Annotated in this window: 203 protein-coding genes, 1 tRNA gene, 8 pseudogenes and 1 riboswitch (2 of these 213 cut by a window edge); of the genes and pseudogenes, 96 read left to right on the top strand and 116 right to left on the bottom strand. The window is 71.7% G+C overall.

Features of this window, described 5'->3' with window-relative positions:
• Together ligA and OG928_RS39160 are read right to left on the bottom strand one after the other, a co-directional pair.
• On the bottom strand, positions 1–1,259 hold the 5' portion of the coding sequence (gene ligA / locus OG928_RS39165) for an NAD-dependent DNA ligase LigA (RefSeq protein ID WP_331766762.1). Its footprint begins 838 nt before the window's first position; the window shows 1,259 of its 2,097 coding nt (coding positions 1–1,259); it begins with the start codon at positions 1,257–1,259; its stop codon lies beyond the left edge, outside the window.
• A 53-nt stretch (positions 1,260–1,312) separates the two neighbouring features.
• Entirely contained in the window at positions 1,313–2,572 is a 1,260-nt protein-coding gene (locus OG928_RS39160) for an MFS transporter (RefSeq protein ID WP_331766761.1), read from the bottom strand.
• Positions 2,573–2,631: 59 nt separating this feature from the next.
• Here OG928_RS39160 and OG928_RS39155 point away from each other — a divergent pair, with 59 nt between their 5' ends.
• Both OG928_RS39155 and OG928_RS39150 read left to right on the top strand, forming a co-directional pair.
• A complete protein-coding gene (locus tag OG928_RS39155) occupies positions 2,632–3,603 on the top strand; it encodes an ArsR family transcriptional regulator (protein ID WP_331766760.1) in 972 nt (323 codons plus the stop codon).
• 47 nt (positions 3,604–3,650) lie between these two features.
• On the top strand, positions 3,651–4,412 hold the full coding sequence (locus OG928_RS39150; protein ID WP_331766759.1) for a DUF2071 domain-containing protein: 762 nt from the start codon (positions 3,651–3,653) through the stop codon (positions 4,410–4,412).
• On the opposite strand, the gene OG928_RS39145 is transcribed toward OG928_RS39150, so the two are convergent.
• The 5 genes from OG928_RS39145 to OG928_RS39125 all read right to left on the bottom strand — a co-directional run bounded on the left by OG928_RS39145 (position 4,385) and on the right by OG928_RS39125 (position 9,095).
• Positions 4,385–5,038 carry a class I SAM-dependent methyltransferase gene (locus tag OG928_RS39145; RefSeq protein WP_331768272.1) on the bottom strand — a complete coding sequence of 218 codons (654 nt, stop codon included), beginning with the start codon at positions 5,036–5,038 and terminating at the stop codon, positions 4,385–4,387. The genes OG928_RS39150 and OG928_RS39145 overlap by 28 nt on opposite strands.
• 93 nt (positions 5,039–5,131) lie before the next feature.
• Complete coding sequence (locus tag OG928_RS39140; protein ID WP_331766758.1) at positions 5,132–5,659, bottom strand: nucleotidyltransferase domain-containing protein; 528 nt, start codon at positions 5,657–5,659, stop codon at positions 5,132–5,134.
• A 135-nt stretch (positions 5,660–5,794) separates the two neighbouring features.
• Positions 5,795–6,745, bottom strand: a complete 951-nt coding sequence (locus OG928_RS39135) for a carbohydrate kinase (protein WP_331766757.1) — start codon at positions 6,743–6,745, stop codon at positions 5,795–5,797.
• Entirely contained in the window at positions 6,742–7,773 is a 1,032-nt protein-coding gene (locus OG928_RS39130; RefSeq protein WP_406291589.1) for a LacI family DNA-binding transcriptional regulator, read from the bottom strand. The genes OG928_RS39135 and OG928_RS39130 overlap by 4 nt, the downstream gene beginning before the upstream one ends.
• Positions 7,773–9,095, bottom strand: a complete 1,323-nt coding sequence (locus tag OG928_RS39125; protein WP_331766755.1) for an AGE family epimerase/isomerase — start codon at positions 9,093–9,095, stop codon at positions 7,773–7,775. The genes OG928_RS39130 and OG928_RS39125 overlap by 1 nt, the downstream gene beginning before the upstream one ends.
• Before the next feature lie 339 nt (positions 9,096–9,434).
• Here OG928_RS39125 and OG928_RS39120 point away from each other — a divergent pair.
• The 8 genes and pseudogenes from OG928_RS39120 to thpD all read left to right on the top strand — a co-directional run.
• Positions 9,435–10,175, top strand: a pseudogene (locus tag OG928_RS39120) (ATP-binding cassette domain-containing protein); the annotation flags it as partial.
• 206 nt (positions 10,176–10,381) lie between these two features.
• Complete coding sequence (locus OG928_RS39115) at positions 10,382–11,494, top strand: ABC transporter permease (protein WP_406291588.1); 1,113 nt, start codon at positions 10,382–10,384, stop codon at positions 11,492–11,494.
• Between the two features lie 98 nt (positions 11,495–11,592).
• Positions 11,593–12,561 carry an ABC transporter substrate-binding protein gene (locus tag OG928_RS39110; RefSeq protein WP_331766754.1) on the top strand — a complete coding sequence of 323 codons (969 nt, stop codon included), beginning with the start codon at positions 11,593–11,595 and terminating at the stop codon, positions 12,559–12,561.
• A gap of 207 nt (positions 12,562–12,768) precedes the next feature.
• Positions 12,769–13,452: an HAD-IA family hydrolase gene (locus OG928_RS39105; RefSeq protein ID WP_331766753.1), complete on the top strand. Its 684-nt coding sequence runs from the start codon at positions 12,769–12,771 to the stop codon at positions 13,450–13,452.
• A gap of 337 nt (positions 13,453–13,789) precedes the next feature.
• A complete protein-coding gene (ectA, locus tag OG928_RS39100; RefSeq protein WP_331766752.1) occupies positions 13,790–14,320 on the top strand; it encodes a diaminobutyrate acetyltransferase in 531 nt (176 codons plus the stop codon).
• Between the two features lie 175 nt (positions 14,321–14,495).
• Positions 14,496–15,740 carry a diaminobutyrate--2-oxoglutarate transaminase gene (gene ectB, locus OG928_RS39095; protein ID WP_331766751.1) on the top strand — a complete coding sequence of 415 codons (1,245 nt, stop codon included), beginning with the start codon at positions 14,496–14,498 and terminating at the stop codon, positions 15,738–15,740.
• 49 nt (positions 15,741–15,789) lie between these two features.
• Positions 15,790–16,188, top strand: a complete 399-nt coding sequence (locus OG928_RS39090) for an ectoine synthase (protein WP_331766750.1) — start codon at positions 15,790–15,792, stop codon at positions 16,186–16,188.
• Complete coding sequence (gene thpD / locus OG928_RS39085; RefSeq protein WP_406291587.1) at positions 16,185–17,075, top strand: ectoine hydroxylase; 891 nt, start codon at positions 16,185–16,187, stop codon at positions 17,073–17,075. The genes OG928_RS39090 and thpD overlap by 4 nt, the downstream gene beginning before the upstream one ends.
• Positions 17,076–17,212: 137 nt before the next feature.
• On the opposite strand, the gene OG928_RS39080 is transcribed toward thpD, so the two are convergent.
• From OG928_RS39080 to OG928_RS39040, 9 genes are all read right to left on the bottom strand, one after another.
• Complete coding sequence (locus tag OG928_RS39080) at positions 17,213–17,773, bottom strand: septum formation family protein (RefSeq protein ID WP_331766749.1); 561 nt, start codon at positions 17,771–17,773, stop codon at positions 17,213–17,215.
• Between the two features lie 173 nt (positions 17,774–17,946).
• Positions 17,947–18,516: a S26 family signal peptidase gene (locus tag OG928_RS39075; protein WP_331766748.1), complete on the bottom strand. Its 570-nt coding sequence runs from the start codon at positions 18,514–18,516 to the stop codon at positions 17,947–17,949.
• Positions 18,513–20,330 (bottom strand): ABC transporter ATP-binding protein, encoded by a 1,818-nt coding sequence (locus tag OG928_RS39070; protein ID WP_331766747.1) that lies wholly within the window; start codon positions 20,328–20,330, stop codon positions 18,513–18,515. Before OG928_RS39070 ends, OG928_RS39075 begins: the two co-directional genes overlap by 4 nt.
• A complete protein-coding gene (locus tag OG928_RS39065; RefSeq protein ID WP_331766746.1) occupies positions 20,327–20,836 on the bottom strand; it encodes a TlpA disulfide reductase family protein in 510 nt (169 codons plus the stop codon). The genes OG928_RS39070 and OG928_RS39065 overlap by 4 nt, the downstream gene beginning before the upstream one ends.
• Positions 20,836–21,360: a MauE/DoxX family redox-associated membrane protein gene (locus OG928_RS39060; RefSeq protein WP_331766745.1), complete on the bottom strand. Its 525-nt coding sequence runs from the start codon at positions 21,358–21,360 to the stop codon at positions 20,836–20,838. The genes OG928_RS39065 and OG928_RS39060 overlap by 1 nt, the downstream gene beginning before the upstream one ends.
• Before the next feature lie 839 nt (positions 21,361–22,199).
• Positions 22,200–22,928, bottom strand: coding sequence for a class F sortase (locus OG928_RS39055; RefSeq protein ID WP_331766744.1), 729 nt, complete (start codon positions 22,926–22,928; stop codon positions 22,200–22,202).
• 3 nt (positions 22,929–22,931) lie between these two features.
• A complete protein-coding gene (locus OG928_RS39050; RefSeq protein ID WP_331766743.1) occupies positions 22,932–23,405 on the bottom strand; it encodes a hypothetical protein in 474 nt (157 codons plus the stop codon).
• A 159-nt stretch (positions 23,406–23,564) separates the two neighbouring features.
• Positions 23,565–25,319, bottom strand: a complete 1,755-nt coding sequence (locus OG928_RS39045) for a SpoIIE family protein phosphatase (RefSeq protein WP_331766742.1) — start codon at positions 25,317–25,319, stop codon at positions 23,565–23,567.
• A 101-nt stretch (positions 25,320–25,420) separates the two neighbouring features.
• Positions 25,421–26,440, bottom strand: a complete 1,020-nt coding sequence (locus tag OG928_RS39040; RefSeq protein ID WP_331766741.1) for an acyltransferase domain-containing protein — start codon at positions 26,438–26,440, stop codon at positions 25,421–25,423.
• Between the two features lie 453 nt (positions 26,441–26,893).
• On the opposite strand from OG928_RS39040, the gene OG928_RS39035 reads away from it, so the two are divergent.
• On the top strand, positions 26,894–27,172 hold the full coding sequence (locus OG928_RS39035) for a hypothetical protein (protein ID WP_331766740.1): 279 nt from the start codon (positions 26,894–26,896) through the stop codon (positions 27,170–27,172).
• Between the two features lie 269 nt (positions 27,173–27,441).
• Entirely contained in the window at positions 27,442–28,350 is a 909-nt protein-coding gene (locus OG928_RS39030) for a Gfo/Idh/MocA family oxidoreductase (protein WP_331766739.1), read from the top strand.
• 399 nt (positions 28,351–28,749) lie between these two features.
• On the opposite strand, the gene OG928_RS39025 is transcribed toward OG928_RS39030, so the two are convergent.
• A complete protein-coding gene (locus tag OG928_RS39025; RefSeq protein ID WP_331766738.1) occupies positions 28,750–29,187 on the bottom strand; it encodes an ester cyclase in 438 nt (145 codons plus the stop codon).
• A gap of 70 nt (positions 29,188–29,257) precedes the next feature.
• Here OG928_RS39025 and OG928_RS39020 point away from each other — a divergent pair, with 70 nt between their 5' ends.
• Positions 29,258–30,181 (top strand): LysR family transcriptional regulator, encoded by a 924-nt coding sequence (locus tag OG928_RS39020; RefSeq protein WP_331766737.1) that lies wholly within the window; start codon positions 29,258–29,260, stop codon positions 30,179–30,181.
• A 120-nt stretch (positions 30,182–30,301) separates the two neighbouring features.
• On the opposite strand, the gene OG928_RS39015 is transcribed toward OG928_RS39020, so the two are convergent.
• From OG928_RS39015 to OG928_RS39005, 3 genes are all read right to left on the bottom strand, one after another.
• Positions 30,302–30,574, bottom strand: coding sequence for a hypothetical protein (locus tag OG928_RS39015; RefSeq protein ID WP_331766736.1), 273 nt, complete (start codon positions 30,572–30,574; stop codon positions 30,302–30,304).
• Between the two features lie 507 nt (positions 30,575–31,081).
• Entirely contained in the window at positions 31,082–31,501 is a 420-nt protein-coding gene (locus OG928_RS39010; RefSeq protein WP_331766735.1) for an ankyrin repeat domain-containing protein, read from the bottom strand.
• Positions 31,502–31,680: 179 nt separating this feature from the next.
• On the bottom strand, positions 31,681–32,148 hold the full coding sequence (locus OG928_RS39005) for a hemerythrin domain-containing protein (RefSeq protein ID WP_331766734.1): 468 nt from the start codon (positions 32,146–32,148) through the stop codon (positions 31,681–31,683).
• Positions 32,149–32,470: 322 nt separating this feature from the next.
• On the opposite strand from OG928_RS39005, the gene OG928_RS39000 reads away from it, so the two are divergent.
• Together OG928_RS39000 and OG928_RS38995 are read left to right on the top strand one after the other, a co-directional pair.
• Positions 32,471–33,358 carry a SecDF P1 head subdomain-containing protein gene (locus OG928_RS39000; protein ID WP_331766733.1) on the top strand — a complete coding sequence of 296 codons (888 nt, stop codon included), beginning with the start codon at positions 32,471–32,473 and terminating at the stop codon, positions 33,356–33,358.
• 77 nt (positions 33,359–33,435) lie between these two features.
• Entirely contained in the window at positions 33,436–33,813 is a 378-nt protein-coding gene (locus OG928_RS38995) for a hypothetical protein (protein WP_331766732.1), read from the top strand.
• On the opposite strand, the gene OG928_RS38990 is transcribed toward OG928_RS38995, so the two are convergent.
• Positions 33,764–34,339, bottom strand: a complete 576-nt coding sequence (locus OG928_RS38990; protein WP_331766731.1) for a MarR family transcriptional regulator — start codon at positions 34,337–34,339, stop codon at positions 33,764–33,766. The genes OG928_RS38995 and OG928_RS38990 overlap by 50 nt on opposite strands.
• Before the next feature lie 139 nt (positions 34,340–34,478).
• On the opposite strand from OG928_RS38990, the gene pip reads away from it, so the two are divergent.
• The 9 genes and pseudogenes from pip (at position 34,479) to OG928_RS38945 (ending at position 40,116) form a co-directional block, all read left to right on the top strand.
• Positions 34,479–35,453 (top strand): prolyl aminopeptidase, encoded by a 975-nt coding sequence (gene pip, locus OG928_RS38985; RefSeq protein ID WP_331766730.1) that lies wholly within the window; start codon positions 34,479–34,481, stop codon positions 35,451–35,453.
• Between the two features lie 41 nt (positions 35,454–35,494).
• Positions 35,495–35,983, top strand: a complete 489-nt coding sequence (locus tag OG928_RS38980; protein WP_331766729.1) for a GNAT family N-acetyltransferase — start codon at positions 35,495–35,497, stop codon at positions 35,981–35,983.
• A 473-nt stretch (positions 35,984–36,456) separates the two neighbouring features.
• A complete protein-coding gene (locus OG928_RS38975; protein WP_406291586.1) occupies positions 36,457–36,834 on the top strand; it encodes an NAD(P)-binding domain-containing protein in 378 nt (125 codons plus the stop codon).
• A pseudogene (locus tag OG928_RS38970) lies at positions 36,792–36,884 on the top strand (NAD(P)-dependent oxidoreductase); the annotation flags it as partial. The gene OG928_RS38975 and the pseudogene OG928_RS38970, both read left to right, overlap by 43 nt.
• 252 nt (positions 36,885–37,136) lie before the next feature.
• A complete protein-coding gene (locus tag OG928_RS38965) occupies positions 37,137–37,538 on the top strand; it encodes a VOC family protein (RefSeq protein ID WP_331768269.1) in 402 nt (133 codons plus the stop codon).
• 251 nt (positions 37,539–37,789) lie between these two features.
• A complete protein-coding gene (locus OG928_RS38960; protein WP_331766727.1) occupies positions 37,790–38,284 on the top strand; it encodes a hypothetical protein in 495 nt (164 codons plus the stop codon).
• Positions 38,285–38,440: 156 nt separating this feature from the next.
• Entirely contained in the window at positions 38,441–39,001 is a 561-nt protein-coding gene (locus OG928_RS38955) for a GNAT family N-acetyltransferase (protein ID WP_331766726.1), read from the top strand.
• Positions 39,002–39,062: 61 nt separating this feature from the next.
• Positions 39,063–39,641, top strand: a complete 579-nt coding sequence (locus OG928_RS38950; RefSeq protein WP_331766725.1) for a DUF3093 family protein — start codon at positions 39,063–39,065, stop codon at positions 39,639–39,641.
• Positions 39,642–39,711: 70 nt separating this feature from the next.
• Positions 39,712–40,116 carry a DUF6924 domain-containing protein gene (locus OG928_RS38945; RefSeq protein ID WP_406291585.1) on the top strand — a complete coding sequence of 135 codons (405 nt, stop codon included), beginning with the start codon at positions 39,712–39,714 and terminating at the stop codon, positions 40,114–40,116.
• Positions 40,117–40,229: 113 nt separating this feature from the next.
• Here the strand turns inward: OG928_RS38945 and OG928_RS38940 are convergent, their stop codons facing one another.
• The gene (locus tag OG928_RS38940; RefSeq protein ID WP_331766723.1) at positions 40,230–41,450 is read right to left on the bottom strand and encodes an MFS transporter; all 1,221 of its coding nucleotides are present in this window, start codon (positions 41,448–41,450) and stop codon (positions 40,230–40,232) included.
• A gap of 65 nt (positions 41,451–41,515) precedes the next feature.
• Between OG928_RS38940 and OG928_RS38935 the strand changes: the two genes are divergently transcribed.
• Positions 41,516–41,914 carry a MerR family transcriptional regulator gene (locus OG928_RS38935; protein ID WP_331766722.1) on the top strand — a complete coding sequence of 133 codons (399 nt, stop codon included), beginning with the start codon at positions 41,516–41,518 and terminating at the stop codon, positions 41,912–41,914.
• 106 nt (positions 41,915–42,020) lie between these two features.
• On the opposite strand, the gene OG928_RS38930 is transcribed toward OG928_RS38935, so the two are convergent.
• Complete coding sequence (locus tag OG928_RS38930; protein WP_331766721.1) at positions 42,021–42,527, bottom strand: DinB family protein; 507 nt, start codon at positions 42,525–42,527, stop codon at positions 42,021–42,023.
• A gap of 510 nt (positions 42,528–43,037) precedes the next feature.
• On the opposite strand from OG928_RS38930, the gene OG928_RS38925 reads away from it, so the two are divergent.
• Positions 43,038–43,526 carry a GNAT family N-acetyltransferase gene (locus tag OG928_RS38925; protein ID WP_331766720.1) on the top strand — a complete coding sequence of 163 codons (489 nt, stop codon included), beginning with the start codon at positions 43,038–43,040 and terminating at the stop codon, positions 43,524–43,526.
• A gap of 77 nt (positions 43,527–43,603) precedes the next feature.
• Here OG928_RS38925 and OG928_RS38920 read toward each other — a convergent pair whose 3' ends face one another.
• Positions 43,604–44,134: a hypothetical protein gene (locus tag OG928_RS38920; RefSeq protein WP_331766719.1), complete on the bottom strand. Its 531-nt coding sequence runs from the start codon at positions 44,132–44,134 to the stop codon at positions 43,604–43,606.
• Between the two features lie 377 nt (positions 44,135–44,511).
• Here OG928_RS38920 and OG928_RS38915 point away from each other — a divergent pair, with 377 nt between their 5' ends.
• Positions 44,512–45,063 carry an HIT domain-containing protein gene (locus OG928_RS38915; RefSeq protein WP_331766718.1) on the top strand — a complete coding sequence of 184 codons (552 nt, stop codon included), beginning with the start codon at positions 44,512–44,514 and terminating at the stop codon, positions 45,061–45,063.
• A 136-nt stretch (positions 45,064–45,199) separates the two neighbouring features.
• Here the strand turns inward: OG928_RS38915 and OG928_RS38910 are convergent, their stop codons facing one another.
• Positions 45,200–46,525: a hypothetical protein gene (locus OG928_RS38910; protein WP_331766717.1), complete on the bottom strand. Its 1,326-nt coding sequence runs from the start codon at positions 46,523–46,525 to the stop codon at positions 45,200–45,202.
• Between the two features lie 78 nt (positions 46,526–46,603).
• Positions 46,604–47,932 carry a nucleotidyl transferase AbiEii/AbiGii toxin family protein gene (locus OG928_RS38905; protein WP_331766716.1) on the bottom strand — a complete coding sequence of 443 codons (1,329 nt, stop codon included), beginning with the start codon at positions 47,930–47,932 and terminating at the stop codon, positions 46,604–46,606.
• A 560-nt stretch (positions 47,933–48,492) separates the two neighbouring features.
• Here OG928_RS38905 and OG928_RS38900 point away from each other — a divergent pair.
• From OG928_RS38900 to OG928_RS38890, 3 genes are all read left to right on the top strand, one after another.
• On the top strand, positions 48,493–49,389 hold the full coding sequence (locus OG928_RS38900) for a hypothetical protein (protein WP_331766715.1): 897 nt from the start codon (positions 48,493–48,495) through the stop codon (positions 49,387–49,389).
• A 230-nt stretch (positions 49,390–49,619) separates the two neighbouring features.
• Complete coding sequence (gene bioB / locus OG928_RS38895) at positions 49,620–50,681, top strand: biotin synthase BioB (protein ID WP_331766714.1); 1,062 nt, start codon at positions 49,620–49,622, stop codon at positions 50,679–50,681.
• 516 nt (positions 50,682–51,197) lie between these two features.
• Positions 51,198–52,703: an IMP dehydrogenase gene (locus tag OG928_RS38890; protein WP_331766713.1), complete on the top strand. Its 1,506-nt coding sequence runs from the start codon at positions 51,198–51,200 to the stop codon at positions 52,701–52,703.
• Between the two features lie 195 nt (positions 52,704–52,898).
• Here the strand turns inward: OG928_RS38890 and OG928_RS38885 are convergent, their stop codons facing one another.
• Together OG928_RS38885 and OG928_RS38880 are read right to left on the bottom strand one after the other, a co-directional pair.
• Complete coding sequence (locus OG928_RS38885) at positions 52,899–53,342, bottom strand: hypothetical protein (protein WP_331766712.1); 444 nt, start codon at positions 53,340–53,342, stop codon at positions 52,899–52,901.
• A gap of 275 nt (positions 53,343–53,617) precedes the next feature.
• Complete coding sequence (locus OG928_RS38880) at positions 53,618–55,096, bottom strand: MDR family MFS transporter (RefSeq protein ID WP_331766711.1); 1,479 nt, start codon at positions 55,094–55,096, stop codon at positions 53,618–53,620.
• A gap of 74 nt (positions 55,097–55,170) precedes the next feature.
• Between OG928_RS38880 and OG928_RS38875 the strand changes: the two genes are divergently transcribed.
• Together OG928_RS38875 and OG928_RS38870 are read left to right on the top strand one after the other, a co-directional pair.
• A complete protein-coding gene (locus OG928_RS38875) occupies positions 55,171–55,812 on the top strand; it encodes a TetR/AcrR family transcriptional regulator (protein WP_331766710.1) in 642 nt (213 codons plus the stop codon).
• A 438-nt stretch (positions 55,813–56,250) separates the two neighbouring features.
• Positions 56,251–56,868, top strand: coding sequence for a hypothetical protein (locus OG928_RS38870; RefSeq protein WP_406291584.1), 618 nt, complete (start codon positions 56,251–56,253; stop codon positions 56,866–56,868).
• 106 nt (positions 56,869–56,974) lie between these two features.
• Here OG928_RS38870 and OG928_RS38865 read toward each other — a convergent pair whose 3' ends face one another.
• Positions 56,975–57,547, bottom strand: coding sequence for a CGNR zinc finger domain-containing protein (locus OG928_RS38865; RefSeq protein WP_331766708.1), 573 nt, complete (start codon positions 57,545–57,547; stop codon positions 56,975–56,977).
• Positions 57,548–57,585: 38 nt separating this feature from the next.
• Between OG928_RS38865 and OG928_RS38860 the strand changes: the two genes are divergently transcribed.
• Positions 57,586–58,869 carry an MFS transporter gene (locus OG928_RS38860; RefSeq protein ID WP_331766707.1) on the top strand — a complete coding sequence of 428 codons (1,284 nt, stop codon included), beginning with the start codon at positions 57,586–57,588 and terminating at the stop codon, positions 58,867–58,869.
• Here the strand turns inward: OG928_RS38860 and OG928_RS38855 are convergent.
• The gene (locus tag OG928_RS38855) at positions 58,857–64,139 is read right to left on the bottom strand and encodes a caspase, EACC1-associated type (protein WP_331766706.1); all 5,283 of its coding nucleotides are present in this window, start codon (positions 64,137–64,139) and stop codon (positions 58,857–58,859) included. The genes OG928_RS38860 and OG928_RS38855 overlap by 13 nt on opposite strands.
• A gap of 248 nt (positions 64,140–64,387) precedes the next feature.
• Between OG928_RS38855 and OG928_RS38850 the strand changes: the two genes are divergently transcribed.
• Positions 64,388–64,828, top strand: a complete 441-nt coding sequence (locus OG928_RS38850) for an NUDIX domain-containing protein (RefSeq protein WP_331766705.1) — start codon at positions 64,388–64,390, stop codon at positions 64,826–64,828.
• Between the two features lie 205 nt (positions 64,829–65,033).
• On the opposite strand, the gene OG928_RS38845 is transcribed toward OG928_RS38850, so the two are convergent.
• Positions 65,034–65,630, bottom strand: a complete 597-nt coding sequence (locus OG928_RS38845; RefSeq protein ID WP_331766704.1) for a TetR/AcrR family transcriptional regulator — start codon at positions 65,628–65,630, stop codon at positions 65,034–65,036.
• A gap of 118 nt (positions 65,631–65,748) precedes the next feature.
• Between OG928_RS38845 and OG928_RS38840 the strand changes: the two genes are divergently transcribed.
• From OG928_RS38840 to OG928_RS38830, 3 genes are all read left to right on the top strand, one after another.
• Positions 65,749–66,165, top strand: a complete 417-nt coding sequence (locus OG928_RS38840; RefSeq protein ID WP_331766703.1) for a VOC family protein — start codon at positions 65,749–65,751, stop codon at positions 66,163–66,165.
• Positions 66,166–66,626: 461 nt separating this feature from the next.
• The gene (ltrA, locus tag OG928_RS38835) at positions 66,627–68,120 is read left to right on the top strand and encodes a group II intron reverse transcriptase/maturase (RefSeq protein WP_331766702.1); all 1,494 of its coding nucleotides are present in this window, start codon (positions 66,627–66,629) and stop codon (positions 68,118–68,120) included.
• A gap of 108 nt (positions 68,121–68,228) precedes the next feature.
• Positions 68,229–68,663, top strand: coding sequence for a protein phosphatase (locus OG928_RS38830; RefSeq protein ID WP_331766701.1), 435 nt, complete (start codon positions 68,229–68,231; stop codon positions 68,661–68,663).
• Positions 68,664–68,747: 84 nt separating this feature from the next.
• Here the strand turns inward: OG928_RS38830 and OG928_RS38825 are convergent, their stop codons facing one another.
• Entirely contained in the window at positions 68,748–69,383 is a 636-nt protein-coding gene (locus OG928_RS38825) for a TIGR03086 family metal-binding protein (protein ID WP_331766700.1), read from the bottom strand.
• 52 nt (positions 69,384–69,435) lie between these two features.
• Between OG928_RS38825 and OG928_RS38820 the strand changes: the two genes are divergently transcribed.
• Positions 69,436–69,921 carry a MarR family transcriptional regulator gene (locus tag OG928_RS38820; protein ID WP_331768268.1) on the top strand — a complete coding sequence of 162 codons (486 nt, stop codon included), beginning with the start codon at positions 69,436–69,438 and terminating at the stop codon, positions 69,919–69,921.
• A 599-nt stretch (positions 69,922–70,520) separates the two neighbouring features.
• On the opposite strand, the pseudogene OG928_RS38815 reads toward OG928_RS38820, so the two are convergent.
• A pseudogene (locus OG928_RS38815) lies at positions 70,521–70,700 on the bottom strand (AraC family transcriptional regulator); the annotation flags it as partial.
• Between the two features lie 145 nt (positions 70,701–70,845).
• Positions 70,846–72,138 (bottom strand): DUF3533 domain-containing protein, encoded by a 1,293-nt coding sequence (locus OG928_RS38810; RefSeq protein WP_331766699.1) that lies wholly within the window; start codon positions 72,136–72,138, stop codon positions 70,846–70,848.
• A gap of 503 nt (positions 72,139–72,641) precedes the next feature.
• Between OG928_RS38810 and OG928_RS38805 the strand changes: the two genes are divergently transcribed.
• From OG928_RS38805 to ureB, 4 genes and pseudogenes are all read left to right on the top strand, one after another.
• A complete protein-coding gene (locus OG928_RS38805) occupies positions 72,642–72,998 on the top strand; it encodes a hypothetical protein (protein ID WP_331768358.1) in 357 nt (118 codons plus the stop codon).
• A pseudogene (locus tag OG928_RS38800) lies at positions 72,911–73,138 on the top strand (urea transporter); the annotation flags it as partial. The gene OG928_RS38805 and the pseudogene OG928_RS38800, both read left to right, overlap by 88 nt.
• A 48-nt stretch (positions 73,139–73,186) precedes the next feature.
• Positions 73,187–74,071: a cobalamin biosynthesis protein CbiX gene (locus OG928_RS38795; RefSeq protein ID WP_331766697.1), complete on the top strand. Its 885-nt coding sequence runs from the start codon at positions 73,187–73,189 to the stop codon at positions 74,069–74,071.
• Between the two features lie 13 nt (positions 74,072–74,084).
• Positions 74,085–74,564, top strand: a pseudogene (gene ureB / locus OG928_RS38790) (urease subunit beta); the annotation flags it as partial.
• Between the two features lie 171 nt (positions 74,565–74,735).
• Here the strand turns inward: ureB and OG928_RS38785 are convergent.
• Both OG928_RS38785 and OG928_RS38780 read right to left on the bottom strand, forming a co-directional pair.
• Entirely contained in the window at positions 74,736–75,215 is a 480-nt protein-coding gene (locus OG928_RS38785) for a DUF2867 domain-containing protein (protein WP_331766696.1), read from the bottom strand.
• Positions 75,216–75,327: 112 nt separating this feature from the next.
• Positions 75,328–76,548 (bottom strand): alpha/beta hydrolase, encoded by a 1,221-nt coding sequence (locus OG928_RS38780; RefSeq protein WP_331766695.1) that lies wholly within the window; start codon positions 76,546–76,548, stop codon positions 75,328–75,330.
• Between the two features lie 78 nt (positions 76,549–76,626).
• Between OG928_RS38780 and OG928_RS38775 the strand changes: the two genes are divergently transcribed.
• Positions 76,627–77,199 carry a TetR/AcrR family transcriptional regulator gene (locus OG928_RS38775; protein WP_331768267.1) on the top strand — a complete coding sequence of 191 codons (573 nt, stop codon included), beginning with the start codon at positions 76,627–76,629 and terminating at the stop codon, positions 77,197–77,199.
• Positions 77,200–77,324: 125 nt separating this feature from the next.
• Positions 77,325–78,254 carry a hypothetical protein gene (locus OG928_RS38770; RefSeq protein ID WP_331766694.1) on the top strand — a complete coding sequence of 310 codons (930 nt, stop codon included), beginning with the start codon at positions 77,325–77,327 and terminating at the stop codon, positions 78,252–78,254.
• Here the strand turns inward: OG928_RS38770 and OG928_RS38765 are convergent.
• The gene (locus tag OG928_RS38765) at positions 78,221–78,733 is read right to left on the bottom strand and encodes a GNAT family N-acetyltransferase (RefSeq protein WP_331766693.1); all 513 of its coding nucleotides are present in this window, start codon (positions 78,731–78,733) and stop codon (positions 78,221–78,223) included. The two genes, OG928_RS38770 and OG928_RS38765, sit on opposite strands and share 34 nt — an antisense overlap.
• Positions 78,734–78,931: 198 nt before the next feature.
• Here OG928_RS38765 and OG928_RS38760 point away from each other — a divergent pair, with 198 nt between their 5' ends.
• Positions 78,932–79,372, top strand: a complete 441-nt coding sequence (locus tag OG928_RS38760) for a response regulator (protein ID WP_331766692.1) — start codon at positions 78,932–78,934, stop codon at positions 79,370–79,372.
• A gap of 28 nt (positions 79,373–79,400) precedes the next feature.
• Here the strand turns inward: OG928_RS38760 and OG928_RS38755 are convergent, their stop codons facing one another.
• Complete coding sequence (locus tag OG928_RS38755; protein ID WP_331766691.1) at positions 79,401–79,757, bottom strand: metalloregulator ArsR/SmtB family transcription factor; 357 nt, start codon at positions 79,755–79,757, stop codon at positions 79,401–79,403.
• Positions 79,758–79,934: 177 nt separating this feature from the next.
• Here OG928_RS38755 and OG928_RS38750 point away from each other — a divergent pair, with 177 nt between their 5' ends.
• The 9 genes from OG928_RS38750 (at position 79,935) to OG928_RS38710 (ending at position 92,948) form a co-directional block, all read left to right on the top strand.
• Positions 79,935–80,411, top strand: a complete 477-nt coding sequence (locus OG928_RS38750) for an ArsI/CadI family heavy metal resistance metalloenzyme (protein ID WP_331766690.1) — start codon at positions 79,935–79,937, stop codon at positions 80,409–80,411.
• A gap of 288 nt (positions 80,412–80,699) precedes the next feature.
• Positions 80,700–81,854 (top strand): epoxide hydrolase family protein, encoded by a 1,155-nt coding sequence (locus OG928_RS38745; RefSeq protein WP_331766689.1) that lies wholly within the window; start codon positions 80,700–80,702, stop codon positions 81,852–81,854.
• A 370-nt stretch (positions 81,855–82,224) separates the two neighbouring features.
• A complete protein-coding gene (locus OG928_RS38740; RefSeq protein WP_331766688.1) occupies positions 82,225–83,661 on the top strand; it encodes a GuaB1 family IMP dehydrogenase-related protein in 1,437 nt (478 codons plus the stop codon).
• A gap of 173 nt (positions 83,662–83,834) precedes the next feature.
• Positions 83,835–84,449, top strand: a complete 615-nt coding sequence (locus OG928_RS38735) for a class I SAM-dependent methyltransferase (RefSeq protein ID WP_331768266.1) — start codon at positions 83,835–83,837, stop codon at positions 84,447–84,449.
• Positions 84,450–84,558: 109 nt separating this feature from the next.
• Complete coding sequence (locus tag OG928_RS38730; protein WP_331766687.1) at positions 84,559–85,086, top strand: GNAT family N-acetyltransferase; 528 nt, start codon at positions 84,559–84,561, stop codon at positions 85,084–85,086.
• A 247-nt stretch (positions 85,087–85,333) separates the two neighbouring features.
• On the top strand, positions 85,334–86,266 hold the full coding sequence (locus tag OG928_RS38725) for an NAD(P)-dependent oxidoreductase (protein WP_331766686.1): 933 nt from the start codon (positions 85,334–85,336) through the stop codon (positions 86,264–86,266).
• Positions 86,263–87,186 (top strand): RNA polymerase sigma-70 factor, encoded by a 924-nt coding sequence (locus tag OG928_RS38720; protein WP_331766685.1) that lies wholly within the window; start codon positions 86,263–86,265, stop codon positions 87,184–87,186. Before OG928_RS38725 ends, OG928_RS38720 begins: the two co-directional genes overlap by 4 nt.
• 453 nt (positions 87,187–87,639) lie before the next feature.
• On the top strand, positions 87,640–91,548 hold the full coding sequence (locus tag OG928_RS38715) for a Pls/PosA family non-ribosomal peptide synthetase (protein WP_331766684.1): 3,909 nt from the start codon (positions 87,640–87,642) through the stop codon (positions 91,546–91,548).
• Positions 91,536–92,948, top strand: coding sequence for a M1 family metallopeptidase (locus OG928_RS38710; protein WP_331766683.1), 1,413 nt, complete (start codon positions 91,536–91,538; stop codon positions 92,946–92,948). Before OG928_RS38715 ends, OG928_RS38710 begins: the two co-directional genes overlap by 13 nt.
• Positions 92,949–92,972: 24 nt before the next feature.
• On the opposite strand, the gene OG928_RS38705 is transcribed toward OG928_RS38710, so the two are convergent.
• Complete coding sequence (locus OG928_RS38705; RefSeq protein ID WP_331766682.1) at positions 92,973–93,635, bottom strand: class F sortase; 663 nt, start codon at positions 93,633–93,635, stop codon at positions 92,973–92,975.
• Positions 93,622–94,272, bottom strand: a complete 651-nt coding sequence (locus OG928_RS38700; RefSeq protein WP_331766681.1) for a hypothetical protein — start codon at positions 94,270–94,272, stop codon at positions 93,622–93,624. The genes OG928_RS38705 and OG928_RS38700 overlap by 14 nt, the downstream gene beginning before the upstream one ends.
• A 393-nt stretch (positions 94,273–94,665) precedes the next feature.
• On the opposite strand from OG928_RS38700, the gene OG928_RS38695 reads away from it, so the two are divergent.
• Both OG928_RS38695 and OG928_RS38690 read left to right on the top strand, forming a co-directional pair.
• A complete protein-coding gene (locus OG928_RS38695; protein ID WP_406291583.1) occupies positions 94,666–95,343 on the top strand; it encodes a response regulator in 678 nt (225 codons plus the stop codon).
• 194 nt (positions 95,344–95,537) lie between these two features.
• A complete protein-coding gene (locus OG928_RS38690; protein WP_331766680.1) occupies positions 95,538–97,616 on the top strand; it encodes a histidine kinase in 2,079 nt (692 codons plus the stop codon).
• A 372-nt stretch (positions 97,617–97,988) separates the two neighbouring features.
• Here the strand turns inward: OG928_RS38690 and OG928_RS38685 are convergent, their stop codons facing one another.
• The 8 genes and pseudogenes from OG928_RS38685 to OG928_RS38650 form a co-directional block, all read right to left on the bottom strand.
• The gene (locus tag OG928_RS38685; protein ID WP_331766678.1) at positions 97,989–98,621 is read right to left on the bottom strand and encodes an NAD(P)H-dependent oxidoreductase; all 633 of its coding nucleotides are present in this window, start codon (positions 98,619–98,621) and stop codon (positions 97,989–97,991) included.
• Between the two features lie 67 nt (positions 98,622–98,688).
• On the bottom strand, positions 98,689–100,050 hold the full coding sequence (locus tag OG928_RS38680) for a biotin carboxylase N-terminal domain-containing protein (RefSeq protein WP_331766677.1): 1,362 nt from the start codon (positions 100,048–100,050) through the stop codon (positions 98,689–98,691).
• Between the two features lie 6 nt (positions 100,051–100,056).
• On the bottom strand, positions 100,057–100,635 hold the full coding sequence (accB, locus tag OG928_RS38675; RefSeq protein WP_331768264.1) for an acetyl-CoA carboxylase biotin carboxyl carrier protein: 579 nt from the start codon (positions 100,633–100,635) through the stop codon (positions 100,057–100,059).
• Positions 100,632–101,537 carry a carboxyl transferase domain-containing protein gene (locus OG928_RS38670; RefSeq protein ID WP_331766676.1) on the bottom strand — a complete coding sequence of 302 codons (906 nt, stop codon included), beginning with the start codon at positions 101,535–101,537 and terminating at the stop codon, positions 100,632–100,634. The genes accB and OG928_RS38670 overlap by 4 nt, the downstream gene beginning before the upstream one ends.
• Before the next feature lie 265 nt (positions 101,538–101,802).
• Positions 101,803–102,456: pseudogene (locus OG928_RS38665) on the bottom strand (carboxyl transferase domain-containing protein); the annotation flags it as partial.
• On the bottom strand, positions 102,453–103,055 hold the full coding sequence (locus tag OG928_RS38660; protein WP_331766675.1) for a cupin domain-containing protein: 603 nt from the start codon (positions 103,053–103,055) through the stop codon (positions 102,453–102,455). The pseudogene OG928_RS38665 and the gene OG928_RS38660, both read right to left, overlap by 4 nt.
• Positions 103,040–104,149, bottom strand: coding sequence for a type III polyketide synthase (locus tag OG928_RS38655; RefSeq protein WP_331766674.1), 1,110 nt, complete (start codon positions 104,147–104,149; stop codon positions 103,040–103,042). The genes OG928_RS38660 and OG928_RS38655 overlap by 16 nt, the downstream gene beginning before the upstream one ends.
• Before the next feature lie 85 nt (positions 104,150–104,234).
• On the bottom strand, positions 104,235–104,453 hold the full coding sequence (locus OG928_RS38650; RefSeq protein ID WP_331766673.1) for a DUF5999 family protein: 219 nt from the start codon (positions 104,451–104,453) through the stop codon (positions 104,235–104,237).
• A 274-nt stretch (positions 104,454–104,727) separates the two neighbouring features.
• Here OG928_RS38650 and OG928_RS38645 point away from each other — a divergent pair, with 274 nt between their 5' ends.
• Both OG928_RS38645 and OG928_RS38640 read left to right on the top strand, forming a co-directional pair.
• Positions 104,728–105,090 carry a hypothetical protein gene (locus OG928_RS38645; protein WP_331766672.1) on the top strand — a complete coding sequence of 121 codons (363 nt, stop codon included), beginning with the start codon at positions 104,728–104,730 and terminating at the stop codon, positions 105,088–105,090.
• On the top strand, positions 105,087–105,362 hold the full coding sequence (locus OG928_RS38640) for a hypothetical protein (protein ID WP_331766671.1): 276 nt from the start codon (positions 105,087–105,089) through the stop codon (positions 105,360–105,362). Before OG928_RS38645 ends, OG928_RS38640 begins: the two co-directional genes overlap by 4 nt.
• A gap of 590 nt (positions 105,363–105,952) precedes the next feature.
• Here OG928_RS38640 and OG928_RS38635 read toward each other — a convergent pair.
• From OG928_RS38635 to OG928_RS38610, 6 genes are all read right to left on the bottom strand, one after another.
• Positions 105,953–107,104, bottom strand: a complete 1,152-nt coding sequence (locus OG928_RS38635; protein WP_331766670.1) for a hypothetical protein — start codon at positions 107,102–107,104, stop codon at positions 105,953–105,955.
• Positions 107,105–107,642: 538 nt separating this feature from the next.
• Positions 107,643–108,815, bottom strand: coding sequence for a hypothetical protein (locus OG928_RS38630; RefSeq protein ID WP_331766669.1), 1,173 nt, complete (start codon positions 108,813–108,815; stop codon positions 107,643–107,645).
• Positions 108,816–108,925: 110 nt separating this feature from the next.
• Positions 108,926–110,137 (bottom strand): hypothetical protein, encoded by a 1,212-nt coding sequence (locus OG928_RS38625; protein ID WP_331766668.1) that lies wholly within the window; start codon positions 110,135–110,137, stop codon positions 108,926–108,928.
• On the bottom strand, positions 110,134–113,604 hold the full coding sequence (locus tag OG928_RS38620) for a hypothetical protein (RefSeq protein WP_331766667.1): 3,471 nt from the start codon (positions 113,602–113,604) through the stop codon (positions 110,134–110,136). Before OG928_RS38620 ends, OG928_RS38625 begins: the two co-directional genes overlap by 4 nt.
• Positions 113,605–113,625: 21 nt before the next feature.
• A complete protein-coding gene (locus tag OG928_RS38615; protein WP_331766666.1) occupies positions 113,626–115,821 on the bottom strand; it encodes a hypothetical protein in 2,196 nt (731 codons plus the stop codon).
• Positions 115,822–115,832: 11 nt separating this feature from the next.
• Positions 115,833–118,658 (bottom strand): DUF6603 domain-containing protein, encoded by a 2,826-nt coding sequence (locus OG928_RS38610; protein WP_331766665.1) that lies wholly within the window; start codon positions 118,656–118,658, stop codon positions 115,833–115,835.
• 485 nt (positions 118,659–119,143) lie between these two features.
• Here OG928_RS38610 and OG928_RS38605 point away from each other — a divergent pair, with 485 nt between their 5' ends.
• Both OG928_RS38605 and OG928_RS38600 read left to right on the top strand, forming a co-directional pair.
• Complete coding sequence (locus tag OG928_RS38605; protein ID WP_331766664.1) at positions 119,144–119,569, top strand: cupin domain-containing protein; 426 nt, start codon at positions 119,144–119,146, stop codon at positions 119,567–119,569.
• Positions 119,570–119,984: 415 nt separating this feature from the next.
• Complete coding sequence (locus OG928_RS38600; protein WP_331766663.1) at positions 119,985–120,638, top strand: tetratricopeptide repeat protein; 654 nt, start codon at positions 119,985–119,987, stop codon at positions 120,636–120,638.
• A gap of 155 nt (positions 120,639–120,793) precedes the next feature.
• Here OG928_RS38600 and helR read toward each other — a convergent pair whose 3' ends face one another.
• From helR to OG928_RS38580, 4 genes are all read right to left on the bottom strand, one after another.
• Complete coding sequence (helR, locus tag OG928_RS38595; RefSeq protein ID WP_331766662.1) at positions 120,794–122,944, bottom strand: RNA polymerase recycling motor ATPase HelR; 2,151 nt, start codon at positions 122,942–122,944, stop codon at positions 120,794–120,796.
• A gap of 189 nt (positions 122,945–123,133) precedes the next feature.
• Positions 123,134–124,366, bottom strand: coding sequence for a glycosyltransferase (locus OG928_RS38590; protein WP_331768263.1), 1,233 nt, complete (start codon positions 124,364–124,366; stop codon positions 123,134–123,136).
• A 365-nt stretch (positions 124,367–124,731) separates the two neighbouring features.
• Entirely contained in the window at positions 124,732–125,394 is a 663-nt protein-coding gene (locus OG928_RS38585) for an ABC transporter ATP-binding protein (protein WP_331766661.1), read from the bottom strand.
• A 66-nt stretch (positions 125,395–125,460) separates the two neighbouring features.
• Complete coding sequence (locus OG928_RS38580; RefSeq protein ID WP_331766660.1) at positions 125,461–126,066, bottom strand: short chain dehydrogenase; 606 nt, start codon at positions 126,064–126,066, stop codon at positions 125,461–125,463.
• Between the two features lie 255 nt (positions 126,067–126,321).
• Between OG928_RS38580 and OG928_RS38575 the strand changes: the two genes are divergently transcribed.
• Complete coding sequence (locus tag OG928_RS38575) at positions 126,322–126,588, top strand: HPr family phosphocarrier protein (RefSeq protein WP_331766659.1); 267 nt, start codon at positions 126,322–126,324, stop codon at positions 126,586–126,588.
• Between the two features lie 166 nt (positions 126,589–126,754).
• Here the strand turns inward: OG928_RS38575 and OG928_RS38570 are convergent, their stop codons facing one another.
• Entirely contained in the window at positions 126,755–127,495 is a 741-nt protein-coding gene (locus OG928_RS38570) for a methyltransferase domain-containing protein (protein WP_406291582.1), read from the bottom strand.
• 124 nt (positions 127,496–127,619) lie between these two features.
• Between OG928_RS38570 and OG928_RS38565 the strand changes: the two genes are divergently transcribed.
• Positions 127,620–128,012: a MerR family transcriptional regulator gene (locus OG928_RS38565; RefSeq protein WP_406292099.1), complete on the top strand. Its 393-nt coding sequence runs from the start codon at positions 127,620–127,622 to the stop codon at positions 128,010–128,012.
• A gap of 32 nt (positions 128,013–128,044) precedes the next feature.
• Here OG928_RS38565 and OG928_RS38560 read toward each other — a convergent pair whose 3' ends face one another.
• The 7 genes from OG928_RS38560 to OG928_RS38530 form a co-directional block, all read right to left on the bottom strand.
• On the bottom strand, positions 128,045–128,494 hold the full coding sequence (locus OG928_RS38560) for a cytidine deaminase (protein WP_331766656.1): 450 nt from the start codon (positions 128,492–128,494) through the stop codon (positions 128,045–128,047).
• A 79-nt stretch (positions 128,495–128,573) separates the two neighbouring features.
• Positions 128,574–129,515, bottom strand: a complete 942-nt coding sequence (locus tag OG928_RS38555) for an aldo/keto reductase (RefSeq protein ID WP_331766655.1) — start codon at positions 129,513–129,515, stop codon at positions 128,574–128,576.
• A 206-nt stretch (positions 129,516–129,721) separates the two neighbouring features.
• Positions 129,722–130,486, bottom strand: a complete 765-nt coding sequence (locus OG928_RS38550) for an SDR family oxidoreductase (protein WP_331766654.1) — start codon at positions 130,484–130,486, stop codon at positions 129,722–129,724.
• Positions 130,483–131,886 (bottom strand): L-fuconate dehydratase, encoded by a 1,404-nt coding sequence (locus OG928_RS38545; protein ID WP_406291581.1) that lies wholly within the window; start codon positions 131,884–131,886, stop codon positions 130,483–130,485. Before OG928_RS38545 ends, OG928_RS38550 begins: the two co-directional genes overlap by 4 nt.
• A gap of 511 nt (positions 131,887–132,397) precedes the next feature.
• Positions 132,398–133,069, bottom strand: coding sequence for an FCD domain-containing protein (locus OG928_RS38540; RefSeq protein ID WP_331766653.1), 672 nt, complete (start codon positions 133,067–133,069; stop codon positions 132,398–132,400).
• Positions 133,070–133,575: 506 nt separating this feature from the next.
• Positions 133,576–133,896, bottom strand: coding sequence for a GntR family transcriptional regulator (locus OG928_RS38535; protein WP_406291580.1), 321 nt, complete (start codon positions 133,894–133,896; stop codon positions 133,576–133,578).
• The gene (locus OG928_RS38530; RefSeq protein ID WP_331766652.1) at positions 133,842–134,915 is read right to left on the bottom strand and encodes a pyridoxal-phosphate dependent enzyme; all 1,074 of its coding nucleotides are present in this window, start codon (positions 134,913–134,915) and stop codon (positions 133,842–133,844) included. The genes OG928_RS38535 and OG928_RS38530 overlap by 55 nt, the downstream gene beginning before the upstream one ends.
• An 84-nt stretch (positions 134,916–134,999) precedes the next feature.
• Between OG928_RS38530 and OG928_RS38525 the strand changes: the two genes are divergently transcribed.
• Entirely contained in the window at positions 135,000–135,923 is a 924-nt protein-coding gene (locus OG928_RS38525; protein ID WP_331766651.1) for a LysR family transcriptional regulator, read from the top strand.
• 30 nt (positions 135,924–135,953) lie between these two features.
• On the opposite strand, the gene OG928_RS38520 is transcribed toward OG928_RS38525, so the two are convergent.
• Together OG928_RS38520 and OG928_RS38515 are read right to left on the bottom strand one after the other, a co-directional pair.
• Positions 135,954–136,808: an SDR family NAD(P)-dependent oxidoreductase gene (locus OG928_RS38520; protein WP_406291579.1), complete on the bottom strand. Its 855-nt coding sequence runs from the start codon at positions 136,806–136,808 to the stop codon at positions 135,954–135,956.
• An 11-nt stretch (positions 136,809–136,819) separates the two neighbouring features.
• Positions 136,820–137,116, bottom strand: a complete 297-nt coding sequence (locus OG928_RS38515) for a hypothetical protein (protein WP_331766649.1) — start codon at positions 137,114–137,116, stop codon at positions 136,820–136,822.
• Positions 137,117–137,267: 151 nt separating this feature from the next.
• On the opposite strand from OG928_RS38515, the gene OG928_RS38510 reads away from it, so the two are divergent.
• The gene (locus OG928_RS38510; RefSeq protein WP_331766648.1) at positions 137,268–138,014 is read left to right on the top strand and encodes a Clp protease N-terminal domain-containing protein; all 747 of its coding nucleotides are present in this window, start codon (positions 137,268–137,270) and stop codon (positions 138,012–138,014) included.
• A gap of 66 nt (positions 138,015–138,080) precedes the next feature.
• Here OG928_RS38510 and OG928_RS38505 read toward each other — a convergent pair whose 3' ends face one another.
• Positions 138,081–139,223: a porin PorA family protein gene (locus OG928_RS38505; protein ID WP_331766647.1), complete on the bottom strand. Its 1,143-nt coding sequence runs from the start codon at positions 139,221–139,223 to the stop codon at positions 138,081–138,083.
• 188 nt (positions 139,224–139,411) lie between these two features.
• On the opposite strand from OG928_RS38505, the gene OG928_RS38500 reads away from it, so the two are divergent.
• Both OG928_RS38500 and OG928_RS38495 read left to right on the top strand, forming a co-directional pair.
• Positions 139,412–139,615, top strand: coding sequence for a hypothetical protein (locus tag OG928_RS38500; protein WP_331766646.1), 204 nt, complete (start codon positions 139,412–139,414; stop codon positions 139,613–139,615).
• Between the two features lie 475 nt (positions 139,616–140,090).
• Entirely contained in the window at positions 140,091–141,293 is a 1,203-nt protein-coding gene (locus tag OG928_RS38495) for a hypothetical protein (RefSeq protein ID WP_331766645.1), read from the top strand.
• A 318-nt stretch (positions 141,294–141,611) separates the two neighbouring features.
• Here OG928_RS38495 and OG928_RS38490 read toward each other — a convergent pair whose 3' ends face one another.
• Positions 141,612–143,543 (bottom strand): ABC transporter ATP-binding protein, encoded by a 1,932-nt coding sequence (locus OG928_RS38490; protein WP_331766644.1) that lies wholly within the window; start codon positions 143,541–143,543, stop codon positions 141,612–141,614.
• Between the two features lie 38 nt (positions 143,544–143,581).
• Entirely contained in the window at positions 143,582–144,226 is a 645-nt protein-coding gene (locus tag OG928_RS38485; RefSeq protein ID WP_331766643.1) for an NUDIX domain-containing protein, read from the bottom strand.
• A 318-nt stretch (positions 144,227–144,544) separates the two neighbouring features.
• Here OG928_RS38485 and OG928_RS38480 point away from each other — a divergent pair, with 318 nt between their 5' ends.
• Positions 144,545–144,847 (top strand): transposase, encoded by a 303-nt coding sequence (locus OG928_RS38480; RefSeq protein ID WP_331766642.1) that lies wholly within the window; start codon positions 144,545–144,547, stop codon positions 144,845–144,847.
• An 18-nt stretch (positions 144,848–144,865) separates the two neighbouring features.
• On the opposite strand, the gene OG928_RS38475 is transcribed toward OG928_RS38480, so the two are convergent.
• The 4 genes from OG928_RS38475 to OG928_RS38460 all read right to left on the bottom strand — a co-directional run bounded on the left by OG928_RS38475 (position 144,866) and on the right by OG928_RS38460 (position 149,100).
• Positions 144,866–145,111 carry a hypothetical protein gene (locus OG928_RS38475; protein ID WP_331766641.1) on the bottom strand — a complete coding sequence of 82 codons (246 nt, stop codon included), beginning with the start codon at positions 145,109–145,111 and terminating at the stop codon, positions 144,866–144,868.
• 306 nt (positions 145,112–145,417) lie between these two features.
• On the bottom strand, positions 145,418–145,909 hold the full coding sequence (locus OG928_RS38470; protein WP_331766640.1) for a peptidylprolyl isomerase: 492 nt from the start codon (positions 145,907–145,909) through the stop codon (positions 145,418–145,420).
• A 1,005-nt stretch (positions 145,910–146,914) separates the two neighbouring features.
• Entirely contained in the window at positions 146,915–147,439 is a 525-nt protein-coding gene (locus tag OG928_RS38465; RefSeq protein WP_331766639.1) for a tetratricopeptide repeat protein, read from the bottom strand.
• A 179-nt stretch (positions 147,440–147,618) separates the two neighbouring features.
• Positions 147,619–149,100: a pyridoxal phosphate-dependent decarboxylase family protein gene (locus OG928_RS38460; RefSeq protein WP_406291578.1), complete on the bottom strand. Its 1,482-nt coding sequence runs from the start codon at positions 149,098–149,100 to the stop codon at positions 147,619–147,621.
• 338 nt (positions 149,101–149,438) lie between these two features.
• On the opposite strand from OG928_RS38460, the gene OG928_RS38455 reads away from it, so the two are divergent.
• The 7 genes and pseudogenes from OG928_RS38455 (at position 149,439) to OG928_RS38425 (ending at position 155,061) form a co-directional block, all read left to right on the top strand.
• Positions 149,439–149,876: a response regulator gene (locus tag OG928_RS38455; RefSeq protein ID WP_331766637.1), complete on the top strand. Its 438-nt coding sequence runs from the start codon at positions 149,439–149,441 to the stop codon at positions 149,874–149,876.
• A 137-nt stretch (positions 149,877–150,013) separates the two neighbouring features.
• A pseudogene (locus OG928_RS38450) lies at positions 150,014–150,151 on the top strand (PPOX class F420-dependent oxidoreductase); the annotation flags it as partial.
• A gap of 79 nt (positions 150,152–150,230) precedes the next feature.
• Positions 150,231–150,923: a pyridoxamine 5'-phosphate oxidase family protein gene (locus tag OG928_RS38445; RefSeq protein WP_331766636.1), complete on the top strand. Its 693-nt coding sequence runs from the start codon at positions 150,231–150,233 to the stop codon at positions 150,921–150,923.
• A 36-nt stretch (positions 150,924–150,959) separates the two neighbouring features.
• On the top strand, positions 150,960–151,151 hold the full coding sequence (locus OG928_RS38440; RefSeq protein ID WP_406291577.1) for a hypothetical protein: 192 nt from the start codon (positions 150,960–150,962) through the stop codon (positions 151,149–151,151).
• A 111-nt stretch (positions 151,152–151,262) separates the two neighbouring features.
• Positions 151,263–152,669 carry a dihydrolipoyl dehydrogenase gene (lpdA, locus tag OG928_RS38435; RefSeq protein ID WP_331766634.1) on the top strand — a complete coding sequence of 469 codons (1,407 nt, stop codon included), beginning with the start codon at positions 151,263–151,265 and terminating at the stop codon, positions 152,667–152,669.
• Between the two features lie 186 nt (positions 152,670–152,855).
• A complete protein-coding gene (locus OG928_RS38430) occupies positions 152,856–153,746 on the top strand; it encodes a GNAT family N-acetyltransferase (protein ID WP_331766633.1) in 891 nt (296 codons plus the stop codon).
• A gap of 157 nt (positions 153,747–153,903) precedes the next feature.
• Positions 153,904–155,061, top strand: coding sequence for an amidohydrolase family protein (locus OG928_RS38425; RefSeq protein WP_331766632.1), 1,158 nt, complete (start codon positions 153,904–153,906; stop codon positions 155,059–155,061).
• Between the two features lie 30 nt (positions 155,062–155,091).
• Here the strand turns inward: OG928_RS38425 and OG928_RS38420 are convergent, their stop codons facing one another.
• Complete coding sequence (locus OG928_RS38420; protein ID WP_331766631.1) at positions 155,092–157,398, bottom strand: hypothetical protein; 2,307 nt, start codon at positions 157,396–157,398, stop codon at positions 155,092–155,094.
• 2 nt (positions 157,399–157,400) lie between these two features.
• A tRNA-Arg gene (locus OG928_RS38415) sits at positions 157,401–157,472 on the bottom strand.
• A 210-nt stretch (positions 157,473–157,682) separates the two neighbouring features.
• On the opposite strand from OG928_RS38415, the gene OG928_RS38410 reads away from it, so the two are divergent.
• Positions 157,683–158,408, top strand: coding sequence for a hypothetical protein (locus OG928_RS38410; RefSeq protein WP_331766630.1), 726 nt, complete (start codon positions 157,683–157,685; stop codon positions 158,406–158,408).
• A 28-nt stretch (positions 158,409–158,436) separates the two neighbouring features.
• On the opposite strand, the gene OG928_RS38405 is transcribed toward OG928_RS38410, so the two are convergent.
• The gene (locus OG928_RS38405; RefSeq protein WP_331766629.1) at positions 158,437–159,675 is read right to left on the bottom strand and encodes an MFS transporter; all 1,239 of its coding nucleotides are present in this window, start codon (positions 159,673–159,675) and stop codon (positions 158,437–158,439) included.
• 70 nt (positions 159,676–159,745) lie between these two features.
• Between OG928_RS38405 and OG928_RS38400 the strand changes: the two genes are divergently transcribed.
• Positions 159,746–160,354 carry a MarR family winged helix-turn-helix transcriptional regulator gene (locus OG928_RS38400; RefSeq protein WP_406291576.1) on the top strand — a complete coding sequence of 203 codons (609 nt, stop codon included), beginning with the start codon at positions 159,746–159,748 and terminating at the stop codon, positions 160,352–160,354.
• 97 nt (positions 160,355–160,451) lie between these two features.
• On the opposite strand, the gene OG928_RS38395 is transcribed toward OG928_RS38400, so the two are convergent.
• The 5 genes and pseudogenes from OG928_RS38395 to OG928_RS38375 all read right to left on the bottom strand — a co-directional run bounded on the left by OG928_RS38395 (position 160,452) and on the right by OG928_RS38375 (position 166,208).
• Complete coding sequence (locus tag OG928_RS38395; RefSeq protein ID WP_331766627.1) at positions 160,452–161,609, bottom strand: methyltransferase; 1,158 nt, start codon at positions 161,607–161,609, stop codon at positions 160,452–160,454.
• A 76-nt stretch (positions 161,610–161,685) separates the two neighbouring features.
• Positions 161,686–162,794 (bottom strand): annotated as a pseudogene (locus tag OG928_RS38390) (glycerate kinase).
• 90 nt (positions 162,795–162,884) lie between these two features.
• Complete coding sequence (locus tag OG928_RS38385; RefSeq protein ID WP_331766626.1) at positions 162,885–163,787, bottom strand: sugar phosphate isomerase/epimerase; 903 nt, start codon at positions 163,785–163,787, stop codon at positions 162,885–162,887.
• An 82-nt stretch (positions 163,788–163,869) separates the two neighbouring features.
• Positions 163,870–165,042, bottom strand: coding sequence for a dihydrodipicolinate synthase family protein (locus tag OG928_RS38380; protein ID WP_331766625.1), 1,173 nt, complete (start codon positions 165,040–165,042; stop codon positions 163,870–163,872).
• A complete protein-coding gene (locus OG928_RS38375; protein ID WP_331766624.1) occupies positions 165,039–166,208 on the bottom strand; it encodes a Gfo/Idh/MocA family oxidoreductase in 1,170 nt (389 codons plus the stop codon). The genes OG928_RS38380 and OG928_RS38375 overlap by 4 nt, the downstream gene beginning before the upstream one ends.
• A gap of 282 nt (positions 166,209–166,490) precedes the next feature.
• Here OG928_RS38375 and OG928_RS38370 point away from each other — a divergent pair, with 282 nt between their 5' ends.
• Complete coding sequence (locus tag OG928_RS38370) at positions 166,491–167,558, top strand: LacI family DNA-binding transcriptional regulator (RefSeq protein ID WP_331766623.1); 1,068 nt, start codon at positions 166,491–166,493, stop codon at positions 167,556–167,558.
• Between the two features lie 315 nt (positions 167,559–167,873).
• Here OG928_RS38370 and OG928_RS38365 read toward each other — a convergent pair whose 3' ends face one another.
• The 4 genes from OG928_RS38365 to OG928_RS38350 form a co-directional block, all read right to left on the bottom strand.
• Complete coding sequence (locus OG928_RS38365) at positions 167,874–168,536, bottom strand: phosphotransferase family protein (protein WP_406291575.1); 663 nt, start codon at positions 168,534–168,536, stop codon at positions 167,874–167,876.
• Positions 168,537–168,954: 418 nt separating this feature from the next.
• Positions 168,955–169,245, bottom strand: coding sequence for a hypothetical protein (locus OG928_RS38360; RefSeq protein WP_331766620.1), 291 nt, complete (start codon positions 169,243–169,245; stop codon positions 168,955–168,957).
• A gap of 397 nt (positions 169,246–169,642) precedes the next feature.
• On the bottom strand, positions 169,643–170,413 hold the full coding sequence (locus OG928_RS38355) for a GntR family transcriptional regulator (protein ID WP_331766619.1): 771 nt from the start codon (positions 170,411–170,413) through the stop codon (positions 169,643–169,645).
• A gap of 57 nt (positions 170,414–170,470) precedes the next feature.
• Entirely contained in the window at positions 170,471–170,890 is a 420-nt protein-coding gene (locus OG928_RS38350; RefSeq protein ID WP_331766618.1) for a TIGR03668 family PPOX class F420-dependent oxidoreductase, read from the bottom strand.
• A gap of 480 nt (positions 170,891–171,370) precedes the next feature.
• Here OG928_RS38350 and OG928_RS38345 point away from each other — a divergent pair, with 480 nt between their 5' ends.
• The gene (locus tag OG928_RS38345; protein WP_331766617.1) at positions 171,371–171,607 is read left to right on the top strand and encodes a hypothetical protein; all 237 of its coding nucleotides are present in this window, start codon (positions 171,371–171,373) and stop codon (positions 171,605–171,607) included.
• 201 nt (positions 171,608–171,808) lie between these two features.
• On the opposite strand, the gene OG928_RS38340 is transcribed toward OG928_RS38345, so the two are convergent.
• Together OG928_RS38340 and OG928_RS38335 are read right to left on the bottom strand one after the other, a co-directional pair.
• Positions 171,809–172,954 (bottom strand): serine hydrolase domain-containing protein, encoded by a 1,146-nt coding sequence (locus OG928_RS38340; RefSeq protein WP_331766616.1) that lies wholly within the window; start codon positions 172,952–172,954, stop codon positions 171,809–171,811.
• Positions 172,955–173,060: 106 nt separating this feature from the next.
• Complete coding sequence (locus OG928_RS38335; RefSeq protein WP_331766615.1) at positions 173,061–173,696, bottom strand: class I SAM-dependent methyltransferase; 636 nt, start codon at positions 173,694–173,696, stop codon at positions 173,061–173,063.
• Positions 173,697–174,010: 314 nt separating this feature from the next.
• On the opposite strand from OG928_RS38335, the gene OG928_RS38330 reads away from it, so the two are divergent.
• The gene (locus OG928_RS38330) at positions 174,011–174,874 is read left to right on the top strand and encodes a helix-turn-helix domain-containing protein (protein WP_331766614.1); all 864 of its coding nucleotides are present in this window, start codon (positions 174,011–174,013) and stop codon (positions 174,872–174,874) included.
• Positions 174,875–175,086: 212 nt separating this feature from the next.
• Here OG928_RS38330 and OG928_RS38325 read toward each other — a convergent pair whose 3' ends face one another.
• Together OG928_RS38325 and OG928_RS38320 are read right to left on the bottom strand one after the other, a co-directional pair.
• A complete protein-coding gene (locus OG928_RS38325) occupies positions 175,087–175,716 on the bottom strand; it encodes a response regulator transcription factor (protein WP_331766613.1) in 630 nt (209 codons plus the stop codon).
• Between the two features lie 59 nt (positions 175,717–175,775).
• Positions 175,776–176,984, bottom strand: coding sequence for a sensor histidine kinase (locus OG928_RS38320; protein WP_331766612.1), 1,209 nt, complete (start codon positions 176,982–176,984; stop codon positions 175,776–175,778).
• Between the two features lie 186 nt (positions 176,985–177,170).
• Here OG928_RS38320 and OG928_RS38315 point away from each other — a divergent pair, with 186 nt between their 5' ends.
• Entirely contained in the window at positions 177,171–178,256 is a 1,086-nt protein-coding gene (locus OG928_RS38315; RefSeq protein WP_331766611.1) for an ABC transporter permease, read from the top strand.
• Positions 178,253–178,945 carry an ABC transporter ATP-binding protein gene (locus OG928_RS38310; protein ID WP_331766610.1) on the top strand — a complete coding sequence of 231 codons (693 nt, stop codon included), beginning with the start codon at positions 178,253–178,255 and terminating at the stop codon, positions 178,943–178,945. Before OG928_RS38315 ends, OG928_RS38310 begins: the two co-directional genes overlap by 4 nt.
• A gap of 38 nt (positions 178,946–178,983) precedes the next feature.
• On the opposite strand, the gene OG928_RS38305 is transcribed toward OG928_RS38310, so the two are convergent.
• Complete coding sequence (locus OG928_RS38305; protein ID WP_331766609.1) at positions 178,984–179,793, bottom strand: sugar phosphate isomerase/epimerase family protein; 810 nt, start codon at positions 179,791–179,793, stop codon at positions 178,984–178,986.
• Positions 179,794–179,922: 129 nt separating this feature from the next.
• Positions 179,923–181,371 (bottom strand): MFS transporter, encoded by a 1,449-nt coding sequence (locus tag OG928_RS38300; RefSeq protein ID WP_331766608.1) that lies wholly within the window; start codon positions 181,369–181,371, stop codon positions 179,923–179,925.
• 124 nt (positions 181,372–181,495) lie between these two features.
• On the opposite strand from OG928_RS38300, the gene OG928_RS38295 reads away from it, so the two are divergent.
• Both OG928_RS38295 and OG928_RS38290 read left to right on the top strand, forming a co-directional pair.
• A complete protein-coding gene (locus tag OG928_RS38295) occupies positions 181,496–182,401 on the top strand; it encodes a LysR family transcriptional regulator (protein ID WP_331766607.1) in 906 nt (301 codons plus the stop codon).
• Between the two features lie 96 nt (positions 182,402–182,497).
• A complete protein-coding gene (locus OG928_RS38290) occupies positions 182,498–182,908 on the top strand; it encodes a hypothetical protein (protein WP_331766606.1) in 411 nt (136 codons plus the stop codon).
• Positions 182,909–182,988: 80 nt separating this feature from the next.
• Here the strand turns inward: OG928_RS38290 and OG928_RS38285 are convergent, their stop codons facing one another.
• On the bottom strand, positions 182,989–183,612 hold the full coding sequence (locus tag OG928_RS38285; protein WP_331766605.1) for a dihydrofolate reductase family protein: 624 nt from the start codon (positions 183,610–183,612) through the stop codon (positions 182,989–182,991).
• A 146-nt stretch (positions 183,613–183,758) separates the two neighbouring features.
• On the opposite strand from OG928_RS38285, the gene OG928_RS38280 reads away from it, so the two are divergent.
• A complete protein-coding gene (locus OG928_RS38280) occupies positions 183,759–184,268 on the top strand; it encodes a cupin domain-containing protein (protein WP_331766604.1) in 510 nt (169 codons plus the stop codon).
• Positions 184,269–184,325: 57 nt separating this feature from the next.
• On the opposite strand, the gene OG928_RS38275 is transcribed toward OG928_RS38280, so the two are convergent.
• Genes OG928_RS38275 through OG928_RS38240 form a run of 8 tightly spaced genes read right to left on the bottom strand, consistent with a single transcriptional unit; the run spans position 184,326 to position 201,747 of the window.
• Entirely contained in the window at positions 184,326–186,233 is a 1,908-nt protein-coding gene (locus tag OG928_RS38275; RefSeq protein ID WP_331766603.1) for a N,N-dimethylformamidase beta subunit family domain-containing protein, read from the bottom strand.
• The gene (locus tag OG928_RS38270) at positions 186,230–187,663 is read right to left on the bottom strand and encodes a condensation domain-containing protein (RefSeq protein ID WP_331766602.1); all 1,434 of its coding nucleotides are present in this window, start codon (positions 187,661–187,663) and stop codon (positions 186,230–186,232) included. Before OG928_RS38270 ends, OG928_RS38275 begins: the two co-directional genes overlap by 4 nt.
• On the bottom strand, positions 187,656–187,925 hold the full coding sequence (locus OG928_RS38265; RefSeq protein WP_331766601.1) for a phosphopantetheine-binding protein: 270 nt from the start codon (positions 187,923–187,925) through the stop codon (positions 187,656–187,658). The genes OG928_RS38270 and OG928_RS38265 overlap by 8 nt, the downstream gene beginning before the upstream one ends.
• Positions 187,922–188,185, bottom strand: coding sequence for an MbtH family protein (locus OG928_RS38260; RefSeq protein ID WP_331766600.1), 264 nt, complete (start codon positions 188,183–188,185; stop codon positions 187,922–187,924). The genes OG928_RS38265 and OG928_RS38260 overlap by 4 nt, the downstream gene beginning before the upstream one ends.
• Positions 188,182–191,409, bottom strand: coding sequence for an amino acid adenylation domain-containing protein (locus tag OG928_RS38255; protein WP_331766599.1), 3,228 nt, complete (start codon positions 191,407–191,409; stop codon positions 188,182–188,184). Before OG928_RS38255 ends, OG928_RS38260 begins: the two co-directional genes overlap by 4 nt.
• Positions 191,406–192,920, bottom strand: a complete 1,515-nt coding sequence (locus tag OG928_RS38250; RefSeq protein ID WP_331766598.1) for a class I adenylate-forming enzyme family protein — start codon at positions 192,918–192,920, stop codon at positions 191,406–191,408. Before OG928_RS38250 ends, OG928_RS38255 begins: the two co-directional genes overlap by 4 nt.
• Positions 192,917–198,472, bottom strand: a complete 5,556-nt coding sequence (locus OG928_RS38245; RefSeq protein WP_331766597.1) for an amino acid adenylation domain-containing protein — start codon at positions 198,470–198,472, stop codon at positions 192,917–192,919. Before OG928_RS38245 ends, OG928_RS38250 begins: the two co-directional genes overlap by 4 nt.
• A complete protein-coding gene (locus tag OG928_RS38240; protein ID WP_331766596.1) occupies positions 198,469–201,747 on the bottom strand; it encodes an amino acid adenylation domain-containing protein in 3,279 nt (1,092 codons plus the stop codon). Before OG928_RS38240 ends, OG928_RS38245 begins: the two co-directional genes overlap by 4 nt.
• Positions 201,748–201,942: 195 nt before the next feature.
• On the opposite strand from OG928_RS38240, the gene OG928_RS38235 reads away from it, so the two are divergent.
• Positions 201,943–202,503 (top strand): hypothetical protein, encoded by a 561-nt coding sequence (locus OG928_RS38235; RefSeq protein WP_331766595.1) that lies wholly within the window; start codon positions 201,943–201,945, stop codon positions 202,501–202,503.
• Positions 202,504–202,531: 28 nt separating this feature from the next.
• Here the strand turns inward: OG928_RS38235 and OG928_RS38230 are convergent, their stop codons facing one another.
• On the bottom strand, positions 202,532–203,839 hold the full coding sequence (locus OG928_RS38230; protein WP_331766594.1) for an ROK family transcriptional regulator: 1,308 nt from the start codon (positions 203,837–203,839) through the stop codon (positions 202,532–202,534).
• A gap of 269 nt (positions 203,840–204,108) precedes the next feature.
• On the opposite strand from OG928_RS38230, the gene OG928_RS38225 reads away from it, so the two are divergent.
• Positions 204,109–205,614, top strand: a complete 1,506-nt coding sequence (locus OG928_RS38225) for an APC family permease (protein ID WP_331766593.1) — start codon at positions 204,109–204,111, stop codon at positions 205,612–205,614.
• 86 nt (positions 205,615–205,700) lie between these two features.
• Positions 205,701–206,612 (top strand): ROK family protein, encoded by a 912-nt coding sequence (locus OG928_RS38220; RefSeq protein ID WP_331768261.1) that lies wholly within the window; start codon positions 205,701–205,703, stop codon positions 206,610–206,612.
• Positions 206,613–206,695: 83 nt separating this feature from the next.
• Here OG928_RS38220 and OG928_RS38215 read toward each other — a convergent pair whose 3' ends face one another.
• The 5 genes from OG928_RS38215 to OG928_RS38195 form a co-directional block, all read right to left on the bottom strand.
• A complete protein-coding gene (locus tag OG928_RS38215; protein ID WP_331766592.1) occupies positions 206,696–208,753 on the bottom strand; it encodes a serine/threonine-protein kinase in 2,058 nt (685 codons plus the stop codon).
• A gap of 165 nt (positions 208,754–208,918) precedes the next feature.
• The gene (locus tag OG928_RS38210) at positions 208,919–209,734 is read right to left on the bottom strand and encodes an MBL fold metallo-hydrolase (protein WP_331766591.1); all 816 of its coding nucleotides are present in this window, start codon (positions 209,732–209,734) and stop codon (positions 208,919–208,921) included.
• 103 nt (positions 209,735–209,837) lie between these two features.
• Positions 209,838–210,422 carry a TetR/AcrR family transcriptional regulator gene (locus OG928_RS38205; RefSeq protein WP_331766590.1) on the bottom strand — a complete coding sequence of 195 codons (585 nt, stop codon included), beginning with the start codon at positions 210,420–210,422 and terminating at the stop codon, positions 209,838–209,840.
• 99 nt (positions 210,423–210,521) lie between these two features.
• Positions 210,522–211,091: a GNAT family N-acetyltransferase gene (locus OG928_RS38200; RefSeq protein WP_331766589.1), complete on the bottom strand. Its 570-nt coding sequence runs from the start codon at positions 211,089–211,091 to the stop codon at positions 210,522–210,524.
• A 207-nt stretch (positions 211,092–211,298) separates the two neighbouring features.
• On the bottom strand, positions 211,299–211,682 hold the full coding sequence (locus OG928_RS38195; RefSeq protein WP_331766588.1) for an ACT domain-containing protein: 384 nt from the start codon (positions 211,680–211,682) through the stop codon (positions 211,299–211,301).
• A gap of 282 nt (positions 211,683–211,964) precedes the next feature.
• On the opposite strand from OG928_RS38195, the gene OG928_RS38190 reads away from it, so the two are divergent.
• Complete coding sequence (locus OG928_RS38190) at positions 211,965–214,316, top strand: PQQ-binding-like beta-propeller repeat protein (RefSeq protein WP_406291574.1); 2,352 nt, start codon at positions 211,965–211,967, stop codon at positions 214,314–214,316.
• Positions 214,317–214,451: 135 nt separating this feature from the next.
• Here OG928_RS38190 and OG928_RS38185 read toward each other — a convergent pair whose 3' ends face one another.
• The gene (locus OG928_RS38185; protein ID WP_331766586.1) at positions 214,452–215,411 is read right to left on the bottom strand and encodes an NlpC/P60 family protein; all 960 of its coding nucleotides are present in this window, start codon (positions 215,409–215,411) and stop codon (positions 214,452–214,454) included.
• A 6-nt stretch (positions 215,412–215,417) separates the two neighbouring features.
• Positions 215,418–215,576: riboswitch (cyclic di-AMP (ydaO/yuaA leader) on the bottom strand.
• A gap of 1,512 nt (positions 215,577–217,088) precedes the next feature.
• On the opposite strand from OG928_RS38185, the gene OG928_RS38180 reads away from it, so the two are divergent.
• Positions 217,089–217,862, top strand: coding sequence for a TIGR03084 family metal-binding protein (locus tag OG928_RS38180; RefSeq protein ID WP_331766585.1), 774 nt, complete (start codon positions 217,089–217,091; stop codon positions 217,860–217,862).
• Positions 217,863–217,919: 57 nt separating this feature from the next.
• Here OG928_RS38180 and OG928_RS38175 read toward each other — a convergent pair whose 3' ends face one another.
• The 3 genes from OG928_RS38175 to OG928_RS38165 all read right to left on the bottom strand — a co-directional run bounded on the left by OG928_RS38175 (position 217,920) and on the right by OG928_RS38165 (position 221,081).
• On the bottom strand, positions 217,920–218,762 hold the full coding sequence (locus OG928_RS38175) for a WD40 repeat domain-containing protein (RefSeq protein ID WP_406291573.1): 843 nt from the start codon (positions 218,760–218,762) through the stop codon (positions 217,920–217,922).
• Between the two features lie 15 nt (positions 218,763–218,777).
• Complete coding sequence (locus tag OG928_RS38170; RefSeq protein WP_331766583.1) at positions 218,778–220,391, bottom strand: MFS transporter; 1,614 nt, start codon at positions 220,389–220,391, stop codon at positions 218,778–218,780.
• A gap of 132 nt (positions 220,392–220,523) precedes the next feature.
• On the bottom strand, positions 220,524–221,081 hold the full coding sequence (locus OG928_RS38165; protein ID WP_331766582.1) for an ROK family protein: 558 nt from the start codon (positions 221,079–221,081) through the stop codon (positions 220,524–220,526).
• Between OG928_RS38165 and OG928_RS38160 the strand changes: the two genes are divergently transcribed.
• Positions 221,025–221,912, top strand: coding sequence for a carboxylesterase family protein (locus OG928_RS38160; protein WP_331766581.1), 888 nt, complete (start codon positions 221,025–221,027; stop codon positions 221,910–221,912). The genes OG928_RS38165 and OG928_RS38160 overlap by 57 nt on opposite strands.
• 94 nt (positions 221,913–222,006) lie before the next feature.
• Here OG928_RS38160 and OG928_RS38155 read toward each other — a convergent pair whose 3' ends face one another.
• From OG928_RS38155 to OG928_RS38145, 3 genes are all read right to left on the bottom strand, one after another.
• A complete protein-coding gene (locus OG928_RS38155) occupies positions 222,007–222,591 on the bottom strand; it encodes a TMEM165/GDT1 family protein (RefSeq protein ID WP_331766580.1) in 585 nt (194 codons plus the stop codon).
• A 308-nt stretch (positions 222,592–222,899) separates the two neighbouring features.
• Positions 222,900–223,415 carry a TetR family transcriptional regulator gene (locus OG928_RS38150; protein ID WP_331766579.1) on the bottom strand — a complete coding sequence of 172 codons (516 nt, stop codon included), beginning with the start codon at positions 223,413–223,415 and terminating at the stop codon, positions 222,900–222,902.
• Between the two features lie 38 nt (positions 223,416–223,453).
• Positions 223,454–223,774, bottom strand: coding sequence for a multidrug efflux SMR transporter (locus OG928_RS38145; RefSeq protein ID WP_331766578.1), 321 nt, complete (start codon positions 223,772–223,774; stop codon positions 223,454–223,456).
• 165 nt (positions 223,775–223,939) lie between these two features.
• Between OG928_RS38145 and OG928_RS38140 the strand changes: the two genes are divergently transcribed.
• Positions 223,940–224,572, top strand: a complete 633-nt coding sequence (locus OG928_RS38140; protein ID WP_331766577.1) for a hypothetical protein — start codon at positions 223,940–223,942, stop codon at positions 224,570–224,572.
• Positions 224,573–224,715: 143 nt separating this feature from the next.
• Here OG928_RS38140 and OG928_RS38135 read toward each other — a convergent pair whose 3' ends face one another.
• The gene (locus OG928_RS38135; protein ID WP_331766576.1) at positions 224,716–225,054 is read right to left on the bottom strand and encodes a helix-turn-helix transcriptional regulator; all 339 of its coding nucleotides are present in this window, start codon (positions 225,052–225,054) and stop codon (positions 224,716–224,718) included.
• 101 nt (positions 225,055–225,155) lie between these two features.
• Here OG928_RS38135 and OG928_RS38130 point away from each other — a divergent pair, with 101 nt between their 5' ends.
• The 5 genes from OG928_RS38130 to OG928_RS38110 all read left to right on the top strand — a co-directional run.
• Positions 225,156–226,049, top strand: coding sequence for an NAD(P)-dependent oxidoreductase (locus OG928_RS38130; RefSeq protein WP_331766575.1), 894 nt, complete (start codon positions 225,156–225,158; stop codon positions 226,047–226,049).
• Positions 226,050–226,568: 519 nt separating this feature from the next.
• Positions 226,569–227,534 (top strand): 3-oxoacyl-ACP synthase III family protein, encoded by a 966-nt coding sequence (locus tag OG928_RS38125; RefSeq protein ID WP_406291572.1) that lies wholly within the window; start codon positions 226,569–226,571, stop codon positions 227,532–227,534.
• Between the two features lie 183 nt (positions 227,535–227,717).
• Positions 227,718–228,383 carry a hypothetical protein gene (locus OG928_RS38120; protein ID WP_406291571.1) on the top strand — a complete coding sequence of 222 codons (666 nt, stop codon included), beginning with the start codon at positions 227,718–227,720 and terminating at the stop codon, positions 228,381–228,383.
• 88 nt (positions 228,384–228,471) lie between these two features.
• A complete protein-coding gene (locus OG928_RS38115) occupies positions 228,472–230,220 on the top strand; it encodes a thiamine pyrophosphate-binding protein (RefSeq protein WP_331766572.1) in 1,749 nt (582 codons plus the stop codon).
• Positions 230,217–230,686, top strand: partial view of a squalene/phytoene synthase family protein gene (locus OG928_RS38110; protein ID WP_331766571.1) — the start only. The gene runs 544 nt beyond the window's last position; only the first 470 of its 1,014 coding nucleotides appear in the window; the start codon lies at positions 230,217–230,219; its stop codon lies beyond the right edge, outside the window. The genes OG928_RS38115 and OG928_RS38110 overlap by 4 nt, the downstream gene beginning before the upstream one ends.

Genomic DNA, 230,686 nt, shown 5'->3' with positions numbered 1-230,686 from the left:
GCGGTCGGGAACTCGATCGGCGTCTCGGCGCCGGTGCGCACGTGCACGAGCGGGGCCTCGACGCGCGGGATGATGTCGCCCGCCTTGTACACGCTGACCTGGTCGCCGATCATCAGCCCGCGGCGCTCGATGTCGGCCGGGTTGTGCAGTGTCGCGAAGCCGACCAGGCTGCCGTCGATCTCGATGGGGTCCAGGATCGCGCGCGGCGCGATCACGCCGGTACGGCCGACCGCCCAGTCCACACCGATCAGCTTGGTGATCTTGTGCACCGCGGCGAGCTTGTAGGCGATCGCCCAGCGCGGCGCGCGCGAGCCGTTGCCCGCGTCGCGCTGGTCGGCGGCGGCGTCGGCCTTGATCACGATGCCGTCGATGCCGAACGGCAGCTCGGCCCGCAGCGCGGCGATCTCGTCGACGGCCGCCTGTACCTCCTCGACCGTCGCGCACACCCGCAGCCGCGCCGCCGTGCGGCCCGTGGTCAGCACGCCGAACTCCTCGACCCGGGCCATCACCGCGGAGTGGTCGGCGGTCCGCAGCTCTTCGGCGAAGGGGCTGTCGTCGTCGGGGAACGGCAGCGCGACGTAGCCGTAGAACGTCATCGGGACCACGTACGGGCGGTCCTTGGCGCGCAGCGTCCCGGCCGCGCCGCTGCGCGGATTGGAGAACACGGTCGCGCCGTACTCCCGGCGGATCTCGTTGGCGGCCTCGAACTGTTCGGTGGTGAGCAGCACCTCGCCGCGGATCTCGATCGAGACCGGCTCGGGGAGCCGTTCCGGCAGGCCCTCGATCGTGCCGATCGCATGCGACACGTCCTCACCCGCGATGCCGTCGCCGCGGGTCACCAGCCGGTCGAGCCGGCCGTCGCGGTAGCGCACGGCGACCGCGAGCCCGTCCATCTTGGGCTCGACCGTGAGCGCCGCCGGGGCCCGCTTGATCCGCCGCTCCAGCGACGCGACCCAGGCCACCAGGCCCTCGGGGTCGAAGACGTTGTCGATGCTCAGCATCGGCACCGTGTGCGGCACGTCGCCGGTCGGCAGCGCGCCCGCCGCGACCTTGCCCACGGGCGATTCGGCGAGCATCTGGTCGGGGTGCTCGCTCTCGTACACGCCGATCCCGCGCAGCAGCCGGTCGTACGTGTCGTCGTCGACACTCGAATCGGCGCCGCCGTAGTAGGCGCGCGCGGCGGCCGCCACGGTCTCCACGGCCTGGGCGTACGCGTCGAAATCGGCGAGAACGGCCGCCGGGGCCGGGGTTTCGGTCATGCGTACATACTCTCGAACGGCACCGACATCGGGGGTGGCGCGCGCCAGGCATTTCACACTTCCCGCGCGGCGGACCCGGGGGCGGGCCGCGGGGCCGGGAGCGGGCCCGACGGTGCGGCCGGGAGCGGGGTCTCGGCCGGGTTCGGGTCGGGGTCCGGGCTCGGCCGCAGCCCGCGGGCCAGGGCCGCCGTGACCGTGAGCGAGCCCGTCGCCAGCACGCCCATCGCCGTCGCCGGCGAGGTCAGCTCGGCGACCGTCCCCGCGACCAGCGCGCCCACGCCCTGCATGGTGAGCATCCCGGAGGCGTGCAGCCCCAGGGCGTGCCCGCTCAGCTCCTCCGGTGTCAGGGCCATCAGCCGCTCCTGGAGCAGCAGGCTCGCCGAGTAGCCGATCGAGGCGAGCGCGACCGCGGCCACCGCGAGCGGCAGTGCGGGCCGCACGACGAAGACCAGGTACGGCGTGGCCAGGAGCAGCAGCATCGGCACGCCGAGCCGGGTCCGCCACCGGGGGCGGACGAACCGGCCGGCGAGCGTGTCGCCGGCCAACATGCCCAGCGCGGCGAAGGCGAAGAACAGGCCCGCGTGCCGGGGCGAGTAGGAAACGAAGAGCGATTCGCAGCCGACGATCAGCCCGTTGGGCACCCAGAGGGCCAGGTAGACGTAGCGCCGGGGCGTGGCCGACCAAAGCCGCGCGTTGGTGCGCCGGGTCTCGGTGACCGAGGGCCTCCCCGTGGCCCGCGGCGGGCGCCTGCTCAGGCCGAACCGGGCGACGAGCGCGGCGGCGAGGTACAGGGTGGCGCCGGTGAGCAGGGTTCCGCGCGGGGACAGCGCGGTCACCAGGACGCCGCCGATCGCGAATCCGCAGATCTGCATGGTGCCGACGGCCATGTTCAGGACCGAGCGGCCGAGCAGGTAGCCCTCGCGCGCGAGGATCTCGTTGAGCAGGCCGTAGCGGACCCCGCCGCCGAGCGAGGCGAGCACGCCCAGGCCCAGGAGGACCGCGAAGACCGCCCACACCGGCAGCCCCGGGACCGCCTGCGCGGCGGTGCCCAGCGCGAAGAGCAGTGCCAGGCCGGTCGTGGCCGCGCGCGGCGGCAACCGGTCGGCCGCCGACAACACCGTCGTCGCGCCGATCACCTGGGCCAGGGCCGGCCCGAACATCGCGAGCGCGGACAGCAGCGGCGAGCCGGTCGCGTCGTAGATCAGCGTGCCCAGGGCCAGGCCGCTCACCGTCTGGGCGGCCACCTGCACCGCGGAGGTCAGGAAGAACGGGGTGAACTCCGGTGCGCGGAACAGCTCTCGATAGGTACGCATGGCCGGAGTCTCGGTCGCCTTCCGGCCGGGGCGTTACTGTTTCGCACGGAGGCGAAAGCATGGGCTGGTGGCAGGTCAGCACGGACACCCTCGCGGGCAGCCGGTTCGTCGTCTCGCCACTGGCCGAGGCCACCGCGAGTCTGAAGACGCTGGAGCGGGGGACGGCCGCGCACCCCGGCGAGCGCGCGTGGCTCGACGCGCACCTGCCGGCCTATCGGGAGCGGCTGGCCGAGGATCCGATCACCGCGCAGCTGGTGCGGGCCGCTCTCGGACGCACCTGGAACGCGGACTTCCTCACGCCCACCCCGACCGGCGAGGGCGACCCGACCTTCGAACAGGAACTGGAGCGGATCCGCGAGACGCCGCCCGAGGCCGCGCGCCAGCACCTGACCGTGTCCCTCGGCGGCCCGCTCCCGACCGGATTGCACCGGACCGACCCGGCGGCCCGCTGCGCCGAGCTGATGGAGTGGGTGTGGACGCGAACGGTCCGGCCCTGCTGGCCGCGCCGCCGCCGGATCATCGAGGCGGACATCGTCGCCCGGACCGGACAGCTGAGCCAGGGCGGCTGGGCCGCCGCCCTCGACGACATGCGCCCGGGGATGCGTTGGCTCGGATCCAGCCGACTCCAGATCAACGCCTACGACTATCCGCCTCGCGAACTCCGGGACGCCCGGCTGCTGTTCGTGCCGGTGACCCCGAAGCAAAGCTGGGTCTCCTGGCATGAGAGCAGCCGGTATGCCGTGGTGTACCCGTGCTCGGGCACGTTGGCCGAGACGAACGGGGCATCGGCTCCGGAGGCGCTGGGTCGGCTGCTCGGGCCCGCGCGGGCGGCGGTGCTGGTCCTGCTCGACGCGCCCAAGAGCACGACGCAGCTCGTGGCGCTGACCGGTCAGGGGCTGGGCTCGGTCGGTCGACACCTCAAGGTCCTGCTCGACGCCCGCCTGGTCAGCCGCCGACGGGCGGGCCGATCGGTCCTCTACTACCGATCCGGAGCCGGCGACGCGCTGATCGCGGCCCAGATCCCGGAGTGAGCACGCCCGCACCGGCCCGGTCGATGCTCCATCATGGTGACATGGAGATGGCGCCCGAACCCGTCACCCGGCTGGCCCCGCGCGGGATCCGGCGCGTCGTGCTCACCCAGCGATGGAGCGAACTGACCTTCGTACATTGGGCGGTGCCGCCGGAAGTGGTCGCGCCGCTGCTGCCGCCCCGGACCCGGCCGGACGTCCTCGACGGGATGACGTACGTCGGCCTCGTCCCGTTCCGGATGGTCGACGTCGGCCTCGCGCGACTGCCGGGTGTGCCCTGGCTGGGCACCTTCGCGGAGACCAACGTGCGGCTGTACTCGGTGGACACCGCCGGCCGCCGCGGCGTCGTCTTCCGTTCCCTCGAAGCCGCCCGGCTGCTCCCGGTCCTGACCGCCCGCGCGACGCTGCGCCTGCCGTACAGATGGGCCCGCATGCGGATCGACCGCACCGGCGACGGGGTCCGCTACACGACCCGGCGACACCGCCTCGAAGGCGCCCCGCGGCACGCGACCGCGCACGTGCGCGTCGGCGCCCCGATCACCGAACCCACCCCGCTGGAGCGCTTCGTGACGGCCCGCTGGGGGCTGCACACCCGTCTGGGCCACCGCACCCTCTACCTCCCCAACGCGCACCCGGAGTGGCCCCTGTACCGCGCCGAACTGCTGCACCTCGACGAGGATCTCGTCGCGGCCGCCGGCCTCCCGGACGTCGGCGGCGATCCGGCAAGCGTCCTGTACTCCCCGGGCGTCCCGGTCAGATTCGGCCCACCCCTCGTCGTCGCCCCTCAGCCCACCTCGGCGATCAACGCGTAGCGCTCGTCGTCGACGGCCCCACCCCACAGCTCCGGATCACCGTTGAGCGGCTCGATCCGCACCCCGGCCACCAACGGCCGCACGGCGGCGGCCAGATCGTCCGCGCCGACCCCACCCATCCAGGGCAACGCCTCGGCACCCGCGACATACGCGTCCCCCGCCTGCCCCGACTCCCGCCACCGCCCCTCGATCAGCACCAACCGCCCACCGGACCGCACCCGCCCGACCCACTCCCGCATCGCGCCGGGCGGATCCGGCAGCGTCCACACCAGATGCCGCGCCAACACGACATCGAAACGCTCACCCCCGGTGGGCGGCGCGGCGGCATCCCCGACCAGAAAGCGCGCGCCCGACCCGACGTGGGCGAGCTTCGTCCGCGCGCGCTCGATCATCCGCGGGGCGAGATCCACCCCCGTCACCCGATGTCCCGCTTCGGCCGCCAACAGGGCCAACGACCCGGTTCCGCACCCGACATCGAGCACATCCGCCGGCTCGGCCCCCACCCACCCCGCCAACCGGCGCGCCCAGGCGTCCCGAGTCCGCACGTCCCGAAGTCCGTGATCGGGCTCGTCGTCGAACGTGGGTGCGACGGTGTTCCAATAGCCGGTGATGTTCTCGATGGTCATGACCACGGACACTCGCACCTCGCACCGACGTCGGGACCGCACGATCCCGGCACCCGGCACCCGGCACGCGGTCCCCGGTTACCCAGCCCCCGGTTACCCGGCCAGGGCCGCGCGCAGGCGGTCGATGTCCTCGGCGTCCTTGGCGCGGCGGGGGCGGTTCGGCATCCAGCTCGGGGTCAGCAGCTTGATCTCGATCTGGGCTTCGGGGGAGATGATCGGGCAGGTCAGGTCGCGTAGTCGGCCGGCCGGGGTGTCGAGCATGCCGGTCGGCCAACGGGCGCCCGCCCAGGGGCCGCCGGCGACGAGGACGTGGCCGTCGGGGTCGCGGGCGAGGAAGGCGATGCTCAGTTCCACGTCGCCCGCCGAGTAGTCGAGTTGTTGGGCGGCCGGGGCCTTGGCCAGGCGAACGAAGTCGCGGGCGGTGAACGCGGCGGCAAGGGTGGGTGCGTCCTCGGCCCACGCGAACCAGTCGACGTCGCCGTGTTCGCGGCTGACCCGGCCCAGGAAGAAGTCCATCGCCCAACCACCACGCAGCCAGATCTCTATCCGCAACTCCCTTGCCATGTCCAGGACTTCGGCAATCAATTCGAGCTGTCGATCCGCATCCGTCGACGGGGTCATGGGGACAACCGTAGGGCCCCCGTGGCCTGATTGTGCCGTCATTCACCACTCCGTTCGCCGGCCGGCCGGAGGCCGCGCGAAGCCCGCCACGCCGACCGCGATCACGAGGGGCGCCGGTCGGCGGCCGACCCCGCGCTACCCGCCCGCCACGCCCTCGGCCGCACCGGCCCCGCGCCGCAGATACCAGTCGACCTCCGCCCGCGTCGGCGGGTTCGCGCCGGCCCGGGAGCAGGTGATCGCCGAGACCACGGACGCGTCCGCGAGCAGCGTCGCCAGGGTCGGGACATCGAGGCGCCGGATGCCGGCCCGGTCCCACCGGCCGAGCCGGCGCAGCGCGTCGAGCAGTCCGGCCGTGTACGCGTCCCCGGCGCCGACCGTGTCCACCACGGTCACCGGTTCCGCCGGCACGGTCGCACTCCCGGCCCGGCAGACGCCGTACGAGCCCTCCCCGCCGCGAGTGACCACGACCAGGCCCGGCCCCCGCGCCAGCCACGCGTCCGCCACCGCGGCGAAATCCCGGGCCGGATACAGCCATGCCAGGTCCTCGTCGCTGACCTTGACCACATCCGACAGGGCCACCAGCGACTCGATCCGATCCCGGGCCGCCCGCGGTTCGCCCATCAGGGTCGGCCGACAGTTGGGGTCGTACGACACCACCGAGCGGCCACGCGCGTGCTCGGCCGCGAGGAGCCCGCGCACGGCGTCCGCGCCCGGAGCCAGCATCGCCGCGATCGAACCGGTGTGCACACACCCGGAATCGGCCGGCACCCCGGTGCCCGGGGCCGGGTCCCACACGATGTCGAAGGCGTACGTCGCCACGCCCGCCGCGTCCACGTCCGCCCGCGCCACACTCGTGCGGCCGTCGTGCACGCTGCTCGGCGCGACCCGCACCTCACTCGCCGCGAGGTGCGCGGCGAGCAACTCGCCGTGCGGGTCCCGCCCGTACCGGGTGATCAGGTGCACGGGAGCGCCGAGCCGACCCAACCCCACCGCGACATTGGCCGGGCTGCCGCCCGGGCGGGCGACCGGGTCGCCACCCTCGACCCGCACCAGGTCGATCAACGCCTCGCCGACCACTGTGATCACGGGCGGGCCTCCCCGGAGCCGCGCGGGATGAGCCGCGTCCGCATGTGGATGTGCTGCACGGGCGTCACATCGCCCGCCAATCGACGGAACAGGAGCTGCGCGGCCGCCTGGCCGATCCCGAAGGGATCCTGCGCGACGACCGTCACGGCCGGGGAGAGCATGTCGGCCAGCTCGAAGTCGTCGAAGCCGACCAGTGCGGGCTGCACGGGCGAGCGCCGGATCTCGCGCACCGTCTCGACGGTGAACCGGCTGTTGCCGCAGAAGACCGCGGTCGCGGGATCGGTGCCGCCCAGCATCGTGCGCAGCCACACCCGCAACTCCTCGCCGTACGGGGGCCCGTTGTACACCAGCCGCGGCTCGATCTCGATGCCCGCCTCGGTCAACGCCTCGCGATAGCCGCGCAGCCGCTCGCGCGCGGTGAATATCTCCAGTCGGTCACCGATGAACGCGACCCGCCGATGGCCGTGCCGGACGAGGTGCTCGACGCCGTTCCGGGCCCCGCCGACGTTGTCCACCAGCACGGTGTCCGCCTCGATGTCACCCGGCGGGCGGTCGACGAACACGCAGGCCATTCCGGCCTCGATCTCCGGCAGCAGGTAGGTGTGGCTGCCGCTGGCGGGCACCACGATCAGCCCGTCCACGCGCCGTGCGCACAACGCAAGCACGAGATCACGCTCCTTGTCGGGGTCCTCCGCCGACGAGGCGCTGAACAACACCGTGCCGTGCTGGTGCGCCACGTCCTGGATGGAGCGGGTCAGCGCGGAGGAGAAGGGGTCCGCCGCGTCCTCCAGCACCAGCCCGATGCTCGACGTGTGCCCGGAACGCAACTGCGCCGCGCTGTCGTTGCGCCGGAAGCCGGTCTGCGCGACGGCCGCCCACACCGCCGCCTGCTTGGCGGGGCTGACGTTCGGCTCCCCGTTGATGACCCGCGAGACGGTCTTGATGCCCACGCCGGCGAGGGCGGCCACATCCTTCATGGTGGAGCGTCCGCGCCCGCGCGGTCGCTCCGGTGTCGTCGGGCCGGCCATCAGTGTCCTTTCGAGCGGCCGGGCGCAGGCCCGGCACCCATGCCGCGTGGCTCGTGGGCGAAACCGTCGGCGTCAACCGGCCGCGCGGCGCGGCGCAGCGCCTCGGCGATGGTCGGCGCGGCCGGCAGCCGAGGCAGCAGCGTCGCCTGCACCGCGTGGTAGGCGTCGGGTTTGCCCCGCCAGACGGTGGCCGCGGGCCGGCCGTCGGCGTCGAGTTCGTGATGCCAGCTGCCGTGCTCCCGGTCCAGGAAGACGGCGTCGGCATGCTCCCACCACGCTCGGTACCAGTCATCGTAGTCGGCCTCGCCGGTGGCCCGACGCAGTGCCGACGCGGCCGCGATCGCCTCGGCCAGGACCCAGTGCATCCGGGTCCGCACGACCGGCCGCCCGTCCCAGTCGAGGGTGTACACGAAGCCGGCGCGCCCGTCCGCGTGCCATCCCTCGCGGACCGCGGCGGCGAACAGCGCCGCCGCGTCCGTCCGGAGCCAGGCGGGCGGATCCGGCAGCGCCTCGGCCAGGCCGAGCAGCAGCCGCGACCACTCGAACCAGTGCCCGACGGTCGCGCCGTAGGGGCGGAACGGGTCGTCGGGACGCTCCCGGTTGTACCCGAACAGCGGAGTCCAGTCGGCGTCGAAGTGCTCGATCAGTCGCCAGTGGTTGGCGCGGGCGTGCTCGTGCACCACCCGGGTCGCGATCCGCAGCGCGCGCGTGCGCCACCGGTCCTCACCGGTGGCGTCGGCGGCGGCCAGGAACGCCTCGACGGTGTGCATGTTGCTGTTCGCGCCGCGGTACGCCTCGCCGGCGGTCCAGGCTCGGTCCCACGACTCGGCGCAGGCGCCCCGGTTCGGTTCCCAGAAGCGGCGCTCGATGGTGTCGAGGGCGTCCGCGAGCAGGGCGGGGGCGGCCGAGTGGCCCGCGGCGCAGGCGCTCGCGGCGGCCAGCACGACGAACGCGTGGTCGTACAGGCGCTTCCCGCCGGCCTGCTCGGCGCCGAGCAGCGGTCGGCCGGCCCGGTCCACGGCCGGATGCCAGCCGCCGTGCGCGGTGTCGCGCAGCGGGCCGGCCAGGGCGGCCAACCCGTGCTCGACGAGCGCGCCCGCCTCGGCGTCGCCGCGCAGCCGGGCGAGCGCGAACACGTGGGTCATCCGGGCGGTCACCCACGTGTGCACGGGTTCGTCGGGCATCGGGGTGCCGACCTCGTCGAGCCATCCGAAGCCACCGTCGGGGAGTCGGGCGCCGCGCGCGAACCGGACCAGGCGATCGCACTCCGCTTCGAGCCACGCCGCGTGCTCGGGTGAGTCCCCCCAGGGTGCAGCCGCCATCTGTCGCACACTCCTCTGACATCGTTGTCAACGGACCGTACATGCCACCTGCCGAACTGTCGACCTCCACCGCCTGTCGACCTGTCGTCGGCATCCGGCACCGCACGGTCTGTTGGCGCATTCGCCGAAATCTCCGACAGATCCGGGGCCACGGAAACCCTTGACACCCGGCATCGCGGCCAGCACTGTACTGACACCGTTGTCAGACGGTCAGCGACAGCAAGCCCCCTCGTACTCGTCCTGGGCTCTTTCTCGCACCCGTGCGAACCCGCGCCGCCTCGGCTCCCGTCGATCCGGCTCGCGGGCCGAACGACCCGACAACCCGAAGGAGTTGGGCACGTGCAACCCCTGATCGAAGGCAGCGGTCTGGTCAAGCGGTACGGACAGGTCCAGGCGTTGCGCGGGGCCGACTTCACCGTCTTCCCGGCCGAGGTCGTCGCGTTGATCGGCGACAACGGAGCCGGCAAGAGCACGCTGACCAAGACGCTCGCCGGCACCGAGCGGCCCGACGAGGGCCGGATCCTGTTCGAGGGCCGGCCGGTCACCATGGAACGCCCCACCGACGCCCGGAAGTTGGGCATCGAGACCGTGTACCAGGACCTTGCCCTGGCTCCCGATCTCGACGGCGCGGCCAACCTCTTCCTCGGCCGCGAACTGCTGCGCCGCGGCCTGGCGGGCCGACTCGGGGTGCTCGACAAGGCCACGATGCGCGAGCGGGCCGTCGAGGCGTTCGCCCGGCTCGGCGTCGAACTCCAGGACGTGGACGCCCCGATCGGAACGCTCTCGGGCGGCCAGCGACAGAGCGTCGCGATCGCCCGCGCGGTTGCCTGGGCCGACAAGGTCGTCTTCATGGACGAGCCGACCGCGGCCCTGGGCGTCCTCCAGCGCGGCCGGGTGATGGACGTGATCCGCCGGGTCCGCGACAACGGCATCGCGGTCGTGCTGATCAGCCACAACATGCCCGAGGTGTTGTCGGTCGCCGACCGGGTCGAGGTGCTGCGCCTGGGCCGGCGGGTGGCCCGCTTCGTCGCCGCCGACACGACGGTGGAGGAACTGGTGGGCGCCATGACCGGCGCGCTCGACGGCCTCGACGGACCCGACGCGAACGAACGCGACGGACCGGACCCGGCCGAGCACGGCCGGCTCGACCCGAGCAAGCGCACCGGGCGCACCGGACCCGATCCGGATGATCACGATGAGTCCGACAACCACGCCGGATCCCACGCGTCCCATGCATCCGACGGACCCGACGCACCCGACGCACCCGACACGGAAGGAGCGCCGTCATGACCCTCGACGAGGCGACCGCGCCATTGCGGCGCAAGGGACGCAAGGGACGCAAGGCGAGCAAGGGCCACGAGGGCGAGGACGCCGGATCCACGGGGTCCACGGGAATCACCGGATCCGCCGGATTCCTCCGCGGCGTGCTCTGGCGCCGGCTGGCCCGGACCAATTCCTGGTGGACCTTCCTGGTCCTGATGGTGCTGGTGACCGCGTTCTCCATCATGCGGCCCGAGCAGTTCGCGACCACCTTCAACCTGCGCAACGTGGCCACCGACGCGGCCGTGCTGTTGATTGTCGGCGTCGGCATGACCTTCGTGATCATCATGGCCGGAATCGACCTGTCGGTCGGATCGGTACTGGTGTTCGCGGGGGTCGTGGCGGCCAAGACGATGACCGCCGTCGCCGGCGCGGACGCCGGCTGGGGACCGATCCTCCTCGGCTGCCTGGCCGGCCTCGCCGCCGGTGCCGCGTGGGGCGCGCTCAACGGCTTCCTGATCGCGAAGGCCAAGGTGCCCGCGCTCATCGTCACCCTGGGCAGCCTGGGCATGGCGCTCGGCCTCGCCCAGGTCCTGACGGAGGGCCAGGACGTCCGGGGCGTGCCCACCCGCTTCACCGACACGATCGGCAACGGCCGCCTCCTGGGCGTGCCCTGGCTGGTGGTGATCGCCCTGGTGGTCACCGCGCTCGGCGCGCTGGCCCTGGCCACCACGCGATTCGGCCGGCGTACCTACGCGGTCGGCTCCAACGCCGAGGCGGCCCGCCGGTCCGGCATCTCCGTCGACCGGCACGTGATCAAGGTGTACGCCCTGTCGGGCACCCTCGCCGGCCTCGCGGGCATCCTCTCCCTGGCCCGCTTCACCACCACCACGATCGGCGGGCACGCCAACGACTCCCTCGGCGCCATCGCCGCCGTCGTGCTCGGCGGTACCAGCCTCTTCGGTGGGGTCGGCACGATCGTCGGCACGCTCATCGGCGTGTTCATCCCCGCCATCCTGCAGAACGGTTTCGTCATCCTCGGCGTGCAGCCGTTCTGGCAGAGCGTCGCCGTCGGCGCCGTGCTGATCGCCGCCGTGTACGCCGACCAATTGCGCCGCCGCGGACTCCAAAGACGCTGAAGGCGTCGAACAGCCCCCCGCCGACCCGCTCCACCGACCCGGTCCGCCGGTCCGCTCCGCCGTTCATCCGTCCCACCATCGCCAGGAGGCACAGCCCGATGAAGACACCGACGTACGTCGCCGTGACCATCGCCCTGACCGCGGCCGCCGCCCTCAGCGGATGCGGCAGCGACGGCGACTCCGGGGGCGGCGGGCGCAAGATCACCTTTATCCAGGGCGTCAAGGGCGACGAGTTCTACATCTCGATGGCCTGCGGCGCGCAGCAGAAGGCCAAGGAGCTCGGCGTCAAGCTCGACGTGACCGGCGCGGACAAGTGGGACGCGTCGCTCCAGACACCCGTGGTGAACGCGGTCGCGGCCAAGGGCCCGGACGCGGTCCTGATCGCCCCGACCGACACCCAGGCCCTGCGGCAGCCCGAACAGCAGCTCAAGTCCCGGGGTGCGAAGGTCATCGAGGTCGACACCAAGCTCGACGACGGCTCGATCCGGGAGACCTCGATCTCCTCCGACAACGAACGCGGCGGCATGCTCGCCGCCCAGACCCTGGCCAATCTCCTCCAGGACAGGGGCACGGTCGCGGCGATCAGCGTCAAGCCCGGCATCTCCACCACGGACGCTCGCGTTAAGGGCTTCGAGGCCGAGATCAAGAAGCACCCCGGGATCACCTACCTCGGCGTCCAGTACAACGACGACGACCCGGCCAAGGCGGCCTCCATCGTCACCTCGACGATCGCCTCGCACCGGGACCTCGCCGGAGTCTTCGCCGCCAACGTCTTCAGCGGCGAGGGCGCGGCCACCGGCATCGAACAGGCCGGCAAGGCCGGCCAGGTCAAACTGGTGGCCTTCGACGCCACGCCGAAGCAGGTCGAGGCGCTGCGCAAGGGCTCCATCCAGGGCCTCATCGCGCAGAAGCCGTTCGACATCGGTTCCCAGGGCGTGGAACAGGCCGTCAACGCCCTGGACAAGAAGCCCGTCCCCAAGTCCATCTCGACGGACCTCGTCGCCGTCACGAAGGAGAACGTGGACCAGCCCGACGTAAGCAAGTACCTGTACAAGGGCGCCTGTTGAGGTTCGGGCAACCGGCGCGGTGACGCCCGGCGCGGCGCCGCCGGCTCGTCGGCGACCCCGCCCGCGCCACCGTGCTCGCGTTCCCCGCGTTCCCCGCGTTCCCCGCGTTCCCCGCGTACCCGGGCCCGGTGGTGTCGATGTCCCGCCGGGCCCGGGTCCGGTTGCGTTCCCGCCCGGCGATTCCGCTCCGGCCGGCATGATCATCCGGTGTCGACCTCCCATGACCGGACCCCGCGCCCCGCCACCGCCCGCCACGTGCTCTTCGACGTCGACGGCACGCTGATCGACGCGCTCGCCAATCAGCGGCGGATGTGGGCGCAGTGGGCGCGGCGCCACGATCTGGACCCGGCGACGGTGTACGAGGTGGCGCTGCGCACCCGGCCCGTGGACACCTTCGCCGTCGTCGCGCCCGACCTGGATCCGGCCGACGGGCTTGCCCTGCTGCACGAGCTGGAGGACGCAGACGTTCGGCACGGCAAGTACGCGGCGTTCGCCGGCGCCGACGAGCTGCTGCGCGAACTGCCGCTCGGTGCCTGGGCGTTGGTCACCTCGAACTACGAACACCGGGTACGCGGCCGGTTCGCGCGCACCGGCCTGCCCGTGCCGGCGGTGATCGTCGACGCCGCCGCGGCCGAGCACGGCAAGCCCGCGCCCGACCCGTACCTGTTGGCCGCCCGGCTGCTGGGGACGACCCCGGAGCGCTGTCTGGTGATCGAGGACAGCCCGTCCGGGGTCGAGGCGGGCCTGCGCGCCGGCATGACGGTGTGGAGCGTGAACGCGGCGGCGTCCGTCACCGGGGCGCACCGCCACTTCCCGATCCTGGCCGACGCGGCGCGCGACATCGTCGAGTGGGTCGGGAGCGGGGCAACCGGTCGGGACGCGAAATTGTAAGGAGCGTCACAGGCGGTTACTCCGGCCGGCGTGATCATCGCGCTGCGCAATCGCCGATGCTGCCGGCCGAGATGGCTTTCTCCGAGCGCGTGCGGCCAGAATCCGAAAGATTCTTCGGATTCGGCGGTCGACACGGGAGATGCTCGCCGAAAGAAGCGGTTGGAGCGGGATTCCTCCCGCGTGGCGCGAGATGTGATCCCGTCCACTCGATCTTCGGGTTTCGATCGCCGGGATTTCGCAACGCGTGCGTGCGCGCTCGAAGACAAGCGTAGATCGCCGGATTGGGGAACCCCCACGGCTCCGGAGCCCGCCGCGGCGATCGGTAGGTTCATTCCGCATGTCCACCGAAACGAATCGCCGAGAAAGCGTCGTCACCCTGGACGCCCCGACCGTCCGAGACGGTGCGGCCCTGTGGCGGCTGGCCCGCGACAGCCGGACGCTGGACCTCAACTCCTCGTACAGCTACCTGCTTTGGTGCCGGGACTTCGCCGCGACCTCGGTCGTCGCACGAGACGAGGACGGCGAAGCGCTGGGGTTCGTCACCGGGTACGTGCGCCCGGATCTGCCGGACACCCTCATGGTGTGGCAGGTGGCGGTGGCCGAACCGGCCCGAGGCCGCGGCCTGGCCAAGCTGATGCTCGCCGAGCTGGTCCGGCGCCGGCAGCCGCACGGTCAGGTGTACGTGGAGACCACGATCACGAGCGACAACATCGCGTCGATCGCGCTGTTCACCGCCCTCGGCCGCGATCACGGTGCGGGTGTGGGCCGGACCGAACTGTTCGGCACGCCCCTGTTCCCGGACCGGCACGCGGAGGAAGTCCTTTACCGCATCGGTCCGTTCGGGCCATTCGGGCCGTTCGACGCGTAGCGGCGCCGCCCACCCGCGGCACCGCGCGGACCGCTCGCGGCGCGGTCCCCTCACGATGCGACACCCATGACAGGAGGAGCGACACGATGCCGGGCCCGTCCCGTCCCGTGTCGGCACCGTGGCCTGCCCGTTCTCGGACGCCCGGTGATCCTCGACCGACGACCTCTGGAGAAACGTGACTGTTTTCGAAACCCTCGAGTCCGAGGTCCGCAGCTACTGCCGGAGTTGGCCGACCGTGTTCACCCACGCGCGCGGCAGCCGGATGCACGACGAACAGGGCCGCAGCTACCTCGACTTCTTCGCCGGGGCCGGTGCACTGAACTACGGGCACAACAACCCGCTGCTCAAGCGCGCGCTCCTGGACTACCTGGAGAGTGACGGCGTCACGCACAGCCTGGACATGGCCACCGCGGCCAAGCGGGCCTTCCTGGAGCGCTTCGACGAGGTCGTGCTCAAACCGCGCGGCCTCGACTACAAGGTGCAGTTCCCCGGCCCCACCGGCGCCAACACGGTCGAGTCGGCCCTCAAACTGGCCCGCAAGGTGACCGGCCGCGAGGCGGTGATCGGGTTCACCAACGCCTTCCACGGCATGACGCTCGGCGCGCTCGCGGTGACCGGCAACGCGATGAAGCGCGCCGGCGCCGGCATCCCGCTGGTGCACGCCACGCCGATGCCCTACGACAACTACTTCGACGGGCGGATGCCCGACTTCATGTGGCTGGAACGCCTGCTCACCGACAACGGCAGCGGCCTGAACCTGCCCGCCGCGGTGATCGTGGAGACCGTACAGGGCGAGGGCGGCGTCAACGTCGCGCGCTTCGAGTGGCTGCGTGACCTGGCCGACCTGTGCCGCCGGCACGACATCCTGCTGATCGTCGACGACGTGCAGATGGGCTGCGGACGCACCGGGCCGTTCTTCAGCTTCGAGCCCGCCGGCATCACCCCGGACATCGTCTGCCTGTCCAAGTCCATCGGTGGCTATGGCATGCCGATGGCGCTGACCCTGTTCCGGCGCGACCTGGACGTGTGGGAGCCGGGCGAGCACAACGGCACCTTCCGCGGCCACAACCCCGCGTTCGTTACCGCGACCGCGGCGCTCGACCTGTGGGCCGACGGCTCGCTGGAGAAACAGACCATGCTCAAGGGCGAACTGATCGAGCGTCACCTCGGCGACATCGTCGCCGAGCACACCGCGCTCGGCGCGTCCCAGCGCGGTCGCGGCCTGATCCGCGGCCTGACCTTCGAGGACCCCGCGCTCGCCGAGGCGGTGTGCGCGCGGGCATTCGACGCCGGGCTGCTCGTGGAGACCTCCGGGCCCGAGTCCGAGGTGGTCAAGCTGATGCCCGCGCTGACCACCACCGATGCCGAACTCGACGAAGGCATGACCATCCTCGCCGCGTCGGTACGCGCCGCCGCCTGAACCGCCGCCGGCAACGACGACCAACGACCACCACCGGAAGGACCACACGATGATCGTGCGCTCGATCGACGAACTCGACGGCACCGACCGCGACGTCGTCGCGGACACCTGGCGCAGCCGCCGGATCGTCCTGGCGAAGGAGGGCGTCGGCTTCTCCCTCCACGAGACGGTGATGTACGCGGGGACCGAGACCTCGATGTGGTACGCCAACCACATCGAGGCGGTCTTCTGCACCTCGGGCGAGGGCGAACTCACCGACGACGAGACCGGGAAGACGTACCTGATCACGCCCGGCACGACCTACCTGCTCGACGGCAACGAGCGGCACACGATGCGGCCCAGGACGGACATCCGCATGGTGTGCGTGTTCAACCCGCCCTGCACCGGTCGGGAGACCCACGACGAGAACGGGGTCTATCCGCTGCTGCGCGAGGAGGCGAGCGCGTGACCGCCGCCACGACCCCGCTGTTCGACCCGTACCCCACCCGCGTGGTCGATCACGCGACCCACGTCGACCGCCGTGAACCCGTCGTGTGGCCGGGCCCGGCGGGCGGCCCGCTGCCCGAGGCCGACCTCGCGAGGTACGACCGGGACGGCTTCGTCACCGTCGACCAGCTCATCGAGCCGGACGAAGTGACGTTGCTGCGAGCCGAGTTGGACCGGCTGTGCGCGGATCCGCGGGTGCGCGCCGACGAGCGCACGATCGGCGAGCCGGATTCGGACGCGGTCCGGTCGATCTTCGAGATCCACCGGATCAGCGACCTGATGGCCGAACTGGTGGCCGATCCGCGGCTGGTGGGTCGGGCCCGACAGATCCTGGGCTCGGACGTGTACATCCACCAGAGCCGCGCCAACCTCAAGCCCGGCTTCAACGGGTCCGGGTTCTACTGGCACTCCGACTTCGAGACCTGGCACGCCGAGGACGGCATGCCCGCGATGCGCGCGGTCAGCGTCTCGATCGCACTGACGGACAACCACGTGCACAACGGGGCGCTGATGATCATGCCGGGCTCACACCGCACGTTCGTGGCGTGTCCGGGCGAGACGCCCGACGGGCACTACCGCACGTCGCTGCGGCGGCAGGAGATCGGCACGCCGGATCCGGCCACGCTGACCGGGTTCGCCGAACGGCACGGCATCTCGGTGGTCACCGGCGCGGCCGGTTCGGCGACCCTGTTCGACAGCAACTGCATGCATGGATCGGCGGACAACATCACGCCGTTCCCGCGGGCGAATCTGTTCGTGGTCTACAACAGCGTGGAGAACGCGCTGGGTGAGCCGTACGCGGCGCGGGGTCGACGGCCCGGATTCGTGGCCGCGCGAGAAGTGGGATAAAGGGAAGAAAAGCGTTCAGGCCCCCGCAGAGAGGTGCGGGGGCCTGAACGGCGTTCGGTGCATCACGTTCGTGCAACATGCGCTTCGTCGGACCCGCCGGGGGTCGGGGGCGCGAGCACGGCGTCGTGTGCGGAGGACTACTTGATGACCGTGGTGAGAGGCTTCTCGTCCTGGCGCTCGATGATGCACGCGGCTCCGTGCTCACCGGCGTTCCACGCGTCCATGTCCAGCGGGTACGTGTAGGAGAAGCTGAGCTGCGGGGACGCGGGCTGCCGCTTGATGATGGGGCTGAGGTACCCCTCGCACAGGTCGCCGACCTTGTCCGCGTAACCGGGCGTGTCCGGGGTCACGGTCGAAGGCAGGTCGAACGTCTTGCCGACCTGGCCGTCGTGCGGCTTGGTGCAGGAGACCTCATCGGTCTTGGTTCCGGTCATGTTGATGCACTGGCCGACCTTGTACTTGAAGGCGTCGATGACGTCCGCCGAGGCGCTGGCGCTGCCGGTGGGCTTCTTGGTGCCGCCGGGCTTGTCCGAGGGGGACGCGGACTTCGCCGGGGATGATGCGGTCGAAGAGACGGAAGGCGCCTTGGCGCCCTTGTCGTCCTTGTCGTCGCCGAGGCAGCCGGACAGCAGGGCGGTGGCGGCGATGACTCCGGCCACGGCCGGCGCGATGGCACGCAGGCGGTGGGACGTGGGCATGTGGGACACAACCTTTCGATGGAGGACGCCCAAGATCCTGTCGTGTTCCCTCACCCGGATGTTGAGGGAAACGGTGCTTGATTTTTGTGAAAGCGTCAGGTTCGGCGTTCCGCGCCGTTCACCTTCGCGTGCCCGGGCTGCCGCCGGTGTCCCACGTGCTGCCCATCCTCGTACTACGGGGCCTTTCGCACCAGCCTTTCGCCCGAGGAAGACGTGGTGTCGCGGGTCGGGACGATCCGGCGGACGGCGACGCCCACCAACTGGTGTCCGTGCACGAACCCGTACGCGCGCGAGTCCCAGCTGGCGCCCGGGTTGTCGCCCAGGACGACCAGCGCGCCCGGGGGGACCACGTGCTCGGGGACCGCGCGCAGGGCGGGGAAGCGCTCCCGCGGCACCCGGTCGCCGGCGACGGCCACGGCGCGTTTGATCATCAGCCGGCCGGTCGGCGCCGGGGCCAGATCGAGGCGTTCGGGAATCGTGGCCAGCGCGTCGGGGGTCAGTTCGGCCAGCTCCGGCGGCAGTCCGTCGAACAGGGGTGGGTTCGGAACGCGGACGACCACGATCTGGCCGGCGCGGGCCCGGGCGGCGCGGCGCACGAGCAGGCGGTCGCCCCGATGCAGGGTGGGTTCCATGCTCGGTCCGTCCACGGTGGCCACCAGGTAGCGCCGGTGCGTCCCCCACAGCGCCAGGGCGCCGACGCCGGTCGCGAACACCCCGGCGAGTACGGCTCGTTGGCCTCTCATGATGCCTCCTGGTAGCCGGCGGCCTGGAGCCGGAACAGGCCGGCGTAGTGGCCGTCGCGGGCGATCAGGGCCTCGTGCGGGCCCTGTTCGGTGATGCGGCCGCCTTCGAGCACGACGATCAGGTCGGCGTCGCGCACCGCGCCCAGGCGATGCGAGATGAGCAGGCTGGTGCGGCCCTCGCGGTGCTCGCGCATCCGGGTGTGGATTTCGTGCTCGGCCTGCGGATCCAGGCCGGAGCTGGGTTCGTCCAGGATCATCAGCTCGCGGCCGGCGCGGACGAACGCCCGGGCCAGGGCCAGGCGTTGCCACTGCCCGCCGGAGAGCACCACACCGGTGTCCGGGTCCTCCTTGTCGGCCTCGTCGAAGAACATCCGGGTCAGCAGCGTGTCGTAGCCGCGCGGCAGGCCGGCCAGCTTGTCGTGGATGCCCGCCCGTTCGGCGGCGGCCTCGATGCGTTGCGGGTCGTCCAGGCTGCCCGGGTCGCCGAGGGCGATGTTCTCGGCGGCGGTCATGTCGTAGTGCATGTGGTCCTGGAACACCGCGCTGATCCGGGCGCGCAGCTCGGCGGGCGCGATGTCGCGCAGATCGACGCCGTCCCAGGTGATCCGGCCCCTGGTCGGGTCGTACATCCGGCACAGCAGCTTGACCAGGGTGCTCTTGCCGGCGCCGTTGAGTCCGACGAGGGCGACGGCCCGACCGTGCGGGATGGTCAGATCGACGCCGCCGAGCACCCAGGGGTGGTCGTCGCTGTAGCGGAACCACACGTCGTGCAACTCGATGCCCACGCGCGGCCCGGTCGGTGCCGGACTCTCGGTCGCGGAGGGCAGATCGGGCTCGGCGCGGGCGACCGCGACGTAGTGGGTCAGACCCAGGAGCTGTCCGTGCGCGGCGGCGATCGAGGACACCAAGGTGTCCAGCGCCGCCTGGATCCCGCCGACCGCCGCCACGAACATCGCCACGTCCCCGACGCTGAGCGTGCCGTGCCGGGCCGCGGTGATCGCCCACCACAGGCCGCCGCCCGCCACCGCGGCGCCGATCGCGCCCAGGACCCCCTGGGTCGCGAGCTCACGCAGATCCATGCGGCGTTCGGCCTCGTTGGCGCGGCGCCGTTCGCCCATCATCCGGCCGCGGAGGAACGGCCCGATCCCGAACAGCCGGATCTCGGTGGCCGCCTGAACACCCGTCAGCAACCGGCTGTAGAAGAACTCGCGGCGATGGACCTGCTCGTTGTCCCACACCATCGTCGCCCGGAGCCTGGACAGCCGCAGCTCGGCGACCAGCACCGGGATCGCCGCGAGCAGCACGAGCGCGGTCATCGTGGGGCTCAGGATCAACAGCGAGCCGATGAAACCGACCAGGGTCAGCGTGCCCTGGAGGGTGCCGCCGGTGCCGTCGACCAGCACGCGGAAGTGCGCGGTGCTCTCCTGGGCGAGCCGCAGTCGGTCGAGGAAGGCCGGGTCCTCGAACCGCCGCAGCCCCACCTGTCGTTCGGCGGCTGCGAACAGGCGATCGGTGCCGACGACGCCCGTCATCCGACCGATCTGGGCGTTGAGGTAGCGACCGAGTCCCGGCAGCAGGGCCGCGACCAGTCCGGTCACGGCGAGCGCGACGGCCAGGCCGCCGATCGCGCCCTGATCGCCGGCCAACCGGTCGATGACCAGCTTGGTCAGCCAGGCGATCGTGATCGGCACGCCGGCGGCGCCCAGGGTGACGGCCAGCGATCCGGCGGTGTGGGCGGGCGCCGCCCGGACCGTGAGCGAGGCCGCGGTCCGGGCGGCGGCGAGCAGGTCGCGCGCGGGTATCCGCCGGCTCATGCGTGCGTTTCGCTGGGCAGATCCCCCATGCGATTGCCGCCGGCCACCACCCGGCCCGCGTCGTCGAGCAGGTACACGGCCGGGGTCCAGGAATTGTGGAACGCCGCCTGAACCGCGCCGTCGAAGTCCTCCAGGACCACGCGGGCCACCGGCGAGAGCAGGGCGACCAGTTCGGCGTCGTCGCCGGCGACCACGGCCAGGACGCCGTCGCGGTCGAGGGTGCTCGCCCGCTCCACGAACCGCGGCGCGAGCGTGTGGCACGGCGCGCAGCCCGCCGAGAAGAAGCCGACCAGGCCGCGCACGTCGGTGTCGGACACCTGCTTGCCCGCGGTGGTGGTCGCGGTGAACACGTCCGCCCGCATGCCGGGTCGCAGCTCCGGCTCCATGCCGCGGGCCTGCGGCGCGGCCGGTTGTTCACGCAGGCGCCGCATGACGCCGAAGGTGAGCAGCAGGTTCAACGCGCCCACGAGCCCGACGAGCACGACGGCGGCGACAAGAAAAGGCATCAGGCATTCCTCGCGAACAGATCGACGATGTCGTCCAGGGAGATGATCAAAAGTGCCGAGACCAGGCCCGCGACGCCGACGACGGCGCTGCCGGCGAGCGGGGGAAGGACGTCGCCGGAATCGCCGAGTCCGGCCGCCAGGGTGCCCGCGACGGCGGCGACCAACAGCACGCCGTTGCGGACCAGGTGGCGGGGGCCCAATGGGGCGTCGGACGCGCCGAAGCAGCGGCACGAGGAGCGCCGGCCACGCCGCAGCGCCGCGGCGATCGCGACGGTGAACGCGGCGAGCAGCACCCCGGCGAGCCCGAACCCGAGGCCGCGCAGCGGCGGGATCGCGACCAGCACGGGCACCGCCGTCTCGGCGGCGACCACGGCGAGGGCGACCGGTCGCGCCGACCCGGCGAGCATGGGCACCAGGCGCGGCACCGAGTCCACGAAGCCGTCGAGGTCGCGGAACTTGGAGACCGCCGACGCGGCGAATACGAGGCCGATGAGACAGGCACAGCCCACATATACATAACTCACGGCGAGCCCCTTTTTGGCGCACGGAAACGGCGGACGGCGAAATCGTCGCCGTCCGCCGTCGAATGGAGCAGGATCGTTCAACACACATCCGGTGTCACTCGCGCACGGAATTCGCCGAATAGGTGGCAGCGAATATGCGTGCGGTACTACGCCCGGAAGCAGTTGTCGATGCGATCCGCAGGACGGTGGCCTTGTGGGTCACCCGTCCGGCTTTGACGGCGTTATTTCCCGCTGCGTGATATTGCGCGGAGGAATTCTGACCGACGACCGCGACGGACGGAGCCGAGGCCCCGCCCGCCGACGGCTCACACGGCCCGGGTCAGCAAGTGCCGACTCGCACGGTTTGGCAACCCTCGTCCAGACAGCACTGACGGAGGTACTTCACGTGGTTCTGGCAGTAGTAGTAGTTGCTGCAGCCGGCTTCGACCGTGGCCTTTTGGGTCACCAGTGCGAGCAGGCGATCGGCGAGACGCATCATGACGTCCCCTCTCCCGGCCGTGTGGGCCGTTTCGATTGGTGATTGGATTATTGCCAGGCGCGGAATTTATTCGCAAGACCCCGATCGCCAACAATCCAAGTTGATCAAGAAAAGGGCGCGGATTATCCGAGGGCGACGTGTTGTCCGGAGTCGACACGACTCGTCGAAGCTGACAAATCAGCTGGATGCGGCATTTCGTGGTTACCGCTTCAACTCGTGACAACGCCCGGTAAAGGCCGGCAGGCACGAAAAAAACGCGAACGGGTCGGGTGCCGGCCGACGGGACGGCTCGGCACCCGACCCGGGAGCGCGGGATCGGCCGACAGTGGGGCGAGGCGGGCAGCTCGACGGCGCGTCGACGTCAGGGGGCGAGATGGGCGAACGCGACGACGTTGCCGGAGTAGTGGCTCTTCTTGGAGTAGCTGCCGCCGCAGGTGATCAACCGCAGTTCGGGGCGCTCCGCGTCGGCGAACACCCGGGCCACGGGGAAGTCGTCCTTGTCGAACGCCTCGACCCCGTCGACCACGAAGCTCGCGACGCTGCCGTCCGCGCGGTCGATCTCGATCCGCTCGCCGGGCGACAGCGCGCCGAGCGGGTAGAAGACGGCCGGGCCGTCGGCAGTGTCCACATGGCCCACGATCGAGGCGGTCCCTCGCTGGCCGGGCGTGACCCCGCCCCGATACCAACCGGCGAGGTTGCGCTCGCCCTCGGCGGGCACCTCGATGCCGCCGCCCTCGGTCAGGCCGACCTGGATGAGCGGGGCCGAGATCGCCAACGACGGAACGCGGATCCTGGTCGGGGTGGACGCGCGCATCGGGGCGGTGGACGGCGCGGCGGCGGGTGTCGAGCCGGCGGGTCCGGTCTCGGGCACGGGCGGCACGGGCGGCACGATCGGCGCGATCGGCACGGCCGCGCCGCGCGGCGGGCTCGGCGGGGGACGCACGCCGGAGTAGGCCGCGTACACCAGGACCATTCCGCAGACCGCCGGGACCGCGATGGCCGCCGCCCAGGAGAGGCGGCGGCCACGGCCGCGGTGCGGCCGATCCGCGGCACCGGAGGGCTCCGCGGGTTCGGGTTCTGGTTCGGTCATCGGTCAGGCGTTGTTCGAGGCCCGACGGCGGATCGCCACGACGCCGGTTCCGACCGCGCCGACCAGGAGCACGCTGCCCGCCGCGAGCAGCGCCACGTCGGCGCCCTGCGTGCCGCCGAGGCCGGCGGTGGACGCCGTGCTCGGCGTGTCGCCCATCACGTGCAGGCTGCCGACCAGTTCCTGGCCCTCGCCGCAGGTGACCGTGACCGCGTAGTCGCCGGTCGCCACGCCCTCCCCGATGATGGCCGAACCCTTGACCTCGTCACCCTCACGGGTGAGCGTGACGGTCGCGGCGAACGCGTCCGAGGACGCGGTCGCCGTATTCGCGGTGCAGTGCTTGTCGTCCGACAACAGCACGGTGTCGCCTGGGCGGCCGGACTCGGCGACCATCGGTGCCGCGGCGAACGCCGCTCCTGCCGAGCCGAACACGGTGACGCCGACGATGGTGCCGACAACTGCGAGACGGGCACAGCGCATTTCGTCCTCCAAGTGGACACGCGGAACCGAACCCGAGAGACCGGGATCACTGGAAGTTCCGTACAAGGAACGTAAAAAGGTCACTCGGGCGTCGCCACTGGTGTCGGCCGAACGGTGGAGCGGGCCGGTCACAGGAGTGGAGCCGGTCCCCGTGCGGGTTTACGGCCCGCCGACCACCCGTCGCGCCACGACCACCGCGACGTCGTCCTCCATCGGCGCCACCACCAGCCGGGCCACCAGCGTGTCGACCAGGCTCTCCAGCGGCGCGTCGGGCGCGAGCCGCACATCCACCAATCGGCGCAGCGACACGTCGATGTCCTCGTCGCGGCGCTCGACCAGGCCGTCGGTGTACAGCACCAGCACCGTGCCGGGGACGTTCGACCGCCGCAGCGACTCGTAGCCCCCGCACCCGGCGCCCAGCGGGGGACCGGTGGGCAGATCGAGCAGGCTGCTCTCGCCGCTCGGCGACACCAGCAGCGGCGGCAGATGCCCGGCGTTCGCGTACGTGGACGTGTTCGTCAGCGGATCCACCAGCACGAGCAGGCAGGTCGCGACCCGGTCCAGGCCCGCCTCCTCGCCCATCCGGTCGGCGGATCGCAGGATCTCCTCGGGGGACAGTTCGCCGGCCGCCAACACCCGCAGCAGCGCCCGATAGTGGCTCATGTCCACCGCCGCCTGGATGCCGTGCCCCATCACGTCACCGACCGCGAGCAGCGTGCGGCCGTGCGGGAGGGCGATCGCGTCGAACCAGTCCCCACCGACCTCCGCGCTGCGCCCGGCGGGCAGATAGCGGGTGGCCAGCTCGACGTCGGGGTGCGGGGCCTTGGGCCGGGACAGCAGCGCGCGCTGCAACGCGAGCGCGACGCCGTGCTCGCGCGAGAACCGGCGCGCGTTGTCGACGCACGTGGCCGCGCGGTACGCGAGGTCGCGGGCCATCTCGACGTCGTCCTCGGTGAACGGCGGCGAGTCGCCGGCGCGGACCAGGCTCAGCGTCCCGATCGTCTCGCCGCGGGCGATCAGCGGCACGAACAGCGCGGAGTGCATCGTCGCCGCGCGGTACACGGCCACCCGGGACGCGTCCGGCGCGGTGGCCCGCAGCGCCTCGTCGGTGGGCTGGTTGTCGACCACCGTGCAGCCGGTTTGCACGACCCGCGCCACGTCCGCGCCCGGCTGGTAGTCGATGTGTTCGCCGGCCCGGCCCAGGATGCCGCCCAGGTAGCGCAGTTCGGGGATCGCGGTCCACGCCGCCCGGCGCAGCCGCACGGTGCCCGGCGCGGGCCGGGACCGGCCGTTCTCCTGGTCCGAGTCGGCCGGTTCCAGGAGCTCGACGCCGACCACGTCCGCGAGCACCGGCACGAGCAGCTCGACGAGCTCGCGGCAGGTGATGTCGGTGTCGAGGGTCGTGCCGATCTCCAGCGCGGCGCGGTCCAGTAGCGCGAGTCGGCGATGCGCCTGGTCGAGCGCGAGCTGGGTGCGCCGGGACTCGGTGGTCTCCATGAGGATCCCGACCACGCCGAAGACGCCGTTCTCGTCGTCGAGCCGGTGGTAGGCGGCGCTCCACCACCGGCTCTGCGAGGAGCCGTCGACCGTGGTCACGCCGGTGACCGAGGCCTCGCGCGCGACGCCGTCGGCGAGCACCGCGCGCAGCACGTCCTCGGGCACCTCCAGTCCGGGGAACGCCTCGGCCGGGGACCGGCCGATGTGCTCGGTCCCCGGGCGACCGTCGATCCGGGCCATCGCCGGGTTGACGTACAGGTGTCGCAGGTCCGGGCCCAGGATGACGATCGGGGCCGACGTCTCCTCCAGGACCCGGTGGAACAGCCGCAGGCGCGCCGACACCGACAACCGCGAGTCGGCGCCGAGCAGTCCGCCCACGTCGAACTCCGGGTCCGATGGTCCGACGTCCTGGTGCAAGCCGCTGCCTCCTCGCCGTCGTCCCGGACCGGATCGACCCGGGACATCCCCCGCGCTTCGCCGCGCCCGCCGACTTTCGTGGCGGAGCGGAACGGGTGCCGTCAGCCGGTGGGCACGCCCGGGGGGTCCGTGAGCGTGGCCAGGTCGACGTCGAGCAGGCCGCACGCGCGCAGCGCGCCCGCGACGCGCGCGAGGCCGGCGCCGGCCGCGACCGGTACGGCGGTGCGCACCCGTGGGTCGGCGGCACGCGCGAACGCGCCGAGCACGTCGCGGGCGCCGGTCTCCACGAAGACCTCGATGCCGCGTTCGCGCAGCGTCGTCACCGCGTTGCGGTAGCGGACCGGGTGCCGCAGCTGGCCCACCACGCCGTCGCGCAGTTCGCGCTCGTCGGCGTAGTCGCGGCCCAGCAGCGGCGAGAGCACCGGGTAGCGCGGCGCCTGGAAGGCGATCTCGGTGCCGAGGCGGCGCCACTCGGTGGCCGCCGGTTCGCGCAACCTGTTGTGAAACAGGGTACGCACCCCCAGCGGCATCGAAGGTACCGATTTGCGATCGGCCAGGGCCGCGAAGGTGGCGAGGGATTCGTCCGGGCCGGAGACCACCGAGTGGTCGGTCGCGTTGTCGCACGCCAGGTCCAGGCCCGGGAGCTGCGCACCGCACATAAGTTCGAGCGTGCGGCCGGGGGCCAGCCGCAATGTCAACAGACCGCCCGGATCGTTGGTGTGGATCGTGCACGCCGCCGCGCGGGCGAGGTACAGGCGCGCGCCGTCGCCGGCCGTGTACACCCCGGCCGCGGCCAACGCCGCCATCTCGCCCAGGCTGTGCCCGAGCAGCACGTCGGGGCGGATCCCGAAGTCCTGTTCGAGCAGTCGGAACGCCGCCAGCGCGCCCGCGTAGATCGCGAGGTGCAGGGAGAGCTCGTGCCGGTCCATCAGTTCCCGGTCGTCCGGCGCCTTCGGGTCCACCAGCAGGCGGGACGGCGGCAGGGTGGCCCGATCGCCGACGGCGTCGTCGACCTCGGCCAGAGTGTCCCGAACGGCGGGACGATCCCGGAGGCGGCGCAGCGATCCCGGCACGTAAGAACCTACGCCGGGCATGATCACCGCAGTGCGTGGCACGCTCACGGAGTCTCTCCCTTGGCTCTCGGCGCCCCGAACGGATCGACACGTCGAGGGCCGCGGCGTGCGTGCCGCGCGACCTCGCGTACCGTCCCCGCTCATGGCGGCAACCCGGCCCGCGCGGGTCCTGCGCGTGTCGGGGGCGGATCGGGTCGGGGCGCGGCCCCGGTTACAGGAGAATCGAGCCGGCCGGGGCCCGCAACCGCGTTCGGGTCACGCTCGGTCACGGATTTGGCCGCGCCCGCCCCCGGGCGCTTGCCGACCGGGAGGGCAACTCTCGTCTCGCCGACCGTTCATGACGTTGCGTCAGGCACTCGGACGGGCGCCTCCCGGCGGGTGGCGGCGATCGGGTCGGTGTATTCCATTCGGGTGGGGGCCGGCGTTCAAACCCGATCGCCGGATCAGGTGGCCGGCGGCGCGGACCCGTCGCCTCCGCTCGGCGCGATCGTTGGACGGGGTGTGATCAAACCCAGCCGCGTCCTCGCCGCCGGAATCGTCTCGGCCGCCGCGCTCGTCCTGCCCGCCCACGGCGCCGGCGCTGCCGACGAACCGAACACCGGCGTCACCGTCGTCGTCTCCGGTGACGACCACTACGTGGCGGCCGACAGCGTCGTCGTCCGCCGGAACCCGACCGAGCACTCGGCCGTGGTCGAGATCGCCCGGCACGGCGACGTGCCGACCGTGCACCACACCCGCATCGCCGACGTCGACTCCGGCCGCCACGGCGCCCGCTGGTGACTGGAGACGACCAACCGCCGCACCGGCGCACCCGGCTACGTCCGACGCGAACACCTGCTCGTCGAACCTGGCCACGACGCGCCGGCCGACCTGCGCGATCGGCACGGAACCGACGACATTCTCCAAGATCCCGCAAACCCGCGCGAACGGAACGAACCGCGCCGGAGCCGACCCGGCGGGTCCGAACCGCCCCGAACGGGTGTGCCTATGCTGACCTGGCCGTGAACCGGACGTGTGGCCCGGCGGCACCAGGTGTGAGGAGTGGGCCCATGAAGGTCGGCGTCATCGGGTTGGGCGACATCGCGGAAAAGGGCTACCTGCCCGTGGTCACGACCCTGCCGGGCCTCGAACTTCGGCTGCACACGCGCACACCCGCCACGCTGCGCCGGGTCGCGGACGTGTACCGGATCCCCGCCGAGCACTGTCACACCGACCTGGACGGACTGCTCGCCGAGGGCCTGGACGCGGCCTTCGTGCACGCGGCGACCGCGGTACACCCCGAGATCGCGAGCCGGCTGATCGAGGCGGGCGTGCCCACCTTCGTCGACAAGCCGATCGCGTACAGCCTGGCCGACAGCACACGCGTGGTGGAACTCGCCCGGGCGCGCGGCGTCGGCCTGATGGTCGGCTTCAACCGCCGGCACGTACCCGCGTACGTCGAGTGCCTCGACCTGCCGCGCGACCTGATCACCATCCGCCGCAACCGCGTCGACACCGCGCGCGAATTGCGCACCGTCGCGTTCGACGACCTGATCCACGTGGTCGACACGCTGCGCTTCCTGGCCCCCGGCGAGATCGAGCACGTCGACATCCGGGCCCGGGTCGAGGACGGGATCGCCCAGCACTTCGTGCTGCACCTGTCCGGCGCCGACTTCAGCGCGATCGGCACGCTCAATCTCCGCAGCGGATCGAACGAGGAGATCCTGGAGGTCTCCGGCCGCGACAGCACACGCGAGGTGCACAACCTCGCCGACGTAGTCGACCACCACCAGGGCCGCCCGACCACCCACCGCCGCGGCGACTGGACCCCGATCGCCCGCCAACGCGGCATCGAACAACTCGTCCACTCCTTCCTGGACACGGTCCACACCGGCACCTTCCCCGACCTCGACGACGTCCTGCGCACCCACGAACTGTGCGAACGCGTGGTAACGGAAGCCGAGAAGCAGGCAGTCTGACCCATCGCCGACCCGACGCTTGCGGGCCCCTCGGCCGAGACCCGACGCTTGCGGGCCCCTCGGCCGAAGATCGAGCCAATCCGGCCCGTCCGGCGTTTGAGGACAACTCGGCCGAAGGCCGGCCCGAACCAGCCCGGCCGGCTTCAGCGACGCCGATCGCGGCCGACTCACGGATCTGCTCGCCCGCCTGGTGCACGACAACAAGGTGCCCGCGGTCTTCATGGAGGCGGACGAAGGAACCCCCGCCGCGCCCGGGCGCTGACCACGCGCCGGCGCTGCCGCGCGCGGCGGGGGATGCTCGTTGGGTGTGCGCGTTCCGTGTGCGCGTTGCGTGTGCTCGTGGGTGTGGGTCGGGTGGCCGTCGAAGGCGGACCGGGGCGGGCGGCGTTCGCCGTGGGATCAGAACATCGTGTTGTCGTTCGCGGAGGTCTCGGGGATCGGCTGGATCACGTCCCAGTGCTCGACGATCCGGCCGTCCCGGATTCGGACGATGTCCACGAGCGCGGTGCCCCGGTCGTCGGGCGACGTGCGCATCAGGCTGTGCAGGACCACGAGATCGTCCTCGGCGAGCACGCGCATGAAGTCCATGCTCAGCTCCGGGAACTCGGTGCCGAACTCGGTGACGAACCGGATGAACGCCTCCGATCCGTCCGGCGCCTGCGGATTGTGCTGGATGTAGGTCGAGCCGACGTACTTCGCGACCGCCTCGACCGGCAGTTTGTCGTTGAAGGCGAGGTCGAAGAAGCCCTGCGCGATCTGCTTGTTGCGGTGGATCCGGTCGATCCGGTCGCTCTGGTCGCTCTGGCTGCTCTGTTCGTTCTGCGCGATGTCGCTCATGGGACCAGTGGAACAGCCGGAGCGCGAGGCACGGAAACACCCGTTCGGACTCGTGTCATACCCTGCGGGTATGGCCGATGTCGACCTTCGCGACCTGCGCTACTTCCGAGCCGTGGCCGAGGAACTCAACTTCTCGCGCGCCGCGGAGCGGCTCGGGATGACCCAGCCGCCACTGTCCCGCGCGATCACCCTCCTGGAGCGACGTCTGGGCGCCCGCCTGCTCGAACGCACCAGCCACCACGTCGCGTTGACGCCGGCGGGCGAGGTCCTGTTCGCGGAGTCGCGGACCGTTCTGGACGCGCTCGACGGCGCGGTTCGGCGCACCCGCCTGGCGGCGTCGGGGATCCCCACCCTGACCGTCACGGCCAAGCCGTGCGTGGCGACGGACCTGCTGCGCCGGATCGTGGCGGCGTACGGCGTGTTGCCGGGCGCCCCGGCGGTCGAGATCGTGGTCAGCGGCTATGGCGAACAGTCGGCCATGGTGCGCGACGGCCGTGCGGATGTGGCCCTGCTGGGCTCACCGTACGACCGCCGAGGGCTCGACATCGAGCCGCTTGTCGAGGAACCGCGCGTGGCGGCGCTTCCTGCGGGGCACGCGCTCGCCGGTCGAAGTGTGTTGACCTGTCGCGACTTCGCCGGGCTGGCGATGCCCCGGTGGCCGGCGGCGGACGCGGCCGAGGGCGACTATTGGGCCGGGCGCGACCGGGAACCGGCCCGGGCCGGCGAGGCTGCTTCGGGGCCGGTGGTGCACGACAACGCGCAACTCTTGGAGTCGGTGGCGCTGGGGCAGGCCGTCGCACTGGTGCCGACGTCGCTCGCCGAGCGCAACTCCCGGGCGGATATCGCCTTTCGGCCGGTGTCGGACGCGAGTCCGTACACGATCGCCGTCGCCTGGCGGGAGGGTGCGCGCAGTCCGTGGATCGCGCGCATGGTCGAGGTCTCCGTCAAGGTGGCCTTCGAGATCGCCGGCGAGGACGCCGCCGGGCACGCGTGAGGCGTGGGCCGGTGGGCCGCGGGTGTGTGTCCGGTCCGCCGTGTGGCGTCCGCCGTGTTCGGTCCGCGGTGTCCGGTCACCGCTCCGCCGAGCGGTGACCGGACACGGCGGGAGGCGGTGTTACTGGACCCAGAGGGCCCAGCCGCGCGTGGGATCGAGCACGCAGTAATAACTCGAGTAGCCGTGGCGCAGGTAGATGTCGCCGCCGCCCTTGCACTGCTGCTGGCTCGAGTACCAGCCCTTGAACTCGTACCCCGAGGCCGAAGAGGCCGAGGCGGTCGTGGTGGTCGACGGTGCGGCGACGGCGGACGTCGCCCCCGCGGCGACACCCGTCAGGCCGAGAATTACCGCCGCGCCTGCCGTGGCTGCGAAGCGGATGGCTTTCGTGGTCATGCGTGCTCCTTCGGATCGACGAATCGTTCCTGGTCCTTCAGGCGGCCGAGCACCGCAATATTCACAGAGATCCACTCTTGATTCAATAGTCCAATGATTGGAATTGAGGACGCCGGCAAAGCATTCTTCGACAGCTATTTAATTGCATCGCGGATAATTGCTGCCGGCGTCTGCCGATCCTGCGCCGCTATCCGCGCTCGAACCGTCGGGGCTGCGTCGCAGCTCGCCCGGCATGTCTCGATCGATGTGAAATACCCTGCCCAACAAGGCAATTGGCTCACATCTCGTCGGTGCAGGACGACGCGGCGACCGCTCTGCCCGGACCCGCCGACCTCGAAACCTCGGACCGGGAAGCGAAATCTGCGCACAGCGGATCCGGCGGAAAGCAAACATCCGTGTCACCGAATACCAAGCAGGCATTCGACGGCATTTTGCCGGACGCGTCCCGCTCGTGAAACAACACATTCACGGCCATTGGGCGTTTGTGGGTAGTTCTTCAAGCCGGCATTAGATATTTTGCGCGCCCGCCGCCACGAGCACGGCGACGGTTTCCGGGTAGGGACCCCGGACGGCCCACTCGATCGGCGCGTAGCCGGTGCCGTGGTCCTCGCGGAGGTCGGGATCGGCGCCGTGCGCCAGCAGTTCGCGCACGGTCTCGGTGTGGCCCCAGCACGCCGCCGCGCACAACGGGGTCCCCTCGTAGCCGTGCCCGCTCTCGGTATCGGGCGCCGCGCCTGCCCGCAGCAGTACCCGGACCACATCCGCCGCCCCATGCACCGACGCCGCGTACAACGGCGTGGTCCCGTCCTGATTCGGCCGCTCGGGATCCGCCCCGGCCCGCAACGCCCGCGACGCCTCCACAAGCCGCCCCGACTGCGCCGCGGCCACCAACACCTTCGACAACCTCTTACGCTCACGACGATTCACGCCGCCGAGGGTATCCAGGCACCCACGACAAACGCTCGGCATTACCCGGTCGACCGAACCCCGCTCGGTGGCGGCCGTGTGGATTCTCGGCGGCCGGTTCCATGGCTCGAGCATAGGTGCCCGGGTCGGTAGGCCACATGCGGATTTCGACGCGGCGCCCGCGTGCTTTCGGTGTGGTGTCAGTGGCCCGTGTCCGCCGGGTCGATTCGGGGGGTGTGTGAGGTGTGGGCGGCGGTGAGTTTTGTGGAGGCGGCCACCCAGGCCGTGCGGTAGTTGTCGTCGATGTGGTCCCGGTCGTCCTGGGAGAGGTGGTCCAGGCCGGGGAGGATGTCGCGTTGTTCGTGGACGATGAGGCCGTCCATCGCCGACGCGGCGTCCTGGGCCTCGTCCTGGAAGCCCGAGCTGTTCGGTCCGAGCTGCTCGGCCGAGGTCAGGAAGCCCTCGATCCGGCGGGACTGCGCGATCGCGGCGTCGATGTTCGCGCCGCGCTGCGGATCCGCGGCGCGCACGGCCGGGTACAGTACGCGCTCCTTGGCCGCGATCGTCGCCCGGATCGCGTCGGCGGCCTCGCCGAAGAGCGCGGCCGTGCTCTGCGGAGTGGCCCGCCACCGGCGGATCAGGTCACGAAGGTTGCGGTTGTCCAACACGGCGGTCTCCTCGCACGTCGACACGGGCACGCGGTCGCTCGCGGCCGACCCGGCCGCGAGCGACACTCGTTGCCACTGCCCCTTTCGGGGCCGGATCATCCCTGGTCACGCCTGGGCGACCACGCAGAACGCGACCGCGCGCGGCAGGTCCGTCGTGGTGAGCACCGTGGATCCGATCCGAAGGGTCATGTGCGGCCTCTTCCCGTCCCGCCCGATTCGACCCGGCCATTCGCACATGATTCGGGCGGTCGGCCTCCGACGTCCGGCGTCTCGCGTCGGCAAGCCCACCCGGCGTGATCGCCGAGCCGGCATGGTGAGGCGGGTGATTCAGCTTTCGCGCATACGACCCGCCAACGCCCTCGCCGCCACAGCCGTCGCCGCCGTCCTGCTCGCGGCGGGCTGTTCGTCCGGCGACCCGATTGGCATCGAGGACGACAAGACCGCCGACACGAAGCTCGACGGCGACTTGGCCGACATCACGCTCACCCCGGAATCCCCGCTGAACGCCCAGCAGTTGGCCGCGACAGCGGATATCGTCCGCAAGCGCGCGACGGCGATCGAGCTGCCGGTGAAGACGGTCACGGTCGGCGACGGAACCCTCGTCGTGCGGGCCTCGCGCACGAAGTTCGGCGCCGACACCAAGCAGCGCGTCGCCGGCGCGGCTCGGCGCGGCCAGTTGACGCTGCGCCCGGTCACGAGCGCGACGCCCGTCGGGGTCCCGGCCGTGCCCGCGCCGCCCGGCAGTGCCCCTCCGTCCGACGGCTCGGCCGCGGCCGAGTGCGGCGGCCCGAACCAACCACGCGTCGACACGCCGACCGAGCCGCTGACCGCCTGCGACGTCAAGCGGCAGGAGAAGCTCGTCCTGGCCCCCGCCGTGATGACCGGTGCCGACGTCGACACCGCCACGGTCGCCAAGCCCGACGGGACCACCACAAGTTGGCAGATCAACCTCAAATGGACGGCACAGGGCCAGGACGCCTTCACCAAGCTTACGGCCCGCGCGTCCGGGGGCGAACTGCCCACCAATCGCGTGGCGATCGTGTCGGACGGCGTCGTTCTGACCGCGCCGTCGGTGATGTCGGTGATCCCCGGCAACGCTGTCATCACCGGCGAATACACCCAGGACGCCGCGCGTGAGCTCGCCGCGATCATCGACGCCGGCGCGCTCCCGACCGGGTTCACGGTGAGTGCGGTCGTGGACGTCCCCTGACGGCGGCCGAGGTCAGTCGCCCGAGTCGGCGCGGCTCGGCGACAGGCCGAGCAGCGCCGCCGGCGGAGTTCCGGAGTGTGCTGGAGACGGTCCGGGCCCGGGGTTACACGATCGAGCGCAGCACGCCGGCCACCGCGCGACTGCGGGACCTGCTCGGTGAGTTGGACTCGCTGTCCGAGCGCTCGCGGCCGACCGTCACCGCGCTGCTGCACGAGATCGCGGCCATCGAGTACCTCGACGAGGACCTGGTCGCGGGCCGTCGCTACCCGGTCGGGGTGATGTCCGCGCCCGCGTTCGGCCGCGACTCCGAGGCGGCGCTCAACATCAGCGTGTACGTGTGGGCGGATCTCGACCGCGCCGCGATTCGGCGGGTGGGGGACCGGTTGTCGGCCGCCGCGATCACGATCACCGAGGCCATCGGGGGGACGCTGCCCGCGGCGTTCCCGCGGCCGTGACGGGCGGGGATGGCGCCGCCTGCGCCGCCGCGTCGGTGATCCGTTGGCGCATCGGGCGGCGCTCCAGGGCGGCGAACGCCTCGTTGAGCAACCGGCTGAGCGGGTAGGGCAGTTCGGCTTCGAACTCGCGTGCCGCGGCGGTGGTGGCCGCCCATTCGGCGTCCAGGATCGGCAGCAGGCGTTCGGCCTTCGGGGTGGCCGCGACGATCCGCTGCCGCGCGTCCGCGCCCGGGGCGAGGGTGACCAGGTCGGCCTTCACCATGTGCGCCACGGTCTGACTCGCGGCGGAGTGGGTCACCCCGATCGCGGCGGCGAGGTCGCGGATGGGGCTCGGGCCGCGCGCGGCCAGTACGCGGATCACCGGGGTGTAGCGCGGCCGGAACCCCGGGAGGCCCAGGTCGGCGTATACCGCGGCGACGTCGGCGTCCAGCACGTCGAGCAGGTGCCGCAGGCGGGTTCCGAGTAGTTCGGGGCCGGGACTGGTACCGGGGCCGGGGCCGGAAGTCGCGGGGGTGGGGGAGGTCATGGGCGACAATGTAACAGCGCTGTTGTATTTTGGGCGGGCGGCAGCCCCACGCATCCCGGACCCGATCCCCGACCCGACCCCCGATCCGACCTGCGATCCCCGATCCCCGATCCCCGACCCCCGACCCGAAGGGCCATCTATGTCCGCGTCGTATCCGCCGATCGAGCCGTACGACCACGGGATGCTCGACGTGGGCGACGGCAACCACGTGTACTGGGAGACCTGCGGCAACCCGGCCGGCAAGGCCGCCCTCGTCGTGCACGGCGGGCCGGGTTCGGGATGTTCGACGCGGGCGCGGCAGTCCTTCGATCCGACGCGCTACCGGGCCGTCCTGTTCGACCAGCGCGGCTGCGGGCGCAGCACCCCGCATGCGAGCGATCCCACGACCGACATGCGGTACAACACCACCGACCACCTGATCGCGGACATCGAGCGGTTGCGTGAACACCTGGGCGTGGAGCGGTGGTTGCTGTTCGGCGGCTCGTGGGGATCCACCCTGATCCTCGCCTACGCGCAGCGGTATCCGCATCGCGTGTCGGAGATCGTCATCCCCGCCGTCACCACGACCCGGCGCTCCGAGATCGACTGGTTGTACCGCGGCGTCGGCCGCTTTCTGCCCGCCGAGTGGGAGCGATTTCGAGCCGGTGTCCCCGAGGCCGATCCCGCCGGCGGCGACCTGGTCGCGGCCTACGCGCGCCGGATGGCGGACCCGGACCCGGCGGTTCGGGAACGGGCCGCGGACCACTGGTGCGCGTGGGAGGACGCGGTGGTCGCGGGCGAACCGCACGGCGGCCCGAATCCGTACGGCGGCCGGCCCTCGGCGGCCCGCCTCGCCCTGGTTCGGATCGTCACGCACTACTTCGCACACGGCGCGTGGCTGGAAGAGGGCGTGTTGCTGCGCGACGCCGGCCGGCTCGCGGGCATCCCGGGCGTACTGATCCACGGCCGACTCGATCTCAGCTCTCCCTTGGACACCGCGTGGCAGCTCGCCCGCGCCTGGCCGGACGCCGAGTTGACGGTCATCGCCGACGCGGGCCACCTGGGCAGCGACGCGATGCGCGCCCGGATCCTGGCCGCGCTCGACGGGTTCGCCCGGACCCGCGTCGGCGGCTGAAAAGGGTTGTCGGCCCGGAGCCGGCCCGTCATCCTGTTCTGATGTTGCTCAGGGAAGCCACCACGGACGACTGGTCCGCCATCTGGCCGTTCTTCCACAAGATCGTCGCCGCAGGCGAGACCTTCACCTACCCGCTCGACCTGGCCGAGGACGACGCCCGCGACTGGTGGATCCTGCCCGCCCCGAGCCGCACGGTGGTCGCCGTCGACGACGCCGGCACGGTCCTGGGCACGGCGAAGATGAACCGCAACCACATGGGCAACGCCTCGCACATCGCGAGCGCCAGCTACATGGTCGACCCGGCGCATGCCGGCCGGGGCGTCGGGCGCGCGCTGTGCGAGTACACGATCGAGTGGGCCCGTACGGCGGGCTACCGCGCGATGCAGTTCAACGCGGTCGTCGAGACCAACGTGCACGCGGTGCGGCTGTACCGGGCCCTGGGCTTCGATGTCATCGGCACCCTTCCCGAGGGCTTCGCCCACCCGAAGCGGGGCTACGTCGGCCTGCACATCATGCACCGCGCGCTCTGAGCGATTCCCGCGACGTTCCGGCGCCTGCTCGAAGTCGCCCGTGAGCAGCGCGATCCGACCCAGGCCGGTCAGCCGGTCGGCGGCCTCGGTCCAAAAGCCCAACTCCTCGGCGGAGCGCCGCCCATCCGGGTGCAACCGGCGCGCGGCCGGATAGTCGCCGGTCACCCTCGCCAACGCCGCGCGCGGGTACGCGGTCTGCAACCGGCCCCACCCGTCGCCGAGTTGGTCGAACACGGCCCCGGCTGCGGTCGCCGTCCCCGCGCAGCGCCACCGCGTCGCCACGCACCTCGCCGGGGTTCGTAGTCGGCCCGGACGCCGCCGCCCGGCGAGTACACCCAACTCATCGGCGAGGTCACCGAGTTGGAGGCCAGGTTTTCCAAGCCCGTCCGGCGCTTGAGGACGCCCCGCTCCCGACGCCGGCCCGCCACCCGCCGGCGCACCGACAGAATCCCGCCGGCCCCTTCGGCACGGTGATGCCCAGCCGAAGGCCCCACCCCCGAAAGCCGTCCCAGCAAACCCGCCGACGCGCTCCGCGGCCGCGTGCTGGTCAACCTGACCTCGGGTACGCAGCAAACCGCCCGCGAGACGGCTGCGTGGGCGGACCGGATCGTTCGGCCGGCCTCGGCCGCATGGGCAGCTCCATCGCCGCCGTGTTCCTTGCGGCCGGATACCGCACGACGGTGTGGAACCGGCCCGCCGCAAAGGCCGAACCCCTGGTCGCACAGGGCGCGCTGCGCGCCGAGACCGCCGCCGGGGCGATCGCCGCGAGCCCACTGGCTACTTGGGCCCCGACGCCGGCCTCGCCGAGATCCAGGACCTGGCCCTGCTGGGCACCGGCTACGCGGCGCTGACCGGTTTCCTGCACGCCGCCGCACTGCTGGACGCGGTCGGCGTGGCACCGGAGAAATTCGCCCCGTCGGCCGCGTCGTGGTTGCGCGGGATGGCCGACTTCCTCGGAACTTGCGGCGGAGGTCGAGTCCGGCCGGTATGCGAACGGCGTCTCGACGGCCGCCATGAACCGCGTCGGCGGGGGTCGCGAGGGCGGTTGACAACCGGGGGATCGGCTGTCCATGCTCATCGTCGGCATCGAACGTCGGCACCGATCGGGTGCGGCGCACGAGGTGCCCGGGTGATGCCTTGGAGGCATTCCACCATGTCGGTTAAGTTGAATCACACCATTGTCCTGTCGCGTGACCGGCGGATCTCCGCCGAGTTCATGGCGGGCATCCTGGGGCTCGAAGTCGGTGAGCCCAGCGGTGTCTTCCTTCCCGTCTCGACCGCCAACGGCGTGACGTTGGACTTCGCGACCGTCGAGCCCGAGACGATCTCGGCGCAGCACTACGCGTTCCTGGTCTCCGAAGAGGAGTTCGACGCGATCTTCGCGCGACTGTCGGATGCCGGGGTCAGGCACTACGCCGACCCGGGACTGCGCGTGCCGGACGAGATCAACCGGCAAGACGGCGGCCGCGGCGCGTACTTCCTGGATCCGAGCGGCCATTACCTCGAGATCCTCACGCGACCGTACGGCAGCGGGGACCAGTACCCGCAGGCGTGATCCCGTCCGCCCGGCGCCGCCGCCCGCCGGTTCCGGGATCGGCCGGGAGCGCTCGCGGTATCCGCCCACCCGTTCGGCGTAGTCGTGAGGACGTACATCCCTGAGATCGGGTGCGTCGCCGGGAGTACTACCCCTAGGGCACACTCCTCCCAAAGCAGTAACACCACTACCTACACACGACGGATTCGCTGCCACTGGCGTGTCCCTAGATTTAAGGAGTCGAGAACGAGGACCTAGCCGAAGAAGGAAACATGAGCGCCGTAACCGAGCCGGGCACAGCAGCCGCCTTCACGCGCTTCGTCATCTTCGGCGGCGGCACCGGCCTCGCGTCGAGCGCCTCGCTCACGGCACTCTCCGGTCACCTGCCCATCGCGGTGGCCAACGCCGCGGTGACGGTGGTCTTCACGGTCCTCGCGACCGAACTGCACAGCCGCTTCACCTTCGGTGCTGGCCGGGCCCGGGGCAAGCTGCACGTACAGGCCGCCCTGTCGGCGCTGGTCTGCTACCTGTTCACCACCGGCGCGATGCTCGCGCTCTACGCGGTGCAGAGCGCGCCCGGGGTGCTCAAGGAGCAGGCGGTCTACCTGACGGCCTCCGGCCTCGCGGGCATAGCCCGCTTCGTGTTCCTGCGCCTGGTCGTTCGGCCGGCGGCGAGCCCGGTGACGGCGGTCACGATTCCCGCCGCTCGCACGGCCGTCGCCGGTCGCCCGGCGCTCACCCGCACGGCGCTCGTGGCAACGGCGTAAGGGTCGCCTACCCGGGGATACCCCGAGACCGTGTCAGGGTCACCGAAGCGCCCCGCGGGACCCGGCAGTCGGGGCCGAGACGGGACCTCGGCGCGGCGAGCGGGCGGCGGGTTAATCGAGTGCACGTCGCGTGTGCGGCGTGATACCCAACCGCTCATGGACGATCTTGTGACGGCACGACTGGTTCTGCATCCGATGAGCGTCTCCGAGGCGGAGCGCGTGGTGGCCGGCGAACCGGCCGAAGGCGAGCGCTGGGCGCCCGGATACCCCACCGCGGGGGACGTAGCCGGGAGCCGGCGATTCGTGCGTGCATGCGCGAGCACCGGCCACCCGCATCCGTTCGGCGCCTACGAGATCCGCCGCCGCGAGGACGGGTACGCGATAGGCGGCGTCGGTTTCCACGGGGCGCCGGACGAGACCGGGACCGTCACGATCGGGTACGGCCTGGTCGCGTCGGCCCAGGGCAAGGGCTACGCCACCGAGTCCCTCCGCGAACTGCTGCGCCTGGCCCGCGAGCTCGGCATCGCCCGCGTGATCGGCGATACGCACCACGACAACATCGCGTCCCAGCGGGTCATGACGGCGGCCGGTATGCGGCTGCTCGAAGAGGACGACGAACTCAAGCACTACGGCGTCAGCTGGCCGGAGCCGGAGCCGGAGCCGGAGCCGGAGCCGGGGCCGGGGCCGGGTGCGGATTCGTCGTCGTCGCCGAGCTGACCCACCCGCGGCCCGAACGCCGCTCGGCCCGGGCCGGGGCGGTCATGCGAGGATCGAGGCCATGTACCGCGAAAGATCACCGAAGACCTGGTCCCTGACCTGTATAGGCATCTACCTCGTCGGCGTCGTCTGGATGCGGATCGACACACCGGCCGAGGACACGGGCGTGTGGCTCGGGGTGTCGGCGCTGTTCCTGCTGCTCCTGCTGCCCTGTCTGGCCGTTCCGGTGTCGAAGTTCGTCTACCACCGCATCGAACTCACTCCGGAGACCTTGCGGGTCGGCCGCGAACGCATTCCGGTCGCCGCTCTGGACCCGGCGTCCGTACAGGCCGCCGCGCAGGGAGCCCCGCCGACGTTCGCCCAGCAGTTGGCCACCTCCGCCGGCACCGTCGACGCGCCGTTCCCCGGGCTGCGGGCCGCCGATTTCGGCGCACCGCGCCTCGTGGGCGGCGCCTGGGGCGTGCCGATGGGCATGGACACCGTCGTCATCCGAACCCGCGACAACCAAGCACTGACCATCGCCACCCGCGACCGCGCGGCCTTCCTGCACGCCCTCGTCGCGGCCACGAGCGCACCGCCGCACGGCGGCGGCTGGGGCCCCGGCCCGGGTGCGGGTGCGGGTTCGGGCTACGTGTCGTGAGGCAGGCCGTGCCCATCTCCGTGTCGCAGGGTCGAAGGCACGTCCGTCTGTGAAGATGCTGCCGCAGACCATGGCAACTCCGGTGCTCCGTACCGATTTCTCGGCCTCGGAACGATGGGAGGCCGTCCGCACGGCGATCGATTCCCCGAGCATGGACGCCTATGGCTTCGTGCCGGACGTCGAGTTCGTCGACGACCCGGACTACCGAGATCTGTCGACGGAGCAGATCCTCGCGCTCGTCCCGGGATCCTGGGCTCACCCGATCCTCGTCGTGTTCGACCGGATCGCCGTTGCCTCGGCCGAGTTCCCACTGCTCGTCATCGACCTGATGGCCGAGCGCGGGCGCGAGATGCGCGTGATCGCGGCCGAGCTCTGGAGCATCGAGGCCAACCTCTCGATCTCCAACATGGACTTCCACGAATTCGCCGACGGCGCCGACGAGGACGGCGTCTTTCGCGGCTTTCCGGAGGAGTAGGGCGGGTCGCGCTTCGCGATCCACGAAAGCGGCCGGACCGTCGGCGGTGGCCGTGGCCGTGGCCGCGGCCGTGACCGTGACTTCGGCATGGGTGGGGAAGTGGCTGTGGGCGTTCATGAGTTCGTGCTTTCGCGCTTGGCGGGGAAGCCGTGTACCCGAGCGGCGATCACGACGAGCAGCACCGGGACCAGGAGCACGAGGATGGTCCACGGGAAGGACGTGGCGCCGAGGTGGTCGAGGACGAGTCCGCCGGTGACCGCGCCGCCGGCCATGGCCACGTTCCACAGGGTGACGAGCATGGCCTGCGCGGCGTCCGCCGACTCGCCGCCCGCGTCGCCGACGGCGGTTTGCAGGAGGGTGGGCGCACCGCCCCATCCGAGCCCCCACAGCGTCACCGCGACGTAGACGAGGGCCTGACTGTCCGTCGACACCGCCAGGATGGTGGCCGCGGCGGCGACCAGAAGGGTGCCGGCGATGGTGAGGGTCCGCAGCCGATGGTTGATGTGCGCGCCGACGATCCAGATGCTCAGCATGGAGGCGGCGCCGAAGACCAACAACACGACATCGGTCGAGCCGCCCATGCCGATCTCGTCGAGGAACGCGGCGATGTAGGTGTAGAGGATGGTGTGCGCCAGTACGAAGACCAGGGTGACGAAGAGAACCGGGGTCACGCCGGGGATGGTGAGGCTGCGCAGGATCGGGGTTCGGCTGTCCGCCCGCTGCCCCGGGTGGTCCGGGACGGTCGCCGTGATCCAGGCGATGACGGTGAGGGCGAGCAGGGTCATGATGCCGAACGTCACGCGCCAGCCGAGTGCTTCGCCGAGGAAGGTTCCCGCGGGTACGCCCAGCGCCAGGGCGACGGGGATGCCGGCCATGACGATCGCGATGGCCTTGCCCTGCAGGTGGACGGGTGCCATACGGCGGGCGTATCCGGCCAGGAGGGCCCAGGCGAGACCGGCGGCGACGCCTGCGACGAAGCGGGCGGTCATGGTGAGCGGGTAGTTCGACGAGATCGCGGTGACGGTGTTGGCGGCGGCGAACGCGGCCATGGCGGTCAGGAGCAGGCGCTTGCGTCGCCATCCTGCGGTGGCGGCGGAGAGTGGGATGGCGGTGAGGGCGGTTCCGACGGCGTAGATCGTGACCGACTGTCCCATCGCGGATTCGCCGACCCCGAGGCCGGCGCTCATCGAGGGGAGCAGTCCCGCGGGCAGGGTCTCGGTCAGGCTGGTGATGAACACGGCCGTGGCCAGCGCCAACAACGCTGCCAGGGGGAGCTTTTGGTCGTTGGTCGCGGTGGCCTGGGACTCGACTGGTTGTACGGTCTGGGTTCGCATGCCGAGTATGCTCGAACCATCACATTGATGTGAGGGTCAACGCGACGAGATGTGAGGCCGATCACATGCGCATCGGAGAGTTGTCGGACCGTACCGATACCCCTCGGCGGCTGCTGCGCTACTACGAGGAGCAGGGGTTGATCGTGCCCGCCCGCTCCCCGAACGGGTACCGCGACTACGACGAGTACAACGTGGATCGCGTGATGCAGATCAGGGGGCTGCTCGACGCGGGGCTGCCGACCCGGATCATCAAGCAGATCCTCCCGTGCCTCAACCAGCCGCGGATCATCCACTTCCCGGACGCGACACCGGAGATGCTCGCCACCCTGGAACACGAACGCGACCGCATGACCCAGCGCGTCGAGTGCCTGGCCCGCAACCGGGACGCCATCGCGGAGTATCTCGACGCGGTGCGCGCCAAGATGCACACGGACACCTCGGCAGAACCGGCGATGAGCGGGTGAGGTAACGGGCGACAGGTGACGGGCGACGGGTGAGGCGCGACGCGGGGTGGTTCGGCCGCGGCTCGGCGCCGGGTTGGCGAGGCTCGGAGTTCCCGCGTCCCGTCCGTCAGGGGCCGACGGTGCCGTCGATGCCTTCGCGGAGGAAGTCGGCGTGGCCGTTGTGCCGGGCGTACTCGTGGATCAGGTGCAGCATCACCAGGCGCAGGGACACGAGATCGCCCGACTTGGCGTGTACACCCGTCACATCGAGGGATTCGGCCGCGGCCTCGATCCGGCGGGCGTGCTCGACCTCCGTTCGCCAGGCGGTGAAGGCTTCCGAACGGGTGGACGCGCTCGCGTCGTAGGCCACCTGGAAGTCGCCCTTGTCCGACCATACGAGCGGGATGTCCTCGGCATTGATCACCCGGCGGAACCACGCCCGTTCCACCTCGGCCATGTGCCGGACCAGGCCGAGCAGCGACAGCGTCGAGGGCGGCATCGACTGCCGGCGCAGGTCCTCGTCGGAGAGGCCGTCGCACTTCATGGCGAGCGTCGCGCGGTGGAAGTCGAGGTAGGCGCGCATCATCTCGCGCTCATCCGCGATCAGTGGCGGGTCGATGCGTTCGGTGCTCACTGCCGAGTCCGTTCCGTGGTCGGTGGTTCGTCGGTGCGGGGGAGGGCCCGCTAGCGCTGCCAAGCGGCTTCGCAAGTTCTACCAGTGTGTCGTCGTTCCGAAACGACGGTGCGTCCGGCGGGGATCGGCGACCGGTGCGTGTGTGGTCGGTGCCGGGCCAACCACCCTCGTGGACACGGTAGTTACCTCCCGAAGCGGGCACGCGACCCCCACCCGCTCCGCTCCCCACGCAAGGTCGCGACCGCTCCTTGATATGCTCCGCGTACACGTGAGACGCGTGGCTGCCGCTGCGACAAGGGAGGTTGATGAATATGGCTCGCCCGAAGCTTCATCGGCATGCCCCAATCCGGGTCGCGCGAGCCTAGAACGCGACCCGGTCGTTCAACCGACCAGGAGTTTCGCGTGTCTTCATCCTTCTCACCTTTCTCATCCTTTTCGGCTTCCCCCTCTTCCGCGTCCGCATCCGGAAAGGGGACAGGGACCGGTATCGACCTGACCACCGAGCGCCTTGTGCTGCGGCCGTGGTCCGGCGCGGAGATCGCCGCCGTCGTCGACGACGCGCGGTCGCCGCACTGGGCCGAGGACTTCCCTGCCGAGGGTGACCGGGTCATCGCCGGCTTCATCGCCGAGGAGACGGGCGCCCCGAGCGAGTACGGCCACCGCCTGATCGTCGAGCGGGCCACCGGCCTGGTGGTCGGCAGCATCAGCCTGCTCTGGCCGCCGACCGACGGCGCCCTGGAAGTCGGCTACGGCATCGTGCCTTCGCGCCGCGGCCGTGGCTACGCCTCCGAGGCCACTCGGGCCCTCGTCGAGTACGCCCTGACCTCGCCCGAGGTACACACGGTGTACGCCGACGTGGAACTCACCAACCCGGCCTCGGTCCGCGTACTGGAGAAGGCCGGCCTGCACCGCTGGGCGGGCGACACCACCACGGCGCGCTTCCGTACGACGGCGCCGGACCCGGCCTTGGGCTCGGACTCGGACCCGTTCCGGGCGTAATCCCGTAGGGGGCGGCAGTGGCAGATACCTTGCCACTGCCGCTCGTGCCGTTGGGTGGTCCTATATCGGCCTGTGCGTCATCCGGAGTTGCGGCGGTTTCCGTTCGGCCGGATGCGCGGCGAGCGGACCGAGAGGTACACGTCCCCTCGGTCATAACCCTTGAGCGTGACCCGGAAGCCGGAGCCCCGCTGCTCCATGACGAGCGAAGGGTCGCTGCGATCGCGGAAGTCCCGCACGACGTCGAAGCCGCGGCTGCTCCAGTGCGCCGACAGCACCTCGAACGGCATCGGCAACGTCGGCGCCGTCACGCCGACGAGCTCGACCTCGTGCTCGATGACCACGTGGCCCGTCGCCCGGCGGCTCAACGATTCGTAGCACGGGTCGCTACGGGTGGCGCGCCGTATGACGGTGATGTCGGCGGGTAGCCGGGAGGCGGCTTCGGCGATCAGATCGTCGATGATGGCGTGGGCCTGTTCGGCGGTAATGGTCGACCGCAGGCCCGAGATCCGGGTCTGGATCCTGATCACCAGATCCAACGCGAGGATCGGCCACACCTTCGGGCTCACGGCGAGCCGTGCCGTCCGCGCCGACTCCCTGAGTCGCCCCATGACCCTCCCCGTCGTCCCTGTCGTCCCCGTCGCGGGAAAGGAAGAACGATCCCTGTCCGGGCCGTTCGTGACTTCGGGCCGCCGCAATCCGAAGCCGCACTGTTCAGAGTCTCACGGGCGGACGCCGAGCGGGTCGCGGAGACGGCCACCGGGTCACTCGTGCGGGTGGTCTCTACGGCCGGGACCAGGGCTCTCTCGGCGCACGGATACCGAAGCGAGGACACCGATCCGGGCCGACGTCGAGGGCTGTTCGGGCGTTATGTCCCTCCGCCGGCGGTTGTTGGTTCCGACATACATTTGCAGCTGGAAGCGTGCCCTTGTCCCCCCTGGAGGCCGTCATCCCTGGATCCCACGTGCCACAGCCCAGATCGCCCGGATTGCCCAAGTCACCTCGCCCGCACGGACCGCCCGTACCGACCGCGGCCGCGACGTGGCCCCAGCGGTTCGCCGACCACCACACCGGCGACGAATGCCCGATGTGCCACAAGGACTTCGCGGCCCCCGACATCGGCTGGGGCCTACTGGTCAAGCGCGGCGTGTACGGCAACGCCTATCTGTGGCGGTCGGGCAACGTCCGCGGTTACATCGTCGTGGTCTGGACCGGCGGCCACGTCGCCCAGCTCACCGCGCTCTCGGCGCGCGAACTGTCGGGCTTCATGGCCGAGGTCTCGGCGGCCGGCCGCGCGATCGAGGCCCACTACCGCCCGGTACCCAGGCTCAACGTGTCCCTGCTCGGCAACGACATCCCACACCTGCACGCGCACCTGATCCCCCGCCACCCCGACGCCCCGACACCGGACCGCCCACTCCCATTCGCGCACCTGGACCACGGCCCCCAGGACGAATCCCACATCCAATCCGACGCGATGGCCCTACGCGCCCTACTCACCTACACAGCCGCCTCCCACCCAGCGAACTCCGCCACCTGAACGCCGCCCGCCGAGTCGCCGGCCCCGAGCCTCCTGACGGCCCTGGGCCGGTCGGCGGCCCGGAGAACGGCGCCCCAAAGCAGACTTCTCGACGCCCGGGTGAAGTTGGTCGGCGAGGCCGACGAACGTTCTCGGGTCACTCGGGTGTGGGAGAGTCGGTCATCGCGCTTGCCGTGGCCAGGAGTTCCGGGATGGTCCCGGTGAACTCCGGGAACAGGCGCAGCGCCACGATCCACGCCTCGCTGTTCGTGCCCAGGCGGTCGTCGACGAGGGCCTTCGCCTCGGTGCGGGGTGGGCCCGATGCCCACTGGTCGGGGGAGGTGCGGTCGTTGGTGGCCGCGAGTATCGACAGGGCCAGTGCGGCCGGGCGGGCGTTGTGCAGTACGTCGGCGCCGGACAGGCTGCCGCGCACCAGAGCCTCGTGCAGCCACGGACCGTCGCCGCAGGCCTTGGCGGACAGATCGCCCGACAGCATGGAGATGAGCAACTCGCGTGGGCAGTCGGGTTGTTCGGTGAGCGTGCGGAGTAGGCCGCGGGCGAGCGCGGAGGCGTTGTGGGAGCGGATCAGGTGCGGCCAGGGCAGGGAGCCGCCGTCGTCGAGGATCCAGGTGACGCGCTTGGACTGCTCGCCGTGGATGTCCCGCAGGTAGTCCACGATGTGCTCGGGTGCCTCCTCGGTGGCGAGCCGTTCGCGAAGCACGGCCAGGCCGTCGGGGGCCGCGAGGGCGTTCGTGATCAACTCGCGGGTGGCGGCGGCGTAGTCGCTCTCGGACAACACTTGGTGGGCCTCGTCGGGACCGTACCGTTCCCACACCGCGACGATGACGCGCAGCCGTCCGGCCTCGGTATGCAGCCTGAGGCGGTTGACGATGACGCGGGCCACCTCGGGGTCGCCCGAGGCCATGCCTCCGGCGAGCCACTGGGCGCACCGGCGGAGTTCGCTGTCCCACAGGACCGCGGTCAGCGCGTCGGGCACGCGGCCTCGGGTGCCGTCGCGGCGGATGCCGGAGAGGAGGCGGGCGCGCTCCTCGACCCCGAGCCGCCGACCGGTGAACAGGCGGGCGTCCACGCGAGGGTCGTCGAGGTCGAGCAGGGCATCCACCTCACGGGCCGTCAGGTCGTCGCGTCCGGCCTGATCGACAGGATCGTTCGTCGCGGTGGGTTCGTCGGGCGAGAGGAACTCGACGAACGAGGGCGCGGCCGGCGGCGGAGTCGGGCCCGTCTTGTGTGTACCCTCGTCGTCGTCGTCGTCGTCGGTGGTGCGGGCGGCAGCGAGCGCGGCGCGCAGGGTGGCGTCGCCGGAGACCCGGATCGCCTCGGTCAGTGCCGCGGGAAGGCGCGGCATCTGCCGTAGGACCGGGGCGAGTTCGCCACCGAGACGGGCGACCAGGGCGGGTAGGACGGCGGAATCGGCCAGGGTGAACGCCGCTTTGACGATGGCCGGGTCGATGGTGTCGCTCATGCGTTTGCTTCCTGTTGTCGTGGCCCGGTCGGTGCGGCGGCGGCCGGCGGGGTTGCCGGCTCGGGGGCGGGGAGCGGATCAGACTTGCTTGCGGATCGCGGCGAGTGCCCGCTCGATCGCTTCGGGCCCGCGGCTGTAGAAGCCGCGATCGTGGGGCTTGAAGGGGCGGTGGTTCACGTACGCCGCGGCCGCCTCCTCCAGGGTGCAGCGGTCCGGGCCGACGATCTCGCGGATGATCACGATCCCCTCGGCCAGGCCGACGGTGCCGGTTTGCAGCCACTCCAGTACCGCCCCCATGCCCCCGCTCGCGGCCAGGCGTCGACCGGCCCGCACGTGTGAGGCGAGGTGGCGGACCCGCCATACGTAGCCGTCGACGGGAGGGCCGACCTCCTCGGCGAAGACCGGTTCCAGGGCCGCGACCAGGCGGGTCACCAGGGCCTCTGGCGTGCCGGTGGCGATGTCCGGGTATTCCTTGGCGAACTCCTCCCAGTCGACGTCCACCGCGGTGATGGCGCCGGGGGTGATCCGGTGCCCGGCCCAGTGGGGTTCGGCCGCCACGAGCGTCTCGTGCAACACCTGGGCGCGGAGCGGGGTCGCCTCGGCCAGTAGGACGGCGTCGTAGAGGTCCTTGCCCTGGGGGTAGGAGTCGGAGAGCAGCCACAGGAGCTTCCACGCCAGCGACTGCTCGGGAGTCGCGCCCAGGATCCGGTGCGCCGTCGGTCCGTCCCAGCGGGGTACGTCGGTGAACTCGGGTGGGGAGGGCAGCGTTTCGTTGAACACGAAGTCGAGCTGGACGGTGCCCGACGGCAGTCCGTCCGCCTGCCACGGCAGGATCATGCGGCGGCCGGGCACCCGGTCGTATGTCCAGATCTCGTCGCTGATCGCGCCCGCCGCGTCGATCCGCACGTCTCCGGCCGCGCGTGACAGGGCGTCGGCGCCGCGCGCGATGGCCTCGAACAGTCGCTCCGTACGCGGCTCGTCCATCTCCCACGTCGCCGGGGTGACGACGAAGTCGAGGTCGCCCGGTTCGCGCGCGGCCGAGCCGTACCAGGCCTGAAGCAGCACGCTGCCGCGCAGGACGAGGTGTCCGGCCCACCGGGACGTGGCGACGGCCGCGAGTACGTGGTCGACCGCGTGCCGACGGGCCGAGTGCCAGCGCTGGGCGACATCGGGGGTCACGAACTGCGGCTCACCGGCCCGCATCGCGCTGCCGTATTGCTTCAAAGCCGGTTCGAAGACCGGCCGTTGCACCACACCCTCGCCGACGATGGCTGTGAGTGAACGCGGATACCCACGCACCGAGCGGGTCTGCTCGTCCAGCGGCCCCTGCGGGACCACGGAGTCGTCGGTCCACGGCCCCCACCCGAACTGCTGCCATGTCGTTGTCACTTGGTCGTCGGCGGTCATGCGGCGCCCTCCTGTCCGTCGATCCGGCTGTGGTGCGTCGTCGCGTTGTGGTTCCGGTGCGGCACGGGCTCACGCCCGCTTGCCCGTGTGGCCGGGTGCCTGCGCGCCCGGGTAGGCACGGCATCCCCTTCGAGCCACGACCGCATCCGGCTTCGCCATGCGCCCCCTCCCGGGGACATCCAGTGCCGGCGCCCCCGAGTCCGCCATAGGTGTATCGAACCGGCCGGCGACACGTACCAGGGATCGGGACGTGGATTCGGCACTGTCGGGCACAGGCTGATGATCTCAGGTCGCCCCGCCATCGACGCAAAGGAGTATTCCGAGGGGGCCGTCAGAGCCCCGTGGATCTTCCCAACCGGTCGGTCGTGGCCGGCGGCACCGGGGATCCGATGCGCAGGCGTCGGGCAGGTCGCAGGCGTCAGGGCGCCCCCTGTGGCGTCGATCGTCCGGCGTCCAGGTACCCCGCGCCGCAGTCGCCGGAGTGGGGGCGGCAGGATGTCCGTGCGTCATTTGCGCAGTTGCCGTAGCGGCCGTAGCCGCCGTAGCCAGGATGAGGAACGTTGTCCTTCCAGCCACCACCGGGCCCCGACCAGCCTTCGCCCTACGGCAACAATCCCGTTCCGCCGCCGCCCCCGTCGTACGGTGCCCAGCCCTATGGGCAGCCGCCGTACGGCTCCCGGCCCTACGAGGCTCCGGGGCAGGGCCAATGGGCGTACGGGTCGCCGCAGGGATACGGCGGCCCGCCGCCGCCCGGACGCCGCCCGCGGACGGGGTTGATCGCCGCAGCCGTGGTCGGGACCCTGGCGGTGGTCGGCGTCGTCGTGTTGGCCGCGACCGGCGTGCTGTTCTCCGACGACGACAAGGACACGACGGCCGGCCCCACCACGTCCGCCTCGGCCTCCGCCACGGCCTCGCGCGGGCCGACCTCGCCGCCGGAGTCCACGGCCGCCGCGCCGCCGGTGCCGCCGTCCCGGCCCGCGCCCGAGTCGTCGGGGCCCCGGCGGACGATCGATACCCCCGACCGGGTGGGCGGTCTCGAGCGCCTCAGCGATGACGTCTACGCCCCGCAGGTGTCGATCCGCGAGAAGGCGGCGCGGGGCGCGAAGGTCGCCGCGTACGGCAAGCCCGGCGAGAAGTCCGCGACCGTGCTGGTCATGGTCATGGCGAACCCCACGCCGTGGATGGAGCCGACGCGGGTGATGGACCAGTTCATCGGCGGGATGCAGGACGGCGCCGAGGGCAGCTCGTCGGCGGACATGGGGGCCGTTCGCGAGATGGACGCCGGAGCGCTGGGCGGCGTCATGCGCTGCACCGCCATTTCGACGGCCGGCAAGTCCCTGCCGACGTGCGTGTGGATCGACCGGGACAGCTTGGGCATCGTGTACGGAATCACCCAGAAGGACCTGGACGGCACGGCGGCGCTGACCTTGCGCGTGCGCCCCGACCTGGAGAAGTGACGGCTCTACCTGGAGAAGTGACGACCCGAACGGAACTCGCGGGCTCGGCGGCGGCCGGCGGTGGTGTCGCCCTCCACCGAGCCCGGCCGACCAACCGCCTCGCCGCCCGATCGCCCGCCCATAACATCCCGTGCCGCTTCCGCTTCGTAGGGTCCGGAACAAACGCGCGCGTGTGATCTTGTGGGAGGTCGCGGTGGTACGTGTTCTCGCAGTCGGTGAGGCTGTTGGGCATGACGACACTGTTGGATGGTTTGGTGAACAAGGCGCTCCGTCGCGAAACCCCCTCCCGTCAGGAGGCGTTGGCGATCCTGACGGGCGAAGACGAACTGCTGGACGTGGTCACCGCAGGCTCTCGGGTACGCCGGCACTTCTTCGGTCGCCGAGTGAAGCTGAACACCATCATCAACATGAAGAGCGGCCTGTGCCCGGAGGACTGCTCGTACTGCTCGCAACGCCTGGGCTCGGACGCGGAGATCCTCAAGTACTCCTGGATCACCCCGGAGGAGGCCGCGACCACCGCTGATCAGGCGGTCCGTGCGGGCGCAAAGCGGGTCTGCCTGGTGGCGAGCGGCCGAGGCCCGGGAAACCGGGACATCACCCGGATCGAGGACACGATCTCGGCGGTCAAGGCCGGGAACCCGGACGTCGAGGTCTGCGTATGCCTGGGCCTGCTCACCGACGGCCAGGCCGAACGGCTCGCCGAGGCCGGCGCGCACGCGTACAGCCACAACCTCAACACCAGCGAGGCCCGCTACGCCGACATCTGCTCCACGCACACCTTCACCGACCGCACCGACACGCTCCGTCGCGCGACGAAGGCCGGCCTCTCGCCGTGCTCCGGGGCGATCATGGGCATGGGTGAATCGGACGAGGACATCGTCGATCTCGCCTTCGCGCTGAAGGAGTTGGACCCCGACTCGGTGCCGGTCAACTTCCTGATCCCGTTCAAGGGCACTCCGCTGGCGGACAACTGGGAGCTGACTCCGGACCGGTGCCTGCGCATCCTCGCGCTGTTCCGCTTCGTCTTCCCGGACGTGGAGGTCCGCCTGGCCGGTGGTCGGGAGATCCACCTCCGCAGTCTCCAGCCCTTGGCCCTGCACCTGGCCAACTCCATGTTCCTGGGCGACTACCTGACGAGTGAGGGCCAACCGGGCGCGGACGACCGGCAGATGATCGCCGACGCCGGCTTCGTGATCGAAGGTGCCGACGAACAGACCCTTCCCGATGCCCGCCACGACCTGGTCGCCATTCGCCGCCGAGGCGCGGGCAGCGACCGACCGGCGAACGCCTGACGCCCGTCCTGCCGGTCGACTCGTGGGCGAGGTGGGCAAGATGGGCGAGTCGGTAGCACGCCGTATCGTCCTGCCGCGCTGTCGGCGTCGAGCAAGCGGGCCCTGAACGCGGTCAGGCCGGACCCGTGTCGATCGGGTCCGGCCTGATACCCGGTGCTGCGGTCGTCGAACTCTCTTATGACAAGCGGCTTTTCGCACTTGTTCCCCCAATGCGTCGATGTGCGAGAGCGCCGTTCGCATGCGCTAGGATCGCGCAACCGTAGTCACCTTCCGCACGCACGCGGCTCCGAAGCGCTGCCTCGACCGCGAGTGCGGCCCTCGGAAACGCCCGCCGATCGAAGACCGATCCTTTGTGCTCCCCACTCGGAAACCGGAAACCGGAAACCGAGTACCGGGCATCGGCAGCCGTGTATCGGCAGCCGGGTATCGGTGGGCGCACGAGGTGCCGTGCCCTCGCCCGGAATCCGGACGCCGTCTCCGGCCCGCGCGTGTGGACAGGACGGAAGGACGCACGCCTTGAAGATCCTCTCCGAAGTCTCGCGCACGCTGGGGGAGTACCTCCTCCTCCCGAACCTGACCACCACCGATTGCACACCCGACCGGGTCGACCTCACCACCGGGCTGGTGCGTCACGCGGTCGGCACCCGCTCGCCGATCGAGATCGCGACGCCGCTGCTCAGCGCCGTCATGGAGGCGGTGTCCTCGCCGCGACTGGCGGTGGCGCTGGCGCAGTGCGGCGGATTGTCGTTCGTCCACCAGAACCAGGCGATCGACGCCCAGGCCGCGGACGTCGCCGCGGTCAAGCGCCACAAGGCGGGCTTTCGACCCGGCGAGATCCATGTCAAGCCGAACACCACGCTCGGCGAGGTCGCCCGGCTCGCCCGCGCGAGCGGCCAGGACTTCGTCGCCGTCACCGAGGACGGCACCGCGCACGGCCGCCTCCTGGGCCTGATCGGCCTGGAGGATTTCCACCCGGACCGCCACGCCGGAACCGACATGGTCACCACCCGGATGCGCCGTACCGAGGACCTGGTCACCGCGCCGGTGGGGGTCTCCCTGTCGGAGGCCAACACGGTGCTGTGGGACGCGCGCCTGGACGTACTGCCCGTCCTCACCGCCGAGGGGCGCCTGGAATCGCTGGTACTGCGCCGCGACTACGACACGCACAAGCGGTTCCGACACGAGAGCATCGACACGCACAAGCGTCTGCGGGTAGCCGCCGGGATCAACACCCGCGACCACGCCGACCGCGTCCCGGCACTGGTGGACGCGGGCGCCGACCTGCTGTGCATCGACTCCTCCGACGGATTCAGCGCGTACCAGGCGCAGACCCTGGACCACATCCGCTCCACGTACGGGGACGGTGTGTACGTCGGCGCGGGCAACGTCGTCGACGGCCGCGGTTTCGACTATCTCGCCGACGCGGGCGCCGCGTTCGTCAAGGTGGGCATCGGCGGGGGCAGTATCTGCACCACGCGCGCCCAGAAGGGCATCGGCCGCGGCCAGGCCTCCGCGATGATCGCCGTCGCCGAGGCCCGCGAAGCGTACGCGCAACGCACCGGCGTGTACGTGCCGTTGGTCTGCGACGGGGGCGTCCTGGAGGACAGCCACATGGCCGTGGCCCTGGCCATGGGCGCGGACGCGATCATGCTCGGCCGCTACTTCGTGCGCACCACGGAGAGTCCGACCCGGCGGGTACGCATCGGCGGCCAGGAGTTCAAGGAGTACTGGGGCGAGGGTTCCGCGCGAGCGCGCAACGTCGCCCGCTACGAATCCGACGCGAACGTGGACGCGGTCGCGTTCGAGGAGGGCGTCGACGGCTACGTGCCCTACGCGGGCAGCCTGTACGACACGGTCGCGATGACGGTCGCCAAGGTCAAGGCCACGATGGTCAGTTGCGGATCCACCTCCCTACCCGCGTTCCGCGACTCGGCCACGCTGGTCGTGGTGTCCGAACAGAGCTTCCGCCAAACCGGCGCCGAGGTCCTGGTCCGCGAACAGACCCATGAAATCCGAACCTGAACCGACACCACCGCTTCCTCCTGAAGCCTGTATCCCGCAGGTATAGGCACCGCGGAGGTACCCCGGGGAGAGGGCTGGGCAGGCCGCAGCGTCGGTCGGAGACTGGGCTCGGGCCGGACGGCCCGGGGGCTTCCCACGGGCGTACGCTCCCGTGGACGGGTCGTGAGCGCGCGCCCCGGATGCGCTGCCGGGTGGTCAGGCCTGGGTGGCGGTGCCGTCTTCGGCGACCCTGATGCGGGCCACGTAGTCGGTTCCGCAGTGGGGTCCGTTGGGATGGGTGGCTTCCGGGATCAGGGTGAGACGCGCGGGTGGCGGTGAATCGCCCGAGGTGGTGGTCATGCGCACCGACGCCTGGACGGGCTGTGCCGTCAAAGGGGAGACGAAGATCATCGCGGACCAGGGCGTCGCCACGCGGGTCGGGTCCAGAGAGACGGTCTTCACCTCGCATTCGCCGTCGCGACACAGCTCCACCGACATCGTTTCGACCTGCTTGAGCAAGCCCGGCGCGAGGTCGACGGAGAGGGGGACGGACGCTATCAGCGTGCACTTGGGCGCGGGATCCGACCCCGAACACGCGCCGAGCGCCGTTGCCAGGCCCATGACACCCGCGAACCGAATCCATCCACGAGCCGGTTTCACGCGCATCTCCCTTGTCTGCAAGGCTTGTTGGCGGAGTCGTCGATTGACGCGGCCCCGGGGCGGAGTCTCTCGTACGGCCGCCGCCGAGGGGAGACGGGCTCGACCCGATGTCGGGTCAACCGGTCGAGAACGCTGCCCGGATCGGCACCTCTGGGCTATGACGTTCATCCGTCGCGGTGCGTTCCATCGCTCGGCGAGCCGTCGTTCACGCTCGGACGATCCGCGACGCGTCGTCGCAACCACCGACCGGCCGGGCTCGGTTCGCCCGTCACGCCTCACGACCGGAGCGGGGCATCCGAGGGCGCGCGGCGACCGGTGCGTGCCTTGCGGCGGTGCAGCGGCAGTACCAGCGCGGGGATCACGGTGAGCGCGGTGAAGCCCAGGATCCACCAGAAGGTGTCCGCGAACGCGGCGGCGGGCGTGCCCGGGTGACGGGTGGTCCGGTCCTGGAGGATGGCCGCGAGCACGGCCGCGCCGACGGACGCGCCGATCGTCTGGACGGTGGTGATCGCGGCGGTCGCACCGGGGATCGAGGTCGGCGCCAGACCCTGGTACGCGGCGACGGAGACCGGGACCACGACGGCGGCCACGCCCATGCCCCAGACCAGGAGCGACGCGGCGAGGACGAAGTCGTCGGTGTGCGCGCCGACTTGGGTGAACGCGACGGTGCCGAGCGTGCCGACGGCGATCCCGGCCAGGACGACCGGACGGGCGCCGATCCGGTCGGTGAGGCGGCCGACCAGTGGCAGCGCGAGCATCGTACCCAGGCTCTGCGGCGCGAGCAGTAGGCCGGCCGTGAGCGCGCCGTGGCCGCGTACCTGCTGGTAGTACAGCGGCATCAGGATCATCGCGCCGAAGATCGACAGGCGGGACAGGAAGCTCAGCGCGGACGCGGCGGCGAATGCCCGATGGGCGAACAGGCGCGGGTCCAGGAGCGGGGTGGCGCTCGTGCGCAGGGCGTGCGCGACGTAGCCGACGAGCAGGGCGACGCCGCAGCCTAGCGGGAGCAGGCCGCCGGGGTCGGTGTTCAGGCGGGACAGGCCGTACACGAGGAGGGCGAGGGCGGGGGAGAGCAGGGCCAGGCCGACGAAGTCGAGGCGGGTGCTCGTCCGGTCGCCGCGGTCGTCTCGCGGCAGGCCGCGCCACGCGAGGACGAGGGCGAGCGCGCAGACCGGCACGTTGACGTGGAAGATCCAGCGCCAGCTGCCGGCCTGCACGATCGCGCCGCCGAGCAGCGGGCCGAGGATCGGCGCCACCTGGGCGGGTACCGCGACGATGCCGAGTACCCGGCCGCGCCGCTCGGGGCCGGCCGCGGTCGCCAGGATCATCATGCTCAGCGGCACGATCATGCCGCCGCCGATGCCCTGGAGGGCGCGGAAGGCGATCAGGCTGCCGAGCGACCACGCCGCGCCGCACAGGACGGAACCGAGCAGGAAGACCGTGAGCGCGAACAGCCACATCCGGCGCGCGCCGAACCGCTCGACCAGGCGGGCGGTCGGCGGGATGGTCGTCGCGATGGCCAGGAGGTAGGCGGTGCCGACCCATTGCACGGTGCCGACCGGGGCGTGGAACGAGTGGGTCAGATCGGCCAGGGCCACGGTGACCATGGTCATGTCGAGCATCGCGGTGATCGAGCCGACCACGACGACGAGCGCGAGCTTGAGCAGGGCTGGATCCAGGCGAGGGTCGGATGCGGTGGCGACATCAGCCGCACCCGAGGAGGGCGAGGAGGGCGAGAACGGTGCTGACGGCATGATTCGATACTACACCGTGTAGTGCATTTCCTGCACTGTACAGTGTAGTAAACTCGAATCCGGGGAGTCAGCCAGTGCCGAACAGTCCCACCCCGCTTCGCCAGGGCTCGCCGACCAAGCGCGCGGCCATCGTGCGCGCGGCGCTCGACGTCTTCCTGCGCGAGGGGTACGCGCGGGCGAGCGTCGACGCGATCGCCGATCTGGCCGGGGTCTCCAAGCGCACGATCTACGACTACTACGGCGGCAAGGAACGACTGTTCGTGTCGGTGGTCGACGAGACCCGGGCCGGCCAGGAGGCGGCGTTCCGCGAGCTGCTCGACCGTACGCTCGGCACTGCCGACGCGGTAGAGGACATCGGCGGCGCGCTCACCGCGTTCGGCCGGGCGTTCGCCGGCGAGATCGCGCGCTCGGCCGAACGGGCCGCCGTCCTGCGCCTGATGATCGCCGAAGCCACCCACTTCCCGGCCCTGATCGAGGTCGCGCCCGAGGCCCGGCCTGCCCAGAACGCGCTGGCCGACCGGCTGGCCGAACTCGGCGCGCGCGGACTGCTGGCGGTCCCCGACCCGAGTGAAGCCGCCGAGTTCCTGGGCCTGTTGGTGACCGGTCGGGTCAACCACCGTTCGTGGTACGGCGCCGTCACGCTCGACGATGCCGAGATCGACCGCCTCGTCGACGGCGGTGTGCGGGTGTTCCTGCGCGCCTACGGAGCCGGCTGAGCGTCGCCCGTCGCCCGTCGTCACGACGTACTCGAACGCGGCGATGCCGGCCGGCGTCGCCCGCTACCGACGCAGGACGACGGGCTTACGGGCGGTGGTCACGGCGGGCTGTTCCATGGCCCCGATCAGGGGCAACCGACGGTCGCGAACACGAGGAGTGCGCGGCATCGGGCACGGCGCGGTCGGTTCATCGGGAACCGTCATGACCGCGAACACGTCCAAGGGCCGCAGGGGAGAGCGGTCCGCGAACCCGGCGCGCGGCAGCGCGCCGCCGGTCACACCTGCCGATTCCAGGGGGGAACGTCTTACATGCGTCGTCGTCTCGCGTTGTCCGCATCCGTCGTGGTCCTGGCGGCTTCCGTCGTCGGCTGTGCCGACGACTCGCCGGACAGGAAGACCGGGAGCCCCGCCGAGAACGTCTCGCACACGGGCAAGCCCGTGGAGCAGCTCGTCGACGAGGTGAACGCCTACACGAAGGCCAACGGCTTCCGGGCCGTTTTCCGCAACACGTCGAAGCCCGGGACGATGGAAATCGTCACGACCCATGACCGGCGGACGTCGGTGAAGCAGAAGCTGGGTTCGGTGACCGTCGAAGTGATCCGCGCGAACGGACGCAAATTCACTCCGGTATCGACCTACGAAGCCAAATGGCGCGATCGCGGGGAGAAGGTCGGGATCCCGGCCGAGATCCGCGGCTGGTATGTCGTCGAGGAGGACAGGGCGGAAGACCTGGAGACAAGCGTGCCCGGGATCGAGCCGTTCATCGACCTCGAGGAGGCGAAGCCCACGCTCGGCGCCCCGACGAAGTTCCGGGGCAAGGACGTGCTGGCCATCGAGCAGAAGTCCGACTCGCAACGCGTCATCACGTATGTGGCGAAGGAGGGTCCACTGTGCCCCCTGGGTCGCCATGTCTGGAGCGCTCCGGATAACCACAAGCTGGAACTTGTCATCGAGAAGTGCGGCACCGACGTGAGCGTCGCGATACCCCCGGACTCGAAGACGCTTACCGCAGCCCAACTGAACGAACGCGTCGGCCTGCCGTCGTCCGCGAAGTGACCGCGCCGGCGGTCGGCTCGGCCGTCATCGCGGAGCCGGAGTCCCGCTGCGGCCCGCGATGTCGGCGTGCGACGAGGGCGGGTCGGCCAGGGTGCGGGTGGGTGCGTCAGTGGTGGGTGCGTCGGTGGGCGGCCACTCGTTCCCGGGTGGCGCAGCGGCGGGAGCAGTAGCGGCGGGGCCGGCCGTTGGGCTGGGGGATGTAGACGTTCGGGCAGGTGGGGGAGGCGCACAGGCCGCCCGGTGGGCGTTGGTGGGTCCAGACGAGGATGGTCAGGGCCAGGCAGGACGAGGCGAGGAACCACTCGGCCCACGGGGCGTTGTCGTCGCTGTCGAGGTGTGGGTGCCAGGGGGCCTGGCCGTCGTGTGAGGTGAGGCGGAGGGTTCCGACGCCGCGCCGGAGGAGGCGGTTCAGCATGGACGCGGCGGTGTCGACGTGGTCCGTGGCGAAGACCGCGCGCAGGAGTAGGGCGGCGGCGCGCAGGTCCTCGACGTCGTTCGCGGTCACCTCGACGGGGTCGGCCTCGCCGTGCTCGCGCAGCACGTCGGCGATCGTGTCGGGGGTCGGGGTGTCCGCGGTCAGCGCGTTGACGAGGGCGACGGTGCGTTCGGCGGTGGCCTGGACCGAGTGTCGGGTCGACCATTCGGCGTTGGAGGGCGGCATGCCGCGAATGTAACGCATCTGGTGGATGTTTGAGTTACCTGCGTAACGTCTCGGGAATGAGAGAGCGTTACGCGATGTGGTCCTATGCCGCCGGGGCTTCCGCGGCCCGCGCCGGGGACGAGATGTCGGGGCCGGCCCTGCTGCTGGTGGGGCTCGCGGTCACCGGGTCGGCCTCCGCGGCGTCGTCGGTGCTTGCGGGGATCACGGTCTCGGCGGCGCTCGGCGGCCCCTTCTTCGGCGTACTGCTCGACCGGTCGGCGAGACCGGGGCGGTTGCTGGCCGGCGCGCTCGCCGCCTACGCCTTGGCGCTCGTCGTCATCCTGGTGGGCCTGGGGCACGTCCCGGTCGCCGTCGCGGTCCTGGTCGCGGCGGGCGCCGGGCTGCTGGGGCCGGCCCTGTCCGGCGGCTGGACCTCGCAGTTGCCCCGCGTCGTCTCGCCCGCCCGCCTGCCTCGCGCCAACGCGCTCGACGCGATGACGTTCAACCTGGCGAGCCTGGTGGGGCCGGCCCTGGCAGGTGTCGTCGCGGGACTGTTCGGCGCGTCGGCCGCCGTGGTGGTCTCCGTCGCGTTGATCTGTCTCGCGCTGCCCGCGGCGCGGACGCTGCCCGCGATCCCGGAGGGGGTACGGACGGCGCCGCCCACGTCGGTCGTCGCCGACCTCGCCGCCGGGTTCCGGGGCATCGTCCGGAACCGGCTCCTTGCGCGGGCGACGACGGTCTCGGTGATCTCCTGTATGGGCCAGGGCATTCTGCTCGCGTGTAGCCCGCTGCTCGGTGAGCGGGCATTCGGCGCGGCGGGCCACGGGGTGGTCCTGCTGTCCGGTATCGCCGCCTCGGCGCTCGCGGCCAACGCGGTGCTCTCCCGCCATCCCCGCCTGCTGCGGCCGGACACCATCATCTGGTGCAGCACCGTCGTCCTCGCGATCGCCCTCCTGCTCGCGGCCGCCGACCGACCGGCGTTGCTCGTCGTCGCGATGCCGCTCGCCGGACTCGGCGAAGGCCCGCAGCTCGCCGCCCTGTTCGCGGTACGCCATCGCGAAGCCCCCGAGCAGCTGCGCGGCCGGATCTTCACCACGGGCGCGAGCCTGAAGATCACCGGATTCGGCCTCGGCGCGGGCATCGCCGGACCGATCGCCACGTGGTCGCTACCCGGAGCGCTGCTGATCGCGGCCGGGATTCAGGTGCTCGCCGCGCTGAGCTTCGCCTGGTGGTCTCGGGGCCGTCGAGGGGACGGCACGAACACGAACACGAACTCGAACACGCACGAGGACACGCACGAGAACAAGAGCACGAAGCTGTCGAACGAAGATCCGGAAGCGACTTGCGCTCAGAGTACGTAGCCGTGCCCGAGCCCGTACAGCACCCGCACCCTGGCCCGACGGCCGTACGTGCTTGGGGACTTCGCCGAAGGACGGCCCCCGAGCACCTCTGCGGCCTCAACGCGGAAGCGCGGACTGAGCCGCCCGAGTGCCGCCGCCGCGCGCCGTGTCGCGAGCGGGCTCGCGGCCGGCGAGGTCATCAACTCGCCCAACCGGCCCGCCGCTTCGTCGAGATATCGCGGCCCGAGTTCGGCCAGGGCCCGTGCCGCGCGGGTGCGGGTGTGCATGCTGCCGGCGGGGTCGGCCAGGACCGCTCTGATGACTTCGGCCGCTTCGCTGCGGAAATCCGGCCCGAGTTCGACGATGCTGCGCGCGGCCGTGATCCGATCGTGGGGCGCCGCGCTGGGCGAGGTGAGTAGGGAGCGGAACGCCTCGGTGGCCTCCGCGGTGAAGCCGAGCCCCAACTCGGCGAGCGCACGGGCGGCACCATTGCGGTCCGCGGCCCGGCTGTCGGGCGACGTGAGGGTGGCGCGCAGCATCGCGGCGGCGTCAGCGACGTATCCCTGCCCGAGGCAACCGAGGGCGCGGGCCGCGGCGTTCCGGGCGCGGGCGGTCAGGGTGGCGGATGTCCCCATGTCCCGGAGCACATCGGCGGCTTCGGCGGACCAGCCGAGGGCGGCCAACATCGCGGCGGCATCCACGCGGGCCAGGTCTTCGGTGTCGGCGGCGGCGAGGATGGCCCGGAGAGCCTCCGCGGCTTCGCGCCGGTACGCCGGTTCGAGCCGGGCCAACATGTACGCGGCCTCCACGCGCGCATTCGCGGCGCAATCGGGGTCGGCGATGACGGCCCGGATGACGCCGGTGGCTTCGGCGACGCGGAGGTGGTCCAGGGGCATCAGAAGCACAGCGGCCGAGGCCCGGTCGGCACAGCTGATGTCGGGTTCGTCGAGAAGGCCGCGGAGAGCCTCTGCGGCCTCGGCTCGATAGCGATTGCCCAGGTTGGCGAGGGCGCGTGCGGCCTCGGTGCGGTCGGCGACCGATACCTCGCGTGCGGTGAGTGTCGCGCGGTGCACGTCGGCGAGTTCGGGGACGTGGCTCGGGCTGCACTCGGCGAGGACTTCGGCGGCTTCGGTGCGATCCCGGACGGCGCAACCGACCGCGAGGATGTCGGCGTGGAGGGTGTGCACGGCTTCGGCGGTACGTTCGGGGTGGAGATGGGCCAAGGTTCTTGCGGCGATGGTGCGTTCGGGGATGGTGCTTTCCGGCGCGGCGAGGATGGCGCGGAGCGCGGTCGTGAGCTCGGGGGTATGGTCCGCGCTGATGTCGGCGTACACGTCGGCGGCGTAGCCGCGTTCCCGCGCGTCGCTGTCGACCGCGGTGAGTTGCGTGCGGAGGACGCGCACGGCCGGCTCGACGTATTCGGGCCCTGTCTCCGCCAGCATCCGTGCCATCTGGATCCGGTCATTTGCGTCGATGTGCGGCGATTCGAGCTTGGTCCGAATGGCGCGGGCGGCCTCGGCGATGTAGCTCGGGCCGAGTCGGGCCAATCCGGCGGCCGCGCGGATGTACCGGCCGGTATCACAGGAGGGGGCCATGAGGTCGGCGCGGAGGATGCTCGCGGCCTCCGGGATGAACGGGGAGCCGAGGTTCGCCAGGTGCCCGGCGGTGTCCGTGCGCACATGGGCGCTGATATCGGGCATGGCGAGATTTGCGCGGTGGATGTCGGCTGCCTCGAGGCCGTACTCCGGGCCGAGTTCGGCGATCAGCCGAGCGGCATGGTCGCGTTCGATGGCGGTGCAGTCGGGCGCGGCGAGATTCGCGCGTAGGGCCTCTGCCGCCGCGGTGATGTGACCGGGACCGAGCTCGGCCAGCTCACCGGCCGCCGTGATGCGCGAGCGGATGGGCACGTCCGGCGCTGTGACCTCGGCGCGCAGGATGTTCGCAGCCTCCTCGACGTATTCCGGACCGAACCCGGCCAGCACGCGCGCGGCGCTCCGACGCTCCGACGGATCGATCTCGGCGCCGGCGACGTTCGCGCGGACGATGCCGGCGGCTTCGGTGACGTGCTCCGGGCCGAGGTCCGCGAGCACGCCGGCGATGCGGTTGCGTTCCCCGGCGTCGGACCCGGTGAGGTTGGTCCGCAGGCCGCGTGCCGCCTCGGCGAGAAATTCCCGGCCGAGCTCGGCCAGTGCCCGGGCCGCGTTGGTGCGAACGTAGGGCCGGGTGTCGGAAGCGGTGAGACTGCCGCGTAGGAAGTCCGCGGCTTCGACGACGTACTCCGGCCCGAGTCCGGCCAATTCTTCCGCGATCCAGACGTGGTCGTCGGTGTCGGTGTCGGGCGCGGTGACGTTGGCTCGACACAGCTCCGCGGCTTCGGCGACGTACTCCGGCCCGAGTTCGGCGATCGCCTGTGTGATGAAGGAACGCCGGGTGGAGTCGATCCGGAATGTGGTCAGCAGGTCGCGCAGGGCCGACGCCGCTTCGCGGGAATTCGCCGGATCGAGGGCGGCCAACGCCTGCGCGTGGTCTCGTCGGTCGTGGAACGACCGCGGCACCGGCCGGTCCCGGAGGATGTCCGTCGCGCCGGCGGTGTACTCCGGGCCGAGCCCGGCCAACGCCTCAGCGGCGTAGAGCAGTTCGGATGCCTTGGTGTCGGGGGCGGCCAACACGGCCCGGATGGTCTCGGCGGCCTCGATGATGTGTGCCGGGCCCAGTTCGGCGAGGCGCACGGCGGCCTTGGTGCGGCTCATGGCCCAGACATCGGGGGCGGCCATGACATCCCTGAGCGTGCCGAGGACGGCATTCGGTGCGTGCACCATCAGTGCCTCCGCGATCTGGAGGCGTTGCTCGACGCTGCGATAGAGCTTGTCCATGTAGGTGGTCAACGCCTGGTGCACGGTGGGTTGTTGGATGAGCGCCGCGGCGTCGCGGCAGGCCCGCTCGACCGGAGAGCCGGTGGAGTCCGCCGCCAGGGTCCGCAGGAGTCGGGCCACGAAGGACTGGACGTGCACGTCCGAAGCGGGGATACCCAGCGCCAGCAGGGTGCCGTAGGCGCCGGTGCCGCCGTCGAGCCACTCGAGGAGTGCGTCGCCGTTGCCCTGGAGGTGTGCGTGGTGTGCCAGCACCGCGTGGGCGAACAGATCGTCGTTCAGGGCCTGGTGGAGTGTGCGGGCCCACGCGGGGTGCTCCGGATCGAAATGCGCGGGCAGTTGCTCGGCGCGTACGTTCGCGGCGATGTGTTCGGCGAAGCTGTAGTGGGTGAAGCGCAGGAAGTCGCGGTGGTGGGTGAAGACGCCGACGGTCTCCAGGACCGAGCCGACGAGCTTTTGCCACTCGGGGACGTTGCGCCGGGTCGTCCGGCATCCGTTGTCGTCTAGCCAGTCCAGGGCGATGTCGAGCAGGCCCTGCGCCGCTGATCCGGTGGTGGTGACGGCGGTCACGGCCAAGTGCTCGACGAGTTCGGCGCGGTGCTCGAACAGGAAGGCGGCGCTGTTGCGTTGGGCCGAGGGGCGCAGGGCCCAGCGCTGGAGGATCGTCTGCTGTTGGCGGTGGACCTCTTCGAGGCGGGCGTCCGCCAGGAGCGTGAAGTAGTCGGTGTAGAGCGTGAATCGGCTGCTCGGCAGTGGGGTTGCCGGGGCCTTCTGGTATACGAGGGCCGCGACGGTGGCCAGGAGCGGGACCCGGACCAGGTCGCGGACGCCGGCCGCCTCCGCCTGTCGGAGGAATCCCTCGGTGAGGGCCGGGCCGTCGACGCGGTCGCGGAACCACCGGTGCGCGAACTCGCGGAGCTGGTCGCGGTCGAAGGGTTCCAGAGTGTAGGTGCCGGTGGCCGCGTGGGTGAGTGGCGTCAACTCGTCGTTGGGCAGCGGGCGGGTGGTGACGAGCAGTCGGAAGCGGCTGTCCGGGTTCTGGGTTCGGCCCGCGAGTTCGGAGATCAGGGCGCGGCGGCGGTCCGGGTCGGTGATCTCGTCGAGGCCGTCGACGATCAGCAGGCATGTCGTGCCCTCGGGGAGCCGGTCCAGGAGGTCCTCGGGCAGGGGCTGGTCCAGTTGCGGTGCCAGTTCCTCGGACAGGATGCGGATCAGTCGGGGGACGAGCGCGCTGCGGTCGGCGGCCAGGCGCGTCGCGATGACCCGTAGGGGGAGCAGGCGGGTCGCGGCGGGATCGGTCGATGTGCCGAACTCGGTGGCGAGAGTGGCGGCGAGTTGAAGGCTGAGCGTGGACTTGCCGTGGCCGGCGCCGCCGGTGATCACCAGGTGCCGGTGCGATGCGAGGGCGTCCTCGACGGCGCGCGGAGGAGCCGGCGAGCGGGCCACCTCGTCGGGAACGAAGTGCCGGCGGCGTGGGTCGCCGGGGTCGAATTCTTCACGGGGTTCGGCCTTCGCGGGCGGCGCGCTGCGGGCTTGTTGGCGTACGTAGACCGTGGCGAGGCCGTCGACCGGTGCCTCGTACAGCCGGTAGGTGAAGTTGCGTGCCGCGTCACGCTGGGCGCGCAGGAACTCCCGGAGATCGGACGGCAGTTGTAGGACGGCGGGCAGCGTCGCGGCCGACGCGTGCCGGTTGTGGCCGAGTACGATCCGCGCGCCGTGGTCGTCGTTGCGCTGGTGTGGCTCGGGGTGGCCGAGCGCGGGCAGGACCCGGTGCAGGTGGTCGTGCACGGTCGCCAGGTCCAGGAGTGCCGGTCCGTCGGCGATGCCGTGTTCGAGGACGTCGATCAGGTGACCGGTGAAGGCGGTGTACGTCTCGCCCGGTGGCGCCGACGCCTGGCGGGTCGCGGAGGACGCGGTCAGCACGTACGTGCCCTCCACCCGGGACAGCTCCGCCAATTGCGCCTCGGCCGGACCCATCGCGCCGTCGAGGGCGCGGCCGGCGAAGCAGCAGTCGAGGAGCACGGCCTTGGCCGGGACCCGGCGCGCGCCTCGCAGCACGTTGCGAACGCTCTGGAACGGCAGGGAGGTGTAGCCGCGGTCGGGACGACAGTCGGGCAGGGACAGGAGCAGGTCCTCGTTGTCCATCGAGACCAGGCCGTGCCCGGCGTAGTACAGGAGCAGCAGGTCCGTCGCGGCGCTCGCCGCGTCGTGCAGGGCGTCGAGGACCTGGGTCTGACTTGCGGGCTGCTCGATGGTGACGCAGTTCTGCGGCGGCAGGCCCCACACCTGGGGGTCCGTCAGCAACTCCCGCAACCGGGACAGGTTCCGGGCCACCGCCGGCAGCGGATCGAGGCGGTCGAAGGTGTGCGCGCCGATCAGGACGACGCGCGAGTTCTGCGGATCGTGCAACGAACCGTTCACGATCCCGCCCTGTCCCCTCGCCCGGTCCGCTCCGGTCGACCAGCGTAGGACAGCGTCGAACATTCGGCGCCTCTCGCGGGCCGATTGCGTACGGTTGTGGGCTGGAACGGGCAGTGCGGGAACCCCGGCCGCCTTGATCGCGGGTGTGCGTGACGTCCGTCCGTGGGTGGTCGTTGGTCCGGGTGTACGCGTGCTGCGGTCGGCCGGTCATCGGCGCCGCCCCGACCATTTCGGAGAGAGACCGACACTTGAGCGACCACCGCCACAACGCCATCGCCTACGCCGCCATCATCCTCGAACGCGCGGATGGGGCGGTGCTGTTCATGGAACGCAAGGACACCGGGTTCGCCGACGGTCTGCTGGCGCTCCCGGGTGGGCTGGCCGATCCGGGCGAGATGCTCGTCGAGGCGTGCGCCCGGGAGACCAAGGAGGAGGTCGGCGCGGATGTGGCGGCGGCGGACCTGCGCACGGCGTTCGTCAGCCAGGTGCTGAGCGAGACGGGCACGCCCGTGATCGGGTGGTACTTCCACGCCACCCGCTGGGCCGGCGACCCCGTCAACGCCGAGCCCGACCAATGCGCCCGCTTGACCTGGCTCGACCCGACCGCCCTCCCGACCGACGTCGAATCGACCGACGCGGCAGCGGTACGCGCTTGGCACACCAAGTCCCGCCCGACCTTGTGGGCCTGAGGTTCGCCGGGACACATCGCTCCTCGACCGCCACTCGGGTATCTGGGTGCGGCGGCGGATGTGGTCGAGGTCGGGGAGGCCGTCACGGTCGAGGTCCTCGGGACGGACCTGGAGCGTGAAGTGGTGGACGTGTCGCTCCTCAAGGAGGCTTGCGGGCGGTAGCGGTGGGGAGAGACGTCGGTGGGCCTGTCCTTTCCTTGTTTCGCTACTTCGTTTTCAGGGCCTCCAGCATTCGGGACAGGGCCGCTCGGGTGTCGGGGAGGTCGGTGGGGTTGGTGGAACGGGCCAACCACAGGGCCGCCTCGTTCATGGCGCCCGAGAGGAGGTGGGTGAGCGGGGCGACCGGCTGGGCGGGGATGGTGCCGGCGTCGATCAGGGCGGTGAGCGCCTCGGACAGGTGGCGTGCCGAGCCGGCGGCGTCCAGGGCACGCCATTCGGTCCAGCCCAGCACGGCGGGGCCGTCGACGAGCATGATCCGTTGGATGTCCGGGGCGGTGCAGGCGGTAAGGAACGCCTGGCATCCGGCGGTGAGTTGCGTCCACGGGTCCGCATGGGTCCCGGCGGTCGCGGCCACGGTCTCGCCCACCTCTTCCTGTACCTCCGTCAGGACCGCGCGGAACAGGTCGGTCTTGCTCGTGAAGTGGTGATAGAGCGCGCCCTTCGTGACGCCCGCGGCGGCGACGATCTCGGACAGGCCGACCTCGCCGTAGCCCAGGGTCGCGAACAGCCGCCTGCTCTCGCGCACGAGGGTCCGCCGGGTCTGCTCCCGCTGCTGTGCCCTGCCGCCGGCGGCGCCCGTCATGTCGCTCCCACTTCCCGCTGGCCGTTGTCCAGGTCCAGGTCCAGGTCCAGGTCCATTGACATACCGATGGTACGTCAATACTTTACTTCACATACCGACGGTATGTGAAGGAGTTCCCATGACGCTGACCAGCTTCTATCCTGTGATCTGCACCTCTCGGCTCGAGGAGTCCCTCGACTTCTACACCCGACTGATGGGCTTCGAGACCACGTTCGAGGCCGACTGGTACGTGAGCCTGCGGCGCACAGGCGCGCTACCGTACGAGCTCGCGCTGCTCGACCACACGCACCCGACGCTGCCCGAGGCGTACCGCTTTCCCGTGCGCGGGCTGGTGCTCAACTTCGAGGTCGAGGACGTCGACGCGGAGTGGGACCGGCTCGTCATCCGCGAGGGCCTGAAGGCCGAACTGGAAATCCGCAGCGAGGACTTCGGCCAGCGGCACTTCATCGTGGCCGACCCCAGCGGGGTCCTGGTCGACGTCATCACGCCGATCGAGCCCGCCGCGAACTTCGCGGAGCAGTACCTGACCTCGTGACCGGCATCGGCATCGGCATCGGCAACGGTGGCTCCGGTGCCCCTCGGGGATTGAAGCCTGCCGCGAAGCTGGGACTACGGTGCGTCCATGGTGCGTCCTGAAAGCTCCATCAGACCAGCGGGTGCAAGTCCCGCCCGGGTAGGCACCGGAGCGCCCGGTAGCAGGCCCCAGTTCGTCGGAGAGATCCGGCGGGCCGAGCGGGGTGTCAAGAGCCTCTTCGGAGGGAGCAAGAACGCGGGCCGCAGCATCAAGCGAATCTTGCAGCCTCGTCACACTTACGACGGAGAAGCCGAGCCGCTCATGTCACGGCGAAGGCCACGTCCGGCGGGCTCCGTTCCGGGGTCGGCTCGTCGGGTTCTCCCGGGGTATGGAGAGTGGCACGCGTTCACGGCCTGGTGGGGAACAGGAGAGACCCGTCCGCGCACGCCCTTCGTCGGGGCAGAGACCGGGGATATAAGCCGATGGTGAAGTTCTCCGGAGCGCGGCGGGAGTCCGAGGGGGTCGTAGTACCGCCGATCGGCGTGCAACACAACGCGCCGGGAGGGAAGGGCCCTCACTTTGATCACGCCTGTGAAGAAGGTAAGCGCAAGGGCATGACCGGGACCGCCCGGTCCAACCACCCCGACGACGGGCACCCGCATTCTGCACGAGGGCCCGTCCGAGACAACGTGCGAGAACTTCAACGCGGGCTATGGGCTGCGGCCAAGCAGTCGCCGGGCAGGCGCTTCCATGCCTTGTACGACCGTATCGGCAGGCGTGACGTCCTGCTGAGGGCGTGGGTGCGCGTGCGTGAGAACCGTGGTGCCGCCGGGGTGGATCGGGTCACCCTGGAGGAGGTGGAGCGGTACGGAGTGGACCGGTTTCTCGATGAGCTCCGTGTGGTTTTGCTGGACGGCACGTATCGTCCCGCGCCGGCCAGGCGCGTGGAGATTCCCAAATCCGATGGTGGCAGGCGCCCTCTTTCGATTCCTGCTGTTCGGGATCGGGTGGCTCAGCAGGCGGCTCGTTTGGTGATCGAGCCCATTTTCGAGGCGGATTTTCTGGATGTCTCGTATGGGTTCCGGCCGAAGCGGTCCGCGACGCAGGCGATGGAGTGTGTCCGCGTGCATTTTCCGCGTGGGTACACGCATGTCGCCGAGGCCGATATCCGTGATTTCTTCGGGCAGATCGATCACGCGCTGTTGATGCGCGAGGTCGAGCGGAGGATTTCGGACCGGCGGGTGCTCAAGTTGATCCGTAAGTGGTTGCGGGCCGGGGTGTTGGACGGAGGGGAGTTCCGTCGCACGCTGGCCGGGACGCCCCAGGGCGGGGTGATCTCGCCCTTGCTGGCCAACATCTATCTGCACGCTTTCGACCGCGAGATGGTCGCGCGAGATGTCGGGGTACTGGTGAGGTACTGCGACGACTTCGTGGTGCTGTGCCGCTCCGCGCGGCAGGCCGAGGCGGCGCTGGAGACGAGTCGGCGGATCCTGGGCGGGCTCGGGTTGCAACTGCATCCGGGCAAGACCCGGGTGATCGACCTCGGGGACGGCCGGGAGGGTTTCGACTTTCTCGGGTGCCACTTCCGCGCTCGCATGTCGGGAAAGCTGTGGGAGCAGAAGCGTATTAGGCGCTATTACCTGCACCGATGGCCGTCCCAGCGGGCGATGAAGCGGATACGCGAGAAAGTGCGGGAGCGGACCGGTCGTAATCGTGCGGGAGCGGATATTCGCGATGTGATCGCGAGTGTGAATCCGATCCTGCGCGGCTGGGGTGGCTACTTTCGGACCGGCAATGCCGCGATCAAGTTCCGCCAGATCGACCATTACGTGGAGCGTCGGCTTTGTGGCCTGATGGTCAAGAAACGGGGCCGCAATCTACGTGCCGGTCAGGTCGATCGGTGGGATGGGGACTGGTTCCACGGGCACGGGCTGTACCGCCTTCGCGGCACGGTCCGGTACCCGAAGACTGCGTAATCCAGCAAAGAAGATCATCGGTAAGCCGTGTGCGGGAAAACCGCACGCACGGATTGAAAGGGGACGGAGGAAACGGGCCCGCAAGGAGCACCGCGCCTCCAACTACCAATGACCGAAACCTGGACACCCGCCGACCCCGGCGTCCTGAGTCTTCCCTCGGGACGCCTGCTCCGCGGGCGCGGCCTCAGGCGGCCGCTCCCGACCGGCCCGACGCCCACGTACGCCGTCTATCTCCTTGGTAAACAGCCCCCCGAAGTCCCCTGGGAATCACGGTGGTTGCGGTGGCCCGACTTTCGGCTGCCGAGCGATCGCGCGGACGCGCGAGCCGCGCTCGGGGAGGCATGGGAGCGGGCCGCCGGCGAACGGATCGAACTGGCCTGCGGCGGCGGGCGCGGGCGGACCGGCACCGCGCTGGCCTGCATCGCGATCCTGGACGGGGTGCCGGCCGACCGGGCGGTCGAGTTCGTTCGACGTGAGTACGATTCCCACGCCGTCGAAACACCCTGGCAGAAGCGCTACGTGCGGCATTTCGGGGACGGATAGCGGCGCGTCGTCGTCGGGCGGATGCGACCTCGGCGCGCCGCCCACCGCCCACCGCGCCTCGGCGCCCCGGTGCTCCGGCCCCGACTACGCCGGCCACCTCGGCGAGCGGCCGAGCGTGCCGAGGATGCGGTCGAGGGTGGTCGCCGGGACCGGCTCCGCGGCCGGATCCGGGAGTTCGGGGCGGAAGGCCGCGCCCGGTTCGAGGCGTCGCTCGCCGCCCGGGACGGCCAGCGCGACCGGGAGCGCGGCCGGGAGCAGCTCGGGGTCGGGCTCGAAGGGGATGCCCAGCGCGCGGGCCACGTCCCAGCCGTGCACGACGTAGTCGATGAAGTGGAAGCCCATCGACCGGTCCGCCGGGAACGACGGGCCCTCGGTGAACTCGGGCAGGACGAACTGCTGCTCCGGCGTCCCGACTTGGGCAAAGGCGTCGATCACCAGATCGGCCGCGATGGCGTACTCCCCGATCGCGATCGCGCTCGACGCCTCGCCCGGGCCGACCGGACGCACCTCCCACTTCGTCGGATCGCCGCCGTCCCCGGCCGCGGCCGCCGCGAAGCCTCGGTGCTGCGCCGTCATGTGGGCGAGCAGCTCGGCCAGGTTCCAGTCCGAGCACGGAGTGGGGCGGTCGAGATCGGCGGCGGTCACCCGGCGGACGATCTCGACGCTGTAGCGCACGGCGCGGGCGTCGAAGGCTCGGATGTCGATCCAATTAGTAGGCATGAGCTTATCGTGTGCTCATGCTTATCATCTGTCAAGGAGTATCTTCTTGGCCATGACCGAGCGCACGACAGAGGACGACACGGCGTCCCACGGGCGGCCCGCCCGCCGGGATCTGGCAGCGATGCTCGTGCCGTTGACGCGCGCGCTCACCGCCGCCGAGCTGCCGGTCCTGGACGCGCACGGCCTCGCGATGTGGGCCTACGCGGTCCTGCTCAGACTCGACGACACCCCGGTGCGCACACAGGCCGCGCTGGCGCAGGCCATCGGCGCGGACAAGACCCGCATCATCGGCATCCTCGACGACCTGGAGCGGCGCGGCCTGATCCGCCGCGAACCCGACCCCGCCGACCGCCGGGTCCGACTGCTCTCGCTCACCGACGAAGGCCGCCGGCTGCGCGACGCCGTCCAGTCGGCCATCCAACTCCGCGAGGAGAAGCTGCTCTCCCGCCTCCCGGCAGCGGATCGGGACGGGTTCGTCAGGGCCCTCCAGACCCTGTCCGCACTGCCACCGGACGAGTTCGACGAGATCATCGGGTAGTCGAGCCCCCGCCGGGTACCCGGGCATGGACTGCAAATCGCACGGCGGCCGGCGTGTGGGCGAGGACGCGCGTGCTCGCCACCCGAGTATGTTCGTCGGTGCGGCCTTGTGGGTGGGGTTCGGGATCGATCGTCGCGACACGAGTGGATATTCGCTGCGTGGCGGGTCGGATCCGGCATAGAGTGAAGGTGGCTCAGGTGCGTAGGCCGTGGTTACTTCTCTCCAAAAGAAACCCTCCACGGCCGTTTTGATCTCTGGGCCGCCTACCTTCATTCGCACCTTCCGGTGCGTAGTCGATGCCATCGCCGCCCCCGGATCTCGGGAGGGCGGCGTCGGGGCGTCCGAGTGAGCTTCGCTCGATCTCGGACGCCCTTTGGCGTGCCGTTTCTTCCGGTGCCGTCGTTGCCGATGCGCGTGCGTGTCCCCGTGTGGGTTTCCGTGCGTACTCCCGAGCGGGTTCCCGAACGGCTCACGTTGCGGGTCGCCGCCCACATCGCTGTACATGTTCCCGCGTATGTTGCCGCACATATCCCGTTGCATCTGGCCATGCGGCTCGCCATGCAACTCGCCATGCAAGTACCAGGTCAGAGGCCCTTTTACAGCGTCGCCGGGCTGACCGCCGCGCGGGCCGCCAGATCGCCGATCGTGAGCGGCCGGTCGAGTCGTTCCTGCGCCCAGGCGAGCACGGGCGCCGGCGACTCGTCCCGCATCGTCGGTACCGGGCGTTCGATGAACTGCCGTTGCCCGCCGTCCCGATGGGCCGCGAACACCAGCCGTCGGCACCGTCCCGGACGGCTACCCGCCTACTGCGCCCACGGCGGCGGGAACGTGGTGTCGCCGACCGTGGCCCGCATGGCAAACCGGTGAATCGCCGAACGAGTGAACCGTCGCGTCGTTGCGTCGCCGAACCGGTGGGCTCTCGCGCTACGTGGTCGTCGGGACGATCCGATGCAGTTGCTTGCGGTCGTAGTACGACGTCATCCCGAACCCGAAGGCCAACGCGGCGACCATGCCGATGCCGATCCAGATCCAGGCCCTGGTGAGACCCGCGTCCGCGCGGGCGTCGAAGTACAGGATCGCCCGGACGCCGCCGCTGAGTTGGCGCATCGGCTCGAACTCGGACAGCACCCGGAAGAAGCGCGGCAGCGCCTCCAGCGGAATGGTCGCCCCGGAGGACGGCAGGGCCAGCGCGACGAACACGAACATGCTGACCAGCTGTCCGATGCCGCCGAAGGCCGCGTTGATCGCCTGGACGCCCAGCCCGACGGCGGTGGCCGCGCAGACGGAGAAGAACCACAGCAGCGGGAGGTGGGTGGCGGACATGTCCAGGATCCCGACCGACGCGAACATGATCAGGCTCGCGGTCAGCAGCGAGAGCACCGTCGACATGGCGCAGGTGACCGCGAGTGTGTTGGTGCGGTTGATGTGGATCAGCGGCCGCTGTGTGCGCCAGGGCCCGATCTCGCTCGCCGCGTAGCCGAGGCCGACGTCGACGCCGTTGCTGATGATGTTGGCGCCGAGGAAGCCGGAGAGGACCAGCAACAGCGTGTAGTAGAAGGCGGTCAGCCCCAACCCGCTGCGTGGGCCGATCGCATGCCCGACCCTGATTTCGGTCGTGATCGGATCCGCGAGCAGCAACCCGGCGGCGGCGCTGGCCTCGCCCGCCGCCGCCGATGGGCCGCCGGTCAGGGTCGCGCCGAGCCGGATCGAGGATTCGTGGGCGGCCTGTTGCGCGATGGCGGTGGCCAGGGACGATTCCAGGCTGCCCGCGCCGGGGTTGGTCAGCACCGTCATGGTCGGCGGGACCGGCGCGCCGCCCCGGGGTGGGTCGTCCAGCGCCGCGACCGAGGCGGTGAAGCCGTCGGGCACCAGGAGTACGCCGGAGAGCCGGTCCGAGGCCAGCCGGTCCCGGGCGGTGGCCTCGTCGAGCACGCGCCAGGAGACCCGCCGACCGGGGTCGGGCGCGGCGGCGATGGCGGCGGTGATCCGCGCGCCCAGGTTCTCCTGGCGGCCGTCCACCGGGGCGCCTCGGTCCGCGTTGACCAGTCCGATCGGCAGGCGGCTCAGGTCCGTTCGCGGGCTGAGGATGCCACCCATGTACAGCATGGTCAGCAGGAAGGCCACCAGCCCGACGATGACCGTGGGGGTCAGCCAGATCCTGGGGTTGCGCAGCACCTGCCACGCGCCGACCCAGGGGACCGGCTGGTTCGAGCTCATGACTCTCCAGGAGAACGCGGACCGAGCGAACCCGGACCGAGCGAACCGGGGCCGAGCGAACCCGGGCGAGCGAACCGGGGCCGAGCGACGCCCACATGGTCGCCCTGTCGGTGGGCGGCTAAACCAGCCGCCGTCGCGCGCCGGCGGCGACGGCGGGCGGCCATCCCGGGAACCACCCACCACCCGCGCCCGGTTGGCGCACACGTGGCCCGAACAACCCGTCACCCCACCGTTGGGCCGACCTCGCGGCCGACCCACCGCCGAACACGCGATAGACCCAACGGCCGAACACGCGAAGACCCATCGACCGAGCACGCGCACCCCCACGAATGCACGCCCGCGCCGACGACGTCCGCACCCCCGCCCGATCACCACCCGGGGCCGCCGCCCATTGCGGCGGATCATCGTATTTCACTCCAATGCGGGAGGTTGGCGGCCCGGTTCGGTGGATACCCGGGACAAGACGACCGTCGACCGAATGTTCATGGGTACGAGGAGCAGCTGTGTCCGTCGCGACTCCGAGGCCTGGCCCCGGCACGGCCGCGCATGCCTCGGCGGCGGCTCTGCCCCGGCTGCGCGGGGTCGCGCAGGTCGATCTCCGGCCGGATCCGCTGACCGGCGCGATCCTGTGCACGCTGCCGACCGCGGCGCTGACGACGTTCCTCATGCCGTACGGACTGACCCCGCCGACTCCGCCGACCGCGCTGTTCTCCCGCCACGCTCCCGGCCGCCGCGAACGCCATCACCCGAAGCCCCGCTACGGCCGGGCCGCGCCGTGCTCCTGCCGCGGACCGTGTGGTGCGGGGCGTACGCGCTGTTCGGCGCGGCGGCGACGACGACCGGGTCTACCGCGTCGATGACGTCGTTCTTCAAGCCCTTCGGCGGCCACACGTTCACGTGGCCGTTCGTCCTCACCACGTGGGTGCTGATGGCCGCCGGCCGGCAGTTGCCCCGGTTCGGCTCCGAGAAAGGTCCGCACGATGAATCTGGCCCCTTGTGAGATCGACAAGCTGCTTGTGTCCTGCCACGACCCGATCGGCGGCTGACCATGCTTGGTGAGGTCGCAGTCGGTGGGATCGCGGTCGGCGAGGTCGCGGTGGTCGCGGTCGGCGGACACGAGAGCGCGAACGGCGCGGCGTTGCCGGGTCTGCTGGGTCCCGGGGTGACCTCGGTGGCGTGCGGGCGGCAGTTGCAGCGCGCGGTGACGGCCCTGTCGCGGTCCGGGGCCGGGCGGGTGTGCGTGGTGCCGATGACATTGGGGCGCGATGGCGAGCTGGCCGCGCACACCGCGCGTACGCTGCTCGCGCTGCCGGCGGCGGAACGGGCCCGGGTGGTGCTGACCGAGGGGTTCGGCACGGCGCGGCACCTGACGGGGTGGCTGCGCGCGGCGGCGGCACGAGTGCCTGCGGAGGCCGCGTTGTTGGTCACCGCGCCCGCCGGGGACCCGTACGACGACGCGGAGTTGTACCGGATCGCGCGCCTGGTGTGGCAGTACGGGCAGCATCGGATCGTGGAGGTGGCCCTGGTCGGCGGCGACCCGGACCTGGATCACGGCCTGGCCCGCTGCCGGGTGCTCGGCGCCGCGCGCACGGTGGCGCTGCCCGCGTCGTTCGTGTTGCCGCCCGTGCCGGGGGTGACCCCGCTGTTGTCGGCGCCGGCGGCGGCCGGCGTGCTGGCCGCGCGGATCGGTACGGCCCTGGAGCGGCTGCGGACCCACGGCGACGACGGGTTGGCGACGGGTCTCACGGCGGCCGACGAGCACGGGACCGCGCACAGTCACGCCGACGGCCACCCGCACGGGCGGAGCCACGGTCATGGCCATAGCCGCAGCCACGGCCACGCCCCGGCACAGGTCCACGCCCCGGCACCGGCACCGACTCCTTCCCCCGCCGCCGCCCCCGCCCCTGCTCCCTCTCCTTCCCCTGTCTCGTAGGAGTCCGGATCCCATGGTGTTTCGACAGCAGTACATCTACGGCGAGGATCCGATCGAGCTCGACGCGGGGCGGCGTACCTTGACCGTCTCGGTGGACAACACCGGCGACCGCGCGATCCAGGTCGGCTCGCATTACCACTTCTTCGAGGTCGACTCGGCGCTCTCGTTCGAGCGGCCTGCGACGATCGGCATGCGGCTGAACATCGCGGCGGGCACTTCGGTGCGGTTCGAGCCGGGCGGCACGCGCGAGGTCGAACTGTGCGAATTCGGCGGTACGGGCCGCCTCGTCGGTTTCAGCGGCCTGCTCAACGGCAGGGTCATCTCGCATCCGGCCCGTCTGGAGGCGGTACGGCGCGCGATCGAGCGCGGCTTCCGGGGCGCGCGGGACGTCACCTCCCCGAAGCCCGGCGCCGGGTCCACTGGCGGATCCGGCGCCGAGTCCCCCGGCACGTCCACCGCGAAATCGCCGAAGCCCACCCCCAAAGCCGCCAGGTCCGTGGCCAAGCCCGCGTCGAGGAAGTCCGTGCCCAAACCCGGTGGCAAGCCCGGTTCGAAGCCGGGTTCGAAGCCCGGATCGAAACCCGGATCGAAGTCCGCCAAGAGGAAGGGGCCGCGCTGATGCCGATCCTGCCCCCCGCGAGCCGTACACGGACGTGTCTCGTTCCTATCCGCCCGCGCGTGATCGGTGCGCGCGCCTGAGGAGGTAGGGGATCGTCAGGTGGTGGACCGGCGCGACCACGGCCCACACCGGGCGGGCGATTCGTCGGTCGAAGCGCACGAACGTGACCCACACGACGCTCGAATCGCGCACCACCACGACGTTGTGCGCGGTGATCAGTCGCGAGCGCGATGTGAGGGTGATCGAGCCGGCGCCGGAGTCTGCGATCCGCCAACCCAGGATGTGCTCCGGCGACCGCCTCGGGCCCAGGCGAAGGCGCAGGACGACGGTCCAGCCCAGGGTCACCATCCACCGCAGGACGAGCGGAGCGCCCTCGAACACGGCTCGTGCCCATTGCTCGGGTGTGCGGAACCCGGCCTCCGGAACGGCCAGTTCGAACGCCGAGGCGTAATCGGAACCCGCGAACTCCTCGTCTGCTCCGATCGCCGGCGGCACTTCGACCCGGCGGGCGTGCGCGCTGCTCATCGAAGAAGCCCCTTTCGACATCGACAGACGTGCATCGATCCTAATCAGGCCGGACATTCGATCGGCGGCGCGGGACGGCTGTTCGACGGCCCGGCCGCCGCGTCACCCGAGGTCACGTTCGCGAAGTGGCCGGCACCGACGGGGGCGCCCCGTCCGAAGGCGTGCGCTCGGTCCGGTGCTCCTTCTCGCGCGTTCGCACCCAGGCGGCGAAGGATTCGGCCCCGTCGACGACCGCCTCGAAGCGGAAGGAGTGGAACAGGTCGAACGCGTGCTGTGAGCCCGGGAGTTCGGCATAGACGACCGGGCCGGTCGAGGCACTGCGCAGCGTGTCGGCGAAGACCCGCGCGATCTGCACGGGCACCACGGTGTCCCGATCGCCGTGCGCCAGGAAGAACGGCGGCGCGTCCGATCGCACGTATCCCAGCGGGGAGGAGTCCTTCCCCTGGTCGTAGTAGTTGCCGTAGTAGCCGTTCAACGAGATGACGGCGGTGACCGAGGTGTCCACGTCCTCGAAACCGGGCTGGAACGCGGGGTCGTTGGGCGTGAGCGCGGCCAGCGCCGCCATGTGCCCGCCCGCGGAAGTGCCCGACGCGAACAGCACCGCCGGATCGGCGCCGTACTCGTGGCCGTGTTCGCGCACCCAGGCGATCACCCGCTTGTAGTCGATCAGATGATCCGGGTGCCGCACGGCGGGCCGCAGGCGGTAGTTCGCGCTGACGCACACCCAACCCTGGCTCGCGAGCCGGTAGATCAGCGGAAGCGACTGGCTGTTCTTGCGCCCGCCGGTGTAGCCGCCGCCGTGCAGGTGGATCAGTACGGGCGCGCCGGACGGGCGGGCGCGGTGGTGGTAGACGTCGAGCAGGTTCCGCCGGCCGGCGTCGCCGTAGCTGATGTTCGCCACGCGCTTGACGTCGTGGCGACGGCGCAGGAACGGCCTGAGCAGGATGCGGGCGAGGGGACGACGGCGGCGCAGCCCCGCCCCCGTCTCGGCGTCTATCGTGGTGCGCCAATCGGTGCCCAAGCCCTTGGTCAAGGCGTACTCGATGGTCGGCCCGGCCCGCATCCCGCGCCGGGCGACGATCGCGAGCCCGGGTACGACCAGGACGGCCACGCCGACCACCGCCCAGGCTGCCGGTGAATCGACGTCGCCCTGGCCGATCGCCAGCCAGGTCGAGGCGGCGAGCCAGTAGAAGGCGATGAACGGCAGTTCGTTGACCGCGACGCCGAGCCGAAAGCTCAGATTCGCGAGCGGCCTCGGCCGGCGCACGGGCGCCAGGGCCGACAGCGTGCTCAGCGCGACGGAGGTCACGGTCACCAGATAGCCGACAGGCACAGGACACTCCAAATCGTTACCGCGTCGCCGATGGAATCACCACAACCGTGGTACCACGGCTGGGGTAGTATCGACAAGGTGAACAAGGAGCGACGAGACCGCCTTCGGGACGCGGCGATCGAGGTGCTGGCGGAATCCGGCGGGCGCGGCCTGACCCACCGGGCCGTCGACGCCGTTGCCGAGGTGCCGCCGGGCACCGCCAAGAACTACTTCCCGACCCGGGACACGCTGCTGCGGGCGGTCGCCGAGCGATGCGTCGAGCAGTACCGCGAGGTGCCCAGGGAGGCGCCCACGGATCGGGAGAGCCTGGAGGCCATGCTCCGCGCCCTCCTGGCGAACGTCGCCGGGCCGGGGCGACCCCGCCTGCTCGCCTACCTGGAACTGCAGACGGAGGCGGCCCGCAAACCGTGGCTGGCGGAGATCCTCGATGCCATCGCGGCCGCCGACTTCGCCGGCTTCGAGCACGCCCAGCGCGCCGCCGGACTGCCCGTCACCGCACCCCGCGCCGCTACCGTCACGCTGGCCCTGCACGCGGCTATCCCACACCTGCTGGCGGGCGGCCCCGACACCCTGGCCGCCACCGAACTGGACGACCTCGACCGATTCGTCCGCAACCTCCTGGACACGGTCTACCCCCGCGACCGGCCCTGACCGGCCCGCCGCGCCCCGACGCCGGGCGGACGGGGACGAGACGGCCGCGTGTGGGCGCCGACCGATCTGGTTAGGGTGATCGGCGATGGGGACTACCGAACAGTGTCGTAGGGGAGTACGGGGCGATGGCGATAAAGGATCAACTGCGGGGTATCGGTGGGGCGGTCGGGTCGGCCGCCGCGTCGGGGCGGGCGGCGGTCGGGAGCCGGATCGGGGCCGGACGGGCCCGGATCGCGTCGGGGGACTGGGTGCACTCGACGCTGGACGCGCTGCCCGCGCCGGCGGCGCCCACCGCGGTGCAATGGGAGTTCTCACTGGGCGCGTTGGTGTCCCGGCACCCGAAGGTCCCGGCGATCACCGCCCGACCGCTGCGGCTCCTCGACGGGCTCGGCGCGGTGCGGTTCGGGCCCAAGACGGTCGGGTTCGACGGCGAGGACATCGAGTGGGAGAAGGTCGTCCGGCTGACCCTGCACGACGCGTTCGCGTCGATGACCACGGCCGCCCTCGACGCCGAGATCGACCGGGTCCGCGACGTGCTGCCGCCGCTGCCGGGCCGCAAGTGGGCGGTCACGAAGGTGGTGGAGGGCCTGGTCACCGTGGTCCTCGCGTCACTCGAACAGGCCGACGACCGGCGCCTCGACAGCGCCGAGGTGGCCTGTGAGATCACCTACCGCGGACGGTTCGGCCGGGAGAAGACGCTGCGCGCGAGCCTGTTCGCGACCGCGCTGCTGGCCCGGCAGACCGCCGTCGCGGACAGCCTGGTGGCCACCGCGCGGGCCAACGGCGTCGAGGTCGTGACGGCGACGCCCGCGGCCGCCGCCGACCCCGCCGCGGCGGCGGAGCGTACCCGCGCGCTGCGCGCCCGCACGGACGCGATCGCCGAGAAGCTGCGCGCCCGGCGGGAGGCGGACGCGGACGTACCGGCGATCGCGGACGTACCGGCAGGCGCGCCCGCCTCGGAGGACACCTCGGGCACCGCGGCCGTCGAGCCGACGGATCCCGGGAGTTCGGCGCTTTCCGGTCAGTCCTCGGAGTCGTCGAACTCGGTGCGGTAGGGGCGCAGACCCCGACTCTGGTAGTTGATCAGGGCGTTCGGGTGGTCGCGGCTGGACGTGTGCAGCCACACCCGGCGCACGGTGTCCGTATCCACGGGCGGGCCGGTCCAGGCCTGGCGGATGACCAGGGCCAAGGCGCTGCCGCCGAGGCCCTTGCCGACGAATTCGGGGACCAGGCCGAACGTGGTGATCTCCACGTCGCCACCGGGCTGCGGCTCCAGGTAGCCGGCGCCGGCCGTGTCGCCGTCGTGGGTGATGAGCCAGAACTGGCGCAGCGGGTGGGCGAGTACGATCTCCCGCCACTCCTGGTCGGATCGGGTCGAGCTGCGCCAGCCGTACGCGTTGCCGATGCGTTTGGGGGTGCTCCGTACCAGGGGCGAGTCGGCGTCGATCCGGCGCAGCCCGAGCGCCGGGACGGGGCGGGCGGGCCGGAGTTGGTCGGGGGAGGTCATCTCCAGGTACGTGATGGTCGTTCCCATGCGGCCAGGCTACCTTCGCGCCGGCACGGGCCGGCGAGACCCCGGTCTCGCCGGGCGATCGCCCCGATCCGCACGCCCATCCCCACGGCCGCAAGTCGACTCGATCCCCCCGACGTTCCGCGATCCGACACCGTTCGACCGGGCCGGGGCGCGATCCGGGTTTTGCGTCGAGCGACTCCCGGGATCGAGAATTCCCGCATGGACACGACTGCCCGGCCCATCGAGGTATTGCTGGTCGAGGACGATCCCGGGGATGTGCTGCTCACCCGCGAGGCCTTCGAGGGGAAGATCGGCAACACCCTGCACGTCGTCGGGGACGGGGTCGAGGCCCTGGACTTCCTGTACCGGCGGGGCGGGCACGGCGACGCCCCGCGACCCGACCTGATCCTGCTCGACCTCAACCTGCCCCGGTGCGACGGCCGAGAGGTGCTGGAGTCGATCAAGTCCGACCCCGAACTGCGCCGGATTCCCGTGGTGGTGTTGACGACGTCGTCGGCCGAGGAGGACATCCTGCGCAGCTACGACCTGCACGCCAACGCCTACATCACCAAGCCCGTGGATGTGGACGGGTTCGTGGCCGCCATCCGGCGGATCGACGAGTTCTACCTGACCATCGTCAAGCTCCCCGGGCAGCTCTGAGGCCCGCCCGCGCGCCGGGAACGGCGGCTCAGGCGTCCACGTCCAGCAGCGCGGACAACGACGCGGACGCCGAGGGGACGGCCCGGTAGTACACCCACGTCCCGCGGCGCTCGCCGGTGATCAGGCCGGCCTCGCGCAGCTTCTTCAGGTGGTGGCTCACGGTCGGCTGGGAGACTCCCACGTCCTGGATGTCGCACACGCAGACCTCCTCGCCGCCGCGCGCGGCGATCATCGAGTACAGCCGCAGCCGGATCGGGTCGCCCAGCGCCTTGAACATCCCCGCCAGGCGCTCGGCGTCCGAGACGCCCAGGGCTTCGCGGGCCACCGGCGGGCAGCACCGCGCCTCGTCGGTCGCGGTCACATCGAACGGCACGAGCTTCTGCATGCCCCCATATTGACAGATGTCGAATCAAGAGCAAAGCTTTCTGTATCGACAACCATCAATATAGGGAGTCGGTACGGCGGGCCGCACCCAAGGCACCGTGCTCGTGGAACCGCCCTCATGGAACCGCGCTCGCGACCGCGCCCGCCGATCCGTGCGCCACCACCCGAAGGAATCGCCATGTCCCGAGTCCAACTGGCCCTGCGCGTCGCCGACCTCGACGCCTCGATCGCCTTCTACACCAAGCTGTTCGGCACCGAGCCCGCGAAGATCCGGGACGGGTACGCCAACTTCGCCGTCGCCTCCCCGCCGCTCAAGCTGGTCCTCATCCAGGGCGAGCCGGGTCGGGACACCGTCATGGACCACCTCGGCGTCGAGGTCGCCACCACCGAGGAGGTCACCGCCGCGACCACCCGGCTCGCCGCGTCCGGCCTGGTCACCCTGGAGGAGAACGACACGTCCTGTTGCTACGCCGTCCAGGACAAGGTGTGGGTGCAGGGCCCCGGCCGGGAGCCGTGGGAGGTCTACGTCGTCAAGGGTGAGGCCGACACCCTGGCCAAGCACACCGACAGCGCCTGCTGCCTGCCCGCCGACGACGCGGGCGTGCCCCTCGCCGTGACCGGCGCGGCCGAGCCCGCGACCGGCTGCTGCGGCTGACCGCCGCGCCGGGCCCGTCCGGCGTTCGAGGACAGTGGGGCTCCCCGCCGGCGGCGCGTCTCGGGCGCGTTACACGCCCGTCCCGCGCCCACCCGGCGGGGAGCCCGCACCGCGCCCATGGGTGTGTAGAGTGACCCGCGACGCACGACACACCAGGAGGTGAGCCCGATGACAATCCCCATGGCACATGCCCGTGTTCGTTTCATCAGGGCCCTCCCGGTCGCCGCGTCCGGCTGACCGGCGGTTCGGGAGCGCCCGCTCGCAAGAGCATTCCCGCGTGAAGGAATCATGACCGCCACACCCTTCCGGATCTCCGTGTCCGACGACGTCCTGAACGACCTGCGGACCCGCCTGCGCCGCACCCTCTTCACCGCCGCCTCCGACCCCACCCACTGGGCCGCCGGCGTCGATCCCACTTACCTGCGCGAACTCGTCGCCTACTGGGCCGACGGGTTCGACTGGCGCGCGGCCGAGACGGCGCTCAACGCGTATCCGCACTACCTCGCCGAAGTGGGCGGCAGTCGCGTGCACTTCGTGCACATCCGCGGCAAGCGGGCCGAGGGCACACCCGCGCCGCTGCCGCTGGTCCTCACGCACGGCTGGCCGAGCAGCTTCGTGGAGATGCTCCGGGTCGCCGGGCGACTGGCCGACCCGGCCGCCCACGGCGGCGATCCGGTCGACGCCTTCGACGTGGTCGTCCCCTCGCTGCCCGGATTCCTGTACTCCGAGTTGCCCAAGGGGCCGTTCACCCGCAGAGGAGTCGCCGAGACCTGGCACGAGCTGATGACCGAGACCCTGGGCCACCGGCGCTTCGGCGCCTTCGGCGGGGACATCGGCGGTGGCGTGACGCAGTGGCTCGGCGCCCTGTACCCGGGCGAGGTCGCCGGCGTGCACATCACCTCCGCGGTCTTGGCCGGCGACTTCCGGGCGCAGCCGCCGACCGCCGAGGAACAGACCTACCTCGACGCCCTCGCCGCGTACGACGCCGAGGACCAGGGCTACAGCGAGATCATGTGCACCCGGCCGGACACGATCGCCGCCGCGCTGGCGGACTCCCCGGCGGGGCTCGTCGCCTGGATCGCCGACAAGTATCGGGACTGGAGCGACTGCGCCGGCGATCTGGAGACCCGCTGGGACAAGGACACGCTCCTGACGATCGCGACCCTGTACTGGGCCACCGGCAGCATCGGTTCGTCCTTCCGTCAGTACTACGACTACCCGCGGAACGAGCCGGTCCCGCCCATCACCGTGCCCGGGGCGATCACCTTGAGCAACGAACCGGCCTACCGCGGCTACCCCCGCAGCCTGGCCGAACGCATGTTCATCGACCTGCGGCACTGGAGCACCCCGGAACGCGGCGGGCACTTCATGGCGCACGAGGAACCCGATCGGGTCGCGGCCGAACTACGGGCGTTCTTCCGCCCGTTGCGCGCCGAGAGCTGACCCGACCAGCCTTCCCGGCACGGAAGTCCCCCGCGACCGCTCGCCGGCCGCGGGGGACTCGCCGCCACGTCGACTCGGCGCATGCGGTGCTCGTCCGGCGATTCGTCAGTCTGCGGCGACCCACAGGTCCATATCGAGGTAGGCGGGGCGCCAGGCGTTCCGGTACGCCGGGCGGACGGCTTCCGGGAGTCGGCCCATTCGCGCGGCAGGGCTTCGCCGTCCGCGACGGCGACCTCGTCACCGGGCAGCAGCACTTCGGCGGCGGGGACCCGGCCGACCTGATCGTCAGGACGCCGGGACGCTGTGACTTGCCCTGGCGAGCGAGGGCAACGAGTCGGTAGTCGGGCCTTGGGTGGGTACGTTCCGCGGCATGAGATTCCTCCACGAGCAGGTACCGCCGCACGACCTGACGTACAGCGACGTCTTCCTCGTACCGTCGCGTTCCAACGTGGGTTCCCGCCTCGAGGTGGACCTCACCACCTCCGACGGGACGGGCACCACGATCCCCGTGGTGGTGGCGAACATGACCGCCGTGGCCGGGCGACGGATGGCCGAGACCATCGCCCGGCGCGGCGGCCTCGCCGTCATCCCGCAGGACATCCCGGTCGACGTGGTCGCCGAGGTGACCTCCTGGGTCAAGCAGCGCCACCTGGTCTACGACACGCCGATCACGATGGCGCCGACCGACACCGTCGGCGAGGCGATGAACCTGCTGCCCAAGCGGGCGCACGGCGGGGTCGTGGTGACCGAGGGCGGGCGTCCGATCGGGATCGTGGCCGAGGCGGACTGCCTGGGCGTCGACCGCTTCGCGCAGCTCGCGCGGGTGATGTCCACGGAGTTGCTCACGCTGCCGGACGGGGTGGACCCGCGCGAGGCGTTCGACCGGCTGTACGAGGGGCGGCACAAGCTCGCGCCGATCGTGGACGGCGAGGGTCGGCTGGTCGCCGTCTTCACCCGGACGGGCGCGCTGCGTTCGACGCTGTACACGCCGGCCGTCGACGCCGAGGGCCGGCTGCGGGTGGCCGCCGCGATCGGCATCGGCGCCGACGCGGCGCACAAGGCGGAGGGGCTGATCGAGGCGGGCGTCGACACCCTCGTCCTGGACACCGCGCACGGCCATCAGGAGCAGATGCTCGCGGCGCTGCGCGCGGTCCGGGCGCTCGACCCGCCCATTCCGGTGGTGGCCGGCAACGTGGTGACCGTGGAGGGCGTGCGCGACCTGGTGGAGGCGGGGGCCGACATCGTGAAGGTCGGCGTGGGGCCGGGCGCGATGTGCACGACCCGGATGATGACCGGTGTCGGCCGGCCGCAGTTCTCGGCGGTCGCCGAGTGTGCGGCCGAGGCGGCCCGGTTGGGCAGGCACGTGTGGGCGGACGGCGGGGTACGGCATCCGCGCGACGTCGCGCTCGCGCTGGCCGCGGGGGCGTCGAACGTGATGGTCGGCTCGTGGTTCGCGGCCACGTACGAGTCGCCGGGCGACGCGTATCGCGACAGCGACGGCCGGTTGTACAAGGAGAGCTTCGGGATGGCCTCGGCGCGGGCGGTCCGGCTGCGCACGGCCTCCGAGTCGGCCTTCGACCGGGCCCGCAAGTCGCTGTTCGAGGAGGGCATCTCGTCCTCGCGGATGTATCTGGACCCGGCCCGCCCCGGCGTCGAGGACCTGGTGGACTCGATCGGCGCGGGGGTGCGCAGCGCGTGCACGTACGCGGGGGCGCGCAGCCTGGCCGAGTTCCACGAACGCGCGGTCCTGGGCATCCAGAGCCCGGCCGGCTACGCGGAGGGCAAACCGCTGCCGGAGAGCTGGTAGCGCGAACCGCGGCGCGGGTCCGTGGTCCGGACCCGCGCTGCGGGGTGGATGATCTCGCACACGCGAAGTCTCGCGCCGCGCCGCCCCGGAGGTTCGTGGACCGCTCACGGGGCTTGCCGCCGGCGGCCGGGCAGGGCGCGTCACAGCACTAGGCTGAACGCGTGACCGATCCGATGATGCTCGCCAGTACCGCCGGATACGGCGAAGCCGCCGCCGACCTCGTCGAGCAGTACGAGAGCGTGTCCTTCGCCGATGTCCATCGCGATGTGCTGCACCTGTTCCCCACGCACCCGTCCGCGATCCTGGACATAGGCGCCGGCAGCGGCCGCGACGCCGCCGCGCTGGTGGCCCTCGGCCATCGGGTGGTCGCGGCCGAGCCCACCGCGGAACTTCGGTCCCTGGGACGGTGGACGCACGCCGGCACGGACATCGAGTGGGTCGACGACGCGCTGCCCGAGCTGGCGGTGCTGCGTGATCACGGTGGGCACTTCGACCTGATCCTGCTGACGGCGGTGTGGATGCACCTCGACGAGCGGCAGCGGGCCCGGTCCATGGGGACCGTCGCCGGCCTGCTCGCCCCCGAGGGGTGCGTGGTCCTGTCGCTGCGGCACGGCCCGGTGCCGGCGGGACGGCGGATGTTCGACGTCACGGCACACGAGACCGTCGAACTCGCCCGCGAGCACGGCCTGACCGCCACGCACCTCAGTGCCCGTCAGGATCCGCACGGCCGGCAGGGCGTGAGTTGGAGCTACGTGGGTCTGCGGCGGGAGCCGTCCGCCACTTCCTGACGGTCGCCGCGACATCCGCGGTATCCGCAGTCGTCGGCGCCGGCGCCGGCGTTGCGTCCGTCCCACCCCGCTCGCCCGGCGTCGAGACGGGTGCGGAACAATGCCGGCCATGTCCACTGCCACCCGGACCCACCAGACCTGGACGATCGCGCCGGCGCCCGTCGGTTCGGCCGACGCGCTCGCCCTGCTGCGCGCGTACTTCGTCGAGGTGAGCGACCGGTACTACCGGCTGCACGAGGGTCGCGACTCCACGCCGGCCGAGATCGAGGACGGTCTGGCCGCCGCGCCGAGCGACGATCTCGCCGCGCCCACGGGCGCGTTCCTGATCGGGACGTACGGCGGCGAGCCGGCGGCCTGCGCGGGGCTGCGGGTGCTGGACGCGCGGACGGCCGAGCTGTGCCGCGTGTTCGTCCGCCCCGACCTGCGCGGTACCGGTGGCGGCCGGCAGCTGATGGCCGCCGTGGACGAGGCAGCCCGCGCACTGGGCGCGGAGCGCATCGTGCTCGACACGCGCCTGGACCTGGTCGAGGCCCGTGCGCTGTACACGCGCAACGGCTATGCCGAGATCCCCGCCTACAACACGGGCGCGTACGCCGAGATCTGGTACGCGAAGGACCTCACCGCCCCGGCGAACTGAGCATCGACCCGCGGCAACGAGCAGCCCACGTCGATCAGCAGGGGGCAACCCGACACCCGGCTCGACCTCGCGCCCGGCGCGGTCGACCGCGACGCGTACATGGGCCGCGTGCCGAGCGGTTGCACCGCGCCGTGAACCGGCGGCAAGTGTCCGCCCCGTCCAACCACCGGTGCTCCGATGTCACAGGCGGCGGGGCTGTCTCGTCTCATTCTCGGACACTGACTCCGGAATCGGGATGGTGATGGTCATGCGGGTGTTCGTGGCAGGTGGGACCGGGGTTCTCGGGCGGCGGCTGGTGCCGCAGCTGGTGGCCCGTGGCCACCAGGTGACGGCTACGACGACGAGCGCGGCCAAGCTCGGTGTGGTGGCGCAACTGGGCGCGGACGGCGTCGTGATGGACGGGCTGGACGCGGCATCGGTCGGTGAGGCGGTGGCCTCGGCCCGGCCGGATGTGATCGTGCACCAGATGACCGGGATCAGCATGGCGCACGCCGGCAAGCCCGACCTGAAGCACTTCGACCGGTGGTCCGTGCCGACCATCCGGCTGCGCACCGAGGGGACGGATCACCTGCTGGCCGCGGCCGAGGCGACCGGCGTATCGCACTTCGTCGCGCAGGGTTACGCCAACTGGAACGGCATCCGCGAGGGCGGATGGGTGAAGACGGAGGAGGACCCGCTCGACCTGCACGAGGGGACGGCGGCGCACCCGGCGATGGAGGCGCTCCGCCACGTCGAGGACGTGGTCTCGGCGGCCGGCGGCGCGGTGATGCGGTACGGCGCGTTCTACGGTCCGGGCGCCACCGACGACCAACTCGTGCTCGTGCGCAAGCGGCAGTTCCCGTTGGTCGGGGGCGGCACCGGCTACGCGTCGTGGGTGCATCTCGACGACGCGGCGAGCGCCACCGTCCTGGCCGTCGAGCAGAAGTCGACGGGCGTGTTCAACATCGTCGACGACGAACCGGCCCCGGAGAGCGAGTGGTTGCCCTATCTGGCGGCGTGCGCGGGGGCGAAGCGGCCGATGCGGGTCCCGGTGTGGCTGGCCCGGCTGCTGGCCGGGGATGTGGTGGTGACGATGATGACCGAGGGGCGCGGCTTCGCCAACGCCAAGGCCAAGCGGGAACTCGGCTGGGAGCTGCGCTATCCGTCGTGGCGCCAGGGCTTCAAGGAGGGGCTGGCGTGACCCGGGTCGAGGAGTTCGAACAACTGCGGCCGCTGCTGTTCTCGATCGCGTACCGCATCCTCGGCAGTGTGAGCGAGGCCGAGGACGCGGTCCAGGACACCTGGCTGCGCTACGAGCTCTCCTCGGCCCGGCCCGCGTCGACCAGGGCGTTCCTGTCGGCCGTGGTGACCCGGGTCTCGATCGACGTGCTGCGGTCGGGTCGCGTGCGGCGGGAGGAGTACGTCGGGCCGTGGTTTCCCGAGCCGCTGCTGACCGACCCCTACGAGGACCCGGAGCAATCGGCGGAGCTGGCCGACTCGCTGTCGATGGCATCTCTGTTGCTGCTGGAGCGGCTCAGCCCGCTGGAGCGGGCGGTCTTCGTGCTGCGGGAGGTGTTCGCCTTCGGCTTCCCGGAGATCGCCTCGGCGGTGGGCAGGTCGGAGGCGGCGTGCCGCCAGCTCGCGGTGCGGGCGCGCCGCCACATGGATGCCGGCCGGCCCCGGTTCGAGGCCGACCGGAAGGAGCGCGAGGAGCTCGCCGAGCGATTCTTCGACGCCTTCCGGGAGGGGAACGTCGACGGGCTGCGGGAACTCCTCGCCGCCGACGTGTCGATGATCGCGGACAGCGGCGGCAAGGCCCCGCAGTGGGCCAGGGGCTTCTTCGGCGCCGAGCACGTGTCCCTGGTGCTCGCCGCCTTCCTCCCGCCGTTCGTCCGGATCGGCGGCGTCGTGGAGCCGCGGCAAATGAACGGCCAACCGGGCGCGATCTTCCGCGACCGGGACGGCAAGGTCGTCAACACCTGGACACTCGACATCCTCGACGGGCGGATCCAGGCGATCCGCACGGTGAGCAACCCCGACAAGCTCGGGCACGTGGGCCCCGTGGCGGACGCCTGGGCGGTCCTTCGCGAAACGCAGCAGGTTCGTCCGGACGCGGAGTGACCGAAGAGCTCACCGCGCGGCCCGCACGATCGTGGCGCCATACGGTGCCGTCCGGGATGCGCCCGAACGGGTGTGGGGTCGCCCTTTCGGGCGTCATCCGTGCGGCGGAGCATGTCGGGCGGGGGATTCGGGAGGGGTCTACGGTGTTGCGTGGGTCACAGTGGCGTGGGTGGCTCGCGTAATCGTGGTTCTGGACTGACGGTCCGTCAAGAGCCGTTGTTTCAGGGGCTCGTCAGAACTGACGGGGCGTCAAATATAATCTGACGGAGCATCAGATCCCGTTATTCCAGAGCCAGTTGATCGAATCGTCGGTCGTCGAAGTGGGTCGAACGGAGTTACTGTCGATCGGGTTGCCCCGCTTGAGAAGCGACCCACCGGAATGGAGCGGGGCCACGTGACACTTCCCCCGGAGCCCCCCGACAGCGGAGGGAGGGGGCCAGGGATGAGGACTGTATGGCCATCACGACACCGTTCCGCGCCGCGGAGGACCCGCTCGGAACCGCGGCGACACCGACCGCGGCCCGCGCCGTCTATCCGGGCCGCCAGGCCCCCGCACCCCGCACGCTCGTGGACATCCTGGACGCCACCGTCCGGGCCCACCCCAACGAGCCCGCCCTCGACGACGGCCGCCGGACGCTGACCTACCGCGCGCTGGCCGCCGAGGTCGAGACCCTGCGCCGCAGGCTCGCCGCGGCCGGCATCGGCGTCGGGGACCGCGTCGGCATCCGGGTGCCCTCCGGCAGCAACGACCTCTACGTCTGCATCCTCGCCGTGCTGGCCGCCGGCGCCGCCTACGTCCCGGTGGACGCCGAGGACCCGGACGAGCGCGCGGACCTGGTGTTCGGCGAGGCCGGGGTGCGCGCCGTCCTGGGCGCCGACCGCGACCTGCGCGGCATGGGCGGTACGGACGGTACGGGCGCCGCCGCGCCGATCCCGCCCGGCCGCCCGGGCCCGAGCGACGACGCCTGGATCATCTTCACCTCCGGCTCCACCGGCAAGCCCAAGGGCGTCGCCGTCACCCACCGCAACGCCGCCGCCTTCGTGGACGCCGAAGCCGGCCTGTTCCTCCAGGACGAGCCGATCGGCCCCGGCGACCGGGTGATGGCGGGCCTGTCCGTCGCCTTCGACGCGTCGTGCGAGGAGATGTGGCTCGCGTGGCGATACGGCGCGTGCCTGGTCACCGTCCCGCGCTCGCGGGTGCGCTCCGGCGCCGACCTCGGGCCCTGGCTCGCGGAGCAGGAGATCACCGTGGTGTCCACGGTGCCCACCCTGGCCGCGCTGTGGCCGACCGAGGCGCTGCTCGACGTCCGGCTGTTGATCTTCGGCGGCGAGGCATGCCCGCCCGAGCTGGTCGAGCGCGTGGTTGCCGAGGGCCGCGAGGTCTGGAACACGTACGGCCCGACCGAGGCCACCGTGGTCGCCTGCGGGTCCCTGCTCACCGGGGCCGGCCCGGTCCGGATCGGCCTGCCGCTCGACGGCTGGGAACTGGCCGTGGTCGACCCCGAAGGCCGCCCCGTCGCGATGGGCGAGAGCGGCGAGCTGGTGATCGGCGGCGTCGGCCTGGCCCGGTACCTCGACCCGGCCAAGGACGCCGAGAAGTACGCCCCGCTGGAGTCCATGGGCTGGCCGCGCGCCTACCGCAGCGGCGACGTCGTGCGCGCCGACGCCGAGGGCCTGGTGTTCGTCGGCCGCGGCGACGAGCAGATCAAGCTCGGCGGCCGACGGATCGAACTCGGCGAGATCGACGCCGCCCTCCAGGCCCTGCCGGGCGTCGCGGGCGCCGCGGCCGCCGTGCGCACGGTCAAGGGCGGCAACCAGCTCCTCGTCGGCTACCTGGTGACCGCCGACGGCTGGGACCGCGACGAGGCGGTCCGCCGACTGCGCGCCGAGCTGCCCGCGGCCCTGGTGCCCCGACTCGCCCCCGTCGCCGAGCTGCCCACCCGCACCTCCGGCAAGGTCGACCGCGACGCGCTGCCCTGGCCGCTCGCGGACAGCGAGGACACCGGCCCCACCGAGCAGCTGTACGGCACCGAGGCCTGGCTCGCCGAGCAGTGGACCGAGGTCCTGGGCCTGGCGCCGGACACCGCCCGCGACGACTTCTTCGCGATCGGCGGCAACAGCCTCGCCGCCGCCCGGCTGACCACGCTGCTGCGCGAGCGCTACCCCGCCGCCGCGGTCGCCGACATCTACCAGCACCCCACGCTGCGCAAGCTGGCCCGCCGCCTGGAGCGCTCCGCCCAGGACGCGGGCGCGGTCCGCGTGGTGGCCCCCACCCCCGCCCGGGCCCGGCTCGCCCAGCTGCTCCTGCTCGTCCCGTTGTTCACCCTGACCGGGCTGCGCTGGACGGTCGGCCTGCTCGCCCTCGGCAACGCGGCGGCCTGGTTCGGCACCTACCCGTGGGCGCCGACCGTCTCGTGGTGGTGGGTCGCGGCCGGCTGGGTGGCCCTGTTCAGCCCGCCCGGCCGGGTCGCGATCGCCGCCGGCGGTGCCCGACTGCTCCTGCGCGGCCTGCGCCCGGGCAGCTATCCACGCGGCGGCGGCGTACACATCCGCCTGTGGGCCGCCGAGCTGCTCGCCGACGCCAGCGGCGCCACCGCGCTGTCCGGCGCCTGGCTGATCCGCTACGCCCGCGCGCTCGGCGTCAAGGTCGGCCCCGACGTCGACCTGCACACCCTCCCGCCCGTCACCGGGATGCTCAAGCTCGGCCGAGGCTGCGCCGTCGAGGCCGAGGTGGACCTGTCCGGCCACTGGCTCGACGGCGACCGACTGGAGATCGGCGCGCTCAAGGTCGGCGCCGGCGCGATCGTCGGCACCCGCAGCACGCTGTTCCCCGGCGCCCGGATCGGCCGCTCCGCCGAGGTGGTCGCGGGCTCCGCGGTCACCGGCAACGTGTCGCCGCGCCGCCGCTGGGGCGGGGTGCCGGCGGTCCGGCTCGGCAAGGTCGACCCCGCCCGGCTCGGCGAACGTCCGCCGCGCAAGGCGCGCTGGGCCGTGTTGTACGGCGCGAGCGGCCTGCTCCCGCACGCGCTCACGATCGTTGCGGCGCTGCCCGCGCTGCCGATCCTGGCCGCCTTCGTGCACCCCGGCGACGGCCTCGGCGCGGCCCTCGGCGGCGCCCTGAGCGCGCTCGTGCCCGCGGTGGCCGCCTTCGCCCTCGCGTACGCGCTGTCGATCGTGCTCGCCGTCCGGCTGCTCAGCCTGGGCCTGCGCCCGGGCTACCACCCGCTGCACGGCCGGACCGGCTGGCAGGCGTGGACCGTCGCCCAGCTCATGGACCTGGCCCGCGAGAGGTTGTTCCCGCTGTACGCCAGCCTGTTCACGCCGATCTGGCTGCGTGCGCTCGGCATGAAGGTCGGCAAGGGTGTCGAGGCGTCCACGGTGCTCGCGCTGCCGAGCCTGACCACGGTCGGCGACGGGGCCTTCCTGGCCGACGACACGCTGATCGCATCCTACGAACTCGGCGGCGGGTGGATCCGGATCGGCGAGGCGGAGATCGGCGAGCGGGCCTTCCTGGGCAACTCGGGGATGACCGCGCCGGGCCGCTCGGTGCCCGCCCGGGGCCTGGTGGGGGTGCTGTCGGCGACGCCGAAGAAGACCAAGAAGGGTGGCTCGTACCTGGGCATGCCGCCGATGCGGCTGCCTCGCTCGGCGGACGTGGCCGACCAGGGTCTGACCTACGACCCGCCGGCCCGGCTGCGCTGGGCGCGCGGCCTGGTCGAGCTGTGCCGGGGCGTCCCGGTCCTGTGCTCCGCCGCCCTGACCGTCCTCACCCTGGCCGCCCTCGCGTGGCTCGCGGCGCACTCGCTCGCCCTGGCCGCACTGCTCTCCGGGATCGTGCTGTTGGGTGCCGGCGCGCTCGCGTGCGTGGTGTCCATCGCCGCCAAGTGGATCCTGGTCGGCCGCTTCCGCCCGGTGGAGCACCCGCTGTGGAGCGGATTCGTCTGGCGCAACGAGCTCGCGGACACCTTCGTCGAGGTGCTGGCCGTCCCGTGGCTGATCGGCGCCGTACCGGGCACGTCGCTGATGAACCTGTGGCTGCGCGGACTCGGGGCGCGGATCGGTCGCGGCGTGTGGTGCGAGAGCTACTGGCTGCCCGAGGCCGACCTGGTCACGCTCGGCGACGCGGTCAGCGTGGGCCGCGGCTGCGTGTTGCAGACGCATCTCTTCCACGACCGGATCATGCGCATGGATACTGTGATCCTTCGCGAGGGCGCCACCCTGGGCCCGCGCGGGATCGTGCTGCCCGGCAGCACCGTCGGGGCGCGCAGCACGCTGGGCCCCGGCTCGCTCGTGATGCGCGGCGAGTCGGTGCCGGAGGACACCAGCTGGCTGGGCAATCCGATCGAGGCATGGCGACGGTGACGCGGCCCGAGCCGGACGCGCAGGACTCGGCCCGTCTCGCGACGGTGGCCGAGACGGGGACGGAGTACGCATCGGTGGCCGACAACGGAACACGCCCGCTCGGCGTCGACACCTACTTCGGGACGCACGGCGACCCGCGCTACCACGCCCACCGCTACGAACTCGCCCTGGACTACCGTCCCGGCCCCAACCGGCTCGCCGGTTCCGCCCGGATCGGCGCGGTCGCCGGACCCCGGACGCTGTCCGAGTTCACCCTGGACCTCGCGGACTTCCGGATCGGCCGGGTGCTGGTGGCCGGCCGGCCCGCGCGCTACACCCACCGGGCCGGCAAGCTGCGCGTGCGCCCGAGTACCCCGATCGACGCCAACGCGGCGTTCACGGTCGAGGTGTACTACGCCGGCAACCCCAAGCCGGTACGCAGCCCGTGGGGCGGGGTCGGCTGGGAGGAGTTGACCGACGGCTCGCTGGTGGCCAGCCAGCCGATCGGCGCGCCCTCGTGGTACCCGTGCAACGACCGGCTCGACGACAAGGCGGCCTACCAGATATCGGTGACCGCCCCCGCCGACTACACCGTGGTGGTGAGCGGCCGGTTGCTGACCCACAGCGGCCGGGGAACCAGCGCCACATGGGTGTATGAGCAGCCGGCGCCGACCCCGAGCTACCTGGTCAGCGTGTCGATCGGGCACTACGAAACGGTCCGGGTGGCCGCGAGGGACGCCGGTGTGCCGCAACTCGCGCACGTGCCGGGCCCGTTGCTGCCCCGGTTCCGGGCGGACTTCGCGCGCCAGCCGGAGATGATGGCGCTGTTCCAGGAGTTGTTCGGCCCGTACCCGTTCGACGAGTACACCGTGGTGGTGACCGAGGACGACCTGGACGTCCCGATCGAGGCGCAGGGCATGGCCACCTTCGGCGCGAACCACGTCGACGGCGCCGGCGGCTTCGAGCGGCTCGTGGCCCACGAGTTGGCGCACCAGTGGTTCGGCAACAGCGTCGGCCTGGCCGGCTGGCGGCACATCTGGCTGAACGAGGGCTTCGCCCGGTACGCGGAGTGGCTGTGGTCGGAGCGCTCCGGCGGGCGCTCGGCGGCCGACCTCGCGCGCGCCGAATACGCGGTACTGGCCGCGCTGCCCCAGGACCTGATCCTGTCCCGACCCCGGCAGAAGCTGCTCTTCGACGACCGCGTGTACGGCCGCGGTGCCCTTACGGCGCACGCGGTGCGCCGCGCCCTCGGCGACGCCGCGTTCTTCGCGATGCTGCGGGACTGGACCACGGCGCACCGCCACCGGGTGGTCACCACGAACGTGTTCACGGCGCACGCCGCCCGGTACGCGTCCCGTCCGGTGGACGCCCTGCTCGACGCCTGGCTCCACCGGGGACCGCTGCCGGCGTTTCCGGTGTAGGAGCGCAGGCAGCGGGTCCCCGCCTCAGCGGGTGGCCGTCAGGTGGGCGAAGACGACCACGTTCGCGGCGTAGCCGGTGTGCTTGTCGTAGTGCCCGCCGCAGGTGATCACGCGCAACTCGGCGGCGTCGGTGGGTCCGTAGACGAGTGCGTCGGGGAAATCGTCCTTCGGATAGGACCGGACGGCGTCGACGGTGAAGATCGCCTTGCGTCGGTCCTTCCGGAGCACCTCGATGTTGTCTCCCGGGCGCAGCAGGCCGAGTCTGAAGAACACCGCGGGGCCCGAGCGGGTGTCCGCGTGCCCGACCATGACGGCGTTGCCCGCGGCTCCCGGGGCGATGCCGGCGCGGTACCAGCCGACGAGGTTCTTGTTGTTCACCGGCGGGGAGCTCAAGCGCCTGTCCGGGCCCATGGTGAGGGCCCCCATCGGCGCGTCGACCCCGATGTCCGGGATCTTGATCCGGGTCGGTTCCGACGGCGGCAGCGGGGCGGCGTCGACCCGAGGCCGCGTGTCCGAGGGGAGGCGGAGCGGTTCGGCGGCGGGAGCGGGGGGGCGCTCGATCGGGCCGTCGTCGGATCCGTAGTACGCGAGCCACAGTCCCGCGACGAGGGTCAGCGCGGTGGCCCCAGCCGCGATCGGGCTGGGGCCACGCTTGCGGTGCGAGGACCGCGGGTCAGGACGACCCATCGTCCGCGGCACGGCGACGACGGACGATGTAGTAGCCGAAGCCTCCGGCGGCCGCCGCCGCCACGACCACGCCGGTGGTCATCTCGGTGGTGTTGGACTGCGAGATGCCGCCTCCGCCGCCGGCTTCGACGCTGCCGTCGGGCTGCGTGCCGTTCCCGCCGTTCGTGCCGCCGCCGGTGGTGCCGCCGGTGGTGCCCGGGCCGGTGTCGGGGCAGTCGACGTTGAAGACCTTCTGCTTGCCGGCGCCGCTCGCGCCTTCGAAGGTCCACACGAGCTTGTACTGCCCGTCGGGCAGCGACAGGTTCTCGGTATGCCCGTTCCCGTCGACGAGGGTGATCTTGCCGCCCAACACGGGGCCGCTGCCGTTCGGCGGCTGCGTGGCGATCGTGTAGGTGACCTCCTGGAGCGGGTCGAAGTCGAACGCGGCCAGGTAGAACTTGCAGACCTTGGGCTCGTTGACCGGGTTCGTCGGGTCTGTGGTGGTTTTGTGCACCTTCACGTCGCCGTTGTCGCCCGGCGCCATGGGCAGGGCGAAAGCGGATCCGCCGGCGGCGATGGTGCCGGCGCCGACCGCGATCGCGGCGACCGTCAGACGCTGGGTCCAGGTGGATGGTGTGCGGCTTGGGGCTGGGAACACGGGGAGACTCCACGGAGACGGTGGACGACGTTCGGCATATCGAACGAATATCGGTAATTCGGAACATTGCCTTTCGCCGACACCATCGGGCGGCCGAGACGCGCCGAATCGGAGCGTTTTCACCCGTATGCCGGGTCGAACGAATCCGCACCACGGGTCGCCACGGGTCGCCACGGGTCGCAACGGGTCTCCATGGGTCTCCGTGGGGCTCTCCACGAGGCGGTCGGCGCTCGCGCAGATCATCCTTTTTGGAAACCGGCCGGAAGATGGCCTATTCGGCTTCCAGGATGGCGTCGCGGCGGAACGGGCCGGTGTGCCGGTCGGCGGGGCGGCGTGCCCGGGGGCGGGCCGAGCCGTTGGATCACCCAAAGTGATACAAGAACTACGCGTAGTATGTGCCGCGTGGTTCGGGATAGCGTTTCCGCAGCGTTGTGTGTCGTGATCGTCGATGACCATCCACTGTTTCGGGCGGGGTTGCGGGCGGCTCTGGAGAGCGCCGGTGACATCACCGTGGTGGCCGAGGCCGAGACCGCCGCGGCGGCCCCCGAAGTGGTCGCCGCGCACCGACCCGACCTGGTCATCATGGACCTCACCCTGCCCGACGGATCCGGGATCGAGGCGACCCGCAGGATCGTCGCCGAGACGACCGGCGTCCCGGTCCTGGTGCTGACGATGTCCGACGACGACGGCAGCCTCCTCGCCGCGATGCGGGCCGGGGCCGGTGGCTACCTGGTCAAGGGAGCGGCCCGCGACGAGGTGCTGCACGCGGTGCGCACGGTCGCCGCCGGCGGGGCGGTGTTCGGCGCGCAGACCGCGGTACGGCTGACCGCGCTGCTCGCGGGCAGCGCACAGCGCGACGACGAGCGGTTGTTCCCCGAGTTGACCGCGCGCGAGTGCGAAGTGCTCGACCTGCTCGCCCGCGGCCTGGACAACCGGCACATCGCCCGCCGCTTGTTCCTCGCGGAGAAGACCGTGCGCAACCACATCACGCACATCTTCGAGAAGCTGCACGTGGGCTCCCGCGCCGAGGCGGTCGCCCGCGCCCGCGACTTCGGCCTCGGTGCCGACTGATCCACCCGGGCGCGGCCGGGGACGTCGATGGGACCGCCGCCTCGTGCGCCCGGGACGTCGGTGAGCGCATCATCGGGTGTTCCGGACATCGGCGACACCTCCGCACGGACCGCCGAGGCGGCTCGGCCCTCCACGGGGCTCGGGTCCCACCCGTGCGAGGCGGTGTCCCCCGACGACGTCCGTGAGGAGGCTCCATGAGCACAGCCGAGCCACGCGTCGGCCATACCCGGGCATACGTGGTGTGCGGTTGCACCCTGCTCGGCGGCCTCGTCGTGCTGGTACTGCTGGTGACCCACCTGGGCGACGAGCGACTGGGGCCGGATCCCGCCAGAGGCGGCATCCCGGCGCTCCTGGGCGTCGGACTGGCACTGTCCGGCCTGTTCGTGATCGCACACCGGTCGGCACCGGGCCTGGGGTGGCTGCTGCTGTGGACCGGCCTGTCCCAGACCGTCGGACGCGCCGTGATCCTGGCGGCGGCCTTCGCCGGCGTCGGGCCGGCCCTGGGCGCGGTCGCCATCTCGATCCTGCTGCTGTGCGACGTGGTGTACCTCTTCGCGATGTACGCCCTGCCGCTGTGGCTGCCGCAGGGATACCTGCCGCGGGGACCGATCCGGATCTACGCGGTGGTCGTGGCGTTGTGGAGCGTCATCCACACCTTCTACGACCTCGCCGTGTCCACCTTCTACGGGGTGCCGAGCTTCCTGCAGCACGGTTTCTGGCTCGACGCGCGCCAATGGGTGGGGAGCTGGCTCGCCCCGCGGCTGGACCTCGTCCCGCCGCTCGTCATCCTGACCAGTCTGGTCGTCATGGCCGTGCACTGGGCGCGTTCCCCCGGACCGCACCCGATGCGGATCATCCCGTTGCTGCCCTATCTGGTGTGGCTCTTCGTAGTCTTCGGCGGCTACCACCTCAAGCTCTCGCCCGACACCTACGAGATCCTGCTCTACGCGAGTTCGGTGGTGTGGCCGGGGACCTTCGCCTACGCCTTCGCGCGGGACCGACAGTGGCACCTCGACCGGTCGACGCGCCGGATGCTGGCCGCGTTCGCCCTGGCCTCGGCGCTGATGGCGGGCTATTTCGCGATCGTGGTGGGACTCTCCCGGTTCCTGCCCGGCGCCCGGTCCACGGGCGCGGTGGTGATGGCCGTCGGCTCGCTGGCGATCGGCCTGCTGCTGCGCCCGGCCATCACACAGGCGATGTACGTCGTCGACCGCTTCTACTACGGCGAGCGGGCCCGGCCCTACCAGGTGGTCCGGGACCTGGCCGAACGGCTGAGTCGCGCCGTCGTGCCGGGCGTCGCCCCCGCACTCCTGTGCGAGACCGTCGTGCGCACGCTCAACCTGCCGGGCGCCGGTGTCGTGGTCGATACCCGTCGCGGACCCCGCGAGCTGGCCCGGGTGGGCACGGTCGGACCCGGTGGCATGGACTTCCCGCTGACCTACGAGGGCGTCGTCATCGGCCGGCTGTCGGCGCCGCCGCGCCCGGGCCAGGTCGTGCTCGACCGCCAGGACGTCGAGGTGCTGGGCTTCCTGGCCGATCAGGCGGCTCCCGCCATCGCCTCGCTGCGCCTGTACGAGGACCTCCAGGAGAGCCGTGAGCGCATCGTGCTGGCGCGCGAGGAGGAGCGCCGGCGCCTGCGCCACGATCTGCACGACGGGCTCGGACCGGCGCTGTCCGGCACCCGGCTCCAGGTCGACACCGCCAGGACCTGCGTTCCGGCGGGATCGCCGGCGGAGGGGACGCTCATGGTCGCGTCCGAGGGCATCGGCGAGGCGATCACCGAACTGCGCCGGATCACCGAGGGACTGGCCCCTGCCGCGCTGGACCGGATGGGGCTGGCGTGCGCGCTGCGCGAGTCGGCGAGCCGGCTCGACAATCGATCCGCCGGCCGGCCCTGCATCCTGGTCGAACTCGACCCCGATCCGTTGCCGCCGCTGCCGGCCGCGGTGGAGGTGGCGGTGTACCGCATCTCCGGCGAGGCACTGAACAACGTCGTGCGCCACTCGGGGGCCGAGCGGGCCGCGCTGCGGGTACGGGTGCGGGCGGCCGAGGTCACCGTCGAGATCGTCGACGACGGCCACGGGCACCCCGCCGGGGGAGACGGGGACGGGTCCGGGGCCGGTGACGGGATCGGCATGCGGTCGATGGCCGAACGGGCCGAGGAACTGGGCGGCACGTTCACGGTCGACAACGGCGAGCGCGGCACCGTCGTGCGGGCCGTCCTGCCGTGTCCCGGGACCGACCTCCGGGACGGACCCGGGACCACCCCGTGACCGTGGTCGGATGCGCCCGGGGCCGAGGTGGGGTCAGATTGATGGAGCGGTGACCGACTCGATCACCGCATTCCACCCCCTCCGACGGAGGCAGAAGATGACATCCGAACAGCGCCGCTTCAAGCCCGCGAGCATAGCCCTGGCGGCCCTCACCGCCACGGTCGTGGCTATCCCCTGGGTCCGGCGGCGACGCAAGCCGGACGACCCCCCGCCCGTTCCGGACGGGGCCAGGCAACATGCCGGCGGGTGTACGCCGCCGCACGTCGTCTGTTGATCGACGCGGCCCCGGCACTCCCGGGGCATCCGCAGGATCCCGCAGACACGGAAAACGTCTCCGCCTCCACCGGCCCGAGCCGGTGGAGGCGGAGACATTCACGTGCGCACATGTGGCGGCGAGTGCGGGCCGGGAGCCGTCCGGTGCCGGCGCGCCGGCGCGGCCCGGGCGGTACTAGTGCGGACGAGGTCGTGCAGCGTCGCCAGTTGGGTCCGGATCAGGTCCGCCACCCGCGGATCCGCCGGTCGCACCACCCCGTCCGGTGCGGACACCAGCGCCTCGGGCGCCCCGCCGACCACCACCTCCGGATGCGGAACCACGAGATTACCCAGGCCGGTCAGGATCCGTACGGTGTCGCTCAGGCCGCGGAATCCGTGCAGTCGGCTGGCCGTCACGACCATCACGGCGACGCCTTTCCCGCTCAGGGCGGCACCGCCGCGCGGACGCGACGCCCAGTCGAAGGCGTTCTTCAGGACTCCGGGGATGGAGTGGTTGTACTCGGGGGTGGCGATGACCAGGCCGTCGGCCGCCCGGATGGCCGCGCGCAGCCGGCGGACCGAGGGAAGTTCGGGGTGGACGTCCAAGTCCTGGTTGTACAACGGCAGTTCGCCCAGCGTCGGGAACACCTCGAAGCGCATGCCGGGTGGTGCGAGGGCGGGTAGCGCGGTCAGCAGTCGGCTGTTGTCCGAGTTCCTGCGCAGCGAGCCGGAGATGGCCAGTACACGTGACATGAGAGGGTCCCGATTCGTGAGTGGGGGAGTGGAGTGCGGTGGACCGGGTCGAGGCCGGTGCGAGTGGTCAGGGTTCGGCTCGTCCGGGTTCGGCCCGGCGGTCGAGGAGCGTCGTGTCGTGGGTGCCGGCCACGAAGTCCGGCTCGTCCAGGACTTCGGCGAGCAGCGGTGCGGTGGTGTGCATCCCCGGGCCCTCGACCCGCAGTTCGCGTAGCGCGCGCCGCATGCGGGCCAGTGCCTGGTCCCGGTCCTGGCCCCAGGTGACGACCTTGGCGAGCAACGAGTCGTACTCCGGCCGAGCCTGGGAGCCGGGGAAAGCGTGCGTGTCCACGCGTACGAACGGGCCGGCCGGTGCGGTGAACTCGGTCAGCCTGCCCGGACAGGGCACGAACGCGCGGTTGGGGTCCTCGGCGTTGATCCGGCACTCCACCGCGGCGCCTCGACGCGCCCATCCGTGGCTGCTCGGGCCCAGCGGTTCCCCCGCTGCGACGAGCAGTTGCTCGCGGACGATGTCCACGCCGGTCACCATCTCGGTCACCGGATGCTCGACCTGGATGCGGGAGTTCACCTCGATGAAGGCCGCGTCCTCCCCGCGCACCAGGAACTCGAAGGTGCCGGCGCCCCGATAGCCCACGGCGCGAGCACCGGCCACCGCGTGCGCGGCCAGCCGGTCGGCCAGATCGGCGGGCAGCCGGGGCGCCGGGGACTCCTCGATCAGCTTTTGGTGTCGTCGTTGCACCGAGCAGTCGCGCTCGCCGAGGTGGACGACGTTGCCGTGGGCGTCGGCGAGGATCTGGATCTCGATGTGTCGGGCGCCGTACAGATACTGCTCCAGGTAGACGCGGTTGTCGCCGAACGCCACCTGGGCGGCGGCGCGCGTCGCCCGGAAGGTGGGCAGCAGCGCGCCGATGTCGCGCACCACCGACATGCCCCGGCCGCCGCCGCCGGCGACGGCCTTGACGATCAGCGGGAATCCGATCCGCTGCGCCACCTCCGCGGCCTCGTCGGCCGTCGAGACGGGCCGGTCCGAACCGGGCACCACCGGCAGCCCGGCTTCCGCCATGATCCGCCGGGCCGTCGACTTGTCGCCGAGGCGTGCCATGACGTCGGGATCGGGGCCGATGAAGACCAGCCCGTTCTCGGCGCAGATCGTGGCGAAGTCGGGGTCCTCGGAGAGGAATCCGTACCCGGGGTGGATGGCCTGGGCGCCGGTCTGCAGCGCGGCCTCGATGATCGCCGGCGGGTAGAGGTAGCTGCGGTGCGGATCGGCGGGGCCGATGTTGACGCGGTGGTCGGCCGCCCGCACGGCGGCGGAGTCCCGGTCGACGCCGGAGTGCACCACCACGGTGGTGATGCCCATGTCCCGGCAGGTGCGCACTATCCGCAGGGCGATCTCGCCCCGGTTGGCGATCAGCACGGTGTCGAACACGGCCGGTCACCTCCCGACGTTCGGCTCGGGCGCGACGGGCGTGACGGGCGTGACGGGCGCGGTGGCCGCGGATTCGGGCGAGGGGTCGGGGTGGGTGCCGCCGTCGTACTCGGGGTCGAGTTCGAAGAGCGGCTGATCGAACTCGACACCCTGGGCGTTGTCGATCAGGACGGCGGTCACCCGGCCGTCGCGGTCGGCCTCGATCGCGTTCATCAGCTTCATCGCCTCGATGACGGCCAGTTGTTGGCCGACCCGGACGACGTCCCCGACCTCGGCGAACGGTGGCGCCCCGGGCTCCGGGGAGCGGTAGAACGTGCCCACCAGCGGGGCCCGAACGGTATGCCCCGCGGCCGGCGGAGGAGTGGCGGGCGACGGAAGCGGAGCGGGGGAGGCCGGTGCCGACGGCGCGGACCGCGTGGCCGGCCGCGCGCCCGCCGCGGCGGGCCACGCCACCTCGATGCTCGATCCGCCGGAACGCACCACCACGCGTGTGGGCGGTTCCGGGGTATCGCTCAGGATCCTGCCCAGCGCGTCGCGCAGCGCGGCCAGCGTCGCGGCCTGGGTCGTGTGGTCGGCGTCGTTCATGCCGATGCCTCCTCGTCGTCCTCGTTCTCGTTCTCGTTCGGTCGCAGGTCGTCGGCCCGACCCGCGTACACGTGCGCGGCGGTCGTGGGCAATCCGAAGGCGCGGAACCGCCTTCGGCGCAGCGCGACCCGCTCGGCCGGTTCGGCGGCGGCGAGTTCGTCCAGGGCGGCCAGTACCGCGTCGCGCAGCGCGAGGCTCGCGGCGGCGGGATCGGCCTGCGCGCCGCCCTCGGGCTCGGCGACGACGCCGTCCACCACCCCGAGTTCGAGCAGCGATCGGGCATCCAGGCCCAGCGCGCGGGCCGCCGCCGCGCCCGCCTCCCGGCTCTTCCACAAGATCGCGGCGCAGCCTTCGGGGCTGATCACCGAGTAGAGCGCGTTGGCGCTGATCAGCACCCGGTCGGCGACGCCGAGCGCGAGCGCGCCGCCGCTGCCGCCCTCGCCGGTGACCACGGCCACCACCGGCACCCGCAGGCCGGCGAGGACTCCCAGGCAGGCGGCGATGGCACCGGCCTGGCCCTGCTGTTCGGCCTCGATCCCGGGATGGGCGCCGGGCGTGTCGATCAAGGTCACGAGCGGCACACCGACCTTCTCCGCCAGGCGCGCCAGGCGGATCACCTTGCGGTAGCCGGCGGGCGAGGCCATGGCGAAGTTGGCGCGCACCAGGTCGGCCGTCGTGTGGCCCTTCTGGTGCCCGATCACCATCACCGCGCGGCCGTCCACCACACCCAGGCCGCCCACGAGCGCCGGGCAGTCGGCGCCCGCGCGGTCGCCGCGCAGTTCCACGAACGCGTCCATCCAGTACGCGAGGTGGTCGCGCGTGGTCGGCCGGCGGACGTCGCGGGCGGCCGCGACGACCTCGTGCGCGGGGCGGACGGGCAGGTCGTCGGGATCGCGCAGCACGGACGCGGCGCCGGTGTGCGGCAGCTCCGCGACCGGGCCGCGGGGTCTTGCGCCGACCCTCCGCTCGGGGCGCGCGAGGTGCGGCCGGCGGGCGGGCCGCGGCCAGCAGTACCGCGAGCGTCTGCCGCAGCTCGCCGCGCGGGCGCACTCCGTCGACCAGCCCGTGGCGCAGCAGGAACTCCGCCGTCTGGAAGCCGTCGGGCAGGCGCTGCCCGATCGTCTGCTCGATCACGCGGGGGCCGGCGAAGCCCATGCGTGCGCCCGGCTCGCACAGCACCACGTCGGCCGACGTGGCGAACGAGGCGGCGACTCCTCCGTACGTCGGATCGGCGACCACGGTGACGGTGAGGATGCCGGCCTCGTCCAGTTCGGCCATCGCGGCCGCGGTCTTGGCCATCTGCATGAGGGCGAGCGCCCCCTCCTGCATCCGCGCGCCTCCGGACGCGGTGATCAGGACCAGTGGCGCGCGGCGGGCGAGGGCCGCGTCGGCGGCCATCGAGATCGCCTCGCCGGCGGCCACTCCGAGGCTGCCGCCCATGAAGGCGAAGTCCATGGCGGCCATGACCACCGGATGCCCGGCCAGGGTGCCGGCGGCCACCCGTACCGCGTCGTCGTGCCCGGTGGCCGCGCGGGCGGCGGACAGCCGGTCGCGGTAGCGCTTGAGGTCCTCGAAGCCCAACGGGTCGTCGACGGTCGTGCGCGCGGTCAACGGCTCGATGCCGTCGGGGTCGAGCAGCGAGTCGAGCCGCCGGCCGGCGGCCAGGGGACTGTGGCCGCCACAGCCCGGACACACGCCGTCGGCACGGTCGAAGCGCCTGCGGTAGACGAGGGCACGACAGCGCGCGCAGATCAGCCAGTCCGGCGGCCGGCGCGGGTCGGTGGAGCCGGAGGCGGTGGCGGAGGTCGATGGGGTGGTCATCGCGTGCTCCCGGGCTGTGGGGTGTGCGGGCCGGGTGTGGTGTGTGGGGTGTGTGCGGTATGTGGGGTGCGTGGGTTGGTCGGCGCCTCGTGTCGCAGTGGGGTGATCTGGTGGATGTCGTACTCCTCGCGGAGCCTGGCCACCGCCGCCGCGTCCACGCGGTCGCCGGCGCCGAAGATCTCGAAGAGCTGCTCGAAGTAGCGTTCGTGATCGGGGGCCGGGGACGCCTGGAACAGCATCCGTGCCGGTTTGGCCGTGGGATTGGTGAAGGCGTGCGGGCAGCCCGGCGGGACGAACATGCAGCTCCCGGGGCCGGCCCGGACGGGGCCGCGGCCGGTGTCCGATCGCCAGGTCCGCCAGTCGTCGGTGGTCCTGGCCCGCGGTTCGAAGGCGAGGACGTCGAGTTGGCCCTCCAGTACGTAGAAGAACTCCTCGCCGTGTGCGTGGACGTGCGCGCCGACGTCGAAGCCGGGCGGCACCAGGACCTCGAACGTCGAGGTGTCGCGGGCATGCGCCCCGGTGACCTTGAACGTGACCTCCTGCGCGGCGGTGATCAGGGTGCGGCCCACGCCGGGAGGGATGATCAGACCGTCGACCATGACGCCGCCTCCCGATGTGCGGACCGGTTCCCGGGCGCCTTCGCGGCGTCGGCGATCCAGGTGCCGACCGCCATCTCGGCGGTGATGCCGGGACCGAAGCCGGCGATGATGCCGTGTCCGCCCACGCCGGGCCCACCTTCGGCGAACAGCCGGTCCAGGGCGTCGAACACGACCGCGCTGGCGATGTTCCCGTACTCGGTGAGGGTGGCTCGGCTGTGCCGGAACGCCTGCGCGTCGACGCCGAGGAACCGGCTCAGGTCGTCCAGGATCCGCGGGCCGCCGGCGTGGACCACGTAGAAGTCCAACGCCGAGGCGTCCCAGTGGTGCCGGCGCACGAGGTCGCGCATGACGGGGGCCAGCGGCTCCATCGTCGTGGGGACGCGCTTGTCCAGCCGGAAATGGAAGCCGGTGTCCTTCACCGCGTAGGAGATCCAGTCCTGCGTGTGCGGTATGAGGTAGGAGCCGTTGCGTTCGAGCCGCATGCCCGTGCCGCCCGAGCCGCGCACCACGGCCGCCGCGACCGCGTCGCCGAAGAGTCCGTCGGACAGCAGCGACCCGATGTCGTCGTCGCCCGGCTGGTAGCACAGCGAGCAGAACTCGCAGGAGACGATCAGTACGTTGGCGTCGGGGTAGGCCGCACAGAAGTCGTGCGCCCGATTGATCGCGGCGCCGCCGGCCGCGCAGCCGAGTTGGGCGATCGGCAGTTGGCGCGTGTCCGAGCGCATGCCCAGGGCGTTGACCAGCCACGCCGTCAGCGACGGCATCGTGAACCCGGTGCACGAGACGTAGACGATGAGGTCGATGTCGCGCACACCGAGGTCCGCGTTGGCCAGCGCCTGGTAGACCACGGGCGGCACGCGCTTCTTGGCCTGCTGTTGATACAGGAGGTTGCGGGCCTCGAAGCCCGGGTGCCGCAGGGTCTGCTCGATCGGCTGGACGAGGTGGCGCTTGCGTACGCCGGTGTTCTCGATCAGCCGCAGGGCCAGCGGCAGCCGCGGGTTGTCCGCCTGGAGGCGGCGTGCGAGGTCGAGCGATTCGGCCATGGTGATGACGTGTTCGGGGACGGCGACCGAGGGTCGGCACAGGGTGCTCATGAGGTACTGCCTTTCGTACTGCGGGAGTTCGTGAGACTCCCGCAGTTTGGGGCGGGTTTGGGCGGGTTTGGGGGCGGTCGCGGCCTCAGGCCGAGACGCGGTCCGCCGCCTGTGGAGTCCGCGGCGCCGGCGGCCGATGCGGTGGCTCGACGACGCCGTCGGGCAACAGCGCACCGGTGTCCTCGAAGACCACGACGCCGTTGCACAGCAGGCTCCACCCCTGCTCGGGATGACTGTTCACGACGTGAGCGGCCAGGTGATCGGAGGCCGAAGCGGCGGGACATTGGGGAATGTGCCGGCACATGATCCTGATCCTTCCGGGAGCGCCTTCGGGTGGCAGCGCGTCCGTGGATTCCCACGTTGTGTGTCACCTGAGGATTGACACGATCAGCGTGGACCGCCCGATATCCCGGGCGGATGAGTCTGCGGCCCCGAATCGGTGGCCCTGTGGGCCCGGGATCACGATGGCGTGGGCTCGGTCGAGGAGGTTGCGGGGGCGCGTTGTTGACGTGGCGGACCCCTCAGGGTGCGCCGCAGTAGGGTGGGGCGGGGTTGCTGCGAGGGATGAGGAGGCGGTCGTGGTGGGCGAGCCGAACGTCGAGACGTCGGGGGACGCGCCGCTGTTTCCGATGCCGCCGGTGACCGAGCAGGCGCTGCGGGTGGCGGTGCTCTCGCTCGACCCGGCCGCGGCCGTGCGCTTCGAACAGGAATTCCACGCCGCCTGGCAGGAAGCCGTCCAAACGGACAGCACCGTGCCCATGCACACGTTCCTGCGCCGATGGGCGGTGTTCGTCGCGCTACGGCGTGTGCCCGCCCGCGCGAGGCGGCTGCGCGAACTCGAGCAGGTCATCGCGGACGCCGACACCCTCGCCGCCGCCCGGCCCGCCGCCGCCGAGATCGCCGCCATGTTGGACGAGGCCGCCCGCGAAGCCGCCGCGTGAGCGACTGGACTTGGGAGTACGAACCCGACGCCGACCACGTCGTCGGCGGCTTGGCGCCGCGCATCCGCGCTGACGTCGACGCCCTGGCACAGCGCCTGGCCGACGCCGCCGCCGTCCGATACTCGGGGGAACCGTCCGACCACGAATCCGGCGTGTCGGGTATCCGCGACCACGCCGAGGGCCGCCTGATCGTCTGGTACATGGAACACCGACGCCTCGCGGTCCTGCTGGTGCTCCGCGTCCAACACTGGCCCGACCCGGACCAGGACTGACACCCACCACGAAGGAACACCATTGTGACCCCCGCAACCGGCCAGTGATCAATGAGGCCGACATCGCCCAGCATGCCGGCGTCCCGTTGTGGCGGCGACGCGATGGCCGGGGGCCGGGCGTGGACGGGGTGTGTCCGGCCCGGCCGCTGGAGCGGAGCGGGGCATGCCGCCCAGTCGGTGTCGTGAGTCGGAGGTTCGTGACCGGTTCGGGTGGTGGCTTGGGCCGGTGGACGGTCACCTCGACGGAAGCGATGTCAGTGCTGGTCAGCGGCCTCTTGTCGTCGGTACGACGGTTCCATGTGTGGTGGCGGGAGATGCCCGCCTTGGCGATTCCGAGGCTGAAGCGTGCCCTTCGCGGCGGAAGCATCCCGGCCAGGACGGCCGTTCCGATGTGTCCGATCAAGTCCACTCTGCTGCCTGCGTCGGGTGCGAGAATGCCGGTGGCGGTGGTGACCGTGGCCCGGGCGGCTTCGAGCGCGACGGTGAACGAAGCGCGGTCGGGATCGACACCCGAACGAGTCTCCACAGTCGTGACCATCGTGTGTCTGATCGCCTGGTAGAGCACTTCGTGCCACACCGGTGGGCCCGGCTCATGGCTCCTTGCTGTGCTCCGCGCCGTGCGCTCGCGGCGGCTGGGCCCCTCGTGGGCGGTAGCCGCGCGTGAACTGCCGCGCCATGGTGCTGCTGTAGGTCCGGTCGTCCGGAAGTCCGCTGGTGTTGAGCGCGGCGGCGGGCAGCCGTCCCGGCGTCTTGCCTGCTTCGCCGGGTCGGAGGAACGCCCGCGCGCTTTCGGGGACCGGGCTCCTGGTCTCCTGGGTCTGGTCCGGCAGGGCGTGCAGGCCGATCCCTGCGACCTGCGCGCCTTGCCGGACTGTGGCGAGGCCGCGTTGGGGGGCGCGAGTGGAGGCGGTCAGAGCGCGCGGGGTGGCACCGGAGAAGGCTCGTACGTACCAGGGGCCGTGCTCGGCGGCGCTGGTCTCCGCCTCCTGCTCGGCGAAGTCGCGGTACTTCTCGCCCAGTTCGTTGATCTTTGTTCTTGCCCTCTGGTTGGCCCCCGACCCCGCTCTCCAGGACTTACGCTCATCGGCGTTGGCGGTCCTCTCGGCCGCCTCGGCCTGCCGCGCGGCCCACACGTCCTTGTCGGCGGCCTTGCCGTCCTGGTCGACGGCCCGATTCTCGGCCTCCCACTGCCTGTCGGTCATCATGGCCGGTCGGCCGGGCAGGCTCACCAGCTCGTCGACTCGCGCCGCGGCCCAGCCCCCGCCCGGGCGTGCGGCGGCCTCGGGCCGCGACGCCGGCTCGCGCGGGGCCGTGACGACCCACTCCATGCGCAGCTCGGACGCGACCGCCACCGACTCCTTGAGCGCCTCCGCGTCCTCCGACGCGAGGTTCCGGAATCCGCGCCCCGTGTACCGGTGGACGGCGACCCGGTACGCGGCGGCGTCACCCACCGCGTGCCACTCCCGCGCAAGGTCGTCGCGGTGCTCGCCCATGAGTTCGGACGCGTCGGCACCGGGAGGCAGAGTGCCGCGCAAGGTGTCCGGCAGCCCGTGCTCGCGCAGGTGGTCTTCGAGGACAGTGGCGACGGCCAGCCGTTCGCCCAGCAGACGTGGATCCGGCGAGTTCTCGGGTGCCAGTTCCAGGGGGAAGCGCCCCAGCACCCACGATGTCGTGGTGCGTTGGAACCGGGTGTTGCTCGACAACCGCGGTTCGGTGGCTGTGTCGCTCCCGCGCGTGCTCAAGGTGCCGCTCCATTTCCAGGCGCTGGTCAGGGGAGATTATTCTCTGACATTGGTGACGCACCGCCTCCGGACATGGTTCTTCCTCAGCCGAGTCGCGCGGGACCGTGAATCCCCTCGCGGGCACCGGTGCCCGGGGTGCCGGGGTACGGGGTACGGGGTCGAGTAGGAACGGAGCAGAGACTGCAGTTGGTGTCACATGACTTGACGCTTGCTGCGGCGGGGGAAGTTGTCGATCGTCACGCCCTGTTCAACGACGCCCGCGCAGGCCACCGGCCCGGCCATCCCAGTGTTGAGGCGCGCCGCAATGATCGGCCAGAGCCGTACCACCGCCGGTCGTGTCAACTCATGTGACACCAAACTGCAGTCTCTGGTGAGGTGCTCAGTCGAGGCCGGCTCGCAGGGCCGTCGCCGACCCGATGCGAAGAGCCGTCCGCGTTCTTGCGTTCGGACGGGAACAACGGGGCACCCGACCGGGTGTGGTCGTCGCCGAACCGGCTTCGATCACGGCGTTCATCGGGAGATTTACGGCTATGACCTTTCAGGGGGCCGGGGTGGGGTCGGCCGGCGGTGATTCGGCGGCGCCGTTCGTCGCGTCGGGTGTGTCGGCGGGGGATGACGTGGTGACGAAGCGGGTCGCAGTGACCTGGCCGCGAGTCGAGATGCCCCCGGAGACCGACTGGTCGATGGAACTGATCACGTCGATCACGCCACCGTCGCCGTGGCCGAGCCGCTTCGTGAGCAGGAGTCCCGTACCAGAGACCTTGACGATTCCTTGCGTCGTGACCTCGCCGTCGACGCCGAGAGTGCCACGGAGTGTGGTGTTCCTGCCGACGGTCGCGCTTCCGGTGACAGCGAGGTCCCTCTTGGCCGTGACCTGCCCGTTCGCGACGAGCTCGCCGTTGGCGGTGGTGATGCCGTTGATCGTGAGGTTGTTGACGACCAGGTCGGGCTCGTTGACCACGAGCGTGGTGCTGATCGTGCGTTCGACGGTGTTGTTGCCGGATTGGGCGATGCCTCGGACGTAGAACACCGTCGTATGACGGACGTTGGTGACCGGGTATGTGCGGCGACTGGTCACGTCGACCTCGGCGAGGTCGTAGAGGAGTTTGTAGGTGGCGCCTTCGGACGCCTCCCAGGTCAGCGTCGCCGATCCGCCGTTGTCGACGATCAGCGGCCGGACGATGAGGTTCCGCAGGTAGAAGCCGGCCGGGAACTTGCCGATCCCGAGCGTCGTCGTGTCCGTCCGCCACGCCGACGTGCCGACCGCGCGGTACTCCAATTCGATCGGGATCGGCACACTCCCGACCTGCCGGTTGACCCGGATGCCGCCGAGCTGGATGGTGACGCCCGCACCCGCCTCGATCCGGGTCGCGTCGGATGGCGGGGCGAACACGATCCGCTGGTTGGTCGGGTCGCTTGTCGGGGTCCAGCCGGGCAGGCTGATCTGTGCGGCGATCCCGGTGAGGTCCAGGGCGAGTTCGGCCGACGCGGTGCCGGTGGGGATGTACACGGTGAGCTTGCGGGCCTCGATCGCCGTGCCGGCCTGGCGGGAGCCGACGATGACGAGGTCGGCGAGTTCCACCGTGCCGGTCGCGGGGGAGACTCGGATCGGGTCGGGGTCGGTGGTGAGTTCGTACGACAGGACCGTGCCCTCGGCGAGGGCGTCGGGGTCGTCCGAGGTCGGGGCGATGGTGTGGGCGACGAGGCTCATGGTGGGTGTCCCATCTCTGCGATCGCGGCGTAGGGATGCCGAGCCCGGCCCTGCCGCGACGACCGACGGAGGTCGTGCGGAGGGCCGGGACGGTGCGGAAGCCTGTGGGATCAGTCCGTAGGCGTTTCGGACGGTGCGTCGGGGGATGCAGAAGGCTCGTCGGGGGTTGGTGCGTCCGCCGCGGTCGGCCTCACCGGGGTGTTCGGTCCCAGGGCCACCCATTGGAAGTTCGGGACGAGGCCTCCGGCGGGGGTGTCGTAGTAGTAGTCGCATCTGGCCCCTTTGGGCGCCGGCAGGATCGCCGAATTGCCCATGACGCCCATTCCCGTGCCGGGGTTGCTGGTCGCGGTCGCGTGGTAGTTCACGTCGCCCACTACCACTTGGAGACCGGCCTTGGTTTCCTTTCCGTCAGAACGGGTGGTGTTCGCGATCAGGAAGCCCGCAGTGGGGGCGATGAACCAGCGTCCCCACATGGATTCGGGTGGAGTCGGCAGGGTCTGCGGGTTCATGGCGAGGTTCGCGGTGCCCTGAACGGTCAGATTGCGGACGACCAGGTCGGGTTCGTTGACCGTGACGGTGGTGCTGAGGGTGCGTTCGACGGTGTCGTTGCCGGATTGGGCGATGGCGCGCAGGTAGAACACCGTGGTGTGCGCGACGTTGGTGACGTCGTATTCGCGCCGGTTCGTGACGTCGATCTCGGCCCTGTCGTACAGGAGCTTGTACGTGGCGCCGGTGGACGCCTCCCAGGTGAGGGTGGCCGTTCCGCCGTTCTCGATCACGAGCGGCTTGGCGATCAGGTTGCGCAGGAAGAAGCCGGCGGGGAACTTGCCGACGCCGAGTGTGGTCCTGTCGGTCTTCCAGGCCGAGGTGCCGGCCTCCCGGTATTCGAGTTCGATGACGACGGGGGCGCTGCCCACCACCCGATTGATCCGGATGCCGTCGAGTTGGATCGTGACCCCCTGTCCGGCGCCGATCGTCGCCACCCCCGACGGTGGGGCGAACACGATGCGCTGGTTGGTGGGGTCACTGGCCGGGGTCCAGCCGGGAAGGCTCGTCTGCGCCGTGATTCCGGTGAGATCCAGGGCCAGTTCGGCCGATGCGTTGCCCGTGGGGATGTACACGGTGAGCTTGCGCGCGTCGATCCCCGACCCAAGGTGTCGGCTGCCCACGATGACCAGGTCGGCGCGTTCGACGGTGCCCGTGGCGGGCGACACCCGAACCGGATCCGGGCTGGTGCTCAGCTCGTACACCAAGACCGTCCCGACGCCGGCCGCGTCCGGGTCGTCCGAGGGCCCGGCCACGGACTGGATGATCAGGCTCATGCGCCATCCCCATTTGCTCGCGTCGCCTCGACGGCGTCGTCCAACACCCAGAAACCCGACCGGAGTTCCGCCTTTCCCACCGGCATCCCCGTCGGGTCCGGCGCCGTGATCGGCAGCGACTGCCACTCGTCGCCCGCCGACTCCGCCCACGACCAAGAACCGATGGCGGTCGCCGGATGCGGCATGATCGCGGCCCCCTCGACGACCGATGCCAGCATCGGCCCGGCCCGGAAGCTCACCGCCATCCGCGCCAGCGCCTGCGCCGTGAACTGCTGTGGTACGTACAGCGATCCGACCGGCAGGATGTCGGTGACCGCGTGTACCGCCACCCGCGGATCCACCAGCAGCGTCGCGATCGCGCTGCTGTCCCCGCCGAACGCGAGCTTCAGCCGGTCGCCGGTGTCGACCCAGCGCAGATATCCATCCGACTCGCCCTCCGGCTCGACGACCGTCTCGAAGTGGTCGTAGTCGTCGTCGAGCACATAGCCGACCAGGCCGTCGTCGGTTTGCTTGGCCTCGCCCAGCCGGATCGTCCACTCGTATCCCGGCAGTTCCGGCGGCGTCGGCTCCTCGGCCAACACCTGCGACCAGCCGAGCGACGTGCGCGCCGCCCCGTACAACTCCAGGTCCAGCCGTGCCCGCACGAGCGCCAGCGGCCGGCCCAGCAGGAACCCGAGCCCCGGGTCCTCCGGTCCGTCCGGGTCGATCGCCGCCAACGCCTCGTCCAGCGTCGCCCGCACCGCGTCCAGCACGGCCGGGCCGCGCTGCCGAATCGCCGTCAGCAGGCGCGCGGTGTGCGGGGACACCACCGCCAGCTCCGCCAACGTCGTGACCGTGGACCCGGGCAGCGCGGCCCAGTGCACGATCGGCCCCTCCGGCGACATCACCGTCCGCAGCTCGCCCAGCGCGTCGCCCGCCGGGTCGAAGCACACCAGCGAACGGTCCAGCCGGTTGTGCAGCAGCCACGCGCACACCGGGTTCGCTCCCGGCGTCGCCTCGACTTCCTCGTCGCGTGCGGCGTCGAGGAAGTCGAAGCGCAGGCGGGCCGGTTGCAGCAGTCGCGGGCCCAACTCGACGAAGCGCGCCTCGGCCAGCTCCTCGATCGGGTGGTCGGGGACCATCGTGACCGGGAGCACCGGCTCGAAGTGCAGCGGATCCGAGATCAGGTTCACCGCGCGCCCGAACCGGTCGACGACCGACAGGCCGGTGAACGCGAGCTGCCCGGCCCGCAGTTCGTGGAACCGCGAGTCCTCCGGCTCCTGCCACGGGAACAGCGGCGGCTTCCCCGGCACCGGCGGCAGGCCGGTGGCGTCGCCGACCAACTCGCCGAGGACCCCGTCCGGGGTCGGCGCGACGCTCGGGTCGCGCTGATTCAGCGCGGCGCCGAGGCCGTCGAGCCGCTGGGACAGGAAGTCCTCCGTCCGGGCCTGCTCGCGCAGGGATCGGATGATCTCCTCGGGCAGATCGCCTCGGTGCGCCGCGTACGACGCGAGCCGGCCCTCGGCCTCGTGGCCCGCCGTCGGCGCGAGCATCTGCCGGCCCTGGACGGTGATCGCCTCGGGGATCTCGGCGTCCTCTTCGCGCTTCCAGCGGTAGCGCGTGCCGTCGAAGTGCCATCGCTCGGTGTCGCCCTGCCGATACGCCAGCGGCGTGAACTCGGCCTCCCACAGCAGGAACAGCGGCAGCCACGGCTGCTCCCACAGTCCCGTCCCGTACTCCGGCAGCGCACCGGTCACGGTGCCGATCGGGCCGGCACCGGCCGCCGCCCGAGCCCGCGCGAGCAGGAAGAACTCGGTCAGCAGCGCCGGGAACGGGAGCCCGGCCGGCAGCCCGGCCGTGTTCACCTGCGCCACGTCGGTGGTCACCGACGCCGAGTTGCTCGACCCGATCGCGCTGACCAGCCGGTCCGGGGTGCGGCACGGCAGCCGCGTACCGCGCGTGAGGGGCGCGTTGAGGTTGGCCCCCTGGAGCAGGACCACCGGGTCGGCGCTCTGCTGGTACGGGTCGACCGGGACCCGCGACAGCGTGCGGGAGCGGGCCATCCCATTCTCGGCCGCGTGCTCGGCGGCCCTGCGGGCCAGCTCCTCGGGCGTCGTTCCCCAGGGAATGTCGGCCCGCAAATCCCGGAGCTGGTCACTCAGTTCGCGCACCTTGCCGGCCGCGCCGGCGCTGTTCGCCGGGTCCAGCTCCGCCTCGATCGCCGCCGCGAACGCCGCCGGCTGCTTGGGTTCGAGCGACAACGCCCACAGGGCGTACAGCCGCTCCTGCGCGGCGGCCAACTCGCGCTCCGCCGCGTCGTGTTCGGCCTGGGCCTTGTTGAGGTCGGCCACCACGGCCTGTTCGGCGGCCCGCTGGTCGGCCGTCAACGCCACCCGGCTCGCGGGCTCGCCGTGCTCGACCACGCGCCAGGTGAACCCACCGCCGGCCGGGCCGAATCCGCCTTGGTGGGCCGCCTGGTCGGTCAGCTCCTCGCCGAGCCCGTCCGAGCGATCCAGCGCGTCGAGTGTGCCGAGCGCGAACGCCCGGAACATCAGGGCCTCGTCGGCGTCGAGCGCGCTCGCCCCCGCGTTCTGCTCCTGGAACCCGGACATCGCCTCGCTTGCGCTGTTGCCGATCGAGACCGCGACGTCGTCGGGGCCGGGGCACTTGGAGGGCGGTACGCCGCCGTCCGGCACCCAGTCGATGTGCAGCGCGCTGCCGGTGTAGATCGACCGGTCGATGGTGCCGGTCGCGGTGGGTGCCGACCATTCCAGCCGATCGAGCAGATCGGTGAGCGTTTCGCCGCCGGGGGCGAGGATGTCGGCAGTGGGGTCGGAATACCAGCCGATGACGTGGTAGCTCAGCCGGTCGGCGCCCTCGACGTCGTCGAGCGTGTCATGGATCGAGAACACGTTCTCGTTGTACGGCTGGAATGCCGAGAACGTGGGGATGCCGGGGCCGACCGCGGTCAGGAACGGGTCGCCGGGGTTGCTCGGTTCGCGCCATGGTTGCGCCGCCGTGAGGTCGTGTCGCAGCCCGATCAGGGTGGCCCGCAGCCGGCCGGCGTGCGGGTCGGCGAAGGACACCGTCCCCTCCACGGTGCCCTCGCCGTCCTCCGCCGTGCCCAGGTGGTCGCTCTGGACCACCCACGCGCGCACCTGTCGCCCGGTCGGCCGATAGCGGATCACCAGCCATCGGTTGGGCACGAACGGGAACCCGCCGACGCCGTCGGTCTCGTCGTGCGCGCCCCGGGCGAGCGCCTCGGGGAGTTGCCATTGCAGATAGACCCCGCGCTGCTCCACCTCGGGGTTGGGCCACAGTTCGGTGTCGAAGGGGGCGGGTTCGGGCGCCAGGTTCTCCTCTTCCAGCATCCGGAAGTTGGTCTGCCAGCGCTGGAAGACGTAGGTGCCGTCGGTGTCGCGCGTCTGGGTGTTCACGGCCAGCGCGGAGACTTCGACGGGCACCACGAGCGTGGTGATCGTGGACATGTGATGGGCTCCCGGGTGAGGTCAGGACCGGTCGAAGGTCTGCAACTGGGGCGCTTTGATCATCTGGAGCGCGAACTGCGCGGACGAGAGCGTCGCGCCGCCGAAGGTGGCGGAGAGCGCGGGCAGCAGTGGGTCGCCGGGACCGGTGAGGTTGATGACGTCGTGACCGCCGGGCCGCAGGAACCGCCCGAACCGGTCGTCGCCGGGGTTGCTCGGGAACTCGCCGTCGGGGTAGCCGATCTGTGTCCCGCTGATCTTGCGCCGCTCGATCGTGCCGTTGTCGCCGAACCCGAAGTGCAGGCCCTGCGGCGGCTCGGCGAGCGTGAACGCGGCCACCAGGCTTGGGTACAGGAACAGCTTGACCTCGGTCCCGTACACCGCCTCGCGTACCGGCGTGAGCACCGCGCCCGCGGCGTTGTAGGCGGTGATGATCGTCTTGGGCCAGTTGGGGATCAGCGCCGAGTGGATCAGTACGCCCGCCGTCGGCGGCGCCGCGACCTCGGCCGCCAGCGCGTTGAGGTCCGCGTCGAGCGTGTGTCCGACGCCGACGCTCAACGCGCCGTCGACGGCCGCGCGCACCCACCCCGCGTCGATGTGGAAGAACCGGATGCTCTCGACCGGCAACATCCCCGCGTGCGGCACCAGGTGCTCCATGGGAATCATGTCCAGCACCCGCAGCCGTTCCAACCACGCCGCGACCGGCTGGAGTTCGGTCGCGGTGGCGGTGCGCAGCAGGCCGCGCACCGATTCGCTCGCGAGCGTGGCGCGGATGTCGGCCGCGCGTGGGGCCGGCTGCCGGGCGGTGCGGGGCGCCGCCCGCCGCCGGCCGGCGGCGACCTCGCCGCCGGCCCGCCCCAGCGCGCGGGCGAATCGCGCGCCGCCCTCGTCGAGCAGCAACCGGTCGAACGCGTCGCGGGTGGGATTGCCGGTCAGTTCGGCCGCGGTGACGGCGCGGCCGACCAGTCGCGGATGGCTGAGCATGCGCCGCGCGGCGGACCGGGCGGCCTTGCGGAACGCGAGCAGCGAGGTGCGGAAGTCGGCGTCGGCCAGCGCGAGCGAGCGGCCCAGGGTGAAGGCCGCGGCGTAGCCGGCGTCGAAGACCCCGTGCCGCTCCAGGTAGATCAGCGCCTCGCCGGCGGACTCCAGCCGGGTCCTGGGCGCGGGCACGGCCGGCAGCCGCTGCGCCGGGGCGGCGATGAACGGCCCGCGATGGAAGGCAACCGTGCGCTCGCCGGTCTCCAGGCGCTGTGGCAGCGCGGTCGAGCCGGTCGCGAACCGGTCGATCACCTCGCGCTGCGCCGGCGTGGGCGAGCCCGGCGGGGTGCCCGTGGGCAGTCGCAACAGCAGGTCGGGCGGGCCCTGTGCGGGCGTTCGGCCCTCGGTCGCCAGGTGCTGGACCAGGTCGCCGAAGCCGACGCCCGAGTCGGGCTCGGTCTCGAAGGTCCAGGACCACAGCGACACCATGCGCGCGTCACCGGGGAAGCTGCGGTTGCCGCCGAGGTAGGCCTCGAACCCGTCCAGCGAGACCACATGCGCGACGTGCAGGCCGCCGTCCACGTCCGGGAAGCGGTTGCCGACCACGACCGCGTTCAGTTCTCCCTCGACCGGCTCCGGGTCACTGCCCGCGGCCCGGGTCGCGTCGGGAGGGCCGCCCTCGCGGACGTGCGCCAACAGGCCCAGTTCGTCGGGGCGTGGGACGAGCGCGGTGAACAGCGCGCCCGGCACCAGGATCGTGTTGCAGGACAGGTCCCACTCGTCGTCGAAGATCGCGCCGGCCGGGATCTCGGGTGCCCGCCCGCCGAGTTTGTCGTCCAGGAGGTCGCGCACGGTCGCCACCTTGACCTTGCCCAACGCCTGTGGGTCCTCGGGCAGTTCGTTCTCGCGGAAGACCATCACCGCCATCCACGGCACGCTCTTGTCGTGTCCGTGCAGCGGCCGGAACCACGGCACGGCCGGGGTGTCCATCGTGATGTGCGGCAGGATCTGGCTGTAGAGGCCGATCGATCCGGGTGCGGGGTAACAGGCGAGCACGTCGGTTGGCGCGATCGAGAAGCGCAACTCCCTGACGTCGAAGGGCTGTTGCCGTTTGGGCAGGCGGTCGGCGGTGTTGATGCCGGTGATCGTCTGGTCGATGGTGAGGTCGTACTTGCCCGCGTACAGGGACGGGATGCGGTGGTCGAACAGCCGCATGCGGTGTTGCGCGTTCGGCGCGGTCACGGGGATTCCTCTCAGCCGACCGGCACGAGCATGGGCTCGGCGGTGAAGGCGGTCGCGGCGGCGGCGGCGAACGCGGGCAGGTTGGTGTCGAGCGCGCCGAGGTCGTGGCCGATCCCGGTCAGCGCGGCGGCGAGTGCGGTCCGGGCGGTGCGCTGCGCGGACGCGTCGACGGTGTCGCGGATGCGGCCGATCACGCTCGTCGTCGGCCGGGTCGGGATCGGGCCGGTCGGTCCGGTGGCCGGGTCCAGCGGGACCGGCCCGTCGGGGTTGACGGGGTCGAACGCGATGGCCTTTTCGGAGATGTAGCCGGTGGAGACGCCGTACTCGGCGGGCGGCGACCCGAACTTGGCGCCGATGAGCTGATTGCCGATCAACTGCTGGCCGGGCAGCGGGAGATGGTTGGGCTTGCCCGCGCCCCACAGCGCCTGCGGCACGGCGGTGGTGATCCGGGTCCGTCCCCACGCGTGCAGGTCTGCGGGCCTGGTGTCGTAGGCGAGCGAGACCCGCTGGACGCTCGTGCGCCCGCTCTGGCCCATCGGGCGGATGTTCAGCGGGCTGCCGGTCTCGACCGCGGTGGTGCCGGTGCCCAGGTACAGCGCGGTGACCGGGACCGCCGAGTCCGTCGAGAACTCGAACCCGGCCGTCGAGGTCTGCCACGCGTCCACGCGGCGCGCGCCGCGGGTCGCGACCACGCGGTCGCTGATCAGCCCGGCGCCGGGAATCGCGCGGACCGTGTTGTCCGCCGGCGGCAGCATGTCCTTGAAACGGTCCCAGTCCAACTCGTTGCCGGTGCCCTGGCGGTCGGCGCCGAAGCCGATCGTGAACGAGATGAACCACAGGTGGATGGTCGCCTCGCCGCCGGTCGGCGGGCCCCAGACACGCAGGCTCACCCCGACCTCGATGGTGATGGTGATCTTGATGAACCAGATCTTGATCCGGGCCTGCACCCCGACCCGGACGCTGATCCCGATGTCGAAGTAGAACGGCTTCCACTGCACGAGCGCGTCGACCTTGGCGGTCAGCCACGCGCGTAGCGCGCCGGACTGGAAGCGCACGTCCAGGCCGCCGCCGGCCATCACGGCGGCCGGGGTGATCGCGAAGTAGGCGCTGCCGGAGATCGTGACGTTGCCGGACAGGTCCCAGTCGAAGCCGAGCCGTGCGGGCGCGTTGTAGTGCGTGGGCCGCTGGTAGCTCGGGTGGTAGCCGCCCATCGAGAACACGAAGTCGCCGGCATTGGGGCTGTTGCCGTACCAGATGGTGAGCGAGACCGCGCCGCGCAGCCGGCAGTTCGGGTCCAGGACGTACGAGCTCGGGGCGATCGCGGCGCCCAGGCTCAGTTCGCCCTTGTTCGGCTTGATCACGGCCTGGATCGCGAGCTCGGCCTTGGCGTACTTGAAGTCGGCGTCCCGGGGGAAGGAGGTCCCGCCGATCCCCAGGAGCGCGACCGTGAAGTCGGCGCCGGTCTGCACGATCACCATCGCGTTGCCCTGGATCAGCTCGAACGCGCTGAACGCGAGGCCGGCGGCGACCCAGACCTCGCCCTGGGCCGGGCGTACCCACGGATTGCCGCCACCGACGAGGTTGCCGAGGATCGCTACCGGGTCCTCGCTCTCGGCGCCGATCGCGCCCGGGTTGCTCAGCGCCAGCACGAACGGGAACGAGTCGACGTCCTCCACGCGCGGGATCCGGATCCGACTGTTCCAACCGATGCCGAGCGCGATCCCGCGGATCTGGAACGGCGGCGGGCCGATGCCCTTCTCGCTGCCGAGCGAGCCGAACCCGAAGAATGACGGGTCCACGGAGGAGTTCGCGGGGAAGACGTAGGCGCCCATCGCGGTGCCGTACAGGCCGCCGGTGTCGACGAGCAGGACTCCGCCGAGGATGGCCTTGTACGGGTCCACCGCCTTGATCGCGGTCAGCGCGCCGGCGATACGCAGCGGTGAGTTCTCGTAATCGATCGAGACCGCCTGATCGCCGGTCGGCATGCCGATGTCCGACCAGCCGCGCGTGTTGCGAGTTGCGCCGGGCGCGAGCACGGTGAAGCCGTCGGGGCCGGCGATCGCCTTCGGCGGCGGGCGCAAGCTCGAACGGGCTCGCGTGGTGCCGGATTTGGCGGTACGCACCGGCAGGGCGCGGCCGAGGCCGTCGCGGCGGTCCGGGTCGCGCGGGGCCGATGCCCGGTCCGGGCGGATCGGGACCAGGCGCGGGCCGGGGAGAACGAGCCAGGCGCCGGCGGGCAGGTCGGTGGCGACGGCGGGGGTGGGGGAGTGCGCGGCGGCAGTCAGCAGGCCGGCCGCCTGGGCGAGTTGATCGGCCGTCAGGTCCCGTGCGGTGCTCAGCACTTGCCAGCCCTGGGCCTCGACGATCAGGAGCGGCAGAGCGCCGCCGAGGACGGCGAGCCGGTTGCCGGGGCCGTGCGCGGACAGGATCGGGCCGGCCCCGTTGTGGATCGTGGTCACGGAGGTCGCGGCGGCGGCGTCGGGCAGCGTGGGGCAGGTGCCGCCAAGGCGCTCGGCGAGGACGTGCGCGGGGACGCCGGGCGCGGGGTACTCGGCGGTGATGGCGACACCGGTCAGCAGGTCGGCGTCGAGCGTGAAGTCCACGCGCACGGAGACCGGTTCCTCGCCCAGGACGGTTGCCGCCCGGCCGGTACACCACAGCTCGGCGGCGCCGTCGTCGCTGCCGTCCGTGCGATCGAGGCGGAGCACCCCGTCGGGGAACCAGACCCCGAACGGGTCGGGGGACAACCCCAGCGTCTTCCCCGCCACCTCGATGCGCCGGGCGCTGTCACCGTCTCCGGTGAGCAACGCCCGCAACTCTTCCACCTGAATCGCCACGTGGGGCCCCTTCTGTGTGCGTCGGGATTCTGCGTGCGTCGGGCGGTGTGTTCGCTCGTCCTCGGGACGTGCGGAGACACCGGGACGGGTCGGACTCGCCCCGGCCGAGAGTGCGTTCGGATGCGGCACACCGGAAAAGTGCTGTGACCGGAAGATCACGTTGCGTAGCTCGACCGTAGGGCCGGAATTCTCGATTCAGTAGGGGTTGATCAAGCCAAAGCGGGGGATCCGGGCAGAATTGCGTGAAACGGGCATACGTGTGGGTTGCACTGGGCCCCCGACCAGGGAATCCTTGTCGATGATCGCTCAATGTAGCGGAGTCATTACCTGGTGTATTCGATGTCCGGAAAGCGTGCCTGGCGCGGCGCCACGGGTGGCGACCGGGGGTGGCGGGCGGCGGTGGTGTGGATCCACTGCGAGGATCCGCGCGGAATGTGCGATTCCCGGCACTCGCCGGCGGGTGCGCGGCGCGGCAGGCTGCTCTCATGATCAACAACGGCCACGAGCCGATCGACCTGCGGGCGGCCCTGGACAGCTTCGACGCGCTGTGGAGTCCGCGGATCGCGGCGCGCGTGAACGACTACGACGTACGGGTGGCCAAGGTCGCCGGCGAGCACATCTGGCACGCGCACGACGACACGGACGAGTTCTTCCTGGTCCTGGACGGGGAGTTGGCGATCGCCCTGCGCGACGGCGAGCCGGCTGCGGCCGGTGGCCCCGGCGCCGAGCGGGTCGTGACGCTGCCCAAGGGCTCCGTGTTCGTCGTGCCGCGCGGCGTCGAGCACAAGCCGTCGTCGTCGGCGGGCGCCTCGATCCTGATGTTCGAACCCGCAGGCACCCTGACCGTGGGCGACCGCCACGACCCGATCCCGGCCCACGTGGACGCCACCACGGGGCACGGGCTGGGCTGAGCGGCGACGGGCGGCCGGCGATCGGGCCGCGAGGTCGCGAGGTCGCGAGGCGGAAAGTGTCACGTTCGGCGTTGCCCACTTGTCCCATGCCCGACAGCGCTTCCGCACCGGAACAGGACGACCCCCGTGAACATCGCCTTATGGACCGCCGCGCAGATCGTCGTGGCCGTGCTCGTCCTCGACTCGGACCCGGTGAAAGGCATGTGGTCACGGGCGGACCGTTCGGCATCGGACCCCACCTCCGCCCCCGGCCCGTCGTCCGAACCGTCACCGCCGCCACGCCTGCTCGCGCCACGGCCGCGGGACTCCGCGCCGTCATCGGCCCGGCCCGAGGCCCGATCGATGCCTGACGAAGACCCGAGGCGGGGCGTTAGGCTCTCGGGTTCACGAGTGTGAGTGGCCGAGGGGGCGAGCGATGAGTTCGGACGACCGCATCGAGCGAGCCGATCTGACCTACCAGCGCAGTGTGTTCACCGGAGACGTCGACGAACTGGAGGCCGCGGAGCGCGGGTTGGACGGGGTCGACGCGGACTCGGCGTTGGCGCGCGGCCGACTCCTGCACGCGCGATTCCTGGCCCGACGCGACCGGGACGCGACCGAGGATCCGCGTGAACTTCCCTTGTTCCAACGTGCGTTGGAGCTGTACCGGACACTCGGCGACCGTCGCGGGGAGGGCGAGTCGCTGTTCTGGGTGGGCATCGTCCATCAGGTCGTGCGAGGCGATCACGACCTGGCCGTGCCGATCTACGAGCAGTCCCGCGACCTGGCGACGAAGGCCGGCGACAAGTGGACCCTGTCCGAGGTGCTTCGCCACCTGGGCATCGCGGCCCATGCCGCCGGCCGGCTGCGGGAGGCGCGCGAACACCTGACGGAGTCGTCGCGGCTCCGCCGGGAGATCGGTCACCTGCCCGGGGTCGCCTCGAACATGATCGGACTGGCCTACATCACCTCCGCCGAGGGCCGCCGGGCCGAGGCCATGGCGGTCCTGGCGGAGGCCCACGTACTCGCCGAGGCCCACGGCGCCCGCAACATCGCACGCCAGGTCGAGGAGGCCCGCGGGCGGATATGAGGCGGGGGCGCGTGGGCGGGGCCACGCGGTGTGGGAGCCGGGCCGCCCGTGTCCGCTGTCGGGGATGACCACGTCGTAGCCGGGTCGTGCCGGGCTTGATCGGCGTCCGGGAACGCCGGCAACCCGGCCGACGGCGGGCGTTCGTCCGGCCGACGTCAGGAGCTCGTGAGGATGACGAGTTGCTGGGTCGCTCGGGTCATCGCGACGTAGCGGTCGACCGCTCCTTCGACGCCCTTGCCGAACGTCTCCGGGTCGATGAGGACGACCAGGTCGAACTCGAGCCCCTTCGACAGCTCCGGGGTCAGCGACCGGACGCGGGACGTCGTCCGGAACGTGGGATCGCCGATGACGCAGGCGATCCCGTCGGCGTGTGCGGCGAGCCAGGTGTCGAGGATCGAGCTCAGATCCGAAGTGGATCCGTGTACGACGGGGACGCCGCCGCTGCGGATGGAGGTCGGCACGTTGGCGTCCGGGAGCACGGCCCGGATGACCGGCTCGGCTTCCGCCATGATTTCTTCCGGCGTCCGATAGTTGATGCTCAGGGAGGCCAGGTTGATCCGGTCGAGCCCGACCCGCTCGAGCCGTTCCTGCCACGACTCCGTGAACCCGTGCCTGGCCTGGGCACGATCCCCGACGATGGTGAAGCTCCGGGACGGGCAGCGGAGCAGCAGCATCTGCCATTCCGCGTCGGTCAGTTCCTGAGCCTCGTCCACGACGATGTGCGCGAACGGGCCGGCGAGCAGGTCCGGTTCGATGCCGGGCGACGCGCTCTCGTCGACCAGGGTGTCCCGGATGTCCTGTCCGCGCAGCATCGTCACCACACCTTCACCGTCGTCGTCGGCCTCGAGCAGGGCGTCGACGACGTTGGTCATGTGCTCGCGTTCGGCGGCGACAGCGGCCTTGTGCCGACGCTTGCGTCGCGACGCCTCCGGGTCGCCGAGTCGCTGCTGTGCCGCGTCCAGGAGCGGCAGGTCGGACACCGTCCAGGCCTGGGCGTTCTCGCGCCGCAGCTTCCGAACGTCATCGGGGCCGAGCCAGGGAGCGCACATCCGCAGGTAGGCGGGTACCGACCACAGGTCTCCGACGATGTCGGCCGCTTCGAGCAGCGGCCAGGCGCGGTTGAAGGCCGTGAGCAGTTCCTCGTTCCGCTGGAGCGACCTGCGGAGCAGGTCGGCGGAGGCGTCGTCGTCGTGCTTGTCCACCAGGATCGTGAGCAGTTCCTCCCAGATCCGGTCGCGCGCGTCGTTGTGCGGGGTACCGGGTTCCGCCGCTTCGAACGCCTCGGCCCAGTCGGCGGCGGTCAGCCGGATGTCGGACCAGTGGGTCGTGATCGTCATCCCCTTGGTGGGCGGCTCCTCGTAGAACCTGACGGCCGTCTCGATCGCCTTCACCAGGTTCGCGGACGACTTCAGGAGGGCCACGTTCGGGTCGGCCTCGATCGTTGCCGCGGCTCCCTCGGCGACGAGGTCTCGCAGGGTGCAGGTCTGCACGCCCTCCTCTCCGAGGCTGGGGAGGACGTCGGCGACGTAGCCCAGGTAGGGCTGGTGCGGACCGACGAACAGCACGCCGCCCCGGCGGTGACCGAGGCGAGGGTCGGAGTAGAGGAGGTAGGCGGAGCGGTGCAGAGCGACGACGGTCTTCCCCGTACCCGGACCGCCGTCGACGACGAGAGCGCCGTGGGATCCCGCGCGGATGATGGCGTCCTGGTCGGCCTGGATGGTGCCGAGCACGTCGCGCATCCGGGTCGACCGGTTGCTGCCCAGGGTGGCGATGAAGGCGGACTGGTCGTCGAGCGCGGCGTGCCCGACAAATCCGTCCGAGGTGAACACCTCGTCCCAGTAGTCGCTGATCCGGCCGCGGGTCCAGCGGTACCTGCGGCGGCTTGCCAGACCCATCGGGTTGGCGTGGGTGGCTCCGAAGAATGGCTCGGCCGCGGGGGTGCGCCAGTCGATCAGCAGCCGACGACCCGCGCTGTCCGTAAGGCCGAGTCGTCCGACGTACACGGGCTCGGGGCTGTCCGCACCGACCATGTGTCCCAGGCACAGGTCCAAACCGAAGCGACGCAGCGCGCGCAGGCGAGTGGTCAGCCGGTGGATCTCGATGTCCCGGTCCATCGCCTGCCGGCCTTTGCCGCCGGGCGCCCTGCGCTCGGCGTCGAGACGCTCGGACAGGTCGGCGATCGACTCCTCGAGGCACTCCGCGATGGCCGCGAAGTGCTGCTCGTCGCCGGCGATCAGCGTCGGGTCGGCCTTGGGGGAGAGGTGGTCGGGAAGGTCGAACGCGCTGGTGGTGGTCAGGGGGTTCACGGCATGAGCTCCGATCTGGGTCGCTTGCGACCATTGCGCGCAGCAGGGGATTGGGACCGGCGGGACGAACCCGGTGGCCGGGACGGGCAAGGCTCCGCCCGACGTGGACCCGGGGGCCGTTGTCGGTTCAGGCCGCCCGGGTCTGCGGGTTCTCGTGTTCCGGGTCCCGGCTCGACGAGTCCGCGTGGCTCACGCGGACACTGCCGGCCTTTCTCGGCTGACGGCGTCGAGCAGCAGTTTCGCGGCCACCGTCGCCCCGTCGGTGCGGAACGTGTCGGCCGCGGCCCTCGCTCGTGCGTGGGTCTCGGGGGTCAGGGCCGTCTTGAGCGCGGCCGACAGGGACTCGACGGTCGGAGTCGGACCGTCGTGTGCCGCGCCGATGCCCAGGTCGGCCACCCGGCCCGCGAAATATGGCTGGTCCGCCCCCTGGGGCACGACCACCTGGGGCGCGCCGGCTCGGGCGGCCGTCGTCGTGGTACCCGCGCTGCCGTGGTGCACGGCGGCGGCCACCCGGCGGAACAGTGCCTGATGGTTGACCTCGCCGACGACGAAGCAGTCGTCCCGGTCGTCGATCGGGGCCAGGTCGGCCCAGCCGCGGGAGATGACCACGCGGCAGCCCTGCGCGCGGATCGCCTCGATGGTCACCCGGGCGACGTCCTTCGGATCGCGCATGGGCGTGCTGCCGAAGCCCACGTACACCGGTGGTGTGCCGGCGTCCAGGAACGCCGCCAACTCGGCGGGGAGCGGGCGTTCGTCCGGCAGGACCCACGCGCCGGTCTGCACCACGTCGAGGTCCGTCGGCTGCCACGGGGCCAGGATCGGGTCCGCGGCCAGCCACGGGTGGCCGGTGAAGGCGTAGTCGCGGACGTTGTCCACCGGCGGCAGGCCGATCGCCGCCCGGTGGGTGTTGAGTTCCTCGCCGAACATCTCGTTCGCGATCCGGGCGTCCAGGTCCCACAGCGCCCGGTTGTCGGTCACGTCCGATGGCAACGGCCGGCCCCGCCGCGCGGGCGGTCGGCGGTACGGCGACGGCAGGCTGACCGGCTGGTGGCTCACGTGCACGTAGCGGATGCCCAGTTTCTCGGCCACCGACCGCGCGCCGGCCGTGGCCGGCAACGGGCCGGTCGCCACCAGCACGTCACATCCCTCGGCCGCCGCGGCGACCGTGTCGAACTGCGCGGCCATCAACTCGGCCGCACGCTGCGGCAGGCCCACCGCCGACCCCGGCGTGACCGAGGTGACCAGCGGGTGCACCGGCCGGCCGGTGGGGACCAGCGGCATACCGACCTCGGCCAGCCGCTTCGCGAACTCCTCGTCCGGCGGCGCGCACACCCGCGCCTCCGCGCCGAGTTCCCGCAACCGCACCGCGAGTCCCGCCATCGGTTCGACGCTCCCGCGCGACCCGTACGTCGACAACAACACACGCACTTCGTGGCTCTCCTATTTCCGCAGATTCCGGCCCGGATTCCGGCTCAGGTCGACGATTCTGCGGCACGACGGGGGCCTTGCCGCAAGGCCCCCAGTGCGCTATAAGTTGTACATGGCGAGGAGCGGATGTTCCTCGCCTTTGTCGTCCCCGTGGGCGGACGACCTCCTCGCGAAGCGGCGCCGCGCCGCGTACGGCCGTACCGTCGCGCCGCGTACGGCACAGCTTCGCCCAGGAGGACAAGGCGCAGCCCGGCGGGAGGGCGGCGTCGTGCACGGCCCCGTTGTCTGGCCGTCGCCATTGACGTGCGACCGCGACCGCGCCACGCCCGCACCGGGGTTCGCGTCGCGTGCCGACTCGGTTACGCCGGGGATCGGGTCGACGTCGGCGATTCGTCGTCGAGATCGAGGATCCGGTCGGCCACGGCGCGGGCCAGGGCCTCGTGGTGCGTGGTCAACAGGATCGCCGCGCCGCGTCGCTTGTGCGCGACGAGCCGCTCGATCAGTTCCTTGCGGGCCCGCGCGTCCAACCGCCGCTCGGGCTCGTCGAGCACCAACAGGGCGTGCGGGCGCACGAACGCGGCGGCCAGGAGCATCGCCTGCACCTGACCCGCGGACACCAGGTCGGGGAACGCGTCCGCGCGGTCGGTGAGCCGATGCTCGGCCAGGACGTCGTCCACGGCCTCGTCGGCATCCGCCCCGAGACCGTGCGCGACGGCGGCGAGCAGCACGTGTTCACGGACCGTCAGGTCCGGGTCGTACGCGCCCGCGTCCATCACCGTGGCGATCCGCGCCCGGGTGGCCAAGTCAGCCGCGTCCACCGGCGCGCCCTGGAACCACACGGCACCCGACGTGGGCTGCTCGCGCCCGACGGCCAACCGCAGCAGCGTCGACTTGCCACTCCCGTTGTCGCCCGTCACCGCGACACATCGCCCGGCCGCCACGGACACGCTGACCGAGTCCAACACGGGCCGGTCGCCGTAGTGCCGACCGACCCCCTCCATGCGCAGCAGTGCGGGGAGCACACCGCTTCCTTCCATCGTCTTCCCTGCCTGACCTGTCCTGGTGGTGCGGCTCTTCGAGCGGGACGCCTACCAGCCGACGCGGAAGGTCTGTCCCGTCTGGGCGCCCTCGACGGAGCGGCGGTAGGCCATGGCGGCGGCCGCGGCGTCGGCCGGGGGGAAACCCGGGAAGAACGTGTCGTAGGCCGCGAGGGACTCGGTGAGCATGGTCGGGCTGATCGAGTTGATCCGCTGCCCGCGCGGGAGTTCGACCGAGACGCCGCGCACGAACGCGTCCACGCCGCCGTTGGCCATCGAGGCCATCGAGCCGGTCGGGATGCCCTCGCTCGAGAGGATGCCGCTGATCAGCGTGAAGGAGCCCCGGTCCGCGACGAAGTCGACGCCGCGCCGGACGAGTTCGACCTGGCCGACGAGCTTGTCCAGGGCCGCGCCCTTGACGTCGTCGTACGCGAGGTCCCCGATCGCCTTGAACGGCACGCCGCCGGCCGCGCAGGCCACCGCGTCCACCCGGCCGACCTGCTCGTACATCGCCGCGATCGACGCCGGGTCGGTGATGTCCACCACGAGGTCGGTCTTCCCACTGCGCGAGGCGGTGACCACGTCGTGCCGCGTCGACAGCAGCGCGTTGACCGCCGCCCCCAGCGTGCCGGTGGCGCCGACCAAGAGGACCTTCACAACAACCTCCGTCGAATGACCGATTCAGTTCCTGATCCTTACGCGTCCGCGCGGGATGAGCAAGCATTCGGACGGCCCACTCCATGCCATGCGGGCTTGTGGGAAATGCGGAGGGTATTGGATGCGCCACCTCGCGCCACCCTCGGGCGCATTGACGGTGGGCGGGGCGGCTCACTTGAATCGGAGCATCGACCCGGGCGTTACACGAGGCGCCTCGGCGCCGTTCGTCTCGCTTGTCATCGGAAGAGGCCGTCCATGCCCGAGTCCCAACAGAACGTCGTCGTCGAGTCGATCAATGGGCTGCACACACGGCCGCTGTCCATGGTCGTGAAGGAGGCCAAGGGCTACGGCTCCGACATCACGTTCACCGTCGACGGTCGGACCGCGGACGCGAAGAGCCTGCTCAAGCTTCAGACACTGGGGCTGACGCTGGGCAAGGAGATCGTGATCGACGCCCGAGGCGAGGACTCCGCCACGGCCGTCCAAGCCCTCGTGTCCTTGATTCGGAGCATCAAGGAGTAGCGACCACCGCGCTCGATCGCGGCCCGGCCCCGCCCTGGCCTCCCTGCCGGCCGTCTGATCATGCGTCGAGTCGAGCAGGACGAGCGTCGACCGGCTGTGGCGGAGGTCACAACTTCGGCAACAGTCACGTCACGGACCGCGTGAGCGTTGCCGGGCGCGGTACTGGCTAGGCGGCCCGGCCGGCCGCGGCGACGAACATCGGGATGGCGACGAACGACCGGTCCTCGGCGGCTCGTTCACGCTGATCGGTGGTCCAGCGGTGGGCCTCGGCGGCCGTGACGGCTCCGGTGGAACGGGCCGCCTCGGCGAGGTCGAGCAGCATGGGGAGCGGGGATCCGTCGACGAGTACCCAGGTGTGGACCTCCACCCGGACATCGTCGAAGCCCGTGGACCGGAGCAGCGCGTGGTAGCGGCGGGCCGCGTGGGGGGACGTGACGAGATCCGCCCGGGCGTGCACCATCCGGCGGGTGAGGGCCGGGTCGTCGGCGTCGATGACGAGGGTGTCCCAGTCCTGACCGGCCAACACGATTCGCCCGCCCGGTGCGAGGATTCGCCGCGCTTCGACCAACGCCGCTTCCGGATGGGCCAGTTCGTGGAAGACCTTGTCCGCCCGATACCCGGCACACGACCCGTCGGCGAAAGGCAGCGCGAAGGCGTCGCCGCGCCGGAACGCCGCGCCGGGGTGCCGATGGCGAGCCAGAGCCAGCGCGTTCTCGTCCGGGTCCACGCCCACCGCGCGCCGACCGCGGGCCGTGAGTTCGGCGACCGCGCGACCGGCACCGCAGCCGACGTCCAGAATCGGCCCGGGGGCGCCGGACGAGAGCAAATCGTAGGTGCGCAGGCGGAGTCGGACGGCGTCCGGCATCGCGTCCACGGCGTCGAGGCGGGCAATGAGGGATGCGCTCACGCGATCACTTGTCATGGGCTCCACCGTGCGGCTTGATGTCGACATGAAGTCAACCCGCGACCGCGCCCACGACATCGAGCCCGATGCCGGTGCCACCCCCGCTCCGACCCGCGCCATCGGCGACATGGCCGCCCGCTTCGGACTGGCCACGCACGTGCTCCGGCACTGGGAACACGTGGGCCTGCTGCGCCCGCACCGCGACGCCGCCGGCCGCCGCCGCTACGGGGACGCGGACGCGATCCGGATCGCGGTGATCCTGCGCGCCAAGGAAGCCGGCCTCGCCCTCGAAGACATCGGCGCCATGTTCACCACCGCCGACCCGCACCTCCGCCGCGAGGCACTCCACCGGCAACGCGCGGCCCTCGAAACCCGCATCGCCCAGGCCCGAGCCTCCCTGGCCATGGTCGAATGCGCGCTCGCCTGCACCCACGACGACCTGGCCGACTGCCCCACCTTCCGCGGCGAACTCACCGGCATGGGCGCTCGCGAGAACACGAGCGCGACCACTACCCGATAGGCCCGCCCTCGCTCGGGGACCGATCCCGCGTTCTAGCCCTCGTCGCCCTGATTGTCGGCCCATACGTAGCTCGCCGGCAGCAGTTCGCCGATGGCCACGGTGCGCAGCCGGCCGCCGTCGCTCACGATCACTTTGACCTTCGGGTAGTAGTCGAGCAGCACCTGGCGACAGCGCCCGCACGGGGAAACCACGCCGCGGCCCCGGTCGCCGACCGCGACGATGGTGTCCAGGGCGGACGTGCCCTGCGCGGCGGCCGTGCCGATCACGACCAGTTCGGCACACGGGCCGCCGGTGAAGTGGTAGACGTTCACGGCGGTGAAGATCAGGCCGTCCCGAGTGCGCGCCGCCGCGGCCATGGTGTGGTCGTCGCCGCGGCACGCGGTGCTCGCGACCTGGGCCGCGGCCTCGACGAGTTCGTGGTCGAGAGTGCCGATGTGCGGGTCCGCGTTGTTCACGTCGTCTCTTCCCTCACGGTTGTCCACGTCGCTTTCCTCCACGTCGTCGAACCCACCCCATCCAACCAGTGCAGGGCGACGCCCGGACCCCCGCGGGGCCGGTGGGTCAGACCGCGTCCAAGCGGGCCCACAGGTCCGGTGGGATGTCGTACGCGGCCATCGCCGCCGCGTCGTGGGCCTGTTGCGGGTCGCGTGCGCCGACCAGTACGGCGGCCACCGCCGGGTGTCGGGTCACGAAGTGCAACGCCGCGGCGCGCAGGGGGACGCCGCGCTGCTCGCACAGGGCCTTGAGCCGCAGTGCGCGATCGAGCAGCGCCGGGTCGGCCGGGGCGTAGTCGTAGGTCGCGCCGGGCCGAGGGTCCGCGAGCAGGCCGCTGTTGTACACGCCGGCGCCCAGGACGGACACGCCGCGTTCCGCGCACAGGTCGAGCAGGTCCGTGCCGGTGCGGTCGAGGAGGGTGTACCGCCCGGCGAGCATCACGCAGTCCAGGTCGGTCTCGGCGACGAACCGGGCCGGCATCGCGCTCTGGTTCATCCCGACGCCGATCGCCCCGATCACGCCTTGGTCGCGCAGCTCGGCGAGCGCGGGGTAGGCCTCGCCGACGGCCTGTGCCCAGTGCGCGTCCGGGTCGTGGATGAGCGCGATGTCGATCCGGTCCAGGCCGAGCCGGGTCAGGCTGGACTCCAGGCTGCGGCGGACGCCGTCGGCGGAGTAGTCGCGCACGCGGCGCCGGGACGGCGTGCCGACGAAACCCTCGGCGGAGGTGGGGGCGGTCTCGTCGTCGACCAGGAGGCGGCCGACCTTGGTGGAGATCGTGTACTCGGCGCGCGGATGCGTTCGCAGGGCGTGGCCCAGTCGGGTCTCCGACAGGCCCACGCCGTAATGCGGCGCGGTGTCGAACCAGCGAACGCCGGTGTCCCACGCGGCCTGGACGGTGGCGGCGGCCCGATCGTCGGACACCTCGGCGAAGAGGTTGCCCAGGGTCGCGGCGCCGAGGCCGAGACGAGTAACGGTGACTTTGGTGGAGCCAATGGTGTTGCGATCCAAGGGACTTGGCCTTTCTGCTCAAGTAGGTGCGCCGGCGTACGGCCGACTCGGCCTCAATGGCGGGCGGAGGTACCGACAACCCGGCCGACGTACGAACAACCCGGCCGAGGTATCGACAGCCCGGCCGGCGTTTGAGGCCGAATCGGCCGCAGGCCGGCACGACCAGCCCGTCCGGCGCTTGAGGACAAGCATGGCCGCAGTCCTGCTCACCCCCGGCGCACGCGCAGCCCATGCATGCCGCCGTCCACGGCGATGGCCGTGCCGGTCGTGGAGGCGGCCAGTGGGCTCGCCAGCGCGCAGATCGCGTGGGCGACCTCGTCCGCGCTGACGAGCCGGCCCAGGGGCTGGCGGGCGTTGAGGGCGGCCCGCTCCTCGTCGGGGTCCGCGGCGGCCGCCAGGAGCCGGCCGACCCACGGGGTGTCGGCCGTACCCGGATTGACGCAGTTGACGCGGATGCCCTCACGGACGTGGTCGGCCGCCATCGCGAGCGTCAGCGATTGCACCGCGCCCTTGGACGCCGAGTACAGCGCGCGCTGCGGCAGGCCCGCCGTCGCGGCGATCGAGCAGGTGTTGACGATCGCCGCGTGCGCGGAGCCGCGCAGGTGCGGAAGGCAGGCGCGGGTGACTCGGACCAGGCCGAGCACGTTGACGTCGAGCACGCGGTGCCATTCGGCGTCGTCGTTGTCCGCGACCGTGCCGGTGGCGCCGATCCCCGCGTTGTTGACGAGGATGTCCAGGCCGCCGAGGGCCGCGGTGGCGGCCCGCACGGCTTGGACCACCGACGGGTCGTCGGTGACGTCGGCGGTGACGCCGAGCAGGCCCGGGTGTTCGGCCAGGCCGGTGATGTCGCGGTCGAGCACGGCCACGGCCGCGCCGCGCGCGGCGAGCATGCGGGCGGTCGCGAGGCCGATGCCGGACGCGCCGCCGGTGACCAGGGCGCGCAGGTCGGTGAATTCCTGAGGGGTGCTCATGAGGCGGCTCCGATACGGGAATCGGTGTCGGTGTCGGTGTCGGATGCGGCGAGGGCGGCGGCCCGATCGGCGGTCCAGAAGTAGCCGTTCGGGAAGCCGTAGGTCGCGATCGACTCGGGGTGCATCGTCGCGGAGAAGCCGGGCAGGGTGGGCGCGAGGTAGTTGCCGCGCTCGATCACCACCGGGTCGACGAAGTGCTCGTGCAGGTGGTCGACGTACTCGATCACCCGGTCCTGGACGGTGCCGCTGACCGCGACGTAGTCGAACATCGAGAGGTGCCGGACCAGTTCGCACAGGCCCACGCCGCCGGCGTGCGGGCAGACCGGGACGCCGAACTTGGCGGCGAGCAACAGGATCGCGATGTTCTCGTTGACCCCGCCGACGCGGCACGCGTCGATTTGCAGGAAGTCGATCGCCTCGGCCTGGAGCAGCTGCTTGAAGACCACCCGGTTCTGCACGTGCTCGCCGGTGGCGACCTTGACCGGGGCGATCGCGCCGCGGATGGCCGCATGGCCCAGCACCTCGTCCGGGCTGGTGGGCTCCTCGATCCAATGTGGGTCGAACTCGGCCAGCCGGCCCATCCATTCGATCGCCTCGTCCACCTCCCAGCGCTGGTTGGCGTCCACGGCGATCCGGATGTCCGGGCCGACCGTTTCGCGGGCGATCCGCAGTCGGCGGACGTCGTCCTCGACGTCGGCGCCGACCTTGAGCTTGATCTGGGTGAAGCCGTCGGCGACCGCCTCGCGGCACAGCCGGGCGAGCTTGGCGTCGTCGTAGCCGAGCCAGCCGGGCGAGGTGGTGTACGCGGGGTAGCCGTCGGCGAGCAGCAGTCCGATGCGCTCGGCCCGACCCGGTTCGGCGCGGCGCAGGATGTCCAGCGCCTCGTCGCGGGTGAGCGCGTCGCCGAGGTAGCGGAAGTCGACGAGCTCGACGATCTGCTCGGGGGTCAGCTCGGCCAGCAGCCGCCACAGCGGCTTGCCCTCGCGCTTGGCCTTGAGGTCCCACGCGGCGTTGACCACGGCCGAGATGGCCATGTGCATGACGCCCTTCTCGGGGCCGAGCCAGCGCAGTTGGCTGTCCCCGACCAGGGTGCGCGCGAACGCGCCCAGGTCGCCGAGGAGTTCGTCCAGGGGGCGGCCGACCAGGTAGGGGCGCAGGGTCTCGATCGCGGCGACCTGTACGTCGTTGCCGCGCCCGATCGTGAACGCGAATCCGTGTCCCTCGTGCCCGTCGCCGGCGTCGGTGCGCAGCACCACGTACGCGGCCGAGTAGTCCGGGTCGGGGTTCATCGCGTCCGAACCGTCCAGCTCCCGCGAGGTGGGGAAGCGGATGTCCGTGGTGACGAACTCGATGACGCGGGCGACGGTCCGGAGGGGGCCATCGGGATGGTGCGGGATCACGTGTTGCTCCTCGGTTCTCAGCCGTGGGACTCGATCGCCAGGCACGGGATCAGGTGTCCGAGACAGGGCGAACGGCGATCAGACATCCGATGTATATCTCGTTTCCGGTCGCACGTCCATGATTCATCGGAGGAATGACAGTGATCTATGGCATTTATTGGGCTCTAGAGGTTCAATACAATGCTATACGTCGGAGCAATCCTCAATGAGGGTGGCCTTGTGCGGCGCGGCGCGCGGCGTGGCGGGTGTGAGGGTGGGTCCCCAGGCGATACCGCGCGGCGGGGTCCGCCGGTCCGGTGTCGTCACGGACGGGGCGCCTGATCGCGGCGCGCGCGACTTGGCGGCGGTGCGGGGTCGGACGGCTGGCAAGCCACCAAGGCCATCGGTACGGTCGGCGCGGTCGGAAGTCCTCGAAGTCCTCGAAGTCCTCGAAGTCCTCGGAGGGGTCGGGTCGGTGGGCGAGACCCCGCCGGGAGGCGGACGCCCTCCCGGGACCCGGGACCCGGCGACCTCAGACCATCCGCCGCAGCCATCGCTCGACACCGCTGGTGTGCACGGTCGACCACGCGTGCGCCGCAGCGGCGTCGTGCGCCTCCAGGGCGTCCACGATCGCGTGGTGCTCGGCGATCGTGCGTTGCCACGAGTCGTCCTCGGTCAGGCCGCGCCAGATCCGCGCGCGCATGGTCGGGCTCGACAGCGTCTCCAGGAGCGAACACAGCACCACGTTGCCGCTGAAGACGGCGATCTCGTGGTGGAAGCGCAGGTCCCGCTCGATCAGCTGCTCGAAGCCCGCGTCGGGGGTCGGCGCGTCGGCGAGCTCGCGCAGCTTCGCGATCCCGTCGGCGTCGATCCGCTCCGCGGCCAGCGCGGTGGCTGCGGGCTCCAGGATCCGGCGCACCTGAAGGAAGTCGAGGACGCTCTTGTCGTGATGGAAGTCGACGACGAAAGAGATCGCGCCGAGCAGCAGATGCGGCTCCAGGCTGGTGACGTACGTGCCGTCGCCCTGGCGCACGTCCAGGATCTGGATCAGTGACAGTGCCTTGACCGCCTCGCGCAGCGAGTTTCGGGACAGGCCGAGCTTCGCGGCCAGGTCGGCTTCCTTGGGCAGTTTCTCGCCCGGCTGAAGCTCCCCGGACACGATCATGCCTTTGATCTTGTCGATGGCTTCGTCTGTGACCGCCACGCCGATGACCCTTCCAGAGATCCGATGACTACCCAGTATGGCGGGTTGGCGCGCGCATGGACAGGTCCGCGCCGTGAGACCCGCGCGACCCCGTCCGAATGGGCTCGCATCGGCTGGGGCGCCGGGCTGATCCGGCGCAGGAGACGCGTGGGCAGACCCTCCGTCGGGGGCGGCAACGGCAGCGATCTTGCTGCCCCGTACAGGTGTGCGGACTCGTGGGCGCCCAGTCGGGCGTACCCGCTGTCGGGCCCGCCGGGATGCCCGTGAGAGCGAGCATGCCGGCCGCCGGCCGCTTCGGGCAGGTCGCGTACAGGTCGCCGTCGCGCGTCGTGCAGCGCAGCGGAACGCCGCCAGCCGTCCGACCTTCCGGCGTGGAAGCGCGCGTGACCACGCCGTCCGGGACGGCCGCGTAGTAGTCCTCGAACAGCTTGGCCGACTCGAACGCCGGCCGGGCATATCAAGCCCGTCCGGCGTTCGAGGAAACGCGGTCCGCGGGCCGCCCGGCGCTACCGAGGCCCGTAACGTTCGGCCACGACCGAGGACACCAGCGCGGCGACGTCCTCCCGCTGTAGCCCCGCCCGATGCGCCCGCTCCATCCACTCCCGCAACTCGATCCGCAGCGGCGAGTCGTCCGCCCCGGCCGGCTTCGCGAGCGTATGCAGTACGAAGGTGCCCTGGCCCGGCCGGGGTTCGACCAGCCCCTCGCGTTCGAGTTCGCGGTAGGCCTTGAGCGTCGTGTTCGGGTTGACCGCGGTCGCCGCGGAGCCGGTGCTCAGGCCTCGCCCAGGCTCGCGATCTCGGCGGGGGAGGCGTTGCCGCCGGAACACACCACGGCCACGCGCAGACCCGCGAACTCCCCGGGTCGAGCCAGGACGGCCGCCAGCGCGGCGGCCCCGGCACCCTCGGCGAGGGTGTGCGCGTGGCTCGCCAGCAACCGCCGTGCCGCCGCGATCTGCGGGTCGGAGACCAGGTGGAAGTCGGCCAGGCCGGCGCGCATCAGGCGCTGCGGCAGCTCGAAGCCCCGGCCGGTGGCCAGGCCGTCGGCGGTGGTCAGGTTGGCACGGCGGACGCACTCGCCGGCCCGCCACGAGTCGTGTGCGGCCGGCGCGGCGGCGGACTGTACCGCGATCACCCGGCAGCTCGGGGCCAACTCGGCGGCCACCAGGGCGGCCGCGGCCGCGCCGGTACCGCTGCCCACCGGGACCACCAGCGCGTCGAGGTCGGGCCGCGCCTCCAGGATCTCCAGGTACGCCGTACCGACCCCGGCCACCAGGGCGGGCGTGTCCCCGGGGCTGACCAGGTGCCGACCCTCGCGGGACGCCGTCCGCTCGGCCCACTCCTGCGCCGCGCCCACGTCGGCGCCGTGCAGCTCGACGGTCGCGCCGAGCGCGCGCACGGCCCGGACCTTGGCCGGGTTCGCCGCCGCCGGCATCACCACCGTGCACGCCGTGTCGAACGCCGCGCACGCGTACGCCAGCGACTGCGCGTGGTTGCCGGTCGAGTACGTGACGACGCCGCGGGCCCGCTGCGCCGGCGTCATCCCGGCCAGCAGGGTCAGCCCGCCGCGCACCTTGAACGCGCCGACCGGCTGCACGTTCTCGTGCTTGACGAAGAGGGTGGCGCCGGCCACCGCGTCGAGCGCGGGGTAGGACCACATCGGGGTCCGGGGGAGGTGCTCCGTCAGGAGGTCGCGGGCGGCGAGGACGTCGGCGAAGGTGGGATCGGGCGCGGTGGCCAGGGGATCGGCCGGGGTGGACGGGAGGGGGGACGGCGGGGACAGGGGGGACAGAGGGGACGGCGATGACAGAGGGGACGAGTTGGGCCCGGTGGCGTCTGCGGTGTCCATGTCGTCATCGTCCGTGTCGGATGTCCCATCGGTCCAATGCCAGTTTTCGCGGTCACCCATCAATCCGATTGATAGGTTGTGGTCATGCTCGACGTGACACGCCTGCGCGTGCTCGCCTCGGTCGCCCGGCACGGCTCGGTCACCGCCGCGGCCCAGGCGTTGGGATACGCGCAACCCTCGATCAGCCACCATCTGTCCCGCCTGGAGGCGGAGACCGGCAGCCGGCTCGTCCAGCGGGTCGGCCGCGGCATCCGGCTCACCGACGCGGGCCGGACGCTCGCCGAACGCGCCGAGGAGATCCTGGGCCGGCTCGACGCGGCCGAGGCGGAACTGGCCGCGCACACCGGGCTGCGCGCGGGCCGGGTCCGGCTGGCCGCGTTCCCGTCCGCCCTCGGCACCTTCGTCCCGGTCGCCGCGGCCTCGTTCACGGCGGCTCATCCCGACGTCCAACTGCACTTCACCGAGGCCGAACCAGCGGACGCGGCACGGCTGTTGCGCTCCGGCGAGGTCGACGTCGCGCTGCTGTTCGACCATCCGGACGCGCCGGCGGACCGGGACGACGGGCTGCGCCGGATCCGGTTGCTCACCGAGCCGATCCATCTCGTGACGCCGGCCGACCTGTCCGGCGACACGCTCGCCGACCACGCCGCGCGGCGCTGGATCGCCGGCTGCGAGCGCTGCCGGATCCACCTGATGCGCGCGTGCGCGGCGGCCGGCTTCACCCCCGACATCGGGTTCACCACCGACGACTACGTCGCGGTGCAGGCCCTCGTCGCCGCGGGTCTCGGCGTCACCACGCTCCCCGGCCTCGCCCTCGCGGCGCACCGCAACGCGGCGGTACGGGTGGTGCCGCTGCTCGACCACGAGCGGGTGGTCGGCGCCGCGGTACACGGCGCCGCGCCGGACCCCCCGGCCACGGCGGCCTTGCTGACCCACCTCACGACGGCCGCGGCAACGGCACTGACGCGCCCACAAACGCAAGCAACCTCAAGCCCGTCCGGCGTTTGAGGACAAAGCGGGCCGCAGGCCGCCCCGGTGCTAACCGGCCTCCCCATGGATGCGGGCCAGGATCTGCGGGTTGGTCACATGAATCGGCACGTTCTCGTCATCGAACAGGCCGAGCCTGTTCAACGCACCACCCTCGACCGGAACGACCGCCCCGGTCGTATAGGCGGCGAGATCGGAGATCAGGAACAGCACGGCCGCCGCGACATCGGCCGGCGTACCGCGCCGGCGCAACGGCACTCCCCGGCCGGCGAGCGTCGGATCCTGCCCGGTGGCGGTCGCGCGCGGCGTGGTGATCGAGCCGGCCGCGACGCCGTTGACGCGGATGCCGTAACGGCCCCATTCGAGCGAGAGGGTGCGGGTCAGGCCCAGTACGGCGGCCTTCGCCGTGCCGTAGCCCACGTGGTACGGGGCCGCGACCACGCCGCCGGTGGAGTTGATCGTCACGATCGAACCCGGCAGGCCGCGCTCGACCAGGTGCCTGGCCACGCCCTGGGACAGGAACATCACGTGGTGCAGGTTCAGGTCGAGCGACTGCTCCCACTGCGCGCGGTCGAAGTCGAGCGCGGGTGCCCAGTGCGGGAGCAGGCTGCCGCCGACCACGTTGACCAGCCCGTACAGGTCGCCGGGCGCGGCGGCGGCCCGCTCGACCACGGTCGCGATGCCCTCGGCGGTGGAGATGTCCGCGCACACCGTGACGAGCGTGCCGGCGGGGCCTCCCACGCCTGCCGCGTCGGCGAGTTCGGCCTCGATCGCGGTCAGCCGATCGGCGTCCCGGTCCACGCCCACGACGGTGGCGCCGGCTTCGAGCAGCCCGCGCGCGCAGGTCGTACCGATCCCGCCGCCCCCGGCGCCGGAGACGATCACCGTCCGGCCGGCCAACCTCATCCGATCCGCTATCACCGCTGTGCTCCCTCTGTAGTGCGGGTGGTTCCGGTGGTTCCGGCGGTCCCAGTGGTGGTGCCGGCGCCGGTGCCGCCCGAGCCGCCGTACGCGCCGGCGCGCGGCCGGGGCAGGACCTCGCCACCCAGCGCCTCGATCTGTTCGCGGGCCGCCTCGGCGGCCACCCCGGGGACGTGGATCCGCAGGTTCACGCAGGTCGCGCCCACATCCCGGGCCACGTCCGCGAGTTCGTCGGCGAGCGCGGCGGGGTCCGCGTGACACACGAACCCCGGGTCGATCCGCCGCTCCGCCACGTCCTCACATCCCTCGCCCGCAGGTGCCGGCGATCATGACAGAGGACTTCGACGGAAGAAACACCCGCGGCCTGTGCTAGGGGCGTGCACGTTCCGCAAGATCGTCAACTCGGGGTTGACGATTCTCCATGCGTCAACCTACGGTTGACGCATGGAGAATCCAGTGCGCATGACGAATCCGGTGCGGCTCGACGATCTGATCGAGGCCATCAAGAAGGTCCACACCAACGCGCTCGACCAGTTGTCCGACGCGGTCATCGCCGCGGATCACCTCGGCGACGTGGCCGACCACCTGATCGGCCACTTCGTGGATCAGGCCCGGCGTTCGGGCGCGTCCTGGACGGACATCGGCAAGAGCATGGGCGTCACCAAGCAGGCGGCGCAGAAGCGCTTCGTCGCGAAGGCGCCCGCCGAATCGTCGGACCTCGACCCCAGTCAGGGATTCGGCCGGTTCACCCCGCGGGCCCGGAACGTCGCGATGGCGTCGCAGAACGAGGCCCGTGCCGCGGGCAACGACCAGGTCCGCCCGGAACACCTGATGCTGGGCCTGCTCAGCGAGCCGAACGCGATCGCCGCGCGGGTGATCGTCGGACGAGGCGTGTCGTTGGCGGCCGTTCGCGCGGCGGCGACCGCGACGCTGCCGCCGGCGGTGGACCAGGTGCCCGACCTCACCCCGTACGACGCGCGGGCCCGCAAGACGCTCGAACTCACCTTCCGGGAGGCCCTGCGGCTGGGCCACAACTACGTCGGGACCGAGCACATCCTGCTCGCGCTGCTCGAACTCGAGGACGGTTCGGGCGTGCTCACCGACCTGGGCGTGGACAAGGCCACTGCCGAAGCCGACATCGTCGCGGCCCTGACCGCCGCCCAGGCCGCCCACGAGGAGCAGCAGCCGTAGGGGGCGTCCGCTCGGACGCCCGCGAACGACCTGCGGCTCGCGGTGGGCGGCTTCGGGGCGACGGTCCTACGGGGTCGGCGCGTTGCGCTCGGAATCCGCGGGTCCCGACGCGGTTTCGGCCCCGGACGCGGGTCCCGATCCGGACCCCGATTCGGATCCCGCTCCGGAACTCGCTTCGGACCGCGAACCGGATTCCGCTTCGACGCGGGGGCTCGGCACGGCCGGGTCGGGCTGCTGCCGGCGGGCCCGGCGTTCGAGGTACAGGGCCAGTCCGATCAGGGCCAGGGCCAGTGCGAAGCAGGCCAGGGGAGCCACGTCGCCGAGCAGCCACAGGGCGCGCGCGCCGTCTTCCGCGGTGTCGGCCAGTTCGGCCCGGGAGGCCGGCGTCGTGGTCATCGTCAGGGCCATTACCGGGAAGAGCTCGGCCCGGTCGCCGGTGGTGGTCGCGGTCACCGATTGGACGGACTTCAGGTCGACGGTCACCCCCGTCTCGCTGTCGACCCACCCGGTGAGGTCCGTCGTCGAGGTGTAGGCAAGCGGGGTGGGGTCGGCCTGGGCGCCCAGGTCCGGCGCCCGGCCCGGGTTCGCGACGCCGGCGAGACCCTGTACGGCCGCCTTCGGCATGGCCGGCGGCAGCGCGCCCAGGGCCTCCGGGTCGACGAGCGGGGCGGTGTACCGGATCGAGAAGACGTAGGTGTCCCGGCCGGCGCGCTGCTCCGAACGCACGTACGTGGCCGGGATCGTGGTCCTGGTCGGCGCGTCCCAGTAGGGGTAGTTCTTCTTCTTCGGCTCCAGTGGGAAGCCCGCAGTCAGGCCCTTGTGCGGCTCGGCCGCGACGCCCTTGGGGGCCTGTCGGTCCAGGAGCGTCTTGCGGTCCACCGCCCACCGCTTCTCGGCGGCGGTCAGCGTCTGTTTCTGCGGTCCGGACACCACGGTGCGGTCGCTCAACACGACGGTGGACCCGGACGCCTTCACCGCGTACACCCGCCGGTCGGCGGTCACCGGCAGGTCGCGCACGATGGCCCCGGGCAGGTTGCCGGCCTGCAGCGCCGCCGGGTCGAGCATCGTCATGCTGCCCGCGAAATGCATGGTGAAGTCGGTGTCGTCGGGCACCTGGTGTACGGCGGGCAGCACGGCGAAGTGGGTCACCGCGCTCGTGGCGACCAGCAGTGTGGCGGCGGCGCCGAGGTACCAGGACGTCTTTCTCATTCAGACCAGCCCTTCCGCAGGTCGCCACATGGCCCCGGGAGGGCCGGATGTCCTCCCGGTCGCGCGGCGCACGCGACCTGTGGCCCGAACCCCACCAGGGTCCGGAAAGGAATGCAGCAGATACCACGATTCCCATCACAGGCCAAGGGTTTGGTGGTATATCGGGCAGACGGATTAGCCTGGCGTACATGGCTGCGGTGGAGGTTCCCGAGCGACTGCGCTGGACCGTCCGGTTGGCAGGTGTGCGGCCCGACGACCAGGTGTTGGAGATCGGTTGCGGGCGTGGTGTCGCGATCGCGCTGGTCTGTGAACTGCTGGGCGCGCAGGGGCGCGTCGTCGGCCTCGACCGGTCGCCGAACTGGCCGCGATCGACCGGGTGTTCACCGCCATGAGCGGCGCGGCGAAGGCCGACGCCTGGACCAGGGACGCGCTTGCCTCGGATCCGGGCTGGATCGAGGTGCGAACGCGTGCTCGGGTTGTCCTTGTTCGCCTCGTGGGCGAGTGGAGGTTGCCGATGCCGGTGGTCCGGGTCGTGCGTTGAGGGTTGCCGGGATCCGGGGTCCGGCTGATCCGGGTTGCCGTTGTGCGGTCGCAGTCCCCGGACCCGGGCTGTCGCCCCGCGCCCCACCGGCCCGGAGGTTGACGCACGCTTACTCTAAGGCAATTCGCGAACACCTTGAAGGCGCCTTTCGCCCGGTACGGTGCCGCGACAACGAGCCGCCGGGGATCGGGTGCGGCATCGGATGTCGTACCTGTCATGCCACTTCGAGCCGCCGGGGAGTCCGGCGGTTCGAGACGTGCGTGCGCGGACCTCCGGGGCGCGTTGTGGCGTCGCGCCGTTCGGCGCGACGGGACACGGATTCAGGGGTGCATGTGGCGAATGCCGATGTAGTGGCCCGCGCGCGGGTCATGTTGTTCGACGTCGACCGGGTCTCGGAGGAGCGATTGGTCGGGATCTACCGCGTCCTGGGGGAGGTCGACGCGCCGGAGCACTACGCGCGGCGGTTGGCCGAGGCGTTGCACACGACCGGGTACATCTTCGGCCGGCACGGGGCCGACGCGGCCCTCACGCTCGGTCGGCTGGAGGAGGCCATCGAGCTGTCGCGCGGACTCGACTCGGCCGAACACCGGGATCGGGACGCGCTGTTGAAGGGAATCCTCGCGACCTACCAGTGGGCGCTGTACCGCTACGGCCGCCGAGCCGACGGTCTCGCGACCCGGCGCGAGATCCTCGCGCTGACCCGGGCCGGGACCGGCGACCGGTGGGCACTGGCCGCCGCGATCCTGGAGGTCGCCGTCGGCCTGGCCGAGGACGGCCACGACGACGACGCGGAAGCGCTGTTCGCGGAGGCCGCGGCCGGCACGGTCGGCCTCGCCCGCGGCTACCGCCCGGTCGCCGACCGGCACTGGTACCTCACCGCCCACGCGGCCCACCTCGCCGCGCGCGGTCGGCACACCGAGGCCGCCGACGCCTATCGACCGCTGCTCGACACCACCCACGAGGACCGCCAGGTACCGATCCTGCTGTACGGCGCGCGCCTGCTCGCCGCCGCGAAACTGCCCGCCGAGAGCCGAGACGTGCAAGAGCGCGCCGTCGAGACCTACCGGCGCCAAGCCGTGCGGCAGCCCACCCGCGTACTGCGGCACGACCACCTCGCCTTCCACCTCGCCCTGGCGGGTGCCCGCGACGAACCGCCCGGCACCGCCCACGGCACGACCCCCGACCACTGGTCCCCCGAGCACCGGGACCGCTACGACGACGCCGTCCCCGCCATCCGCGCCGCCCTCGACGACCCCGCCACCACGCCCGCCGAACGCGTCGTTCTCGCCCGCCGGCTCACCGTGCGCGCGACCTTCGCGGAGTTGCCGCGCGAGGCCGTCACCGACCGCCTCCTCCCCGCCTATGCCGAGGCCGTCACCAACACCCGCGCCCTCGCCGCCCACGACCCGGTCGGCGCCGCCCCACTCCTGGCCCGCGCCCTCACCGACCACGCCCTGCTCCTCGCGAGCATCGGCCGAGCGCGCGACGGCATCACCGACATGGAAGAGGCCGCGGCCCTCCACGGCTGAGCCGGCGGCGCGGACCCGCCCGTCATCACACGAGACCCGATGAACCCCAGCGCCCCGGCGCCGCCTCGCCACGCCCACACCCGGGCCGTCGCGGCGCCCGGGGCGCGCCCATCCCACGAATCGCCCGTCCGGCCACGGCACCCCACGAACGCCACGGTTTCTCCCGCACCGGCACGATGGAGCCCGTTCGCCACGATGGGTCTCCTGATGAAAGCCGCATATATACACATGACTCGCTCGGTGACCCAAGGGCGTGTCTTCGATCCCCCGCCGAGCTCCACGACGCCCGCCACCGCCACCGCCGGTGCGCCGCGCCGATCAGCTTTCGACGCCCGCGGTCCGGGCCGGCGGCACGACCGCGGCGCGGACGCCGTACTGCGCGGCCTGGGCCGTGTACATGCCCCGATAGCGGCCCTGATCCAGGGTCATGAGGCTTGCGTGGTCGCCCTGTTCGATCAGCCGCCCGCGTTCGAGCACGTAGATGAGGTCGGCGGTCGCGGTGGCGGCCAGGCGGTGGGTGATCAGCAGGACGGTCGTTCCGTCGTCGGTCATCGAGCGCAGCGCGGCGAACGCGGCGATCTCGGCCTCCGGATCGAGCGCGGACGTCGGCTCGTCGACGATCACGAACGGCGCACCGCGATAGCGGGTCCGGGCGTTGCCGATCTTCTGCCACTGCCCGCCGGAGATCTGCGAGCCGCGTTGGTAGCCCTTCACGATCAGGGTGTCCCACCCGTGCGGCAGCGACGCGACCAGGTCGCCCGCGTCGGCCCGCTCGACCGCCGCCTCCACCCGCGCCTGGTCGATCGGCCGATCGGGGCGGCCGATGAACACGTTGGCGCGGGCGGTCATCGCCCATCTGGGGAAGTCCTGGCCCAGGACGGCCACCCGCTCGAAGACCTGGTCCCGGTCCGCGTCGCACAGGTCGACGCCGGCCCAGGTCAGCCTGCCCTCGCTCGGCAGCAGCAGACCCGCGACCAGCTTGGACAGTGTGGTCTTGCCCGAGCCGTTCTCGCCGACCAGCGCGATCACCTTGCCGGCCGGGATGCGCAGGGTGACCTTGTCGAGCGCGGGGTTGTCGTTGCCGGGGTAGGTGTACGAGACGTCGTCCAGGCGTACTTCGTCCACGTCGTGCGGGAGCGGCTGCCCACCCGTGGGGATCGCGCGGCGTTCGGATTCGGTGCAGGCGTTCTCCAGGTCGCGCAGGTACAGGGATTCCTCGTACAGCCGGTTGACCTGCATGACCAGCGCGGTGAGGCCGCTGGTACAGGTCCGGATCGCGATCACCGCGGTACCGCCCGCCGCGAGTGGCATGCCGCCGGCGGTCAACAGCAGCCACAGGGCCGCGTACACGAGCAGCGCGCCGACCCCGGACAGCGCCGACGCCGCCGCCTGGGTGGCGCCCTTGGCGTGCGCGAGGCGGCGCTGCTCGGCCTCCATCGTGGTGGACATGTCGTCGAACGCGTCCAGGACGAGTCGGCCCGCGCGGTGCGCGCGTACCTCGGCGGCCGGCGCCGGTTCGATCAGGCTGCGGCCGAGGATCTCGATCGCGCGACGGTGTTCGAGCCAGGCGTGCGCCGACTCGTGTTGACGGCGTGCGGACCGGACCGCCCCCCATCCCTTCGGCGCCGCGACCAGGATCAGCAGCGGCAGCAGTATCGGATGCAGCAGGGTCAGCACGCTGCCGGTGGCGACCAGGCCGACCAGTGCGTTCACGACCGCCACGGACGCGCCGAGCATGCGGCGCACCGAGTCCGTGCCGAATCGGCCGGCGTCCAACGTCCGGTGGAATTCGGCCTCTTCGAAGGCTTGCAGCTCGACCCGGGCGGCCGCGCGGTAGTACCGGGCCGTGCAGACCCGCTCGACCTGCGGTTCGAGCCGGCTGGTTGCTCCCACGGACACGGCCGCGAGCAGCGCGGAGACGGCGGTGACGACCATGATGAACACCAGCGCGGGGGCGGCCTGGCGCAGGCGGTCGGCCGTCGGTACGTCGGCGAACAGCGCCACCAGCGCGCGGTTGGTCGCGAGCAGCCCGAGCCCGCCCGCGAGCCCCTGCCCGATCTCGGCCAGCAGCAGCGCGCTCACGGCGGCGCGGTCCACGGCCCACGCGGCGCGGGTGACGACGACGGCCATACTTGGGAGCTGTCGCGCCATCGCCCGGAAGGACATCCGCAACAACGGCTGCTCGTGCGCGGTGAAGGACAGGTCCCAACGCAACGCGCCCCCGAACAACACCCGTTCGGACTCGGACACCGGAACCGACCGCCGCTCGGCACGGCGCCGGCGAATCCTCATCGGGTCCCCCGGCCCGATGCCTGGTGCGAGGTTCGGTGGGTGGTGGCGCCGACGGTGGGCATCGCCAACAGCCGTGACGGCAGCGCGGGTTCGTACCGGACGGGGTCGTCGGGGCGCTGGATGTGGACGGCGTGCGCGCGACCGGCACGGATCGAGTCGAGGCCGGCGCGGGTGTAGGCGACGAGGTCGTCGGGCGGGGCGGCGGGGTCGATCCAGAGGAGTTCGGTGTGCTTGTGGGGTTCCGCGTTGTAGGCGGCGACGCCCACCGTGTGCGCTTCGTGTTCCGTTTCCGGTTCCACCCCCACCCCCACCCCCGCGCCCGCTTCGGCGACGAAAAACCAGCCGATGCGGGCCGGGCCGGTCGGTGACACCTGCTGCATCACCAGCACGCAGCGCAGCCCTTCCGGGTCGACCCGCACGCCGGTCTCTTCGCGGAGTTCGCGGCGCGCGGCGGTCACGACGTCTTCGCCGTGCTCGACCTTGCCGCTGGGCAGGCACAGCAGCCCGGCGGCGTAGGAGGCGTCGGGCGCCCGGCGCAGGAGCAGGATCCTGCCCCTGCGGTACAGCACTACGTGCACGTCCACGGGGGAGCGGAGTTCGACTCCCGACGGGGTTGGGTCCAACGCGGCCACGTCCCTCACGTCCCTTTCCGATCCTGGTACTTGCGGAAGCGCACATGCTGCCTGCGGATCCGGCCGACCCGGCAGAGCGCACGGGTGTACGAGCCGGGCGTGCCCGGTCGACGGCGCGCTCGAACGCGCGCCCGACGGATCGGGGTGAACACGTGGGTCGGGGAGCGGAGGCCGTGCGGTCACCGGGCCGGTCCGGGGGCGGGCGCGCGCCCCCGTCGCACTCCGGTGGGGCTCGCGGCGCGCCGTGCGCCGGGCGACCGTCCGCGCCGGGGGCCGTGTCGCGACGCGGGATGTGTCGTTGAACGTTGCGTGGGCCGTTGGGGTGGGTTGACGAACAGTCAGTGGACGCTGGTGGAGCCGCTGTTGCCGGATCGCGCGCCGCAGCGCGGTGGTCGCTGGGTGGATCACCGCGCGATGATCGACGCGGTCGCGTGGAAGCACGAGAACGGCTGCCCGTGGCGCGACCTGCCCGAGTGGTTCGGCCCGTGGCAGACCGTCTACCACCGCTACACGGTGTGGGGCAAGGACGGCACCTGGCACCGCATCCTGACCCGCCTCCAGGCCTGCCCCGACCCGGACGGCAACCTAGAGTGGCTGCGCAAGGTCATCGCCGGCCCGACCGCACCGTGACGCGGCGGCCGGTCGGACTCAGGTGTAGCGGCCGGACTCGATGTGCCAGTCGTAGTTGGCGCGTTGCCAGTTGCTCATCCTGGCCGCCGGGGTCTCGAAGTGCCATCCGCGTTCCATGAGGTCGAGGAAGACCTCGACGCCGCCGGTGACGCTGTGCAGGTCGAGCAAGCCTGCCAGGTCGGGCACTGCGCCACCGGCCCTGATCTCGGCTTCCCTGACGAAGCCGGCGGTGCTCTCGTCCCAGCGCTCGCGATGCCGGGCCACCCATCGGGCCGCGACGGGCGACGCGCGGCCCACGCATCGGGGACGGCGATCGCCCCCGAAGGGGGATCTGCCCGAGCAATGATCATCGTCATGCCGCGCGCGCACCGCGCACCGACGCGTTCGACGGCGTGTCCCGACCACCGCGCGCACGCCGTGCACGCGGCGCGCGCCGCGCCGGGCCCGAGGGGTGTGGTCGCCGCGACGGTCGATCCCGTGCGTCGGCCGGGTCGAGGCGTCCACGAACGAGCGCGCCGGCCGGTGAAACTCGCCGGCCGGCGCGCTCAGGGTTCGGCAGGACCGCGGCGGTCAGATGACGCCGGAGTCGGTGATGGTCACCTTGGCCTTCGGCGTCCCGGACTGGGAGCCGAGCGCCTCGATCGTGTCGACCAGCTTCTGGCCCTCGGTGACCTCGCCGAAGACGACGTGCTTGCCGTCCAGCCAGGAGGTCACCACGGTGGTGATGAAGAACTGCGAGCCGTTGGTGTTCGGGCCGGCGTTGGCCATCGACAGCAGGTAGGGCCGGTCGTGCTTGCCCTTGAGGTTCTCGTCGGCGAACTTCTCGCCGTAGATGCTCTTGCCGCCGGTGCCGTTGCCCTTGGTGAAGTCGCCACCCTGCAGCATGAACTGCGGGATGATCCGGTGGAACGACGATCCCTTGTAACCGAAGCCGTGCTCGCCGGTGGCCAGGGCGCGGAAGTTCTCCGCCGTCTTGGGGACCACGTCGTCGAACAGGGCGAACGTGATCCGCCCTGCGGGCTTGTCCGCGATGGAGATGTCGAAGAAAACGTTGATCGTCATGGCGCCATTCTGACACTGCCGGTCATCCGGTCCGACGCTCGCGTACCCCCACCGACCCGGTTCCCGCCGATCGGCCCACTCCCGGAGCGGTCTCGGCACCGAGACTCGGCGCGCCCCGTGGGGGTGCTCCGCGTGTTCCCGACGGGGGCGGCGATGATCTTCGAATTATCGAACCGGGTCACCCGCGTGGCCTCCGCGTGCGGCGCATATCGTATTCATGCCCGATTCGTCCTTGTCGAGACGGGCCCGACTCGATTGTGTTCGGTATTCCATCCGACGGTTCGTCCGGTGTGTACCGGGCCGGCCGCAGTGATTCCGATACGGGTGCGCGCAGGAATCCCGGCCCATTTCGTGCATCTCGCGCCGGAATGGTTGGGTCGCATTCACCGTGCGGATATTCGGGCCCGATCGGGAGCACCGCCGGGACCTCGACGGCGGATCGCCGTCGAGGTCCCGGGTACGACTGTGCGGGTCAATCGATGTCGGTCGACGCGCCCGCGCCGGTGGTGGGTGTCGTCAGCACCGGGAAGCAGAGGTGCAGTGGCCGTAGCAGTTGTACCTGTACGTGGTGCGCTCGTGGCAGGCACTGCAGATCTGGCCGTGCTCGGGAACGCATGCGCCCGCGCGCGCCTCGTCCTTCAGGAAGACGTTGACGAACCTGTCACTTATCGTGCCGATCAGTCGGGTCATTGCAGCCCTTCCGTTGCTGGGAGAAGTGCATCCGGCACGCCGAAACGTAAACTGCGGCAGCGGATCGGCGCAATAGAAAGGGAGCCGTCAATTTTCGTGGGATCGTTCCTGTGCCAGATATATCGTCCGGAAAAGGGGTTGTCGGCGCCCGGTCCTGTTGCATTGCCGCGATCGATTGTCGGGCGGAACTCGGGAATAGCCCGAGCCCTTGTTCCCGCAGTATTTGAGAATGGGAAAACTGGCGGCGCAATAGTTCAGCGCGCGCGGACCCGGGCGACTCGGCGGTCGAACACGCCCACTCGGTCCGGTGGGCCGCTACGGCGTCTCGGTGACGAGCGCCTCGGCGTAGTGGGTGAGCGAGCGGTTGTACCGCGGCAGGTGCCGCGACAGCGCGCCGAGCGCGAGCGCTGTGGCCTCGCGGGCCCGGCCGACATCGACGAGCGCGAGTGCCAGGAACGCGGCCACCGCGTCGTCGAGCTCGTCGGAGGGCGCCTCCAGCTCGGCGGTCAGGATCGCGACGCTCTCCTCGGACCGGTCGAGGTTGCGGTAGGTGCCGGCCAGTTGGATCGCGGCCCGCCGTCGGCGCACCCCGGTCAGGCCGGCCGTCCGCGCCCGCTCGTAGAGCGTCGCGGCCCGCTGCTCGTGGCCCGTGGAGTCGTGGGCCGCCGCGAGCTCGAACAGCCCGACCGCGTGCTCGGCCGGCAGTTCGGCGACCAGGGTCCGCACCCGGACGAGGAAGTCGTCCGGTTCGTGATCGTCGAACGTGGCCCACAGTTCGGCGATCCGCCGCTCCCACTCGGGAGTCGGCGATGGGGTCGGAGCCGGCGTCGATGCAGTCATCGGTCCAGCATCGCAGACGGCGCCGCGGCGCCCGGGGACGGCGACCGACCGAACCCCGGGCCCGCCGTAACGTCGCTCAGGAAATCGTCGTGTGCAGGCTCAACACCGGTGATCCGGCCGGGAGTTCATCGGTCGCGGCGAACGCCTCGGCCGTGTGCGCCGGGCGGCGCCCCCCGCGGTCAGAGCGGCGGGTTGAGGCCCTCGAAGAAGGCGAGCAGTACGTTCTCGCGCAGCTGTGGCGGGAGCGTGTCCAGGAGCGCGTGCACCGGGGCCATTCGGCCGTCGGTCAACAGGCCCGCCTTGACCATCAGTTCGGTCAGGCCGTCCGCCGACACACCGGCGTCGGAGGCGGCCTGCGCGGCGAGCTCGTCCACGAAGCGCAGTTGCTCGGCGGTGGGCAGCGGACCGCGTGCGCGTGCGGCGAGTACGGCGGCGCGCAGGGCGCCCAGCAGGTCGGCGACGTGCGGGCCGTGGGTCGCGGTCATCGTGAGGTGGATGGTCGGCGGTATACCGGTCTGCGACAGCTGGGGCTGGACGGCCCATCCCAGGCGCTCCAACTCGTCCAGGAACGGGAAGAAGTCCACGCCGTCGGTGGTCACCGCGACCAGGCTCGTGGCGGGCGTCCCCAGCACCCGCAGGCCGTCGATCTCCGCGATGCCGTCGACCAATTCCCGTGTGGCGTCCAGGGTCCGGGTCACCAACGCGCGGTAGCCGTCCGCGCCGATGTGCCGCAGCACCGCCCACGCGGCGGCGATCAGGCCGCCCGACTTCGAGCTTTGCATCGTCGAGTTCACGACGGGGTAGCCGGTCCAGTCGGACGCGACGAAGTATTGGGTGCGGCGCATGGCGGCCGTGCGGTACAGCACGATCGAGCAACCCTTGGGCGCGTAGCCGTACTTGTGCAGGTCGACCGAGATCGAGTCCACCCCGGGCACCCGGAAGTCCCAGTCCGGGACCGGACGTCCCAGCTGTTCGGCGAACGGCAGCACCCAGCCCCCGATGCACGCGTCGACATGGCAACGCACCCCGAGCCGCGCGCAGATGGTCGCGATCTCCGGGATCGGGTCCACCACCCCGTGCCCGTACGACGGGGCGGACACGACGACCAGGACGGTCCGGTCGGTGATCGCGCGCTCGACCGCGTCGACCTCGGCGGTCATCCGCACCGGGTCGATGTCCACGATGACGGGTTCGAGCCCGAAGTACTTCGCCGCCTTGGCCCACGCGGCGTGCGCCGATCGCGCGAACACGATCTCCGGGTGCTCGATGTCGGGCCGGGCGTCGCGGGCCGCCTTGGCCGCCAGCAGGCAGCTCTCGGTACCGCCGCTGGTCCAGCTCCCGGCCGCCCCGGGCGGCGCGTGCACCATCTCGCCGACGGCCGCGACGACTTGGTGCTCCAGCGTCGCGACGCTGGGGAAGGAGGTCGGGTAGAGGCCGTTGACGTGCAGGTACAGGTCGAACGCCCGGACGGCGACCTGTTCGACCGAGGCCGACCCCGAGTCGAACGTGTTGGCCACGCCCGGCCGCCCGCGCCCCGGCTCGTCGCCGGCGTGCAACGCCTCCAGCTCCGCCAGCACCTCGGCCATCGGCCGCCCGTCCGCGAACATGCCCACACCTGCCTCCCCGACCACGAGTTCGCGCACCGTAGCGCGGCACCCCATGTGATGTCTGTAGAGCGGAGGAGTGGGTTCGGCCGCGGGCGACGACGCGACACGCCCACGGCGGAGCCAACCTTCGAGTCGGTGGCGGCGGGTCGGGTGCCCGCCGGCCGCACCAGCCGGCGCAGGCGTGCCCGGTGGCATCTTCGAGCAGGTGGGAGGCGGTGGGACGGCAATCGGCGAGCCCGCCCCGGCTTCGCCGTCGGGCTGCGCGCGGGCGCCCTCGGAGAGGACGATGACCCGAGGCACCCTCCTGCGAACGTCACCCCCGGGCGTGGTCTTCTTGACCCCACGAAGTTTCCGTCCGTGCCCAGTCCTCGCACCGGCGATCGGAGTTCACCATGACCAACCCTGCCGGCGAGCGCCCCTATGACGTACTCCTGGTGGAGGACGACAACGCCGACGCGCTGCTCATCGAGGAGGCCCTGCTCGACCAAGGTCTGGCCCGCGACCTCACCCGCGCCGAGGACGGCGTCGTGGCGCTCGAATACCTGCGCGACCCGAGCAGACCACGCCCGGACCTGATCGTGCTCGACCTGAACATGCCCCGGATGAACGGCCGCGAACTGCTCGCCGTGATCAAGCACGACGAGGCGCTGCGCGCGATCCCGGTGGTGGTCCTCACCACCTCGCACGCCCCGGACGACGTGCGCGGGGCGTACGGCGACCACGCCAACGCCTACGTCAACAAGCCGGTCGCCCTGGACGACTTCACCCGAGCGGTCCAGGGCATCGACGCCTTCTTCCTGGAAACCGCCGTCAGGGTGCCGCGGCCGTGAGGCCGTGTCGAGTCCGCCGCACGGCTCGCACCGCCGCACGCGGGTCCGCCTGCTCAGGGATGAATCAGAGTGGGGCGTCCAGGGTCGGGGTGTGCGCACCGACAGGCGGTCGGGTGGGCCGGATCGAGCACCCGACCTCGGGCGAACATCCCGACTGGGACGAGTACCGCGACGCGATGCGCAAGCAGAACAAGTCGCTGATCCGGATCCACATCGAGCGGTGGGGCCCGATCGCGACCGGCGGGTTCCCCGCCCACCTGGCCGCCGGCGGATAGCGGCGGCGGGCGCCGTGTCGACGCGCCCTCGATCGGCGTAATCCCGGCGGATTCGGCCGGGAGGGGGTGGGCTGGTGCGATGACCGAGGAGACCGCCGGTACCGTCCGCCCGTCCACCACCGCGTTGCCCGGCCGCATGGCCGCCCGGCGCCGCGAACTCGGGCTCTCCGTCGCGGACATCGCCCGCCGTACGGGGTTGCCGGGCGCGTGGCTGAACCACGTCGAGAGCGGGGCGACGGCACCGTCCGCGCCCGCGCTGTCCCGCCTGGCCGACGCGCTGGAGACCACGGTCGACGACCTGCTCTCCGGGCGGCCGACCGGCTTCACGCACCGGATGCCACCACTTCCCCCGGGGCAAGTCCCGGAACCGGCCCGGGAGTTGGTCGAGATGACCGATGAGGAGTGTCGCGCGCACCTGAACCTGCAACTGGTCGGTCGGATCGCCGCCCTGACCGCGCCGGACCCGTTCGTCCTGCCGGTGAACTACGTCATGCTCGACGACGACGTCCTGTTCTGCGCGGCGGCCGACTCGTCGCTGGCCTCGCTGGAGGGCCCCGTTCTCTTCGAGGTCGACGAGGTGATCGAGGCGGCCCACATCGGCTGGAGCGTGCTGGTCCACGGCACCGCCGAACACAACGGCAATCCGGAGACCACGCCCGAGACCGAGCACCTCCCCTGGCCGGACGACCGCAACGACGTATGCATCCGAATCCACCCGGACCGGGTAACGGGCCGCAGGGTGCGACCGACGATCGCGCCGCCATCGGCATAGCGGCGCGGTCTGCTGGTCCAGGTCGGCACCGAGGAGGTGTTGTACGACGACGCGACCCGGCTCGTCGACCCCACCCGCGCGGCCGGGGTCGACGTCACGCCCGTGGTCGCCGAGGGGATGCCGCACCTGTGGCAGCTGTACGCGGCGGTGCTCCCGGCCGGCGCGGCCGCGGTGGATCGGATCGCCGCGCACATATCGGCCCACATTCCGAGTTCCGCCGACGTGTGACGGGACCGAACCGTACGCCGCGATCCCGGACGTGCCGTGCGGCGGCAGTGTCGAAGGAGTGACCGGCCCCAGGCGAACGGTGACCGACGCCGGCCGCATATCGTGTGGATCATGAGTACACACTTTGACGTCGTGGTTCTCGGCGCCGGTCCGGGCGGATACACCGCCGCGGTTCGCAGCGCGCAGCTCGGGCTGCGGGTCGCGGTCATCGAGCAGAAGTACTGGGGCGGCGTCTGCCTGAACGTCGGTTGTATCCCGTCGAAGGCGCTGCTGCGCAACGCGGAGCTCGCGCACATCTTCACGCAGGAGGCGAAGACCTTCGGGATCCGTGTCGAGGGGTCGGTCAGCTTCGACTACGAGGCCGCCTTCAAGCGCAGCCGCAAGGTCGCGGACGGCCGGGTCAACGGCGTGCACTACCTGATGAAGAAGAACGGCATCACCGAGTACGACGGCCACGGCGCGTTCGCCGACGCGCACACCCTCGACGTCTCGCTCACGGCGGGTGGCGTCGAGACGATCACGTTCGACAACTGCATCATCGCCGCGGGCGCGACGACGCGGCTGCTCCCGGGCACCTCGCTCAGCGAGCGCGTGGTCACCTACGAAGAGCAGATCCTGACCGAGCGGCTGCCGGAGAGCATCATCATCGCGGGCGCCGGCGCGATCGGCGTCGAGTTCGCGTACGTGCTGCACAACTACGGCGTGAAGGTGACGATCGTCGAGTTCCTCGACCGGGTCGTCCCGCTCGAGGACGTCGACGTGTCCACCGAACTCGCCAAGCGCTACCGGCGGTTGGGCATCGAAGTCCTCACCTCGACACGCGTCGAGTCGATCGACGACAGCGACCCGAACGCGAAGGTCCGGGTCACCGTCACCCGCGACGGGCAGCAGCAGGTCCTCGAAGCGGACAAGGTCATGCAGGCGATCGGCTTCGCGCCGCGCGTGACCGGCTACGGCCTGGAGACCATCGGCGTCCGGCTGACCGAGCGCGGCGCGATCGACGTGGACGGGCGCGGCCGCACCAACCTGCCGCACATCTACGCGATCGGCGACGTCACCGCGAAGCTGATGCTCGCGCACGCGGCGGAGTCGATGGCCATGATCGCGGCCGAGACGATCGCGGGCGCCGAGACGATGGAACTCGACTTCGTGATGATCCCGCGCGCGACGTACTGCCAGCCGCAGATCGCCAGCTTCGGCTGGACCGAGGCGCAGGCCCGGGAGAAGGGCTTCGACGTCAAGGTCGCCAAGTTCCCCTTCACCGCCAACGGCAAGGCGCACGGCCTCGGCGACCCGGTCGGCTTCGTCAAGGTGATCAGCGACGGCACCCACGGTGAACTCCTCGGCGCCCACCTGATCGGCCCGGAGGTCACCGAACTCCTGCCGGAACTCACGCTGGCCCAGCAGTGGGACCTCACGGTGCACGAGGTGGCCCGCAACATCCACGCCCACCCGACCCTCGGCGAAGCGGTGAAGGAAGCCATCCACGGTCTCGCCGGGCACATGATCAACATGTGATTCGGGCTTGGGGTCCAGTGCTCGGGACTGGGGGCTCCGGTCTGGTCCGGTCACGGCACTGGAGACCTCGGACTTCCTTCGGTCGTCGATCGCGCCCGCGTGGGCGCGATCGACGACCGGCCTCGCGCCGGATCGAACAGCCCCTGCCGACCGCCCGCCATTTCGCCTCCCATCGATGGAGTCACCTTGTCCGTTCGCCTCACCCCGCTGACCGATCCCGCGCCAGGTTCGTCCAGTCATCGCCTTGCGTGGCTGGCGTCCGATGCCGATGGAACCCCCGTCGGGTCGGTGTTCCTGCGGTTGTTCACCCGGCCCGGACAGGACCACCTGGCCGAGCTGGAGCTGAACGTCCACCCGACCGAGCGCGGGAAAGGTACCGGGACGCGGCTGCTGGACGCGGCCCTGCGGGCCGCACGCGAGGCCGACCGCCGTGCGGTCCTCGCCCAGGCCGAGGCCGGTTCCCCGGGCGACCGATTCCTGTCGGGCCGGGGCTTCCGCAAGGTCCTGACCCTGATCTACGCCCGACTCGCGCTCGCGGACACGGACCTCGGCCGGCTCGCGGAGATCGTCGAACGGCCGCATCCCGGCTACCGGTTGGTGTCGTGGGACGGCACTGTCCCCGACGACCTCGCCCGGACGTTCGCGGCATCGCGTCGTGCCATGGACGACATGCCGATGGGCGACACCGACTACGGCACGGTGGTCTGGGACGTCGAGCGGGTCCGGGCCGCGGCGGCGGCCATCGAGAAGCGTGGCGAGCTTCTGCACACCATCGCGGCCGTCGACGAATCGGACGGCTCGATCGCCGGGTTCACCGAACTCGTGGTCCCCGGCGACGGCCTGGGCGACGCCCAGCACTACAGCACCGGCGTGCTGCCCGAGCACCGCGGACACGCCCTCGGCCGCTGGATGAAGGCCGAAGCCATCCGCCAGGCCCGCGAACGCCACCCCGATCTGGGCGGCCTGCTCACCGACACCGCCGAAGGCAACCTCCCCATGCGCGCGATCAACGACGAACTGGGCTACCTCCCCACCCACCGAACCATCGAATACCAACACGACCTACTCCCACGCTGACCGCGCCGAAGGCACGACCCCACACGGCGAGCGGGGCCTGCACCCACGCGAGGCGGAGGTATCGGGCATCGTCACCCGGCCGAGGGCGTTCGGCGGTCGGCGGTCGGGTCGGGTCGGTCGGTGCGTGGGTGGGGTTGCGGGTGGGCAGGTTGTTCGGATGAGTCGTGTGGTGTTGGGTGCCGGGAATGTGTTGGACGTTGTCGCCGGGCGGGTCGAGGTGGCCGATGTCGCGGTCGAGGACGGGCGGATCGTCGGGGTCGGGGTTGGCCTCGACGGGGACGAAGTCGTCGACTGTGCGGGGGAGTTGGTGGTGCCCGGGTTCATCGACGCGCACACGCACCTGTGTTTGGCCGAGACCATGCGGGATTCGTTCGGGCTGCCGCGTTCGGTGCGGCCGTTGTCGGCCGTGCCGGTGCTGCGGACGCTGTTGCGGCTCGGGGTGACCACCGTGCGGGACGCCTGGGGGGCCGACTCCGGGGTGCGGATGGCGGTCGAGCGGGGGTGGATCGAAGGCCCGCAGGTGTTCATCAGCGTGCGGCAGGTGTGTACGACCGGCGGCATCGGTGATCATTGGGCGGCGCGGGTCGGGTCGGTGGACTTCTTCGGGGATCCCGCGATGCCCGATCCGGTATTCGACGGGGCCGACGCGGCCCGGGCCGCGGTGCGGCGGATGGTGCGGGCCGGCGCGGACTGGATCAAGGTGACGGTGTCCGGATCCATGTCCGCGAACCACGGGGTGCACGATGTACAGGTCACCGCCGAGGAGTTGGCCGCCCTGGTCGACGAGGCCCGGCGGCGCGGGCAGCGGTCGGTCATGGTGCACGCGCACGGGGCCCGGGCCGCCGAGACGGCCGCCCGGGCCGGGGCGCGCAGCATCGAGCACGGGACGTGGCTCGACGAGGCGGCGGTCGCGGCGATGGTCGAGCACGGGACCTGGCTGGTGCCCACGCTGTCCTGTACGCAGACCGATCCCGCGCAGGCCCCCGAGGGCGCGGCCGAGGCGCACCGGAACTCGGTCCGCCTCGCGATCGAGGCGGGCGTCCCCATCGCCATGGGCAGCGACAACCCGGTTCGGCCGCACACGGAGGTACTCCGCGAGATCGACCACCTGGCCCGCACCGACCTCGGCCCCGCCGGCGCCTTCCGCGCGGCCACCCACGACGCCGCGCGCCTGCTCGGCATCGCCGACGACCGCGGCGAGATCGCCGTGGGCAAGCGTGCCGACCTGGTCCTCCTGGCCGGCGCCGACCTCGAGACCGCCGCGCTGGACAAGCGCGTCCGCGGCGTGTGGCAAAACGGGCACCGGGTCCGCTGACCACCCGTCAGCGCCCGCGCCCTCCTGCCCTCACCCCACCCGAGGCCCCCGCATCCAATGCCGGTCCGTGCTCCACCCCAGCAGCCGCAACCCCGAGCCGCCCGCCACCGTGCCGCGCGCGTCGAACCGGTCCCCCGCCGCGACCGCGCGCAGCCCGATCAGCGCCGGCGACAACCGCGCCGCCACATGCCCCGGGTGGCGCGCCGTCTCGTCGTCGAGCCACGCCAGGACCGCCGCCCGCTCGCTCGCGGAGCACATCGACAGGTGGAACAGCATCTGCCGCCACGCGTACGCCGCGTCCTTGATCGTGGACAGCGGCCGCGGGTTGCCCTCCACGCGCGCCGTCAATCGGCACGCCGTCGTGAAGCAGCGCCGCGCCAGGTCGGCCCAAACCGGGGCGACGCCGATCGGGCCGGCCAGCGCGGCGAGGTTGTGCGTGGTCAGGATCTGCGCCTGCTCGATCACCGTCCCGTTCGCCGCGGGCGACCAACCGCCGTGGTTGCCGGCCCGAGACTGGCACAGCTCCCCGAACCGCGCGGTTCGATCGGAGCCGAACGCGCGCCAATTGACCGCGTCCCCGACGAGCACCGCGATCTCGGCGTAGTCGATGTCGAAGTACCGCTCGTACAGCGAGCCTTCGAGGACATCGGCGGCCAGCCTCGCGGCGGCGAGGAACTTGCCGGAGAACCGCCCCATGAAGATGTCCGCGGCCAACTCCTCGACCCACGGCAGGTCGAGGCCCGCCCCGCGCGAGAGCGCGGACAGTTCACCGATCAGCGGATTGGGCAGGATCGTCGCCGGAAAGCCCTGCAGCGCGAGCTCGCCGAGCCGCACCAGCACCGCGCGGGCGTTGTCCTGCGACTCGGCGCTCGACTCGCGATACTCCGCGACGGCCGCCACCCACGGCAGTTCGGCCGGTCGGACCTGGTGCTCCAGGTTCAGCAGCAGCAGCGAGCGCCGGTTCCGGAAGGCCTGGTAGTGCGCCGCCATCAGCGTGCGCAGGCCCTCGTCGAGGTACGCCTGTGCCGTCGTCGACGCGACGAGTTGCGGCACGAGCTCGGCCAACACCTCCGCCGACGGGACGATCCCGCGCTCGATCAGCGTGCCGATCGGGGCGCTGAGCGCACCCTCGACCAGGTGCCGGATCGCCGCGGGGATCTCGGCCCCGAGAGTGACCCCCGTCCGCGCGTACTCCTCCTCGGTGACCGGCACGACGAGCGCGTCCACGTCCGGGGTGCCCGAGTGCTGCGGGAGATCGGCCAGTCGCCGGACCACCACCCCCGCCAGCGCGTGGTGCGTCGGGAGCGCCGCGATCTGCGCCTGGCGGCCGCGGATCTCGCCGTGCCGCGCCGACCCGGGCAGCCCGCGCCGCCGCACCATCGCGTCCACCGCGTGCTGGAGCAGCCCGCGTCGGCGCGCGTCGAGCGGGCGGCCGGCCACCGTCTGCGCGAGCGCGGTGCGCAGGATCGCCTGGTTCTCCTTGGGCTTGCGGTGCTTGCCGCACAGCTTGTGCTCGGACGCCAACAGTTTGTACCGCGCCAGCAGTTCGCCGCCGCGCGCGATCCAGTCGGGGCCCGGCGGGCGGGCCAGGACGCGGCCCGACTCGATGTCGGTGGTGTCCAGCCAGAGCGCGAGCAGCTCGTCGGCGAACGGGTTCCAGACCGTCAACGCCTCGTGCATCGCCTCGATCGCCGGCTTCGGCCGCCGTTTGGCGACCGCCTCGCCCACCTGGCCGACGGTATGCCGGTACGCCGTCGAGGAGTCCGCCGAACGCGCCCGCGCGGGCCGCGGTGCGAAGCGCAGCTGATCCGCGAACGGCCGCAGCACGTCCAGGAGTTCGAGCGCGCCGACCCGATCGCCCGCGGCGACCAGCCAGGCGACCACGAGCAGTGCGGCCTCCTCGGGGACGACCACCTCGTAGTCGCCCCGTTCGAGCATCGCCGTCAGCTCCGCGAGGCCCGCTTCGGTGAGGTGGTAGGCGAACAGCGCCTGCCGCTCGGCGGGGACGCCCACCCGGCGCGCGAGCTCGACCTCGTGCGGCAGCAGCTCGCCGCCGGCGCTCGCGTTGCCGGTGGCGAAACCGCCGCGGACCACCTCGGGGGTCACCCACACGGGAAACTCGTCCATCGGCTTGCGCGAACCGATCCGCAGCGCCCCGTCCCGCATCCGGTCCACCACCTGGCGCCAGCGCCGAACGTGCTTCTCGGCGCGGGCTCGGGTGACCGCGTCCTCATGGGTGACGGCGGTGTGGAAGACCCGGGCCAACTGCTGCTCGGGGTAGCCCTGGCCGGCACTCGCGGGCGGGGGCCACTGACGCGGCTCATCGTTGTCGTTCATAGCCGGCATGGCGGGTTCTGCCCCCGCGCCCTCCGGGTCCGAAGCCCGGTGCTCTACTGCTGAGCTACACGCCGTTGATCTCTCCCTCAGGCTAGGTGCGGCCGTCGGGTGAGGACAAGCGCATTATTCCGGACCGGCGGCGAGCCATGGCACGGACCGGCGAGCCGGCCGCTCCGCCCGCTCCAAATGCCACGAACGGCGAATTTCGGGGCGGCTGTTGGGGCCTGCTTCGCCATCGACATACTCGGCGATGAATTCCGACTTTCCCCCTCGCAAGGAGTTACGTGCGGACTGCACGCATGGCCTCGATCGTCTGCTCCACCACCCTCGTCCTCGCCGGCGTCGCCGGGCTCACCGCGTGCGCGGGCGGCTCCGGAGCGAAGTCCAACGCCGGTACCGAGGCCAGGGCGCTCGCCGACGAATCGGTCGCCCTCATGCGGGATGTGGACGACTTCAAGTTGACCGGCTCCGGCGAGATGGACGGAACCACGATGAGCCTGAACTTCTGTGTTCGAAAGGGGACGGACGCCAAGGGCACGATCACCATCGACGGTGCCACCGTCGAGGTCGTCGTCATCGGCAAGGACCAGTACATGAAGGCCGATGCCAAGGCGTGGGCGAAGCTCGTCGACGTGGCGGGCGGCCGGGGATCGGCGGATGCGGTCGAGAAGCTCGACGGCAAGTACATGAAGGTCGACGCCGGGGGCGACGACGGCTTCGGCTCGATGGCCGACCCGTTCGAAGGCGACACCGAGGGTGTCACGAAGGGCGACCCGGTCACGGTCGAGGGTGTGCGGGTGATCCCGCTGACGCAGGAGTTCGAGGGCGACACCACGACCGTCTACGTGCGGGCGACGGGCAAGCCCTACCCCGTCGTGGTCAAGACCGAGGGTTCGTCGCCGTCGAGCATGAGGTACACCAAGGCCAAGGCCAGGTGCGAACCGGTCGCGCCGCCCGCCGACCTGGTCGTGGACATGTCCGAGGGCACGAGGCCCGACGTCGAGGTGTGACCGGGGTCCTCGGGTTCGCGGACGGCCGTCAGGTCGGCTCCGGCTCGGGGACCTTGTCCGTGGCCGGGGCCGGGTTCGGGGCCGGACTCGGGGCCGCGGGTGTCGCCCGTACGTCCGCCAGGAGCAGGGGCGCCAGGTTGGCGACGAGCACCAGTACCGCGCCGATGAGCAGTGGGGCGGTCGTGCCGATCGCCGCCGCGATCGGCGCGGCGATGGCCAGGCCCAACGGGCGGGCGGCGAAGGAGATCAGCGAGTCGAAGGAGCCGACGCGGCCCAGCGACTCCGGCGGGATGCGGCGCTGGAGGGTGGTCTCCCACAGCGGGTGGAGCACGCCGAGGCCGAACATGCCCGCGAAGTACGCGGTCGCGACGACCGCAATCGGCGCGTGCAGCGCGAGGCTCGTGAGGGGGAGCGCGTACACCGCGGCACCGACAGCGACGGCCACCAGCGGGCGGCGAATCGGCAGTCGTGACGCGGCCCATACGCCGATCAGCAGGCCCACGGTGCCGACCTGGGCGATGATCACCCAGGCACGCTCACCGCCGAGCCGGTCGACCGCGATCATCGGGCCGAGGGTGAGCAGGAAGCCGGCCGCCAAGTGCCAGACGCCGTGCGCGAGTACGTTGGCCAGGAACCACGGATGCCGCCGGGTCTCCACCCAACCCTCCCGCAACTCGCCCAGGAACGCGCCCTGTTCGGCCCGGCGCGGAGCACGGTGCGGGCGCAGGCCGCCGAGCGTGGTGGCCGACGCGATGAACAGCGTGCCGGTGAGCAGCGAGGACCACCCCGCCCCCACCAGGAGCATCAGCCCGCCCGCCGCCGCGGGTGCGGCCATCTGCGCGAGCCCCTGCGCGACCGCGAGCCGGGCGTTGGTTTGCAGCCGCTCCGGGTCCGGCACCACCGCGGCCACGAGGGTGCGCACGGCGGAGGTACCGAACGCCACGGCCGCGCCCGTGATCGCGGACAGCACCGCCAGGTCGGGGATCCGGACCGGCCCTGCGAGCAGCTCGGCGCCGATCGCGAGCTGGGCAGTGGCGCGGACCAGGTCGGCGGTGAGCACGACGCGTTGCGGCGGGAACCGATCGGCGACCACGCCCGCGACCGGCAGCAGGAGCAGCATCGGCAGCAGCTCGCAGGCCAGCACCAGGCCGAGGTCCGTCGCCGAGCCGGTGTGTACGACCGCGAGGGTCAGCGTGATGGGGATCAGCGCGGTCGCGAACGCGGCGAAGGTGCGGCCGGTCAGCAGCCGGCGAGTCGTTGGGGTCATGGCGCCGGAATATATTTCGCCAGCGAATCATTCGTCAACGGATTACTCGCTGGCGTAGCATAATGAGCGGATGCACGGTGTGGACAAGGAACGGGACGCGATCGAAAACCCGGTCGAGAACGCGGACGAGGGCGAGAACGCGGACACGGGCGAGAACCGGGGCGAGAACCGGATTGGCGACGAGGTCGAGGACGCCGTCGATCGGCACATCGCGCGCTGGCGCGACAAGGCGCCCTTCGACGAGCGCGTGGAGGGGATCGTCTCCCGGATCCAGTTGCTGACAAAACACATCCGCGCGGCCAAGGGGCCGTGCCTCGCCGAGGTCGGCCTTCAGGAGTTCGAGTTCGAGACGCTGCACCGACTCGCCTCGCGCGGCAGGCCATGGCAGGCCACGCCGTCCGAGCTGGCCGCCGAGCTGATGATGTCGCCGGCGGGGATCACCGGCCGGCTCGACACCCTGGAGAAGTCCGGCCTGGTCCAGCGGATCCGCGGCGTCGAGGACCGGCGGCGGGTCGACGTCGGCCTCACCGAGGTGGGGCACTCGCGCTGGGTGGCCGCGATGAATCTGATCTCGGTGGAGGAGATCGGCATCGTCGGATCCCTGGCCGAGACCGACCAGGACACGCTGATCGTGCTGCTCAAGCGGATGCTGGTGCACGTGGAGCGCGGCGGCGGCTGAGCGGGGCACCGCGCCGAAACCACCCCGCCGCCCGACCGAGGGTCGGGCGGCGGGGGTGTTTCGCCTACCGCTTCCGCGGCTTCCTTTACTTCTTCTTCTACTTCTTCACGGCCCGCAGTACGACGAACTTGGGGTCGCTCGCGACGATGTCGCAGTTGCCGAAGAGCCGGCGCAGCTTCACGTGGTACCCGAGGTGCCGGTTGCCGATCACCCACAGCTCGCCGCCGGAGCGCAACGCCGCGCGGGAGCCGGCGAACATCCGCCACGAGATCGCCTCGGTGGTCGCCCGGTGGGTGTGGAACGGCGGGTTGTTCAGGACCAGGTCGACGCTCTCGGCCGGGACGTCCTCCAGACCGTCGCCCACCACGAAGTCGGCGGCCGCCCGCGGGCCGAGCGCCTCGCGGAAGGTGGCCCGCGCCGACGCCACCGCCTGATGCGACTCGTCGACGAACAACACGTCGGAGCCGGGGTTGGCCAGCGCCGCCGCCGTACCCACGACGCCGTTGCCGCAGCCCAGGTCCACGACCCGCTCGCGACCGCTGCGCCGGGGGAGGTTGCGCAGCAGGAAGCGGGTGCCGATGTCGAGCCGGTCGCCGCAGAAGATGCCCGCGTGGTTCGTGACGGTCACCCCGGACGCCGCGCCGATGTCGAGCGGCAGCGCGTAGCTGCGCGGCCACGGGCTCGGCAAGCGCGGGAGCGCCGGGTCCGGCGTACAGAAGATCAGCCGGGCCTTGCGTACCGCGAGCGACGTCTTGGTCGGGCCGAGGATCCGCTCGAACAGCTTGAGCGTGGAGGTGTGGATCTCGGTGACCATGCCGGTGCCGATCACCACCGTGTCCGCGTGCACGCTCGGCGCGAGGCGGTGCAGCTGGTCCTCCAGGAGGGCCAGGTTCTTCGGCACCCGGACGATCAGGACGTCGATCCGCTCCGGCGGCGCGTCCTGGGTGGACAGCAGGCGCACCCAATCCGGGTCGGCCTCGTTCCGGGCCAGGTTCGTGCGGGTGGCCTCCTGGCCGAGGAACGAGTCGCTGATCTGTACCGGCCGGGACTCGGCCAGCGCGGTCACCAGCGCGCCCCACCGGTCGCCCACCACGACGACGCTGCCGGAGAGGTCCGTCGGCTCGGCGCCGTCGAGCCCGGCGAGGTGCCGCAGTACGTATGCGTCGGCGGCGTCCCACGCGCGCAGCAGATCGCGCGGATCCTCGGGGTGACGGGTGAGCTCGAACTCGCCGGAAGGCGCAGAAAAACGATTCATTGTGCGCTCAGCCTAGTCGGGCTCCGGGAACCGCCGAGCCGGCGCACCGGGGAGGCCCGTGGTGCCACGGCTCGCGTCAGGATCGGCCGAACTCGTGCGCGCGCGTCGCCAGCGCGGCCCCGGCCCGCTCGAGCCAGCGCACCGCCTCGTCCGATGCCGCCCGGGTCGAGCCCGCGAGCAGGGTGAGGTCGGCGTGCGCGACGACGCCCGCCGGCAGCGTGGCGGCGATCGCGCCGGCGACCAGGGCCACCGGTACGCCGGCCCGCTCGTGGGCGAACTCGACGACGGTGCCCACCACCTTCCCGCGCAGGGACGTCGCGTCGAAGCGGCCCTCGCCGGTGACCACGAGATCCGCGCCGGCGAGCGCGGTGGGCAGGCCCGCCAGCTCGGCCACCCGGGCCGCGCCGGGCACGATCGAGGCGCCCCACACGGCGGCGAGGCCGTACGCGGTACCGCCCGCGGCCCCCGCGCCGGGCGCCTCGGGGTCGCCCCGAGGACGGCGGCCAGCCGGGCGAGGCCCGCGTCGAGGTCGGCGATCTCGCGCGTCGTCGCGCCCTTCTGCGGGCCGAAGACGTGCGCGGCGCCGGTGGGGCCGAGCAGCGGGTTGGTGACGTCGGTGAGGATCTGGACGCCCCCGGCCGGGGGAGCGGTGAGCCCGCTTCGGTCGAACTTCGCGAGGCGGGCCAACGCGCCTCCTCCGTACGGCAGTTCGCCGCCGTCGCCGGCCAGGAGGCGGGCCCCGAGCGCGCTCAGCGCACCGGCCCCGCCGTCCGTGGAGGCCGAACCGCCCACCGCGACCACCAGCGCGCGCACCCCGGCCCGCAACGCGGCGGCGATCACCACGCCGAGCCCCGCGGTGTGCGCGCCCATGGGGTCGGGCGCTTCGAGTAGCGGCAGCCCCGACACGATGGCCAACTCGACCACGCCCGTGCCGTCCGGCAGCGCCAACCACGCCGCGTCCACCGACCGCCCGTCCGGCCCGGGAGCGGCGGCCACCGGCATCCGCACCGACCCGGGAACGGCCCGCGCCACGGCATCGAGCGTCCCCTCCCCGCCATCGGCCAAGGGAAGCAGGACAACGTCGTCGCCGGGCCGCACCGACCGCCACCCGGCGGCCAACACCTCGGCGGCCAGATCCGCCTCGACGGTCCCCTTGAACGCGTCGGGCGCAAAAAGCACACGCACGGCAAAGCCTTTCTGGTTGTCGGGCCATCGGCGTCCCGGCCGGAGTGCGGCGTCGGTCGCGGCCGATCGGGTGGTGGTCCTGGTCGACGCTCAGGGCGCCCGCGGGTGGCCGAGGACCTCCGACACGTAGCGGCGTTTCAGGGTGTCCACCGTGTTGTCGCCTTCGGCGGTCCAGACGCTCGCGTTGAAGATTTCCACCTCGATGTCGCCGGTGTAGCCGGCTTCCTCGACCATGCGGGCCAGTGCCTGGAAATCGATCGTGCCGTCGCCCATCATGCCGCGGGCCAGCAGGTTGTCGGCGGGCAACGGCAGGATCCAGTCGCAGATCTGGAACGACGCGATCCGCTCGCCCGCCCGCGCGATCGCGGCCGGCAGTCGCGGGTCCCACCACACGTGGAACGCGTCGACCACCACGCCCACCTCGGCGACCGGATGCGGCTCCGCGAGGTCGAGCGCCTGGTCGAGGGTCGACAGCACCGCGCGGTCGGCGCAGTACATCGGGTGCAGCGGTTCCAACGCGAGCCGTACCCCGTGCTCGCCCGCGAACGGCGCCAATTCGGCCAGTGCCTCGGCGACCCGCTCCCGGGCACCCGGCAGGTCCCGGTCGCCGGTCGGCAGCCCACCGACCACGAGGACCAGGCACGCCGCGTCCAACACCGCCGCCTCCTCGATCGCGCGCCGGTTGTCCGCGATCGCCTCGACCCGCGCCGCCGGCTCACGCGCCGTCAGGAAGCCGCCCCGGCACAGCGACGAGACCCGCAGCCCGGCGTCGCGCACGAGCTTCGCCGACTCGGCCAGGCCCGTGTCGGCGACCTTGTCCCGCCACAACCCGATCGCGGGCAACCCGGCGCGCACGCAGCCCTCGACCGCCTCGGGCAACGACCACTCGCGCGTCGTCCACTGGTTGAGCGAGAGCCGGGCGAGCCGCGGATCCTCCGGCGCCGGTGTCGGCACACTCGCGGGGCGGCCGCTCGGTACGTCCGTCGTGCTCATGCCGATGCTCCCGTCCTCGCGAGTGATGACCACCCGCGCGTCTGCCACTGCCGGCCCCGTGCCTCGCCCGTCACCACCGCGTTCATCCGCGCACCCCTGCCACCGCGAGCAGCGACCGCATCCGGGCCGCCGCGAGATCGGCGTCGGGCAGCAGACCCGCCGCGTCGGCGAGCCGATACGCCTCGGCCAGGTGCGGGATCGAGCGGGCCGACTGGGCGCCGGCCACCATGACGAAGGCGTCCTGACGCCCGGTCAGCCAGGCGAGGAAGACGATGCCGGTCTTGTAGTTGTAGGTGGGCGCGCCGAACAGATGCCGAGACAGCGGCACCGTAGGCGCGAGCAGCGCGTCGTAGGTCGCCGGGTCCCCCGCGTCCAGGGCGCGCAGCGCGCCCGCCGCCACCGGAGCGATCGCGTCGAAGATGCCGAGCAGCGCGTGACTGAAGTGCGTCCCGTCGCCCCGGATCAGCTCGGGGTAGTGGAAGTCGTCACCGGTGTACAGGCGTACGCCGACCGGGAGTTCGGCCCGCAGCCGGATCTCGTGCTCGCGATCGAGCAGCGAGACCTTCACGCCGTCCACCCGGTCCGCGTGCGTGCGCACCAGGTCGAGGAACACCTCGGTCGCCGCGGCCACGTCCGAGGAACCCCAGTAGCCGGCGAGTGCCGGATCGAACACCTCGCCCAGCCAGTGCAGCACCACGGGCCGCCGCACCTGGCCGAGCAGCGTGTCGTAGACCCGACGGTAGTCCTGCGGACCCCGCGCGGACGCGGCCAGCTGACGGCTCGCCATGAGCACGACCTTGGCGCCGGATTCCTCGACCACGGCGACCTGCTCGGTGTAGGCCGCGATCACCTGATCGATCGTCAGGCCGACCCCGGCGTGGTCGGTACCCGCGCCGCACGCGATGAGCTCGTACGGATCGCCGACCGCGGCCGCCTCCGCGGCGCCGCGCCGGATCAGCTCGGTCGTGGCCGACCAGTCCAGGCCCATGTTCCGCTGCGCGGTGTCCATCGCGTCCGCGACCGCGAACCCGTGCGACCACAGGTGGCGTCGGAACGCGAGCGTGGCGTCCCAGTCCACGGCGGCCGGCCGACCGGGGGTGTTGTCGCCGAGCGGGTCGGCGACCACGTGCGCGGCGGCGTACGCGGTGCGGGTGCGGAAGGCCGCGCCGCCCGGGGCCGCGCCGAGGTAGGTCCCGGTCGGCTGGTAGGGCTCCAGGCCGCCGGCCGCGGTGGGCAGCAGCAGGCGGGCGGTCACGCGCGCGCCCCGTCGAGCGGCGTCAGCTCCACGCGCCGACCCTCGGCCGACGAGCGCAGCCCGGACTCGGCCAGCTGTACGCCCCGCGCGCCCGCGAAGAAGTCGAACGCGAACGGCTCGTCGTCGACCACGTGCCGGACGAAGTCCTCCCACTGCACCTTGAATCCGTTGTCGAAGCCGCCGTCGCCCGCGTTGTCCGGCACCTCCTGCCACTGGTCGCGGAACGACTCGGTGACCGGGAGATCCGGGTTCCACACCGGCGTCGGCGTCGCCGAGCGGTGCTGGACGCGGCAGCGCCGCAGCCCCGCGACGGCGCTGCCCTCGGTGCCGTCGACCTGGAACTCCACCAGTTCGTCCCGGTTCACCCGAACCGTCCACGACGAGTTGATCTGCGCGATGACGCCGCCCGCGAGCTCGAAGATGCCGTAGGCGGCGTCGTCGGCGGTCGCCGGGTATTCGTCGCCGCGTTCGTCCCAGCGGCTGGGGATGTGCGTGACGGCCTTGGCCGTCACCGCCTCGACCCGACCGAAGAGGTTCTCCAGGACGTACGACCAGTGGCAGAACATGTCCACGACGATCCCGCCGCCGTCCTGCGCGCGGTAGTTCCAGCTCGGCCGCTGGGCGGGCTGCCAGTCGCCCTCGAAGACCCAATAGCCGAACTCGCCGCGGACCGACAGGATCCGGCCGAAGAAGCCGCCCTCGATCAACCGGCGCAGCTTGAGCAGGCCGGGCAGGAACAGCTTGTCCTGGACGACGCCGTGCTTGATGCCGGCGGCCTCGGCGGCGCGCGCGAGGCCGAGCGCGCCCGTGAGGGTCTCCGCGGTCGGCTTCTCGGTGTACACGTGCTTGCCCGCCGCGATGGCCGCGTGGATCGCCCGCTCGCGGGCGGTGGTCACCTGCGCGTCGAAGTAGACCGAGTTGGCCGGGTCGGACAGCGCGGTGTCCAGGTCGGTGGTCCACGCGGTGAGGCCGTGCCGCTCGGCGAGCGCGCGCAGCTTGTCGGCGTCGCGGCCGACCAGGACCGGTTCGAGCTGCACGCGCGTGCCGTCGGCGAGCGCGACGCCGTCCTGCTCGCGGATGGCCAGGACCGAGCGGACCAGGTGCTGGCGGTAGCCCATCCGGCCGGTGACGCCGTTCATCACGACGCCGAGGGTTTGGGTGGTCATGGGGGGCCTTTCGGGGGCGGGGATGGGGACGGGGCGGGGCGGCCGAGTGCCGGGGGCGGCGGGGGACGCGGTGGTCGGGTGGTGCCGGTGCCGGTGGTGCGGTGGGTGGGTCTGCGTCTGCGTCGGTGCGTGCTTCCAGAGCTGGAAAGCGCTTTCCCGTAAGTTAGAGCGATGTTCGGGTCGGGTCAAGGGATCAGGGCTTTCGGCAGGCGGTGGTAGCGGTTGGCAGGAGGGAAGGCGCGCATGCTTGGGTATGCGCTTTCCAATCGCTACTCTGTGCCCATGTCCACTCCGACCCCCGAGGCTCCCGCGACCCGTCCCGCGGGCCCGGTCACCCTGCAGCAGGTGGCCGAGCGCGCCGGAGTGTCCTCCGCGACCGCGTCGCGTGCCCTGCACGGCAGCAACGGCACCCGGATCGTGGGTGAGGAACTGCGCAGGCGCGTGCTCGACGCCGCCCGCGAGCTGAGGTACGTCTCCAACGCGCCCGCCCAGGCGCTGGCCCGCTCGACGACGGCGGTGGTCGGGGTGGTCGTGCACGATGTCGCCGACCCGTATTTCGCCGCGATCGCCGCCGGTGCGATGGGCGTCGCCCGGGAGCACGGCCTCCTGGTCATGCTGGCCGCGACCTTCCGTGACCCCGAGCTGGAACTCGATTACATCGCCCGCCTGCGCGCCCAGCGTGCCCGCGCGATCGTGTTGGCCGGCAGCGGCTTCGCGGACCGCGAGTTCACCCGGCGGCTGGCCGTCGAGGTGGACGCCTACCGCGCCGACGGCGGCCATGTGGTGTCCGTGGGCGCGCACGGCATCGCGGCGGACACGGTGCGCCCCGGAAACCGGGCCGGCGCCGCGCTTGCCGTGCGGCACCTGTACGAGCTGGGTCATCGGCGCTTCGGGATCGTCTCGGGTCCACGCGCGCTGACCACCGTGCGGGATCGTCTCGACGGTGCTCGCCGGCAACTGCGGTCGCTGGGCGTGGCGTTGCCGCCGGGGCAGATCGTGGACGGTGGCTTCACCCGCGAGGATGCGCGGGTCGCGGTTCGCGAGTTGCTCGCGCGGGCGCCGGAGGTGACGGCGATCGTGGTGCTGAACGACGTGATGGCGGCGGGGGTGTTGGCGGGGCTGCGGGACGATCTGGGGCTGCGGGTGCCCGAGCGGATCTCGGTGGTGGGATTCGACGACCTGCCGTTCGCCGTGGATCTGCATCCGGCGCTGTCCACCGTGCGGTTGCCGCTGGCCGAGATCGGCGCCGGTGCGATGCGGATGATTCTGGCGGGTCCGGCGGTGGAGCCGCGGAGTTTGGACCTGGACGCGGAGCTCGTCGTGCGGTCCTCAAGCGCCGGGGTGGCTTGACGGGTTGGCGTTTGGCTGGGTCCTCAAGCGCCGGACGGGCTGGGGCGGGTGTCCTCAAGCGCCGGACCGAACGAGAGTGACTAAACATATGGGTCCGAGAGAGCCCCGTCCGGCATCGGTGGCCAGACGGGGCTAGGCCGAGCTGGAACGCGAGCGTGGCCGGCGGCAGCGGGTTGACCTTGGCGTCGGGCTGAGCAAGCGGCGGGAACGCCGGGGCGTGCTTAGGGCAACCCCACAGAGTCCAGCCGGACGCACCACGCCCGGACTCGATCACCTGCACCGGAACAAGCTCATTTGTGGGTCACGGCCGGGCCGTCACTGATTGAGCAGCGACATCCAACGTGCGACATGTTCGGGGTTGTCCGCGCATTCGGCGGTTGCCCCGGCCACGTAGGCGCGCATGCCCGCTCGGCTTGCCATTCGCCACGCCGGGAACTGAGTCAGCCATGAGCATGCCTGCGCCGGGTTGTGTCCGCTGAACAGCAGCCACATGTACAGCCCGGCGTACTCCGCCCACGCGGGCCCGAGCACGGCGCGGCCCCAGTCGACCAACACGGCCTGTGTGGTGTACCCGGCGTGCCGAAGCATCACGTTGGACGGGACAAGGTCGTTGTGAAGCAGGTGGTTGCCGGTAAGCAACGATCGTTGGTCGCCGTTCAGGTGTTCCGCCCACTGGTCGGCGACCGAAGGCAGTTCAAGGCCGTGCGGCGGGCGGATCTGCTGAATCTCTCGCAGCGTTGCGGCGAGAGACCCGAGGTCTTTGCTTCCGGGCGATAGGTCGGCCGCACCTCCCTTGATGTGGCCGAACAGAAGCAGGGTCCACCCGTCCTCGGCGACGTGTCCGATCAAGGGCGCGGCAAACCGGGCCACGATCGGGGCGACCAGGGTTTCCCGCCGGCGCTGTTCTGCCGCTTCGGCGTCGTCGGTCGGCGCGCCTTTGACGAACACCTGCCCGGTACCGGTCGTGAGCGTGGCCACGAACGATGTGGAGCCGTGCCAGGTGGTGATGTCCTCGGATTCGAGTACCGGCCCCGTGACCGACTCGACAGCGGACCGGACCCCGTCCGGGAGATCGGTCCACGACTGCTGTTTCATGTCGTCCTTTCATCGGTCACGGGGTCGGTCCCGTTACTACCTACCTGGTTCGTACCGCTCCGCAGTGCTTGCAGCGGTCGGCGCCGTTGTAGTGCCAAAAGTCGTGATCACAGTCGGATCGGCCGCCGGTGATGGTCTCGGCGCGCCGGATCGCGGGGCTACCCGGCTTCGGGGGCTTGCTCTTGCAGGGCGGTACTTCTTTCCGTGCCATGTGCCCTACCTCTCGTGTCGGTAGTGCTCGGATGGTGCGGACCCCGCCCGATGTTCTTCCCCGAGCATCCGGGCGGGGCGAACGTGGGGGTCAGCGCGGCGGCTTGACCCGGTACAACTCGGAGGCCTTCAGCATGTACGGCATGCCGCCCGGTGGAAGCACCATGACCACCTGGTCGTTGTCGAGCCCGGCGGAATCCTCGGCCCGTTCGACCCGTCCGGCGGGGTAGGTGTCGCGGCCTACGCAGGGGCGCGGGGCGACCCAATCACCAACGGCGTACCGCAGCGGCAAAGGGCGTCCACGCGGGGGCAGTTCACGCGCCACGACGACCGGGGCCGCGATCCCGTCCGGACCGACAACGAAGCCTGCTTCACAGCTCACGACAACCGCCCTTGCCAAGAGGAGTCCGCCGGGAAACCAGTCGGGGATACCGGGCACGGACACGGCGGATGATCCATCCCCGAATGGCGTACTGATCCGGGCTCAACGTCCGCAGCACGCCGGGCGGATGCGCCGACTTCGTCATGCCACTCCCTTCACGACCATGCGCCCCGGCGCCGGGACCACGCGCGATCGAGACCGACACCGGGGCAGTTCAAGGCGCGGCAAAATAGCCGCTCGGCAGGGCACGTTGCCGTGATCAGAGCTTGTCTCGCGCATCGGCGCCCCTTCCCGGACAGAGCAACTTGCATATCCAAGTCATCATCACCGTAGGCTTCATGACTTGGATATGCAAGACGATGTTCCGAGTCTGGGACCGGCGTCTCAAGATCAACTTTCAGGGGACGTCCATCACGTATCGGAAGACGTGACGGTCGCACGGGACTCGCGAGTCCAGGACTTCCACGACCTCACCGGAGGCGACGTGCGCGCTCCGGAACACCCGTGCCAGCGGCACGCCCGGCGGAATCGCGAGTTCTTCCGTTTCCTCCGGAGTCGGCATCCGGATGACCAGGTCTTCGACGAACTGAACGATCCGTTGCCTGATCGGTCCTTCGGGATCTTCGATCAATCGACTGACGCCGCCACGAATCCGAGGAGATTCAGCGACAGCGGTTCCGGCGAATCGATCGGCAGGATAGTAGCCATCCACGTTTTGCATCGGCTCGCCGTTCACGAAAAATCGGCGACGGCGAATGATGACGGGAGCGCCCGCCTCGACTCCCAGACGCTCAGCAATCTCGGCCGGTACCGGGATGATCTCCACGGCAAGGATCTTTTGTTCCGCACGGAACCCCTGCGCAATAGCCTCGGAGTTGTAGTTCGCGACCCCCGTGTCTCGACGGCGCCGGAAGTTGGCGCCGGTCGTGAGAACCTGCACGTTCGGGCGCGGGCGAACGAAAACTCCTTTGCCTTGGTTGCTGATCAGAAGCCCATCGGCTTTGAGCAACGCGAGTGATTTGCGCACCGTGACACGGGTTGTCCCGTACCGGTCCTTGAGGTCGTTCTCGGAAGGCAGCCGCGCACCGGGAGAAAGTTCACCGGACAGGATCGATGCGCGCAGGTCATCGGCGATTCTTCGGAACAGCGGGGCATCCCGATCGGGCATCACAACGTCACCTCCACTTGGCTATGCAAGCAAGGCTATGCCATCGCGCCGGTGGCCTCACTCGGCGAAGGACCAGCCGGTCAGGCCAAGAATGGTGACGGCAACCACGGGGCCCGCGGGTGCAATTTCTCGATACTGTGGATATTTCTCCCTCAGCAAGGCAACAGGTGCGGCGCGGTGCAAGTCGTTCTCCCAAATCTCCGCGTGTCCGTCGGCGCGGACCCACCAGAGTTCAGACCAATCGTCAGCGTATTGGTCGACAAGAATCGATACTCGATTATTCTCCCGAATATTACGCAGTCGACGTAGATTGGATGAAGTCTTTGGCTTGTGGTCGACGGCGAAATACAACATGCTCCCATCCGATGCGAATGTGATGGGGACCATGTGCGGCTCTCCGGAAGCTGACACGGTGGCCAAACGGGCTACACGGGATTCACAGAAGCGCAGGCATGCTTCATCAGGATTCAGCCTCATACCGTGACAGTACATTGGCGCCGGTGCGGACAACAATCACGAATCTCCGAAGTAAACACAGAAGGGCCCGGAGCGCGCTCCCGTGATTGGGGGCGTGCTCCGGGCCTTGCTTGTGTCACGGGTCCTGCTGTCGAGTGGTTTGCACCCGATCGAACGCCGCGACTTTGCCGCCCGGTTGGGGTGGGCAGGAGATTAGTCCCAGATGTCCGAGTCGGCTGTCTCTTGGTCCGGCAGGACAAGCCCGGTGCGTGCGCTGGGCGAGAGACCCTGGATGTACCAGTGACTCTCGTTCGGTGGCCGGGCTGAGAAGGGCGTCCTCAAGCGCCGGACGGGCTGCATTGGTCGGGTTCGTGGTATTAGGCCGTTTGGGGTGGGGTGTACTTATTTTGCTGTACCGGGGATGCCTTCCCTGGGAGGAAGCCCTCAGGGATTTCGGGCGGGACGCTGGTGTCGTAGCCGATGGTTGCGAGAGGAGACACCATGCACGTCAAGCACAAGATCGCGGTAATGGCCGCGGCGACGGCGCTGTTCGCGGTTCCCGGTGTGGCGGTGAGCCAGGCCGCTGCCGGTCCCGGTTGGCACCATGTGCAGGACTTCCCGTCCTCGGACGAGGGCGGATGTCACGCGCGGGGCCAGTGGTATCTGGAGAACGGTGTGCACGCCTACGAATGCAGGCCCGCCGGCGTATGGGAACTGTGGGTGCTCACGGACTCGTGAACCGACGCGGCCGATGATTGAAGTCGGCGCCGCCCCGGCGGCGCCGCACTGGACTCGCGGCTCGTCGAGGGCGCGCAAGGGTGTTCGGCGCGCCGCGGGTTTGGGTGAACGGGGGCGATGGGCTTGAGCGGGTACGAGCGCGTCGAACGGGCCAGGCAGTTGTACGAACGCGCCGTATTGGGCGGCGAATGTCTGTTGTGCTCAAGTGTCGGATGGGCTGGGAGTGCGTCGCTCGTCGTGTGAAGGCTCCGACAGGTTGAGGGTGGTTCGGACTTCCCTGGTGATGATGTTTGCGGTGCCGGTGGCGGAGTTGTCGTGGGTGAGGTTGTTCTTGGTCAGGGCGAAGGCGAAGTTTCGGGTCGGGTCGGCGAATCCGATCGCGCCGCCGGTGCCCTGGTGGCCGAACGCGGACCGGTGTGCCATCGGTGAGCCGGGTTCGCCGAGTGCATAGCCGAGGGCGCGCGTGACCGGTCGTCCCAGGATCGGGTCCACCCCGTCGACGGCGGTCGCGGACGCCGCGGCCACGCTCTTGGGGGACAGCAGCCGGACGCCGTCCAGTTCGCCGCCGTTGGCGAGAGCCGCGTACATCCTGGCCAAGCCGCGGGCGCTGCCGTTCACGCCCGCGGGCATGCAGGCGCGTTGGAACCGCGGGTCGTTGGGCCCGGTCGAGTAGGGATACGGGGACGTCTCCAGCGCCGTGGACAGCGGCGCCGTCGAGACCCCGGTACCGTCGTCGGCGTGCACCGCCATTCTCGGGGCCATCGCCGCATCCACCATCGGGGCCAACGAATCGGCGATACCCAGCGGACCCGTGACCTCGTCCCGGACCACCTGCTTGAAGGGCCGGCCGTCGGCGCGCCGCACGACCTCGCCGAGCAACCACCCGAAGGTGAACCCGTGGTAGCCCGACGTTGAGCCCGGCCCCCGGACCGGTTCGAGATCCGCGATCATCGCGCACGTCCGGTCCCAGTCGCACAGGTCGAGCAGGGAGGTGCCCGCCGGCAGGTGCGGCACGCCCGCGCTGTGCGTGAGCGCGTGGCGTACCGTGATCCGCTCCTTGCCGCGCGTCCCGAACTCCGGCCAGTACTCGGCGATCGGGGTGTCGTAGGCCAGTACCCCGCGCTCGGCGAGTACGTGTACGGCCGTCGCGGTGACACCCTTGCCGGCCGAGAAGAGATGCAAGAGGGTGTCGCCGTCGACCGCCCGCCCGCGCCCGGGATCGGCCGACCCGGCCCAGGCGTCGATCACCAACTCCCCGTCCAGGTAAGCCGCGACCTGAAGGCCGATCTCCCGTCCCTCGTCGACCAGTCGTCCCAGCATCGCCTCGACCCGCCGCTGCGCGTCCATCCCGGCTCCCCCGACTCGTCGTTCGTCGAGCATGCCCGTGGCCGGGCCGCCCATCCGTGAACGGCGGCACCGGCTCACGACGTTCCCCGCGCGCCCCGGCGAGGAGTCAGACCTCCAGGCGCCGCAGCTTGAGGGCGTAGTCCGTACGCGTGGTCGGCTTGCCGTCGGGGCCGTTCTGGGTCCGCTCGTGTTCGTCGCTGAGCAGCACTTCCCACTGCTCGTCCGGGAGGTCGAGGGCCTCGAGGTTCTCCGCCGGAGTCGGGAAGCGCACGTGGTCGTGGGGGTTGGGCTCCCAGGCGGGGAAGCCCGCGTGTCCGACGATCAGCAGCACGCCGCCGGGGGCGACGGCCGCGGCGGCGGTGCGCAGGATCCGCTCGCGGGGCAGTTCGCCGCGGGAGTGCAGGAACTGCGCCGAAACGAGATCGAAGCTACCGGTCGGGAAGGACGCGCCCAGGTCGTGCCGCTGCCAGTCGACGCGGTCGGCGACGCCTTCCGCCTCCGCGTGCCGGGCCGCCCGGTCGAGGGCGACCCGGGAGATGTCGGTGGCGACGACCTGCCAGCCCTGCCGGGCCAGCCAGACCGCGTCGGCGCCCTCGCCGCAGCCCAGATCCAGAGCCCGGCCGGGCTTGAGGTCGGTGACCTCACGGACCATCACGGTGTTGGGGTTCCCGCTCCAGATCCGGTCGCTCTCGCGGTAGCGGTCGTCCCAGAACTGCTCTTCCGAGGGCTTGTCATCCGTCATCGGTGTGTCCTCCATAGGGTTTCGGGCGGTGCGTGAGGTGGTGGGAGGTGGTGAGGCCCGGCCCGGCCGAGCCCGGCACTTCCCCGCCCCAGGGGAGATGGTCCGCCTCCATCGCGGTCTTGACAAAGGTTGTTGCCGAGACGGCAAACGGGACCGTGAGACGGATGGTGATTTCGCAAGCCTTCCGACCGCCGTGGGGTCGCGGCGAACTCGTGGATGGCTGTATCGGGTGCCTGTCAGTGCCGGGGACAGGCACCCCGGACACCGGCACCCGGACACCCCATTTGTGACCATCGATTTGTGACAATCGAAGGGTGACGACGCCTCATCCGCTGGGAGAGTTCCTGCTGGCCCGCCGCGCCCGCCTGCAACCGGGCGAGGTGGGGTTGCCGGTCGGGACCGGGCTGCGTCGTACCCAGGGGCTGCGTCGCGAGGAGTTGGCCGCGCTGGCCGGCCTGAGCATCCAGTACTACACGCGCCTCGAACAGGGCCGGGAGACCAACCCAGGTGGCGCGGTCCTGGACAGGATCGCGGCGGCGTTGCGGCTGAACGACGAGGAGCACGCGCACCTGTACGCGCTGGCCAACCACGCGGCCGAGCGGGTGCCGGCCCCGGACGTGCGCGCGGACCGCGAGGTGCGGCCGGGGATCGCCGCGCTGTTGGAGCGCGTGCGGCCCTGGCCGGCCTACCTGCTCACCCGCACCGGCGACATCCTGGCGATCAACCCCGAGGCGCTCGCGCTCTTCCCGGGCCTCGCCGACTGGGAACCGGAGCGGCGCAACACCATCCGCTACCTGTTCCTGCACCCGGCGGCGCGCGAGCTCTTCGTCGACTGGGAACGGGCCGCGCTCGGCACCACCGCCGAGTTGCACGCACTCCTCGCCGCCGACCCGCAGGTATCGGACCTGGTCGCACTGGTCGACGAACTCAAGGCCGGCAGCCCGGAGTTCGTGGCCCCCTGGAACCGTTACGACGTCGGCCACCGGCGCGCCGATCAGGAGCGCTACCGGCATCCGCTGCTCGGCGACATCACGCTCGCGTTCGAGGTGCTGTGGCTGGAGGGCGGGCAGCGGATCACGATCCACCAGCCGCCGGATCCCGACGACGACCGGGGCCGCCGGGCGCTGCGCGCGCTGTCGCGCTCGGTCGCCGAGTCACACCCGGCGGCGTCGGGCTGATCGGGCGCCTCGCGATTCGGCCCGGGGCCGCCGCCCGACCGGCCGAGGACGCCCGAACGGCCGACCCGTGACTCGCCGAAGGTGCGTTGATACGCCCCGGGCATGGTTCCGACGAGGGCGCGGAAACGGCGCTGCGGATTGACCGCGGAGGCGAGCCGACCCGGGCGGCGACGACGTCCACCGGCAGATCGGTCGTCCCGCCACCCCAAGCCTCACCGACGCCGCAGGAGCCCCCGGGTGGTCGCCGTCGCGACCGCCGCCGTGCGCGAGTCGACGGCGAGTTTCGCGTAGATGTGGACCAGGTGGGACTTGACCGTGGCCTGGCTCAGGAACAGGGCCTTGCTGATCTGTTGGTTGGACAGCCCGTCCGCGACCAGTTCCAGGACCTCGGTCTCGCGTCGGCTCAGGGTCGGGAGCGGGTCCCGCAGCCTGCTCATCAGCCGGCCCGCGATGCGCGGGGCCAGGGCCGACTCGCCGGCGGCGGCCGTACGCACTGCCGCCGCCAGGTCCTCCGGCGGGGCGTCCTTCAACAGATAGCCCAGCGCGCCCGATTCGACCGCGGCCAGGATGTCCGCGTCGGTGTCGTACGTGGTCAGCACGAGGACGTGCGGTGCGTCCGGCAGAGCGGCGATGGCCGCCGTGGCCTCGTTCCCGTGCATCCCGCCCGGCCCGAAGCGAAGGTCCATCAGGACCACGTCCGGCTCCAGCCTCCGGGCCAACTCGACCGCGCGCTCGGCGGTGTCCGCCTCACCCACGACGGCGAAGTCCGGCTCGGCCGCCAACACCGCCCGCAGCCCGGCCCGCACGACGGGATGGTCGTCGGCCAACAACAGGCGAATCACCGCACCACCCACACCTGCACCACCGCCCACACCCGTCCCGTCCACACCCGAGCCCCCGCTCACCGTCCCACCCCCGCCGCCACCGGAAACGTGGCCGCGACCGCCGTCCCCTGCCCCGGCGCCGCCTCCAGGGTCAGTGCCCCACCGAGTTCCGCCGCCCGCGTCCGCATCGCCGCCAACCCGAAGCCCGTGCCCGACGAGCCGGTGCGCGCGGGCGGCGTCACCGGGTCGAAGCCGCGCCCGTCGTCCACGACGTCGAGCGTCACCGAGGCGTCCATGTGGCTCAGCGTCACCTCGACCCGGGTCGCCGCGGCGTGCCGAACGGTGTTGCCCAGTGCCGACTGGGCGATCCGCAGCAACGCCACCTCGAAGGCCGTCGGCAGCTCCACCACCGCGCCCGTGCTGCGAAACCGCACGTCCAAGCCGGCCTCGGCGGCCGTCCGCGCGCACAACCGCTCCAGCGCGGCCTCCAACGACGAACTGTCCAACTCCGCCGGCGCGAGCGCCCGGACGAACCGCCGCGCCTCGGCCAGGCTGTCGGTCGCGGTCACCCGGGCCAGCCGCACGTGCCGATCCGCGTTCGCCGGATCCTCGGGCAGCGCCCGTTCCGCCGCACGCAGCAGCAACTGGATGCTGCTGAACCCCTGTGCGAGCGTGTCGTGGATCTCGCGCGCCAACCGCTCGCGCTCGGCGAGTACCCCCGCGTGTCGCTCGGCGGCGGCGAGCGAGGTACGCGCCGCGACGACGTCCTCCACCAGTCGGCGCCGCTCGTCGTTCTCGCGGTACAGCGCCTGGTAGCCGAGCACCGTGGCGACCGCGACCGCCGCGCCCAGGACCGGGCCGAGCACCATTCCCGGCGCGAGCCCGCCCTCGTGCGCCGCGTAGCCCCCGACCGCGACGACGGTCAGCGCCGCGACCGACGGCAACGCCACCCGCAGCGGCAACAGGTGCGGGAACAGGAAGAACAGCGGGAAGGCGAGCCAGACCCCCTCGGCGGTCAGCGCGGACAGCCCGATCCAGGACGCGGTCAGACACCCCAGCCACACCACCGAGGCACGCCGCGAGGGTCCCACCGTCGGCATCAGGTTGCCGACCGCGTACACCCCGCCCATCACCACCACCGCGGCCACGATCAGCGTCGACCGCGGACCGGCGAGGTCGGCACCGACGAGCGCGCGCAGGGCCGCGAGAGTAAGGAGCAGCGCCACCAGGGCGTGCATACACACGCGCAGCGCGCGCAGGACCGGGGTCAGGACAGTGGGGTACATAACCGGACCAAGCCTAAACGGTGGCGACCCGGTCCCCATCGATCAAAAGGTTGAGCGCGACCCGCATCCTTCGATACCGCGAAACGACTCGTGCGATCGATGGCACATCGCGCGGCGGCCGACACAGTAGAGGAGACCACACACCAGACCGAAGCAAGCCATCTCCCCGAGGAGCCTCCACCCGCCGTGTTCGTCGCTCTGCGAGACCTCGTGTTCGCCCGGGGCCGGTTCGCCCTGATGATCGTCACGATCGTGCTGCTCACCGCCCTTGTCGGTCTCGTGTCGGGGCTGACCGTAGGGCTGGGGCGGGCCAACACGTCGGCGATCGACGAGCTGCCCGCCGACCGGCTCGCCTTCGCCGCTCCCGCGCCCGGACAGGGCGTCTCGTTCGCGGACTCGTCCGTGGACCAAGGGCAGTGGCGGCGCTGGGCCGAGCAGCCGGGGGTGCGTTCGGCCGCGCCGCTGGGCATCTCGATGACCCGGCTCGGGGCCGGGGACCGTACGGCTGCCGCAGCCGCGTTCGGAGTCGAACCCGGTGGCCCGCTCGCGCCCGGGGCGCTCGTCCCCGGATCCGTCGTGCTGTCCCGCGAGCTCGCCGACGAGTTGGGCGTACGGGCCGGTGCGACGCTCACCGTCGGCACCGGCACACCGTTCACGGTCGCGGCCGTCGTGTCCGGCTCGTCGTACAGCCACGCGCCCGTCGCCTGGACCACGCTCGCCGACTGGCAGCCGTTGGGCTCGGGGTCGCCGCGGGAGGGACCGCGCGCGACCGTGATCGCACTGGACCTCGACGGGACCGACCGGGCCGACCTCCGGGCCGCCGACCACGCGGCCGGCACCCGCAGCAAGACGCTCGACGACGCCCGCGGCGCGATCGGCTCGTTCACCGCCGAGAACGGGTCGCTCCAACTCATGCGCGGATTCCTGTTCGCGATCTCGGCGCTCGTGGTCGGGGCGTTCTTCACCGTGTGGACGATCCAGCGCGCGGCGGACGTCGCGGTACTCAAGGCGCTCGGCGCGCCGACCGGCTATCTGTTGCGCGACGCGCTCGCGCAGGCCCTCGTGGTGTTGCTCGTGGGCACCGGGGTGGGGATCGGGGCCACGGCGCTGTTCGGCGTGGTCGCGCCGGGCGGGGTGCCGTTCGTGCTGGACGTCACGACCACGGTGTACCCGGCCGCCGTGCTCATCCTGCTCGGCATGGTCGGCGCCGGGCTCGCGATCCGCCGCGTCACCTCCGTCGACCCGCACACCGCCCTGGGAGGCAACCGATGACCACGCACGGTCTCGTATTGAGCGATGTGACCCTCACCTACCCGGACGGCGACGCCCGCCTGACCGCCCTCGACCGCGTCTCGCTCACCGCGTCCCCCGGCACCCTCAGCGCCGTGGTCGGCCCGTCCGGGTCGGGCAAGTCGAGCCTGCTCGCGGTCGCCGCGACACTCAGCACGCCCGACCGGGGCCGCGTGCTGATCGCCGGACACGACGCCGCGGCGCTGTCCGCCGCCGCTCGCGCGCGGCTGCGCCGGACCACGATCGGAATCGTGTTCCAACAGCCCAACCTGCTCGCGTCGTTGACGTGTGTGGAGCAACTCCAGGTGATGGCGCACATCGACCGACGCAGCCCGGTCAAGGCCCGCGCCCGCGCGCTCGATCTGCTGGAACGAGTCGGCGTCGCCGATCGCGCCGACCGGCGACCACACCAACTCTCGGGCGGGCAAAGACAACGCGTGAACATCGCGCGAGCGCTGATGAACGAGCCGAGCGTGCTCCTGATCGACGAACCCACCAGCGCGCTCGATCACGAACGCGGCGCTGCGATCGTGTCCCTCATCGCCGAGTTGACGCACGCGAGCGGAACCGCGACCGTCATGGTCACGCACGACCACAGCCATCTGGTCCACGCGGACCAGGCCCTGGAGGTGGTCGACGGCCGCCTCGGCGCCCTGACGGTGACTCAGTAGCCGGTCGGGCATGGCCTTGGCGCGTCCTTGCCGTGCCCCTACTGCGGCGCGGGCGCGGAGCCGTATTGCGTCACCCACTCGGCTGCGCCCGGGAGTACGCCGTCGAGGGGGGCCACGTTCGGGTACCAGGCGCGCTCCCACTCCAGCGACACCCATCCGCGCCACGCGTGCTCGCGCAGGGTCGTGCCGATCGCCGTCAGGGGCACGGATCCGGTGCCCAGCGGGACCGGCGTGGTGTCGGTCGCGGATACCGCGTCCTTGATCTGGACGTAGCCGAGCAGGCCGGCGAGCGCGGTCGCCGTGTCGGCGGGCCGCTCGCCGTGGCGCCATGGGTGCAGTGCGTCCCAGATCGCCGCGACCGGGCCGGCGAACGGTCGGATCAGGGACGCGACCGCGGCGCCGGTGGGGTGCGAGTCGTGGGTCTCCACGAGCAGGGTGACGCCGCTTCCGGCCACGTGCGGGAGCAGCGCGGCCAGTCTGCGTTCGGCCCGCTCGGCGTCGCCCTCGCCGGTGCCGCCGGGGAAGACTCGGATCGCCGACGCGTCCAGGTCGTGCGCCAGGTCGAGCAGGCGACGGATCGCGGCCAGCACGGTCCGGTCGGGCGTCGGCGCGCAGATGCCCGCGTATCCGGCCAGGCACGGGATGGCGAGCCCGGCGTCGGCGATCCGGTCGCGGACCGCCCGGCGCTCGTGGTCCGGCAGGTCCAAGTGCACGTGTTCGTCGGGGTGGACGCGCAGTTCGAGGCCCGTACAGCCGTGTCGCAGGGCGCGGACGATGTGCTCGTGGACGGGCCGACCGGGGGCGCCGAGCGTGCTGAACGCCCATTGCGGATGCTCGGGTGCGGTCACTGTCCTCGTCCCTTCCGCCTATCAGGAAAGCGCTTTCCGGAATCGGAGGTTAGGTCTCCGCCGACCGGCCGGTCAAGCGCGGCGCGGGCGTGTTCCCCGCGATCTCGCGATCTCGCGATCCCCGAGGGCTCAGCGCCGCGCGCCCGGCATCGCGGCGGCCCGGTCGCCGTCGAAACCGGTCGCGCTCACCAGTACCCGGGAACGCCGCGACGACACCGCGACGGCGACACCGGCGATCGCGCACACGATGGTCGGGAGCAGCAGCGCGTACGCCAGGTCGTGCGAGTCGCCCGCCGCGCCGACCGTCACGAAGGCGCCCATCGCGGCCACGCCGATCGTGGCGCCGATCTGCCGCACCGCGTTGAGCAGGCCGCCCGCCGCCCCGGCGGTGCCCTCGGGGGCCGTCGTGATGACGGTGGTGACCAGCGCGGGCAGCGCGAACGAGACACCGAAGCCGGTGCACACCAGGCCGATCGCCGGCATCGGGTACGCCGATCCGGTCAGCACCGCCACCGTGAAGACCAGACCGCCCGCGCTCAGCAGCGCCAGCCCGGTGATCATCGGCAGGCGCGCGCCGGACCTGGCCACGATCCGCCCGGTCAGCAGCGGGTTGAAGGCGAACGGGAGCGTCATCGGCAGGAACGCGAGGCCGGTCTCCAGCGGGGTCAGCTCCAGCGTCCGGCGGAACAGGAGCGGAAGGACGAACAGGACGCCCGCCATGGTGAAGTTGACCGCCGCGCCCGCGAACAGCGCGGCCATCGTGCCGCGCGAGCGCAGGATGGCCGGCTGCAGGACGGGACTGGCGCTGCGCCGTTCCGATCCGACGAACACGAGCCCGGCGACCAGTGTGCCGCCGGCCGACCAGGCCGCGTGCGTCGCCGTCCCGGAGCCCGCCGCGATCAGCGCGTCGGTCCCCAGGGCCAGCGCCGCGCACGCCGCGACCTGCGACGTCCAGTCGATTGCGCGCTCGCCTCGCGGGCAGACCACCGTGCGCCCCGCCGTCAGCGCCAGCGTCGCGGCGGCGATCGGCACGTTGATCAGGAAGATCGCGCGCCAGTCGAACAGGTCGACCAGCAGGCCGCCGGCGATCGGCCCGACCGCGAGCGCGGCCCCGCTGAGCGCGGCCCAAACGGCGACCGCCTTGGCCCGCTCGGCGGGAACCGGGTACACGACCGTGATGATCGCCATCGACGCGGGTACGCATGCCGCGGCCGCCACGCCGAGGAATCCGCGCAGCGCCACCAGGGTCCACAGATCCGGGGCCCACGCGCAGAGCAGCGACCCGACGCCGAACGCGGTGATGCCCACCCGGAAGGACCGGTGCGCGCCGAAGCGGTCGGCCACCGCCCCCGCCGTCAGCAGCAGCGCGCCGAACACGACGGTGTAGCCGGACACGGCCCACTGCAGGCCGGCCACCGAACTGCCCAGGGACCGGGCCAGGTCCGGCTCGGCGACCGACAGCACGGTCATGTCGAGCAGCACCATGAAGTAGCCGAGCGAGATGCCCAGCAGCGCGCGGGTGCGCGCGCGGCCCGCCACGACCGGTGGTGCGGGCAGGGTGGGATCGAGCGTGGTCATCAGGGGTTCTCCAGGGGGAGCGAGGTACGGAGAACCACTGTGCGGGCGGGGCCCGACCGGCTCGACCGGCTCCGCCGTACGCACCCATCGGAATATCCGAACGCCCCAGCGGAGTTGCCCGGCCATGGAACTGCGACAACTGCGCACCTTCGAGGCGATCACCCGCAACGGGACCGTCACCGCCGCCGCGAACGCGCTCGACATGGCGCCCTCGTCGGTGTCCGAGCAACTGCGCGTCCTGGAGCGGTCCGTCGGGGTCGCGCTGTTCGACCGCGGCCCGAGGGGGATGACGCTCACCCCCGCGGGCGAGCGGATGCGGGACTGGGCGCGACGTCTGCTCGACCAGGCCGAACAGGCCCGCCGCGAGGTCGCCGGCGCGGCCCCGGTGCTGCGCCTGGGCGCGCTGGAGACGATCGCCGCCACGCATGTGCCCGGGGTCCTGGCCCGGCTCGGCGCGCGTCGCCCCGACCTGCGCGTGGAGGTGCGTGCCGAGGCCGAGCGCAGGCGGCTCCTGGACGCGGCCGCGGCCGGGGACCTCGACGCCGTGCTGCTCCTGGACACCGGTGGCGGCCTGGGCGAACTCGGCTTCGCGCCACCGCCGACGCCGCTGGACTTCGTCGACCTGGAGCCGGTACCGCTGGCCCTGGTCGCCGCCCCCGACCACCCGCTCGCCGACCGCCCCGGACTCACCCGGCACGACCTGAGCGGGGACAAGCTCCTGGTCAACACGGCGGCCTGTACGTTCCGGCTGGCCGGCGACCTGCTGTTCGGCCCGGACATGGAGCGGGTCCGCGCGGGTGGTGTCGCGGTGATGCGCTCGTGGGCCGAACACGGCCTTGGGGTCGCCCTGTTGCCCGACTTCGCGGTCGACGGGCAACTCGCCGCGGGCACCCTCGTGCGACTCGCCCTCGACGCGCCGGTCCTCAACCTGCGCCTGGTCTGGCGCGCGGACCGAGAGGCACTGCCGGGACTGCGCGAAGTCCTGTACGCGGCGGCGGGACCGCAGGCCGCGATCGCCGGCCGGGCCTGACGGCCGCGCCGGCCTCGCAAGCCGGCCGAGCCGGAAGCGCCTGTCCCGAAACGGGGGACAGGTCGGCTGCCGCCCGGCCGGCGGTCTCACATCGACATGTGGAACAGCTCCATCACCCCGGCCGGCCGCGACCGGCTCGCCGACTGGCTGGCCCGCCGCAACCCGGAACCCGACACCCGGGAGAGCGACCTGCTTCGCGTCGCCTGCGCCGACCAGGGCGAACTCGCGGACCTGCGCGCGACGTTGGCCGCGCTGCGCGCCGACGCCGAGGACCGCCGAGCCAAGGTCCTGGCCCGAGCGGACGAGTACCGCGAGGACGGCGGCCCCTTCCCCGACCGACTCCCGGTGATCTCGCTGATCACCCGCCTCTTCCTCGAACAGGCGGAGGCGGCGGCCCGCTGGGCGGCCTGGGCCGAGGCCGAGGTCGAGACCTGGCAGGGCGTCACCCCGACCACCGGAGCCCGTCTCCCCGACCTCGCCTTCGACCCGGATCGACCGCTGCCGTAGGTCTCTTGACGCAATGTCAGGAATTCGGCCGGGCCCGTGCGACGTGCCGGCCGTGCCGGCGACCGGATCCGATGCGAGGGCTACGCGTCCTCGGGGAGCCCGTAGGTGCCGTAGGTGGGGCTGCCCTGGAACTCGTAGGAACTGATCACGACGCCCGTGCCGGTGGTGCGCGAAGCGGACAGGGTGTACGCGCTCGGCTCCGCGTCCGGGCGGAAAAGCTTCTTGCCCGTGCCGACGGCGACCGGGAAGGTCAACAGGTGGATCGTGTCGATCAGGCCGTGTCCCAGCAGCGACCCGGCCAGCGCGCCGCTCCCGTGGATCTGCAGTTCGCGGCCGCTCTGCCGCTTCAGGGCGGTGAGCTCCTCGACGAGGTTGCCGCCGATCGGCCGGCTTCCCTGCCAGTCGAGCGAGGTGAGCGTGTCGGTGGCGACGTACTTGGGCAGGGTGTTGAGCCGCGAGGCGATCGGGTCGTCGGCGTCGGTCACCTTGGGCCAGTAACCCGCGAAGATTTCGTAGGTCTTGCGCCCGAGCAGGAAGGCGTCCGCCCGATCGAAGACCTCGACCATGAAGCGGCCGAAGTCCTCGTCCCCGTACGGCACCGACCAACCGCCGCGCTCGAATCCGCCGCTGCTGTCCTCGTCCGGGCCGCCCGGGGCCTGATAGACACCGTCGAGGGTGAGAAAGGTGGTGAGGCTGATCTTCATGGTCCGCGCCCTTCGTGGAATTCCGACCGTCACACGCTTCGACTCCACGCCCACCGGAAACTCATCGGTCCCGGGGAGTTCTTTCCGCACCGCTTCCCGTACGGTCCGGGAACCGCACCGTTCGCGCACACCGAGGAGTCCGCGTCATGTCGTACCCGCCCTACCCCGAGATCCGCTATCACGGTGACGGGGGCGAGGTCAGCGCCCGGTTCCGGCCCGCCGACAGCGTGCCCGAGCTGACGACGGCGACCACGAGCTTCCACTACCTCGCGACGACCGCGTCCACGGACGGCGAGTTCGGGCTGTACCGGGTCGACATGGGGGCCGAGCCCAGCGGGCCGGCCACGCACTTTCATCGGACCATCTCCGAATCGTTCTTCGTGCTGTCGGGGACGGTCCGGCTCTTCGACGGGAAGACCTGGATCGACGCCCAGCCAGGGGACTTCCTCTACGTGCCGGTCGGCGGGCAGCACGCGTTTCGGAACGAGTCGGGGGAGCCGGCCTCGATGCTGCTCCAGTTCGCGCCCGGCGCGCCGCGCGAGGCGTACTTCGAGGGAGTGGCGGAGCTCGCGCATCTCACCGACAAGGAGCGGGCGCAATTCTTCCTGCGCCACGACAACCACTTCGTGGACCTGGGCGGCGGCCCGAACGGGTGACTTGCTTCGCTGCGCTCGGTCGACCGCGCCCCGGCCCGTGGTGCGCCGGCGCGCCGCTCACCCGGGCGGCGGCGGTGCGGGTACGGCCGGGCGGCGGCGCACGCGCGAGCCCGGGGCCGCCACGATCAGGCTGCCCGCGTGCCCGGTCAGCGCGCGGCAGGTGCCGGGCGAGGCCGGTTCGCCCGGCAGCGCGGTGAACGGGGTGGGCACGGCGAGCGGTAGGCGGGTGGACAGCCGGCCGGTCGCGTCGGCGGCGTACAGCCGGCCGTTCATCGCGGCGAGCACGATCGCCCCGCCGGCGGGACCCAGGGCCCGCCACGGGGCCGGCGCCGCCGGATCGGCGGGCAGTTCCGTCGCGCCCACGTAGTGCAGCGTGTCGTCCGCGCAGACCGCGAACAGGCCGCCGTCGCACAGCGCGATCGCGATCGAGTGCGCCGGCAGCCGGGTGACGAGCGTCCACGGCGCGGGCCGGGTGACCGGCGGCCGGCGCAGCAGGCGCCCGTCGGCGGTGCACGCGTACAACACCAGCGGCAGCGGCCCCGCCGCCTCGCGCGCCGCGGCCAGCGCCACCACCGGCAGCGCGGAACCCACCGCGCGCCACGGCAGGTTCTGACCGCTCACGTCCCGGCACAGCAGCGCGCCGTCCACGTCCACCGCGAACAGCACGTCCGCGCAGGCCGCGAGCGCGCGCACGTCGCCCGCCGGGCCGATCACCTCCCACTCCGGCTGCCGCGCGGCGCCGAGCCGGTCCAGCACGTTGCGCGTGATCCGGTCCACCACCGGGTCGGCCAGCGCGCTGCCCCAGTTGATCGTGCCCGCGTTGAACACCGTCCCCGCGCCGAGCCGGAAGGTCCCCATCACCGCGTCGCCGCCCTGCCCGTACCGCGCCCAGTGCCGCAGATCGGCGGTCGCCAGCACGACGAACGACGGCGGCGTGCCGTCGCGACCGGTCGCGCGCGGCACGCCCGAACTCCAGTCCAGCTCGGCCGCGTCGGTCTCGTAGCCGAGGGAACCCTGCGCGAACTTGTCGCCGTCGGCCAGGCCGGTGCCCTCGAACGCCCAGTGATCGGTGAAGCGCGCCGTGTACGCCTCCTCGCGGATCACCCGCATGCCCTCGCCCCACGCGCCCGCGCCGCGCCGGAAGCTGAGCCCGGTCATCGTGTTCTCCGGCCGATGCACCGGCGCGCTCGACCACTCCACGGTGACCCGCTCGGGGTCGAGCGCCGCCATCGGGTCGGCGACCGCGTCACGGTGGCACACCATCGTGCGGCCGTCGTCCTCCAGGCGCATCTGCCACCACGAGGTATTGGCCGCGAAGATCGCGAGGTTGCCGCCGCGCCGGACGAATCCCTCGACGCTGTCCCGCTGTTCCTTCGACCAGTACTCGTCGTGGCCGTTGATCACGAGCAGGCGGTAGTGGCGCAGCAGCTCGTCGCCGTCGTGCAGGTCCAGGCCCGAACAGAACTCGACCGGCCGCCCGGTCGCGCGCAGCCACCGCAGCATGCCCTCCTCCCACCGCTCGGGCGGCGGTCCGCCGCCGGGGCGGTCGAAGCTCACCCGCGCGGCGCGGTCGGGCTGTTCGGCGTAGTAGAGCCCCTGTCCGGGCACGCCGGACCGGTTGTACGCCTGCCAGGTCGCGAACGGCACCGACACCAGGATCGGCGCGGTCGCGCCCGGTCGGCTCGGGCGGACCACGAACCAGGCCTCGTGGTCGAGCGGTTCGAGCCCGGCGGGCGGCGTGCCGTCCTCGAACGTCGCGCGGTAGAGCGAGCTGTACCACACCCGCGGGATGTCCAACTCCCAGATCGGGCCCACCACGCGCGCCTCGGCCACGACCCGGTCCGTGGTCGCGTCGGTGACCGTGACCCGGCCGCGGACCGGCCCGCCGTCGGTCGAGGCGAGGTGGAAGCGCAGCCGACCGCCCTGCTCGATGGAGGTGGCGACGGCATACGCGAGCACGCTCATGCGACCGACTCCACCGCGAACGGCCGCGCCCCGGTGGCGGCGAACCCCGACAGCGCGCCGAGCGGCAACTCGCGCCCGGTCGCCGCGCGCACCACGAGGTCCTCCAGGGCGACGAGGTGCGCCTCCAGTGCCTCGACCGGCAGGTAGGCGGTGTCGCCGGTGACGCCGACCGCGAGCGCGTCCCCCTCCGCGACCACGTGCATGCAGTAGCGGCACGCGATGAACTCGTGCCCGCCCGCCGGTTCGAGCCGGCTGTCCGCCCGCGCCGCGTCCAGCGCCGCGGCGGTCGGCGCGGGTCCCGGCGCGGGCGGCCGATCCACCAGGCGCATGTCGTTGAAGCAGCAGAACGGCCGGATGGCGATGCCTCGTTCGGCGGCGATCCGCGACATCAGTGCATTCCAACGGTCCGGGTCGTAGTCGGCGCTGCGATACGCGCGCAGCGCGGCCTGCCACGCGGCGGGCAGTAGATCCGTGAAGTGCGCGGCCGGGTCCAAGTCGAGGACGAACAGGCCCTCCTGGGACAGTGTGGAGACCAGGTCGCGGCTGTCCGCCCGGAACCGGTTGGCCACGATCGGCAGGATCACCGCGGTGTCCCGGCCGCCCGCCCGCGCGGACAGCACGGCCGCGCCCGCGAGCAGTACGGCCGACTGGCTGACCCGGTGCGCGAGCGCGACCGCGTCGGCGGCCCGCGCGAGGGCGGTCGAGGTCAGGCGGACGGTCCGAAAGCGTGGCGCGGCCGGTTCGCCCACCACCTCCGCGAACACGGTCGGCGGGATCCTGCGGTAGTGCGTCTCCCAGTGCGCGAGCGCCGATTCGCCCCGGCGCAGCCCGGTCGCCGAGGTCTGCTCGCGGGCCACGTCGAGCGGTCCGGTGGTGACCGGCCGGCCCGCCGAGCCGCGGCGGATCAGCAGGCGCAGGTCGCGCACGAGCACCTCGACGCCGTGTCCGTCGGTCGCGAGGTGGCACAGTGCGAGCGCGACGTAGGCGACCCGGCCGTCGTGCACGACCAGACCCACCCGGATGGGCCACGCGTCGAAGTAGTCGAAGCGGGTCGCGCCGAGCCGCTCGGCCAGCGCCGCCGCGACCGTGTCGGCATCCTCGATCAGCGCCGCTTCGAGGATCTCGACGGGCAGTGCGCCGACCGGGTGCCGCACCTGCAGCGGCTCGTCCCCGGCGGGCAGCAGCCGGGTCCGCAACGCGTCGTGACGCTCCATCAGGTGTCCCAGCGCGGCCGTGACGTGTGCGACGTCCACCGCGGGACCGCGCTCGGCGATCGGCAGCACGCGGGTCATGTTGAAGTAGTGGTCGCTCGGCGCGGTTCGCCGGATGGCCTGCCAGATCGCCCGTTGACCCCAGGTCAGCGGTGCCTCGACCGGTTCGCCCGAGACGGCGAAGACGGCCTGCCGGGAATCGACGCCGTCGTCAGCCATCGCCCGCCGCCACGCCGTGCCGGGTCAATCGGTCGACCAGCGCGTCCAGGTCCTCGACGAAGGCCAGGTCCCCGTCGAGATCGAAGTACACGCCGAACTCGCCCTCCAGCGCGTCGATCACGCGCAGGAACGTCAACGAGCTCACCCCCGCCGCCGTCAACGACCCGTCGGTGTCGAGCACCTCGCGGGCACTGACCTCGCCGTCGCTGACCGAGGCGATCAGCTCGGCGACCCGCTCGCGCAGGTCCCCACCGGGGCTCATGCCGCGTCCCCGGCCAGGCGCCGGCGCAGGCTCAGCGGGCGGATGTCCGGCCACACCCGGTCGATGTGCGCCGTGCACTCCGCCCGGGTGCCGACGAACCCGGTGGGCACCCACCCGGCGGGCGGCTCGGTGCGGGCGGGCCACAGCGAGTGCTGCTCCTCGTCGTTGACGACGACGTGGTATCGGGCTTGGTCGGCTTGGGTGGCTTGGGTGGTCTGGGTGGCCTGGGTGGCCTGGGCGGCACGGGGGTCGGGACTCATCTCTGCTCCTGGAGTTCGCGGACGGCGTCCGTGACGCCGGTGACGGTGGGGGTGTCGAAGAAGACGTCGAGCGGGACCTCGACGTCGAGCCGCTTGCGGATCCGGGCGGCGATCCCGGTGATGGTCAGCGAGTGCCCGCCGAGGTCGAACAGGTCCTCGTCCACACCGATGTCGTCGATCCGCAGCACCTCGGCCCAGATCGCCCGGATCGTGTCGGTGAGTTCGTCGCCCGGTTCGTCGCGCGGTTCGCCGCCCGGTCCGTCGCCCGGTTCGCCGGGCGGGCCCGTCGGATCGGTGGGACCGGTCGGCGCCGGGGCGGAATGCGCTCGAGCGGGGACCGGTTCGGGCAGTCGGGACCGGTCGAGCTTGCCGTTCGGGGTGAGCGGGAACGCGTCCAGGACCACGAACACGCCCGGCAGCATCGCGGCCGGCAGCGTACGGGCGAGGAACGTGCGCAGCACGTCGGGGGCGATCGGGCCGTGTCCGGGATCCGGCACGAGGTAGGCGACCAGGCGGGCCTGCTCCGTGTCCGCGTCGAGCAGTCGGACGGCGGCCTGGTCGATGCCCGGGTTGGCGGCCAACAGCGCCTCGATCTCGCCGAGTTCGATCCGGTGCCCGCGGAGCTTGACCTGCGTGTCGGTGCGTCCGACGTACTCCAGGCCGGTGTCGTGCGCGTGCCGGACCAGGTCGCCGGTTCGGTACAGCCGGGTGCCGGGCGGCCCGAACGGGTCCGGCACGAACCGTTCGGCGGTCGGCCCGGGACGGCCCAGGTAGCCGTGTGCGACGCCGTCGCCGCCGAGGTAGAGCTCACCGGGCAGGCCCTCCGGGACCGGGTGCAGGCGCTCGTCGAGCACGTACGCGCGGGTGTTGGCCAGCGGCGTGCCGATCCCGGGCGGACCGTCGGTGTCGAGTTCGCCGTACGTGGACCACACCGTCGTCTCGGTGGGGCCGTACACGTTGATCAACCGGCCTACCGCGCCGCGCAGTTCGGCGGCCAGCGGGGTCGGCAGCGCCTCGCCTCCGGTGATCGCGGTGAGGCCGGGCCGGTCGAGCCCGGCGGCCAGCAGCACCCGCCAGCCGCTGGGGGTGGCCTGGACGTGGGTGACGGCGTGCCGGTCGAGCAGGGCCAGTTGCGCCGGGCCGTCGCGGTGCCGGTCCTCGGGGACCAGGACCACGCGCGCGCCGGTGACCAGCGGCAGCAGGAGTTCGACGGTGGAGATGTCGAAGGACAGCGAGGTCAGCCCGAGCCAGCGGTCGGCCGCCGTCGCGCCGAGCCGGTCGCGCATGCCGGCCAGCAGGTTGGCCAGCGAGTGGTGCGAGACCTCGACGCCCTTGGGCCGCCCGGTCGAGCCGGACGTGTAGATCACGTACGCGGGATCGCCCGATCCGGGTCGTGTCGGCGGCTCGGTGGGTACGTTCGCGGCGTCCCGGTCGCCCAGGTCGGGCCCGCACAGCAGCAGCGCCGCGGTGGGCGCGCCGGCGGGCCGTGCGGTGTCGGTCGTGACGATCGCGGCGATCGCGGCGTCGGCGCGGATGAAGGCGAGCCGCTCGGCGGGGTAGCCGGGATCGAGCGGCAGATAGGCCGCGCCGGCCGCGAGCACGCCCAGGACGGCGGTCACCTGTTCGGCGCCGCGCGGCAGCTCGATCGCGACCAGGTCGCCCGCGCCGATCCCGGCCGCCGCGAGTCGTTCGGCGAACGTGTAGGCGGCCGAGGCCACGTGACGGTAGGTCAGGAAGCGGCCCTCGCACACGACCGCGACCGCGTCCGGTTCGGCCAGGGCTCGTTCGGCGAACAGCCCGACCACGGTGTCCGTGCCGGGGTAGGGGGTGTCGGTCGCGTTGTCCGCGTGCAGGACCCGGACCAGCTCGGCCTCCGGCAGCAGCGGCAGGTCGCCGATCGGCACGTCCGGGTCGGCCAGCGCGGTGGTGAGCAAGGTCGTGAAGTGGCCCGGGATCCGTTCGGCGAGGCCGGGGGCGAAGCCGTCGGTGGGCACGTGCAGCGCGCCGTCGATCCGGTCCCGGTCCTCGACCAGTTGCAGGTGCGCGGTGTTGCGCGCGGTCGGGGGCAGCACGATCCACTCGACGCGCACCTCGACGCCGGGAAAGACCGGCTCCACCGCGCGGGTGCGCCGGCGGTAGCTCACGGTCAGTTCGGTCAGCGCGGTGCGCGGCCCGAGCCCGCGCACGGTGTGGCTGTACGGGACGTCGCGGAAGGCGTAGATCGCCCGCAGCTCGGCGCGTAGTTCCCGGGCGAAGTCGGCGAAGCCGCGCTCGGCGTCCGGCTTGGAGGAGACCGGCAGTTCGTTGACGTACAGGCCGACCCGGCGGGCGTCGGCGGGCGTGCGGGTGGAGAGTTCGAGCGCGGTGCGCACGCGCGCGTTGCCGTAGCGGAACAGCAGCGCGTGCCAGCCGGCGAGCAGCAGCTCGAAGTGCGTGAGGCCGAGTCGGATCGCGGTCTCGCCGAGCGCGTCGACGAGTTCGGGCCCGAGCGTGAAGGTCACGGCGGTGCCGGGCGCGGGCTCGCTGCCGGCCCGATTCGAGGGCACCAGGCCGGGCAGCGCGGCCCGGCCGGGCTCCTCGTGGTGCCGGGCCCAGACGGTGCCGGCGTCGGGGCGGGCCGGCGCCTCGTGGCCGATCTCGAACCGATCCGCGGGCATCGAACCCTTCGGGGGTGTTCCAATCGCGGCGTCGCCGTCGCGATGCGCCCGGTAGGTCCGGGCCAGCGTCGCGACCACGATCTCCTTCGACATCCCGTCGAAGACGAGGTGATGGGCCGTCACCACCAGGGTGTGCCGGTTCCGTCCGAAGGTGAACAGCGTGAAGCGCGCCAACGGCCCCTGGTGCAGGTCGAAGGGGCGGCCGGTCTCGGCCCGGATCAGTGCGTCGATCGTGGCGTCGTCGGCCGCCGCCCGCCGCATCGGCGCGGGCGCGGCGGGCACCAGGCCCGGTGTGCCGTGCACCTCGCCGACCGCCGTGGCGAGCACCGGGTGCCGGGCCACCGTCGCGGCGCAGGCCGCGGCGAGGGCCGGCACGTCCAGCGGGCCGTCGAAGCGCAGCACCACCGAGAGGTGGTACGCCGACTCGGTCGGCAGCGTTCGTTCGGTCACCCATACGCCCAACTGGGCGGCGGACAGGGGCGCGAAGGGCAGCACCGCGGGCGGTACGTCGCGGCCGGGGTCGTCGCCCTCGGTGGTCGGCGGGATCTGATGGTTCGTCACAGTCATGGTCGGGCCTCGTCGTCCAAGAGCCGGCGCAGCTCGCGCTTGAGGATCTTGCCGCCCTCGTTGCGCGGCAGGGAGTCCCGGAACAGCACGTGTCCGGGCAGTTCGTGCGCGGCGAGTCGTTCCATCAGGAACACCCGCAGCTCGGTGGCGGTCAGATCGCCGCGCGGTACCACCGCGGCCGCGACGGTCATCCCCAGTACGGGGTGAGGGACGCCGAAGGCGGCCGCGTCGACCACCCCCGGGTGTTCGTGCAGGGCCTCCTCGACCTGAAGTGTGGAGACCTTGTACGCACCGGACTTGATCACGTCCCGTTCGCGGTCCACGAGGTAGAGGAAGCCGTCCGCATCGAGATGGCCGAGATCGCCCATCCGCACCCAGCGCCCGGAGAACACGTGCGCGTCGGCGCTCTCGCCGTAGTAGGCGCGCGGCGTGGTCGGCGAGCGCAGCCATATCTCGCCGGTCTCGCCCACCGGCAGCGGGCGGCCCGCGTCGTCGGTCACCCGCAGGTCGCGCAGGGAGGCCGGCCGCCCGGGCGAGCCGGGATGCTCGGGGTCGAAGAGCATCGTGGTCTGCGCGGGCGCGGCCTCGGTCGAGGTGTAGTAGTTGACGATCTGGGCCCGCGCGAACAATCGGGAGAGTCCCAGTGCGACGCTTTGCGGCAGCGCGGCGGCGGTCGAGCCGAGCAGCCGCACGCTGGAGAGGTCGTGCCGGCGCACGGTGTCCGCGCCGAGCAGTTCGATCGCCATCGCCGGGACCACGAACACGGTGCCCACGGCGTGTCGTTCGATCAGTCGGGCGAAGTGCGCGGGGGTGAAGCGCGGGGCCGCGATCGCGGTGGCCTTCGCGTTGAGGGCGTTGACCAGCATGGCCTGTCCGGCGTTGGTGCCGACCGGGAAGGCGTGCAGGAAGTGCGTCGAGTGCCCGAGCGGGCGCCGGCGGGCATCGAGGGTGCAGCCGTGCGCGAGGTTGGTGTGGGTCGCGGTGACCCCCTTGGGGGTGCCGGTGGTGCCGGAGGTGTACAGGATCTGCCCGAGGCCGCCGGGGTCGGGTTGGGACATCCCCTCGCCCGGGTACGCCTCGACGTCCTCCACGGGGGCGGCCCACGCGCCGGTTCCGGCGTCCGGGGGAGGGATGTCCGCGCGGTGCAGGACGGCGGACGCGCCGCTGTGCCGGAGCAGGTGGCGCACCTCGGCCGGGGCCAGTCGGTCCGACATCGGTACCGCGACGCCGCCGGCCCGCTGCACACCGATGTAGGCGGTGGCGTAGTCGATCCAGTCGCCGTTGCCGTACAGCAGCGCGACCCGCTCGCCGGGGGCCAGGCCCCGGGCGTACAGGCCGGCGGCGACCGCGTCGGCGCGATCGTGCCAGGAGCCGAAGGTGAGTTCGTTGCGACCGCTCAGGATCGCGGGGTGTTCGGGCTCGTGCTCGGCGCGGTGCGCGAGCAGCGCGGACAGGCTCTCGGGCACTCGACGTGTCGAGGACGCGGGCCGGGCCCGCACGCCGGCGGTCATCCGGACACCTCCGCGAGGGCCGGCGCGTCGGCCGTGCTCCGCGCCCCGGTGCGCCGCTCGCGCTCCTGGATCCCGATCAGGTCGTCCGGCGGCGCGTCCGGCACGTCCTCGTCGAAGTCCGCCAGGACCGGCAGCCGCAGCCCGATCATCACGAGCGCGACCATCGCGGTGCCGAACACCAGGTACAGCAGCGCGATTCCGCGTCCCTCGCCGTGCCCGATCAGGGTGCCGACCGAGTCCGCGAGCGGTCCGTCGTCGGCCATCAGCGGTTCGAAGAGCTTCGCGCCCAGCGGTGCGATGATGCCGTGCCCGATCGGCAGCGTGGACCACGCGACGAGTGTGTTGAGCGCGAACACCCGGCCGTGGAACCGCTGCGGCACCTTGACCTGGACGATCGTCGTGTACACGCCGTTGACCAGGGAAAGCGCGCAGGACATCCCGAACGCGCCGATCCCCACCACCCACAGGCTCGCGTGCAGCCCGGTGAACGCGGACGCGCCGGCCAGGCCCGCCGCGAGCAGCAGCATCCCGCGCAGCCGCCGCTTGCGCGGTCCGCCCCAGAAGCCCATCGCGATGCCGCCGATGATCACGCCCGCGCCCGCCGCCATCGACACCCGCGCGGCACCGCCGAGCGAGTCGAAGGACAGCACGAGCGGCGTGGTGAGCAGGAACAGCGGGGACAGGAACAGGTTCAGTACCGCGAACCACAGCAGCATCGCCCGGAAGCCGCGGTTGTGCCACGAGTACGTGAAGCCGTGCTTGATCTCCGCGGTGAGCGATTCGCGCCGCCGCCAGGGCAGCGTGCGCGGGAACCGCACGCAGGTGATGATGGTGATCGCGATCGCGTAGCTGACCACGTCCAGGATCAGGATGCCGCGCAGGCCGATCGCCGCCATCAGGCCCACCGCGATCAGCGGGACGACGAACTGGGCGACGCCGCCCGCCATTTGCACTATGCCGTTGGCGTGCCCGAGGTATTGCTTGGGCACCAGCTGCGGTACCGCCGACGCGTAGGCCAGGCGCTGGAAGGTGAGTGCCATCGACAGCGAGCCGAGCAGCACGTAGATGTGCCACGGATGCAGTTGACCGGTGGTCAGCAACAGCAGCAGCATGCCCTGGGTGCCGCCGGCGGCGATGTCCCCGGCGAGCATCACCCTGCGCCGGTCCATCCGGTCGACGATCGCGCCGGCGAGTGGCCCGATCAGGATGCCCGGGAGCATCCCGATCACCGCGTACAGCGCGAAGCGGCCCATCGATCCGGTCTCGAGGTAGATCCAGATCGGCAGCGCGAACTCGGTCAGCGCGGAGCCGGTGATCGACACCAGTTGGCTGAACGCCACCAGCAGGAACCGGCCCATGCCGGGCTGGGGTTCCCTGGTCGCGGTGCCCGCGCGGCCGCCCGTATCCGTCGGTGGTCCGGCCGTGCCGTGGAACCACCACGGCCCGTCCGCGTCCCGGGTCGGCAGGTGCGCGGTCTCGCCGGTCGCCACTGCGGGGTGCACGCTGGTGACGACTTCCGCCAGGTCCTCGGCGCGATGCTTGAGAAAGAAGTGCCCGGCCTCGTCCAACATCACCAGGCCGACTCGGTCGGCGATGGTCCGCCACTCGCGGAAGCGCTCCTGGTAGAAGTCGGCGGCCGGGTCGCGGTCGCCCATCACGGACACGATCGGCGCGCGCAGCCGGGGCCGGTTGTCGGACAGCGCCTCGGTGAAGTACTCCTCGGCGGCCACCGAGTCGCGGCGCATGTTGCCGATGATGAACTTCATCTGATCGCCGTCCAGATCCGCCATGTCGGCGCCCATCGAGGTCAGCCAGTTGGCGTAGACCCGGTCGCCGAGGAGGGGTTCGAGCGCGGCGACCTTGCTCAGCGCGCTGAGCACCCGGCTCCGCGGCCGGGCGAACGGGAACTGCGCGCCGATGTACACGGCGGCCAACTCGCGGCCCGCGTCCTCCAGTTGCCGGGCCACCGCGACGATCAGCGCGCTGCCGACGCCGCAGTGCCCGTACAGCGCGATCGGGCCCTCGACGCGTTCCTGGACCTCCTCGACGATCCGCAGGGCGAGTTCGTCGAACGGCAGCCGATCCTGGGTGACGCCGACGTCGTGGCCGGGGATGGCGACCGACCACAGGTCGTGCGTGTCCGGGAGCGCGTCGGCGAGCGGCTGATAGACCACGGCGCTGCCGCCGCCGTAGGGCACGCACACCAGGGAGAGCGCGTGGCGGGCGGTGGGGACCGGCTTGGTGAGTCGGTACAGCAGCCGGGCCGGGCCGCGTTCGGCCGCGGACAGCGTGGCCAGTTCGGCGATCTCGCGGATCGTCTTGTGGGTGAAGACGTCCATCACGCTGACGGCCTGGCCGCCGATCTCCGGAAGCTGCTTGCGGGCCCTGGCCACGACCTGGGTCGCGAGCAGCGAGTGCCCGCCCAGGTCGAAGAAGTCGTCGTCGACGCCGACCTCGGGCAGATCGAGCACGTCGCACCAGATCCGCGCGAACAGCAGCTCGGCGGGCGTGGTGGGCGGCGCGTCGGCGGCGCCCTTGGAGCGGCGCGCGGCCGGGGCCGGCAGCGCCTTGCGGTCGAGCTTGCCGCTGGGGGTCAGCGGCAGCTCGGGCAGCGCGACGAAGCCGGCGGGCACCATGTAGTCGGGCAGCGTGCGCTTGAGCGCGGCGCGCGCGGGATCGGCGTCGAAGTCCTCCGTCGCGGGGTCGATCGGGTCGATCGGGTCGACGGGCACGACGTACGCGGTGATCCGCTTGTCGCCGGGGCTGTCCTCGCGCACCACGACGGCGGCCTCGTCGATCCCGGGCAGGGCGCGCAGCGCCGCCTCGATCTCGCCGAGTTCGATCCGCAGGCCGCGCAGCTTGACCTGACCGTCGATCCGACCCAGGAAGGCGAGCGTGCCGTCGGGGCGCCACCGGGCCAGGTCGCCGGTGCGGTACAGCCGTTCCCCGGGCGGCCCGAACGGGTCCGGCACGAACCGCTCGCCGGTGAGCCCGGGTCGCCGGTGGTAGCCCAGGGACACCTGGACGCCGCCCAGGTACAGCTCGCCGGGCGTGCCGAGCGGCGCCGGTCGCATCGCCTCGTCGAGCACGTACACGCGCGTGTTGTGGATCGGCGCGCCGATCGGCACGGTCTCCAGCGGGCCCTCGCACTCCCACGCCGTGACGTCCACGCCGGCCTCGGTGGGGCCGTACAGGTTCGCCAGCGCGCACTCCGGGAACCGCTCGCGGAAGGCGCGGGCGCCGTCCGGGGCGAGTTCCTCGCCGCTGCACACCACGCGGCGCAGCGTGGTGCAGCGCTCGATGTCCTCCTCGGCCAGGAACACGGTCAGCATCGCGGGCACGAAGTGCGCGACGGTGACGCCCTGTTCGGCGATCACGTCGCGCAGGTACGCGGCGTCCTTGTGCCCGCCCGGGCGGGCCGGCACCAGTCGGGCCCCGGTGGTCAGCGGCCAGAAGAATTCCCACACCGAGACGTCGAAGCTCGCGGGGGTCTTCTGCAGGACGGCGTCGTCGGCGGTCAGCCGGTAGGCGTCCTGCATCCAGGCGACCCGGTTGACGATGCCGCGGTGGGTGTTGGGCACGCCCTTGGGGCGGCCGGTGGAGCCGGAGGTGTAGATCAGGTACGCGACGTCGTCGGGCGCCGGACCCGGGTGCTCGTCCGCCGGGGGAGCGGGCCACTCGGCGAGGTCGTCGACGGGTACGACACGTGCCGTGCAGCCGGCCGGGACCGGGAGTCGACGATGCGTCAGCAGCACCCGCGCGTCCGAGTCGGCGAGCATGAACGCGAGCCGCTCGGCCGGGTACTCGGGATCGAGCGGGGTGTAGGCGGCGCCCGCCTTGAGCACGCCCAGCAGCGCGGCGACCAGTTCGGGCGAGCGTTCGGCGCTGACGGCGACCAGGTCGCCCGGCCGGACCCCCTCGGTGCGCAGTCGGTGGGCCACGCGCTCGGCGGCGGCGTCGAGTTCGCGGTAGGTCAGGGTCCGGTCGTCGAGCACCACCGCCGTCGCGTCCGGGGTGCGCGCCGTCTGGTCGGCGATCAGGCTCGCGAGTGTGGCGTCGGCCGGGAACGCCGCGGCGGTGTCGTTCCAGCGGGTCAGCACCAGGTCGCGTTCGTCCGGGTCCAGGCCGTCCAGCGTGGACACCGGGGCGTCCGGCCGGTCGGCGAGCACCGCGAGCACCCGGCCCAGGTGCCGGCCCAGGCGCGCGATGCCGGGTTCGTCGAACAGATCGGTGTTGTAGTTGAACGCGCCGCGCAGCCCCTCGGGCCACTCCATCAGGAACAGTTCGAGGTCGAAGCGCGTCCCACTGGCCTGGAGGCCGAACACCTCGGCGGACAGCGCGGTCGCGCCGGTCGCGCCGGTCGTCCCTTCCGCGGTCGCGTAGTTCTGCACCGCGAGCACCGCCTGGAAGACCGGCGAGCGGGTCACGTCGCGGGGCACGTTCAGCTCGGTGACCAGCTGCGCGAAGGGGAGTTCCTGGTGCGCGTAGGCCTCCAGGCAGGTCTCGCGGGTGCGGTCGAGCAACTCGGCGAAGGTCGGGTCGCCTTCGGTGCGGGCGCGCAGCGCGAGCACGTTGACGAACATCCCGACCAGGTTCTCGACCTCGGGATGCGGGCGACCCGCCACCGGCGAGCCGATCGCGAAGTCGCGCTGACCGCTGTGGCGCGCGAGCACCAGTTGGAAGGCCGCGAGCAGCACCATGTAGAGCGTGGCGCCGCGTTCTCGGGCGAGTGCGGCGAGCCGGTCGAGCAGCTCGCGGTCGAGCTGGAACGCGTGGCCCGCGCCGGCGAAGGTCTGCCGGGCCGGGCGGGGTCCCACGGTGGGGAGTTCGAGCGGTTCCACGCCGGCCAGTTCGGTCCGCCAGTAGGCGGTCTCGCGCACGAGCGCCTCACCGCTGAGCCGTTCGCGCTGCCAGATCGCGAAGTCGCCGTAGGAGACCGGTGGTTCGCCGAGCGGTGACGGCTCGCCGCCGGCGTGGGCCGCGTAGCCGGTGAGCACCTCGCGGACCATGATCTCGCTGGACCAACCGTCGCTGACGCTGTGATGGACCGTCAGCAGCAGGACGTGGTCGGCGTCGTCGAGGGTGATCAGCAGCGCCCGCACCAGTGGGCCCTCGGCGAGGTCGAACGGCTCGGCGGCGGCCATCGTGACGAGCCGTTCGGCCGCCTGCTCGTCGACCGCGGCGGCCGTCGCCAGCGGGACGGTCGTGGGGTCGGCGATGTCCAGGTGCGGCTGCCCGTCGTCGTCGACCAGGTAGCGCGAGCGCAACGTCTCGTGCCGGGCCACCACGTCGTCGAGCGCCCGGCGCAGCGCCGCGACGTCGAGCGCGCCGCGCAGCCGACGCGCCACGGGGATGTTGTACGCGGCGGTGCCCGGCGCGAACTGCTCCATGAACCAGAGGCGTTCCTGCGCGTACGACAGTGGCGGGACGGTGCCCTCGGGGCGGCGGGGGATGGCGGGGGCGGCGTCGGCGCGTCTGCGCAGGCGGCGTTCGAGGAGTTCGCGCTTGGTCGCGGACAACGTCGCTCCGCGCTCTGGGGTTTCCGTGCTCATGCCTGCGGATGGTTCCTCTCGGAGGCGAGCAGGTGCTCGGCGGTCTCGTCGTCCAGGGCCTCGAGGTCGGCGACCAGGAGGTCCTCGACGGCCGCCGCGAAGGCGGCGAGGGTGCGGTGGGTGAACAGCGTGCGCAGGGGCACGGCGAGGTCGGTGGCGGCGGCGATCCGGGCGACCACGCGGGTGGCGAGGAGGGAGTGGCCGCCGAGTTCGAAGAAGTCGTCGAGGGCGCCGGCCTTGTCCAGGCCGAGCACGTCGATCCACACCTCGGCGACCAGTTCCTCGGCGGCGGTGCGCGGGGCGAGGTAGCCGTGCGTCTGTTCGGTGCGCCGGTCGGGGGTGGGCAGCGCGCGGTGGTCGAGTTTGCCGTTGGGGGTCAGCGGCAGCCGGTCGAGGCGAACGAGCGTGCTGGGGACCAGGTGTGCGGGCAGGCGTGCGGCCAGGTCGGCGCGCAGCTCGGGGATCGGTACGTCGTCGGCGGTGACCACGTACCCCACGAGCGCCTCCTCGCGCGCGATCACGGCGGCCTGGAGCACGCCCGGGCGGGCCAGCAGCGCGGCCTCGACCTCGCCGGGTTCGACCCGGTAGCCGCGCACCTTGACCTGCGCGTCGAGCCGGCCGAGGAACTCCAACCGCCCGTCGGGGCGCAGCCGCACGCGGTCGCCGGTGCGGTAGCGGCGGGCGCCGGGCGGCCCGTGGGGATCGGGCACGAACGCGCCGGCGGTGGCGCCGGGGCGGCCGAGGTAGCCGTGCGCGACGGCGTCGCCGCCGATGTACAGCTCGCCGGCGACGCCGGGCGGGACCGGGTTGCCGTGGGCGTCGGCGACCACGGTGCGGGTGCGGCCGATCGGGGTGCCGATGGGCGGGCGCGTGGTGGTGTCGGCAGGGCCGAGGTCGGCGGTGGTCGCGATGACGGTGGTCTCCGTGGGTCCGTACGAGTTCACCACCCGTACCCGATCGCCGACTCGTTCGCGCCAGGCGGCGACGGCACCGGGGCGGACCTGGTCGGCGCCGAGCACGAGCAGGCGCAGCGTGGCCGGCCAGGCGATCGCACCGGCGTCGGTCTCGACCAGTTCGTGCCAGTAGGGCGTCGGCAGGTCGAGCACCGTGACGTCGTCGGCGCCGCCGTCGGCGAGCACGTCGGGCAGCGTCGCGTCGGGGGCCGGCAACACGAGCGTGGCGCCGGCGGCCAGGCACGGGTACAGCTCCTCGGCGTGTGTGTCGAAGCTCAGCGACGCGCTCTGCAGGACCCGGTCCCGGGCGGTGACGGCGTAGCCGGTGCGCATCCACTCCACCCGTGCGGCGAGCGCGCCGTGCGGGACCAGGACGCCCTTGGGGGTGCCGGTGGAGCCGGACGTGTAGATGACGTAGGCGGCGTCCTCGGGGTGGGGCACGGCGGCGAGGGCGGGGCCGGCGGGACCGGCGGGGTCGATGGGGGTCGGATCGTCGGTGCCTTCCGGATGGACGGTCGTCACGCCCTCGGGCAGTGTCCCGGCGTGCGGGGCGTCGGTGACGACCACACGCGTGCCGCTGTCGGCGAGCATGAACTCCAGGCGGGCCGCGGGGTATTCGGGGTCGAGCGGGAGATAGGCCGCGCCCGCCCGCCAGGTCGCGAGCATCGCCACGATCGCGTCCGGTCCGCGCGGGAGCAGGACGCCGACGAGTGCGCCCGGTCGTACTCCGGCGGCGCGCAGTCGGGCGGCGAGTGTGTCGGCGCGGCGGGCGAGTTCGCGGTAGGTGACGGTGCCGGCGGGAGCGCGGAGGGCGGTGCGGTCGCCGGCCACGCGGGCGATCGCGGCGGGTACCGACTCGGCCGGCCCGGTGCCGGTCGGGCCCTCCCGCGCCGCGCGCAGTCGCCGTTCGTCGGCCTCGGTCAGCAGGGCGAGCAGGTGGACGGGGGTGTCCGGGGCGGCGAGCGCGCCGCGCAGCAGGGTCTCCAGACGGCCGGCGAGTCCGGCGATCGTCGACTCGTCGAACAGCGCGGTGCGGTAGCCGAGGACGAGGCTCAGCTCGTCGCCGTCGCGCCACACGTCGAGCGAGAGGTCGAACTTGCCGGCCCGGTGGCCGCCGTCCACCTCGACGGCGACCAGATCGGCGAACGTGCGAGCTGGGCCGGCGCCGTCGTCCTGGGTGTGCACCGTGATCAGGGTCTGGAACAGCGGTGCGGCGGCGGCCGGATCGCGGTCCACCCGCAGCTCGCCGAGCAGTTGCTCGAAGGGGATCCGGTCGTGGCCGTACGCGCCGAGCGCGCTCTTGCGGGTGCGCCGCAGCAGCTCGGCGAAGGTCGGCGCACCGCGCAGGTCGGCGCGCAGGACGAGGGTGTTGGAGAAGTAGCCGATCAGGTCCTCGTGTTCGACCTCGCCGCGTCCGGCGATCGGCGCGCCGACCGCGAAGTCCTCCTGGCCGCCGTGCCGGTGCAGCAGGGCCTGGTAGGCCGCGAGCAGGATCATGAACGGGGTACAGCGCCGCTCGCGCGCGACCGTGTCGAGCGCGGGACCGATGCCGGCCAGGCGGCGGGTGTGGAAGGCGGCGGCGGATCCGCGTGCGGCGGTGCGGGGGCGGTCCAGGGGGAGTTCGAGGACGGGGACGTTGGCGAGCCGCTCGCGCCAGTAGGCGATGGCCCGCTCGGTGTCCGCGTCGACCCGGCGCTGCCGCGCGGCGTAGGCGGTGTAGGAGGGCAGCGGTGGGAACCGCGGCACGACGCCGTCGCGGTGCGCGTGGTACCGCAGTTCGAGTTCGCGGCGCAGCAGGTTCAGCGACCAGCCGTCGGCGAGGATGTGGTGCAGCACGACGCACAGCACGTGCTCGTCGGCGCCGAGCCGGACGAGGGTGATCCGCAGCGGCGGGGCGGACGCGAGATCGAAGCCGGCGTTGACCCGGTCGCCCAGTACCCGGGCGAGCGTCTCGACGTCCCCGCCGGTGAGGTCCACCGTCTCGATCGGCACCGGTCCCGCCGGTTCGACCACGGCGACGGGTCGGCCCTCGTCGTCGGGGAACCTGGTCCGCAGCGCGTCGTGGCGGGCGACCACGCCCTCGAACGCGGCGGTCAGCGCGTCGGACGCCAGCGGGCCGCTGAGCCGCAGCACCCACGGAATGTTGTACGCGGCGTCCCCGGGTTCGAACCGATCGAGGAACCACAGCCGTTCCTGTCCGAAGGACAGCCGTTCCCGCCCGACGGATCCGCCGGATCCGCCGGATCCGCCGGAAGGGGGCCGGGTGTCCGGGTGCGCCGGCACCTCGGAAGGCGCGCGCGAAACCGTTCGTTCGTCGTTCATGCCGACCCCCTCGTCACCATCGCCCGAGGGACGCGACGCGCCGATCGAACGGCCGTGCCGTCATCCCGTTCCCGTGCGCCGACGCGAACGTCGGGCACGGCACGGCGGCGCGTCGGGCGACCTGACATCGCCCGATCGAAGACCACCCCCGTTGCGTGCGTCGGCCACGCTAGGAGTGCCATCGACGAGGTGTCAATGGTCTATACCAAACCGAATATTGGTCCAGACCTCGAAGAAAGTGGACGGCCGGGAGCCGCTTTCGAATACCAACCGGGTGTTAGCGTCGCGGGCACGCAGGACACCGACTTCCCCACCTGGTACGCCTTTCGCACCCCCGAGTCGGTGGGCGCCCTCCGCCACTCGCACTACGGGTACGGCCACAACCCGTGGACCGGCAGCGACCTGATCCGGGCCGCACCCGACATCATCAGCCCACTGCCGGACGCGGAGCACGCCTGCGCCGGACCGAACGCCACGGACCTCGACCAGGCCACCGAATGGGTGCGCGAGCACATCCCCGGCCTCGCGCCGGAACCGGTCCGGCGAAGCACCTGCGTCGCCGCGCGCCCGGCCGATCCGGCCCGGGAGTTCTTCCTCGGCCCGCTGCCCGAACGGGTGCCCGACGGTGAACGCGTCGTGGTCCAAGCGGCGGGCTGGGCCTTCAATTTCGTCCCGATGTTCGGGCGTTTGAGGACGAAGCCCGAGAAGCCACCCGACGCTCGACCCCAGCCGAACCCCAGCCCGACCGGCGCTTGAGGACAAAAGCCCGGCGCAGCCCACACCCTCACGGCACCAGCCCCATCGCGTGGTGCGCGAACACCCGATCCCGAGCCACCGAAACCGCCGTAGCGACCGCGCCCAAGAGCACCGCCTCCTCCCCGAGGGAACTCGCCGCCATCCGCGGCCGCAACGGCGTCAACTCATGGAGCGTCGACGTCATCGGCCCCAACAACAGATCCGCGTTGGCACCGATCCCCCCACCCAGCACCACCAGTTCCGGATCCAGCACCGCCGTGACCGCCGCGACCACATGCGCGAGCCGCTGCGCCTCGTGCCGCACCGCGCTCGCCGCCGGTTCCAGACCGCGCCGCGCCGCGTCGAACACCCCCTTCGCGCTGAGCGGTCCAACCATCCCGAGCGCCCGCGCCCCCCGCACGACGGCATCCGCGGATACCGCGTCCTCCAGCATTCCGCGCCGCGACACCACGCCGTCGGGGGCGTCCTCGGCGACATCCGAGGGCCGCGGCGACAACGGCAGGAAGCCGATCTCGCCGGCCGCCCCGTTCGCCCCCGGGAACAACCGCCCCTCGGCGACGATGCCCATGCCCAGACCGGTGCCCACCGTGACGTACACGAAGAGCGGGCAACCCACCCCCGCGCCGGAGTGGTACTCGCCGAGCGCCGCCAGGTTCGCGTCGTTGACGATCTCGACCGTGGTGCCGAGCGCGACCTCCATCCGCCCGCGCAGCCCGGGGCGTCCCCACCCGGGCAGGTTGACGGCGTAGCGGATCCGATCGGCCGCGCGGTCGTACACGCCCGGGCAGCCGATCACCGTGTGCACGACGGCGGACGCTTCCAGGCCGGCGTCGGCGACGACCGCGTGCGCGAGGTTGGTGGCGGTGGCGAGCATGGTCGCCGAACTGCGGGCCCGGTTGGGGCGATCCTGCCGGGCGAGCAGGTTGCCGTCGAGGTCGGCCACGGCCACCCGGATCCAGGCCCGCCCGACGTCGATGCCCACGACGTACCCCGCCGTCGGATCGGGTTCGTACAGCAGCGCGGCCCGACCGCGCGCGCCGGTCTCCAGGCCCACCGCCCGGACCAGGCCCGCGCGTTCGAGCGTGTCCAGGGCGGTGGACACGGTCGGCTTGGACAGCCCCGTGTCGCGGGCCAGTTGCGCGCGCGAGATCGGTGCGGCCGCGCGGACCCGGTCCAGCAACACGCGTTCGTTGATGCTGCGCAACACGCCCCGATTCCAGTGCGCGCCGGCCCCTCCGACGCCGCCGCCGACGTCACCGGCGGCGACCGGTCCGGCGGCAACGGCACCGTCATCGGCGGGGGTTTCGGCTGTCGGCGGGGTCCCACCTGCGGTCATCGGGCTCTCCGTCAGTGGTGATACGGGTCGTCGCGTCACTGTAACGGCGTGGCGCGTGCTCTCGAGCGGCTACGGCGCGGCACCCGATCCGTCACGGAAGGGCAAAGACGCGGGTCGAATCCCCGTTCGCTCTTGACGCGGTTTTAGTAAAGGAATTTTACTTTACAAACGGAGCTCGGCGGCTGCCCGGAGCACCACGAAGTCCCGTTCCTCGCACCACCTTTCAGACCCCTGGAGTCCCCAGGGCGTCCCTCTCCAGGAGGTCCACGGTGAGCGCTGGTCCGAGAGCGGTCGCGCCGGACGGCGGATTCGTCCGCCGCATCGGCCTGTTCCAGGCGACCGCGATCAACATGAGTCAGATGTGCGGCATCGGGCCGTTCGTCACCATCCCGCTGATGGTCGGCACGTTCGGCGGCCCCCAGGCCATCCTCGGCTTCCTCGCCGGCGCGCTGCTCGCCCTCGCCGACGGCCTGATCTGGGCCGAACTCGGCGCGGCGATGCCCGGCGCCGGCGGCACCTACATCTATCTCCGCGAGGCGTTCCAGTACCGCACCGGACGGCTGATGCCGTTCCTGTTCGTCTGGACGGCGATCCTGTTCATCCCGCTGATCATGTCCACCGGCGTGCTCGGCATGGTCCAGTACCTGCAATACCTGTGGCCGTCGATGAACCAGACCGAGGGCGACCTCGTCGGCGTCGGCGTGGTGGTCCTGGTGGTGCTGCTGCTGTGGCGCAAGATCGAGTCGATCGGCCTGCTCAGCACCGTGATGTGGGTCGTCATGCTGATCAGCGTCGGCGCCGTGATCATCGCCTCGTACACGCACTTCCACCCGAGCATGGCCTTCGACTACCCCGACGGCGCGTTCGACCTGGGCACCACCGGCTTCTGGCTCGCGTTCGTCGGCGGCCTCAACATCGGGATCTACGACTACCTCGGCTACAACACGACCGCGTACGTCGGCGCCGAGGTCAAGGATCCCGGCCGGGTGCTGCCGCGCTCGATCGTCTACTCGATCGTCGGCATCATGGGCATCTACCTGATCATGCAGATCGGCGTGCTCGGCGTCACCGACACCGACACGATCTCCGGCTCGTCCTCGATCGGCTCGCTGGTCCTGGAGAAGGCATGGGGCAAGGGCGCGGCGCAGACCGTGACCGTACTCATCCTGATCACCGCGTTCGCGTCCGTGTTCGCCGGCCTGCTCGGCGGCTCCCGGGTGCCCTACGACGCGGCGCGCGACAAGGTGTTCTTCAAGCAGTTCGCCCGCCTGCACCCCAGGCACCGATTCCCGACCGTGGGCCTGCTCACGATGGGCGTGGTGACCGCGGCCGGCTTCCTGATCGGCAACCACACCGACTTCAACACGATCATCGTGCTGCTCACCGCCGTCATGGTGATCGTCCAGGCGGTCTCGCAGGTCGCGGCCCTGATCGTGCTCCGCCGCCGGCAACCGAACCTGCGCCGCCCGTACCGGATGTGGCTCTATCCGGTCCCGGCCCTGGTCGCGCTCGTCGGCTGGGTCGCGATCTTCTGCTACGCCGACAGGAATTCGCCCGGCCGGCACCCGATCGAGTGGGCGCTGGCGTGGGTTGCGCTGGGCTGCGCAGCCTTCCTGGTCTGGGCGAAGGTCGAGAAGACCTGGCCGTTCGGGCCGCGCGAGATCACCGAGGAGTACCTCGCCGACTCCCGCGCGGACGCGACCGGCACCGCCGACGGCACCGACGCGCCCGATACCACCGGCCCGGCCGGCACCGCCGTCACGGAGCCCGCGTGACGGCGCTCGACCGAAGCCCCGGACCCACGACGCCCGTCCCCACGCCGGAGCGAGCCGTCGCCCGCTCCGGCGCGGGCGACGCGTTCGTGTGCGGCATCGATTTCGGCGGTACCAAGATCGCGATCGGCACCGCGCGCCCCGACGGCACGATGCTCGCGACACGGCGCCTGGCCACCGACGCGCGCGAGGGCGCGGAACAGGCGGTCCGGCGCGCGGTGGACGCGGCCCGCGCGCTGATCGAGCGGACCGTCGAGGAGACCGGCGGACACTGCCCGGCCGTCGGCGCGGTCAGTCCCGGCATCGTGCTGCCCGACCGGATCCTGCTCGCCCCCAACGTGCCCGGGTGGCAGGACCTCGCGCTGGCGGGCACTCTGGCCGACGGGTTCGGCCTGGGGCCCGGACAGGTCACCGTGGGCAACGACGCCAAGGCCGCCGCGCTCGCCGAGTCCCGTTGGGGCAGCCTGCGCGGCGCGGACCCGGCCGTCCTGTTGACCGTCGGCACCGGGATCGCCGCGGCGATCGTGATCGGCGGCCGGGTCCTGGGCGGGGCGCACGGCGCGGCTGGTGAGATCGGGTATCTCCTGCGTGGCCGCCAGGACATCGGGTTCGGCGCGGGCCACGCGCCCCTGGAGGAGTACGCGTCCGGCATCGGACTGGCCGCCCGGGGCGCCGAGTTGCTCGGTCGCGAGGTCGACGCCGCCGCGGTCTTCGCTGACCGGGACCCGCGCGTGCGAGCCCTGGTCGACGAGGCGTTGGACGAACTGGCCGTGCACGTCGCGAATCTCGCCACCACGCTGGACGCGGAACGCGTCGCCGTCACCGGCGGCCTCATGCGCTCGGCGCCGCGCGTGCTGGCCGCGCTGCGCCGACGGGCCGGCGAGGCGGTCCCGTTCCCGCCGGTCGTGGTGCCCGCCCGCTTCCTCCAGGACGCGGCGTTGCGCGGAGCGCTGTCCCTGGCCGTGGAACTGCTGCTCGATCCGGCGGCGCGGGCGACGTAGCGCGCGTCCTCGCCCCCGGCCGGGTCCGGATCGGCGTGAGGCGTGAGGCGCGAAGCGTGAGGTGCACGAGGAGCCGAATCGTCCTACCCCGTAGGTCGGTTCGGAGCGGCGCCCGTGGTCGCGTCGATCGCGGACAACCGGCCGTCGGCGCTGCACACGCAGACGACCCCGCCCGCGGTGACGGGTGAGTGCGTCTTCGCGCCCGCGCGCCACCGCCAGCGTTCGGTGCCCGTGGCGGCGTCCACCGCGTACAGATGCTCGTCGGAGCAGACATAGACCACCCCGTCCGCGACCGCGGGTGGCGACAGGTGGCTGCGACCGATTTGGAACCGCCAACGCACGGCGCCGGTCGACGCGTCGAAGGCGCACAGGAAGACATGGCGGCTCACGACGTACACCGTGCCGTCGGCTACCACCGGTCGCGACGGGGCGGTTGCCAGGTCGGCCCGCCACCGTTCGGTGCCCGTGCCGGCGTCCACGGCGTGCAACCGATTCCGGCTGGAGGCGACGTAGAGCGTGGACGCCGCGAACGTCGGTGGTGTGGGCGCGGCCATCATGCCGCCGATCCGCAGCTTCCACCGCTCGACGCGGCGCATGGTGTCGATCGCGATCAGGTGACCGGGGACGCCGGCGAACAGGGTCTCCCCGTGGAAGGCCGGCTCGCCCTGCGGCAGTCCGCGCAGGTCCAGGCGCCAGGCGTTGGTGCCGGTGGCCGCGTCGAGGGCGATCAGGCCCTGCTGCGGGAACGCGCCGGTGAACAGCGTGCCGCCGGCGAGCCCCATCAACGGGACACCGATCGTGCGCCCTCGGTCGACCCGCCACTTCCCGGTGCCGGTGACCGCGTCGAAGGCGTACACGGATTTCCCGTTGGTGGTGACGTACACGACGCCGTCCCGCACGATGGGCGGGACGGGGATCGAGCCGTCCAGCCGGAACCGCCAACGCGGCTCACCGGTGGCCACGTCCACGGCCAGGATCTCCCGGTCGTCGGAACCGACGTACACGATGCCGTCCGCCAGCGCCGCCGGGGACAGCGTCCTGCGGCCGGCCGGGTAGCTCCAGGGCCGCCAGGAGGTGGGCGGCCGCACGGCCGGCGCCGGGTCGGGGTCGATCGCGGTGCGGGCCCACGGGATCGTGCTCGTTCCCCGGCGGTCGACGGGCGGGGGAGTCGACGGCACGCGCGGCTCGGTCACCGGCGGTGCGACATCGACGGGTGGTCCGGCGCCGATCGGGACCTCCGCGTCCAACGCCGACCCGGCCGCCCGCAGCAGCCGATGCGCGATGCGCACGGGCAGCCAGTCCGGATCCGGCGCCCGCAACCGGGCGCGGTCCGCGTCCGGCAGGAGCGTCAGCGCTTCCCGTGCCGTGGGCCGCCGGGCGGGGTCCTTGTCCAGGCAGGCCCGGAGCAGGTCCAGGTAGGCGGCCGGCACGCCGTCCAGGTCGGGTTCGCGCAGCGCGATGTTGGCCAGCAGCACCGGCAACGACCCGGCGCCGAACGGCGCGCGCCCGGTGGCGGCGTACGCGAGGACCGCGCCGTACGAGAACACGTCGCTCGCGGGTCCCACGTCCCCGCTGTCGAACTGCTCGGGGGACATGAAGCCGAGGGTGCCGACGGTCAGTCCGGTCGCGGTGAGCGTACTCAGGCCCGAGACGAGCGCGATGCCGAAGTCGATCACGTGTGGGCCGTCCGCGGACAGCAGCACGTTCGACGGCTTCAGGTCCCGGTGTACGAGGCCGACCGCGTGGATGCCGTCGAGCGCGACCGCCAGGCCGCCCGCGAGTTGGCCGAGACCGCGCTCGGGGAAGGCGCCGTAGTCGCCGAGCGCGTCGGCCAGGGACAGGCCGGGGATGTACACCGTGGCCAGCCACGGCATGTCGGCGCCAGGATCCGCGTCGACCACGGGGGCGGTGAATCGCGCGTCCACCGACCGCGCCGCGGTGACCTCGCGCGCGAACCGACGGCGGAACTCCCCGGCGCCCGCGGTGTCGTCGAGCAGGTCGGCGCGGATCACCTTCACCGCGACGGCCCGTCCCGTCGCCGACCGGCCGAGGTAGACCCGGCCCATGCCGCCGACCCCAAGCCGCGCCAACAGCCGGTAACCGCCCACCTGTTGCGGATCATCCGCTTGCAAATCCCGCACGCCCGGCACCCCTTGGCTCGTCCCGCCGCGATTCCTTGGATCGTCACCCTTTCATGGGTGCGGCGGGGCGGCGGGGCGGCGGTGTGGCGGGGCCGGACGGGGTGCGAACGGCCCCGGGCGGCGTCGGCGGCCGGGAACGGATCCGCTGCCCGGGCCCGGGCAGGGCTACTTCGTGCCGTAGCGCCGGAATTCCCACGGGTCGTGGGACGAGAAGACGTCGACCTTGTCGCCGTGCAGACGGGCAACCTCGCGCAGGCGGGCGTGGTTGCCGAGGCGGAGCGGGCGGTCGACCTCGCCGCCGACCTGGACGAGATCGAGCAGCGGATGCGAGCGGGGATCGTCCGGGTCGACCTCGCCGTGGTAGAAGTACGCGTCGCCGGCGTGCAGCAGCCAACGGTCGCCGGTGTCCACGGCGACGGCGCTGTGGCCCTCGGTGTGGCCGCCGAGCGGGACGAGCAGGATCTCCTCCGGCAGGCCGTCGAGCCGGCGCACCGCGTCGAAGCCGAACCAGGGATCGCCCTGTCGGCTCGCGTACGTCGCCCAGATCGGGCCGTGCGCCAGTTGCGCGGCGCGGTAGCGGTCGACGCCGCCGGCGATGCCCGCCTCGTACTCGCTCTTGTGGACGTGCACCTTGGCGTGCGGGAAGTCGGCGAGGCCGCCGGCGTGGTCGCGGTCGAGGTGGGTGAGCACGATGTGTCGGACGTCCTCGGGGGCGAAGCCCAGTCGCCGGACCTGGCGTACGGCGGTCTCGTCCAGGTCGAGGACGGGCGCCGCGAAGCCGACCCACTCCGCGCCGAGGTAGTCGTTCGGGTACAGGACGTCGTTGGTGCCCAGGCCGGTCTCCACCAGGACGAGCCCGGCGGAGTCGGTCTCGATCAGGAGGCAGTGGCAGACCACCCGGGCGGGGAGCAGCGGGCTGTCGGGGCCGTCCGCGGGGTTGATCTCGATCATGGAGCCGCAGTTGAGGTGATGTACGCGCATCGTGCCGATCCCTTTTCGATGGTTCGGTTGTTACGTCGTCCGGTCGTCCGGGCGCTGTCGCCGGCCCTCGGTCGGGCGGGCCGGGTGCTCTGGGCCGGGTGGTCTATCGCGCGCTGACCGTCTGCTCGATCAGGGTGCCGAGTTGGTCGCCGACCTCGTGGAGGGCGGCGGTGTCGTGGCGGACCTTGGCGAGCAGGATCGCGCCCTGCAACGACGACACGATCAACGTCGCGAGCGGCGCGGCGGCCGGCGCGGCCACCCCCCAGCGGGACAGCGCGAGGGCGAGGCCGTCCAGCCACGCGGTGTAGGTCAGATCGCAGGACGCGCGGATCGGCTCGCTGTCGGCCGCCGCCTCCAGCGCGACCGTGGCGACCGGGCAGCCGCCGTGGAAGTCGGACACGACGAGGTTGTCCGCGAACAGCGCGGCGATCCCGGCGAGCGCGGCCCGCGGCCCCGGGGCGTCCCGTACCACGGCGGCGATCCGCTCGCCGAGTTCGCCACCGGACCGGGCGATCGCCTCGGCGGCGAGCTGCTCCTTGCCGCCGGGAAAGTGGAAGTAGAGCGACCCTTTGGGCGCGTTGCTCTCGGCCAGCACCTGATTGAGCCCGGTCCCCGAGTAGCCCTGCCGCTGGAAGAGCGCCGCGGCGGTCCCGAGGACCCGCTCACGCGTGTCGTTGTTTCTTGCCATGCGTCGATAGTAGGTAGACCGGTCTAGAAAAACTAGACCGGTCTACCTATTTTTTGATCCGTCGGCGTGCCGGGCACACCACGGGAACGTCAAGCGGGCCTACGACGAGGAGCCGTTACCCGCCGGCGGCAGCAGCAGCATCGCGTCGTACACCGGCGACTCGGGGGCGTGCCTGATCGGGCCGAGGATCCGGTACCCCCATCGGCCGTACGCGGAGTGCGCGGGCTCGTTGTCCACGATGCAGGTCAGCGTCGTCCAGCCCTCATTGCGGCCAGCGACGACGGCCGCGTGCAGTCGGCGCCCGACGCCGTGTCCCGCGGCGTCGGGCCGGACCATCAACTCCCGCAGCCAGAACACGTCTTCGCGTTCGGCCGCGCGCACCGCCGCAGCGGGCCGGGCAGCCGCGAGCGAGTCCCACCACGGCTGCGCGGGGTCGAGGGTGACGCCGTGTACGTAGCCCGCGAGCCGCCCGTCGACGCGCGCGGTGACGACCTCGAAACCGTTCATGGCCAAGGCGCCGCGCAGCCGCTGCGCAAACCTGTCCACGGCGAAGAACGGGTCCCCGGCGTAGGGCGGCCCGCCGTACACGTCGGCGTAGACGTCCACCAGTTCGTCGGCGATCGCGGCGGCGTCCCGGTCGCGACAATGCCGCAGTTCGATCTCTGTCACGGCACCATCATCACCCTTGCGGGTGGCGCCGAGGCCGCCGCGACGCCCGATCGACGCCGTGGCGGTCGACGAGGCCGACCCGGAACACCTCGACCGCCGCGGTGGGGCCGCACGGCGATGCGGGCGTCCGCGTCGACGGCGCCCCGGCGGCGGTTCGCGCCCCGCGCCCCGCGCTCGCGTACGGCACCCGACCCGCCCGGACGGGGCCTACCCCGCCGCGTCGACGATCGTGTGGCCGGCGGCCCGCAACGCGACCGTCGCGGCGTCCCACTTCGGCTCCGGGACCAGGACCAGGTCGGCGTGATAGGTCGAGGCGACGAACACGGGGACGCCGGCCGCCGCCAACGGGCCGACGACCGAGGCGAGCAGGCCCGGGACGTCGAGACCGTGCCCCGCGTCGGCGTCGTACAGGCCGACCCACCGATCCGCGGGCGCGGTGTCGGGGGCGGCCTCGCGGATCACGGTCAGACCCTCGGGGGCCCGGACCAGCGCGATCCACGCGTCGTCGAGCGGTCCCCGGCGATTCGGCGCGTGCTCCAGGGCGTAGGCGGCGACCTGCACGCGCAGGCGAAGGCGGGGGGTCGAACTCATGAGGGCACCGATCCTGATCGCTTGCTGATCGTTTCCCGATCGCTCGGCGGGGGCGGATCGCCCCGGCGAGCGATCGACGATACGAATCGCACGACGCGCGACGGTCGGCGGGGTACTCGACCGGGTCGCCCGGCCGGTCCGGTGCACGATCGCGTCGACTTCGCGTCGGGGAACCACGGCGAACGGAACCCCGTCGCGGTCTTTGGGTACGGGTGTTCGGTTCGCGTCGGAGAACCACGGCGACCGGAACCCCGTCGCGGTCTCCGCGGTCTCCGGGTACGGGTGTTCGGCCGGGCGGCGGGTCGGCGCGCGTTCGTCGCCGAGGGCTCCGCCGTCGCGCCGATGCCGGCGGTCGAGGGGCTGTGGCAGGGTTGCCTGCGATCGTCGGGGCGGATGCGGGGAGTGACGTCGGGGATGGAGCCGTTGCGGGCGGGCGACCCGGTCGCCGTGGGGGAGTTCCGGATTCTGGGCCGACTCGGCACCGGCGGAATGGGCCGGGTCTACCTGGGCCGTTCGGCGACCGGGCGCGCGGTGGCCGTCAAGCTGATCCGGGCCGACCTGCTGGACGAGGGTGGTGGCGAGTTCCGCCGGCGGTTCGCCCGGGAGGTGGCCGCCGCGCGGGCGGTGGACGCGCGCTACACGGCGGCCGTGGTCGCGGCCGACGCGCACGCCGACATGCCGTGGCTGGCCACCGCGTACATCCCGGGCATGCCGCTCGGCGACGCGGTCGAGCGGTACGGCGCGCTGCCCGAGCGCACCCTGGGCCGGCTCGCGGGCGGCCTGGCCGTCGCGCTGAAGGGCATCCACGCCGCCGGGTTGGTGCACCGCGACCTCAAGCCGTCGAACGTACTGCTCGCGGTCGCCGGGCCACGCGTGATCGACTTCGGCATCGCGTCGGTCTCCGGGATGACCACGCTGACCGCCACCGGGCAAACCGTCGGCACCTTCGGCTTCATGTCGCCGGAGCAGTTCGAACGAGCCGACGTCGGCCCGCCGAGCGACGTGTTCTCCTGCGGCGCGGTGCTCGCGTACGCGGCGACCGGTCGGCTGCCGTTCGGGAGCGGACCACTGCCGGTGCTGCTCGCGAACATCGCGCTGCGGGAGCCCGACCTGGACGGCGTGCCCGCCGGGTACGCCGACCTGCTGCGGGAGTGCCTGGCGAAGCAGCCCGACGACCGGCCGAGCGTGACCGATCTGCTCGGCCTGCTCGACGGGTTGCCCGACGCCGTCGGATCGGTCCGGACGGGCCGGCCGGACCCGGACTGGTTGCCGATCGACATCGCGCACGAACTGCTGCGCACGGCGAGTGCGGCGCTGGACGCGGACGGGCCGGCGGCGGCGGACGGTGCGGAGTCCGTGCCGGATCCCGGGTCGGACCCCGCGGCGCCGGCGCCGAGTCGGGAGCCCGCGGCGTCCGTACCCGCACCGGTGCCCGAAGCGGTGCCCGAACCCGCACCGATACCCGAACCCGAACCCGACCCCGACCCCGAACCCGCACCGGTGCCCCCGCCCCCGCCTGCCGACGACCCGCTCCCCGCGGTCCCGCCGCCCCCGTCCGCCGACCGCGTTCCCGAGCTCGTCAACCTCGCCTGGCAGCGCACGTTGGTCCGACCCGGCGGCCCGACCCCGACGCCAAGGCCGCCGGCGGGATGGCAGCCGTGGCGGTTCCCGATCGGGCGCAAGGCCGTGGCGCTGCCGACAGTCGCGGACGGCGTGCTGTACCTGTCGAGCGCCGACGGGCACCTGTACGCGATCGACGCCGCCGACGGGGCGCCGCGGTGGCGCGCGAAGGTCGGTGGCTCGGCGCCGTCGCCTCCGTGCGTGCGGGACGGGTTGGTCGTTGTGCACGGAGCGGGGTTGGTCGCGTTCGGGCCGGCCGACGGCGGCCGGCTCTGGCAGTTCGCCACGGGCCTGTTCAGCCACGGCACACCGGCCCTCGCCGACGGCGTCGTGTACCTCTCCACCAAGGGCACCAACAACCTCGTCGCGGTGGACGCGGCCACCGGATTGGCCAAGCGGCGCTGGAGCACCCACGGACTCCTGCACGGCGCCCCGATCGTGGCGGGGCGTCGGCTGTTCGCGAGCACGATGACCGGCCTGGTCGTCGCCGTGAACGTGCGCTCCGGCCAGACCAAGTGGACCCACGACGCGCGCCCAGCCTCGCAGGCCGCCTTCCTCACCGAACCGGCGCTCGCCGACGACATGTTGTGCGTCGCCGGCACCGACGGCCGGCTGATCGCGCTCGACCCGGCCACGGGGGTGCGGCGGTGGGTGACATCGGGCCTGGGTCCGATCCGGAGCCGACCCGTGTTGGCGGGCACCCGGGCCTACGTCGGCTCCGCCGGCAACGCCCTGCACGCCGTCGACACGGCCACCGGCCGATCGGTTTGGCGCTTCGCCACGGGTGGGCCGATCCCGACCTCGCCGGCCGTCGCGGCGGGAGTCGTGTACGCGTGCGGCCAGGACGGCACCGTGTACGCGGTGGACGCGGCGGACGGCACCGAGCGTTGGCGCTGCCGGCCGGGCGGGGTGCCGTACGGCCCGGTCGTCGCGGGCGAGGTGGTCTACGTGTGCAGCACGGACCGGCACCTGTACGCGATCGACGCCGGCACGGGGGCGGTCGCCGGCGGGTGACATGGAGCGGCGCCGCACGCCCCGACCGTCATCGGGGCGCACGGCGCCGAACTGCTGTCCCACTATGCGGTTCTCACGCGGTGCGGTTACCACTCACCGCTTGCCGCGCTGTCCGCTGCCGCCGTTCCGGTGCGATCAGGCCGGGCGGGTGGCGCCGGCGATCGGCATGGTGTTGATCGAGGAGATCTCGACCGACTTGCGCGGGTTGGGCGCGTGGATCATCTTGCCGTCGCCGATGTAGATGCCGACGTGGCTGATGCCCGAGTAGAAGAAGACCAGGTCACCGGGCTTGAGGTTCGAGATCGACACGTGCGTGTCGGCCGTGAACTGCGCGGTGGTCACGCGGGGCAGCGAGATGCCCGCGCTCTTGTACGCGGCCTGGACGAGACCGGAGCAGTCGAACGCGTTCGGGCCGGTGGCGCCGTACACGTAGGGCTTGCCGAGCTGGGCGCGGGCGTAGGCCACGGCCTTGGCGGCCGCGGTCGACTGGCCGGCCGAGGACGTCGGCGCCTGGGCGCCCTTCGAGCCACCGGTGGTGGTCGACGGCTTGGCCGGGGTCTTGGTGGCGGGCTTGACCGCCGGCTTGGCCGCCTTGGGGGTGGTCTTGCCGGGGGTCGTGGTCGTCTTCGGCTTGACGGTGATGCTCGGCTTGGCCGGGGCGTCCGCCTTGGGGAGCACGGGCGCGGCACCGGTCAGGCGCAGGGTCTGGCCGATCTGGATCAGGTCCGGGCCGGAGAGCAGCACGTCGCGGTTGAGCTCGTACAAGCTCTGCCAGCCACCGGAGACCTTGTTCGTGGCGGCGAGCTGGAACAGCGTGTCGCCGGCCTTGACCACGTAATCGGCCTTGTCGGCCGGGGCGGTGGTGGCCTGCGGCGCGGCGGCTTCGGCCGGGGCGGGGGCCGACTCGACCGCGGTGGGGGCCCCGGTCAGCACGTTCGCGGCCGGCTGCTCGGAAGCCGAGGGGGCCTGGGCGAGGGCCGGGCCGGCGGTGGCCACGGGGATCACGGCACCCATGCCCGCGATGCCGACCGCCGCGACGAAGCGGCGGACGTTGGTGGGTCGAGCGGCGCGATGGCGACCGTTTGTGGACAGCATGAAATGGGGTCCTCTCCTGTCGCCTACGAGGTGAGCTGTCGGATTCGGACTGGAGCAGCCCGGTCGCGCAGCACGCGACTTCACCCCTAGCCGTCACCGGAACGATCCCGGCCACGGCGATTCACCTGGTTCCCCCGCTCCCGTCGGATTCTTCGATCTCGACACCCGCTGCCGGCGACGGGATTCGGCGTACCGGCGGCAGGGTTCACCCGAAAGGTGAATCGGCGAGCACGGTAGGCAAGCCGGAAGCGAGATCACAACCGAATCGCCGACTTTGCCCGACCTGGACACGGCCGGTCGGCGCGACTTCACACGGTGAGCCGGCTCGGCGCATACGCGGTGACGAGGGCATATGGCAGAGAGTGGCGTGACCAACCGATAACGCAAAATAATCGAAATTCGTCGCGCGAACCGGGAACCGAATTTCACCCGGAAGTCAGTTATAGAGTTTATGTCCGTTTTATGCATGCGGGATACATCACACTCGGCCGGTGTGCGGGGCCGCGCGTGCGCGACGTCGCGGGGCGGCGGGCCCGGCGAGGATCGCCCTCGACGCGGACGCATCCGCCGGGGCTGCGTGGTCGGTTCTGGGGCGGGTGTGGGGCGAGGGGTTCCCGAGGCGGAATCGGACGTCGAACGGGAGCGCGGAGGTCCTGACGCGCGGTCGCGCGGGCGACGCCGTGACGCCGCGACGGCCGGCGGGCGCCTTGCGCGTGATCCCCCGATTCCCGTTGCGGGACGACCCGGATTGGCCGGCCGGCCATCACCGCCGGCGAGATTGCGGTGCTGAATGCCGGGATTTGTGGTAAATCCCCAGTCGAGCAGGAGATTGGCGGCATGTTCCGGTTCGCCACCGGCTCGGCCGGATTTACGAATGAGACTTCGGTATTGGTCGGGAAGTCCGGTCCGGGCAATCGAGTGGCGATTTGACGCGTATTCGAGCGTTCGTCGATGACGGAAGAACTTGTGCCGGACTTTCGGTACGGGGCGGGCGGCATCTCGAAGGGAAGATTCCGCACCCTCATGGAGCCGGCGCTGTCCCTCCGCGGCGTGGTTTCGACGCGGTTCCGCTTCCATGTAACAGCCGCCGACTACCGCGTCTTGATCAGCTCGTGGATGGAAGCCGGTGCTCTGCGTCGCGGTGCCGGCCGAGACCAACCGCGTCGAACTCGTCCCGGTGGACGCCCGTGTGGTGACCCCGAGCTGCCGCAGCGCCTGAGGGGTGGCACACCGGTGACCTTGCGGATGCCCATGCCGGAAAAGCACGAAGGGCATCTACGATGCAGTGGTGGATCCAGCAGAAACCACGGTAGACGACGAATCCGGTGCGGCTCCCTCGAAGCCGCACCGGCTTTCGTATCCCGGCGGAGGACGGACCGCACGGCAGAACACATCACCTCGCGGCCTCGCGGGTTCAGGTGTCGCGTATTTCCGGTCTTGTAATGAGTCCATCCGTTCCCTCATGTCGTTCGCACCGCCGTGATACCGGCGGATCGCTGCGTAGAGCTCGATGGGGACATCGGCGTTCACTCCGCCGAGCACACGCAGCCGCCCACCGCGAAGGGTTCACCTGCGGTCAAAACTCACGAACAACACCCCCGCTGCCCCGATGGTGTGGTCACAACAAACCAACAAATGCGGTCACATCACGCCGACAAAACCAGAAGGTGATATTGGATGCTGAACTACGACCTTGACATATCTGGTCTGGAGCGCGACGTTGCTCTGCCCGACTTGGTGGCTGAAGGAGATGAGCTCGACGCCCTGGTATCAGCGCAGTCCGACTGGACCAAGCCCACACCGGCAGCGGGGTGGACGATCGCCCACCAGATCGCTCATCTTGCTTCAGCTGATGCGAACGTTGTCATCGCTGTCCGGACCCCGGAGGCGTTCGACGCCGTGCTGAAGCAGGTAGAAGCCGCGGGCAGCCAATATGCCGATCTCGACGCCGCAGCGGGAGCAGCCGAACCTCGATCGGTACTGCTGGAACGATGGCGCACTGGTCGAACCGAGGCGGCGGCGGCGCTACGTGACGCGCCCCGGGACCATGGGTTTCCTTGGTACGGCTCGCAGGTGACCGCAGCACTCATGGCACCGCTTCGACTAATGGAAGTGTGGGCCCACGGGCAGGACATTTTCGATGCACTGGGTGTCTCACGCCGTCCGACGGGTCGGCTCCGGCATGTGGCCTCATTGGGAGTGATAGGACGAGAGCTGTCGTTCTATGCCGCCCAGCTGCCTTCTCCGGCAGAGCCGTTCCGCGTCGAGCTGGCCGGTCCCGACGGCCAAACCTGGGCATGGGGCCCAGAGAATGCGATGCAGCGGGTACAGGGCAGTGCCCTCGACTTCTGCCTTCGAGTCACCCAACGCAGGTCCCGAGCCGAGACCGACCTCACGGCGGTCGGTGAGGATGCGCAGAAGTGGCTGGATAACGCACGCGTTTTCCTCTGAAGAGGTCAGTGCCGAACCGGCATAACGTGGGCAGCGTGCTTGCCGCCGGCGAGGCTTTCAGTCGTCCCGCCCACCAGACGGCGGCAACGAAACCGCGTCGAACCGGGTAAATGCCAAGCCGGGGCCGGCTGTCGGCTCGGCCGGCAGGCCGACGCGGAAGAGGTGGATCTCGTTGTCGACGATGGCCGCCAACCGGGCGCCGTCGGGCGACCAAGCGAGGGCTCGGGTCCTGGTCCCGGCCTGCGTGTGGTCCTTCGTCGGGCGTCGCATGATGAGCTCACCGTCGGCGACCCGGTAGATGTCCGGTGTGCACTTCCCCTCATCGTTCAAGTCCTGCGCTGCCACGGCCAGGTACGCTCCATCCGGGCTCGCCGCCACCGCGTCCAGCCAACTGCCCGACACAGCAAAGGCGTTCAGGATCCGTCCGGTGGCGTGCTCGATCACGTGGACCTGTAGGCCCTGGGCGACGAACATTCGGGTCTCGTCCGCGCTGAAGGCGACGCTCGTGACCCTGTGTGACTCATCACCGAGCCGCACCGTGCGTTCCGGCGTGGACTGGCCGGAGACGAAGTCCACCCGGCCGCCGGGGCCGTACTCGACCCGGAAGCGGCCGGTGCGCGAGCGTGCGCGGCCCTCAAGAGGCTGGCGCCCGACCGGCACAGCCGCCGCGACGGCTACGGTCTCGGCCTCGTCATCGTCAACGCCGTGGCCCACGCCCACCACGCCACCCTCACCACCAGCGCACGCCCCGAAGGGGGTCTGGCCGTCACCGTCGGGTTCGCACACCCATCTCACCCGAATCCCCAACGTCAGATGGGCAATTACGCAGAACTCGCGACCTGACGCATATCGACGTAACAGCAGCGCCCGGTCCCGGTCGCAGGTCGTCGCCGCGAACAATGGTGGAACCCCCCGCTACGCGTTCGTCGAGCGGGGCTGGGTCGTCGGGATCCGCTGGGTGAAGAACATCGCGAGGAGTGCGGTGAGGGCGAGGACGGCGAGTGCGGCGCGCAGGCCGTCGAGCCTGGCCTCGGCGTTCGCGTCGAGCGCGGCTCGGGTCACCTCCGGGCTCATTCCCGCCTCTTCGAGGGCGGACTCCAGCTGGGTGTCCGACAGAAAGGGCGCACCACCCTGGAGCTCGACCGTCGCCTGGCTGCTGATCTGCGGCGGGATCGCCGGGTTCTCCTCGATGGTGGTCAGGAACGAAGTCGTCAGCGCGGCGATCATGATCGACCCGGCGAGCGCCGTACCGATCGAGGCGCCGAGGTTGGTGACGGCGTTCTGAATGCCGCCGATCTCCGCGCTTTGCTCGTCCGGCACCGCGGACACGGTGACCGACCCGAGTTGGGAAGCCAGCGCACCCATGCCGAGCCCGATCAACAGCAGGGGCACGGTCACGACCTCCCCACCGGCGTCCGCGTCGAGTGCGGCCATCAGCGCCACCGCACCCGCGAACAACGCGATGATCCCCAGCCGCACCACTCGCCGCGGTGAGACGTCCGGGAGAAATCGCGGAATCAGGATCGCGGCGGCCAACAGGGTGAGCGAGAGCGGCAGGATGTGTGCGCCCGTCTCCAGCGCGGACAGGCCGAGTGCGACGGACAGGTACAGCGGTACGAGGAAGAACACGCCCATCTGCACGAGGTACTGGAAGAAGAACATCGTCAGGCCACCGGTGAGCTGCCGGTTGCGCAGCATGGCCGGATCCACGAGCGGCTCTTTGCCCTGCTCCACGAGACGGGCCTCCCAGTGGAGGAAGAGCCAGATCAGGAACAGACCCGCCAGCATCAACCACACGACCAGCGAGACCCCGAGCCAGGCGGGCGCATCGGGCTTCGGGAGGAACCATCCCCATTCGCCCGAGCGGAGTACGCCGAAGACGAAGACGCCGAGCCCGAGCGCGGAGAGCACGGCGCCGACGAGATCGATGCGCGCGTGTCCCTCGGTCGGCGCGTCGGCGACGCGTCGGGCGAACACCAGGATCACGATCACGATCACGACCTCACCGGCGAACACCCAGCGCCAGGAGAAGTACGTCGTGGCGACGCCCCCGACGAGCGGCCCGAGCGCGATCGCCACGGCCCCCGCGGCCGCGACGATTCCGTAGGCGGCGGGGCGGCGTTCCGCCGGGAAGTTGCCGGCGACGAGCGCCACGATCGCGGGCAGGATGAGCGCCGCCCCGAGTCCCTCGAGGAACGACCAGCCGAACATGAGCACGGGCAGGTTCGGGGCGAGCGCCGTCGTCAGCGAGCCACAGCCGTAGACAACGCAGCCGATCATGAACGCACGCCTGCGCCCGATGAGCGCGCCGACCTTGCCACCGGGGATCATGAACATCGCCATCACCAGGGTGTAGGCCGTGATGGCGCCCTGGATCCCCGTCACGGTCGTGCCCACGTCCTCGGCCACCGTCGCGATCGAGACGTTCATGACGGAGCTGTCGAGCGCCATCAGGAACTGCCCGGCCGCCAGGGTCGACAGAACGAGTCCCGCCGCCGAACGCTTCGGAGCCCCAGCCTCGGGTGTCATGGCCACATCGTCACAAATGCCCCGGAGGTCGGACTCACGACGCGCCCCGGATGTCAGCCGGATGGCGGCGACGGTGGCGATGGCGATGGCGATGGCGATGGCGGCGACGGTGACGGTGACGAGGGTGGCGGGTCAGGGGTCTCGGGGGCGGACCGGCGTCGAGGTCGGGTTGTCGAGGATGTATTCGCCGACCAGGAGGGCGGCGCCCCGGGCGGCGGCCTCGGGGCCCAGGCGGCCGGGGCGCACCTCCAGGTCCTGGTAGGCCGCGACCGCGCGCAGGGCCGCGGTGGTCTCGTGGACCCCGGGGAGCAGCCAGGGGGACAGTCGGGCGAAGTGGCCGCCGAGCACCAGGAGTTCGGGGTTGAGCACGGCGGCGATGGTCTCGGCGGCGGCGCCCACGCGTACGGCGGTGCGGGTGAGCAGGCGCAGGACGCCGGGGGCGCCGTTCTCGGCCCTGCGGACGAGTTCCTCCAGGGCGGCGTCCGGGTCGGCCGGATCGATCGCGGGTTCGCGGTCGCGGTCGCGGTTGCGGCCGGGGCGGCGGCGCGGAGCAGGGCGGGCAGGCCGGCGACCGCCTCCAGGCAGCCGCCGCGGCCGCACCAGCAGCGGGGTCCGCGCGGGCTGGACGATGATGTGCCCGACCTCGCCCGCGCCGCCGCGCCGGGCCTGTTCGCCAAGGCCGTCCTGCAAAGCGGCCCGTGCACGCTGCTGAGCGGCCCCGACCTGGCCCAGGCCGGCCGGGACGGACAGGGCTTCGCCGCCGACGCCGGCTGCCCCGACCCGGCGACCGCCGTCGCGTGCCTGCGCGCCGCGTGGGCACCGAACCTGATCGCGGCGGCCCGAAACCACCCGATCACCGGACCCACGGTCGGCGGCGGCGCGCTGCCGCTCCGACCCGCGGACGCGATCGCCGCCGGGAGTTGGCACCGGGTACCGGTCCTGATCGGCAGCACCCGCGCCGAGGGCAAGATGTTCGCCCTCGACCGGCCGTACCTGACGCCCGATCAGTACGTCGCGACGATCAACGCCCGCTACGGCCCGATCGCGCCGCAGGTGCCGGCCCGCTATCCCGCGTCCGGCTACCCCGCGCCCTACTACGCGATGTCCGCCGTGCTCACCGACTCGCTGTTCGGCTGCGGCACCTACCGCACCGCCGAGTTGCCGGCATCCCGAACCCCGACCTATGTCTACGAGTTCGACGACCCGAACTCGCCCACGCTGTACGGCGCGCAGCTCCCGGGCCTGGACGAGTCGAACGCGCACAGCGCCGAACTCGCCTACCTCTTCGACTTCACCATGGGGGAGCGGCCCCTGACGCCGGTTCAGGTCCGCCTGGGCACCCTGATGAAGCGCTACTGGGGCGCGTTCATGCGGAGCGGTAGCCCGAACACGTGGGGGCAACCGGTCTGGCCCCAGGCGGGAGCGCGGCACGAACTGCTCACGCTGCGTCCCGACGGCAGCCGGGTCTCGACGGCCTTCGCGGCGGAGCACCAGTGCGACTTCTGGGCGGCACCGCGCTGACCCTCGTCTCGACCCGGGCGACAACCACCACGCCCGGCGGTCCCCGGCGACAGCGTCGTCGGGCCGCCGGGCGCACCCGACTCGCGCCCCGCGCTCAGCCCGCGAACACCTCGACCAGCGACCAGATCGCGAGCCCGAGCATGCACACGCCGCCGATCCGCTGCACGGTCGCGAGCGGGACGCGCTTGGCGATGAACCGCCCGGCGAGCAGCGCCAGCGCGGACACCGACATCAGCGCCGCCGCCGAGCCGATCGCGGTGGACCACGTGCCGTTGGTGGCGGCCAGGTTGGCGGTGGTGATCTGGGTCAGATCGCCCCATTCGCTGATGAAGACCGCCATGAACGCGGTGGTGAACACCGGCCGGAAGCCGGTCACGACCTTGCCGGCCGCGTCCTCGTCGTCCTCCTGTGCGCCGCCGCGCAGCAGCATGAAGGCGCCGAACCCGAACAGCGCGGCGGAGACGAGCTTGACGATCCAACCGGGGAGCAGGCCCAGCAGGCCGCCCGCGCCCACGGCGAGGGCGACATGCACGACGAACGCGGTCGAGGTGCCGAACCACACGTACAGCGGACGCATGCGGGTGCCCATGGCAAGCGACGCGAACATCGTCTTGTCGGGCAGTTCGGCGAGGAAGATCAGCCCGAAGGCGGTGACGATCGCCAGGGGGTCGAGGTGCATTCCGGGTGGCTTTCTGCGAGAGCCGGGCCCCGGGTCTTCACGAAGCACCACTGGGGCAACCGGAGGACCACTCGGCCCGGCACGACGGAGTGCGCCCCACAGGATGCGGGCGCGTCGGTGCCTGGCCGAAGGTCTCGCCCACCCGCGGTGACTGCGGGCCCGGCCACCGGGAACCCGAGGGCTCCAGCATGTCGACGACCGGTTCGCGGGGCTACTCCCCTTCGTTGCCGCCGACCCTACCGCACGGCCGCCGCCGAACAGCGGCCCGCACGTCACCCGGGTCGACGCCTCGGGCCGCCCCCGAGGCCTCAGACCGATCCCGGACCGGCCCCTTCCAGGCAGCGGGCGAGCGCCCAGCGCAGTTGCTCCCGGTCGAGCGGGACGTCGAGAGTGAGCGCGTGGAGCATGGTGCCGTCCAGGATCGCGACCGCCGCCGACGCGGCGCGCGGGCCGACCCGGACGGACAGGAAGTCGTTGACGCCGTCGACCCACGCCCGGGCGAAGCCGCGCAGCTCGGGGCTGCGGGCGGCCGCGACATAGAGCTCGTACTCGACCATCGCGCGCGGGCGGTCCGCGAGGTACTCGCCGGTCAGCGCGGTCAGCACGCCGGGCAGGTCGGCGCTGTCGCGGGCGCGCTCCATCCACCGGCGGACCAGCTCCAGCGTCTCCGCCGAGGCGTGCTCCAAGGCGGCGGCGACCAGGTCGTCCAGCGACGCGAAGTAGTACGTGGTCGCGCCCAGCGGTACGCCGGCCCGCGCCGCGACCAGGCGATGCGTCGTGTTGCCCACGCCCACCTCGCCGATCACCTCGCACGCGCCGCGCACGATCCGCAGCCGCCGCCCCTCGGGGTCGCGCGCCGCGTTCAGTGCGCACCGCCCAGGTTCAGGACGACGACGCCCGCTATGACCAGGGCCATCCCGAACGCCTTGAGCAACGTCACCGGCTCGTTCAGGAACACCGCCCCCACCAGCGCGATCGACACCGTCCCCAGCCCCGACCAGATCGCGTACGCCGTCCCCACCTGAAGCTGTCGCAGCGACAACGTCAGCAGATAGAACGCGCCCGCGTACCCGGCCAGAGACGTCAGGGTCGGCCAGAGCCGGGTGAACCCCTCGGTGCTCTTGAGCAGACTCGTCGCCACGACCTCACACGCGATCGCGAACCCCAGGAACAGCCAGGCCACGGGATCCCTCCTCTTGGTGACGCTGCCGACGCCGACGCCACCGACACCGATGTCACGGATGCCTTCGACGAGTAGTACAGATGTACAGGTACAAATGTACAAGAAGCCGCGCCGCGCCGGCCGGCCGGACCCGGTGCGCTCGCGACCGGCCGCTAAGCTGCACTGATGTCCACCGAACGGCCGAAACCGCGCTGGGACGCGACCGCCGCTCGGTTGGCCGGCCGGGTCGCCGTGCTGCCACCCTCGCTCGGTCACACCCGCCTGATCACCGTCGACGGTGTCGGCGGTTCCGGGAAGACCACGTTCGCCGACGCCCTCGCCGCACACCTCGGCGCCGCCCCCGTCGTACGGCTGGACGACTTCGCCCGGCCCGGCGACTTCTTCGGATGGCTGTCGAGACTGCAAGGCCAACTGCTCGATCCGCTCGCGCTTCGGCAGGCCGCCCGATGCGACACCTACGACTGGGGCGGATACCGGGTCGACGGCTATGTCGAGGTGCCGGCCGCCCCGGTGGTGGTCCTCGAAGGGGTCGGCGCCGGGCGGGCCGAGCTGGGTGCGGTCAGCGCGCTGCGGATCTGGGTCGACACACCGCTCGACGTTGCCACCGCGCGCACCCTCGACCGGGACGGTCCCGGGATCGCTTGGTTCTGGCGACTGTGGCGCGCCGCCGAAAGCGCGCACTTGGCGCGCGACCGCCCGTGGAGCCGCGCCGACGTGACCGTCGACGGCGTCACGGGCGAGCCGACCCGGACGCGATCGGCGCGCTCACCGTCGTCGGCGAGTACTCCGGCGGGCTGATCTGCACGACGTTCCTGGCCGTGCCCGCCCACCGCTCGGTGGTGGCGGCCAAGGTGGCCGTGGTGACCGCGGTCGTGACGGTCGTCGCCATCGTCGCGGTACAGCGCCGCGACGTGTGAGCGGGCGGCCTACCGCGAGCCGGTTCAGGGGGACGGCGCGTCGGCGGCCCGCGGGCCCTCCAGGGCGAGCAGGTTGGCGAGCAGGCCGGGGAAGCGGCGGTCGAAGTCCTCGCCGCGCAGCCGCAGCACCATTCCGGTGCCGGTGCTGCGTTGCACGATCAAGCCCGCCTCCCGCAGCACCTTCCAGTGGTACGAGCGGGTGGACTTCGTCCCCGGCACCGCGAAGGCCGAGCAGGGCTGTTCGCGGGTCGGCTCGGCGGCCAGCGCGACGACCACGGCGCGTCGGTGCTCGTCGGACAACGCGGAGAACACCGCGCTCAGTTCCACCTCGTCGAGCGATGGGTGGTGCAGCTGGACAGGCATCCCGTTCCTTGCTCTCGGCCCCCGGTTGCGAGCGTACGCCGTGGGTGTCTACGGTACCGGGGTACGAAGATTTTCGAACCACCCGACAGGGAGTGCCATCCGTGACGAACACCCAGCCCCCCACCGCGCGGCCGACCGTCGCCCTACTGGGCACCGGCATCATCGGCGCCGCCGTCGCCCGCAACCTGCTCGGGAACGGCTTCGGTGTCCGGGCCTGGAACCGCACCCCGGCCAAGGCGGCGGCGCTGACCGCCGACGGCGCACAGGCGGTCGAGACCCCGGCCGCCGCGGTCACGGGCGCCGACATCGTGGTCACCGTGCTCAACGACGGGCCCCGGGTCCTGGAGGCGATGCGGGCCGCGGCCCCGGGACTGCGGGCCGGCGCGGTGTGGGTCCAGATCAGCACGGTGGGCATCGACGCCCTGGCGGAGCTGGCCGGCTTCGCCCGCGAGCACGGGCTCGTGTTCGTCGACGCCCCGGTCCAGGGCACCCGACAGCCCGCCGAGCAGGGTCAGCTGGTCATCCTCGCGGCGGGCGCCCCGGAGAGCCGGGAGCTCGTCCAGCCGCTGTTCGACGCCATCGGCCGCCGCACCCTGTGGGTGGGCGAGGACGGCACGTCCGGCGCGGCGAGCCGACTCAAGCTGGTCCTCAACACCTGGGTGCTGGCGCTGACCCACGGTGTGGGCGAAGCCCTGGCCCTGGCCAAGGGTCTGGACGTGGACCCGCGGCTGTTCCTGGACGTGGTCGGCGGAGGGCCGATGGACAACGCCTACTTCCAGGCCAAGTCGGCCGCCATCCTTTCCGGCGACTACACGACCAGCTTCTCGGTGGACAACGCCGCCAAGGACGCGGGGTTGGTGCTGGAGGCCGCCCGCCACGCGGGTGTGCGCATGGACGGTGTCGAGGCCGCCGCGGCGCGCTTCCGCCGGGCCGCCGAGCAGGGACACGGCGACGAGGACATGGCGGCGGGTTACTTCGCCAGTTTCGACAAGTAGCCCCCCGGTCGGGCGCGGGCGGCGCGCGGGCGGCTTGTGCAACGCCCGCGCGCGGCCCGGTTCGGTGGGGGTGTCGACCGCGAAAGTCGACCGCGAAAGCGGAATACGGAATTCCGCCGCCGTTTATGCACCGTTGTCGACCGGGATATCCCTCGGATTCGGGGGTGCCCAATGATACCTCCTTTTAAAGTTTTCATGTCCGACATAGGCGGCAAGAGTCATTGTACGAATGTAAAAAATGGGTTACATATTCTCGAAAGCCTTGCCATGTCAAACGGACTACCAAAAAACCAGAGTGCAGAACGTGGACGGAGCAGTAGCAGCGGGTTATAGTCGAGCGTCGAGCGAAACCGACCGACTACACGGAGTGATCCGAAAATATTCGGTTGGCCGGGTCGGTCGTTCCGACAATCACCGGGCAAGACAAGTCAGGTTCGCCGACCGAATACGCTTCGGTCGGCCTGTTCGTGCGGCGGTCTGTCAGTGGGCGCTACCCGTGTCGTCGATGTCGTCAACTTCATGCCGGAAAGAGTGGTGCGCAACAGTGATCTGTTGGACGCATCCGACGAGTTGGGCTCGGACGAGTTTTTCGCCGGTGTGCTCGAACGGCGCTTCGGATCGCCCGACTACACGTCCAAAGACCTCGGTGTCGCCGCGCTGAACAAACTCTTACGGCGCAACAACGTGCGTGCGGAAGATCTCGATCTCATCATCGTCTCCGCGCAGTTCAACGACACCTTCTCGCCGGGGATCGGCACCGCCGTACAGCACGCGGTCGGCGCGACCTCGGCCGCTGTACTGCACGTGGACAACGGGTGCTGCGCCTGGATCTCGTCGGTATCCACGGCCCAGGCATTCATCGACTCCGGGCGCTACCGGAAGGTGGCCGTCGTGACGGTCACCAACTTCGTCTCCCGGCTGACCGCCTTTCAGGCCACGCGCGAGTCCTGGGTGCTCGGCGACGGCGCGTCCGCGACCCTTCTGGTGGCCGATACCGGGGCGGACACCATCCTGTCCGTGCACGAGCAGGCGTTCGGCGAGAACTGGGGCGCACTGCGGGTCGAGCCGGACCCGGTGGACGGGGTCGCCCTGCCGCACTGGGACGGCGGACACGGACCGCTCACCGTGAAGTTCAACGCGAAGATGCTGCTCCGGCTGTGGCAGGTGGCGATGGAGCGCCTGCCGGAAGCCGTCGAGAGCGCTTTGCGGAAGGCGGACATGACGCCCGACGACGTCGCCTGGCTGATCACCCATCAGCCCAACGAGAACTACATCGCCGAATGGCGCAAGCGCTGCGGTGTCGATCCCGCCCGTACCCACGACACGCTCGCACATTACGGCAACATGTTCCACAGCAGCCTCCCGGTCACGTTCGCCGACGCGCTCGACAAGGACATGATCTCGGCGGGCGACGTGATCACGTTCGCGACCTTCACCCATGGCGGGGAAATGGTTTCCTCCATGGTGTGGCGCTGGACCGGCTGACCCACCGACCTCGGCGCCCTGCGGCGCCTTCCCGAAACCGCCGCGCGGCCATTCGGCCGACGCGAGCACGCGGCTGTTCGGTGCCACGGCCATGCGCCGATCCGGCGCCGCGGTATCAGCGGTATCAGCCGCAGTACATCAATGGACCATCGACAAGCATCGGGGAATTTCGTGTCGAACCGAGTGGCAGATGAATCCGGCCTGGCCCAGAACTACCTCCTCGACCGATCCGATCTCGGCGGTCTGGATCTGATCTGGAACGAGAACACCGGTCAGGACGACATGGTGAAGCTCATGGAGAGCAAGACCGCCGAGACCTATTCGCACGACGAGATATTCGGCCAATACTGCTCGCTTTCCGAGCACATCGACGTGCCGTACGACATCGTCTTCGAATACTGCGCCAATGTCCGTTCGCTGGAGGAATGGACATACAGCATCCGCGACCTGCGGCACGTCGGCGGCGGCCTGTACCGGGCCAAGGAAATGATCCAGCCGAACACCGAGATCTATATCCGGGCCGACGCGCAGAAGGGTCCCGAGCACGGCCTCGTGGTCTACCCGTGCGCGTGGGACCAGGGGCGCGAGCTGTGGATGCGCTACTACGTGACCATCATCGACGCGGCCAAGGTGCTCGACCGACCCGGCACGGTCGTGCTGTGGACCAACTGCAAGCACCCCTACTACGACCGCTCGACCCCCGACGTCCCGGACTACATCGCCGAGGGCCGCGCGCGCACCGACCGCATGTGGGTCGGCGACATCTGGCCGATGTTCCACGCCGGGCACTCCATCGAGATGGGCAACCTCAAGAAGATCCTCGAGAGCCGCTTCGCCGCGCGGCCGTGACCGAGCGCGTGAGTCGAACGCGGGGGTCGGACGCACGCGTGCGCGGCACGCGTGCGCCGACACCTCTCAGGACCCGCTTGGGGGAAACATGCGGATAGCCGACGCGCTCGTCACCGTACTGCGCGAACTCGAAGTCGCCTACGTCTTCGGCGTCAGCGGCGCCAACATCGAGCACATCCACGACGCGATCCACCGGCTCGGCGACGACCGGCTCCGCACCGTGCTCGCCAAACGCGAGGACGGCGCGGCCTGCATGGCCGACGGCCGGGCCCGGATCCACCGCACCCTCGGGGTGTGCTGCGCGACCTCCGGCGGCGGGATGGTGAACCTGGTCGCCGGACTGGCCGAGTCCTACGCCGAATCGGTGCCCGTGTTGGCCCTGGTGGGCCAGCCGCCGGTGGCCCTGGAAGGGCGCGGGTCGTTCCAGGACTCGTCCGGGATCGGGCGCACCGTCGACGCCGCCGGCATGTTGGCGGCGGTCACCAAGAAGACGGTGAAGATCTCCGACCCGGACACCTTCTGGGCGCAGCTGCGGGACACGATCGAAACCGCGCTGTCCGGACGGATGGGCCCGGTCGCCCTGCTGCTGCCCAGGGACTGCTACGACCGGGAGGTGGGCGACCCGCCCGCCGACTGGCCGAGGAGTCTCGCCGGCTTCGTCCGGCCGGTGCCGTTCGACGAGGGCACCGCGAGCAAGCTGTTCCTGCGGCTGCGCGAGGCGAACTCGCCGGTGCTGCTGCTCGGCCACGGCGTACGCCGCTCCACCGACCCCGACTCGGTGGTGCGCTTCGCCCGAGAGGCCCGCGTCCCGGTCGTGACCACGATGGGCGCGCGCGGTGAGTTCCCCAACGACGACCCGCTCCACCTGGGCGTCGTCGGCACCGCGGGGCACCCGTCCGCCGCCCGCTACCTGATCGAACGGGCCGACCTGATCGTGGTGGTCGGCACGGGGCTCGGGATGATGACCCGGGCCGCGCTCCCGGGCTACGACGCGGGCAAGGTCGTCGCGGTCAACATCGACCCGGGCGAGCTGCTGCGTTCCGGGCTCGTCGACTCCGTGGTGCGGGGCGACGCCGGCGAGGTGTTCGGCTACCTGCGGAAGCTGCTGGACGCCGAGCCGTTCACCGCGCCGCCCGTCGACGGCTACGCGACGACCCGCTACCTCCCGCGCCTGGCCGAGCCCTTACCCGGCCGCCCGGGCGGCTCCGAAGACGGTCTGCTGCAGAGCCGGGCGATCGCCATCATCGGCGAACAGCTGCCCCAGGACGGGCACCTGCTTTTCGACGCCGGGAACTGCAGCGTCGCCTCGATGCACTACTCGTCGGTCCCGGCTGGCTCGACCTCGACCATCGCCCTGGGCATGGGCGGCATGGGGTACAGCATCGGCGGGGCGATCGGCGCCCAGCTCGGCGAGCCCTCGGGCACCCGTACGGTGGTGTTCGCCGGCGACGGCGCGTTCCTGATGAGCGGCCTGGAGATCCACACCGCGGTGGAACTGGGTCTGCCGATCCTGTACATCGTCTTCAACAACGGCATGCACGGCATGTGCGCGACCCGCCAGCAGACCTTCTTCGAATCCAGGATAGAGGCGGTCGGCTACACCCCGGTCGACGTGGCCGCGCTGGCCGCGGGGCTCGGCACGCCGGACCGGTTGTGGGTCGGCCGGGCCGGGACGGCCGACGAACTGGTCGAGCGGTTGGCCGAGCAGCGCGCACACGCGCACCTGCCCGGCGTACTCGAACTGAGTCTGACCCGGGAGGAGATTCCTCCCTTCGCGAACTTCCTGCCGGCGGACGCACCCACCTACCGCCTGGCCGATCAGGAGAACTCCCCATGACCGAACGCGAATTGAACCTCGCCGGCATCACCGATCCCGACCTGCGCGCCGCGTACACCACGAGCACCGGGCTGTTCCGCGCGCACGGCCGGGGGCGGTTCACCGCCCGCTACATGTTCCCCCAGGCCAAACGGCCCTACCTGGACGCGTTCTTCGCGTTCGTGACCTACCTCGACGACATGGCCGACAACTTCGACCGCAGCGTCGCGGTCCGGGCGCAGCGGCTCGACGAGTGGGAGCGGGTGTTCACCGCGTTCGTCAAGGGCGAGCCGCCCGCCGAGGACCGCGCGCGGTCGCGCGACGAGGCGGCGGACACCGCCCTGGCCCGGGCGTTCGTGCACGTCATGCGCACCTGGGAGCTCCCGCTCGACGAGGTGCCGGACTACCTGAACGGCCAGCGCAACGCGCTCCACACCCGCGAGTACGAGACCTACGAACAGCTCGACGGGTTCGTCCAGACGGTGAC

The sequence above is a fragment of the Embleya sp. NBC_00896 genome (assembly GCF_045207785.1).
Classification (GTDB): Bacteria; Actinomycetota; Actinomycetes; order Streptomycetales; family Streptomycetaceae; genus Embleya.
This window is presented reverse-complemented; position numbering and strand designations above follow the sequence as displayed.

Coding starts and splice junctions, on each gene's coding strand:
- OG928_RS38295 (WP_331766607.1), top strand. CDS start 181,496: ATGGAACTGCGACAACTGCGCACCTTCGAGGCGATCACCCGCAACGGG.
- OG928_RS38600 (WP_331766663.1), top strand. CDS start 119,985: ATGAGTTCGGACGACCGCATCGAGCGAGCCGATCTGACCTACCAGCGC.
- OG928_RS38400 (WP_406291576.1), top strand. CDS start 159,746: ATGCACGGTGTGGACAAGGAACGGGACGCGATCGAAAACCCGGTCGAG.
- OG928_RS38205 (WP_331766590.1), bottom strand. CDS start 210,422: ATGGCAAGAAACAACGACACGCGTGAGCGGGTCCTCGGGACCGCCGCG.
- OG928_RS38960 (WP_331766727.1), top strand. CDS start 37,790: ATGAGCGCCGTAACCGAGCCGGGCACAGCAGCCGCCTTCACGCGCTTC.
- OG928_RS38845 (WP_331766704.1), bottom strand. CDS start 65,630: ATGACGGGCGCCGCCGGCGGCAGGGCACAGCAGCGGGAGCAGACCCGG.
- OG928_RS38300 (WP_331766608.1), bottom strand. CDS start 181,371: ATGACCACGCTCGATCCCACCCTGCCCGCACCACCGGTCGTGGCGGGC.
- OG928_RS38730 (WP_331766687.1), top strand. CDS start 84,559: ATGTCCACTGCCACCCGGACCCACCAGACCTGGACGATCGCGCCGGCG.
- OG928_RS39115 (WP_406291588.1), top strand. CDS start 10,382: ATGACCCTCGACGAGGCGACCGCGCCATTGCGGCGCAAGGGACGCAAG.
- OG928_RS38505 (WP_331766647.1), bottom strand. CDS start 139,223: ATGAGAAAGACGTCCTGGTACCTCGGCGCCGCCGCCACACTGCTGGTC.
- OG928_RS38740 (WP_331766688.1), top strand. CDS start 82,225: ATGAGATTCCTCCACGAGCAGGTACCGCCGCACGACCTGACGTACAGC.
- OG928_RS38660 (WP_331766675.1), bottom strand. CDS start 103,055: ATGGTCGACGGTCTGATCATCCCTCCCGGCGTGGGCCGCACCCTGATC.
- OG928_RS38425 (WP_331766632.1), top strand. CDS start 153,904: ATGAGTCGTGTGGTGTTGGGTGCCGGGAATGTGTTGGACGTTGTCGCC.
- OG928_RS39020 (WP_331766737.1), top strand. CDS start 29,258: ATGGCCGATGTCGACCTTCGCGACCTGCGCTACTTCCGAGCCGTGGCC.
- OG928_RS38840 (WP_331766703.1), top strand. CDS start 65,749: ATGACGCTGACCAGCTTCTATCCTGTGATCTGCACCTCTCGGCTCGAG.
- OG928_RS38345 (WP_331766617.1), top strand. CDS start 171,371: ATGCACGTCAAGCACAAGATCGCGGTAATGGCCGCGGCGACGGCGCTG.
- OG928_RS38140 (WP_331766577.1), top strand. CDS start 223,940: ATGTCCACCGAACGGCCGAAACCGCGCTGGGACGCGACCGCCGCTCGG.
- bioB (WP_331766714.1), top strand. CDS start 49,620: ATGACGACACTGTTGGATGGTTTGGTGAACAAGGCGCTCCGTCGCGAA.
- OG928_RS38765 (WP_331766693.1), bottom strand. CDS start 78,733: ATGGGAACGACCATCACGTACCTGGAGATGACCTCCCCCGACCAACTC.
- OG928_RS39055 (WP_331766744.1), bottom strand. CDS start 22,928: ATGACCGAACCAGAACCCGAACCCGCGGAGCCCTCCGGTGCCGCGGAT.
- OG928_RS38525 (WP_331766651.1), top strand. CDS start 135,000: ATGCTCGACGTGACACGCCTGCGCGTGCTCGCCTCGGTCGCCCGGCAC.
- OG928_RS38135 (WP_331766576.1), bottom strand. CDS start 225,054: ATGCCTGTCCAGCTGCACCACCCATCGCTCGACGAGGTGGAACTGAGC.
- OG928_RS38385 (WP_331766626.1), bottom strand. CDS start 163,787: ATGAGCACGACGGACGTACCGAGCGGCCGCCCCGCGAGTGTGCCGACA.
- accB (WP_331768264.1), bottom strand. CDS start 100,635: ATGAACGACGCCGACCACACGACCCAGGCCGCGACGCTGGCCGCGCTG.
- OG928_RS38655 (WP_331766674.1), bottom strand. CDS start 104,149: ATGAGCACCCTGTGCCGACCCTCGGTCGCCGTCCCCGAACACGTCATC.
- OG928_RS38705 (WP_331766682.1), bottom strand. CDS start 93,635: ATGGGTCGTCCTGACCCGCGGTCCTCGCACCGCAAGCGTGGCCCCAGC.
- OG928_RS38405 (WP_331766629.1), bottom strand. CDS start 159,675: ATGACCCCAACGACTCGCCGGCTGCTGACCGGCCGCACCTTCGCCGCG.
- OG928_RS38685 (WP_331766678.1), bottom strand. CDS start 98,621: ATGTCACGTGTACTGGCCATCTCCGGCTCGCTGCGCAGGAACTCGGAC.
- OG928_RS38350 (WP_331766618.1), bottom strand. CDS start 170,890: ATGAGGCTGAATCCTGATGAAGCATGCCTGCGCTTCTGTGAATCCCGT.
- OG928_RS38460 (WP_406291578.1), bottom strand. CDS start 149,100: ATGGGGTGCCGCGCTACGGTGCGCGAACTCGTGGTCGGGGAGGCAGGT.
- OG928_RS38650 (WP_331766673.1), bottom strand. CDS start 104,453: ATGTGCCGGCACATTCCCCAATGTCCCGCCGCTTCGGCCTCCGATCAC.
- OG928_RS38210 (WP_331766591.1), bottom strand. CDS start 209,734: ATGCGCGTACATCACCTCAACTGCGGCTCCATGATCGAGATCAACCCC.
- OG928_RS38550 (WP_331766654.1), bottom strand. CDS start 130,486: ATGAGCACCCCTCAGGAATTCACCGACCTGCGCGCCCTGGTCACCGGC.
- OG928_RS38520 (WP_406291579.1), bottom strand. CDS start 136,808: ATGAGGTTGGCCGGCCGGACGGTGATCGTCTCCGGCGCCGGGGGCGGC.
- OG928_RS38760 (WP_331766692.1), top strand. CDS start 78,932: ATGGACACGACTGCCCGGCCCATCGAGGTATTGCTGGTCGAGGACGAT.
- OG928_RS38955 (WP_331766726.1), top strand. CDS start 38,441: ATGGACGATCTTGTGACGGCACGACTGGTTCTGCATCCGATGAGCGTC.
- OG928_RS38825 (WP_331766700.1), bottom strand. CDS start 69,383: ATGCCTACTAATTGGATCGACATCCGAGCCTTCGACGCCCGCGCCGTG.
- OG928_RS38290 (WP_331766606.1), top strand. CDS start 182,498: ATGTGGAACAGCTCCATCACCCCGGCCGGCCGCGACCGGCTCGCCGAC.
- OG928_RS38565 (WP_406292099.1), top strand. CDS start 127,620: ATGGCCGCCCGCTTCGGACTGGCCACGCACGTGCTCCGGCACTGGGAA.
- OG928_RS38235 (WP_331766595.1), top strand. CDS start 201,943: ATGGTCTATACCAAACCGAATATTGGTCCAGACCTCGAAGAAAGTGGA.
- OG928_RS38370 (WP_331766623.1), top strand. CDS start 166,491: ATGTCCACTCCGACCCCCGAGGCTCCCGCGACCCGTCCCGCGGGCCCG.
- OG928_RS38260 (WP_331766600.1), bottom strand. CDS start 188,185: ATGAGTCCCGACCCCCGTGCCGCCCAGGCCACCCAGGCCACCCAGACC.
- OG928_RS38975 (WP_406291586.1), top strand. CDS start 36,457: ATGCCCAGCCGAAGGCCCCACCCCCGAAAGCCGTCCCAGCAAACCCGC.
- OG928_RS38500 (WP_331766646.1), top strand. CDS start 139,412: ATGGCTGCGGTGGAGGTTCCCGAGCGACTGCGCTGGACCGTCCGGTTG.
- OG928_RS38245 (WP_331766597.1), bottom strand. CDS start 198,472: ATGAGCACGGAAACCCCAGAGCGCGGAGCGACGTTGTCCGCGACCAAG.
- OG928_RS39025 (WP_331766738.1), bottom strand. CDS start 29,187: ATGAGCGACATCGCGCAGAACGAACAGAGCAGCCAGAGCGACCAGAGC.
- OG928_RS39125 (WP_331766755.1), bottom strand. CDS start 9,095: ATGGCGGCTGCACCCTGGGGGGACTCACCCGAGCACGCGGCGTGGCTC.
- OG928_RS39155 (WP_331766760.1), top strand. CDS start 2,632: ATGGGCTGGTGGCAGGTCAGCACGGACACCCTCGCGGGCAGCCGGTTC.
- OG928_RS38950 (WP_331766725.1), top strand. CDS start 39,063: ATGTACCGCGAAAGATCACCGAAGACCTGGTCCCTGACCTGTATAGGC.
- OG928_RS39110 (WP_331766754.1), top strand. CDS start 11,593: ATGAAGACACCGACGTACGTCGCCGTGACCATCGCCCTGACCGCGGCC.
- OG928_RS38340 (WP_331766616.1), bottom strand. CDS start 172,954: ATGGACGCGCAGCGGCGGGTCGAGGCGATGCTGGGACGACTGGTCGAC.
- OG928_RS39090 (WP_331766750.1), top strand. CDS start 15,790: ATGATCGTGCGCTCGATCGACGAACTCGACGGCACCGACCGCGACGTC.
- OG928_RS39140 (WP_331766758.1), bottom strand. CDS start 5,659: ATGACCCCGTCGACGGATGCGGATCGACAGCTCGAATTGATTGCCGAA.
- OG928_RS38375 (WP_331766624.1), bottom strand. CDS start 166,208: ATGACCACCCAAACCCTCGGCGTCGTGATGAACGGCGTCACCGGCCGG.
- OG928_RS38770 (WP_331766694.1), top strand. CDS start 77,325: ATGGCGATAAAGGATCAACTGCGGGGTATCGGTGGGGCGGTCGGGTCG.
- OG928_RS38125 (WP_406291572.1), top strand. CDS start 226,569: ATGCCGGAAAGAGTGGTGCGCAACAGTGATCTGTTGGACGCATCCGAC.
- OG928_RS38280 (WP_331766604.1), top strand. CDS start 183,759: ATGTCGTACCCGCCCTACCCCGAGATCCGCTATCACGGTGACGGGGGC.
- OG928_RS38935 (WP_331766722.1), top strand. CDS start 41,516: ATGCGCATCGGAGAGTTGTCGGACCGTACCGATACCCCTCGGCGGCTG.
- OG928_RS38880 (WP_331766711.1), bottom strand. CDS start 55,096: ATGCCGTCAGCACCGTTCTCGCCCTCCTCGCCCTCCTCGGGTGCGGCT.
- OG928_RS38715 (WP_331766684.1), top strand. CDS start 87,640: ATGGCCATCACGACACCGTTCCGCGCCGCGGAGGACCCGCTCGGAACC.
- OG928_RS38395 (WP_331766627.1), bottom strand. CDS start 161,609: ATGAATCGTTTTTCTGCGCCTTCCGGCGAGTTCGAGCTCACCCGTCAC.
- OG928_RS38170 (WP_331766583.1), bottom strand. CDS start 220,391: ATGACACCCGAGGCTGGGGCTCCGAAGCGTTCGGCGGCGGGACTCGTT.
- ectA (WP_331766752.1), top strand. CDS start 13,790: ATGTCCACCGAAACGAATCGCCGAGAAAGCGTCGTCACCCTGGACGCC.
- OG928_RS38785 (WP_331766696.1), bottom strand. CDS start 75,215: ATGAGCAGCGCGCACGCCCGCCGGGTCGAAGTGCCGCCGGCGATCGGA.
- OG928_RS38965 (WP_331768269.1), top strand. CDS start 37,137: ATGTCGGTTAAGTTGAATCACACCATTGTCCTGTCGCGTGACCGGCGG.
- OG928_RS38355 (WP_331766619.1), bottom strand. CDS start 170,413: ATGCCCGATCGGGATGCCCCGCTGTTCCGAAGAATCGCCGATGACCTG.
- OG928_RS38265 (WP_331766601.1), bottom strand. CDS start 187,925: ATGAGCCCCGGTGGGGACCTGCGCGAGCGGGTCGCCGAGCTGATCGCC.
- OG928_RS38710 (WP_331766683.1), top strand. CDS start 91,536: ATGGCGACGGTGACGCGGCCCGAGCCGGACGCGCAGGACTCGGCCCGT.
- OG928_RS38695 (WP_406291583.1), top strand. CDS start 94,666: ATGTGCCGCGTGGTTCGGGATAGCGTTTCCGCAGCGTTGTGTGTCGTG.
- OG928_RS38945 (WP_406291585.1), top strand. CDS start 39,712: ATGGCAACTCCGGTGCTCCGTACCGATTTCTCGGCCTCGGAACGATGG.
- OG928_RS38690 (WP_331766680.1), top strand. CDS start 95,538: ATGAGCACAGCCGAGCCACGCGTCGGCCATACCCGGGCATACGTGGTG.
- lpdA (WP_331766634.1), top strand. CDS start 151,263: ATGAGTACACACTTTGACGTCGTGGTTCTCGGCGCCGGTCCGGGCGGA.
- OG928_RS39075 (WP_331766748.1), bottom strand. CDS start 18,516: ATGAGAGGCCAACGAGCCGTACTCGCCGGGGTGTTCGCGACCGGCGTC.
- OG928_RS39050 (WP_331766743.1), bottom strand. CDS start 23,405: ATGCGCTGTGCCCGTCTCGCAGTTGTCGGCACCATCGTCGGCGTCACC.
- OG928_RS39150 (WP_331766759.1), top strand. CDS start 3,651: ATGGCGCCCGAACCCGTCACCCGGCTGGCCCCGCGCGGGATCCGGCGC.
- OG928_RS38185 (WP_331766586.1), bottom strand. CDS start 215,411: ATGCTGTCCACAAACGGTCGCCATCGCGCCGCTCGACCCACCAACGTC.
- OG928_RS38455 (WP_331766637.1), top strand. CDS start 149,439: ATGACCAACCCTGCCGGCGAGCGCCCCTATGACGTACTCCTGGTGGAG.
- OG928_RS39145 (WP_331768272.1), bottom strand. CDS start 5,038: ATGACCATCGAGAACATCACCGGCTATTGGAACACCGTCGCACCCACG.
- OG928_RS38465 (WP_331766639.1), bottom strand. CDS start 147,439: ATGACTGCATCGACGCCGGCTCCGACCCCATCGCCGACTCCCGAGTGG.
- OG928_RS38750 (WP_331766690.1), top strand. CDS start 79,935: ATGTCCCGAGTCCAACTGGCCCTGCGCGTCGCCGACCTCGACGCCTCG.
- OG928_RS38195 (WP_331766588.1), bottom strand. CDS start 211,682: ATGAGTTCGACCCCCCGCCTTCGCCTGCGCGTGCAGGTCGCCGCCTAC.
- OG928_RS38860 (WP_331766707.1), top strand. CDS start 57,586: ATGAGAGAGCGTTACGCGATGTGGTCCTATGCCGCCGGGGCTTCCGCG.
- OG928_RS38620 (WP_331766667.1), bottom strand. CDS start 113,604: ATGTCCACGATCACCACGCTCGTGGTGCCCGTCGAAGTCTCCGCGCTG.
- OG928_RS38910 (WP_331766717.1), bottom strand. CDS start 46,525: ATGAGCGACACCATCGACCCGGCCATCGTCAAAGCGGCGTTCACCCTG.
- OG928_RS38940 (WP_331766723.1), bottom strand. CDS start 41,450: ATGCGAACCCAGACCGTACAACCAGTCGAGTCCCAGGCCACCGCGACC.
- OG928_RS38920 (WP_331766719.1), bottom strand. CDS start 44,134: ATGGGGCGACTCAGGGAGTCGGCGCGGACGGCACGGCTCGCCGTGAGC.
- OG928_RS38630 (WP_331766669.1), bottom strand. CDS start 108,815: ATGAGCCTCGTCGCCCACACCATCGCCCCGACCTCGGACGACCCCGAC.
- OG928_RS38230 (WP_331766594.1), bottom strand. CDS start 203,839: ATGACCGCAGGTGGGACCCCGCCGACAGCCGAAACCCCCGCCGATGAC.
- OG928_RS38180 (WP_331766585.1), top strand. CDS start 217,089: ATGCTGAACTACGACCTTGACATATCTGGTCTGGAGCGCGACGTTGCT.
- OG928_RS38335 (WP_331766615.1), bottom strand. CDS start 173,696: ATGACGGATGACAAGCCCTCGGAAGAGCAGTTCTGGGACGACCGCTAC.
- OG928_RS39065 (WP_331766746.1), bottom strand. CDS start 20,836: ATGCCTTTTCTTGTCGCCGCCGTCGTGCTCGTCGGGCTCGTGGGCGCG.
- OG928_RS38810 (WP_331766699.1), bottom strand. CDS start 72,138: ATGAGCTCGAACCAGCCGGTCCCCTGGGTCGGCGCGTGGCAGGTGCTG.
- OG928_RS38240 (WP_331766596.1), bottom strand. CDS start 201,747: ATGAACGACGAACGAACGGTTTCGCGCGCGCCTTCCGAGGTGCCGGCG.
- OG928_RS38275 (WP_331766603.1), bottom strand. CDS start 186,233: ATGAGCGTGCTCGCGTATGCCGTCGCCACCTCCATCGAGCAGGGCGGT.
- OG928_RS38155 (WP_331766580.1), bottom strand. CDS start 222,591: ATGCACCTCGACCCCCTGGCGATCGTCACCGCCTTCGGGCTGATCTTC.
- OG928_RS39030 (WP_331766739.1), top strand. CDS start 27,442: ATGAAGGTCGGCGTCATCGGGTTGGGCGACATCGCGGAAAAGGGCTAC.
- OG928_RS39070 (WP_331766747.1), bottom strand. CDS start 20,330: ATGAGCCGGCGGATACCCGCGCGCGACCTGCTCGCCGCCGCCCGGACC.
- OG928_RS38530 (WP_331766652.1), bottom strand. CDS start 134,915: ATGGACACCGCAGACGCCACCGGGCCCAACTCGTCCCCTCTGTCATCG.
- OG928_RS38820 (WP_331768268.1), top strand. CDS start 69,436: ATGACCGAGCGCACGACAGAGGACGACACGGCGTCCCACGGGCGGCCC.
- OG928_RS38735 (WP_331768266.1), top strand. CDS start 83,835: ATGATGCTCGCCAGTACCGCCGGATACGGCGAAGCCGCCGCCGACCTC.
- OG928_RS38470 (WP_331766640.1), bottom strand. CDS start 145,909: ATGACGATCAACGTTTTCTTCGACATCTCCATCGCGGACAAGCCCGCA.
- OG928_RS38830 (WP_331766701.1), top strand. CDS start 68,229: ATGACCGAAACCTGGACACCCGCCGACCCCGGCGTCCTGAGTCTTCCC.
- OG928_RS38445 (WP_331766636.1), top strand. CDS start 150,231: ATGACCGAGGAGACCGCCGGTACCGTCCGCCCGTCCACCACCGCGTTG.
- OG928_RS38510 (WP_331766648.1), top strand. CDS start 137,268: ATGGAGAATCCAGTGCGCATGACGAATCCGGTGCGGCTCGACGATCTG.
- OG928_RS38725 (WP_331766686.1), top strand. CDS start 85,334: ATGCGGGTGTTCGTGGCAGGTGGGACCGGGGTTCTCGGGCGGCGGCTG.
- OG928_RS39130 (WP_406291589.1), bottom strand. CDS start 7,773: ATGGCCGGCCCGACGACACCGGAGCGACCGCGCGGGCGCGGACGCTCC.
- OG928_RS38250 (WP_331766598.1), bottom strand. CDS start 192,920: ATGACCGCCGGCGTGCGGGCCCGGCCCGCGTCCTCGACACGTCGAGTG.
- OG928_RS38755 (WP_331766691.1), bottom strand. CDS start 79,757: ATGCAGAAGCTCGTGCCGTTCGATGTGACCGCGACCGACGAGGCGCGG.
- OG928_RS38605 (WP_331766664.1), top strand. CDS start 119,144: ATGATCAACAACGGCCACGAGCCGATCGACCTGCGGGCGGCCCTGGAC.
- pip (WP_331766730.1), top strand. CDS start 34,479: ATGTCCGCGTCGTATCCGCCGATCGAGCCGTACGACCACGGGATGCTC.
- OG928_RS38990 (WP_331766731.1), bottom strand. CDS start 34,339: ATGACCTCCCCCACCCCCGCGACTTCCGGCCCCGGCCCCGGTACCAGT.
- ltrA (WP_331766702.1), top strand. CDS start 66,627: ATGGTGAAGTTCTCCGGAGCGCGGCGGGAGTCCGAGGGGGTCGTAGTA.
- OG928_RS38745 (WP_331766689.1), top strand. CDS start 80,700: ATGACCGCCACACCCTTCCGGATCTCCGTGTCCGACGACGTCCTGAAC.
- OG928_RS39015 (WP_331766736.1), bottom strand. CDS start 30,574: ATGACCACGAAAGCCATCCGCTTCGCAGCCACGGCAGGCGCGGCGGTA.
- OG928_RS38320 (WP_331766612.1), bottom strand. CDS start 176,984: ATGTACCCCACTGTCCTGACCCCGGTCCTGCGCGCGCTGCGCGTGTGT.
- OG928_RS38285 (WP_331766605.1), bottom strand. CDS start 183,612: ATGAAGATCAGCCTCACCACCTTTCTCACCCTCGACGGTGTCTATCAG.
- OG928_RS38270 (WP_331766602.1), bottom strand. CDS start 187,663: ATGGCTGACGACGGCGTCGATTCCCGGCAGGCCGTCTTCGCCGTCTCG.
- OG928_RS39080 (WP_331766749.1), bottom strand. CDS start 17,773: ATGCCCACGTCCCACCGCCTGCGTGCCATCGCGCCGGCCGTGGCCGGA.
- OG928_RS38905 (WP_331766716.1), bottom strand. CDS start 47,932: ATGACCGCCGACGACCAAGTGACAACGACATGGCAGCAGTTCGGGTGG.
- OG928_RS38980 (WP_331766729.1), top strand. CDS start 35,495: ATGTTGCTCAGGGAAGCCACCACGGACGACTGGTCCGCCATCTGGCCG.
- OG928_RS38420 (WP_331766631.1), bottom strand. CDS start 157,398: ATGAACGACAACGATGAGCCGCGTCAGTGGCCCCCGCCCGCGAGTGCC.
- OG928_RS39160 (WP_331766761.1), bottom strand. CDS start 2,572: ATGCGTACCTATCGAGAGCTGTTCCGCGCACCGGAGTTCACCCCGTTC.
- OG928_RS38575 (WP_331766659.1), top strand. CDS start 126,322: ATGCCCGAGTCCCAACAGAACGTCGTCGTCGAGTCGATCAATGGGCTG.
- OG928_RS38865 (WP_331766708.1), bottom strand. CDS start 57,547: ATGCGTTACATTCGCGGCATGCCGCCCTCCAACGCCGAATGGTCGACC.
- OG928_RS38310 (WP_331766610.1), top strand. CDS start 178,253: ATGACCACGCACGGTCTCGTATTGAGCGATGTGACCCTCACCTACCCG.
- OG928_RS38115 (WP_331766572.1), top strand. CDS start 228,472: ATGCGGATAGCCGACGCGCTCGTCACCGTACTGCGCGAACTCGAAGTC.
- OG928_RS38795 (WP_331766697.1), top strand. CDS start 73,187: ATGCTTGGTGAGGTCGCAGTCGGTGGGATCGCGGTCGGCGAGGTCGCG.
- OG928_RS38625 (WP_331766668.1), bottom strand. CDS start 110,137: ATGAGCCTGATCATCCAGTCCGTGGCCGGGCCCTCGGACGACCCGGAC.
- OG928_RS38255 (WP_331766599.1), bottom strand. CDS start 191,409: ATGACTGTGACGAACCATCAGATCCCGCCGACCACCGAGGGCGACGAC.